The organism is Endozoicomonas sp. SCSIO W0465 (assembly GCF_023716865.1).
In the GTDB taxonomy this organism is placed as follows: domain Bacteria; phylum Pseudomonadota; class Gammaproteobacteria; order Pseudomonadales; family Endozoicomonadaceae; genus Endozoicomonas.
The window spans coordinates 2,750,157-2,980,842 of the sequence record NZ_CP092417.1 but is presented as its reverse complement, the minus strand read 5'-3'; the positions used below and the strand labels follow the sequence as shown (position 1 = coordinate 2,980,842).

Here is a 230,686-nt window from a genome sequence, read left to right as displayed (position 1 = left end):
ACAACTCCTTAGCAAGTCCTTTTCGTGGTTGACATAAAACAAATGAAAAATGAATTTCGAAAGGGAGGAACTTTATATAAGAAGGTGAGGTCCTAGCTATAGTTCAATTATTCAATTATTCAATTATTCAATGGCTGATCCATATTTTAACTCACACTCCTTGTATCCGGATGATCAGAAAACGTATGGACCTGCCATATCGAGCAGTGATTCAGTTTTGAATGACTGTGCGCAGCGCAATGGCGTAGTATTTGGTCTGGAAGTTCAACAAGCTGCACCAAATAATCATTTAAACACCTTAAATCCCTATGGTGAAAGCTTCCATAACCCATGCAGCGATTATCGTTTTCCAAAAGTGCTAGTGAGGTTTTTTTTATCATCAAGAACCTGAGCAAGGCGAGCCGTCTGGCTTATCAACTAAAACCAAGGAACAACAAAGCGACGAAAATATTCTTTATACCAGTCAATCAGGAGTAAGAATCGATCGCGTTTGGAGCATGGCCGTTAAAGTGGATGCTCAGTCACACTCTATTCATACTAATCATCCTCCACTTGATTCAACATTAAAAGACAGTGCTGGAAATGGTTTTTCAGGTATGGGGCAATCAACCCCGAAAATCTCATCAGTTATTGATAACAGCCTTCATCAACCTGTACCTATTCCTGATCAAGATCGCATTGATACACTTTCCAAGCCTGAAGCACCGATTGCAATGATGGCTCCACAACTCAATAGTGATCAGTTTCAACAAAATACATCTTCTGAAAATGAGTTTGATTTTAATGCTTCTGCTTCCGTTTCTGGTGAATCTCTGACTAGCTCTCCTGATAAGGCCTCCCGAAAGGCTTACCTAAAGGCTTACCGTGAATCCGAGAAAGGGAAGGCTACCCTGAAGGCTTACGAACAATCCGATAAACGGAAGGCTTACCGTCAATCCGAGAAATGGAAAGCTTACCAGAAAGCTTACCAGAAGGCTTACCAACACTCCGATATACGGAAGGCTTACCACAAGGCTTACTATGCAGTTCTCAAGAATACCGGTGATAGAGAACAAGCAAAAATTGCTGGTAGGCAAGCTACTGCTTTTATAAGAGAATCGAAAAAAGCCAAGAAGAGTGAGCCCGAATCAATATCCATTGCTTCTCTCCTACCCCCGCCTCTCAGGTTGGCTGGAAAGTCAATAATCGAAGGGTAAGAGGGTAAGAAGGTATCGATCGCTGTCCTCTGGCGCTGTCCTCTGGTTAGGCAAACGGCATAAACCTGCTGTGTATCTACGGGAGCCCCATTAGAACGATCAACAATAACGGAAAACTGCCGGGTATCCGAGAGCGTTAGTGTCATTGATTTACTAACCCCCTTAGAGTCCGGCAAATAGAACCACTATTCACCTCACAAAATGGAATTCTGCCATCCTGGCTTCAGGTTACACCTGAGTCTTGATAAATTCCTCCGCTTCGGTTGTCAGCCTTGCCACAATTTCAGCCTGCCGTTGTTGCTTCGATGAGGCCTTGCCCCGGAGTGATCTCAGGCTGTCAATCGCCACCAGGGCAATGATCTCCTCTTGCAGGTCTGCCGCCAGCGTATGGGCAATAAAATGTTGTGGCAGCAGTCGGGTCACGTCTTTCCTGATGGTTTTGTAGGCCTCAAGCATGCTACTTATTTTATCACGGTCGTATTGATGCTGCCGGAAGACCGGAGTTGTGCCGGATTTTGCTGTCGATGTCCCGAGTGCCCGTTGGCTGGCGCTTTGTTGCACCGGCAACAGGTGAATGATCTGTGCCGCCAATTGTTGTGCCTCGTCCGGTTGTCCGGTCACTTTGTGCCCATCAATCATTGCGGCCAGTTTCATTCGGTTCATGGCCTCTTCTTTAACCGCAAACTTGCTGTCGTACAGTGCTGTGAACCGCTGCCAGGCGGCCTGACTGTCTTTCGGGCCCAGATCATCCCATTGGGGTTCCAGGCCAAATAAGTCCGGCAGCTCCGTTAGTGATTGGATAGCTTGCCGTTGCCGCTCATCAGACAGTTTTAAGAAGGATGCCCGGGCCGATTGATAATCGCCGACGTTCAACTGCCGGATGCAATCATCACCGGCTTTTGATGGTGATGGTGATGGTGATGGTGACAGTGCACCGGTAACCGGCGATAATCGTCGTTCAAGTCGCTGGGCAAGTTCCCTACGACGCTGGTCCTGGTTCGGTGTGTTGCCTCCGAGCCATGCTGACAACTGGCCCATCACTCCCCTGGCCTGCTGTTCCTGCAAACCCAGGGCCTGGTCAATAATGGCGTCTCGCCGCTCTGTGCTGTTCACCTGGTCCAGCTGGCGATCTGCCATGGCACTGAGCATGCACTGACCAAGCTGTCTGGCAGGGCCGGATGCTGCTGCATTGTCCTGATCCGGCCCGAAGAAAATACCACGGCCATTGCCCCGGGTACCCCGAACCCGTCCGTCGCTGTCGAAAATATTGGCGATGTGCTCATGTTCCACACCCAGACCCGGTGAGAACAGCACTTCATCGAGAAATGCCTCTGTGCAGTTGGCTGGTCTGTCGCTGTTAGCAGCAACAATGGCCATATTCAACAGGTCATCGGTCTCCCAATGGGCGTCTGGCTGTAGCTGAGCGTCCCGGACCCGGTCAACAAAGGCGGTCACTTCTGTGCGCAGTTGTCGGGCGACCCCCAGACTGCCCTTAAGCAGTTGCATGCCGGGAGAGCGATCAAACGACGGCGGATTATCATCTCTGTCTTGCACCTGACCCTGAATGGCGGCCATCTTCAGATCGGATCGGACGGGCCGGTCAGTGAGGTGGGAGACCGCCAGGCTGGCCATGAGCAGGCCGTCGTCAACAGTCGGTTGGGCGGGCCTGACACCGTTCACCCGGTGGTCAGCAGAACCCGGCTGTTCCTGACCGGTTGTGATGCCCGGCATGGCTTGCGGCTGCGGTCGTTCAGTGGCATCACCGGAACCGGTCAGCCAGGACATGCCGTCACGAACAGTCGACAGCAGCCCTTTATGGCTGGCTGCTCCGGCCGTGGCCGGAGCGTGATGTTCATTCAGCATTGCCGGATCAGGCATTGGTTCCCTGTTAATGGATTCCCGGCCACTGTCTGGCTGGCGATCCAGATGGCGACGTTTTCTGCCGGTTTCCGGTCGGCATGATTCGTCGAGCCCTTGCAGAAAGCCAAGGTTTTTATCGGGGTTCTGCAGGAACTCCATGTAGTTACCCGGGAAATAACGATCGTCCTTCCGTGTACTCATCAGAGACAGGAACCCATCATTCTCTTTGCGGATGATGGTATTGATGGCCGCTGCCTCTGCGGAGGTGAATGGGTCCGTATCCGGCAAATCAAATGCATCAGCGCCTGCTGAGGTATCGTGTATCAACGTCTGAAGGTGTTCATTGGGTTGTGGGACGCGCAGATCGTTTGGGTTTCTTCCGTGATCCCCGGTGATCTCTTTATCCAGATAGTTCGAGAGGAGGTCCTGAAGAAAAGCCCGAAATGGCAGTGATAACCCGATTGGCTCACGCAACAGCTCCCTGATGCTGTGATCCATGGCCCGGAAGTCGAATCCCTGCAAGAACTCGGAATCGCCCTGGTCTCCGGCAAAGCCCGTTGCTTCAATCAGGCTGTGCCGGTGAGCGCTGTATAGAGAATACATATTCAGGAACTGGTTGGTCAGATCCCCGGTGACAGTGCTTTTCAACAGCGGAAGATCGTCAGCCCAGAAGTCCGGTACGGTTGTCAAGGCACGATCCTGATAATAGTTGACGCATTTGTCAGCCAGTCCGCTCAGGTTCAGGAAGTGGCTTGCCAGCATCTGGTTCAATGCCCGGAGATGGTAGCCGCAGCAAATCAGGCGCGCATAGGGCCATTGCAGAAAGTTCTTGCCGCCCAGCTTGATCATCCGGTCGTTCTTTGGCAGCTTCAGCATCTGCTGGCTGTTTTGGTGGGTAATCGTGTCAATCTGTTGCGAATAATTACCATTGATTAACGACGCCTTGTCGGCATAGAACTTCAGCAGTTGTTTACTTTTCTGACCAACCGGTGCTTTTTGCGTCATCTCGCGGGTATGCTCAGCAGAGCAGGTGGCTTCACTGCCCCGGGTTATCTCCTGGTACCTGTCAGGATGGGTAATGACATTCATGTAGTCTGAACTCAGGAACCGCCCGGCACTCTCGATACTACTGAGGTCATCCAGGTATCCTTCCCTCTCCGCAAACGTGATGTGGTGCAGCATCTCCCCTATTTCCGGTGTCTGTGACCGGGGTAGCACTGGCATGTCTTCCTGCTCTGTGACACCGGCTATGGCTGCCCGCAGTGCGCTATCAGGCCGGGGAGTGCGCATATCATGGCCGGTGTCAGGGTTTTCGCTGGCCATGGCCTCACCGCCCAGATAGCCCAACAGGCCGCTGAGAACGTCACCAAACAGCCCGGTTGGCGACTGATGACGCTGCACCTCCTCAATCCCTTCCCCCAGGGAAAAGACGCTGAAGCCCCGGAGCTGGAGGGAATCGTCGCCTTCTCCGGCAAATCCCGTTGACCGGAACAGGTCATGCCGCGTTGCGCTGTAGAGGGAATACATATTCAGGAATTGGTGGGTCAGGTCGTTGACGACCATGGCTTTGACGGTTGAGAGGTCGGAAGCCATCTCATCAGAACCAGCCTCTTCAGCTTGAGCCTCTATGTAGTTAATGTAGGCGTCAGTGTACAGGTAGGCTTCACGAAAACTGTTTTCAAACTGTTCCGTCAGTGCTGCCAGGTTATATCCCATGCATTGTAAACGGGCATACGGCCATTGCAGAAATTCCTCCTCACCAATATAAACATACTGGTTGTTTTCCGGCAGTTGCTGCATTTGCTGGTCATTCAGGGTCTCTATCTTATGGGCAGTCCTGACATAGTCATGATAAATTCCCGTGGCTTTATTGGCGTAGTGCCTGAGCAACCGTTTGCTCTGTATGCCAAGGTGTGACTCAGGGGTATCAGTCACTGCGGCACTGTGGACAAGTGAGTCCGTTGGCGTACTCTGTACACCGGATGGTACTCTTGAGGGCTCTGTGGCCATGTTGCTGAGGGATGAGGGCGTACCGGACTGCGGTGTTTCGGCCAAACCTGACCCGGCAGAGGAGGCAGTGGTGATGGTTGGCGAAGTGGCCAGGGCAGTCGTGTTAAGTGACGAGCCAGCCGGTGCTTTCTGCGTCATCCTCCTGGTATGCTCAGCAGAGCATGCAACGCCACTGCCTCGGGTTATTTCCTGATACTCGTCAGGATGCATAATGACATTGCTCAAGCCAGAAGCCGGGAACTGCCTGACACTGGTCATGCCACTGAGATCATCAAGATACCCATGGCCCTCCGCAGAAATGATGTGATGCAGCATCCCCTGTATTTCCGGTGTCTGTAACCGGGGTAGCACGGGCATTTGTTCCGGCTCTGTGACACCGGCTATGGCTGTCCGAAGGGCTTTATCAGGCTGTGGCGTGCGCATATCATGGCCGGTGTCCGGGTTTTCGCTGGCCCGGGCCTCATCTTTCAGATAACCCAACAGGCTACTGAGCACTTCACTGAACAGGCCGGTTGGCGACTGATCACGCAGCACCGCCTCAACCCCTGCGGCCAGATGAAAGGCGCTGAAGCCCTGAAGATAGACTGAGTCACCCTCTTCTCCGGCAAATCCCGTTGACTGGAACATGTCGTGCCGCCTTGCACTGTAAAGGGAGTAGATATTCAGGAACTGGTTGGCCAGATCGCTGACGACCATGGCTTTAACGGTTGAGATATCGGAGGCCAGACCATCAGAACCAGCCTCTTTGGCCCGGGCCTCAATATAATTAATGTAGGCGTCAGTATACTGGTAGGTTGCCCGAAAACTGTTTTCAATCTGTTCCGTCAGGACTGCAAGATTATATCCCAGGCATTGTAAACGGGCATACGGCCACTGCAGAAACTCCTCGTCACCAACATAAACATACTTGTCATTTTCAGGTAACTGCTGCATTTGCTGGTCATTCAGGGTCTCTATCTTATGGGCAGTCGTTAACAAGTCGTTATAGATTCCCGTGACTTCATTGGCATAGAGCTTGAGCAGCTGTTTGCTCTGCATGCCAAGGCGTGACTCACGGGTATCAATGACGGAGGCAGAGGGGGTGAGTGAGTCGCTTGGCGTACTCTGTATGCCGGATTTTACCCTTGAGGGTTCTTTCGCCATGTTGCTGATGGATAAGGGAGTAGCGGGCTGTGGTGTTTTGGCCAAACTTGACCCGGCAGAGGAGGCAGTAGTGATTGTTGGCGAAGTGGCCAAGGCAGTCGTGTTAAGTGACGAGCCAGGCTGTGCTTTCTGCGTCATCCTCCTGGTATGCTCAGCAGAGCATGCAACGCCACTGCCCCGGGTTATCTCCTGATACCTGTCAGGATGGGTAATGACATTCATGTAGTCAGAACTCCGTAACCGCCCGGCGCTCTCAATATTACTGAGGTCAGTAAGATATCCCTCACGCTCCATAAAAGTGATATGACGCAGCATCTCCTGTATTTCCGGTGTATGTGACCGGGGTAGCACGGGTATTTGCTCTGGCTCTGTAACACCGGCTATAGCTGTCCGAAGTGCTTTATCAGGCTGTGGCGTGCGCATATCGTGGCCGGTGTCAGGGTTTTCGCTGGCCCGGGCCTCATCTTTCAGATAACCCGACAGGCTACTGAGCACTTCACCGAACAGCCCGGTTGGCGACTGGTCACGCAGCACCGCTTCAACCCCTTCGGCCAGATGAAAGGCGCTGAAGCCCTGAAGATAGACTGAGTCACCCTCTTCTCCGGCAAATCCCGTTGACTGGAACATGTCGTGCCGCCTTGCACTGTAAAGGGAGTACATATTCAGGAACTGGTTGGCCAGATCGCTGACGACCATGGCTTTAACGATTGAGATATCGGAGGCCAGATCATCAGAACCAGCCTCTTTGGCCCGGGCCTCAATATAATTAATGTAGGCGTCAGTATACTGGTAGGTTGCCCGAAAACTGTTTTCAATCTGTTCCGTCAGGGCTGCAAAATTATATCCCAGGCATTGTAAACGCGCATACGGCCATTGCAGGAACTCCTTGCCGCCCGCATAAACATACTTGTCATTTTCAGGTAGCTGCTGCATTTGCTGGTCATTCAGGGTCTCTATCTTATGGGCAGTCGTTAAAAAGTCGTTATAGATCCCCGTGACTTCATTGGCATAGAGCTTGAGCAGCTGTTTGCTTTGCATGCCAAGGCGTGACTCACGGGTATCAATGACCGAGGCAGAGGGGGTGAGTGAGTCGCTTGGCGAACTCTGTATGCCCGATTTGACCATTGAGGCATCTTTCGAAATATTGCTGACGGATGAAAGAGAACCGGGCTCAGGTGTTGCTGTCAAACTTAATCCGGCAGGGGTGGAGGTTGAAATATGAGGGGGCAATGACTCTGTGCCCGGGGTGCCTGACAGACCGGGTTCCGCTTGAGTAGCATCATCTACTGAACTCATCGACAGGCTGGTCGTTTTAGTCGCAAATGCTGTTGAATTGGCCGTCGAACTCAATTTCGCGGAAGCGGTTTCTACAGGCGATTCTGTAGTGTTTACCAGTAAAGAGAGTGTACCGCTGATGGTCGGATCAGTCTCAACAGACGACGATTCATTTGCATTTAATACCGACGAACTCAACGCTTCCGGGGATGAAGTAGTCGTATTCACTGGCCATTCATGAGTACTGGTCACACCCGACGGGCTCAGTGATGCCTGCGTCGTATTGCTCATCGGGCTCAGATACATGGCAGAGGTTTGTGCAGCCGATGCTGTCGTATTACCGGTAGAAAAGAGTGTAGTGATGATGTCCGGTGAGGTTAGTACGGATTCAGTAGCATTGACTGACAAAGCCGACGATGCTGAAGTCGAAGTCGTGGCATTTAACGACACTGACTGGGTACTTTCCATATCAGATGCACTGCGTGACATTTGGGTTGAGTTGCCCACTGAACTCAATTCCACTGAAAAAGTTTCTACGGGAGATTCTGTGGTGTTTACCGGTGAAGAAAATGTACCGCTGATGGTCGAGTGAGTCTCCACGGACGACTCACTGGCATTTACCGCCGAACTCAATGCTTCCGGGGGTGAAGTAGTTGCATTCATTGGCCATTCATAAGTACTGGTTACACCCGACGGGCTCAGTGAAGCCTGAGTCGTATTACCGGCTGAAAAGAGTGATGTGCTGATGTCCGGTGAGGTTAGTACAGATTCAGTAGAATTGACTGACAAACCCGACGGTGCTGAAGTCGAAGCCGTGGCATTTAACGACACTGACCGGGTACTTTCCATATCAGATGCACTGTGTGACATTTGGGTTGAGTTGCCCACTGAACTCAATTCCACGGAAGCAGTTTCTACGGGAGATTCTGTGGTGTTTACCGGTGAAGAAAATGTACCGCTGATGGTCGAGCGAGTCTCCACGGACGACTCACTGGCATTTACCGCCGAACTCAATGCTTCCGGGGGTGAAGTAGTTGCATTCATTGGCCATTCGTAAGTACTGGTTACACCCGACGGGCTCAGTGAAGCCTGAGTCGTATTACTCATCGGGCTCAGCTGCATGGCAGAGGTCTGTGCAGCAGACGCGGTCGTATTACCGGCTGAAAAGAGTGATGTGCTAATGTCCGGTGAGGTTAGTACGGATTCAGTAGCATTGACTGACAAACCCGACGGTGCTGAAGCCGCAGTCGTGGCATTTAACGGCACTGACCGGGTACTTTCCATATCAGACAGACTGGGTGACGCCAGTATTGAATTACCCGTCAAACTCAATTTCACGGAAGCGGTTTCTGCAGGCGATTCGCTGGCATTACCCGGTGAAGATAAAGTACTGCTAATGGCTCGGTAACTCTCCATAGACGACTCACTGGCATTCATCGCCGAACTCAACGCTTCCAGAGATGAAGAGGTAGCATTTATTGGCCATTCATGACTGCTGGTTACAACCGACGGGCTCAGTGTAGTCTGGGCTGTACTACTCACCGGGCTCAGATGCGAAGAGGTTTGTGCAGCCGATGATGTCGTATTACCGGTAGAGAAAAGTGCAGTGCTGATGTCCGGTGAGGTTACTACGGGTTCAGTGGTAGGTGCTGTGGTGTTGACTGACAAACCCATCGGTGCTGAGGCCGAAGTCGCGGCGTTCATCGACAATGCCCGGGTACTTTCCATATCAGACGGGCTGGGTGACGCCAGTGTTGAATTATCTGTCGATCTCAATTGCAAGGAAGCGGTTTGTACAGGCGATTCCATAGAGTTGCCCAGTGAAGACAGCGCATTGCTGGTGCCTGGATCAGTCACTATGGAAGACTCACTGGTATGCACCGACGACGTTAATGCGGCCAAGGGTGAAGTGGTCGCATTCATTGATAATTCATGAGTACTGGTTACGCTTGATGTCGGCGTACTGATTAACTTTGATGGACTCAGTAATGCAGTGGTACCCGTATCAGGCGGGTTGCTGGATCTTGTGGCTGAAGACGCTGCGGTATCAGAGGGTATCCTGCTGACACCAAATGCTGTCGAGAGGGGTTGTGTTTTCGTTGCTATGGTGGAATAACCAGCTTCAGAGGTTGCAACTTCGCTTTGTGCAACAGTATTTGAGAATGCTGGATTTGAGGATGCTGGATTTAAGGATGCTGGATTTAAGGATGCTGGATTTAAGGATGCTGGATTTAAGGATGCTGGATTTGAGGATGCTGGATTTGAAGATACCGGATTTGAAGATGCCGGATCTGAGGACACTGGCGGCAGGGTATTTGGGGTCGTTGCCGATGTCTTTGCGGATAACATACTGGCAGAGGATGCGATACCAACGGCCGTTGTTGACGATGCTTTCCCGGCATCAACATCCGCTATTTTGCTGTGATCATTGGCCTGTTTATCGGTGACTGGTTTTTGTGTTGGTTGTTGCGTGGTCGCTGGTTTGCCATCGGTTGGACCTTCCGTGCCGGGTTTGTCCTGGTCATGCCCTGACTCTGCAGGTGTCGGTTTGTCCCGGCCATTACCGGGCTTTTCGGTTGCGTCATCTTCATCTTTATCTTTGCTTCGCAGTTTCGCTATTCCCTTCCCGATCAGCCAGCCAGCAACACCGGCAGCGACCGCTGCGGCACCGATCATGAGCAGGCGTCTTGCCGCGATGCCGAGGCCAACTCTTAACCCTAATCTATAAATTAAGGTGGGCAACACCGTGGTTGACGCCAAACCTCCAGCGCCCTCCCCTGCCATCTTCTCATATTTTTCCCACTCACTGCATTCACTGGCTCCACCTGCCGCTTTCCCTGTCCCGGCCAGAGCCCTTTTGCGCCGACAAGCCGGTTCAAGCTGCCCCTTGCCTTTACCTCTACTCTTGCTGCCGGGACTGTCTTCCTCGGTAGTCTCGCTGGTCTCGCTGCTCTCACTGCCCTCACTGCCAGTACTCTTTTCCCCGGTCGTTTCACCCGGCTCATGCTGGGGAGGAGGCGGCGCTTTTTTCAGAAGTTCCTGAACCTCATCAAAAAATATTTCATCAAGCATAGACTGAACTTCTTCCTCGGTAACGGCTTCATCTGGCAATAAAGACGACGCTCCACTTGAAGCCCCAGCCCCACTGCTTCGCACCGAGGAAGCCATCCTGGTCAAAAACGCAGAGGCTGTGAGCCCCAGCACACTGCCGGCAATACCACCGACCTCGGCCTCGGAACCCTGCTGGTCAGCAGCTTGACTACCAGAAGGTTTGCCTGCCGCCGCATCAGCCACCCCGGCGGCCAGGACTGCCCCATGAAGGGTTGGCGACAGGGCATTCAGTGCATCCATCATCAGAGACAACTTCATCGAATACTGTACGCTAGTTTCCGTACCTGATGTTGAAGGCTGGGTCACGCCAGAGGAAGCGCCAGGTTGTTCAGTCTGATCCGGAGCCTGGGACTTTGCTTTCGCTCTCAGGCTGCGGGCGGTTTTCACCATAATATGGGCATTGATTTTTTTAATGTTTTCAGGCACAGGAGTATCATTTTTCAGGGCATCGTCCAGAACACTGAGCACCTCCCGCATTTGCATAACCAGTGGATCAGATGTGGTCACCTCTGTGGTTGAATCGGGAACTTCAAGATCATCCAGAGGCTTATCGGTTGGCAATTTCAGTTTTTCCAGTGCCTGAGGGGTCTTTACCTTGGAAGAAAACTCCTTGGCCAGCGCCTTGATGGCCTCTCTATCAAGATCTGCCAGCTGGGAGATATCATGGGTCACAATATCTTTCAGTGTTAAAGCCGAATCTGGAAAGAGCTGCCATTCTCCCCAAGTGCGCATTTCCTGATCGGACGACGGACGTAGCCTGCCAAAACGAGCTTGAGGGACCCTACGGCCTGGTGAACTCACTGGCAACTGATAAAAATCGGCCCAAGTAGTGAATGTGTTCTCAGCATTACTAACCAACTCGTTTATTGAATTACCACTGGCCCTGAAAAAAAAACCCTGAGTATCACACAAGTTAATGGATAACGTACCTGCCACTCTTTTGAATTCTGAAAATAAGATATGCACGTTTGATGGGACGATGCGGAATTTGATAGAAAGGTCTTCACCAGCAGGTAACTGATTGGCCATGGAATCAAAAACAGCTACCATCTGGGCGAGCATTTGGCTAATCGAGTAAAAGCGTGGCCCCGTATTCGTAGAAGCACTCAGTGCCTTCAACGCATGAAAAATTTTATCATTGTAATGGCTATTGGCCTTAATTTGCTTAAGGAGCCTACTAAGAGATAGCTCATGAGGGGTATCTCTATCCGCGATTATCTGTAATATCTCGTTGGCCATATAAGGTAAGTCAGCATATCCGGTGCCCAAAAAAATTGAATTGACCAAATTTTTTATGGCTTTGGTGATTGTGGTACCGGAATTAGTGGCAACACTGAGAGAAACCGTATTCCCCATACATGTTCCTTCCATAATGTCCATGGATTGTCTCAGTAATTGCATTGGATTCCATGCTAAGCCAAAAGTCAGAGTTTGAAATAAAAGTGTAAACATAAATGGTTGACTTTCAGGTAAAACCGACAGTCGATCAACTTCTTGCAGAATTGCATCGACCATGAGTTTGAAAGTTTCCATCATGTTTGCTTGTGGCAATGGAGGCATCCTATCCATGTTAATATAAGCAAGTACATTAATTTTATAGGCCAATCGCCCAAGACCAAGGTAGTCCCCCTGTTTTATAAACTCCGTTATCATCTGGTTATACTGCTGTAAAATGCTGGGTATTCGCTGTGGTTGACTGACTTGCCGGACAAGCTCTTGCACATCTCTGGTTGTTACAAGGTTACGTTGTAGCGTGATGGTAAAATCACTACGCATTTGTGAAACTCCCTTTAAGAAATCCAAAAACTGCGGAGTCATATCTCCTTGCTTAAAATTGCGTTGAAGAATTACCAAATTGGTAATCCTGTCAAGAAATTCCCACCTCGGAATGATCATTCTTTTTGATCGATCATGACCGGGAGCTTTTGTCGGTTCAGAGGTTGGCTGAGAGGTTGGTGCTGATGTTGTTGCTGATGTAGGTGCTGATGTTGTGGTGGTATTGAACTGCTGAATCATGTCGTTCACTCCCTCGTTCAGGATGTGCTCATACCGTTGAGCAACTTGAGGGAAAGTGCCATTAATGGTCCTGACAAAAGCAGAGATACCGTCCAACAGCATAAACGCCTCAAAAGCCTGGACACTTGACTCAATAAATGATTCTAATTCAGATACATCCTCAGCTGGATACAGTTCTTCAAAGGTCTGTAAGTCCTTTTTCAGCATACCGGTATTGGTTGAGTTGCCTATGTTGTGCAGTATGGTGATTAATTCTTGCTTCAGCATGGCGGGACTGGTGGCATTGGCCATTATTGAACTGGACGACGCCATAGCGGAATGGGTGGCAGTCATATCAATCGTCTCGTCAGATGAGTACCCGGCGATTACACTGTCCGTCAACCATTGCGTCTGATTCCCCAATAGCGTTGTCAGCGGTATTGTGCTGGTTGGCGACCATTTCAGCTCGGTACTGGTGGAAAGTGGCCGGGAATCCGTCACATCGGTAGAGGCCGAGCCTTTTACTGAATCAGATACGCTATCGGTGTGGGTCAGAGACTTTGTTGTGTCAGTAAAGTTAGCCCCGTCTCTTGTGCTTGATGCACTGGAATTGCGCGATTGAGAACTGGTGGAATCAACAACACTCGACTCATGCATTGAGTATGACAAACCAGTAGCGCTGGGCAGAAGGCTGTTTACGGTCTCAGATACAGGGCTTTGTACTGTACTTGATGTTCTTGATATTGATGTGCTGGAAGCAGGTTGTTGAAAATGGGTTGTATCAACGGCGACGATCTTTTGTTCAGAATGGGTAGAGGATATATCAACCGTCTCGCCAGATGAGTGCCCGGAGATAACACTGTCCGTCAGCCACTGCGTCTGGTTACTCAATGCCGTTGTTACCGGTACTGTGCTGGAATTAAGCGGTTGATAATTCGTTGAATTAACAACACTCGATTCATACATTGAGTACGACAAACCAGTAGCACTGGGCAGAAGGCTTGTTACCGTCGCAGATGCAGGGCTTGGTACTGCACTTGATGTTGATGTTGATGTTGATGTTGATGTGCTGTCAGCAGGTTGTTGAAAATGGGTTGTATCAACGGCAACAATCATTTGTCCTGAATGGGTAGAGGATATATCAACCGTTTCGCCAGATGAGTACCCGGAGATAACACTGTCCGTCAGCCATTGCGTCTGGTTACTCAATGCCGTTGTTACCGGTATTGTGCTAGTTGGTGACAATTTCACCTTGGTACTGGTTGAATTAACAACGCTCGATTGATGCATCGAGCTTGACGAAACAGCAGCATTGTCCAGAACGCTTTTTAAGGTCGCAGATACAGGATCTTTTACTTCACTCGATGTACTGGGGGTCGATTGTTGAAAATGAGTTGTACCAATGGCTGCTGTCTTGTGCTCTGAGTTTGATGAACCGGAAATGGAGAGCAAATCACTTTTCGCGTTAGAAGCGGGTTGCTTTTCTGACAATGAAATGCTGTCAGCTGTTCGGATTGAATTCAATGAATCGGTTGTTCTAATTGAATGTAAGCCAACCGATTTTGTGATAACAGATGACTGGGGAAATTTTGTAGCTTGATTAATCTCAGAGGTTTTAATTTGACTGTTTCGTGAGGGAAGTATTGCTTCTGTTTTTTTTTGCTTATTATTCACTCGCCGATAATCAAAACTACTGACTTTATCCGCACGGTTGTTATCAAATTCAAGCTCAGGTGGAACAACTGATTTGGCGTTATTTGAATTACCTTCTATTTGCACGTTCATAATTAAACCTCTCAGCTTGCTTGTCCGTAAGCACCCAATAACAGTTAATAAATAATCACAAAAATTAAACCCATTGATAATCATTTAACTCTTAACAGCAGCCAACCCAGCAGTTTAATCACCTACAAGATTAATCAAACGATCATCAGGTACTACAACAAACTAAACACTGCTACATCAGTTGACCAATTAATTGCCAACGACCATTTATAGCAGAGCAATTACGCAGCCTGTTTTTTTTTTGAAAAATAGTAGCAAGCTAAATATCTGGATCGGTTTGAATATTCCATTCTGTCCGGAAAATAGAACCACTATTCACCTCACAAAATGGAATTTCTATCATCAATTTTCTGCCATCCTGGCTTTGGGTTACACCTTAGTCTGGGTAAATTCATCCGCTTCGGTTTTTAGCCTCACAGCAATTTCAGCCAACCGTTGTTGCTTCGGCGAAGCCCTGCCCCGGAGTGATCTCAGGCTGTCAATCGCCACCTGGGCAATGATCTCCTCTTGCAGGTCTGCCGCCAGCGTATGGGCAATAAAATGTTGTGGCAGCAGCCGGGTCACGTCTTTCCTGATGGTTTTGTGGGCCTCAAGCATGCCACTTATTTTATCACGGTCGTATTGGTGCTGCCGGAAGACCGGAGTTGTGCCGGATTTTGCTGTCGATGTCCCGAGTGCCCGTTGGCTGGCGCTTTGTTGCACCGGCAACAGGTTAATAATCTGTGCCGCCAATTGTTGTGCCTCGTCCGGTTGTCCGGTCACTTTGCGCCCATCAATCATTGCGGCCAGTTTCATTCGGTTCATAGCCTCTTCTTTAACCGCAAACTTGCTGTCGTACAGTGCGGTGAACCGTTGCCAGGCGGCCTGACTGTCTTTCGGGCCCAGGTCCTCCCATTGGGGTTCCAGACCAAATAAGTCCGGCAGCTCCGTTAGTGATTGAATGGCTTGCCGTTGTCGTTCATCAGACAGTTTTAAGAAAGATGATTGGGCCGATTGATAATCGTCGGCGTTCAACTGCCGGATGCAATCATCACCGGGTTTTGATGGTGATGGTGATGGTGACAGTGCACCGGTAACCGGCGACAATCGTCGTTCAAGTCGCTGAGCAAGGTCGCTACGGCGCTGGTCCTGGTTCGGTGTGTTGGCTCCGAGCCATGCTGATAACTGGCTCATCACTCCCCTGGCCTGCTGTTCCTGCAACCCCAGGGCCCGGTCAATAATGGCGTCTCGCCGCTCTGTGCTGTTCACCTGGTCAAGCTGGTGATCCGCCATGGCACTGAGCATGCACTGACCAAGCTGTCTGGCAGGGCCGGATGCTGCCGCATTGTCCTGATCCGGCCCGAAGAAAATACCACGGCCATTGCCCTGGGTACCCCGAACCCGTCCGTCGCTGTCAAAGATATTGGCAACTTGCTCATGCTCAATGCCCAGACCCGGTGAGAACAGCACTTCATCGAGAAACGCCTCTGTGCAGTTGGCTGGTCTGTCGCTGTTAGCAGCAACAATGGCCATATTCAACAGGTCATCGGTCTCCCAGTGGGCATCTGGCTGAAGCTGAGCGTCCCTGACCCGGTCAACAAAGGCGCCCACTTCTGTGCGCAGTTGTCGGGCGATCCCCAGGCTGCCCTTAAGCAGTTGCATGCCGGGAGATTGGTCTAACGGCTGCGGGATAGTATCTCTGTCTTGCACCTGCCCCTGAGTAGTGGCCATTTTCAAATCGGATGGAATGGGGCGATCAGTGATGTAGGACATCGCCAGGTTGGCCATGATCAAGCCGTCGTCAACAGTGGGTTGAATGGGCCTGACCCCGGTCACCCGGCGATCAGTGGAACCCGGCTGTTCCTGCCTCTGCCCGGTTGCAATACCCGGTGCTGTGGGCGGCTGGGGTGCTGCGGCCGGCTGGGGTGCTGCGGCCGACTGGAAAGCAGATGCGAGTCTTGATAAGCCGTTACCGATGTCCGATACAATACCATTGCCGTGCAGGCTTGAGCCGGATGAATAGGCCGCAGGCGGTGTTTGATCATCGAGATCGCCATCACCGCTTTGAGCAAAATGCCGCTCTGGTTTGGGCTGAAAACTATCTGAATCAATATCCCGTCGTCCTCTGAATTCATTATTAAATGATATATCATTAAAAGAGCCACTGTCTTTCAGGCTGTCCTTATAGCGATCAGGATTGACAAGAATGTCCTGGTAGTCGTGTGGATTAACAATCACGTCATCAACGTCAGGCAGTGGTCCGGGGTAGCCACCATTTTCTTTAATGAAATGACGGTTTCGGACATTTTGCAGTTCAGTAAGAAAATCGATGGATTCTGCCTGAATAAAGCTTATCACTGTGGGTCTATCCGATGAACTGAATGAATAATTTATCAGGCCTTCACCTAACGTTTTGATCAACGATTGTTTTTTTTGTTCCAGGCGTTCTTTCTGTTTCTCGTTATGAATACTGCCGCCATCTCTGCCTGATAGCTTCGCTGCTGATCTGTCTATTTTCATGATATCAATGGCTTCATCGATTAAGAAAATAATGTTCCCATAGCCGACAGCTTGTGCATTTTGTTCCTGAATGCTTTTGCTTACTCCACCTTTGATGGCACTCATTCTGTCATCATTCAGTGTGGATGCTGTTTTAAGGTTGTCGCATGTGAACTGGTCTTTTTCAACATAACCACTGTCCATAAATAGGGAAAATCGATCGGCAACATAGGATGAAAACATCCTGTGGACCCTGGATGCCAGATCACTGGCAATAGGGTTCTGGATCTTTTCATGCTGGAATGATGCATGCTGACTTGCCAACCGCACCCCTCTTATGGCCCCGGAGTATAAATCTTCTATTCCAGAGACCAGCAAAGTGCTGAGTGTTTTAACACTGTCACCCAGAATCACCCTGGTTTGAATATCCCTTATATGTTCATCTGTGGAAGTTAATGCCACCATGCGTTGTGCATTTGATGTTTTCAGGGCAGTTAACCCTTCCATAAACCTCCGGCCTGTAGCAACGGCATCGGTCAGATACTCTTTTTTAATGATGTTATAGAGTTCTGGCCTGATCGATTCCCACTCAGGACCATTATTAACGCTGGTACTAACAGTTGTGTCCTCGGCACAAGACTGTTTTGCTGATGTTGGCGGGGGAGAGGTTACCTGAGTGCTTTCATCATTATGGATACTCGTTGTGGCTAATGGGCTGAAAGCGGATGTTTTCCCGGTAGCGGTTGATAATGGCGGTGTGACTGACGTTGTTGGGCTGCGTAGTTGCTCCGGGGTAGTCTGGGCGCCGGGGTTGGCGCGCTCATTGGGAGAGGACCGGGGTCTGTTTGCAGACGAGCCGGGAGGATGAGCGGCATGCTTAACCGAACTGAATTCCATAGAAGTGATTTCAGTCAGCGCTACCGACGGAACCGTTGCGCTGATGACTTCCGATAGAGCAGCAGCAGAGGTTTTTGCAGAGGATTCTGCCGTGTTGGCTACAGAAGAGCGTGAAGTACTAAACTCCGGTGAAGTTGCCATGGATTCAGTGGTGCTGACTGACAAACCCGACGGTGCTGAAGCGGCAGTCGTTGCATTCATGGACACTGCATGGGTATTTGTCATATCAGACAAACTAGACGGCACTTGTGTTGAATTACCCGCCGAACTTAATGTCTCCCAAGCAGTTCCTGCAGTGGATTCAGTGGCGTTACCCGGTGCAGAGCGAGTGCTGCTCATGACCGGGTAAGTCTCTATGGATGACTCACTGGCATGCACCGACGAACTCAATGATTCCAGGGGTGAATTAGTAGCATTCATTGGCCATTCATGAGTACTGGCTATACCCGATGGGTTGAGTGAAGCCTGAGTCGTACTGCTCATCGGACTCAGACGCACAGAAGAGGTTTGTGCAACCGATTCTGTCGTGTTGACCACAGAAGAGAGTGCAGTGCTAGTGTCCGGTGGGGTTACCGTGGATTCAGTGGCGTTGATTGACAAACCTGACGGTGCTGAAGCCGCAGTCGTAGCATTCATGGACACTGCATGTGTATTGAACATATCAGACAAGCTGGATGACGCTTGTGTTGAATTATCCACCGAACTTAATGTCACCCAAGAGGTTCCTGCACTGGATTCAGTGGCATTACCCGGTGAAGAGCGAGTGCTGCTCATGACCGGGTAAGTCTCCATCGATGACTCACTGGCATGCACCAACGAACTCAATGTATCCAGAGGTGAAGTGGTGACATTCATTGGTAGTTCATAACTACTGGTCATACCCGACGGGCTTATTGAAGCCTGAGTCGTATTGCTCATCGGGTTCAGATGAACAGAAGAGGTTTGGGCAACGGATTCTGTCGTGTTGACCACAGAAGAGAGTTCAGCACTGATGTCCGGTAAGGTTACCGTGGATTCAGTGGCGTTGATTGACCAACCCGACGGTGCTGAAGCGGCAGTCGTTGCATTCATGGACACTGCGTGTGTACTGGTTATATCAGACAAGCTGAATGACGCTTGTGTTGAATTGCCCATTGAACTCGATTTCACCCAAGAGGTTTCTGAAGGAGAATCGGTGGCGATACCCGGTGAAGAGAAAGCGCTGCTAATGGCCGGGTGAGTCTCTATGGACGACTGACTGCTATGCACCGACGAACTCAATGTATCCAGAGGTGAAGTGGTGACATTCATTGGCAGTTCATAACTACTGGTCATACCCGACGGGCTCAGTGAAGCCTGAGTCGTATTACTCACCGGGTCCCGATGCACAGAAGAGCTTTGTGCAGCGGATTCTGTTGTGTTGCCCACAGAAGAGAGTGCAGTGCTAATGTCCAGTGAGGTTTCCAAGGATTCAGTAGCGTTGATTGACAAACCCGACGGTGCTGAAGTCGCAGTCGTGGCATTCATGGACACTGCATGGGTATTGGTCATATCAGACAAGCTGGATGACGCTTGTGTTGAATTATCCACCGAACTTAATGTCTCCCAAGAGGTTCCTGCTCTGGATTCAGTGGCATTACCCGGTGCAGAGCGAGTGCTGCTAATGACCGGGTGAGTCTCCATGGATGACTCACTGGCATACACCGACGAACTCAATGTATCCAGAGGTGAAGTGGTGACATTCATTGGTAGTTCATAACTACTGGTCATACCCGACGGGCTCAGTGAAGCCTGAGTCGTATTACTCACCGGGTCCCGATGCACAGAAGAGCTTTGTGCAGCGGATTCTGTCGTGTTGCCCACAGAAGAGAGTGCAGTGCTAATGTCCAGTGAGGTTTCCAAGGATTCAGTAGCGTTGATTGACAAACCCGACGGTACTGAAGTCGCAGTCGTGGCATTCATGGACACTGCATGGGTATTGGTCATATCGGACAAGCTGGATGACGCTTGTGTTGAATTACCTGCCGAACCTAATGTCTCCCAAGAGGTTCCTGCACTGGATTCAGTGGCGTTACCCGGTGCAGAACGAGTGCTGCTAATGACCGGGTGAGTCTCCATGGATGACTCACTGGCATGCACCGGCGAACTCAATGTATCCAGAGGTGAAGTGGTGACATTCATTGGTAGTTCATAACTACTGGTCATACCCGACGGACTTATTGAAGCCTGGGTCGTATTGCTATTCGTGCTCAGATGAACAGAAGAGGTTTGTGCAACAGACTCTGTCGTGTTGGCTACAGAAGAGAGTACAGTGCTGATGTCCGATGAAGTTGCCACGGATTCAGTGGCGTTGATTGACAAACCTGACGGTGCTGAAGTCGCAGTCGTTGCATTCATGGACACTGCATGTGTATTGGTCATATCAGACAAGCTGGATGACGCTTGTGTTGAATTACTCGCCGCACTTAATGTCTCCCAAGAGGTTCCTGCATTGGATTCAGTGGCGTTGCCCGGTGAAGAGCGAGTGCTGCTCATGGCCGGGTGAGTCTCCATGGATGACTCACTGGCATGCACCGGCGAACTCAATGTATCCAGAGGTGAAGTGGTGACATTCATTGGTAGTTCATAACTACTGGTCATACCCGACGGGCTTATTGCAGCCTGAGTCGTATTGCTCATCGGGTTCAGATGAACAAAAGAGGTTTGGGCAACGGATTCTGTCGTGTTGACCACAGAAGAGCGTGCAGTACTGATGTCTGGTGAAGTTGCCATGGATTCAGTGGTGTTGATTGACAAACCCGACGGTGCTGAAGCGGCAGTCGTTGCATTCATGGACACTGCATGGGTATTTGTCATATCAAACAAACTAGATGGCACTTGTGTTGAATTACCCGCCGAACTTAATGATTCCCAAGCAGTTCCTGCAGTGGATTCAGTGGCATTAGCCTGTGCAGAGCGGGTACTGCTAATGGCCGGGTAAGTCTCCATGGATGACTCAAGGGCATCTACCGACGAACTCAATGATTCCAGGAGTGAACTAGTAGCATTCATTTGCCATTCATGAGTACTCGCCATACCCGACGGGCTCAGTGAAGCCTGGGTCGTATTGCTTATCGTGCTCAGATGAACAGAAGAGGTTTGTGCAACAGACTCTGTCGTGTTGGCTACAGAAGACAGTACAGTGCTGATGTCCGATGAAGTTGCCACGGACTCAGTGGCGTTGATTGACAAACCCGATGGTGCTGAAGTTGCAGTCGTGACATTCATGGATACTGCATGGGTATTGGTCATATCAGACAAGCTGGATGACGCTTGTGTTGAATTATCCACCGAACTTAATGTCTCCCAAGAGGTTCCTGCAGTGGATTCAGTGGCGTTACCCGGTGAAGAGAAAGCGCTGCTAATGGCCAGGTGAGTCTCTATGGACGACTGACTGCTATGCACCGGCGAACTCAATGTATCCAGAGGTGAAGTGGTGACATTCATTGGTAGTTCATAACTACTGGTCATACCCGACGGGCTCAGTGAAGCCTGAGTCATATTACTCACCGGGTCCCGATGCACAGAAGAGCTTTGTGCAGAGGATTCTGTTGTGTTGCCCACAGAAGAGAGTGCAGTGCTAATGTCCAGTGAGGTTTCCAAGGATTCAGTAGCGTTGATTGACAAACCCGACGGTGCTGAAGTCGCAGTCGTGGCATTCATGGACACTGCATGTGTATTGGTCATATCAGACAAGCTGGATGACGCTTGTGTTGAATTACTCGCCGCACTTAATGTCTCCCAAGAGGTTCCTGCAGTGGATTCAGTGGTATTACCCAGTGAAGAGCGAGTGCTGCTCATGGCCGGGTGATTCTCTACAGACGACTGACTGGTATGCACCGACGAACTCAATGCTTCCAAAGGTGAAGTGGTGGCATTCATTGGTAGTTCATGACTACTGGTCATACCCGACGGGCTCAGTGAAGCCTGAGTTGTATTACTCACCGGCTCCCGATGCACAGAAGAGGTTTGTACAGCGGATTCTGTCGTGTTGACCACAGAAGAGAGTGCAGTGCTAGTGTCCGGTGGGGTTACCGTGGATTCAGTGGTGTTGATTGACAAACCTGACGATGCTGAAGCCCGAGTCGTGGCATTCACGAACACTGCATGGGTATTGGTGATATCAGACAAGCTGGATGACGCTTGTATTGAATTGCCCGCCGAACTTAATGTCTCCCAAGCGGTTCCTGCACTGGATTCAGTGGCATTAACCGGTGAAGAGCGAGTGCTACTAATGGCTGGGTGAGTCTCCATGGCTGACTCTCTGGCATGCACCAACGAACTCAATGCCTCCAGAGGTGAAGTGGTGGTATTCATTAACCATTCATGAGTACTGGTTATACCCGATGGGCTCAGTGAAGTCCGGGTCGAATGACTCATGGAGTTTAATTTCTCTGAAGCGGTTTCTACAAAAGATTCTGTCGTTTTTCCCGCAGAAGAGAGTGCACTGCTGGCTGCCAGTGGGGGAACACCGGATTCAGTTGAACTCACTACCACACTTTTCTGTATTGAACCAGAAGTGGGTGGTGAAAGTTCATGCATACTGGTTACGCTTGATGCCGGCGTGCTTATCAACTCTGATGGACTCAGCAAAGCAGTGGCAGCAGTACGGGCCGGGGTGCCGGACCTTGCTGTGGAAGACGCTGGAATATCAGCGGGTATACTGCTGACAGCTGATGCTTTCGAGGCGTGTTGTGTTTGCATGTTTATGGTGGAAAGGCCTTCAGAGGCAGCAACTTCGCTTTGTGCAGCAGTATTTGAGGATGCTGGATTTGAAGATACTGGATTTGAGGATACTGGCGGCAAAATATTTTGGGACGTAGCTAATGTCTTTGCGGATAAAATCTCTGCCGAGGATGCCATACCAACGGCCGTTGTTGCCGGTGCTTTCCCGGAATCGACGTTTATTATTCTGCTGTGATCATTAGCCTGCTTATCGGTTACCGGTTTTTGCGTGGTCGCTGGTTTGCCATCGGTTGGACCTTCCGTGTCGGTTTTGTCCTGGTCATGACCCGACTCTGCAGGTGTCGGTTTGTCCCGGCCATTGCCGGGCTTTTCGGTTGCGTCATCGTTATCTTTATTTTTGCTTCGCAGTTTCGCTATTCCCTCCCCGATCAGCCAGCCAGCAACACCGGCAGCGACCGCTGCAGCACCAATCATGAGTAGGCGTCTTGCTGCAATGCTGAGGGCAAGCCTTAACCCTACTCTATTAATTAAGGCAGGCAACAGGGTGGTTGACGTCAGACCTCCAGCGCCCTCCCCTGCGATTTTCTCATATTTATCCCACTCACTGCATTCACTGGCTCCACCTGCCGCTTTCCCGGCCCCGGCCAGAGCCCTTCTGCGCCGACAAGCCGGTTCAAGCTGTCCCCTGCCTTTACCTCTAGTCTTGCTGCCGGGACTGTCTTCCTCGCTAGTCTCGCTGGTCTCGCTGTCTTCGCTGCCCTCACTGCCAGGCCCCTCTCCCCCGGCCGTTTCACCCGGCTCATGCTGGGGAGGAGGCGGCGCTTTTTTCAGAAGTTCCTGAACATAATCAAAAAATGTTTCATCAAGCACAGCCTGAACTTCTTCTTCGGTAACGGCTTCATCTGGCAATAAAGACGACGCTCCACTTGAAGCCCCAGCCCCACTGCTTCGCGCCGAGGAAGCCAACCTGGTCAAAAACGCGGAGGCGGTGAGCCCCAGCACACTGCCGGCAATACCACCGACCTCGGCTTCGGTACCCTGCTGGTCAGCAGCTTGACTACCAGAAGGTTTGTCTGCCGCCGCAGCCATCTCGGCGGCCAGGACTGCCCCATGAAGGGCGGGCGACAAGGCATTCAGTGCATCCATCATCACGGACAATTTCATCGAATACTGTACGTTAGCTTCTGTACCCGATGTTGAAGGCTGGGTCACGCCAGAGGAAGCGGCAGGTTGTTCAGTCTGATCCGGAGCCTGGGACTTTGCTTTCGCTCTCAGGCTGCGGGCGGTTTTCACCATAATGCTGGCATTGATTTTTTTAATGGTTTCAGGTACGGGGGTATTGTTTTTCAGGGCATCGTCAAGAACGCTAATCACCTCCCGCATTTGCATAACCAGTGGATCAGACGGGGTCACCTCTGTGGTTGAATCGGGAACATCCAGATCCACAGGTTTATCGGTTGGCAATTTCAGTTTTTCCAGTGCCTGAGGACTCCTAACCTTGGAAACAAACTCCTTGGCCAGCGCCTTGATGGCCTTTTTATCCAGATCTGCCAGCTGGGAGATATCATGGGTCACAATGTCTTTCAGTGTTAAAGCCGAATCTGGAAAGAGCTGCCATTCTCCCCAAGTGCGCATTTCCTGATCAGTCGATTGATGTAACCAGCCTGAAGGAGTTTCAGAAGTGATATGGGCTGGCATACCCACTGGCAAATGATAAAAATCGGCCCACATGGTTATTGAGTTCTCGACATTACTAACCAGGTCGTTTATTGAATTGCCACTGGCCCTGAAAAAATAACCTTGAGTATCACACAGGGTTATGGACAGCGTACTTGACAATCTTGTGAGTTCAGCAAATAAAACATGTGCGCGTTTAGGGAGGATGCGGAATTGGATAGAAAGGTCTTCACCAGCAGGTAACTGATTTGCCATGGCATGAAAAACATCGACCATCTGAATTAGCATGTGGCTTATCGAGTAAAAAGCTTGCACCCTATACGCGTTAGTATGCAGCGCTTCCAAAACATCGAAAATTTTATCATTGTAATGGCTATTGACCTTAATTTGCTTAAGGAGCCGATTAAAACGAGACTCCTTGGGAGTTCTTCTGGCCGTAATTATCTGTACTATCTCATTGGCCATATAAGGCAAATTAGCATATCCAGTACCCAAAAAAATTGAATCAACCAGATTTTTAATGGCTTTGGTGATTGTGGTACCGTAATAAGTGGCAACGCTGAGTGAAATCGTACTTCCCAGACAAACTCCTTCCGGCAACGGAATAGATTGCCTCAGTATTTGCATTGGATTCCATGCCAAACCAAAAGTCATAGTTTGATATAAAAGTGCAAAAAAAAATGGTTGACTTCCAGGCAAAACCGACAGTCGATCAATTTCATGCAAAATTGAATCAACCATGAGTTTGAAAGCTTCCATCATGTTTGCTTCTGGAAACGGAGGTATCTCAGCAATATTAACATAAGCAAGTACGTTAATTTTATAGGCCAGTCGTCCAAGAGCAACAAAGTCTTCCTGTCTTATCAACTCGGGTATCATCTGGTTATAGTGCTGTAAAAAGCTGGTTATTCGCTGTGATTCACTGATTTGCCGGACAAGGTCCTGCACATCTCTGGTTGTTGCAAGATTACGTTGTAGAGCGATAACAAAATCATTACGCATTTGTGAAACGCCCTTTAAAAAATCCAAAAACTGCGGGGTCGAATCTTCTTGCTTGAAAAAATGTTGCATCATTATCAGATTGATAATCTTCTCAAAAAATTCCGACTTCGGAATGATCATTCTTTTTGATCGATCATGGTTGGGAGCTTTTGTCGGTTCAGAGGTTGGTGTAGCGGTTGGTGTAGAGGTTGGTGTAGAGGTTGCTGCAGAGGTTCTGGTGGTATTGAACTGCTCAATCATGTCGTTCACTCCCTCGTTCAGGATGTGCTCATACTGTTGAGCAACTTGAGGGAAAGTACCGTTAATCGTCCTGACGAAAGCAGAGATGCCGTCCAACAGCATAAACGCCTCAAAAGCCTGAACACTTGAATCAACAAATGATTTTAATTCTGACACATCCTCGGCTGGATACAGTTTTGCAAAGGCCTGCAAGTCCTTTTTCAGCATACCGGTATTAGTCGTGCTGCCTATGTCGTGCAGTATGGTGATTAATTCTTGCTTCAGCATGGCGGGGCTGGTGGCATTGGCCATCACTGCACTGGACGATGCCATAGTCGAATGGGTGGAGGTCATATCAACCGTCACACCAGATGAGTACCCGGCGACCACACTGTCCGTCAGCCATTGCGTCTGGTTCCTCAATGCCGTTGTTAGCGGTGTTAGCGGTATTGCGCTGGTTGTTGACCCTCTCAGCTCGGTGCTGGTGCTGGTGCTGGTGCTGGTGGAAAGAGACCGGGAATCCGTCATATTGGTAGAGGGCGAATCCTTTACTGAATCAGATATGCTGTCGGTGTGAGTCAGAGACTTTGTTGTGTCAGTAAAGTTAGCCCCTTGTCTTGTACTTCTTGTACTTAATGAACTGGAATTGTGCGATTGAGAACTGGTTGAATTGACAACACTCGATTCATGCATCGAGCTTGATGAACGGGTAATGGAGGACAGATTGCTTTTTGCGTCAGAAGATAGAGAATTTTTTGTTGTATTTGGGGCGTTATAGGTTTGTGGCTGAGATCGGGTCGCATTAGTCGTACTTGATTCACCCGCTGAGCCTGAAGTGCTGTCACTTTGATATAAAGGGGTGCTTATGTGATGAGATGCAGAGCCTTGTATAGTACTGAGTGTACTGCCAGCAGATGGCTGATGAGTGGATGTTATAGCGGCGTTCAAACCATGCGCTGCACTTGAGGTAATGACTGAGACTGACTGGATATTGGCCGGATTGGCAGAGGTGGGTTGCTTCACTAACACTGAATTACTGCCAGCCGCCTGGATTGAATTCAATGAATCGGTTGTTTTAATTGAATGTGAGCCCACCGATTTTGTAATGACTGAGGTCTGAGCAGGTGTTGTAACTTGATTAAAACCGGTGGTTTTAATTTTACTGTCTGGCGAGGAAAACAATGCTTCTGTTTTTTGCTTATTGTTCACTCGCCGGGAATCAAAACTGCTGATTTTATCTGCACGGTTGTCATCAAACTCCAGCTCAGGTGGAACAACTGAATTGGCATTATTCACAACTATTACATTGCCTTCAATTTTTATATTCATAACTTAACCTTCCAGCTGTTTGTTCGAAAACGACCATTAATTAGTAAATGATTTCGGAAACCGGATAACTTGAATATTATTTGTTTTTCAAAATAAATTAATTCAGCGATTGAACTGACCATTAAATTAACAGAATAATCATCAAACATTGAAAAAAATCTCCAGTTAACCGTACGACCATTAAATAAACACTGAATCCTTAGTTATTCAATTAATTGCCGACAGTCAGTTATAGCAGAATCATCAAGAATTACCTTAAAGTCCGCTGCTTCGATCAGATAGCTAAAGATAGTAAGCGAACTTTCGAACTATCGATAGAAGGCAAGAGAAAACCCAGATTGTGTCGTTTTTTTGAACTCATAACAGCTGCCAGAATTTTAATGGAATTCTAAGGCATTAACGAGTTGGTCAGATCCTGCTAACCAATCATCATAAGGACGATAGCAACAACCCAGCGGACCTTAAAAACTGGCAGAAATTGTTCAATAAGCAAATGAAGAAAAATGCACCATCATAATGTTGGGCTGCTACATCATATGGATCCATCAATACTTCCAGGGTAGCAGTCCAGCAATTAACCTGGAGCCATCTCATCGAAAGGGATCGATCGGTTAAATCACCGGACATATGCCGTGTAAAGAAGCTGGGTAAGGAAGCTGGTATGGGTTATCTCACCAGTTCTGGTTTTTCCAACGCAACCTGATCAGGAAATTCTTGACGGTGATATTATAAGTGGCTGAACACTGTAAAGAATGCAGTGACGCAGTTAAAATAAGAAATTATTTGCTAGTACAGAACCGTCATGGATATCAGCTATTTAAGAGAAGAGTATACTCAGGCAGGGCTCAGCCGGGACAACCTGAGAGCAAGTCCATTTGACCAGTTTGAGCTCTGGTTTGAGCAGGCCCAGCATGCTCAGCTTGCCGAACCCAATGCGATGAGTCTTGCTACTGTTTCGTCATCGGGTGTTCCAGCCCTGAGGACGGTACTCCTCAAGTATTTCGACCCGTCTGGCTTTGTCTTTTTCACCAATTACAGCAGTAATAAAGCCAGAGACATTACCAGCAATCCCCACGTTGCCATTATGTTTCCCTGGGTTGCCCTTGAACGACAGGTCGTCATCCAGGGTAAGGCAGAAAAAATTTCAACGTCTGAATCACTGCGGTACTTTATCAGCCGCCCTCATGGCAGCCAGCTCGGTGCCTGGGTATCACAGCAAAGCTCTGTCATTACCGGCCGCAAGGTTCTGGAATTAAAACTCGAAGAGATGAAACGCAAATTCAAGGAAGGAAAAGTGCCTCTGCCCGATTTCTGGGGCGGCTATCGCGTAGTGCCAAAGAGCATTGAATTCTGGCAAGGCCGCCCAAACCGCCTGCACGATCGCTTTCAATACACCCGGTTGTCGGCAGATAAGGACAGTGATTGGCAAATCGACCGCCTTTCTCCCTGAACTCCCTGAACTCCCTGAAAACCCGTCAGATGACTTTTTTATGAGCACGTTATGAGTAAAGAAACCGCTGCACGAATCGCCGTAAGGGATGCTCTTATTCAGCTGGTAGAACTGAATCGCACCTTTCGGGAAGCCATTGAATCTGACCATGGCTTACCCATCTGGATCATGGAAACGGAATCCGAATCTGAAAACCAACGCGCTGTAGCAGCGGGTATTACCACTCGACTGACCTATATCGAAGAGCAGAACAAGCAGGAAACTGCCCGTTTAACCGGATTAGTAGGCGTTTCTGAGCACACCTTACAACTCGGTGAAGCACTGAACCTCTGTCGTGATCAGTTTAAAAACGCAATAGCCAATTTTCGCAAGCTATTTGGTGACAGCATAGAGGCAATTGAACAGGCGTCTGATGATTTGCGGGATGGTTTACTGGGGGGACTTCAGATCAAGCATCTGCATTTCGTGCAATGTTACCGACAGCTCAAGCTCTTTCCAGAGCCTCCCAGGCGGGTTGGTTTCAGCTGGGCGGCAAGTCACAGCGGCACGGTCAGGCTGACCGCCGAAGATGCGATTGACCATTTCAGGAAGAAATACATGGCCTCCGTCGCTGTTAATGAAGATATTTGCCTGCTGGAGAAAATGCCGGCCGAAGAAGTGGTGGTAATCAAGCGTATACTGGCTCCTCACCTGAGGGCCAATATCACCTGGCCAAAGGATATTCAGGCGCTCAGGCAGACTGACCCGGCACTGAAAAAACAGTATCCCGCCCAGATCAACTCGCCACTGCCGCTGTTTATTCAACTAAAGCGCGGGGAGCCGTTACCGGAGTTTAACCGGATACGTCCCTATGACCCATCTGCCAGACAGGAAAGGCTGCAGCGCAGCGATGCCCGTCTGGTTAAAATTAACGACAATCCCCATTCAAGGATCTACCGTTATGCATGACGCTCAGGCCTCTTTTTCCTTGAGATAAGCTTCCAGATCCGTACAACCGCCAACGTAGTGCTGACCATGAAAAATCTGGGGAACCGTCTGAACTTCCTTACCAACAGTCTTGGACAGGTCAGCCTTACTGATCCCCTCTTCGTAGATATCAACGTATTTGAAAGGCAAGCCTTTCATCTCCAGCAGCTGTTTGGCACGTACACAGAATCCACAGCCAGGACGGCCAAACACAGTAAACCGATCCATTATTCATGCTCCATCAGGTTCACGGAAAAACACCCAAATGGTTCAGATCAACATCGGCCAAATGGGTATTAATGTAGACACTATAATACTAACAGCCTGACAAGTGCAGCCTGCTTTTGACAGCAATCAGCTCTCTCAGACGTTGCCGGGCCTGCTTTTCTCCTGAAACATTACAGGCAGCGGCCACTTGATGCCAGGAGTGATTTTGAATCACACGACTGACAAGAAGCCTTACATCCGCAGTATTTATATCACCAACCCCAAGTATTCGAAAGGTCACTCTTTTGATGACATCAACGCAATTTTCGTACTGTCTCCTCCCCTCAGTGAAAGAAACCAGTTCGCGCTGATCATCACAAGATAACGCATAATAATCACTGGCCCGAATTATTGGCGCCATGATGGCAAGAAGTGTGGCAACCACCTCAACATCCAGGTCTCTGAGTTCATCCATCAATAGCCATTGAAGCTGAAATAAGCATTTCTTATGAGCCTTATGAATCAGATGTTGCGCAGGGAGTGATAACGGTTTGAGCATCATGGCAGCATGGGTGCCACTGGCAGCGTCTCTGGACAAACCAACCCGCACAGGCACATAGGAGGAATCGTCCCAGAACTGCAGAAGGTCATCAGTAGCACCAAACACAGTGCCCAGGTAGTCAATATTTTTAACGGCGGCATCCTGTTGGAGTTTATCCAGCACCGCTCTACCCAACCCTTTTCTCTGACAATCCGGATGCACAGCGATTCTGATGATCCGGAGTCCTTTCAGGAAGATAGCTTCCGGTAAGCCCAGGTGATTACTCAGTGATTGCGGCAGCAAATGACCCCGGACCCGGCGCCTGCCCATCCAGATATCATCAATCAGTGCAGACTCAATCTCCCCTTCCCTGGCAGCCAGAAGCACGGCAACTAACCGTTTCTGTCGAGCAAAAAGACCGTAGATTTCCATATTCCCACCATCCAGCAGGTGACGAAGATCAAATGGTCGTGTCTGGTAATGAGCCAGTACCAGCAGACCAAACATCTGAGCTAACAGGTCCTCATTCGAAACCAGTTCTTCAGATGAAATCTGCCGGAAAATACACTGCTCCGGACTGATATTTTCGGGCTGATCAATAACAGCTGGCACGGCATTGAGCAGCAACGCCCTGAATACAAAGCGCTCCAGTGGATCTTCCGGCTGCCAGCGAACCGGCTCTATCATTCTCAGCTCATGCCACTGAGGTGTTTTGCTATCAAGCACCTTTGTGAAGCGTATGGCAAAGCCCCGTCCGGTTCCTTCATAGCCATGGATAGTGGTGGCATAGACAATTCGGCTGTAGTGAGTCAGCATTTTTTCAAGTACGGGGGTTGGAATGGCTGCCGCCTCATCAACCAGCAACAACTGCGTTGCAGGCAGTGTCTGTACCAGATCATCCGGAGCAATAAAATGAAGTCTGTTTAAAAGTGCTGCATGACACTCACCCAGCACTTTACCGGCATGTTGAAAGAACACATCTGCTGTGTTTCTTGAAGGTGCAGTTATGGTTATCTGATCAGCACCTTCCAGCAACAGCTGTGCTGCGGCAATACCGAGGGATGCACTTTTGCCCCGCCCTCGATCAGCCGTCAGAACCAGCGGACGGCGACGGTGCCCACGAAACACTTTGTGAATGGCCTGAACCGCACGCATCTGTGATCGGGTTTTACAGGGAGCGGTTACCATCTCGCCCTGTTCGGCAAGTGTGTCTTTCTCAGGATGACTATTAACCCATTGAATCCGTAATTCCCCACTCTCAGTGATGAGAGAGAGCAGATCAGAGGTTTTAATTATTTGAGACAAACGCTGCAAATATCGTCCGGAGACATCCTCAAATTGTTGCGGGTAAACCTGCATTCGGTGATGTTCAGGATCATGGAAATACTGCCATTGATCCAGCGCCGGTGTTAACAGCACCATAAGACCACCGGCACATAACGTGCCACTGATGGCGCCAAACGCATCCACATCAAAGCCTGCATACGCATTAAAGATGATGTTCTGATGCTCTGCGCCCAACCGGGACAGACATTTTTTTGCAGCAATGGCTTCTATATAAGAATTTACAAGATCAGAAACAGTAAGCCCGGGGAAATCTTCTCCAATCAGCAGCACAGACTCCCCTGTCAGGGCATGTACCATTTCAACCACTTGAGTCTCACACCAGTCAGCACTGCCTGCACATACCAGCAAACGCCGATGACCAGACAGCCTGGCGGCTGATTTTAGTGATCGAACCAGTTCACCAGTGGAAGAAATGGTCTGTTGACTCATGGCTATCAGGAAGCCACAGGTTCAGTTTTAGCAGACGACTCACCCTCTTTCACTACATACGCTTTATTGATAATCACCGAGTCAACCGGTACATCACCGTGTGGGCCGCGATAACCCGTCTTCACTCCGGCAATAGTGTCTACCACCTCCATTCCTTTAACAACATGGCCAAAAACCGCATAGCCTGCCTTATAAGGCTTGCCATTGAGGAATTCATTGTCTTTGAGGTTGATGAAAAACTGGGAAGTGGCACTGTCAACGATTTGGGTTCTGGCCATGGCAATGGAGCCACGACGGTTTTCCAGACGTTGATTCAGCAGCGACTCGTTTTTAATGGGAGCACGGGTTGCCCGCTGGCTCATATCTGCGGTAAAGCCACCGCCCTGGATCATGAAGTTATTAATCACCCGGTGGAATACCAGACCATTGTAGAAACCACTTTCAACATATTCGATAAAGTTATTGACGGTGACAGGAGCCTCTTCGGGCGTCAGCATCAAAACAATATCCCCTTTATTCGTTTCCAAAACCACCTTCAATGCATCCATCTTCTTATTGGCAGCTTCGGGTGACTCTGTCGCAGCACCATACGCCAGAGTCGTCAAAAAAAGAGTGGTGCCTACAAACAGCCAGTTTCGCATCCGACGCATTTCTTCTCTCCAAAGCAGAAAAAGTTAAAACCACTTTATGCTATACAAACGGATAGACAGTAAATGTTCTGTAGCAAGAAAAAAAGCCCATTTAGCATCTAACCGTTTTCGTCAGAGAAATCAGCAAAAGCAATGGGTGAAAGTCTCATATTGATGAGTACTAACGTTCAAGATCACCCTTCCCTGATGAAAATGGAATCACATTATCACTGACCATATTTACCTTGGCCCGGTACGTTACCGACAGCAGCATCCAGCCACAGTCGAACCAACCACTTTGAATTAGTGACCTGAGTGTCAGAATGCCTTGCCCCCCGGGACACCGCCAACGCATTCCCGAACACTTCATTCGCTGTGTAACCAGCGTTTTACAGGACGCCTCAATGACCCCTGAGCCTATGGGCAGGTTGCGCGACAGGTGTTCTGCATAATTCATCCGTAACCGGTTTTTTCTGAAGTACTTTAACTCTGTCTTTAATTTCGATCGGCGGGGATGCTTGCTATGCTGGTAAGCCAGTGCCTTGATTATTTTTTCAACCCCACCCGGCTCCTCCTTCAGGATATGTCGGTAGGTGCTGAATTTCTCTTTGGACTTCGCGCTATTTTCACCGTAAGCCAGGTCAAATGCCTTCTTCAGGTGTTCTGCCGCATGGTAATAATCAACAATTTCTTCTCCCTCCGGTAGCTCTTTGGTGAAGTATGTCCAATTGTCCCGGGCTCCATCTGCCACTTTGACCAGAGTCAGATTTGGCTTTTGCTGAAGCACCTTATCCAGAAGGTTTGAAAGGGATTTTTTCAATGTCGCTTTCTTGCTTTCAGGCATTCGTCCCATCCTGATCGTAGAGAGGCGATCTCCCTGGTCATCGTAAAACGACAGTGTTCCACAACTGGCCTCCTGACAACCTGCTGGCCCTCGGGTACGTTTGCCATCAGCAACACTCTTTTCACGTTTCTCCTGACGCTTGCCGTCTTTCATTGGTAGCATCACACCGTCAAGGGAAGCAGCTACCGTCACCGCGTCAGGCGGTACTGTGAGATTCTCCGCGAGAAGGGTCTCGAAAGGGTCAAGGTGCTGCTCCCATTGTTCGTTGAGTTTTTTGGGAAGACGTGCCAGAGAGCTGGTTGAGGGTGACATATTCCCCATTAGATCGAGTAAGCTTTTTACGTCCGCGGGCGGCAACTGGGCAACCATCCATGCTGCTTGCTTCGCAGCCTTTGGTAACCAGTAGCCTTCTACAACGCCAGCCTTGAGCTCTAAAGGGACAATGCACTTATCCCCGGCATTGCGGTAGAGGCTGCGCAATACCCGGACAGGTCCTGCTGCTGACTGGTAGGTTTGATAGCTGCGTAATGCCTGGTGATACACGACCCCATTCACTTCGATAGAGCTTTATTGATGTCTAATTTTTGCAGTTCTTCTGCCAGTATTTCTCGCTCCGCCTGAATAAAGAGGGAGTGAATCTCGTTTTCATGATCCTCAAAATGCTGGATTGGATTATTGGACTGACGAAGGAGGGTCAGTTTTTGCTGCAGTTGGTCAATAGCAGGACAGGAATCATTGGCGACTTTGGTTAGTGGCTGACATACTTCCATCGGAGCGGCCTCTCACAGTTGACTCTTTGTTTGCTGTTAGAATCATAGCTGTGTTTGGCTGCTCTCCATTCAGTTTGAAAAATTTGGTGTTACGTCTGTTTGCTGTAGCTCAAGGCCTGTGGGTGTGATCAATATGAGACTTTCACCCAAAGCAATGCGCGAGTGCTTGCAAATAGAGTGAGTTAAGGTAATATACACATCGCCTGAAGGGACAAAAATCGCCTTTTTATCCTTTCTATGCGTCGGAGCGTAGCGCAGCCTGGTAGCGCACCACAATGGGGTTGTGGGGGTCGGAGGTTCAAATCCTCTCGCTCCGACCAAATAGTATTTCTGCAAAACCTACCCATAATCCTAAAAGGCTCTTTTCGTATTGCAGACTGCTGATTTCATAAATCAGGCTGGAATCCTCCTGTGGCAGGGCTTGGCAATATTTAGCCAGCAGTTTCCTGAAGGCATTGTATATCAAGGCCTTTGGCCAATTTTCATTGCAGAGCAGTCTGTAACCCGAAAAGAGCCTCCTAAAAATGTCCGTTTGGACATTTTGTGCTTTAAACACTTCTCCTTTTTCTTGTCTTCACCCGATTTATGGCCATTTTTTACTGAAACGTTTGCGCATATAGTGTATCGCCGTACAGGTGGCCGCCCCCCCTTTGTCGAGTGATTAGCGAGGCAGTTGCAGGGGTTATAAACCGGGTTCTTGATCACAGGAACGCCCTCACCACTTTTCAGGTGGACCCTGAAAACACTCACAGACTGGTGTTACAAAACAGTCGCTACAGTTTCATTCGTGAGACTCTTCGACTGGCCTCAGGACGAACGTAGTTTTGATATTCAGAAATGTGGATATTATTTCAGGACAGCTCCTTAACGTCGTCGTTCGTAATCGCTATAGCAAGCCCTTATGCGTGGTTGACATAAATAAATGAAGAATGAATTTCGAAAGGGGGGGGGGAACTTTTATAAAAAGGTGTGGTCCTAGCTATAATTCAATTATTCAATAATTCAATGGCCGTCCCATATTTTAACTCACAATCTCTGTATCCTGATGTTCATAAGGCGTATGAACCTCCCATGTCAAGCAGTGGTTCAGTTTTGAATGGCTGTCCGCAGCACAATAGCGTAGTATTCGGGCTGGAAGTTCAACAAACTACACCAAACAATTATTTAAACATCTTGAATACATATAGTGAAAGTAGCGAAAGCTTCCATAACCCATTCAGCGATTACCGTTTTCCAAAAGCACTGGTGAGGGTTATTTATCCTCAAGAACATGAGCAAAGTGAGCCGTTAGGCCTATCAGATAGAACCAAGGCGCAACAACAAAGCGACGAAAATACTCTTTATACCAGTCAATCAGGATTAATAATCGATCACGTTTGGGATATGGCCCTTGAAGCTGACTCGCAGTCACACTCTGTTAATATTAATCACCCTCCACTTGATTCAACATTAAAAGACACTGCTGGAAATATTTTTTCAGGTATGGGGCAATCAACCCCGAAAATCTCATCAGTTATTGATAACAACCTTCATCAACTTGTACCTATTCCTGATCAAAATCGAATTGCAACATTTTCCAGGCCTGAAGCACCGATTGCAATGATTATTCCACAACTCCATAGTGAACAGCTTCAACAAAATACATCTTCTAAAAATGAGTTTGATTTTAATTTTTCTGCTTCCGTTTCTGGTGAATTTCTAACTATCTCTCTTGATAAGGCCTCCCAAAAGGCTTACCTTGAACCTGAGAAAGGGAAGGCTTACGAACAGTCCGAGAAGCGTAAGGCTTACCAAAAGGCTTACCAAAAGGCTTACCGTGAATCCGAGAAAGGGAAGGCTACCCGGAAGGCTTACCTTGAATCCGATAAAGGGAAGGCTACCCGGGAGGCTTACCGTAAATCCGAGAAAGGGAAGACTTCCCAGAAGGCTTACCAAAAAGCTTACCGTAAATCCGAGAAAGGGAAGACTTCCCGGAAGGCTTACGAACAGTCCGAGAAACGTAAGGCTTACCAAAAGGCTTACCAAAAGGCTTACCGTGAATCCAAGAAAGGGAAGGATTACCAGAAGGCTTACCAAAAGGCTTACTATAAAATTCTCAAGAATACCGGTGACAAAGAACAAGCCAAAATTGCTGGTAAGCAAGCTAGCACTTTTATAAGAGGATCGGATGAAGCCAGGAATAGCGAGCTTAAATCAATATCCATTTATCCTCTCCCTTCTCCGCCTCTCTGGTTGACTGGAAAGTAAATAATCGAAGGTAACTATTGGTGCCGCTTTTATGGAGCAGACTGCCTGCGGTAATGCGAATAAACTGGGTCGTTAAACCATTTGGTGTCGTGAGCTTATAGACCTCGCCAATTTCAGGGACCGATCATTCCTCCCGCTGATAGCCGACAATGGTTCGCTGCCCTTCCAACTGATCGCCCAACAGTTCCTATGATGCCCGGATACCCGGAACCACATAGCTCTCGATCCGGTCTCTGGCATCGAGGCGCTCATCGGTCTGGCTGTCGGTATTGAATAAAAGTACCGAGATATACTGATCATTGGGATGCTCGATCAGGATCCAATGGCTACCAAGATAAATATCATTGTGGCTCTTTTCGAATTCCGAACTGCTGAACTATCCTTGGTGGATATAATTAGCCATCGCCAGCATTGACCATGAATATAGGCCGAATCTCAGATCTCATCAGTAATGACACCTGCTTTGAGATGATCCCGTGAGAACCGCTGGCCAGATGGCACTGTTCTCTGTCCGCACTGTGATTCTGAGAATGTCAAAAAGAATGGACACGACAATGTGCAGGTAGAGTGCCAGCACTATTACTGTAAGTCCTGTAAGCGCTACTTCGATGACCTGACAAATACGGTTTTCGCAGGACACCACCGACCACTCAAAGTCTGGATTGCCTGTCTCTATTTAATGGGGCTGAACGTCTCCAACAGCCAGATAGCTCAGGAACTTGATCTGTGTGTCAGTGATGCACACCATATGACCACAGTCTTACGAAATGGTGTTGTTGACCGAAAGCCTGAAGTGATTCTTGATGGCGAGTTGAATTCGACGAGTCTACATTGTAGCTGGTCACAAGGGACACCCTGAAGCATTAAAAAAAATCTGGATCGTCCACCGAGAAAAAAGAAGGCTTAAAGGCGCTCCGGGCCGTGGGACTCTTGAAAAAGACAAACCGCCGGTATTGGGAATGATTCAAAGGGGGTCAGGTCATTATCAACATGCTGTCGAACGTTAAGAAGGCGACAATCGAACCATTTATCAAGAAACACGTAGCCCCACAGAGCCAGATTTATACCGATGAATACAACATCTATGATGACCTTGAAAGCTGGGGCTTCAGACATAAAACGGTCTGTCACGGCAAAGGTGAGTATGCTCGTGATGATGACAAAGACGGTATTTACGAGGTGCATGTTAATACTATGGAGGGGTTTTGGTCACTTCTACGCTCGTGGCTAAGGCCTCACAGGGGAATATCCCAAGAGGCTTTACCCCTTTACCTTGGCTTTTTTGAGTTTTTGCATAATATTGGCCGAAGAGGCAAAAGTCTTCTTCAGCCCTTAGTCAACTTGCTGGTTACATAGCAGTCTGGAATTGGAAAAGAGCCTCGTTTTTTTTGCCCTCATTTTTAATGCAGCAGTCATCACAGCGGCAGGTTCCCGAATAAAAGAGACCAGTGCCATCAATAGGAAGCAGATAACAATGGGTGAAAGTCTCATATTGATCACACCCACAGGCCTTGAGCTACAGCAAACAGACGTAACACCAAATTTTTCAAACTGAATGGAGAGCAGCCAAACACAGCTATGATTCTAACAGCAAACAAAGAGTCAACTGTGAGAGGCCGCTCCGATGGAAGTATGTCAGCCACTAACCAAAGTCGCCAATGATTCCTGTCCTGCTATTGACCAACTGCAGCAAAAACTGACCCTACTTCGTCAGTCCAATAATCCAATCCAGCATTTTGAGGATCATGAAAACGAGATTCACTCCCTCTTTATTCAGGCGGAGCGAGAAATACTGGCAGAAGAACTGCAAAAATTAGACATCAATAAAGCTTCTATCGAAGTGAATGGGGTCGTGTATCACCAGGCATTACGCAGCTATCAAACCTACCAGTCAGCAGCAGGACCTGTCCGGGTATTGCGCAGCCTCTACCGCAATGCCGGGGATAAGTGCATTGTCCCTTTAGAGCTCAAGGCTGGCGTTGTAGAAGGCTACTGGTTACCAAAGGCTGCGAAGCAAGCAGCATGGATGGTTGCCCAGTTGCCGCCCGCGGACGTAAAAAGCTTACTCGATCTAATGGGGAATATGTCACCCTCAACCAGCTCTCTGGCACGTCTTCCCAAAAAACTCAACGAACAATGGGAGCAGCACCTTGACCCTTTCGAGACCCTTCTCGCGGAGAATCTCACAGTACCGCCTGACGCGGTGACGGTAGCTGCTTCCCTTGACGGTGTGATGCTACCAATGAAAGACGGCAAGCGTCAGGAGAAACGTGAAAAGAGTGTTGCTGATGGCAAACGTACCCGAGGGCCAGCAGGTTGTCAGGAGGCCAGTTGTGGAACACTGTCGTTTTACGATGACCAGGGAGATCGCCTCTCTACGATCAGGATGGGACGAATGCCTGAAAGCAAGAAAGCGACATTGAAAAAATCCCTTTCAAACCTTCTGGATAAGGTGCTTCAGCAAAAGCCAAATCTGACTCTGGTCAAAGTGGCAGATGGAGCCCGGGACAATTGGACATACTTCACCAAAGAGCTACCGGAGGGAGAAGAAATTGTTGATTATTACCATGCGGCAGAACACCTGAAGAAGGCATTTGACCTGGCTTACGGTGAAAATAGCGCGAAGTCCAAAGAGAAATTCAGCACCTACCGACATATCCTGAAGGAGGAGCCGGGTGGGGTTGAAAAAATAATCAAGGCACTGGCTTACCAGCATAGCAAGCATCCCCGCCGATCGAAATTAAAGACAGAGTTAAAGTACTTCAGAAAAAACCGGTTACGGATGAATTATGCAGAACACCTGTCGCGCAACCTGCCCATAGGCTCAGGGGTCATTGAGGCGTCCTGTAAAACGCTGGTTACACAGCGAATGAAGTGTTCGGGAATGCGTTGGCGGTGTCCCGGGGGGCAAGGCATTCTGACACTCAGGTCACTAATTCAAAGTGGTTGGTTCGACTGTGGCTGGATGCTGCTGTCGGTAACGTACCGGGCCAAGGTAAATATGGTCAGTGATAATGTGATTCCATTTTCATCAGGGAAGGGTGATCTTGAACGTTAGTACTCATCAATATGAGACTTTCACCCTTTCAATTATTCAGAGAGAACACCCTCTTGCCGCCGCTTGGCAGGGGCGTTTGTCTGAATAGAGTAATGCTTACTCAGTAAGGGTGTATTTTCTGTGAAGTCTCGATATTGAACTCGACTTTAGAGTTTTAAGAGCACAATAGTTCCGGCGCATAATCTGCTAAAAGCAACCATCCCCAATGACGAAATTCGAGATGGTTGCCATGCTCACTTCAGATCATCAAGTAATCCTCAGGGAGCTCGCTTCATATACAACCTTTCTTGCTGGAGCGCTATCATCAACTGCAGTACCAACGTTCTGCGAACTGCTGTTCGGTTGCATGCTTTCAGCCGACGGCTTTGTTACACAGGCGTTGTTAACAATTGATTTTCATTGTGTGTGGAGCAGCTACCACCACTGGCTATCTCAGGGCAAGTGGCAATGGAAGAACTTGGCACGCCACTTGATCCGTCTGGTCTGCTCCAAAGCTCCTGAGAATCAACCTGTGGTCCTGGGGCTTGATGACTGGGTAATCGAACGGTTTTCCGACAAAGCCCCTGCTTGTCGTACACATCATCAACACAGCAAGAAACGCAATCGGCCGACGTACATCTGGGGGCAGTGTTGGGTTTCCCTGGCCATCATATTTGAGCGGGCTGCAGATGAAGTATTTACCGCCATACCGGTGATCTCATTTCCGACACCAGCTTCAGGTAACACCAGCAAACTGAAAATTGCCGTGGCCATGCTCAGGGTGGTACGCAATGAAGTGAAGGATCGAGTGCTACGCCTGCTAACCGATTGCTGGTATATGAACTGGACACTGATAAAGCCAGCTCTGGAAATGAACATAGAAGTTGTTGGTCAGATACCTTCAAATCGGGCCCTCTATGCTTTGCCGCCAGCACCCACCGTAAAGAAGCGAGGGCGCCCAAAAAAGTACGGCATCAAGATGACGACAGAACAGGTTAAGAAACTGCCGGAAGAAAAAGCAACAGTATGGATGTACGGCAAATTTCGCAAAATACGTTATCGTACCCTGATCTGTCGCGCCAGATTCCTTAAAGGTCGTGAAGTACGCGTCGTCTGGAGTCGCTTTGAAAATGACAAAGGTCTGACCGAAAGCAGAATATTCATCTCGACCAATCCGGAACTTGAGGGACTGGAGGTGCTTCGTGCCTATTCCCGGAGATGGCCGGTAGAGCCAATGTTTCACCAACTCAAACATGCTTTTGGCTGTTGCCATTTATGGCAGCAGAAATTGCGAACACTGCTTCGATGGATGCATTTGAAAATGGCAGGCTATGCATTATTGCAGTTATTAACCGTTTGTAAAAATCAGGCATGTCTGAATATTTCTCGGATACCCTGGAGAAGCCCGGATACAACCACTGCAGGCATGATGAAAATTGCTCTTTCAGGAATTATTCCGAGGTTCTCTATTCGCAAGGGCTGGAACAGATATAAGCAAAAATATGAGTTCAATTTTCGCGATCTGATCGACCAGTTAATACCGGATAATTCAGAAGCAGCATAACTAAAGGCTTTTAGGCAAAAAACGGAAGTAATAACGAACTTGGAAAAACAGTTCACTGATTTCGGCTTGCTTCACTATAAAAAGCTGACCGAATTATCGTTTTATACAGACTCTAAAGTCGAGGATATTGAAGTTTGAGCAGTTTTGTTCATATCATCTCTGACTCACTACCCAACCCCTGTCACGCCCGTTGCATGAACGTTTCAAATTGAAGATGAATCAGAATCTGGTTTAACCGGGCTAATCCAATCAACGTCGTGATGGCTGTCGAAAACAACAGGCCATAGCCGTAGGTGGAGGGGTCCAGCCAGATCGTTATCTGCGTACCGACAATATTGGTAACCAGAAACACTATCGCAAGGTTGAGCGCATCCCGACGTTTATCCAGGTAAAAGAACACGCTCATAATGGCCATCAATACCACCTGCAGACCGACGCTGATCATGTTCACCTCCAGCAGCGCCTGGTAGTGGGGTGAGATGCCCAGAAACACCAGAATGTCCTGGCTCCAGAGAAACAAAACCACAATAGCCACGCTCTGGACCTTGACGATGGCGTACAGCCCCCGGGCAACAGCGGCAATCATTTCCCGTTTGTATTGGTAAAGCGTGTCCAATGGCTGATGGCCAAGAATCGCGCCGAAGTAGTCGTGGTAACTCCTGGCAAAGTCGGTCTCGAACCGGATAAAAAAGACCGCCATGCCCGGAATCATGGTCAGATAGGCCAGAAACATCGGCAAATCGTAGATCACCGATGAGCGCAACAGACCGGCCACGGCGGATGACGTCTGTGGTGTCAGCCAGAAGATGATTTTATCCGCCCACAACGCCCTGTCTCTTGATCACAAATAGCTACCTTGTTCTATCATTTCTCACTGATAAAACAGGTCATGCTTCCACTTTCTCCTAAACCATGGTCAGAACTAACTTTTGGATGTGCTGATTTGGGCGATACTCGACGTACAAAACGACTTGTCAAAGTTGCTGCCGAGCTTTCAGCTCATACCGGTAATTCTTTGTCATCTTCATGCGAAGGTTATACCGCACTGGTAACTGGAGCTTACCGGCTGATTGAGAATGAGGCCGTAAAGCCTGAAGCAATAGCTGAGGCAGGCTTTCAGGCAACTGCCAAAATAGCGAGACAGTCTCGCCTACTTCTGGCTCTCGAAGATACAACAACCCTGGGTTATAAACATGCTGTCAGATCCGAGCTTGGTGATCTTGGAGGTCCTGAAGGCTCTAAAACCAGAGGATTCCACGTCCACTCTGTCTTCTTGGTTGATGCGGATACAGAGCGAAGCATTGGGCTTATTGATCAAGAACGATGGGTTAGAGAGGACGTTCAGCGGGGGAAAAAGAACCAACGTCGTCAGCTACCTTACGAGGGAAAGGAAAGCTTTAAGTGGCAAAGAGCCTCTGAAAACACAGAACAAAGGATGGGGGGTAAAATGCCTGACATCATCAGTGTTTGCGACCGGGAGGCGGATATATACGAATATATGCACTACAAACTGGATAACCGACAGCGGTTTGTTGTAAGAGCTACACAAAACAGAATCCTGGTGGATGGCGAACTCTTATTATTTGATTCCTTAGCTCAGACTGAAGTGTTGGGGAAATATACGATAGTGGTTCCTCAAAAAGGAGGTAGAAAGAAGCGAAAGGCAACGCTGCAGGTCAAAAGAAAGAAGATGACAATACAGGCGCCGCAAAGGCCAGGCGGCAGGCCGGAACCGGTAACTATGAATATTGTGTCGGCTGAAGAGATTGGCAATGACTCCGAAGACCGTTTGCACTGGTACTATTGACAACTGAAGATATTGAAACATTCGAAGACTGTCGCTCTATCATTCGATTTTACGAGCTCCGATGGCGAATAGAAGAGTTCCATAAGGCTTGGAAATCGGGAGCAGGAGTAGAAAGGCTTCGTCTGCAATCTCCGGATAACATTGAACGACTTGCGGTCATATTAATGTTTGTCGCTGTCAGACTAATGCAAATCCGTGAAGCATTAATGTTACCGAATGACAGGCAGCACAAAGACAGAAAGCTTTGGAGTGAAAAAACACTCGCGAATGAGGTGGTCAGTGATGATGAATGGCAGGTTCTCTGGCTAACCTATGAAAAAAAAGCGTTGCCCGATAAGCCGCCAACAGTCACTTGGCTGCTTCAAACGATTGCTCGGCTTGGTGGTTGGGGTGATTCAAAGCATACAGGGCAGCCCGGCTGGTTAGTGGTATGGGAAGGCTGGGCGAAATTGCAGGATCGGGTAAAAACCTGGCAGATAGCCCGGCAGTTCAGCGCTGGAGAGATGTGATCAAGAGTCAGCACAACGCCAGAGAGTATATCGTTCCTGTCAGGAGCAGCGATGAGTGCACTTTGGCAGGCGTCAGGAATTCAAACGACTGTAACCGATCGGTGCTGAAGTGCCGGGCAATATCCAGCAAGAAAGCCAATAACATGAAGCATTTACCGGTAAAGAAAGCCAGCAGAAGTCCATGTCCGCCCAGTCTGTTCAGCAGTAACGACAGTAACACAATGCCAACATACCCGGCCCCCATGGTCATAACAATGCGGTTGTAGGATTTCAGGGCGGAAAGAAAGACCAGTACGATCCAGAAGTTGCACAGCACCACAAAACAGGCGGTCACCAATACCCGAAAGAATGTGTCCCGATCGAAGAACAGGACAGGGGTCAACAACGTACCCAGAACACCGGAAACCAGCGTGATTAGCATCAGCAGGCCCATCAGGTTTCCGGTAATCACTGAATGACGTTTTTCGTACATCCGGTCCGACACGAACCGGGTAAACAACAGTTGCACGCCACCGGTGAGTATCAAAGAACCGCACATCATATAGGTGACGGTGACCAGATAGTAGGTGAGATGGGCGGATAGCAGATGATTGTCCTGGCTTATCAACCCAACCACCAGAATGCTCAGAATAGACAATACCCAGGGGCCGGAGCTGATCAGTCCGGCATAACTGTAGGCCTGTGCTGTCGCCGTATAACTGCCACGGTCCAGCATGCGCTGTAGCGTAAAGCCGATGCCTGCCATTTAACACCTCTCCTGGCAAGCCGATGCCGGAACAGACAGTGCCTGAACAGCGTGCCGTTCCATACCCTGCTGATAGAGTTCATGATATCTGGCAAACATCTGTCCATCGGTGTACCAGCGATGGACACGGGCCAGTGCGGCGGCCTGTGCCGTATACCAGCGTTCTGAATCAGTAAGCAACCGGGTACAGGCATCGGCCACGGCCCGGGGATCAGCAATCCCGACAATATCACCGGCAGCCCCGATGGCCTGATCTTCCGGATGGGAACCACCCAATACCAGTTCACGGCAACCGCCCACATCGGTGCAAACACTGGGGATACCAGCCGCAAACCCTTCGAGCACCACCAGTGGCAGCGCTTCGCTGATGGATGTCAGCACCAGCACGCCCAGTTGGTGGAAGATATCCGGCAATGACTGGAAACCACAGAAACGGATGTGATGCCCCAGCTGCAATTGGGTCACCAGGTTGACACACTCCTGCACGTAATCAGGGTCCTCCTCCAGCGGGCCGATGATCCAGCCTTCAACATCGGGCGTGCTATGACGGGCAATATCGATGGCACGGATAAAGGTTTTGACATCCTTGATCGGCACAATGCGTCCGGCCAGGCCAATGACGTGTGGTATCACATGTGGCCTTCTGCGTAATGCATCCTGAAAGCGCCCCTCCGCGATGCCGTTAGGAATAATGGTGATCTTTTCCGCCGGGGCACCTTCAGCAATCTGCCGCTGACGGTTACCGCCATACAGACAGGTGATGTGATCGGCAGCATCGTAGGTTGCCTTGCCAAGGAATTCAAAAAAATGAACCCACAAATTACGGATATAGCCAGTGCTGTGATCAAGGCCGGTATAACTGGGTATGGTCCGGTCTTCAATCCACTGGGCCTGGGCCAGTTCGATTTTACGCTCCTTGGTATAGATGCCGTGTTCACTGAGCAAAAGGTACACTTGTGGTCTCTGTTGCTTGATCAGGGTAGCGAGAAAACCGGCATAACCCGTTGACAGTGAATGGATCACCTGGCAGTGCGGTGCCTTGGCTGCCGCTTTGGCCAGGGTAAACAGCGGGGCATGCATGGAGCGCACAGTCCAGAAGTAATTAAGATAACTCAAGTGGCTCTTTTCGGGTTACAGACTGCTCTGCAATGAAAATTGGCCAAAGGCCTTGATATACAATGCCTTCAGGAAACTGCTGGCTAAATATTGCCAAGCCCTGCCACAGGAGGATTCCAGCCTGATTTATGAAATCAGCAGTCTGCAATACGAAAAGAGCCACTCAAGTTACGCACCTTGCTGAAAATCAGCCATTATTGGTGGCATGAAAAATGATCTCATAGAACTTTATTCTGACTACCTGTTGTCGTCGTCTGGGAAGACCACTGCAACGGGAGTGTCAGAGCTTTTGGATAATGTCTACAGTCATGACCAATTCACCCGATTGCTTTCAAACAATGAGTTTACCAGTCGTGACTTATGGCTTTACGTTAAACCCGTCGTGCGACAGGTTGAGTGCAGTGATGGGGTTTTGATCTTTGACGATACGATTCAGGAAAAGCAGTTCAGCAAAGAGAATGCCCTGAACACCTGGCATTTTGATCATACAAAAAATCGCACCGTGAAAGGTATAAATCTGCTCAATGCACACTACCATGCCGGAGATGCGTCGATTCCTGTCGCCTATAAATTGATCGAGAAAACCATCCTGTACACCGACTTGAAGACAAAAAAGGTAAGACGATATGCAGAGCAAACCAAAAATGAAATGATGCGGGAGATGCTGATGATTTGCTGCCATAACCAGCTTATGTTCCGCTATGTCCTTGCAGATAGCTGGTTTTGCTCAAACGACAATATGATGTTTATTCGACACGACTGTAATAAACATTTCCTGATGGCGATGAAGTCAAACCGCAAGGTATCCCTCAGTCTGGACGACAAATTACAAGGCCGTTCACAGCGTATAGATACTGTTGATTTTTCAGAAGATAAGCCTGTACAAGGGTGGATAGCAGGTGTCGATTTCCCTGTTCTGCTATACCGTCAGGTCTTTAAAAACAAAGACGGAAGCACAGGCATTCTCTATCTGGTTTGCAGCGATCTTGACTGTGATGCCGAGACTCTCAAGGCAATCTACGAGAAACGGTGGAAAGTCGAGGTCTTCCATAAAACGCTGAAATCGAATGCGTCAATGGCCAAGTCACCGGCGCATACTGTGAGAACACAGAGTAATCATATCTTTCTTTCAATTTACTCAGCCTTCAGGTTGGAAGTATTGTCATTGAAAGTAAATCTGAATCACTTTCAGCTCAGAACAAAATCTATATGGCAGGGCTGAAAGCTTCGTTGGGGCAGCTGAGAGAGCTGTTAGCTGCGTAACTTCAGTAAGATAAGACGCTTCTGTGCTGTATTCCCGGTAGAGTTCATTCACCATATTCATGGCATGGTGGCTGTGCAGAAAACTGCCATGATTCAGATGATCACCAGTGCTGAGCGCCTGACAGACCCAGGGCATGATATCCGGGCTGCCATCGGCCGGATGCCACGCCTTAAGCTGATGATGAAACGCCTCCACACCCTCGAAGGTATCAGGATCAGCGGTGGCGACCCTGTCGGGGTTTTGCCCGGCCGATTGACTGAGAAACCAGGTGGTAAAGTAAACGACATTATCAGGAAGCTGATAATACTGCACGGTGTTCTGTTCCGGTGAGCCACCAATAAACATAATCCCAAAGCGGATCTCGGGGGATGCCTTGATCATTTCGTGAATCCAGCTGGAAACGCCACCACGAACAAAGGGGTAAGTGCCTTCCAACAGGAAAAGTACATCAACTGTCTGCTGGTTCAAGGGAAGCATCCTCGGAAGAAGTGGACTGAAGCCCAAAATTGATCGGCACCTGGGCTACGGGCTCCGGTTGCCGCAGAGCCATAAATAATTGTCCCCATTCCCGGTGGAGGAACTGGCTAGGGCGGGTGTTTCGTTCGCTACTTCCGTCATTGCCAGGCTGCAGGAGATGGAAACGGGCCGACTCCGGTGTCTCTTGCCACAGATAATAACGGGCCAGCAACAGCTGCATATCAGGATCATGGCCTTGCTGTAATACACTGTTGGCGAACTGGCATGCCTGATCCGCTGCCAATTGCCTGGCCTCGTTATCGTGCAACAGGGACTGGTCAACCAGTTGCCAGTGCAGTTGTGCCAGTCTCTTTAATAAGCTGATCTGGTAATGGGTATGCTGATGGCTGAGTCCGGACTTCAGGCTGGCAATTTCCTGCTGAATCAATTTTTCCCGGTGGCTTAAGATTGAATACGCCAACAGTCGTACGTCATCTGCCGGATCCTTCAGTGCTTCCCTGAGCAGCCGGACAGCCCTGTGGTGGTTAAGATGACGGATTGACATAATGGCACGGACACGGTCATCAATCCGCTGCGCATCCTGGGATGCATCATGTAACGTTTCTTCAAGATTGGCACTGACTAGCAGTAGGTCTGTCTGCCTGCCATTTTCAGTGAGTCGCGACCGCATGGGTAACTCTGGCAGGTTACCATAACTGAACAGCCGGTTTTTTTGCCGGTTCCCTGATCGCCCCATCAACATAAACATCAACACACATGCGATCTGGCTCAATACGGGGATAAAAAACCGAACAGAAACAGCCCTGATTTCTCTTTTACTGGTCGGTTACGTAACTTTTCAGGCAGTACGGCTTCCAGCCCATTGATATAAATGACACAGGTGACGATATGAGCAACCAACAAGAGAGCCAGCAGGCTATTTGATACGTCTGTGGTCATCAGTAACAGGGCGACCAACAGCAGAACCATCTCCACAAGAATAGCGGTCAGTAATAGCACCTTAGGAAACATTACCGACCTCTGCTGCGCTGGTGAGCGTTGTGGTGGAAGTCTTGGTGGGCGTTGTGGTGGGCGTGGCTGGTACGACGATGCATTGGCTGTTATTGAGCTTTTCAGCACGTTTTTGCCCCGGCAAAAAAGCATAAGCCTGCATCTCAAACGGCTGGGCAAGTGTCAGCCCTGCGCTATTTTGGGCTAACCATTGCGGTAGTTGCGCCGTCACCTGCCTGGTAAAGCCAGCGTGTTTGATCGGGAGCAACCAGTACAAGAGATGTTCACCGTCAGCGGTCGCTGACAGTGGCAATTGACTACTCATAGGCTCAGCAAAGTTTGACAACGCCCGACCCAGGGCAGCAATATGCTGGTGGTTTTCAGACTGAAAAACCAACAGCAGACTTTCCAGTTTATGAACTCAAGTTACGCACCTTGCTGAAAATCAGCCATTATTGGTGGCATGAAAAATGATCTCATAGAACTTTATTCTGACTACCTGTTGTCGTCGTCTGGGAAGACCACTGCAACGGGAGTGTCAGAGCTTTTGGATAATGTCTACAGTCATGACCAATTCACCCGATTGCTTTCAAACAATGAGTTTACCAGTCGTGACTTATGGCTTTACGTTAAACCCGTCGTGCGACAGGTTGAGTGCAGTGATGGGGTTTTGATCTTTGACGATACGATTCAGGAAAAGCAGTTCAGCAAAGAGAATGCCCTGAACACCTGGCATTTTGATCATACAAAAAATCGCACCGTGAAAGGTATAAATCTGCTCAATGCACACTACCATGCCGGAGATGCGTCGATTCCTGTCGCCTATAAATTGATCGAGAAAACCATCCTGTACACCGACTTGAAGACAAAAAAGGTAAGACGATATGCAGAGCAAACCAAAAATGAAATGATGCGGGAGATGCTGATGATTTGCTGCCATAACCAGCTTATGTTCCGCTATGTCCTTGCAGATAGCTGGTTTTGCTCAAACGACAATATGATGTTTATTCGACACGACTGTAATAAACATTTCCTGATGGCGATGAAGTCAAACCGCAAGGTATCCCTCAGTCTGGACGACAAATTACAAGGCCGTTCACAGCGTATAGATACTGTTGATTTTTCAGAAGATAAGCCTGTACAAGGGTGGATAGCAGGTGTCGATTTCCCTGTTCTGCTATACCGTCAGGTCTTTAAAAACAAAGACGGAAGCACAGGCATTCTCTATCTGGTTTGCAGCGATCTTGACTGTGATGCCGAGACTCTCAAGGCAATCTACGAGAAACGGTGGAAAGTCGAGGTCTTCCATAAAACGCTGAAATCGAATGCGTCAATGGCCAAGTCACCGGCGCATACTGTGAGAACACAGAGTAATCATATCTTTCTTTCAATTTACTCAGCCTTCAGGTTGGAAGTATTGTCATTGAAAGTAAATCTGAATCACTTTCAGCTCAGAGCCAAAATCTATATGGCAGGGCTGAAAGCTTCGTTGGGGCAGCTGAGAGAGCTGTTAGCTGCGTAACTTCAGTTATGAACCCTGGCAAACCGGCAACAATATTGCAACTGGACGAGAAAACGACGGTGGGCAGGGTCGTCGGCAACCAGTAAGGGGAACTCTGCCATGGTCAGTGCTTCATCAGTAACAGGCAACAATGCGTCGGCAAGATAACCGGCGATCAGGCTGATAAAGGAAAGATACGAGGCTGACAGGTTGTCCGGGTCAGTCTGGTAAATGGCCAGCACGGCCGGAATCCGCCCATCACTGGCCACCATGGGAATGGCCATCAGCGCTCGGCTGTGTTGCAGATCCATGTGTTCCGGATCACTGTTGCTAAAGGCTATCAGATCAACCATTATCGGCTGTCGTTTTTTCAATCCCTGCTGGATGAGTGGATCATCAGCAAAAAAGGGCCCACGCTGACCACAATATGCCAGTACTGTCTCTGTGCATTGACCACTGTCATTGACATAGAGCAGGCAACCCTCACCAATATGCCCGTATTCACTGAGCACTGCCATTATTTCCTCAGCAATGGCGACCATGGGCTGGTCAGACGACTGTATAACCAACCGGTGTTTGACCGCTGCCATTTTTGTCAGCAACGAAGGCTCTGCCAGCGACGCTGATTTTTCCAGTTCACCGTGGGCGTACTGCAGCAGATTATAATCGTGAACAAACGTTTGCAGTTGTTGCTGACAGTAGTCCCGGATGGCCCGGTGCTGACCCAGGCGTCGCCCCCAGATTTCACGAAACTCGCCAGACACCACCGCCAGCACCAGCATCCCTGGCAACCAGTTATCAGGCAGTGTCTGATAAAACGGTACGGCCAGGGGCAAAAGCGGCAGGATAACGGCCTGCAGCAAAACGGGCACCAGCGCATACACCACACCGTAGCGGAGTCCGGCCAATAGTGGCACCAGCAGCCACCAGGGAAATCCTGGCGGGCTATCCACAGGAAGTGACATGCTGTGCCAGATCACCAGGCCGTAACCGATCAGCGATAACGCTAACGTTTCACCCAGTGCAACCTTGCTCTGACTCGGGATAAACTTACTTCTCAAGTATCCAGAGAGATTCATCGTTGGTAACTATTCAGCACTGAGCAAAGGCATATTACAGTAATTCCGAACAGCTCTATGAAGTGATTGATATATGTCCATTCCCTGTTTTCTGGCAGACGACAAATAGCTGCGAATCCGTGCAAACATAGAACCACCGTCTGCACTCCTGAAGCAGCCTGAGATTTTCTGCTTTAACTTGGCCATTCGAACATCCCGCTCACTGCCATTGTTATCGAAGGGAATGGTAAAATCTGACATGAAGCGCAGTGTCTCAGCCTTGAACTCAGTGAGTCGTTTGAAGAGATTGTAAGCTTTAGTATTCTTGACTTTCTTGCGCTTAAGCTCCTCTCGTTGCTTCTCCATATAGACGACTTCTTTCATTAGAGCCCGCTGAAGCAACCGGTCATAAATCTTCTCGATTCGTTCACAGACAACACTTGGCATCTGTAGCATACCTATGGTCTTAAAGCCCTTGCAGTAATGCCAGGAAAGCCTCAGTAGCTTCATCAATCGCAACGCCAGTTGATTGCTGTCCCTATCAACAACACCCAAAAGCTCCCTCAGGTGATGGGCATTGCAAAGTACGTGAGTTGCCGCATATGCAAAATAGGATTTCCAATGATCATGAACCAGAACGCCTGCAAATGTTAGCAGTATGCCCATCGTGTCCATGGCCTCACGACCTCGCGTAACTGTTCAGCACCCCCACATAAATCTGGAATTTTCTGATTTTTATACCATCCTCTTAAGCACCATTTTTCCACAATATTCGCCAGCATGATTCCAGAACTACCCGCAACTATGTCGGCTGAGATTCTCTTGAAAGAGAATGCAGAGCTGCGGATGAGAGTTGCCTGTCTGGAAGAGCGATGTCGAGAATTGGAAGAAAAGGTTGGCAAGAACAGTCAAAACAGCAGCAAGCCGCCATCGTCTGATGGTTATCAAAAACCTTGTAAAAACAGTAATTCTCCAGATCATTCTGACGACCTTTCCGCAGATAAAGGTACCGATCCATCGGATGAAAAACCCAATCCTAAAAGTCTGAGACAGTCTTCTGGTAATAAAGCCGGTGGAAAGAAAGGGCATCAGGGCACTTGTCTTAAACAGGTCGATATCCCTGACTATATTGAGTACCTTCCGGTTAAAGAATGCAATAAATGTCAGGCGTCTCTTCTTGATAGTGAGCCGGTCAAATATATTGAACGACAGGTGTTTGAACCAGGGAGACCGGGTGAATTTGAAGTAACGGCCCATAGAGCTGAAGTAAAAATCTGCACTTGTGGTTGTCGGAATCAGGCTGAATTCCCGGAAGGTGTTACCGCTGCCGCACAATATGGCTCAGCCACACAGGCTATGGCCGTCTATCTTAACCAATACCATTTCCTGCCTTTTAAGCGCGTGTCAGAGTATTTTAATACTCTCTATAAAATGAGTGTAAGTGCAGGCACTGTCGCCAATTTTGTGGCCAGAACCTATGAAAATCTGGCTTCTACTGAAGAGGTTATTCGTGACGCCTTGCGGGAATCGTCTGTTGCCGGAGCCGATGAAACGGGTATGCGGGCCGAGGGCTCTTTGCACTGGCTACACGTTATGCGGGATGAACAATGGACGCTCTACTACTTGTCTGAAAAGCGAGGTCGTGAGGCCATGGACACGATGGGCATACTGCTAACATTTGCAGGCGTTCTGGTTCATGATCATTGGAAATCCTATTTTGCATATGCGGCAACTCACGTACTTTGCAATGCCCATCACCTGAGGGAGCTTTTGGGTGTTGTTGATAGGGACAGCAATCAACTGGCGTTGCGATTGATGAAGCTACTGAGGCTTTCCTGGCATTACTGCAAGGGCTTTAAGACCATAGGTATGCTACAGATGCCAAGTGTTGTCTGTGAACGAATCGAGAAGATTTATGACCGGTTGCTTCAGCGGGCTCTAATGAAAGAAGTCGTCTATATGGAGAAGCAACGAGAGGAGCTTAAGCGCAAGAAAGTCAAGAATACTAAAGCTTACAATCTCTTCAAACGACTCACTGAGTTCAAGGCTGAGACACTGCGCTTCATGTCAGATTTTACCATTCCCTTCGATAACAATGGCAGTGAGCGGGATGTTCGAATGGCCAAGTTAAAGCAGAAAATCTCAGGCTGCTTCAGGAGTGCAGACGGTGGTTCTATGTTTGCACGGATTCGCAGCTATTTGTCGTCTGCCAGAAAACAGGGAATGGACATATATCAATCACTTCATAGAGCTGTTCGGAATTACTGTAATATGCCTTTGCTCAGTGCTGAATAGTTACGATAAGGATCAATATTTGTGAGCAATCAGCAGCGGTCGTCTGCCCGGCAACCTGCCCGAAAATCCGCCCGACAACATGGCCGAACCGAAGGTGTGGTATCCATGCCCGGATCGATTTCCGATATTCAGGGGGATATCTTTTATATCGAAAACCGGGCACCTTATATTATGGACAGTGGTCATGTTCATGGCCATGTTGAGTTGAACTATCTGCTGGGGTGCTCTGCTACTTATATTGTTAATGGGCGAGGGCAGCGCATTCCGGAAAACCGGCTGGCCATCTTCTGGGCCAATATGCCGCATCGGCTGGTGGCTCTTGAGGAAAGACGTCAGGGGAAAGGCATACTTTATAACCTCTATGTCCCGTTACCGGAATTTCTTCAGTGGCCATTGACAGAGCAACTCAGGCAGGAGGTGATGACAGGCGCTATTGCCCTGGCAAAGCCGGATCATGACTATTTGGTCATGAGACTGAGTCGCTGGTATGAGGACTTTCACAGCGATCATCCGGAATTGAAAGAGATTATTCTGGGTGAACTCGCGCTGTTGTTGAAAAGAATCAGTTTTCAGGGATGGGATCACCCGGAAAGTGTTTTCTCCAAAGGCCATATTGACCACGTTGAGGAATCATCGCCAGATATGGATCAGGTTTCCGGTCATCCGGGGAGTGGTCGGTTGAAAGGTGCTCACCACGTTTCCACCATGATTCACTTTATCGGAGAAAACCTGCATCAGCCTATATCAACGGCAGATGTCGCCGCTCATCTTGGTTTGCACAAAAATTATACGACCAATCTGTTTACCAGTGTCATGGGCGTCTCTATCAAGCAATATCTGCAGTTCCAACGCCTGCAGAAAGCCCAATTGCTGCTTATGGACAGTGAACGACCCATTGCCGACATCGGCTATGCCTGTGGTTTCAGTTCTCTCAGCCGCTTTTATGAAGCTTTCCAACGCTACTTTGGTATGCCGCCGGGGCAATTCAGGAAAAAGCTTTTATAGCTCAGGTACAACTCAGGTAAAACTCAGGGCATATTATGAACCACTGACCTCAATACCCGGTTACCTTCAAAGTACACCGTTAGTTTCTGGTCTGGATAGTACCAGCGAGTGATGGCGGGTTCACCGATGGTTTCTGTCTGGCTCGCACTGCCCAGCATCTCCCTGACCTCATCCATGGTTTGACCGTGTTCCGGTAGAGCCAGTGTTTGGCGCAACTGCTGAGACTGACTGCCTACGGGTACGGTAATAATACTATTCGCACCCGGTGCCTCTGAAGCAGGGCTGTTGGCTAAGACTTCAGTAGTAAAGGGTAAGCAAAAATTCAGCAGGGTAACTGACAACAAGGTCAACAGTGTTCTGGTCATTGAGGAGTTCAGCCTTATTCCTGTGCTGATTGCATTTATATACCACTGATTAATAGTATCCCAAACTGGATTGGACTGAAATGCCTCATCCCGGCTGTGGGTAAAGAGCACGCTCGTCGGGGAAGATGAGCAAATGAGGGCTAAAAGCAAGCCGGAGCCTGGATGATGTTCCGCAGCGACTCCCGACGAATACACGTCATAAAATGTGTATTTAGCGGGAATAGCTGCTTCTTTTGGCCAATACGTAACTATGGTTGTGCGATGTAATTACCCTGATATTGGAAGCTGGAATCCCCGACTGGTTCAATAATTTCGAAAGCCTCTGTCCTTTGGTGATAACACTACTGCCCTGCGGCCTGTTAACTCCAGTAATAGCAATAACCAGAAGCCCTCTAAGAGGAGCCAGAAGCTCATATAATTTTTGGAAAAACGCTTTTGCCTGTTCTTCATCCTGATGGTCAAACATCTCAAGAAAGGGAAGGTATATCTGGTCAAATGTCTCTCGGGGTCCGGCTTGCTGTTGTGATTCATTGTTATCTTCGACAAGGTTGCCCTCCAAAGGCTCACCCTGATCAGACGTTGAAATACGCATGATCCGGTCATTAATCCAGTCCGTCAGGAGATTATCAACAACCCAGCCATAGGTCGGGCGGGCGATTACATGATCCGGAAATAGTTGAGATTGCTCTGAGGGATAGGGAAGATCAAGAATAGAGCGAAACACAGATTCTTCATCGTAGATACCATTCAGATCATTTAGCCAGTCGCTTAAATCACCATAGTTTATATGGTCATCCTTGCTCAATAGCCCCTGTGGCCAGGGATCAGACGGCGGATCCTCCTTGATCAATGAGTAGCTATCGTGAAAACCTGGGGGCTGTGCAATTTTGCTGCTGGTCTCTGGTGACACCTCGGCTGGCATACCGGAGGCTGTTAAGCTGATACTTTCCGGGTCTTCAGTATCTATTTCGCTACCGGATAAAAAGCACGGGATAGCAGTATCATCAACCTGTACTACTTGATATTCATTCAGTTCTTTGCTGTTGATTGGGGAACTGCTGTTGGTAATGCAAGAAGCCGAAAAATAAAGCACTGCTGGTGAGGGTATCGGGTAAATGGGTAAGTGTTGTGTTGCAGAGACAGCGTCAGACAGTGAAATATTCAGCTGATTTATCGGGTCGACAGGACTCAACTCTTCCGCCAGCAACGATTTGGCACTGCCAGTAATCAGGGCTATTAGAGGAATCATTGGCAAGTGGTCGCTTCAGGTGATCATGCTGATTAGTGTCGGTCAAATCGACTCTCAATATAGTTGAGCGGATTCCCTTTCGTACGCTGAATATTGAAAAGAGGTTATTGTTTACGTTTCTTGCTCATGATCATATCATCCGTTTTGTTATGGATCAGAACTACTCCCCTGTCTGATTTTTTGGGACCATTTCAGTCTCTGATCGTTATCAACAGCTGCCTTGTTTACTAAAATATAAGAAACATGGGTAGACAGCCTGAGCTGAAGGTGACAGTATGTCGCACTCTTCACCAAAAAATTTTATCGTTCAAGGAGTGAACATGGTTAAAGAGCATCGAGAGTCAAATGCAAATTTGGATGGCTCTGAGAAGAAAATAAGCTTTGTGATCAATGCCTCTGAAGATCGTGTTAGTCGCCTGCGTCAGGCATACCTTGATGGGACGTTGATGGTTGATAGTGAGCTTCTCGCCGAAAAAATGCTTGCCTTTGAGCAACAGCTTGAAATTGTGTTTCCCGAGAACGACAGCCCATAAATTCATCTGACGCCAATTAGAAAGCCTCTCCCCGTGCCAGAGCTTGATCATCCACTTTGAATGAAGTACGCTTCTAACACATTCGATAATGTGTATGCCTTGGCAATCTGTCTGATAGCATACGCTCCCATGGCACAGCTGGATAGCGCAGCCCCCTCCTAAGGGGCAGGTCGGAGGTTCGAATCCTCCTGGGAGCGCCATATAAATCAATAGGTTATCTTCTTATACCCGTTTTTTCTTCCTTGTTTTTTGCCGTTGGGTGTAGGTATGGGCGTAGGTTTCTGTTTTGCTTTAAATTGGATTTCCTGAGATGTAGTAGTACCCTCGCTGCATGCGGGATAAATACTTAATTCATATCAATATCTTCATATCTTGTCATTGAATTGTTGCCTGTCAGTTGTTTAACGCATCAGATGCATCGACAGCTTCTTTGATTCTTTGATCTTCTTCCAAACCGTTTGCATTGCGGTTAATAAAGTACACTGCCAAACACAGTGTCCATTAACAAACTTCCAAGCAGATACCTATGTCACGGTTAACTAAAAGTCGCACTCGCTGATTGCCCGTCCTTTCTTCCAAGCCACCTACGGGGTGGTTAACGAGAACTATCGCAAGACGTTTGTCGGTTATCACTTCCAAGCCACCTACGGGGCTAAGTTACCGTTAATGGTTGAATCAGCTAAACTCCCATAAAATCTACGTTGTAGGGGAGTGATATGCAATCTGAACTCTTCCAGAATTTTATTGATTCCATTTCAACATTAACCAGTGAACAGCGAGACATTCTTAACAACTCGCTCCTTAGTACTCAAATAGAGGTTACCGAGGTAGTAGAAACCACTGACTCTGAACCTGTTTACAGTGAATCTATACCCAATAACGATAATGCAACACCTGACGTAGAAAAGAGCATACTTGCCCAATTTGCCGAAAACCCCAGGTGCCCCAAATGCAAAAGCCATAGCGTTGGTCGCTGGGGCATACGAAATGGCCGACAGCGCTACCACTGCAAGACTTGCGACTCAACGTTTAACGCCTTTAGTGGAACGCCTTTGGCAAGGCTCAGGCACCCTGAAAAATGGAACAAGTACCTCGCAGGTATGACTCACTCTATGGTCTTGCGACCAGCTGCTGCTGAGAATGCCATTGACTTGAAAACTGCGTTCCGCTGGCGTCACCGCTTTCTTGAAGTGATTAATAATGATCAAGCAGAAGAGCTTTGTGGCATTGCATATTCTGGTAACTCTTGAACACTCATTCTGGTAACACTTGAACACCCATTCTGGTAACACTTGAACACCTATTCTGGTTTCTTTTGAACACTTTTTGATGATTTCCAGAATCACCGTTCAAGCTTCCAGAAACGCTGTTCAACAGACCATAAACCGGTCTAATACAGCTAACAAATATCTTCTTATGCATTGATTTTCCATAACTTTGGCCGTTCTTATCTGTACCAAGAGAGGGAACCGGCCATGACAGAAAACAGGATTACCATGCGTAAGCTACTAGAAATACTCCGGATGCGGTTTGGCAGCCAACTCAGCTTCCGACAAATTTCCCGCAGTGTACGGGTCAGTGTGGGGACGGTATCCAACTACGTTAAGGCCTTTCAGGAATCGGAATTAAGCTGGCCCCTGGCAGAGGATATATCTGAGCCTGAGCTTATTCAGGCGCTGTTTCCCGATGCCTCGATAGCCAATCGAAAAGGGTTGATTGATCCTGACTGGGCTGAGGTGCATCAGGAACTGAAGCGCAAGGAAGTGACCAAACAACGACTCTGGGAAGAATACTGTCAGGCCCACCCCCTCAATGCCTACAGCTATGCCCAGTACTGTCACCGTTACAATCAGTGGCGTGGTTGTCAAAAGCGATCTATGCGACAGCTGCACAATGCAGGTGAAAAGTTATTTGTTGATTATGCCGGGCCAACCATGCCAATCATCAACCCGGACACCGGCGAAATTGCCCACAATGCCCAGATATTTGTGGCAGTGCTGGGAGCGTCCAACTATACCTACGCTGAAGCGACTCTGTCACAAAAAACAGAGGACTGGCTGGGGTCTCATGAACGGGCCTTTGAGTTCTTTGGTGGGGTGCCAGAAATTGTTGTGCCAGACAACCCAAAGTGCGCAGTTATCAAAGCCTGTCGGTACGAGCCGGATCTCAACCCATCATACCAGCACCTGGCTTGTCACTACCAGGTGGCAGTCATTCCGGCACGCCCCTACAAACCCAAAGACAAGGCCAAAGCAGAAGTCGGTGTACAGGTAGTGGAGCGGTGGATACTGGCCAGGCTTCGTCATGAAATGTTCTTTACCCTGGCAGAGCTGAACCTGCGGATACGTGAGCTGTTAATCGAACTGAACCTGAAGCCCTTTAAGCAGTTGCCAGGAACGCGACGTAGTGCGTTTGAACAACTGGATGAACCAGCCCTCAAGCCACTGCCGAAGCAATCTTTTGTGTTCGCTGAGTTTATCAAGGCCCGGGTGAATGTGGATTATCATATTATCTGCAAGGGGCACGCCTACTCGGTTCCCCATCAGCTTGCCAGGCAGGAAGTAGAAGTACAGGCGACTGAGCACTGCGTCACGATCTACGCTAACGGTAAAGTGGTGGCCAGCCACGCTCGCAAGCACACACGTGGATTTACGACGTTAGCAGTTCATATGCCGGAACGACATCGTCACCATCAGGATTGGACGCCTGAGCGTTTACTTAACTGGGCTAACGACATTGGTCAGGAAGTCTATTGTTTTATTCAATCACTGCTGGATAGCAAGGAGCATCCTGAACAAGCCTATCGAGCTTCATTGGGGCTGCTAAACCTGCAGCGGGAATATGGAACTGAACGACTCAACAACGCCTGCGCCCATGCCAGGAACATCGGGGGTTATCGGTTAAAAAATGTCCGATCAATCCTCCAGTCAGGCAAAGACCTGATGCCATTGGAGCCACAGTTAAAACAAACGACAGGTCCCTTGCATGATGATCACGAAAATATTCGTGGCGCTATTTGCTATCAATAACCGGAGGCGAACATGATCAATGAAACACTGGCTCGCCTTAGGTCACTGCGACTGACCGGAATGGCAGATGCCCTCAATCAACAGCTGGACCAGCCGGGCACCTACAGTAGCCTTAGCTTTGAAGAACGACTGTCGTTGCTTACTGAGCAGGAAGAAACAGAGCGAAACAATAAACGTCTGGCTCGGCTGCTCAGAAGCGCCCGGTTTAAACTGGCTGCCCGGATACACGACATTGACTATGAACACCCCAGAGGTCTCAAACAGAACCAGATGGCCAGCCTGTCTGGAGGAGGCTGGCTTGACCGGTACAGGAACCTGTTGATCACCGGACCTTGTGGTTCCGGTAAGAGCTACCTGGCCTGCGCCCTTGGGCACATGGCTTGTCTGAAAGGCTACAGTGTCCGGTACTATCGGATGTCCAGGCTACTGGATGAACTGATCCTTGCCCACGGTGATGGCAGCTACAGCAGGCAGTTGAAACAACTGGCAAAAGTAGACTTGCTGATTCTGGACGACTGGGGCCTGGAACCACTGACGCAGCAACAAAGGAACGATCTGCTGGAAGTCATGGATGACAGGCACGAGCAAGGTTCCACGTTGGTTACCAGTCAATTGCCCACCCGGAAGTGGCATGCCAGCATTGGTGATGAAACTCTGGCCGACGCCATTCTTGACCGGCTTATGCACAATGCCCACCGGATTGAACTCAAAGGCGAATCCATGCGCAAAAAGCTTGGAAAATTGGACGCAGTTGAACACCTGGTCTAAAAATCACACTGGGCAATGTGTAAGGAGTTCAGGGTGTTCAAATGAAACAGAATAGGTGTTCAAGTTAACCAGAATACGCAATCCCCGCCGATCGAAATTAAAGACAGAGTTAAAGTACTTCAGAAAAAACCGGTTACGGATGAATTATGCAGAACACCTGTCGCGCAACCTGCCCATAGGCTCAGGGGTCATTGAGGCATCCTGTAAAACGCTGGTTACACAGCGAATGAAGTGTTCGGGAATGCGTTGGCGGTGTCCCGGGGGGCAAGGCATTCTGACACTCAGGTCACTAATTCAAAGTGGTTGGTTCGACTGTGGCTGGATGCTGCTGTCGGTAACGTACCGGGCTAAGGTAAATATGGTCAGTGATAATGTGATTCCATTTTCATCAGGGAAGGGTGATCTTGAACGTTAGTACTCATCAATATGAGACTTTCACCCAATGCTATGCGAGTTTTTCCCACCCCGGGAGGTCCATCACAGGTTATATGATCGAATCTGGCTAATCCTTCAGCCGCTATACTTTGAAGGTCATGACGTATGGGGTCTAATGTCTTGCTTTGATTAATATAGCCCTCAATAGCTGGATATAAATTCTCGGAAGACCAACGGTTCTCTTCTATTATTACTTGATAGTCTTTTTGCTTAAGCGTTGACTGTAACTTGTCTGCGGACAGTGCAGAAATTGCACGATCTGCCAGTACAAGACAGAGACGAACAATTGTATTGGTTATATTACGTTCTCGACTTTAGAGTCTGTATAAAACGATAATTCGGTCAGCTTTTTATAGTGAAGCAAGCCGAAATCAGTGAACTGTTTTTCCAAGTTCGTTATTACTTCCGTTTTTTGCCTAAAAGCCTTTAGTTATGCTGCTTCTGAATTATCCGGTATTAACTGGTCGATCAGATCGCGAAAATTGAACTCATATTTTTGCTTATATCTGTTCCAGCCCTTGCGAATAGAGAACCTCGGAATAATTCCTGAAAGAGCAATTTTCATCATGCCTGCAGTGGTTGTATCCGGGCTTCTCCAGGGTATCCGGGAAATATTCAGACATGCCTGATTTTTACAAACGGTTAATAATAGGACTTACGCATTGACAACAGGCTCTAAAATTTGATAATGCCAAAAAACAGATGTCTTCAGGGATGAAAGTGAGAACTACCACTCGACCGACCACTGCACGATGCACTCTTGCAAAATACATTGGCTTTTTGATTAGTGAGCCAAAATCATCAACATGCACAAGACTGGCCGAGGTTACCGACTTTTCTCACGATAGCGCAAACCGCTTTCTTAAGCGTGAAAACTATCAGCCCAAAGATATGTACGATGAAGCAGTCAAAAGTTTAAACCCTATTGGCGGCACCCTGAGCGTTGATGACAGCGTGCTCGACAAACCTTATAGCTACTCCGTGGCACTGGTTGGCCACTTTTGGTCGGGTAAACATCACCGAGTGGTTAAGGGAGTTAACCTCATCACCCTTTATTACACCGACGTATCCGGGCGCCATATGCCGGTGAATTACAGGATATACGACAAATCGGAAGACAAGACAAAAAACGACTACTTCCGTGAAATGTTGATTGAAGTGCTGGTATGGGGGCTGAAGCCAGCGTTCGTTACCGGTGACTCCTGGTACAGCTGCACGACTAACCTGAAGACGATTAAAAACCATCAGACTGGGTTTATGTTTGCCGTTTGCGTATTCTGGTTAACTTGAACACCTATTCTGTTTCATTTGAACACCCTGAACTCCTTACACATTGCCCAGTGTGATTTTTAGACCAGGTGTTCAACTGCGTCCAATTTTCCAAGCTTTTTGCGCATGGATTCGCCTTTGAGTTCAATCCGGTGGGCATTGTGCATAAGCCGGTCAAGAATGGCGTCGGCCAGAGTTTCATCACCAATGCTGGCATGCCACTTCCGGGTGGGCAATTGACTGGTAACCAACGTGGAACCTTGCTCGTGCCTGTCATCCATGACTTCCAGCAGATCGTTCCTTTGTTGCTGCGTCAGTGGTTCCAGGCCCCAGTCGTCCAGAATCAGCAAGTCTACTTTTGCCAGTTGTTTCAACTGCCTGCTGTAGCTGCCATCACCGTGGGCAAGGATCAGTTCATCCAGTAGCCTGGACATCCGATAGTACCGGACACTGTAGCCTTTCAGACAAGCCATGTGCCCAAGGGCGCAGGCCAGGTAGCTCTTACCGGAACCACAAGGTCCGGTGATCAACAGGTTCCTGTACCGGTCAAGCCAGCCTCCTCCAGACAGGCTGGCCATCTGGTTCTGTTTGAGACCTCTGGGGTGTTCATAGTCAATGTCGTGTATCCGGGCAGCCAGTTTAAACCGGGCGCTTCTGAGCAGCCGAGCCAGACGTTTATTGTTTCGCTCTGTTTCTTCCTGCTCAGTAAGCAACGACAGTCGTTCTTCAAAGCTAAGGCTACTGTAGGTGCCCGGCTGGTCCAGCTGTTGATTGAGGGCATCTGCCATTCCGGTCAGTCGCAGTGACCTAAGGCGAGCCAGTGTTTCATTGATCATGTTCGCCTCCGGTTATTGATAGCAAATAGCGCCACGAATATTTTCGTGATCATCATGCAAGGGACCTGTCGTTTGTTTTAACTGTGGCTCCAATGGCATCAGGTCTTTGCCTGACTGGAGGATTGATCGGACATTTTTTAACCGATAACCCCCGATGTTCCTGGCATGGGCGCAGGCGTTGTTGAGTCGTTCAGTTCCATATTCCCGCTGCAGGTTTAGCAGCCCCAATGAAGCTCGATAGGCTTGTTCAGGATGCTCCTTGCTATCCAGCAGTGATTGAATAAAACAATAGACTTCCTGACCAATGTCGTTAGCCCAGTTAAGTAAACGCTCAGGCGTCCAATCCTGATGGTGACGATGTCGTTCCGGCATATGAACTGCTAACGTCGTAAATCCACGTGTGTGCTTGCGAGCGTGGCTGGCCACCACTTTACCGTTAGCGTAGATCGTGACGCAGTGCTCAGTCGCCTGTACTTCTACTTCCTGCCTGGCAAGCTGATGGGGAACCGAGTAGGCGTGCCCCTTGCAGATAATATGATAATCCACATTCACCCGGGCCTTGATAAACTCAGCGAACACAAAAGATTGCTTCGGCAGTGGCTTGAGGGCTGGTTCATCCAGTTGTTCAAACGCACTACGTCGCGTTCCTGGCAACTGCTTAAAGGGCTTCAGGTTCAGTTCGATTAACAGCTCACGTATCCGCAGGTTCAGCTCTGCCAGGGTAAAGAACATTTCATGACGAAGCCTGGCCAGTATCCACCGCTCCACTACCTGTACACCGACTTCTGCTTTGGCCTTGTCTTTGGGTTTGTAGGGGCGTGCCGGAATGACTGCCACCTGGTAGTGACAAGCCAGGTGCTGGTATGATGGGTTGAGATCCGGCTCGTACCGACAGGCTTTGATAACTGCGCACTTTGGGTTGTCTGGCACAACAATTTCTGGCACCCCACCAAAGAACTCAAAGGCCCGTTCATGAGACCCCAGCCAGTCCTCTGTTTTTTGTGACAGAGTCGCTTCAGCGTAGGTATAGTTGGACGCTCCCAGCACTGCCACAAATATCTGGGCATTGTGGGCAATTTCGCCGGTGTCCGGGTTGATGATTGGCATGGTTGGCCCGGCATAATCAACAAATAACTTTTCACCTGCATTGTGCAGCTGTCGCATAGATCGCTTTTGACAACCACGCCACTGATTGTAACGGTGACAGTACTGGGCATAGCTGTAGGCATTGAGGGGGTGGGCCTGACAGTATTCTTCCCAGAGTCGTTGTTTGGTCACTTCCTTGCGCTTCAGTTCCTGATGCACCTCAGCCCAGTCAGGATCAATCAACCCTTTTCGATTGGCTATCGAGGCATCGGGAAACAGCGCCTGAATAAGCTCAGGCTCAGATATATCCTCTGCCAGGGGCCAGCTTAATTCCGATTCCTGAAAGGCCTTAACGTAGTTGGATACCGTCCCCACACTGACCCGTACACTGCGGGAAATTTGTCGGAAGCTGAGTTGGCTGCCAAACCGCATCCGGAGTATTTCTAGTAGCTTACGCATGGTAATCCTGTTTTCTGTCATGGCCGGTTCCCTCTCTTGGTACAGATAAGAACGGCCAAAGTTATGGAAAATCAATGCATAAGAAGATATTTGTTAGCTGTATTAGACCGGTTTATGGTCTGTTGAACAGCGTTTCTGGAAGCTTGAACGGTGATTCTGGAAATCATCAAAAAGTGTTCAAAAGAAACCAGAATAGGTGTTCAAGTGTTACCAGAATGGGTGTTCAAGTGTTACCAGAATGAGTGTTCAAGAGTTACCAGAATATGCACCGTTGAGAAAAACAGGACAGTATCACTGGAAAAAGGTAAATGGCAGCAGGTTCAACACCTCGACATCCCCGACAATGGTCTGGATGTATGGCTCAAAGACTTCGGTAAGATCCGGTTGTTCAGGACGATGCTAAAAGACCAGCGTCGCCACTACGTGGTTTACTTGCCAGAGGAAGTCCCTTTTGAACGCAATGACTTCAAGCAGATCCATGACCAGCACTGGCAGATCGAACAGTTTCACAGGGCGATCAAGCAGGTTTGCCATATTGAGCACTTTCAGGTTCGCAGCGAACGACCCGTCAGAAACCATATATTTGCTGCAATTTTAGCTTTTGTTTATCTCCAGAAAATGCAGATAGAGCAGGAGTTTACGAATATTTATCAGCACCAACGGGGGCTGTTTAAAGAGACAATAGGCGCTTTCATTGAGAGTTTTGCAAAGGGGAAGGATCACCTCCTACCAAAATTTATCGGTGTCATCAATGCGTAAGTCCTAAATAACTGCAATAATGCATAGCCTGCCATTTTCAAATGCATCCATCGAAGCAGTGTTCGCAATTTCTGCTGCCATAAATGGCAACAGCCAAAAGCATGTTTGAGTTGGTGAAACATTGGCTCTACCGGCCATCTCCGGGAATAGGCACGAAGCACCTCCAGTCCCTCAAGTTCCGGATTGGTCGAGATGAATATTCTGCTTTCGGTCAGACCTTTGTCATTTTCAAAGCGACTCCAGACGACGCGTACTTCACGACCTTTAAGGAATCTGGCGCGACAGATCAGGGTACGATAACGTATTTTGCGAAATTTGCCGTACATCCGTCATTCAGCACCCGTATCAGGAATAAATTTCCTGATACGGTCGCCCAAGAATTGAAATAATAGTCAACTGCCTTTCTTGTAATCCAACCACATGCTTTTCATGTCCATCGACCAATAGCACGTTGATACCCTGAAAGCAGAAAAACACCCAACGCGCTGTCGGGTTTTGGCAGGGTTTCCGCTTCATGTCCGGGAAAAACCGACTCTGTCGTTTTAGCTCATGCCTAATTCGATGCTGAATCGCCGCATACACTAACAGACACAGCGTCATCACCATCAGCAAGGCTTCTATTCGTTCCGGTTTCTTTAAAAACAGCGAAGAAACCAGAAACTCCGGGCTCTTCAAAAACCGAAAGCCACGCTCTACTGACTGTTGTGATTTGTAAGTACTTAGCACTTCTGCTGTACTCAGCCGACTGTCGTCCAGATCATTCGTCGCCAGCACAAAGCAACCCAGAGAACACTCTGCATCTTTGCGACAGTCAACGGATACCCAAGGATATCCGCTCACATAATATTCAATACTGTCCGGTTTAGAGCCTTTCTCCGGACGACCTACCTTGGTATAGCAGGGTTTCTCAGTAATGACAGGTTCCGCCTGACAATAAATAGTTTTTGACTGCCATTCATCGAACGCACGCAATGCGTCGGTTTCACACTTGAAGGCTTTTTTGGCCAGTTTACTGGTCAGCGCTCTGCTTCTTTCTCAGACTTCTTTAGCATTTTTTTCAGCAGTGTTTTTTGTTCGCTCTTTCGAGCCTGCTCGCTGCGGACCAGAATCCAGCGCTGGGAGACACCCGCATGATCTGACAGCATTTCATGACTCTCATAGCCCTCAGCACCCTCCACTGGTGTCATTTCACAAGAAGCGACACTGTCAATCAGTTCTCTGGCTTCTTTGATTTTTGACGGAACCCGGGTGATAAATTGCTGGCCCTGCTGATGAAGTATCTGTACGTTATCTGTTGTATAAAGTGCTGCATCACCAATCAGGTAGCGATTATTCAGGGCTTCCCGGTAGGATTTCAAATGGCTGCTGATGACTTTTTTAAAGTTTTTATTGTCGTTTACGTTGCCACTGGACGCTTTCATAAAAACGGGAATACCGGCCTGATTTTCCGTCATCATCAGCAGTATTGCCTGGTTGAGCTCGGGTCGATGATCCCTGCTGTATCCACGACAGAGTTTGATACAGTGCATATCTTCTTCGTCGACGTCAGATTCGCTGTTATAAACGCCGTCCACATGCAAGCTTGTTGAGTCAAGGTTCAGAGCCTTGCACGGCAGTTTTAAGACATTCACTGCCTTGACAGCCAGCGATAAATAGACCTCACTTACATCCAGTTCAAAAAGCTGATCCAGGGCTCTGCCGAGTACACTGTCGTTAATGTGTTCGGGTTTAATACCGGGCCTGATGAGTTTATCCAGCGGTTTATCAGCATGAAACTCCGGGAACATATGAAGCGTGCGGGCAGTGAACCCAAGGCCGTTAAGCAGCATTGATACTACGGTTTCGCCAAAGGAAATATTCCGGTGTTCAGATTGGTTAGGAACCAGGGAATCCAGATGATTAGAGATACCGAGTTCTTTGCACATACCGGCAACCAAACCCATATGATCGATACGTTGAATGTGGAACTGATGAGGATGCATTGGACATGTTCATTCTGAGAATTTTTTACATTTTAGCCGGTGTAGGGAAATTCTCAGATTGAGTGCTGAATGACGGATAAACCAACCAGTGCCGAAGAACTGGATCCGGATTCCATTGAATTTGAACGGTACCGACTCACCCGGGCACAGGCCGATGGGCAGGAACTAAAGAACGAACTGGCCGAAGGCAAAGTGGCCCCGGTGGATCTGCAGTCTTATGTGCTGGGTAAATGCCTGGCTGAGGCGGCAGGTATTCTGGATACTCTGGTGCTGAACATGAAGCGGAAGCATCCGGAACTGACACCAGTCCAGCTGGAAAACTTCAAACGGGAAATTGTTAAATCACAAAATGCCATTGCCCGTGGCCATGAGTTGATCCCCCAGTACCTTGATGAATATCTCTCCGAGACAGCGGCAGAATCTATGTAAAGCCGCCAGGCTTGGATTCTTGGCCATGCACCGGCCAGTGCCCATGACCTGTTCAGAATGGGCGGATGAGAATTTCTATTTGTCGGCTGAATCGGCCTACATCGAGGGGCGTTGGGAGACTGCACCGTTTCAGGTAGCGATCCTGAACAGCATGGGTAACGACGAGATCCGGGTAGTGAACCTGATCAAGTCGGCCCGGGTTGGTTACTCCCAAATGCTGAAAGCGGCTACCGGTTATCAGCTACAACACAAAAAACGCAACGGCATGATTCTCCAACCAACGGACAGTGCCGCCAGCAGCTTTATGAAAGCTCATGTAGAAACGGCTATCCGGGATGTTCCGGTACTGAAAGAGCTGGCCCCATGGTTTGGCAAGAAGCACCGGGACAATACGCTGGAAGCCAAGAAGTTCAGTAACCAGCGGCAGCTCTGGTGTCTGGGTGGTACGGCGGCAAAGAACTACCGGGAAAAATCGCTGGATTTCATTATCTATGATGAGCTGGCGGCCTTTCCGGAAGACGTGGAAAAAGAAGGTGCCCCTACTTTTCTGGGTGATAAACGACTGGAAGGTTCTGCTTTCCCGAAGTCCATCCGGGGTAGCACACCCAAGATCAAAGGGCACTGCCAGATTGAACGGGCAGCCCAGGAGTCAGAGACTGACTTCCTTATGTTCGTACCATGCCCGCACTGTGGGGAGTATCAGTCGTTAAAGTGGGGAGGAAAGGATGCCCCATTTGGTATTAAGTGGGCAGAGAATAATCCGAGGGATGTCTGGTATCTGTGTGAACACAATGGCTGTGTAATTCGCCAGCATGAGCTGACCCCGCATTTTGCCAAAGCCCAGTGGCGATGCCATAAGACAGGCATCACCACGGTTGATGGCTACGAGTTTCTGTTGAATGGGCAAGTCAGCGAAACCCCCGAGTCTGTCACCTGGAATATCTGGACAGCCTATAGCCCGTTCACAACCTGGGAACGTATCGCCAGAGACTTCCTGAATACCAGAGACGACCAGGGAAAGCTGAAGACCTTCGTCAATACCACCCTTGGCGAGACCTGGGACGATGAAACCGGCGAAAAGCTGGAATGGGAAAACCTTTACGCCCGACGGGAAACCTATCTGCCCACCATACCGGAATGGGCTGTCTATATCGCCGGCTCCGTGGATACCCAGGATGATCGACTGGAAATCAAGATCAAAGCCTATGGCCCGGGTGAAGAAAGCTGGCTGATTGGTTACAAGCGTCTGATCGGTGATCCTGCCGGTGAACTGATCTGGCAAAAACTGACCGAATATGTTGACCAGAGTTTTCAGCATGCCAGCGGTGCGAAAATGTCCGTGGGTCTGATCTGTATCGACTCCGGTGGTCACTATACCGATGAGGTGTATGCCTGGTGTCGTCAAGACCCGATGCGGCGCATTCCCATCAAAGGGGCATCGGTCTACGGTAAGCCGGTGGCCAACTTCCCCCGGAAGCGAAACCGCAAAGGCGTCTACCTGACGGAAGTCGGTACCGATAACGCCAAGGATATTATCTATTCACGGCTGGCCATGCAGGCCAAAGACCTGACCAAACCCATCAAGGGGTATATGCACCTGCCCATGGTGGAATGGGCGGATGAACTCTATTTCAAAGGGCTGACTGCTGAGCGTAAGAAACTCAGCTTTGTCAAAGGTCGGCGGGTGTACCGGTGGGAATGCCCTTCCGGTGTCCGTAACGAACCGACGGATCTGGAGGTATATAACCTCGCTGCGGTCCGTATTGCCCAACAGCACTTCGGGCTTGACCTTGATCGGGCAAGACCGGAAGGCCGAAAAAACCAGTCCACCAAAAAACGAAAGTCCGTTCATCAATCCAGCTGGCTCTAAATACCTATGTCTCCAGAACAACAGATGATTGACCTGTACATACAGGCCGAAAAAGACCTGCTTGCCGGAAAGAACGTCTCCATGAACGGCCGCACCATCACCATGGAAAACCTCAATGAAATCCGTGAGGGTCGTCAAGAGTGGGAGCGTCGTCTACAGGCTAAAACCCGTCGCAAGCCCTACAGTGTGGGAGTCATTAACTGGTGAATATTCTTGACCGGATGATTGCCCCTTTCTTTCCCCAGCGGGCATTGAACCGTCTGAGAGCCCGGGCGCAATTTGAAATACTGGCACAGCATGAGGCTGCCAGGCCGGACCGGCTGCGCAAGATCAAACGCTCTACCGGTTCCGGTGATGCGGTCGCGATCCACTCCCGTTCATTGCGGGAGCAGGCCCGATGGCTGGATGAAAACTATGATCTGGCCGCCGGTATTCTGGATGAGAAAGTCAAAGGGGTCATCGGTGCCAAGGGTATTCTGATTGAGCCTACGCCCAGGGATAAGAATGGCGAAATCCTTACGGATTTTGCGGAAGAGCTCTCCGGCCTGTTTGAAGAATGGTCCCGATCCGTCACCACCTGTGGCATGCCCCGCAGTGATGCGGAGCGTATTGTCTGTCTCAGCTGGCTGCGGGATGGTGAGATGCTGGGGCAGCTGGTACAGGGGCGAGTTAATTTGTATCAGTTCGCTACCCGGGTACCGCTGGCGGTTGAGCTGCTGGAGGCGGACTATCTGCCATCGGAAAGCCAGATCGATGCCAGCCGTAACATTGTCGGTGGTGTTGAGCGCAATGCTTGGGGCAAGCCAACCGCTTACCACATTTACAAAGATCATCCCGGCAACCTGATGGGCAAGTGGAGCCTGACCACCAAACGGGTGTCAGCAGACAACATGCTGCATCTGAAACTGGCTCGTCGTTCCCGTCAGGCCCGGGGTATCTCCCTGCTGGCTCCGGTGATTCAGCGACTGGGTGACCTGAGAGACTATGAACACGCCGAGCAGGTAGCCGCCAAGGTATCGGCGGCACTGACCGCCTATATCAAAAAGGGCGAACCCCAGATGTACATGGGGAATCAAAACGACGATGACGATGAGCGTTTGTTTGATATCAGTCCACTCATGGTGTTTGACAATCTCGCCCCCGGTGAGGATGTCGGCACCATTGAAAGCAATCGCCCCAGTGCCCTGTTAACCCCATACCGAGACGCCATGCTGAAAGCGGCCTGTGCCGGAACCGCCAGCAGCTACAGCACGGTTTCCAGAACTTACATGGGCACCTATTCTAGCCAGCGTCAGGAACTGGTGGACGTCACCAGTACCCATGCCGTGTTTCAGGATCAGTTTATCAATAGCTGGTCCATGCCCTGTTATGAATCATTGATCCGGGTCTCTATTGCCTCTGGTGTTCTTCGTGCGCCTGCCAGTCTGGATGTCCGCAGTTTGTTTGATGCGGAGTACCTGGGGCCAACAATGCCGTGGATTGATCCGGTGAAAGAGGCTAATGCCTGGAAACAGAATGTCAGGAATGGACACGCCACCGATGCGGAAGCCATTCGGGCGAGAGGTCGTAATCCAGTGAAGGTCAGGGCCAAGCGCCTGAAAGAGATTCAGACCAACCGTGAAGATGGTCTGGTGACCGATACCGACCCCTACTTTGACAAACCCTCCATACAGGTTTCAGACAATGCCCAAACAGACCAGTAAGTACTCCCTGAAAATGGCCGCTGATTCGGTGGTCGAACTGATCATCTATGAAGAGATCAGCAGCTGGTGGGGCATCACCGCCCAGAACATTGCCAACCAGTTGAAAGAGCTGCGGGCAGCCAACGGCACGATCAATACTATACGGGTCCGGATCAACAGTCCGGGCGGGGATGTCTTTGAAGGCGTCACCATTTACAACCTGCTGAAGCAGGACAGCGCCTTTGTTGAAGTCTATGTGGATGGCATGGCGGCTTCCATTGCCAGCATTATTGCCATGGCCGGTGACAAGATCGTCATCGGTGAGTCTGCTGCTTTCATGATTCACAACCCATGGTCTTATGCCTGGGGAGAGTCGGACGAGCTGCGGAAAATGGCCGACCTGCTGGATCAGATCAAATCCTCATTGATGACCACCTACCAGAAACGCACCGGCCTGTCTGAAGAAGAGATCACCGCACTGATGGATGAAGAGACCTGGTACTTCGGGCAGGAAGCCGTGGACGCCGGTTTTGCTGATGAAGTCTTTGAAGCGCCTGCCATGGCCGCCAGCCTGAACAGCAAAGGCAAAAAAAGACTGCAAAATATTACCGAAAATATTCCCGATAAGGCGCTGGCCTTCTTCCAGAGCGCAACCAATCAAGCCAATCGTTCCGAACAACCGGAAAACCCCGAGGGTTCCGCCCCTCAACACACCAAGGAGAAAGCACCTATGCCTAAAGAGCATAACCAGGCGGCAGCGGGCGGTAACCCGACACCTGCAGCCAGTGATACCAGCAAGACCATGACCGCCCAGGAGCGCAACGATCAGATCAGCGCCATCTTCACCCCCTTCAATGGCCAGCATACTGACCTGTTGATCGAGTGCATGAGTGATACCACCATCACACCGGAACAGGCCAAAGACAAACTACTGAACCGACTGGGTGCCGGTACCAGCCCAAGTACGCCATCCAATAACGTGCATGTGCATGCCGACAACGGTCGTATTGTTTTCGACGGGCTGTTGAATGCTCTGGAAGCCCGTGTGTTCAAAGATGTGAAAGCCGAGAAGGACAATCCATACAAGTCGTTCAACCTGCAGGAAATGGCACGGGCTTCACTGTCTGAAAAAGGCGTGAATATGTCGGCATACGACAGTCGTATGAACATGGTGGCCGCTGCCTTTACGCACAGCACCAGTGATTTCGGCAATGTGCTAGCGGATGTTGCCCATAAAGCCATGCTCCGTGGCTGGGACGAAACACCAGAAACCTTCACCCGCTGGACCCGCGAAGGCACACTCACCGATTTCAAACCCACCAAACGTGTGGGCCTGAACACCTTCCCAAGCCTGAAAGAAGTAGCGGAAGGTGCTGAGTTTAAATACGGCAATGTCAGTGATCGTGGGGAAAGCATCCTGCTGGCCACCTATGGCAAGCTGTTCTCCATTACCCGTCAGGCGATCATCAACGATGACCTCTCTGTCTTCACACGACTGCCACAGGCCATGGGCAGAGCTGCCGCCAGAACCGTGGGTGATCTGGTCTATGCAATTCTAACCGGCAACCCTGAAATGTCTGACGGTGTGAAGCTGTTCGCCAGCGCTCACAAAAATACGCTGACCGGTGGTCTGTCCATTGAGAATCTGGACAAAGGCAGAACCTTGATGAGAACTCACAAGGACGGTGATGCTCATCTCAATATCGGACCGGGCTATCTGCTGACCCCGGTAGCGCTGGAAGGGACTGCCGGTTCGCTGCTCCGCTCCGAAGCCGACCCCAGCAAAACCAACAGCAAAGCGGCCAACCCGGTGTTTGGCATGGCAGAGTCCATTTCCGAAGCCCGACTGGACAGCGCCTCTGCAGCAACCAGTTATCTGGTGGCGGGCGATATGTACGACACCATTGAAGTGGCGTACATGGATGGTAACCCTGCCCCTCGTCTGGAACAGCAACAAGGTTGGGATGTGGACGGCACTCAGTTCAAAGTGGCACTGGATGCCGGTGTTGCGCCCATGGACTTCCGCTCTTTTTTAGAGATCAAGGGGTAAGAGCACTGAAGCGATAAACCTTTCCTGCCCGTCATTTCCTGTCAGAGATGCCGGGCTTTTCTGTTTCTGAATACGAGGACATTTCCATGGCAACAAATTATTTGCAGGAAGGCAAAACCATTGAGTTCACTGCGGCGGCGGATGTGGCTTCCGGCTCTGCAGTGGTGGTGGGTACCGTGGTGGTGGTCGCTATCAGTACTGTACTGTCCGGTGAACTGGCGGTGGGTATGACTGATGGCGTTTTTGATCTGCCTAAAGGCACTGGTGCTATTACCCAGGGTGCCAAGGTTTATCTCAAGTCGGATGGAACGATCACCGCTACAGCCAGTGGCAATACGGCCGCCGGTACCTGCTGGTCAGCCGCTGCGGATAGTGATACTTCCATTGCGGTAAAGCTGAACCGTTAATCCATCAGGGCTGATTGGATCAATATCCGTCAGCCTGTTTTGAGGTAAGCATGAGCGATTTTGTCAGCCGCTTTGATAATGCCCGGATTATCCGTCGGTTGGGCGAGCCGGTCAGTTTGCCCGATGGTCGTGTAGTTTCCGGTGTTTTTGAGTTCCCGGCCAATGATGGAGCACTGGGTTAGCCTGCCGATGGATTACCGCTCACCGGAAGTAACCCTGACCGATCAGGACGCCAGTGGTTTGCAAAAAGGTGATGTGCTCACCATTCGCAACAGCGTTTACACCATCGGCAAACCCAGGCCCAGTGGTGATGGCGTGACGGTGCTGCCATTGGCAGAAGGGCAGGACGACCCGGATACCGGACGGTGGAAATGACCACCATTGCGCTGGACGTTAAGCAGGCCGTTAAGGAACTGACCGAAGGGCTGGAAGGCAAAGAACAGGCTATCCGTCGGGCAGTCGCCAGAGCGGATCGCAAGTTTTCCGCCTGGGCAGAGCGGCAAATCCGGTTGATTGTCAGTCGGGCGTCGGAGATTCCCCAGAAAATATTGAAAGACAATCGCCGTATCTTTGTCAGTAAGGAACGAACGCCAGACGGACTGGTGACCCATATCTGGATCGGTCTTAATCCCATCTATGCCGATGAACTGGGCAGACCGGTAAAAACCGATGCGGGTGTCAAGATCGGGCGCTTTGGTGAGTTCTACCAGGCATTCATCATCAACAACAAAGTTTTCTATCGGGTGGGCCGTGACCGGTTCCCCATTGCCAGAGCGGTTTACGCCTTTAACGATCCGGTAGTGCAAGCCATCGAACGCATGGAGCTCCCTGCCCAAAAGCTGTCTCTTGATCACAAATAGCTACCTTGTTCTATCATTTCTCACTGATAAAACAGGTCATGCTTCCACTTTCTCCTAAACCATGGTCAGAACTAACTTTTGGATGTGCTGATTTGGGCGATACTCGACGTACAAAACGACTTGTCAAAGTTGCTGCCGAGCTTTCAGCTCATACCGGTAATTCTTTGTCATCTTCATGCGAAGGTTATACCGCACTGGTAACTGGAGCTTACCGGCTGATTGAGAATGAGGCCGTAAAGCCTGAAGCAATAGCTGAGGCAGGCTTTCAGGCAACTGCCAAAATAGCGAGACAGTCTCGCCTACTTCTGGCTCTCGAAGATACAACAACCCTGGGTTATAAACATGCTGTCAGATCCGAGCTTGGTGATCTTGGAGGTCCTGAAGGCTCTAAAACCAGAGGATTCCACGTCCACTCTGTCTTCTTGGTTGATGCGGATACAGAGCGAAGCATTGGGCTTATTGATCAAGAACGATGGGTTAGAGAGGACGTTCAGCGGGGGAAAAAGAACCAACGTCGTCAGCTACCTTACGAGGGAAAGGAAAGCTTTAAGTGGCAAAGAGCCTCTGAAAACACAGAACAAAGGATGGGGGGTAAAATGCCTGACATCATCAGTGTTTGCGACCGGGAGGCGGATATATACGAATATATGCACTACAAACTGGATAACCGACAGCGGTTTGTTGTAAGAGCTACACAAAACAGAATCCTGGTGGATGGCGAACTCTTATTATTTGATTCCTTAGCTCAGACTGAAGTGTTGGGGAAATATACGATAGTGGTTCCTCAAAAAGGAGGTAGAAAGAAGCGAAAGGCAACGCTGCAGGTCAAAAGAAAGAAGATGACAATACAGGCGCCGCAAAGGCCAGGCGGCAGGCCGGAACCGGTAACTAGTTCTCGTCCAAAAACACAACCAATTGAAAACTGTAGATTTTATCCTGAAAAATTAAGTGGAGCCCTACTGCTATCTGGCGACTAAACTTCCCAAGAGCAAGAAACATAAGGGATTGCCAAAAACAGAGGACTCCAAATGCGCAAAAAACGCAACCCGCAGTGTAGTATGGAACTCCATTACGTACCTCATGAAATCTGCTCCCAGCTTTCCGGTATCTCGCAATGGCTTGACGCCCATCCACAGTTCAATGACTGGATTTATGAGGACTTAAGTTCTGGTGATAAACAGAACACTGGGCGGAACGGACTATCAGCAGAATCCGTTCTTCGTGCGGCACTCCTGAAACAGTATTTGAATTGTGATTATGACTACTTGTCGTTTGTTTTGATGGACTCCATGCTCTTTCGAGACTTTTGTCGCCTCGAACCAAACCAGCGCCCCAGTCGCTCCAGTTTGCATGGGCTCATCAGCCTTCTTACTGCATCTACATGGGAACGGATTAATAACTGTCAGCTAGTTCTCGTCCAAAAACTCTGCAGCCTATGCGTGCCAAGGCTTAGAGGGAAAAAATCAAGTTTTGTTTTGACGCCTTTTTCAACCAGTTTTCGGGGGCTACAGCGGAGTTGATGTGATTTTCCTGTAAATTCAGAGCACGTCAAATCTCTGTAGGCTACGTGGCCCAAGGGCTATAGTTTTTGGATGGGAACCAGCTAATGACCGCTAAAGATCAGGGTATTGAAAAAGGGCGCACTGTGGCTATTGACAGCACAGTCACCGAATCGGATATCAAACCTCCTTGCGACAGTGATCTTTTAGCCAGTTCCGTTAAAGAAATTTGTCGGCTGCTGGAACGGGGACAAACACTGACAGCGACACCGCTTTATGAATATACCCATCACAACCGAGCCGTAAAAGATGCGGCCAGAAAATGCATCTACGCTGGCAAAGAAGAGCGGCATCAGCATTATAAAAAACTGCTGCAGTTGACCCGAAAATCCCGGAAGGTACTTATCGAAGCTACTGTCACGCTAGCAAACGCCCGTCAGCAGGGGCAGTGTCTCCTGGCTGATGATGCCGACAAGTGGCAGGCCGATGTGGATCACCTGTTACCCCTGGTGGATGCAATAGTCTCCCAGACAGAGCGCAGGGTCTTTAAGGGTGAAAAGGTGCCAGCCCAGGAAAAAGTGGTTAGCCTGTATGAACCCCATACGGATATCATCGTAAAAGACAGGCGGCAAGTACAGTATGGCCATAAACTGAACCTGGTTCAGGGAAAAAGTCGATTGATCCTGGACCTGGTTATTGAGGAAGGTAACCCAGCGGATTCGGACCAATTCATTCCGATGATGGAAAGACAAAAAGAAATTTATGGTCGTGTACCTCGCCAGACAAGCGGTGACGGCGGATACGCGTGTCGCGCTAATTTGGAAAAAGCCAAGGCCATGGGAATCAGCGATGTAGCTTTTAATAAGAAGCGCGGACTTGAAGTCGAAGAGATGACTAAAAGTCAGTATGTGTATAAAACGCTCTTTCGCTTCCGGGCAGGTATTGAAGCGGGAATTTCGTGGCTAAAGAGATGTTTTGGGCTATCACGTTGCCACTGCAAGGGTTCTGAGCGTTTTGATTCTCATTGCTGGTTATCGGTGGTCTGTTACAACCTGGTGATTCTGGCCAGACACCCGGCACCATCCTGATAGCCACCTCCACGCTACATGAAAGTACCTTTCCAGCATGGTGGGAGGATGTTTTCTGCCTGCTTTTCGCGTTTTTCTCCAATATCCGTCCCAGATTAGAGAAAAAAAGGGAAGAGTTTTTGCGGCTCTCTGGAATTTCAGGAAATATCAAAACGCACGTACAATCTAATTATGATTGCCTGATGCGTTTTTGGACGAGAACTAACTATGAATATTGTGTCGGCTGAAGAGATTGGCAATGACTCCGAAGACCGTTTGCACTGGGTACTATTGACAACTGAAGATATTGAAACATTCGAAGACTGTCGCTCTATCATTCGATTTTACGAGCTCCGATGGCGAATAGAAGAGTTCCATAAGGCTTGGAAATCGGGAGCAGGAGTAGAAAGGCTTCGTCTGCAATCTCCGGATAACATTGAACGACTTGCGGTCATATTAATGTTTGTCGCTGTCAGACTAATGCAAATCCGTGAAGCATTAATGTTACCGAATGACAGGCAGCACAAAGACAGAAAGCTTTGGAGTGAAAAAACACTCGCGAATGAGGTGGTCAGTGATGATGAATGGCAGGTTCTCTGGCTAACCTATGAAAAAAAAGCGTTGCCCGATAAGCCGCCAACAGTCACTTGGCTGCTTCAAACGATTGCTCGGCTTGGTGGTTGGGGTGATTCAAAGCATACAGGGCAGCCCGGCTGGTTAGTGGTATGGGAAGGCTGGGCGAAATTGCAGGATCGGGTAAAAACCTGGCAGATAGCCCGGCAGTTCAGCGCTGGAGAGATGTGATCAAGAGTCAGGCCCAAAAGCGTTTCATGGAACTGCTGGAACAGGAACTGAACTACGCCATTAACCATGAGTGAAAAGAAGCACACCACCATGGAGGCTATCCATGGCGCTATTCTGCAAGCGGTGACCGATCACTGGAAAAACCAGCCCAACCAGCTGGATACCGTGGCAGAGTACGACCCCTTTGAACGTAAGCCGGTGAACTCGCCGGGTGTATTGTTCTCCATTGAAAACATGGCACTGGAAGGCAGAGACGGCACCGGCAGAACCGGCATCATTTTGGACTGCAACCTGACCTGCATTCTCAGTACCCGAACTCCCAGAGTTCAGGTGGAGATTCGACAGTTTGCCGCCGAACTGGTGCGGGTGGTGGAACAGGTGGGTTTGTCGCACTGGGGCCTGGGCAATGCCTGTGGTACGCCGGGCAATGTCAACTGTCAGCCAGCGTTATACAGCCCGGAGAAAAGCGGTTTTGAAAGCTGGGCTGTTACCTGGTCACAAACCTTTTATATCGGTGGGCCAACTGTCGAACCGGCACCACTGCCGGAAACACTCTACGCCAGCAAATCCCCCGACATCGGCAAACCCAGCCAGCCGGACTATCAACAGCTGACCGGGTTTGATGATGAGTCGCAGTGATATGAATTGGGATATCAGCGAGTTATACCGGTTACTTAACAATCTCATCCAGTTTGCCAAGGTTGACTCCATCAAAGGTGATCGGGTGGTGTGCATCACCGCCGATGGTTTGAAAACCAAACCGCTACCCGTTGGTGTAGACCGTGCAGGGGATGATCGAACCAGCTGGCTCCCTTCGAAGGGTGAGCAGGTGCTGATCTTTTCGCCGGGAGGGGTTACGGAACATGCAGTGGTTGGGCCTTCGTTATGGGCGGACGCGTTTCCGGCGCCCAGTGTGGATCCTAAACACCCGATGATGCAGTTCAGTGACGGAGCCAAGATCAGTTATCACAAAGGCACTCATACATTGTCGGCTCTGCTGCCAGCTGGGGCAAAGGTCAATATTGTTGCATCCGGTGGGCTGGCGTTTACCGGAGACCTCACCGTCAACGGAAACATCAAAGCCACCGGTGATATCACTGACCAGACCCGATCCATGAAAGAAGATCGTGCGATATATAACGGCCATAACCATATCGACAGCATGAAAGGCAATACCAGCTCACCTAAACAGTCACAATAATCATGCATGGTAACTATTCAGCACTGAGCAAAGGCATATTACAGTAATTCCGAACAGCTCTATGAAGTGATTGATATATGTCCATTCCCTGTTTTCTGGCAGACGACAAATAGCTGCGAATCCGTGCAAACATAGAACCACCGTCTGCACTCCTGAAGCAGCCTGAGATTTTCTGCTTTAACTTGGCCATTCGAACATCCCGCTCACTGCCATTGTTATCGAAGGGAATGGTAAAATCTGACATGAAGCGCAGTGTCTCAGCCTTGAACTCAGTGAGTCGTTTGAAGAGATTGTAAGCTTTAGTATTCTTGACTTTCTTGCGCTTAAGCTCCTCTCGTTGCTTCTCCATATAGACGACTTCTTTCATTAGAGCCCGCTGAAGCAACCGGTCATAAATCTTCTCGATTCGTTCACAGACAACACTTGGCATCTGTAGCATACCTATGGTCTTAAAGCCCTTGCAGTAATGCCAGGAAAGCCTCAGTAGCTTCATCAATCGCAACGCCAGTTGATTGCTGTCCCTATCAACAACACCCAAAAGCTCCCTCAGGTGATGGGCATTGCAAAGTACGTGAGTTGCCGCATATGCAAAATAGGATTTCCAATGATCATGAACCAGAACGCCTGCAAATGTTAGCAGTATGCCCATCGTGTCCATGGCCTCACGACCTCGCTTTTCAGACAAGTAGTAGAGCGTCCATTGTTCATCCCGCATAACGTGTAGCCAGTGCAAAGAGCCCTCGGCCCGCATACCCGTTTCATCGGCTCCGGCAACAGACGATTCCCGCAAGGCGTCACGAATAACCTCTTCAGTAGAAGCCAGATTTTCATAGGTTCTGGCCACAAAATTGGCGACAGTGCCTGCACTTACACTCATTTTATAGAGAGTATTAAAATACTCTGACACGCGCTTAAAAGGCAGGAAATGGTATTGGTTAAGATAGACGGCCATAGCCTGTGTGGCTGAGCCATATTGTGCGGCAGCGGTAACACCTTCCGGGAATTCAGCCTGATTCCGACAACCACAAGTGCAGATTTTTACTTCAGCTCTATGGGCCGTTACTTCAAATTCACCCGGTCTCCCTGGTTCAAACACCTGTCGTTCAATATATTTGACCGGCTCACTATCAAGAAGAGACGCCTGACATTTATTGCATTCTTTAACCGGAAGGTACTCAATATAGTCAGGGATATCGACCTGTTTAAGACAAGTGCCCTGATGCCCTTTCTTTCCACCGGCTTTATTACCAGAACTCGACTTTAGAGTTTTAAGAGCACAATAGTTCCGGCGCATAATCTGCTAAAAGCAACCATCCCCAATGACGAAATTCGAGATGGTTGCCATGCTCACTTCAGATCATCAAGTAATCCTCAGGGAGCTCGCTTCATATACAACCTTTCTTGCTGGAGCGCTATCATCAACTGCAGTACCAACGTTCTGCGAACTGCTGTTCGGTTGCATGCTTTCAGCCGACGGCTTTGTTACACAGGCGTTGTTAACAATTGATTTTCATTGTGTGTGGAGCAGCTACCACCACTGGCTATCTCAGGGCAAGTGGCAATGGAAGAACTTGGCACGCCACTTGATCCGTCTGGTCTGCTCCAAAGCTCCTGAGAATCAACCTGTGGTCCTGGGGCTTGATGACTGGGTAATCGAACGGTTTTCCGACAAAGCCCCTGCTTGTCGTACACATCATCAACACAGCAAGAAACGCAATCGGCCGACGTACATCTGGGGGCAGTGTTGGGTTTCCCTGGCCATCATATTTGAGCGGGCTGCAGATGAAGTATTTACCGCCATACCGGTGATCTCATTTCCGACACCAGCTTCAGGTAACACCAGCAAACTGAAAATTGCCGTGGCCATGCTCAGGGTGGTACGCAATGAAGTGAAGGATCGAGTGCTACGCCTGCTAACCGATTGCTGGTATATGAACTGGACACTGATAAAGCCAGCTCTGGAAATGAACATAGAAGTTGTTGGTCAGATACCTTCAAATCGGGCCCTCTATGCTTTGCCGCCAGCACCCACCGTAAAGAAGCGAGGGCGCCCAAAAAAGTACGGCATCAAGATGACGACAGAACAGGTTAGGACTTACGCATTGATGACACCGATAAATTTTGGTAGGAGGTGATCCTTCCCCTTTGCAAAACTCTCAATGAAAGCGCCTATTGTCTCTTTAAACAGCCCCCGTTGGTGCTGATAAATATTCGTAAACTCCTGCTCTATCTGCATTTTCTGGAGATAAACAAAAGCTAAAATTGCAGCAAATATATGGTTTCTGACGGGTCGTTCGCTGCGAACCTGAAAGTGCTCAATATGGCAAACCTGCTTGATCGCCCTGTGAAACTGTTCGATCTGCCAGTGCTGGTCATGGATCTGCTTGAAGTCATTGCGTTCAAAAGGGACTTCCTCTGGCAAGTAAACCACGTAGTGGCGACGCTGGTCTTTTAGCATCGTCCTGAACAACCGGATCTTACCGAAGTCTTTGAGCCATACATCCAGACCATTGTCGGGGATGTCGAGGTGTTGAACCTGCTGCCATTTACCTTTTTCCAGTGATACTGTCCTGTTTTTCTCAACGGCAAACATAAACCCAGTCTGATGGTTTTTAATCGTCTTCAGGTTAGTCGTGCAGCTGTACCAGGAGTCACCGGTAACGAACGCTGGCTTCAGCCCCCATACCAGCACTTCAATCAACATTTCACGGAAGTAGTCGTTTTTTGTCTTGTCTTCCGATTTGTCGTATATCCTGTAATTCACCGGCATATGGCGCCCGGATACGTCGGTGTAATAAAGGGTGATGAGGTTAACTCCCTTAACCACTCGGTGATGTTTACCCGACCAAAAGTGGCCAACCAGTGCCACGGAGTAGCTATAAGGTTTGTCGAGCACGCTGTCATCAACGCTCAGGGTGCCGCCAATAGGGTTTAAACTTTTGACTGCTTCATCGTACATATCTTTGGGCTGATAGTTTTCACGCTTAAGAAAGCGGTTTGCGCTATCGTGAGAAAAGTCGGTAACCTCGGCCAGTCTTGTGCATGTTGATGATTTTGGCTCACTAATCAAAAAGCCAATGTATTTTGCAAGAGTGCATCGTGCAGTGGTCGGTCGAGTGGTAGTTCTCACTTTCATCCCTGAAGACATCTGTTTTTTGGCATTATCAAATTTTAGAGCCTGTTGTCAATGCGTAAGTCCTACAGGTTAAGAAACTGCCGGAAGAAAAAGCAACAGTATGGATGTACGGCAAATTTCGCAAAATACGTTATCGTACCCTGATCTGTCGCGCCAGATTCCTTAAAGGTCGTGAAGTACGCGTCGTCTGGAGTCGCTTTGAAAATGACAAAGGTCTGACCGAAAGCAGAATATTCATCTCGACCAATCCGGAACTTGAGGGACTGGAGGTGCTTCGTGCCTATTCCCGGAGATGGCCGGTAGAGCCAATGTTTCACCAACTCAAACATGCTTTTGGCTGTTGCCATTTATGGCAGCAGAAATTGCGAACACTGCTTCGATGGATGCATTTGAAAATGGCAGGCTATGCATTATTGCAGTGTAACTATTCAGCACTGAGCAAAGGCATATTACAGTAATTCCGAACAGCTCTATGAAGTGATTGATATATGTCCATTCCCTGTTTTCTGGCAGACGACAAATAGCTGCGAATCCGTGCAAACATAGAACCACCGTCTGCACTCCTGAAGCAGCCTGAGATTTTCTGCTTTAACTTGGCCATTCGAACATCCCGCTCACTGCCATTGTTATCGAAGGGAATGGTAAAATCTGACATGAAGCGCAGTGTCTCAGCCTTGAACTCAGTGAGTCGTTTGAAGAGATTGTAAGCTTTAGTATTCTTGACTTTCTTGCGCTTAAGCTCCTCTCGTTGCTTCTCCATATAGACGACTTCTTTCATTAGAGCCCGCTGAAGCAACCGGTCATAAATCTTCTCGATTCGTTCACAGACAACACTTGGCATCTGTAGCATACCTATGGTCTTAAAGCCCTTGCAGTAATGCCAGGAAAGCCTCAGTAGCTTCATCAATCGCAACGCCAGTTGATTGCTGTCCCTATCAACAACACCCAAAAGCTCCCTCAGGTGATGGGCATTGCAAAGTACGTGAGTTGCCGCATATGCAAAATAGGATTTCCAATGATCATGAACCAGAACGCCTGCAAATGTTAGCAGTATGCCCATCGTGTCCATGGCCTCACGACCTCGCTTTTCAGACAAGTAGTAGAGCGTCCATTGTTCATCCCGCATAACGTGTAGCCAGTGCAAAGAGCCCTCGGCCCGCATACCCGTTTCATCGGCTCCGGCAACAGACGATTCCCGCAAGGCGTCACGAATAACCTCTTCAGTAGAAGCCAGATTTTCATAGGTTCTGGCCACAAAATTGGCGACAGTGCCTGCACTTACACTCATTTTATAGAGAGTATTAAAATACTCTGACACGCGCTTAAAAGGCAGGAAATGGTATTGGTTAAGATAGACGGCCATAGCCTGTGTGGCTGAGCCATATTGTGCGGCAGCGGTAACACCTTCCGGGAATTCAGCCTGATTCCGACAACCACAAGTGCAGATTTTTACTTCAGCTCTATGGGCCGTTACTTCAAATTCACCCGGTCTCCCTGGTTCAAACACCTGTCGTTCAATATATTTGACCGGCTCACTATCAAGAAGAGACGCCTGACATTTATTGCATTCTTTAACCGGAAGGTACTCAATATAGTCAGGGATATCGACCTGTTTAAGACAAGTGCCCTGATGCCCTTTCTTTCCACCGGCTTTATTACCAGAAGACTGTCTCAGACTTTTAGGATTGGGTTTTTCATCCGATGGATCGGTACCTTTATCTGCGGAAAGGTCGTCAGAATGATCTGGAGAATTACTGTTTTTACAAGGTTTTTGATAACCATCAGACGATGGCAGCTTGCTGCTGTTTTGACTGTTCTTGCCAACCTTTTCTTCCAATTCTCGACATCGCTCTTCCAGACAGGCAACTCTCATCCGCAGCTCTGCATTCTCTTTCAAGAGAATCTCAGCCGACATAGTTGCGGGTAGTTCTGGAATCATGCTGGCGAATATTGTGGAAAAATGGTGCTTAAGAGGATGGTATAAAAATCAGAAAATTCCAGATTTATGTGGGGGTGCTGAACAGTTACATTGCAGTTATTAACCGTTTGTAAAAATCAGGCATGTCTGAATATTTCTCGGATACCCTGGAGAAGCCCGGATACAACCACTGCAGGCATGATGAAAATTGCTCTTTCAGGAATTATTCCGAGGTTCTCTATTCGCAAGGGCTGGAACAGATATAAGCAAAAATATGAGTTCAATTTTCGCGATCTGATCGACCAGTTAATACCGGATAATTCAGAAGCAGCATAACTAAAGGCTTTTAGGCAAAAAACGGAAGTAATAACGAACTTGGAAAAACAGTTCACTGATTTCGGCTTGCTTCACTATAAAAAGCTGACCGAATTATCGTTTTATACAGACTCTAAAGTCGAGTACCAGAAGACTGTCTCAGACTTTTAGGATTGGGTTTTTCATCCGATGGATCGGTACCTTTATCTGCGGAAAGGTCGTCAGAATGATCTGGAGAATTACTGTTTTTACAAGGTTTTTGATAACCATCAGACGATGGCGGCTTGCTGCTGTTTTGACTGTTCTTGCCAACCTTTTCTTCCAATTCTCGACATCGCTCTTCCAGACAGGCAACTCTCATCCGCAGCTCTGCATTCTCTTTCAAGAGAATCTCAGCCGACATAGTTGCGGGTAGTTCTGGAATCATGCTGGCGAATATTGTGGAAAAATGGTGCTTAAGAGGATGGTATAAAAATCAGAAAATTCCAGATTTATGTGCTGTCTCTTGATCACAAGATTTATGTGCTGTCTCTTGATCACAAATAGCTACCTTGTTCTATCATTTCTCACTGATAAAACAGGTCATGCTTCCACTTTCTCCTAAACCATGGTCAGAACTAACTTTTGGATGTGCTGATTTGGGCGATACTCGACGTACAAAACGACTTGGTACGCCCGGCATGGGCATGAACTGATGGGGTGAAAGTCCCCTGTGGGAGAACCTACATCTGACTGGCGGTAAAGACGCCTGCTGATGACAACCACTAGCTTAAGGCAAGTGCAGTCCCGCGAGGGGCTGTGCGGAGGCAGTCTGAGTGCAAAGGTGCGAGCCGACGTACAGAAATCGCATATAAGGCTGAGTCTCTGGGCGAGTGAGCCAAGGATCACAAAGCCCTATGGTTCGTGAGACACGGTAAATGCGGCGGTTGTGCACTGAAAGTTCATGTCCTTATCCGGGGAGATCTGTTCAACATGCGATTGGTAATTCCCAGTTCTCAGCCACTGGTTACAACAGGCTCGGCGAACAGGTCTCATCATCCTGTTCGAGCAAACCCGATGGCAACCAATAGCGCCAGCAGAGGTAACTCCGCGTGGTGATTGGACAGAAGTCAGCAGAGGCCATAGTAGCTGTACGACAGAAGCCATTAACGGATGGGAAGTCGTTAGCGAAGGGCCGAACATCGACGACAAAGAGGAGACTGATTCCCTCAAGGCGATGCAGCCGTCCGGCGACTCACCGTACTTGGCGACAGAATCTTTAACCAGCTTTGAACCATGATCTACTAAATTGCGTACTTGAACCGGCTAATCTGGCAAGTGCATGGAAACAGGTCAAAAGCAACAAGGGTGCTCCGGGTATTGATGGAGTCACTATTGAAGCTTATCCAGACTTTGCCAAACAGCATTGGCCTTCAGTGCGTCAAGCCTTATTGGACGGAACCTACCAGCCATCACCCGTGCGCCGACATGTTATAGAAAAGCCGGACGGCGGTGAGCGTTTGCTGGGAATCCCTACCGTGATGGATAGGGTCATACAGCAGGCCATTGTGCAGGTGCTGACCCCTGTCTTTGATCCGGGTTTCTCTCCAAACAGCTTCGGCTACCGACCGGGACGGTCAGCACACGACGGAGTCCGTCAGGTTAAGCAGTTGATCAACCGGGGGCTTCATTACGCTGTTGACGTTGATCTGAGTAAATTCTTTGATACGGTTAATCACGACGTTTTGATGTCGAGGGTCTCCCGTAAGGTCCGCGACAAACGCCTTCTGAAACTGATTGGTAGCTACCTGCGCTCCGGTGTCATGATTGAGGGCAATGTCTACCCGACCAGGGTTGGCATGCCACAGGGTGGGCCTTTATCACCCTTGCTGTCTAATGTGGTCCTCGACGAACTCGACAAGGAGCTTGAATATCGGGGTCATTGCTTTGCAAGATACTGTGATGATTTTGTGATTCTCGTCAAAAGTCAGCGTGCAGGGGATCGGGTGATGCACAGCATTACCCAATTCATTGAACGCAAATTGAAACTGAAGATTAACTCCCGGAAAAGTAAAGTTGTGAAAGCAACAGAAAGCGAATTCCTGAGTTTCACCTTCACAGGGAAGAAAGTTCGCTGGGCCCAGAAGTGTCTGGACCGATTCAAATACCGGATACTCAAGTTGACCAGTCGTCGCTGGGGTGTCTCAATGCAACATCGGTTACGCAAATTGGCACAATATATCCGGGGTTGGATGGGGTATTTCCGGTTATCGGAATATCACCGACCAATTCCCCTGCTGGATCAATGGATACGTCGGCGAATCCGTTGCTGCTTTCTGAAGCAATGGCGCAAGCCGAAAACCCGTTTTAAGAATCTGGTCAGGTTAGGCGTTGATAAAATTAACGCCGCCAAGATCGCAGCCAGCAGCAAAGGGTATTACCGTCTGAGTAAAACCTATGCGGTACAACAGGCACTGAATAACAGTTACCTCGCGAAAATTGGGCTTGTTTCATTGAAAGACTTATGGATCAGGTTTCACCATCATCGTTGAACCGCCCGGTGCGGACCCGCATGCCGGGTGCTGTGGGGAGGGCTGGAGAAAGACCGGCCCTTACCCGATTCAAAGTTGCTGCCGAGCTTTCAGCTCATACCGGTAATTCTTTGTCATCTTCATGCGAAGGTTATACCGCACTGGTAACTGGAGCTTACCGGCTGATTGAGAATGAGGCCGTAAAGCCTGAAGCAATAGCTGAGGCAGGCTTTCAGGCAACTGCCAAAATAGCGAGACAGTCTCGCCTACTTCTGGCTCTCGAAGATACAACAACCCTGGGTTATAAACATGCTGTCAGATCCGAGCTTGGTGATCTTGGAGGTCCTGAAGGCTCTAAAACCAGAGGATTCCACGTCCACTCTGTCTTCTTGGTTGATGCGGATACAGAGCGAAGCATTGGGCTTATTGATCAAGAACGATGGGTTAGAGAGGACGTTCAGCGGGGGAAAAAGAACCAACGTCGTCAGCTACCTTACGAGGGAAAGGAAAGCTTTAAGTGGCAAAGAGCCTCTGAAAACACAGAACAAAGGATGGGGGGTAAAATGCCTGACATCATCAGTGTTTGCGACCGGGAGGCGGATATATACGAATATATGCACTACAAACTGGATAACCGACAGCGGTTTGTTGTAAGAGCTACACAAAACAGAATCCTGGTGGATGGCGAACTCTTATTATTTGATTCCTTAGCTCAGACTGAAGTGTTGGGGAAATATACGATAGTGGTTCCTCAAAAAGGAGGTAGAAAGAAGCGAAAGGCAACGCTGCAGGTCAAAAGAAAGAAGATGACAATACAGGCGCCGCAAAGGCCAGGCGGCAGGCCGGAACCGGTAACTATGAATATTGTGTCGGCTGAAGAGATTGGCAATGACTCCGAAGACCGTTTGCACTGGGTACTATTGACAACTGAAGATATTGAAACATTCGAAGACTGTCGCTCTATCATTCGATTTTACGAGCTCCGATGGCGAATAGAAGAGTTCCATAAGGCTTGGAAATCGGGAGCAGGAGTAGAAAGGCTTCGTCTGCAATCTCCGGATAACATTGAACGACTTGCGGTCATATTAATGTTTGTCGCTGTCAGACTAATGCAAATCCGTGAAGCATTAATGTTACCGAATGACAGGCAGCACAAAGACAGAAAGCTTTGGAGTGAAAAAACACTCGCGAATGAGGTGGTCAGTGATGATGAATGGCAGGTTCTCTGGCTAACCTATGAAAAAAAAGCGTTGCCCGATAAGCCGCCAACAGTCACTTGGCTGCTTCAAACGATTGCTCGGCTTGGTGGTTGGGGTGATTCAAAGCATACAGGGCAGCCCGGCTGGTTAGTGGTATGGGAAGGCTGGGCGAAATTGCAGGATCGGGTAAAAACCTGGCAGATAGCCCGGCAGTTCAGCGCTGGAGAGATGTGATCAAGAGTCAGATTTATGTGGGGGTGCTGAACAGTTACGCCTGACATAACGTTAGACAACAGCTGTTCCCAGCGTCCCTTGCTATGGATAAGAGACCTTGTTTCCAGTAGTACTTCTGCCCCGGCTAATTTCCACCTCATTCCTGAACCGCATAGCCGTTGTTTGACCAATGTCTTACATGCTGCTTCTGTGACTCCGGAACCGATCGGCCAGTTGTGCTCCAGAGCCTCTTGATACTTCATTAAAGTGATGATTGTCGGTAAAGTAGGTCACTGCCTTGTAACGCTTTTCTATCAGTGCCGTCGTCTTTTTCGGGAGTTCTGCTGATTCAATCTCCTTCAGTATTTTCCTGGCCGCACCGCATGTGTGTTTCAAGTTATGGAGCCTATCTTCTAACCAGACCTTTCTCCTGGCTTTACTGTCCGGAAATAATGCTTCTGCTGCCCCGGCCAAGTATTCCGAGGCATGATAAAAATCGAGTATCTGAGCAGAGGTATGCTTCGTCAGATAGCACCAGTTTTCTTTAGCCCCATCAGCGACCCCCACATAAGTCGCTTGTGGGTAAAGGCGTTTTAGTTTTGCAATCTCCTCGTCCATTTTGCCCATAAAGCTTCCTGATTACCACCGACCCTACGTCGTGAGCCAGCTGCTATAATAAACGTCGATAGTCATGTGTTTTGGAGGTAAAACTGATGTGTAAAAACACCATTCAGTTCCAAAAAGGCCTTGGCATTATGCAATTTCTGGCTAATTACGGCAGTGAAGAGCAGTGTGAGAACGCGCTGTCCTCTTGGCGCTGGCCAGATGGCTTCCAATGCCCGAAGTGTGGCTCCCGCAGTTTCTGCAAGCTTCACCGGAAAGCTGAATTCCAGTGCAATTGCTGCCGTTGCCAAACCTCGCTTACCAGTAACACTATCTTTGACTCAACAAAGCTGCCTCTAGCTACCTGGTTTCTGGGTATCTATCTCGTCACCCAGAATAAAGCGGGGATTTCTTGCCTGACGCTTCATCGACAACTTGGCATTTCCTACAATGCCGCATTGCGCATGAAACACAAACTCATGCAGGTCATGATGGAAAGAGATAACAGCTGGCAGTTGAGTGGTTTTGTTCAGATTGATGACGCCTATTGGGGCGGAGAGCGCCACGGAGGCCGCCGGGGCAGAGGCTCAGAGAACAAAGCCCCCTTCGTGGCCGCAGTTCAGACAGATGCTGATAACCACCCTATCTACATGAAGTTCAATGCCGTTGATAACTTCCGGCGAAAAACCATTCAGGAGTGGGCAGAACATGCCCTGAAAAAGGGTGTCCGGGCCGTCAGCGATGGCTTGTCCTGTTTCCGGGGTATTGAAGATGCCGGATGCCAGCACACAGCCATCATTACCGGTGGTGGGCATGCATCCATGGAGAATGAGTTGTTCACCTGGGTAAATACCATGCTGGGAAACGTGAAAACAGCGATTACCGGTACTTACCATAAGCTCGACCCCAAGCATCTGGGCCGTTATCTATCAGAGTTCAACTATCGGTTTAACCGGCGTTTTGATATGCCTTCAATGATCTCAAGGCTAGGAGGCTGTCCGAGAACTAGCTATTGAAAAAACGAAAGCTTCAGCATTTTCTTGGCTGATCAAATATTGACCTAAATTTAGCCTGTTTTGGGGTAAAAATTGCGTTTTTTACCCTTTTGCTTGCCTTTATGCTGCCATTTTAAGCCTTTTTGCTTCTTCAAGACGGATTGATCCCGTTGAAACCGATTTGACAATTTTTTTGAAATTATAAGCACTGCAGACCAGTGAAAATTCTCCAGCCACTTTTTCCTTACCCCGGACACTGAACCCTCTGAATCCTGAGTTCTTGATTTGGCCAAAAGGCGGTTCCGCAATCACCTTGCGACGCTCATAAACCGCTTTGGCCTCTTTGGTTTCCATTTTGCGGTTCATCGCCTGGCGTATGGCTTCGTGGCGGTCTGTGCGAATCACTTTCCCCGGGTCTTTGTTGTCACCACTGCACCTTTTACGTAACGGGCAATCCCGGCAGATATCTTTACTGACGCGGTAGCTTTTGTGTTTTGCTTTGCTAGCCGTGTTATAAATCAGCTTCTCACCGGCAGGGCAGGTAAAGCTGTCGTCTGCTTCATGGTAAATAAAATCCGCTTTGACAAACTTTCTGTCAGAGTCTTCCAGTCCCTCTGTTGCAGGCTTCTCCTGTCGATCCGTAGCCATGTAAGCGTCAATGTTCGCATCATCAAACGCTTGCAGGTTGGGCCCTGAGTAATAGCCATTATCCTCACTCATTTTGCCAATGGACGCGTTATCTGTTGCTTCTGCAATGGCTTCAAGTGCAGGCTTTACTTCCTGCTTGTCATTGGCATGCTGGCTGATGTGCTGGCCAACAATGATACCATTATCGCTGTCGACGCTGATCTGGGCGTTATAACTGTACTGATAGCCACTGCCTTTTTTACCCATGATCCTGGCATCATGATCAGCAAAGCTGATTTGCTTTTTGTCGTCTATCGGCTTATCGGGATTCAGGGCCTGTTCCCGTTCTTCAAGCGCTTTTTTGGCCTCCTGGATTTTCTCTAACCGTTCCTGCTTGAATTGCAAGTCTTCAGGAATGCTGTAGCCAGTCTCCTGCTGATAAGCATCGTCCTCTTCACTGTCACTGGTTTCGGCTTTTTTAATCAGGGCCTCAACTTCAGCCATTAATTCAGCTTCTTTGGCCTTAAGTCGTGCGTAGCTCATGGCCTTATGCTTTGATGAGTCGGCTTTGAATTTGGAACCATCAAGAGCGATGTGGCCCAGCGAGGCCATCTGTAGTTCCCGGGCGAGCAGCACGCTCTGTTTGAAACTGCTTTTAAAAAAGGTGGCCTGGTTTTTACGAAAGTCACTGAGCACCCGGAAATTTGGGCAGTGCTGTTTGGCGATATACATGAAAGCCAAGTCCTGATTGCAGCGCCGTTCAATCTCCCTGGAGCTGAACACACCATGGCTATAGGCATAGATCAGGATCGATATAATCAGTCGTGGGTGGTAGGCATTCTGGCCAAGATGGTGATACTGCTTTTCCACTTCAGAGGTGTCGATATGCTTGAAGATATCTTCAAAAACGAAGCAATCATGATCTGGTGGCAGCAGGTCGAAGATGTTCGATGGAAACATCAGGTGCTGGTCAAAATCAGCAGGGTTATCTTTGAATTTGATTGATGACATCCGTTTCGGCAACAACAAAGTGGGCAGAAGATGCCTGATTATACTTAATCAGGCTATTCTCGGACAGCCTCCTAGGTCGGGCTGCAGTCAATACAGCACCGATGCCGGATCGACTTCTCAAACTGCCAGACGTCCAGTGGAAACCGGGTTAGCCATCAACCGATAATTGAAAGTCAGTTGACGTATTAATATCATTATTTCGAATGATGATGTGGGTCTTTGCTTGTTCGGAGCGGTTATGAAACCGAATTTAGTTGATAATCTGGAGAACAAGCCGTCATGATGCCTGCTCCACCGGTAATACTGGAGAGGTTCTATTATTTCTTTACCGGGTTATAGACATAAAGAATGAAAAGCTGCACGTATATTCTTAAATTATCTTTCCCTGTGTCATGACGTACGATCAGTGGTAATCAGGTAAAGCTTTGCTTGCCATATTCAGGTGAGCTGGCGGTATAAATAGTGTGCAATCGATCACCATTGGCCGAGTAAAGACTCAGGGTTCTGGTCAATACTGCACCCGGATGTATCCGACATTCTGGCCTTTCACGTTATTGCTTCCTTTAACATCTTGTTTGTGTAAAGGAAAAATTAGACTCAGATTTACATTACGTCCAATTGATCAGAAACAACTTTACTGGACACGGCAGATCAGTGACTTATCTGGCCTGAAAACCGTGCCCATAAAGTGTACTCATTTTTACACTCAAAAAGGCCAACAGCAGTAAACCCCCCAAGATTTTTCAGCCTGCACCCAGTAAACTGGTTCAGCCCTTATCCATTAGCCGGAACCTGCAGTGATTGACCGAGATAACATTATCCAACCCAGTGACCAGGTAGTTGATATAGCCCACTGGCCTGTCCATGAAGAGTATGAGGTCTATCCTGAAGGTGCCCGGGTCAAAACGCTCCGGGTCTGCCCTGATAACACGCCCTACGATTTTTGCATTCCCGGCCACCGTTACCTGTTTAAGGAAGCTATCAAGAGTGCAAAAGACCCAAGTAAGCCCCGACATCCAGATCAATACTGGTGTGAAGTAATCGCCTTCCAGATTGGCCGATTAATGCAACTTCAGGTTCCACCAGTTTTCGTCTCAGTAAATTCCGCAACTGGTGAACCAGGCAGCCTATGTGAGTGGTTTATCGGTTACTCCCCCGATATAGAAGAACGATCGACACCAGGTGGTGAGCATATGCAGAAAATGATTGCGGGCTACGATCGTGATAAAGGCAGGCAGCATAACCTAACGTCGATCATTACCTTTTCCAGGGCGATGACTATCAGCAAGCAACTAACCCATAGCTGGAAAGAATACTGGGGGCTATGCCTCTGCTTTGATGCGCTGATCGGCAACACCGACCGACACCAGGAAAACTGGAAAGTCATCTGGAATGGCAACGAAGGCACTGCCCGGCTTTCGCCCTTCTTTGATAATGGCACCAGTCTTGGCCATGAGCTCTTCCCGAAAAAGTTCAATCAATGCGTGCGTGATAATAATATGCTGCTCGCCTATATCAACCGGGGGCGACATCAAATGAAGTGGCATAAGGATGATGAAGGAAGGTTGCCGCTGATTGAAGGTGTCAGCCGATACTGCCGAAAATACCCTGAGGTCGTGCCACTCTTGATTGACAGGCTGCAATGGGAAGACGATGCTTTGTTTAAGATACTTAGTGAACTGACCACCTTTCATATACAATCCCCGCTGACAGCAGAAAGGGCAGCGTTTATACACAAGCTAACCTGTTACAGAAAGCGGTTGCTGTTAGAAGAACTGGAGATGATTGGAAATGAGGCATATTGAACACTTGGTCGAACCGGATCGAATTCTTCTCTCATGGCAGGCACTGGCAAGCAAAAACCGGTCTCGCTTTGTGGTGGGCGAACTGGTACGCAAGGGTGAAAAGGTGACTCTCCGGTATTTTTCCGACAGTAAAGATTTTCAGCAGGCAGTAGCAGACGGTTTTACCGGCTACCCTGCCTTTCAGGTTCAGGAGGGAGTCAGTCAGTATGATAACCAGGTGCTTGATGCCTTTATCCGTCGACTGCCGCCTCGAACCCGTAGCGATTTCTCCCGTTACCTGGAGCTTAGAGGCTTAAACCCGGAGGCTCAAATCAGTGACTTTGCCTTACTGGGGTATTCAGGAGCCCGGCTACCTGATGATGGCTTCGAGCTGATCCACCCGTTTGACAATGCAGACGGGGCATTCGAGTTTATCGTTGAAGTGGCCGGTTTTCGGCATGAGTCTGAGGTAGCCGTTGACGATATCCCCCTGGAGGCCAACGTCAGCTTTATACCTGAGCCATCAAACACCTTTGATGACAGGGCTATCCGGATAGAACTGAATGGCCAGAAACTCGGCTATGTAGACCGCGGACGACTCGATCTGTTCCACCGGCATTTGCAGGCAGGCCACCGCTTAACCGGAGAAGTGACCCGTAAAAACGGAACTCCTGCACGGCCACTGCTTTATATCTATACGCGGGTTGTGCCCGTCACCCATTGAGAAAAATACCTGAGCAGCCAATCATGCTGCTTAGGCCTATCCAACACATGAAAATCTTATCCAATCAACCAGAATAATTTCTTATTCTGAGCTGATATTTCCGCCCAGAAGAATCAATAATTACTTCGCACAAATCAATCTGTGCTCCTTTCGCATCCAAACAGGCTTTGATGCTTCGTTTCTTCCAATTTGGCATTTTTTCGCCTAGATAAACGGCTTTAATACAACTTGAGTCAATCTTGTACTGCCCTTTTTTTCCGGTAAAAATGCGCGCTTCCTGCTCATAACCCCAAGTACCGTTATGTTTGGTTGCGAAGGCTTTTTGTATATCCATCGCTGATTTTTTTGTATCACCAGATACAAAGCCCTCGATATAGGTTTTCAGAGACAAAACAGGGCGCAACGTGTCTGAGTAGTCCACATCGGCTGTACCTATATTGTTGTCCCGGCTGTGAGATTCGAGTGATTTTATGAGCTGTTGAAAATTGTACTCAATGCAATAACCCCGTAAGCCGTCAGCATAGTGCCCCCACAATGCCATAGAACCAAGGACATGTTCAGGCTCTGTATTTGGAGGCGGATACTGATAAGCCTTCGATGCTGAGAAGATTGCTGTACTTTGACGCCACATCCCTATATATGTATCAAACCATTGAAGTACAAAATCTTTATCATTGAGATGATCGTCGCAATAGTGCCGCTCACTTTTGTCTTTGTACTTTTCATTAAATTTATCGCGGAATTGTTGGTACAGAGTGCCGTCAATATTTGCACCGTCGATGAATGCCATACCTTCAAACGGGTCATTTAGATCAGCACAGGAAGGGAACCAGATATAATCCTGATGAAGAGCATCTAAATCATTCTCATTACCTGCTCTGAACTTAAACAGGCTTATTGGGTGGTTACTACTTTCAGCAATCATACAGACTCAACAAATCAAAAATTTCCTGCGGGGAGACCACCATCCCAGACACCAAATGGTAATTGGTTAGTATGATCTCCCCCATTGGGTGATGCCGCCTCACCCCTTCAACATATCAAACACCACCCGCGCAAACCCTCTGGCCAGCTCCGGGTTGGACAGGTACTGCAACATCATCTCCTGATGGGCTTCGTTGCTGTCCATCACCGCATCATCAATGGCCTTCGGGAAATCCCCCAGCAAGGCCTGTTCAGCGGTGTTATTGGCAATCTGCTTCATCACGGTGTCGTTTTCCGCCAGCTTGTCCCGCACGGTATAGGCATAATTAATCAGGTCAGCATCCGACAGGTTGTCGGTAATAAACAGCTCATTCAACCGGGCAAGAATCTGCGACACAAACTCCTCTTTCTTATCCTTGGGTTTTGCAGTACCCATCTCGCTGCCCGGTTCCAGTTTGTACTCGGGGCTGTCTTCCTTAAGCTGAATGGCCTGCTGCCGGATTTTGGAAAGACGATAGTGGCTCATCACCACGTTATCCAGATCAATATCGTCTTCGTCCAGAACCTGCTCCCGAAGCAGCGGCCGCAGGTAACGGGCAAACAGGCTGAGCTGTTCCAGTTCAATATCATCGTAATCGACAATCTGGGACATAAACTCGTAGTAACGGGTATAGCTGCCCAGGTCTTTCTTGAAAATCTCCAGCCGGTCTTTTTCCTGCTTGCACTCCTTCAGGCTGTTTTCCCCTTTCCCCGTTGGCGATCAGCACCGCATCTCCGGACTTTTTCATCCGGTCCAGCATATCCCAAGCCTGCTCGTAAGCCGCCACGGCGGAGCTGTAACGCTTCTGCCACCGCTCCACCGCAGGCTTGCAGATATTACTGACAGCAGCATTGCTTTTCTTCCTGGTCAGGAAGGCTTCGCAGAACCTCGCCACTTCATTCCAGGTAAAGATGCCACTGGCCCGCAGCTTTTCATGCAGATCATAGATTTTGTCCGGGTCAGACACATCCGCCAGCTCTGCCGTCTGGTAGTAAGGCTGGAAGGCGGCCAGAATATCGTCAGGCTGATTAACAAAGTCCAGCACAAAGGTGCCGCTCTCCGCCTTGCCGGGATAGGTACGATTAAGCCGGGAAAGGGTTTGCACACACTCCACACCACCCAACGGTTTATCCACATACATGGCACAGAGCTTGGGCTGGTCAAAGCCGGTCTGGAACTTATTGGCCACCAGCATAATCTGGTAATCGTCGGTATCGAACGCCTTACGCATATCCCGTCCTTTGAGGCCGGGATTCATATTTTTTTCCGTAAATTTCTCATCAAGAATGGCGGCACTGTCCGGATCATTCTGGTCGAACTGCACCTCACCGGAAAAGGCCACCCATCACGGCAATGGAACTCTTGTGTTCAGCCAGATACTTCTCAAACCCCAGCTTATAGCGCACCGCCTCCTTGCGGGAACTGGTCACCACCATCGCCTTGGCCTGACCACAGCAGCCCCATCACATGTTCCCTCAAAGTGCTGGACGATCACCTTTACCTTCTGGCTGATATTGTGCTCATGGAGGCGTACCCAGCGCCCCACCTTCACCTTGGCACGTTTGCTGTCCACTTCCTCATCGGTAGCGGCAATCTTCTGGGCCAGCTTGTAGGCGACTTTGTAATTGGTGTAGTTCTTCAGCACATCCAGGATAAAGCCTTCTTCAATGGCCTGTCGCATGGAGTACACATGGAATGCCTGGGGCAGGTTCTTCTTCGAAGGAGGTTCATCCGGGTCAGGCAACCGGCCAAAAGTTTCCAGGGTCTTTGCCTTTGGAGTAGCCGTAAAAGCAAAGTAACTGAGATTACTACTCTTCCGTCGTGCGGCGACTGACGCATTCAACTTGTCTTCTGCCGACAGCTCTGCTTCTTTTGCTTCACCATCCACCATCAGCACCTCTTTCAGCTTCTTGGCGGTATCACCTGTCTGGGAAGAGTGCGCCTCATCGGCAATAATGGCATAACGACGTTTCTGCAGATTGGTACTGCTCTCAATAGCTGCCAGTACAAACGGAAAGGTCTGGATGGTCACGATAATAATCGGCTGGGCATTTTCCAGGGCACTGGCCAGTTTCTCTGATTTGGAGCCCTGACCCTCTTTATTGTTAATACGACCCACCACTCCATCGGCGTGTTCAAACTGGTAGATGGTATCCTGGAGCTGATCGTCCAGCACCGTCCGGTCAGTAATCACGACCACGGAATGGAACTGTTTGTCTCCATCGTCTTTATAAAGGGTGGATAGCTGATGGGCTGTCCAGGCAATAGAGTTGGACTTGCCAGAACCGGCACTGTGCTGCACCAGGTAACGGTGGCCAGAACCTTCGTTACGGGCAGCGCCAATCAGTTTACGCACCACATCCCACTGGTGATACCGGGGAAAAATCAGCGTCTCCTTTTTAGTTTTGCGGCCTTCCCAGTCTTCGGACTCCTTAATCTCAAGGTGAACGTAACGGGCAAGAATATTCAGCAGGTTGTCCGGCAGCAGCACCTCATTCCACAGGTAATCGGTGGCATAGCGGTTTTCATCGTCGGGAATATCATTACCAGCGCCACCTTCTTTTGTCCCCTTATTAAACGGCAGGAAGAAGGTATCAGCACCGGCCAACCGGGTTGCCATATAAACCTGATACTGGCTGACAGCAAAATGCACCAGCGCCCCACGCTTGAAGGTGAGCAGGGGTTCCGGCTTAACGGTTTCCGGGTCTTTGGGTAAGCGAGTGTTTTTGTACTGCCGAATGGCGTTATCCACCGACTGCTTGAACTCGGATTTCAACTCCAGCGTCGATACCGGCAGACCATTGATAAACAGCACCAGATCAATGCGCCACGACCTGGCCTTTTTACCGGTTTCGGCAAGGTGCTCATCGGTAGCATAGGGCGAATACACCAGCTCCGGCACAAGACGACAACGGTTTTCTTTATAACGGGCCAGCGCATCCGGATTCAGATCATGCTCCGGCATAAACTGGCACAGGCGAAACCGGGCATTGCGAATCTTCAGGCCATGACGTAACACCCCAAGGGTACCGTAACTGCGTAGCTCTTTATCAATGGCATTGGGGTCAGCTTTATTAAGCTGGGTCACCAGGTGGCTGATAAAGTGCTGTTCCGAATCCGAGGGGAATACCTTACAGAGCTTCGCCCACTCCTTCGGCTGGGTCTGTTTGACAAAACCAAGCACATCGCCGGTGTACAACGCCGTTTCCCGGTGGTACTGGTCGCCGGAACCCAATAGCCAGCCATTGGCCTGCATCTGGGCAATTATTTCGTTCTGGAAAACGGCCTCAACAGTCGCGTCCCTGCTCATAGACTACTCACTTTTGTTCTCAATACGCTGGCGGGCATTGTGGATAGCCTGCTGGAAGCGTTCTTCCAGCACCGCTTTGGGCGGCAGGTTGGTCAGGTAATCCGCCACATGGATGCCGCTTTTATCCAGCTCCAGCAGTTCGATCTGTTCCTGCTTTTTACCCGCACAGAGAATAATGCCAATGGGTGACGCTTCCCCGGACTGTCGGTCATGCTTATCCAGCCAGCGCAGGTAGAGCTCCATCTGCCCCTTATACTCTGCCTTGAACTTGCCGGTCTTTAGCTCGACAGCCACCAGCCGTTGCAGCTTGCGGTTGTAAAACAGCAGATCAATATAAAAGTCATCCTCATCAATCTGAACCCGGTGCTGACGGGCAACAAAGGTGAAGCCCATCCCCAGTTCCAGCAGGAACTGCTCCATCTCCCGCAGAATGGCATCTTCCAGACCTTTTTCCAGGTAGGTGTCGTTCAATTCAAGAAAGGTAACTGTTCAGCACCCCCACATAAATCTGGAATTTTCTGATTTTTATACCATCCTCTTAAGCACCATTTTTCCACAATATTCGCCAGCATGATTCCAGAACTACCCGCAACTATGTCGGCTGAGATTCTCTTGAAAGAGAATGCAGAGCTGCGGATGAGAGTTGCCTGTCTGGAAGAGCGATGTCGAGAATTGGAAGAAAAGGTTGGCAAGAACAGTCAAAACAGCAGCAAGCCGCCATCGTCTGATGGTTATCAAAAACCTTGTAAAAACAGTAATTCTCCAGATCATTCTGACGACCTTTCCGCAGATAAAGGTACCGATCCATCGGATGAAAAACCCAATCCTAAAAGTCTGAGACAGTCTTCTGGTAATAAAGCCGGTGGAAAGAAAGGGCATCAGGGCACTTGTCTTAAACAGGTCGATATCCCTGACTATATTGAGTACCTTCCGGTTAAAGAATGCAATAAATGTCAGGCGTCTCTTCTTGATAGTGAGCCGGTCAAATATATTGAACGACAGGTGTTTGAACCAGGGAGACCGGGTGAATTTGAAGTAACGGCCCATAGAGCTGAAGTAAAAATCTGCACTTGTGGTTGTCGGAATCAGGCTGAATTCCCGGAAGGTGTTACCGCTGCCGCACAATATGGCTCAGCCACACAGGCTATGGCCGTCTATCTTAACCAATACCATTTCCTGCCTTTTAAGCGCGTGTCAGAGTATTTTAATACTCTCTATAAAATGAGTGTAAGTGCAGGCACTGTCGCCAATTTTGTGGCCAGAACCTATGAAAATCTGGCTTCTACTGAAGAGGTTATTCGTGACGCCTTGCGGGAATCGTCTGTTGCCGGAGCCGATGAAACGGGTATGCGGGCCGAGGGCTCTTTGCACTGGCTACACGTTATGCGGGATGAACAATGGACGCTCTACTACTTGTCTGAAAAGCGAGGTCGTGAGGCCATGGACACGATGGGCATACTGCTAACATTTGCAGGCGTTCTGGTTCATGATCATTGGAAATCCTATTTTGCATATGCGGCAACTCACGTACTTTGCAATGCCCATCACCTGAGGGAGCTTTTGGGTGTTGTTGATAGGGACAGCAATCAACTGGCGTTGCGATTGATGAAGCTACTGAGGCTTTCCTGGCATTACTGCAAGGGCTTTAAGACCATAGGTATGCTACAGATGCCAAGTGTTGTCTGTGAACGAATCGAGAAGATTTATGACCGGTTGCTTCAGCGGGCTCTAATGAAAGAAGTCGTCTATATGGAGAAGCAACGAGAGGAGCTTAAGCGCAAGAAAGTCAAGAATACTAAAGCTTACAATCTCTTCAAACGACTCACTGAGTTCAAGGCTGAGACACTGCGCTTCATGTCAGATTTTACCATTCCCTTCGATAACAATGGCAGTGAGCGGGATGTTCGAATGGCCAAGTTAAAGCAGAAAATCTCAGGCTGCTTCAGGAGTGCAGACGGTGGTTCTATGTTTGCACGGATTCGCAGCTATTTGTCGTCTGCCAGAAAACAGGGAATGGACATATATCAATCACTTCATAGAGCTGTTCGGAATTACTGTAATATGCCTTTGCTCAGTGCTGAATAGTTACTCCTTATCAAAAAGCCTCATTATGATATCTGCTCCCAGCACAGAAATCTTTGTTTTCAGGAAAAACAGAGAAAAAACCGTAAAAGAAATACTCCGTAATCTGTTTCTAGAATATCCACAAGCGATTATTTAACAGGCAGACACGCTGCCTGAATGAGGTAGACAATGAGTATCCTGATTACCGGAGGCGCTGGCTATATTGGTAGCCATACCTGTCTGGAATTATTGAATGCCGGTTATGACGTGGTCGTCGTTGATAACCTGTGCAACAGCCATGAGACGTCCCTGCACCGAGTGGCAAGCCTGACGGGTAAGCAACCCGCTTTTTATCCTGTCGATATACGCGATAAAGAGGCGCTACGCACCGTATTCGGCAAGCACTCCATTGAAGCAGTGATTCATTTTGCCGGATTAAAAGCGGTCGGTGAGTCTACCCGGATACCACTGGCTTATTTTGATAACAATGTCAGCGGCACCGTAGCACTGCTGGAAGTCATGGCAGCGTTTGATGTACGTCATCTGGTCTTCAGCTCATCTGCAACCGTTTATGGCGACCCCCATGAAGTGCCCATCAGGGAAGACTTCCCGGTCGGACAGGTCACCAACCCCTACGGCCGAAGCAAATTTATGGTGGAGGAGATCCTCCGTGATACGGCTGCGTCCGATGATCGCTGGAATTTCAGTATTCTGCGCTACTTCAACCCGGTTGGTGCCCACGAATCCGGCCTTATCGGTGAAGACCCCAGCGGTATTCCCAACAACCTCATGCCCTATATTGCCCAGGTGGCCGTTGGCAAACTGGAGCAACTTAATGTATTTGGCAATGACTACGCCACCCACGATGGTACCGGTGTCCGCGATTATATCCATGTCGTCGACCTTGCCCTTGGCCATCTTGCCGCCTTGAGAACCCATTGGGCCGATCAGGGCGTCCACACTTACAACCTGGGTACTGGCAAAGGCAGCAGCGTATTGGAGATGCTTCACGCCTTTGAAAAAGCCTGTGGCAAACAGCTGCCTCATCAAATCCAGCCACGCCGCCCCGGTGATATCGCCCAGTGCTATGCCGATCCTGCCTATGCCGAGCAAAAGCTGGGCTGGAAAGCCACCCGCACCGTTGACGATATGACCATCGATACCTGGCGCTGGCAGTCAGAAAACCCGAACGGATTTAACCAATGACACCATTTAATCCTGTTGATCATCCGCACCGTCGATTCAATCCGCTGATTGGCGACTGGGTACTGGTATCCCCCCATCGTGCCAAGCGCCCATGGCAGGGGCAGGTGGAAAAAACGGCACCGGACTTTCGTCCAGTACACGATCCGGAGTGCTTTCTCTGCCCGGGCAACGACCGTATTACCGGTGACCGTAACCCGGACTACACCGATCCCTACATATTCCCCAATGACTTCCCGGCACTGCTGACGGATACCCCGGATGCCACCAGCGAGTCAGACCTGTTCCAGAGCAGCTCTGCCAGGGGGGAAGCACGGGTGATCTGTTTTTCACCGGATCACAGTAAAACCCTGCCACAGTTAACCGAACAGGAAATCCGCAAGGTCGTGGATACCTGGGCAGAACAGGTCATCGAACTGGGGGAGACCTACCCCTGGGTGCAGCTGTTTGAAAACAAGGGAGCCGTGATGGGGTGTTCCAATCCTCACCCCCATGGCCAGATCTGGGCCAGTAGTTTTCTACCCAACGAAGCGCGCAAAGAAAACGACAACCAGCGTCAATGGTTGAACGAAAAAGGCAACAATCTGCTGGTTGAATACGCCCTGCGGGAATCCGAGTCCGGTGAACGCACCGTCGTTGAAAACGATCACTGGATTGCCGTGGTTCCTTACTGGGCAGCCTGGCCATTTGAAACGCTGCTGCTGCCCAAGCGACAGGTACTTCGCATGCCGGATCTGACCGAAGTGGAACGTGATGCCCTGGCTGAAATCCTGAAAAAACTGACGACAAAGTACGACAATCTGTTCCAGACCTCATTCCCCTACTCTATGGGTTGGCATGGTGCGCCCTGTCATCCGGGTGAGGCAAGTACCGATGATAGCCACTGGCAACTGCACGCTCACTTCTATCCACCACTGCTGAGATCAGCAACCGTTCGCAAGTTTATGGTGGGCTTTGAAATGCTGGCAGAAACGCAGCGTGACCTCACCGCTGAACAGGCTGCCACCCGCCTGCGCGAACTGCCCGATGTGCATTATCTGGACAGCAGCTCTCTGTGAAGCTCTCTGTAAAGAAGCGCTGAGCCTGCAAAAAGCCTTTAAGATTGGTCCGAGTTATGGAAAGTAAGATGAACCAGAAACAAACCCTGACTGAACTGTTCGAAAAAACCTTCGGTCATCAGCCAACCCACTATTTTCAGGCACCTGGCCGGGTCAACCTGATTGGTGAGCATACCGACTACAACGACGGTTTTGTATTGCCCTGTGCCATTGACTACCAGGCCATGATTGCGGCTTCTCCCAGGGATGACCAGAAAGTCATTGCCACTGCCCACAGTTACGACGGACAGGTATCCGAGTTTGAGCTTTCCTTACCGGTACCCCATAGCGACGAAGCCTTCTGGAGTAATTATGTCCGGGGCGTGGCCACCGTTCTTATGGAAAAAGGCATGAGCCTCAAAGGTGTCAACATTGCCATTATTGGCAATGTTCCCCAAGGTGCCGGCCTCAGTTCATCCGCCTGTCTGGAAGTGGTTACCGGACTGACCCTGACCCGAATGTCCGGACTGGATGTCAGCCTGAAAGAGCTGGCATTGATTGGCCAGCATGCAGAGAACGAGTTTGTTGGCTGCAAGTGCGGCATTATGGACCAGATGATTTCAGCCTGTGGCAAGGAAGACCATGCCATGCTGCTGGATTGCCGGTCACTGGATACCCGGCTGGTGCCCATCCCTCAAAATGCAGCGGTGGTGATTATCAACTCCAATGTCAAACGCGGCCTGGTGGACAGTGAGTACAACACCCGCCGGGCACAGTGTGAAGCGGCAGCCCAACATTTTGGCGTCAAGGCTCTGCGAGATATTACTCTGGATCAGCTGGAAGCCAGCCAAAGTGAACTGGATGAACTCACCTATCGCCGGGCCCGCCATGTGGTGACTGAAAATGATCGTACGCTTGCCGCAGCCGAGGCTCTGGCCAGGGGCGACCTGGCAGCCATGGGCAGTTTAATGGCCGAATCCCATCGCTCCATGCGCGATGATTTTGAAATTACTGTCCCCGCCATCGACGGCATTGTTGACATTGTCAAAGCCGTCATTGGCAGTGAAGGTGGGGTCAGAATGACCGGTGGTGGATTTGGTGGCTGCGTAGTCGCACTGATTCCCGAAGAACGAGTCGATGCCGTCAAACAAGCGGTTCACAAGCACTATCCTGAGTACTCCAATGGGCTTGTGGCTGATATCTATGTTTGCCGGGCTTCCGGGGGAGCAAGTGATTTATAAACCATAAAATGCATGGGGACTCCTGAAGGGGTCCCCTATGAACTGAACTTCGCCGCTGGTTTTATCACCCCCCTCCTCAGCCGTAACGTAAGAGCTGCCCTTCACGCCACCAGAACTTATTGCCAAACAACATGTCTAAAAAAAATTTTCTACTAACCCGGATATTTCATAAATAAGAGCAGGTTCCGCCCAATCACCTGATATGATTGGGTCGACCAAAAAAAAGCTTCGGAAGAAGCAATCCGGAACCTGCTATGACGAAACATACACAAGAAACCCTTCGTTTTCACCCTGTTAATGGTAAAACTGTCGGAGCTGATTTTAACGGAGGGGAGTTGTCCTCCGATTTTGGCGCGCTGCTGCTTCGTGAAATGGCCATCCGCAGCGAGCTAATTCCCCGGCTCGTCAAGGCAATCCAGGACAAACGACATCAATCCTATATTGACCATTCCATACAGGATCTTCTGACGCAAAGAGTGCTACAAATGGCATGCGGTTATCAAGATGCCAATGACAGCAACCATTTGCGTAAGGACCCCATGTTCAAGCCACATCTCATTATCCGGGGAGACAGCCATTTTTCCCAGCCGGAGCTGATGCGCGTTGTTGACCAGGATAAAGCCGCTGATTACGTGCTGGGTAAAGGTGCAGGCCATCCAACGGCCTTAAGGCCGATGTCGGATGAGAGCGGGAGTAATCGACTGGCGCCATTTGATCAACTTTCAGCCCGAATACTAAGCCACTTTGCTGCGGTGAGCTAACCAAAGGTATTCCATTTCCTAACCTCAGGGATAAAACCAGGATTCCAGAACCTCCTTTAACTCACTTTTGAGCGTCCCGGGAATTGGCATTGTTTTGACATAATTAAAGGCAGTGACAATGGATGGATGGTGGGTCCTGACGGTTCTGGCAACAACTGACAGACACTTATGCGCCAACTTATTTTGGTAATCAAATTTATTGAAACGAGCAAATGCCTGATCAATCTGTGCATCAGAAGCACCTTCCTGACATCGAATTTTCAGAACTTGCAACAGCCAACGTTTTTGATTGGACGATAACGACTGGACCAGACCAACTCGCCGGACGACAGAAGTCATTTTAAATAAAGTGGCACAGAGTTTCTTTTTCGGATCATGGAAGTCAACGGAAGCTGTCATAGCTCGATTGATGTCTTTTTTTGTTAAATGAACTCCGTTAAGGAGTAACCATTTAGCCAATGACTGATGATCCCGAAATATCGACTGTAACAATGCCCCTTGCCCAGATGGATTTACCCAGCGAATAATATCCACCCCTTGCTCATAGAGCCAGCGGACCATGGGCAGATGGCCTGCTTCGATAGCAGCACCCAAAACACTCTCGCCCCCTGGACCAACAAAGTTAAGATCAACGCCTTGCTCAAGGAGCCATTTAACAATGTGGAATTGGCCATTTCGGGCCGCCAAGTAAGCAGCGTCAAAGTGTACTTCATCACCGGGATGAATAGCCATGAAGTAAAGGCCCTGATCCTTTAGCCATTGCAGTATATGTAAATGTCCACCAGAAGCGGCATCTTCCAGCATCGTTCTGTCAACGCCCTCGATACCATCAGCATACTGAATGCCCGCTGTCTGTTGACACAGCCACTTAAGTATCCGCAAATCCCCACTTCTCGCCGCCAGAGTAAAGCAAGTATCACCACTCTCAGTAACGATTTGCCAATTTGTTCCCATCTGGAAGCACCACTTAACTATCGGTAAATGGTTTCCCGATAGCGCGCACAACATAGCTGAATCTTGAGGATGATCGAGATTAAAACCCAGCTGATGCAACCATTGAAGAAACTCAAGCTGCCCTGATTCGGCAACCCACACGATGTGGCCGATATCCCTGTAATCAGACTGGAAAGTTGCCCCTCGCTGAAAGAGCCACTTTGCCACTTCAAAGTGGCCTTCATCAACCGCTATATCCAGAGCGCTGTCACCTCTAGCGTTCTTCTGAAGAATATCCACTCGTTTTTCATATAACCACTGAATCACTGGAAGATGGCCATTTTCTGCAGCCAGCATCAGGGCATTTTTTCTATCCTGGTTAAGATGATGCAAGTTATGGCCCTTTTGCCAAAAGCAATTAACCAGAGCCAGATATCCGTTTTTTGCCGCCAGCATCAGGGGGCTATTACCGCGCTTGTCGAAACAACAGACATTCATTCCCACAAGGCAGAACCAAACCGCTAATGACTGGCAAGACCATTTCAGGGCAAGCAGCAAGAGATCCGGGTAACGCTGATGTAAAGCGATGCGTTGACCCAGCCATTTAACGACTGAAACATGACCATGCATGGTAGCCAGTGACACAGCATCATCACCTTGATTATTGCGACCGCCCGAAACACGCTGGAAACTGAGCCATTGAACAACACTTAAATGCCCCTTACTGGCGGCCAGATTGAGGGCACTGTCACCGAGTTCATTGACATGATGAAGGTCTACACCCCGATTATGAAGCCAACGTACCATATCGAGATTACCGCACTGGGCTGCCAGCATAAGGACATTATTTCCGCACTCAGTGATATGAGAAAGGTCAACCCCCTGTTGAAACAGCCACTGTACCACTGATAAATGGCCATAGCTGGCGGCAAGAGACAAGGCATTGTCCTTACCACTGGAAGAAAGGTAAGAATGGTTCGATCTATTGATATGATCAAGCCCGAAACCTTGCTGATGAAGCCAACGCACTGCAGCCAGCTGACCTTTCTGTGCTGCCAGCATTAGTGCATTATTGTCAGAATAATCCGTGTGGTGGATATTAAGCCCTTGCCGTTTTAACCACTGCGCCAGCTCAATATGACCATTACTCACGGCCAGAACGAACGCATTACAACCAAAACGTTGGGGTATGGAAGCACTTCCATCACTCGCTATCTGATCCATGTCAACATCCACTGAATGCAACCACTGAACCATTGCCATTGAGCCTGCCATGGCAGCCAGAGTAACAGCATTGTGGTGCTGTTGGTTAATTTGGTGAATATTCAACCCTTTTTGCCACAGCCATTGACTCGCTTTCAGGTAACCTTTGCTTGCCGCCAGGGTAAAGGCGTTATCGCCATTGTGATTTACCTGATGGATATCAACGCCTGATAGCGCAAGACTCTCCATCAGTTCCATAAAGCCACTGGCAGCAGCCAGCATGAAGGCATTATTGCCGTCGCTGTCAACGTAATGGATATCTGCGTCCAGTGAACATAACCAACGAGCCGTGGGTTCATGATGGCTGGCGGCCAAGGTCAGGGCACTGTTATGCTCTCTGTTAATCTGATGGATATTGGCTCCGTGTTGCACAAGCAGCCGGGCGACTTTGAGATGCCCACCCGAAATAGCCATGAGCAGAGGACTGTTACCACATTGATTGGTTTGATTAATGCCGGAAAGCGCCTTTGGAAGCAAACTGTCGAGGAGTTCAACATGCCCACAATCTGCTGCATACATCAGACAGTTACTACCATTATGATCGATCTGACAGGGATTGACGCCCATTCGCAACAGCCATTGAACAACAGGCAAGTGGCCGCCTGTGATGGCGTGATGAAGAATAGTACGATCGTCTGGATATATTTTATGGATATTCACATTTTGGGTGCAGAGCCATTGGATGATCTCAATATGGCCCTCCCGGGCAGCCAGTGACAGGGCATCACTCACCTCGTTATTGTAGTGGGTGAGTGTGCTCCCGTGCCCTGCCAGCAACTGGGCCACTTCCAAATGGCCGTTTTGGGCTGCCAGCATCAGCGCAGTATTGCCTTCAAAATTCTCCCTGTTGACATCAAGCGGTGTGGTGATGAAATTTCTTGCACTGTCCAATAACCAGTGCAGTAAAGGAAGTTGTCCACTGCCCGCTGCCAGGGTCAGGACGTTATCGCCGTTAAGATTGCACTGGTAAATATTGGCGCCCATCACCACCAGCCATTTCACCACCGGCAGATGCCCGCCAGGGGCCGCCAGCGTCAGAGCGTTATCACCCTCACGATTCACATGAAAGATATCAACCTCTTCCAGATCAAAACGTGTCAAAATGTCATGCTGGCCAGTTTGTGCGGCCAGCATCAAAGCGTTATTACCGGCGTGATTGAGATGATGAATATAAGCGCCTTCCCGGACCAGACGGTTGATTTCTTCACCCTGGCCATTTTGTGCTGCCAGACACAGAGGGGTGTTACCGTTGCTGTCCTCACGGTCGATATCTGCCCTTCTGCAACGCTTGACAGGCACTATTGGATCGTCACCACCAGGGCAGGGAGCATTGACTCGAACCTCTGGCTCTGAATCAGGAATATGGCATTTCCGCTTGCGTGATAAGTTGCCAGTCGAGCAGTCCAGAGTGTTGGCCGCCGTATTAATGCAATGATTATCTGATTCTGGTAATTCTGAGACAGCGGGCAATGGTGCAGGAGATGATTGGGTTACACAGATGTTATTCATATTGATTGACGTTTTGATAGAGTTTGATTCCCTGTATCCCAGAGAAGCGGTAGTCCATTTCAGCATATTAAGCAGCGGATTGGTCAGAATGAACGTCTGAAAATAAAACCATTGGACACCAGCAGGCCGTCTGAATTCCCACAGTAACAAAAAAGTTTCCCTAATGATGCGATAGTTTCACATCAAGGGATGAATAACATTTGCTCTGCCCATTAAGCCGTCATTCAGCACCCGTATCAGGAATAAATTTCCTGATACGGTCGCCCAAGAATTGAAATAATAGTCAACTGCCTTTCTTGTAATCCAACCACATGCTTTTCATGTCCATCGACCAATAGCACGTTGATACCCTGAAAGCAGAAAAACACCCAACGCGCTGTCGGGTTTTGGCAGGGTTTCCGCTTCATGTCCGGGAAAAACCGACTCTGTCGTTTTAGCTCATGCCTAATTCGATGCTGAATCGCCGCATACACTAACAGACACAGCGTCATCACCATCAGCAAGGCTTCTATTCGTTCCGGTTTCTTTAAAAACAGCGAAGAAACCAGAAACTCCGGGCTCTTCAAAAACCGAAAGCCACGCTCTACTGACTGTTGTGATTTGTAAGTACTTAGCACTTCTGCTGTACTCAGCCGACTGTCGTCCAGATCATTCGTCGCCAGCACAAAGCAACCCAGAGAACACTCTGCATCTTTGCGACAGTCAACGGATACCCAAGGATATCCGCTCACATAATATTCAATACTGTCCGGTTTAGAGCCTTTCTCCGGACGACCTACCTTGGTATAGCAGGGTTTCTCAGTAATGACAGGTTCCGCCTGACAATAAATAGTTTTTGACTGCCATTCATCGAACGCACGCAATGCGTCGGTTTCACACTTGAAGGCTTTTTTGGCCAGTTTACTGGTCAGCGCTTCTGCTTCTTTCTCAGACTTCTTTAGCATTTTTTTCAGCAGTGTTTTTTGTTCGCTCTTTCGAGCCTGCTCGCTGCGGACCAGAATCCAGCGCTGGGAGACACCCGCATGATCTGACAGCATTTCATGACTCTCATAGCCCTCAGCACCCTCCACTGGTGTCATTTCACAAGAAGCGACACTGTCAATCAGTTCTCTGGCTTCTTTGATTTTTGACGGAACCCGGGTGATAAATTGCTGGCCCTGCTGATGAAGTATCTGTACGTTATCTGTTGTATAAAGTGCTGCATCACCAATCAGGTAGCGATTATTCAGGGCTTCCCGGTAGGATTTCAAATGGCTGCTGATGACTTTTTTAAAGTTTTTATTGTCGTTTACGTTGCCACTGGACGCTTTCATAAAAACGGGAATACCGGCCTGATTTTCCGTCATCATCAGCAGTATTGCCTGGTTGAGCTCGGGTCGATGATCCCTGCTGTATCCACGACAGAGTTTGATACAGTGCATATCTTCTTCGTCGACGTCAGATTCGCTGTTATAAACGCCGTCCACATGCAAGCTTGTTGAGTCAAGGTTCAGAGCCTTGCACGGCAGTTTTAAGACATTCACTGCCTTGACAGCCAGCGATAAATAGACCTCACTTACATCCAGTTCAAAAAGCTGATCCAGGGCTCTGCCGAGTACACTGTCGTTAATGTGTTCGGGTTTAATACCGGGCCTGATGAGTTTATCCAGCGGTTTATCAGCATGAAACTCCGGGAACATATGAAGCGTGCGGGCAGTGAACCCAAGGCCGTTAAGCAGCATTGATACTACGGTTTCGCCAAAGGAAATATTCCGGTGTTCAGATTGGTTAGGAACCAGGGAATCCAGATGATTAGAGATACCGAGTTCTTTGCACATACCGGCAACCAAACCCATATGATCGATACGTTGAATGTGGAACTGATGAGGATGCATTGGACATGTTCATTCTGAGAATTTTTTACATTTTAGCCGGTGTAGGGAAATTCTCAGATTGAGTGCTGAATGACGGATTAAGGAGTAGTCCCTGAATTATTTCCCTATTTCCGTTCACCCGCCTTCAGCTGATCCAATAAAACGCCCCCAACCGAAAAGTTGTGTCTATTACCCTGGTTTGAGAACTGGCATGGCAGCAAAAGCGTCCGTCACTCGCTGTAGCAACACTTTCATTGGGTTACTACTGGGCAGATGCAGCTTCACACGGTCTTTATATTCCACCACCTTAACGGCAATTTTGAACAGCTTGGCAATAACTGTTGAAGGCTGAGCCCTCTGCAAATCTGTGCCCTCCAATACAGTGGTTCTCATTTCGTAATGCAGAACATAAGCGGCACAGGCGTAGTACATGCGCAAGGCATTCGCCCGGAAGCCCATATCCGAAGTCCGATCACAGGACAGATCATTTTTCAGGTGTTTAATGTAGTTTTCATCCTGTCCTCTGGGACAATAGAACTGCTCATTAATGCACTTGGCTGAAGCATTTTTGATGGATGTCACTACAAAGCGGGGGTTGTCACCCATCTGGTTCACTTCAGCCTTTATAGATGACGCGTGTATCGAGTCCTTTCCAGCTCTTCGCCTGATACTGTGCCTCGCCATACAGACGCACCCGGTAAGGTATCTGTAATTTGTTCAATCGGGCGTAAGCTGTACGTGTTTGCAGACAGTGGCGAGCTTCCCTCATGCTCTCATCCGACATCGGCCTTAAGGCCGTTGGATGGCCTGCACCTTTACCCAGCACGTAATCAGCGGCTTTATCCTGGTCAACAACGCGCATCAGCTCCGGCTGGGCAAAATGGCTGTCTCCCCGGATAATGAGATGTGTTTTCGGCCAGGACTGCCGGATCAGCGTCAAATGGAGCGGGAAAAGCAGGATCAAATTGATGATGTAGAAAACAAAATTGCCAGCTTACAACAACATATTCAGTCAGTAGAAAAAACCATTACTGAAAACTCCGCGCTGGTCAGGACAGCCGTTGCACAACTGGAAGCCAGCCTGAAACCAGCACTTGAGGCTCAGACACAACAAACAATAGCCGCCGAACAGGCACTGTTCTCCAGAGCCTTTGAGCATGGACATCAGTTGTCGGAAGATCGCACCAGTCAACGTGTGTTGTGCCAATATCTCCGCGAAAACAGCGATGCTGCCAGCATTAAAGCCCGGATTACTGAGGACTGCGAAGCCCAGAAAAAGCACGTTCCCTCCGGCTACCTTGATATCATTGAGCCCCCCGGCTATATACTGATGGAAGCAACTGGCGGTCACCAGACAACTTGCCCTTCCACATTATTAATAGCGTTCGAATCGTACAGTGTTGAGCAGTCACGCAGGTCAATCGAGTGTTTCATGAAAGGCATTGATAACCTTGACCTGCTATCACCGGAAAAACGACAGGCCGTCAAAACCTTCCTGAAAAATCTGCTGCGGATATTTAAGGTCCATGGTCCTTCCGGACAGTATGACCAACTGATGGCGCAGCTGACTTCTGCGGCTGATGCACTTAAAATAACTGAGGCAGCCGACCACCACCAACCGAAAAGAGTGAAACGCTGTTAAGTGCATTTTGCGCGCTGTTCCATCCTGACATCACTGCGAAAGTGAAGATATCGGGATGTTATTGGCACGCTGATTGCCGTAAGAGGCATACTCTTATATTCTACTCGTCTTTTTCTGATGGTCGCTTTCACTTACCATCAACAGGCAATAACTGATCGAACAAGATTTTTAGCGGTAGGGATCGCAATGAAGTTTCGCTGTATTCCATTTTTGTTCTTGCTGTTTTTTTCATTAACCGGCAACGCTCAAACCAGCAGTTTTCACCTGCTCACCGAAAACTTTCCACCACTGAACATGACCAATAATGGCACCTCTTATGCCCGTAATGATCGAGTCTCCGGCTTTGCTACCGACATCATGCGCAAGCTTTTTGCCGCTACAGGGTATGAGGTGGATTTCACCTTGATGAGTGACTGGGATGAAGCCTACAACAGTGCCAAAGGCACCTCAGGTTTTGGGATCTATTCCACATTCCGTACCCCCGAGCGTGAGAATAGCTTCCAGTGGGTAGGGCCACTTTATGAGGAAGACTGGGTAATTCTTGCGCCTCAGGATAGCGAGGTGACCATCAACTCACTGGATGATTTGAGACAGTTTCAGGTCGGTTCCTATGAGTTTGATGCCATCACCGATCATCTGATAGAGAGCAGTATTGATGTGGTGCCTGCCAAAAGTGATGCGATCAATGTCGTAAAGCTGAAACTGGGCCAGATTAAACTCTGGGCTTCCAGCTCATTGACCGGGCCTTACACGGCATCCAACTTCAACATACCGGTCAAACCCATTCATACCTTCAGCGAAAGTTCCCTGTGGCTGGCCATGCACAAAGACACAGACCCGGCTATCGTTAGGCAATTGAATAGTGAGTTGAAAAGGATGCACCAGTCAGGTGAAATCCAACAGATGATCAATAGTTATAACCATTTATAAGCAATGCTCCGGGAGAACAATGAATAGTCTCCCGGCTTTTATGAAAAATGCTCTTGAAAAATGCTTAAGCGTCTTCTGTTAATACCCGACGATAAGTTGTGAACTGATTACCAAATGTGTCAATGCCATCCCGGCGAAGTGCAGGTGCAAGGTGGAGCAGGTAGTGATCCAGCGCACTCTGTCCAGACACTCGATAGCGGATGGAAAAACCGGTTGAATACGGTCTGGCTGTCAGCTGCTCATCATCCGTCAGTTTAAACACTTGCGCACTGTGAAATCCTTCGGCCTGCAGCACCGCCTCAACGTGCGGCGTTAACCAGGCCCTGAACTCATCCACAATACCATTATCCACCAGACAATTGACTTCATAGATAATCATGAACGCCCCTTCTTCTTAATTACTATTTGGCAGTAATGGATAATAGTGGATAGATGGCAAAATGGTAAAAGATCAGACTTTTCGCACAATATTTAAGCCATGTCGGATGGGCAGCAGCACACTCTCAAGGTTCGGGTGCTCATAAATGTAACGATTCAGATCGGCAATCACCTGATCCCGTTCCTCTTGAGGATCAAGCACCTTCCCTTTCCAGAGCGCATCATCAATAACCACCAGCCCCTGTGGGCTCATCATGGGCAGCACCATCTCCAGATAATCGCGGTACTTCTTCTTGTCTGCATCAATAAACACCAGATCCAGTTTGTCCCGGATTTCCGCTGTCAATTGCGGGATGGTATCCAGCGCTCTGCCAAAGAGTACTTTGATTTTATGCCCATGGGGGGAGCGGTCAAAAAACTCCTGTCCAATGGCAATGGACCGTGGGTTGGTCTCACAGGCATACACCACGCCATCATCGGGTAACCCTTCTGCCATGGACAGTGCGGCATAGCCGGTAAACATACCGATCTCAAGCACTGTTTTGCTACGGCTGATCTTCAGCAGCATTTTCAGGGTTTGCCCCACCAGCCGACCAGAGAGATTCACCGGATAGCGAGTTCTATCCACGGTAGCCTGAGCCAGCTCTGCCAGAATCGGAGACTCACCGGATGTCATTTCCTGGCAATAGCTGTCAATTGCCGGATCAACCATCCAATCCATGCACTGTACCTTTTTTGATAAAAGAGCCTTGATAAAAACGGCACTCTCCATGAAGATGAGGCCACACATGATAAAGCGTTAAAAAATAAGCTGCGGATTCTAAGCGAGGGAGCCATGACTGAAAAGCCTGTTATCGAGATTGAGTACTGCAGTCAATGCCAATGGCTGTTACGTTCTGCCTGGCTTGCACAGGAGCTGCTAAGTACCTTTAGCACGGATCTGGGCGAGGTTCGGTTAAAGCCGGGAACGGGTGGAATCTTTATAATCAAGCTCAATGGCGAAGCTATCTGGGAAAGGAAAAAGGATGGTGGTTTTCCTCAACCCAGGGAAATCAAGCAGAAGGTCAGGGATATCATCGACCCCGCAAGGGCTCTTGGCCACAACGACCGTTGAGGGAGGTCCGGTTTGCTCTGACCTCCCTGAAAAACACCTAAGTAGCTGGCCATATGGAATCGAATATTTCTGGCTACTTGGGCTGGTACTATGCGAGGCACAACGGAGGGAGCATAGCCGTAGCTATGTGACCGGAGTTGTAACGAAGCACGACTGCATGGATGCAGGAGCTAGAGCAACGCAGGAGCAGTTGCCGAGAGTGCCGGCACAAGGAGTCATAAATATATGATTTCATATGGTTAGCTACTTATACCCAGGCACTTTCTTTCTTGCGGATCTTCAACATCGGCAGGAACAGGCCAAGCAGAATACCCAACAATATCGTGCCCCCCCCAAAAAGAAACCAGCGCAGTTTAATATCTCTATCCATCTGCCTATTTTCCGCCTGCAGCACTTGCAACTGGTTTTTCAGCCGCTCGTTTTCCTCAACCAGCTGCTGGTTACGACGATCAATAGCCAAGGGCTCAGCAGAAATATCCTGAAGTCGTTTCAGCTCCACCTGCTGACGCTCCAGCTTATTGTCAGCCTTGCTGAGTTCGGACGTCACCTCTTGCAGCTGGCCATCCCGTTCGATCAGGCGTTTTTCCAGCGCTTTGTTCTCTGCCGCCATGTTACTGGCCCGATCCAGGGCGGCAGGTAACTGATGAAAAGCCGGAGGGTTGGTCATCAGATACTGTGTCGGTACATAGCCTTGCTGATCACCGTGTTTCACCTTACTGAAGCCATTGCCAGAATCTTCTTCCAACAGTACCAGCGCGGTACCGGTCTTCAGTCCACGGTGAAGTATCCGGTACTCATTACTCGGCCCGGTCCGCATGGGCACATAGGTAATATCAGTGATATATCGAGTCTCTGCAGAGACTTGCCCAATCCATAACAAACCAAACAGAACAACCAGCCAATGTTTTTGCATTTTCACAGGTATCAGCATCTCAAATCACGGCAGAACTTTTTTAAATGGCTTAACGATAACCTGTCGATAAACGCCAGCCTCAATATAGGGATCGGCATCAGCCCAGGCCTGTGCTTCGGGTAAACTGGCAAATTCGGCGACCACCAGACTACCGGTAAAACCAGCCTCACCCGGATCATTGCTGTCTATGGCAGGACAGGGCCCGGCAAGCACCAACCGACCTTCATCCTTTAGTTGCTGAAGCCGATCAAGGTGTGCAAGACGAGCCTTCATTCGTAATGGCAGGCTACTATCGACATCCTCACTGAAAATAGCGTAGAGCATTTACTTCTCCCCGGTTTGAATATGTTTTGAAATCACCAGAAACTGACCAATCACAAACAGGAAGGTCAGAATCAGGCTGCCGAACACTTTAAAGTCCACCCAGATATCGTGAAAGGTAAATGCCACGAAGAGGTTTGCTGCCCCCAGAAGAATGAAAAATATAACCCAACTGATGTTCATCTTGAGCCAGATATTGTCCGGCAGTGTCATGGCATGCCCCATCATCCGTTCCAGCAGGGTCTTTTCACCAATAAACTGACTGCCCAGAAAGGCAATCGCAAAGATCCAGTTAACGATGGGGGCTTTCCATTTCAGAAAGGCTTCATCATGAAAAGCCAGTGTCATGCCCCCAAACAGCACAACCGCCGCGAGCGTGACCACATGGCTTTTCTCAAGTTCACGGTTTTTCAGATACAGGCTGCCATAAATCAAAATGGAAGCAACCATTAACACCAGTGTTGCACTGAACGGTCCACCCAGTTCAAATTCGTTTGCCCCCAGGCTGACCATTCTCGGGTCCATTTTATAGACCACAAAGAAGAGAATCAGAGGAATAAAGTCAATTAGTTGCTTCATATTTGGCCGATCAGAGTAGAATAGCAGGCACCAACTTATGACAATGGTACCGACTGTTTATTGTGAATAACGGTTAGGGAGTTTGAGCCTGCAGGCAATAACAGTCAAACTACATAATAAACTAATTGACTTTCAGGGTAAGAGACAATTTTGATTTCCATTGATTTACACAGCCACACCACCGCTTCTGATGGAACTCTTGACCCGGTTGAGCTCTGCAAGCGGGCTCAGGAACGTCATGTTCATACGCTGGCCATTACCGATCATGACACGGTAGCTGCCCACTATTTCCTCAGAGACCATGCTCCTGAGGGGGATATCCGATTAATCACCGGCATTGAGCTATCCACCACCTGGTCTGGCGCTGAAATTCATATTGTCGGTTTGAATTTCTCCCTTGACCACAGAGATCTGGAGATGGTGGTCAACGCCCAGGGCGAGTCTCGAAGAAAACGCTCACATCATATTGCCGAACGACTGGCCCGTCGCCTGCCAGATTGGAGTTCCGACCAGATTTTCCGAAAAGTCCTTGAAGGTGCCGTTGAACAACAACAAAACGGCCGTCATGGCTTTATTCTGAAACCGGACGACGTACAGATTGGCCGGCCACACTTTGCCCGCTGGCTGATCAGTGAAGGGCGATGCAATGATATGGATGCTGCTTTTCGAAAGTATCTCGATAACAGCAAAATTGGCAACCTTAAAGCCTTCTGGCCAAAAATGAGCCAGGGTGTTGCCTGGATCCGGGCGCTGGGAGGAGTGGCCGTTCTTGCCCATCCCGGAAAATACCGGATGACCGCAACCAAACTCAGGGCTCTGATCAAAGACTTCAAACTGGCTGGCGGTCATGCCATGGAGGTTCAGGGGTCTAACCACCCACACAGTCAGGTAGAACAAATGGCACGTTATTGTCGCGAGTTTAACCTGATGGCCTCACAGGGTAGCGATTTTCACAACCCGGACTACCCATGGGTTGATATTGGCCGACTACCTCCCTCTCTCCCGGAAAACCTGAAACCGGTTTGGGATATCTGGAACTAAGGCCGGTGGCTCCCTGTTCAAGTCGTTCAATATAGCGTTGTGAAGACCTTCCAAGTACTTCTTTCCTGCTCACCACAGTGTTATGATGCGCCTCCGCTTTTGCGCAATCACCACAGTGTTCTTTCGCTGAAGCGTTACTCTTACTTACGCTAAAGGCCTTTTTCCTGGCTGAAGGCTATCTTTCTGGCTGAAGGCTCTGTTCCTTCACCACTCTGAGTTATGGCCGACAAACTGCTTTGCTTGTCACCACCAACACACACTGGTTCACCCCAGGCCATAGCCAGAGTGAATAACCTTGATGCTGACGATTGCCATGAGCCAGTTTTTTCAGATTCACCCCGACAATCCCCAACTGCGCCTGGTTCGTCAGGCTGTTGATATTATTCGTGATGGCGGTGTGATCGCCTACCCTACAGACTCAGCCTATGCCCTGGGTTGTCACATTGGCGATAAAAAGGCGGTTGAGCGGATCCGGCAAATACGCAGGCTGGATGAAAGGCATAATTTTACCCTGGTCTGCAGGGACCTCTCTGAGCTGGCTACCTATGCCCAGGTTAACAATACGCAATATCGAATGCTGAAAAATCACACGCCCGGCCCCTATACCTTCATCCTGAAGGGGTCCAGAGAGGTGCCCCGACGATTGATGCACCCAAAGAGGAAGACCATAGGCATCCGTGTGCCTGAGTGTCCCATTGTTCAATCGCTGCTCAGCGAGCTGGGATGCCCCATCATGAGTTCAACGCTGCAATTGCCTGGTGACGAGTTCCCCATGATGGACCCTTACGATATCCGTATGACTCTGGAAGCCCAGCTGGATCTGATTATTGATGGCGGATACCGGGGTATGGAGCCGACAACGGTGGTCAGCCTGATGGGCGATGTTCCGGAAATCCTGAGGGTTGGCAAAGGGAATCCTGAGCCTTTTACGATTGATTAGTTTTCCTTGCCAAATGACGATAATAAGTTGTTAATTCACACAACCATTAATGATGGTGAATTCACCACAAAAACTTCAGTACGAAACCAACATTCCAGGAATCCCTCACCGATCAACACACATTTTTTCATCTCTGAGCAGAAACTATTTTTTCTATTATTCAGAAAATCGTCTAGGATTGGTGCGTTAATGACAACGACACCCTGATTAAACATCCAACAATCCAGAATCCAGAATCAAGAATCAAGAATCAAGAATCAAGAATTAAACAACAAAAAACCACAACCAATCATTTAATTAACCATTAATCAAACCATGGCAAAGTCAGCTGCTAAAAAAATAGAATCCACAGGATACAAAAGAAAACTATTTATAATAATGGTTGCAATGCTTATACACTCCTTGATCGTTCAGGCCGAACTTGGCATACAAAACACCTTTCGCATATCACAGCAACACTTTTCTCAAGCCTATCCGGATTCTGATGAAAAAACAGAATTAACAAAAAGTGAAGCAGCACTTCCAGATATTATGCTCACTCCCGGAGAAAAAAGAAAAATCATCTTAAAATCACTCTCCCAACAAACTGTCGTCCAGGCCCACACTGAACCCAACGTCTTAACGCACTATGCAGTTAAAGACCTGGATTTATTAAATGGCTCGACGCTATCGCCCGATCACAGCATTCTGAAAAGCCTTGGCAACCCGATGACTGTATCCGGAGAAATCATGTTAGCCAACATGCTGATCACTCCAACAGTCAATATCAGTGAATTGGAAAAAAGACAGTCAACCATACAACACCTGATCAATAATCCAAAGGTCATGGCTCAACTGGAACATCATTTACGACGATTCTCTACCAATGAAGATGGAATCATATCTCTGCTTGACCCTTCCGATACTATCTACAAAGGACTCTTCCAGAGTCTGGATGCTACCACTCAGTTTGGTATGAACCCAAAAACCAGTAATGAAAAAGAGGCCTCCCGTCGATTTATTGAAGGCCTGAATTTACTCGGTCTCGGATTTATGCCTACCTACCTCTATTACCATTCATCACATCCATTACATTTGGCCAGTGGCTTAACACTTTATTGCCTGACACTCTATCTGACGCAGCGAAGTGCCCTGAGAGAGAAACATTATTACACCTACGTGATGGAACGCAGCAGGCGCCCGGGTCTTGCATTATTTGAAGCCAGAGAGCTCTGGATGACACTTGAAAATCATCCACTGTTTCATAATGTACTGTTATTCTACCCGGAACTTTCAAAGCTATATCACTCCGGTGAATTCCGGGAAATATTCGCTCTGTTGCAGGGTGCTCCTGCCAGCCCCATCCGCTCGACCTGGCAGTACTACACCTCTCACATGGGGTGCTATCACATGGCATTGGAACTGATGCAGAAGCACAAAAACGCCATGCTCCACATCCTTGAGGCAGTCGGTGAAGTTGATGCCTGGCTGACTATTGCCAAACTGGTAAGTCAGGGGCAGGAAAGAGCAAACAACCCGATGACCTTCGCAACATACATTCCCGAACATCATTCACCCTACTTGAGACTTGACCGATTCTGGAATCCGCATTTATCACCAGCGATCGCCGTGCCAAACAGTATTGAAATCGGCGCACAACATCCCCTGAACACCATCATTACGGGACCGAATGCTGCCGGAAAATCAACCAATATGGAAGGCATTGCCATTGCCGTCCTTCTGGCGCAGACCTTTGGCATTGCACCGGCTCACCATATGGAAATAACGCCGTTTTCACTGATCCATACTCATATGGATATCAGCTCAGAGGTTGCAGCAGGCCTGTCAACATTCAAGGCAGAATCGGTCAGGGCTATTGAATTGATGGAACACATTGAAAGCATGGAAGCGTATCAGTTCAGCCTGACACTGATGGATGAGATTTTCAGCAGTACCAATCCGATAGAAGGTGAGGCCGGAACTTACGGCTATCTGAAAATCATTTCGAATAACCGAAACTCCATTAATATTTGCACAACCCACTACCCCAGACCCACACTGCTGGCTGATGAATACCCCGGAATATTCCAGAACATGCATGTTCACGCAGAAATCACCAGCGACGGAAGGCTAATCTACGACTACCTGTTAAAACCCGGATATTCTGAACAACACATTGCCATCAAGATTCTCGAGGATGAAGGTATTCAATCGGAGTTTCTTGATATCGCCACTGACATCATTAAACATCCGGAAAATTATCCTCTGCACAATCGCAGACGCTAAAGCAAGCAAAAATTTCAGATCACTCGTAACAGTAATTTAACAAGTCCCGGACGATTTTTCCTGTAATCCGGATACCCCACCTCATGAATCAGAGGTTATTATTGAGATAAAGTTCGGTCTTAAGGTTAATTACGTTGAAAATTTTGATCTCCCAATATTTATCTTCAGGGATGTGAACTTTCCGGGGGACTGGGCACGCTCCCGATTAACCTGACTTTTATACAACCGGACTTTCCCACCAAAAAACGTCATCATTGGGTACACGGGGTTCAATTCATTGCGGAACTATCAAGCAAGTAAACAGTCAAATCAGTAGTCACTTAATGCATGTAACATAAAATGAATCACTGTCTAACTGACTTGCCCCCCCCAGTTGCCAGTGGCGATATCGGGATTACCAACCGTGCCAAGCCAAACTCGGTTGACCGAAATGGCTTCCCCATCCTCCACGTGGTAGTTAAAAAAGGTTACCTTCAAATAGCCCAGACCCTGCTGGACGGAGGCGCCCGACCCAACACCCCTGACCCGAATGGCTTCACCGCCCTGTCCTTAGCTGCTACCTTGGGAAATATCGAGATGGTCAGCACCCTGCTGGCTAACGGCGCCCGACCCGACCTATCACCGGATGCCCTGGCGGACGCAGCGTATTACGGCTCACTTGAGATCGTTTTGATCCTGCTGGCCAACGGTGCCCAGGTCAATACTCCCGGCAAACACGGCCATACCCCCCTTGAAATGGCGACCGATAAAGGTCACCTGGCCATCGTTCGCGCCCTTCTGGCCTCCAGAGCTCAGGTCAGCCCGTACGTCATTGAATGGGCTGCTGAAGATGGCCACCTTGACATCGTCCGGGTCCTGCTGGACTACGGAGCCCAGGCCAGCCCGGACTCCATTGAACTGGCGGCTCACAAAGGCCACCTTGACATCGTTCAGGTCCTGCAGTCCCACTGCGCCCGGCTCGACCAGGCACCGGGAGCCCCTGTCGATGCTGCCCATTACGGCCACCCTGAAGTTGTCCAGCCACAGATCAACCATATCCCCCCACTTCGGCAACCCGCCTCCCTGGCGGACTGGTGCCGCTCCAGCATCCGTCGCCGACTGGTCGAGCGCCTTGACGGTGGCGGTCAGCCACTGAAGCAGGCAGTCGATTTACTGCCACTCCCTGCCGCGATTAAATCGTATGTGTATCACCCACTTTCCCTGTAAACCGGGGATGAGCTGCCTTGGTAAGGTAAGTCGTTGCCAACGAGCCACCTTTACCCTTGGCAGCGGACAGGTCTTCAGTTGCTGCAGTGTAAAAATTATGTTGAGAGTTTTGATCTCTCAATATTTATTTTCAAGGATGTGAACTTTCCGGGGGACTGGGCGCGCTTCCGATTAACCTGACTTTTATACAACCGGACTTTCCCACCAAAAAACGTCATCATTGGGTACACGGGTTTCAATGCATTGCAGAACTTTCAAGCAAGCAAACAGTCAAACAAGCAGTCTCCTACTGATCAGGTAATTTAAATGAATCGCGGTTTAACAGATTTGACCTTTTCAGATGCCAGTGGCGGTACCTTGATTATCAGAGGTGCCCAGCTAGACATTGCTGAGCAATATGGCATCACCCCCCTCCACATAGCGGTTCTTGATGGTCGCGTTAAGCCAGTCCAGATACTGCTGGCCTCCGGTGCCCGACCCAACATCCCTGATGTGGATGGCATTACCCCCCTGACCATTGCTGCTAACGGTGGAAATACCGAGATGGTCAGCACCCTGCTGGCCAACGGCGCCCGACTCGACCTGTCACCGGATGCCCTGGTGGACGCAGCGTATAACGGCAAACTTGAGATCGTTCTTATCCTGCTGGCCAACGGTGCCCAGATCAACACTCCCGGCAGCAACGGCCATACCCCCCTTGAAACGGCAATTTATGAAGGTCACCTTGCCATCGTTTGCGCTCTTCTGGCCTCCAGAGCTCAGGTCAGCCCGGACGCCATTGAACAGGCTGCTGAAAAAGGCCACCTTGACATCGTCCGGGTCCTGCTGGACTACGGAGCCCAGGCCAGCCCGGACGCCATTGAACTGGCGGCTCACAAAGGCCACCTTGACATCGTTCAGGTCCTGCAGTCCCACTGCGCCCGGCTCGACCAGGCACCGGGAGCCCCTGTGGATGCTGCCCATTACGGCCACCCTGAAGTTGTCCAGCCCACAGATCAACCATATCCCCCCACTTCGGCAACCCGCCTCCCTGGCGGACTGGTGCCGCTCCAGCATCCGTCGCCGACTGGTCGAGCGCCTTGACTGCAGCGGTCAGCCATTGAAGCAGGCAGTCGATTTACTGCCACTTCCTGTCGAGATTAAGTCGTATGTGTACCACCCACTTTCCCTGTGAGCCGGGGATGAGCCGCCTTGGCAAGTCGTTGTCAACGTTTAGCCTTGGTAGCGGACAGGTCTTCAATTGCTGCAGTGTAAAACTCCATGATTGGGTACCAAGGTTTCACTGGCGGGCCCCCAAGTTTTTGCCTGAACAGGCTTAAATTAAAAATCTGCAAGAAAAAACAATCTCAATAATGAAGACTGCAGGTCTTATTTCAGGCCAGAGAATACGGCCCTGAAACCCTTTTCCCTGGACGAAAACTGTCGTACCCTGTCCAATCAGGACAAACATGGGAGAACCCTTTGAGCGCTGTAGACCCTCAGTCGCGAGTTTTATCTGGTATGCGACCCACTGGCCGATTACATCTTGGTCATTATCACGGTGTTTTGAAAAACTGGCTGGCACTGCAACACGAATACGATTGCTTCTTCTTTGTCGCTGACTGGCATGCACTGACCACGCACTATGAAGATACCCAACAGCTTCAGCAGTATATGCTGAACATGGTCACTGACTGGCTGGCGGTGGGTGTTAATCCGGGTTCTTCCACCCTGTTTATCCAGTCCAGGGTACCGGAGCATGCCGAACTGCACCTGCTGCTTTCCATGATCACCCCTCTCTCATGGCTGGAACGGGTTCCAACTTACAAAGACCAGCAGGAAAAACTCCGGGAGAAGGACCTTTCTACCTACGGTTTCCTGGGGTATCCACTCCTTCAGAGTGCAGACATTCTGGCCTATCGGGCGGGTAGTATACCAGTGGGCGCTGACCAGGAAGCTCATGTGGAGATCACCCGGGAAATTGCCCGTCGTTTTAACCATCTTTATGGTCGTGAACCCGGCTTTGAGCAGAATGCCGAAATGGCCATTAAGAAAATGGGCAGAAAACAGGGGGAAATATACCGGAAACTCCGCAAAACCTATCTGGAGAAAGGGAATGAAGATGCCCTGGAGACGGCCAGGGCTCTGCTGAAAGAACAGAACAACATCACCCTTGGAGACCAGGAGCGTCTGTTTGGTTATCTGGAAGGTACTGGCAAGGTGATCCTGCCAGAGCCCCGCGCCCTGCTGACCCCTCAGGCCAGGATGCCGGGTCTGGATGGGCAGAAAATGTCCAAGTCCTATAACAACACCATCAGTCTCCGGGACAGTGCTGACGAGGTGGATGCCAGGATCCGGAAAATGCCCACGGACCCGGCACGTATTCGTCGGAACGACCCGGGTGATCCGATGAAATGCCCGGTATGGCAATTCCACAGACTGTATTCTGACCAGCAACGTCAAGAGTGGGTACAGAATGGCTGTGCCAGCGCTGGCATTGGTTGTCTGGACTGCAAAAAACCATTAATTGAAGCGGTTCAGGCTGAGCTGGAGCCCATTCGCATTGAAGCTCTGGAACTGGAAAATAACCAGGACGTGGTAAAGAGCATTATTACCGAAGGGTGTGAGAAAGCCCGGGACGAAGCCCAGGACACGCTTAAGGAAGTCCGTGACGCCATGGGGCTGCACTATCGTTAATCCTGGCCCGGAACCGATACATTGGATCACAAAGACCCAGCAAGAGGTGAACTGCCCATGACCACGACGGAAGCCGTGGCCGAACCACCCGAACCGATGCCAGCTCCACCGGCAGCAGATTCGGTTTCCGCTGCACTTGAAGCGCCTCATGAAGAAGCGCCTAATAAAAGAGCGGAGAAATCACTGGCACTGGTTAAAGGTCAACCATTCACCAGGCTGCCAGACGATCTCTACATTCCACCGGATGCTCTGGAAGTCTTTCTGGAAGCCTTTGAAGGCCCGCTGGATCTCCTGCTCTATCTGATCAAGCGCAACAACATGGATATCCTCGATATCCAGGTGGCCCAGATCACCCATCAGTACATGGAATACGTCAAATTAATGGAAAGCTCCCAGTTTGAACTGGCAGCGGAGTATCTGGTTATGGCAGCAACGCTGGCGGAAATCAAATCCCGTATGCTGTTGCCACGAACCACAGCAGCTGAAGAGGAAGAAGACGACCCCCGTGCCGAGCTGGTCAGACGACTGCAAGAGTACGAACGGTTTAAGCAAGCGGCCGAAGACCTGGATGAGCTGCCCAGAATGGGGCGTAATATCTGGCCGACAACCGTTCAGGCGCCTGATTATGAGCGGATTCAGGTGCATCCGGATGTTGATCTTCAGGATATACTGATAGCGCTCAGCGAAGTGATGCGTCGGGCTGACATGTTTGAGCACCACCATGTGGCGGAAGAGGCACTTTCCGTTCGAGAGCGAATGAGTGAGGTTCTCGCCATGCTCTCCCCTGAACGCTTCACCCCATTTGTCGCTCTCTATCGGGTCAGCGAAGGCCGACTGGGTGTGGTGGTTACCTTTATGGCCATTATGGAACTGATCAAGGAGTCCCTGATCGAGCTGGTACAAAGCGAACCCTTTGGACCGATTCATGTGAAGGCACGGGTTGAATAACTTGGAAAATATCAATGAGCGAAAAGCCTGATCTCTCACAGATCCTGGAAGCGGCCATCCTGGCCAGCAGTCGTCCACTGACGATAGAACAACTGGCAGCCCTCTTTCCGGAAGAAGAGCGGCCTGACGGGAACGAGATTCGTGAAGCCCTGGTTAAGGTATCCGAAGCCTGTGATGGGCGCGCCTTTGAGCTGAAACAGGTGGCTTCCGGCTTTCGCTTCCAGGTTCGTCAGTCCATGGCCCGTTGGATTGGCGGTCTCTGGGACGAGAAGCCGCAGCGCTATACCCGGGCCCTGTTGGAAACCCTTGCCCTGATTGCTTACCGCCAGCCCATTACCCGGGGAGAAATTGAAGAGATTCGTGGCGTCAGTGTCAGCAGTAATATCATCCGTACCCTGCAGGAGCGAGAGTGGGTTCGCGTTGTTGGTCATCGTGATGTCCCCGGCAGGCCCGCCATGTTTGCCACCACCCGGCAATTTCTGGATTACTTCAATCTGCAAAACCTGAATGAGCTGCCACCGCTCTCTGAAATCCGCGATCTGGAAGCCGCCGCCAAGGCTCTCGAAATCCCGGAAGCCATTACCGAAGCCCTGGCTGTTGCAGGAGGCACTTTAAAGCAGCCCGAAATGGCAGACCAGGAAGTGATCCGGGAACGTTCAGCCCAGGAACTGTTCGATGAACTGGACGCCATGGAAGCCGAGTTACCTACGGGCTTTAATGACTTGATCAAGAAACAGAAAGTGTCCGCCCCGCCGCTGGATGGGGAAAATGAGCAGCATGGACAGGCACCAGAAGATGGGTCAGCAGTTCCTATGGCTGAAGACTCTGAGACAGGCTGAAGACTCTGAGACAGGCTGAAGACTCTGAGACAGGCTGAAGACTCTGAGACAGGCTGAAGACTCTGAGACAGGCTGAAGACTCTGAGACAGGCTGAAGACTCTGAGACTGTTGGAGTGACGTCTGACCAACGAACATCCTCCCGCCCTCAAGAATCCGGGACTAAGGACTTTTCCATTGACGAATAATAAGTTCCAAGTCGTTAGATTGTTGCTCTGACAAGATAATCTGTTGGATAAGGCCGGATGGCATTTTCCGTCACGGCATTGCTGCTATCAAGATCGTCAACTTCACAGTACACCACCAACTTCGACCATTGGATCAGAGCATAGCTCATGGCTTTACTGACTATCGCTTAAACTACGGAACTTTTGGATGGCTTGTCAGTCAGATATGTTTCCGGGAGGCTGACCTAGGAGGCTGACCGAGAATAGCGCCCGTAGCGAGGATGGCAGAAAATTGAGGATAAAAAGCCGGAAATTTTTAGTGAATAGTGGTTCTATTTGCTAAAAATTTCTGGCTTTTTAGACCAATTTGCTGCCACCGCAGTAGGGCAGACTATTCTCGGTCAGCCTCCTAGTACATCATTTCATTGGTTTTGACGTGCGCCGTTCATCCTGAGCTTGTCGAAGGATGGTGCCACCGCACTTCGACAAGCTCAGTGCGAACGGAGTACGGAAGCGTCGATCTCATTGAAACTATGTATCAGTCAACCTCCTGACACCCATAGGCAGACGTTTCAGAAGATAGTTGGAGCTATTATGAAAGCGATGAGTTTCATACCAAATTTTCTTGTTAATCCCCGGACTATCAATCCTCGAATGATCGCAACAGGATTCGCAACAGGATTGTCGCGCTGCACAAAACATTCGGGCAATAATGACTCTGCCGGAAACCCGGAAAATAAACTGCAGCAGATAGCCGGGCAACAACAAAAACTGCTGAAAAGCCAGCAATCATTAGCGCACTCGGTAATGGCATTCAACGGGCGATACATTGCATTACCCAGTGAAGTTCAGGAAAATTTAATGCAACGATGGCGTGAGGATTGCCCCTATGGATGGACAATGGATGCAAGAACACATCTGCTTATAGGAAGCAAAGTTACCAGAGTGGTCTTTAGAACAGAAGACAAACGCTGTGAGGAAAACCTCTGGAATGATCTGCATTCAAGAATCTACTCAACGGTTATCGATAATCAAGGATTTACTGGTCATTTGTATAAACACTCCGTCATCCCCTCTGAATATTATCCTAAACTGTCCAAAATACCTGCCCGGGAACCGGTAGTGGAGTTGGAAATATCCAGTATTATGCCGGAAGCTCGCAACAAGATGATAACGGAATTGTCATCGATAATTGGTAACCCGGTTTATCGGCTCCCGCAGGTTCTGGTGGATAGCAAAGCAGGGCCACAACATTGCCAGGAGATGGTCAGGGAGTTATTGGAAAAGGTGACTAACGACGGTTTACCCTGCGCAATCGTTGCTATTGATGTGGATCAACTGGACGATATTTATCCTGATTCTGATTTGTTATCAGAAATTAAGCAGCAATTCACCCGTTGCGGGCAAAAAGCGATCCTTTTGCTAATGAATTCTGATGAAGTAGATATGTCAACTTATTCCCCCGACACTCATCGCTACCACGTAGAACCACCTGCAGAAATCCGGCAATTAGTTGAAAATCAGAAAGTGGTGACAGACTTATTGGTTAAATATAATGAACTTTGTAAAGAGATACCTGCTAAATCTCAGTCCGGGTTAAAGAATCGATTATTATCAGGACTCCCTGATGGATGGAGAATGGCAACCACCGTAAGGGCGAACAAGTTTCAGATTACCGAATTAATATTTGAACCAGATACCAGAAAATCTGACAATCTGTGGAAAACAATCAAGGACTGTGCGTCAGCAAACAAAATGCCCACTGACATTGACTGGCTTACCACCAAACAAATACTCGACAAAGAAATATCCTGGGGTTTGTCTGGGCAGAAAGAGAGCGATAAGTGCAACGAAGTAGTTAAGAATTACTTTGAGAAACTGAAGCAATACTGCGCTGATCAAGGCCTGGATGAGGTAACTCAGGATGCAGTAAATGAGTGTGCTTTCAGCCTGGAACTTCAGCTTTACAGTGAGAGGCGCTGAGGATTTCAGCATATATTGAAAATGCTCCCCGCCAAGCCGCTTAGGAATTGTCCTGAAATAACTTCACTGTTTTCAGTCCCGGGCTTCGTTCGGACTGAGCTTGTCGAAGTCCGCTGGCAACACCCTTCGACAAGCTCAGGGTGAACGGAAATAGGGAAAAAATTCAGAGACTATTCCTTAGCGGGGAGGTATATTGCGCGTTTTTTCTGTTCTTCAATGTCGATCATTTTCTTCTGAACGAAGGCATCTTTCTGAAGCAAGGACACCCGGATCAGTTCACAGAAATCAACAGCCAACCTCCACGCCCTTACACGAATGAAGAAAACTCTTCATAAAGGGAGTTCATATCAACAGAGTTAATAAACTCGCAGGCAATAGCAGTCATTTCCTTCTTCCTTAAAACAATCCCGTCTTCAGCATTATGGGCTTTCAACAAATGGGATTTATCAACATCATCTTTTTCATCAGAAATAATTGAAAGTAGGATTATCAACTCTTCTGCTGATTTTGGTTCATGGAAACCAAAGTTGTTGCTTATCCTGATAGCACGATATCCAGGCTCACGTTGCTCATAGAGCTTCACTATCGTTGCGTCCAGCCAGCAGATACCCAAACGTCCCCCCCTGGAATTAGCAATTCGAAATAAATAATGACAAAAGGCTAATTCCATAGGTTTTTCCAACATATTGATCAGTTCGATATCCTTTTTTTCGGGTGACTTTGATGGCGGTTCTACATCGGGTCGATTTTGGTAAAGCTGCTCACAAAGTTCTTTATTTTTTTGTTCAATCGGGGTTTTAGTCCAGTCAGGGAATCCAGCGATAATTACCGGCCGATGAGCTGTTTCTCCATACGCAACGGCAGGAAATGCCGGCCTCTGAGCTAACAGCCGTTCAATACTGGGCATCCCGTTGGGTTCATCAGACCAGGACGGTGACAGTGTTCGGGTAGCGATTGCTGCTTCCAGCCAGGGTGAATGCCCACCGTGGTCCCGAATAACGGCAAGATTCTGGATTTTTCTTTTAGCCATTTCATGACAACGTTGATTTTTACCCAGGTAGGTATTATGCCAGCGCTGCAGGCAGGCTGTTGCCATTATTCTGGTATCTTTATGGTTCTTCAGGTGTTGGAGCAATTTATAATGTTGGTATAAATAATTAGGACTATTGAATATCAAATCGGGGTCAATTTCCTTTGATTCTAACCATCCGGATGACAAAGCGTGCAGGCACAAATCCTTAAACCTTTCTATCACGGCAGGGTCTTTGAGAGTGGATCTTAATTCGTTGAGCTCGGCTTTACTGTTGAAGTAAAAGTATCCACTACAATATTGTTCAAAAACAAATTTTTTTATATGATCTAAATTATCTGTGTCTTTTTTGTTTAAAATATTAGCACCAGTCAACCCAAAGCCTGACGAGCCTTCAATCTCTTCCTTTAAACTCCGGGATTGAGTACCTAAATAACACATTATGGCTACATTCGGTACTTCGCCTGATGTTACAAAACTGGTCAAGCTTTTCTTTATCATATTGTGTAACCTATTAGCGACATAGAAGTATTCACATTCGCTGAAATCTTCTATCTGCAGGGAGTCAAGTTGGAATAAAAGATATTCATAGTGTACGTTATAGTTCCGTGAGTATTTCATCAATCCGGCTAAATCTTTACTCGAGATCAGACTCATTAGTTCGAGAATAATGCTCTGCCAATTTCTAAAATCATAATCAACACCGGGATCATTAACCAGGCGTTCATAAAGCTGATCCATCTTTTTGAAAAGCTGACTGAAATCTTTTTCGTAAAGTATCAGGTAGGCTATAGCGTCAATCAAAGAATTTCTATATTGCCCGCCCCAGCGTGCTAACAACAGCTCACCATTATTCAACTGATTATTATTACTGTGTATCAGTAAATCAGCCCCCGTTGCAAAGGATGCCATATCGGGTGCATGCCATAATCTATCGATGAGTCTGCCGCATAGAGGGGGAGGATGGCGACTGTTATCAGAGACTGGCCTGAAGGTAATGGGCATCGGCTGGGCAGAACTTGCGCTTGCTCCAAAATTCAGACTCACTGTTTGGGAAACCGGGTTCACTAACTCCGGCAACGGAAGACCATTTTTTAACCTGTTATCCAGTTGGTCAATACCTATACCCAATACCCTTGCCAATGTGCTTCGTTGTGCAAGCGGTGCATTTGCCAAATGCAGGGTCAATTTTGGCGGGAGTTTTTCATGTTTGCCCTTTTCCATTGGCGGCAATTCAGGCTTTTCCAACCGGGAGTTTGTTGGCGCTCCGCCAAGATGCAATTTATTCCAGGAACGACCATTGTCCCTGGAAACCTCTACGTATCGGTGATGATCACCACGCACAATCCGGGCAGGTATTCCGAAATAGCGGCAAAGGGCAACGAATACCGGTGCACGGTGTCGGCAAGACCCCTGACGGGAGCGCACCAAATACTCAAACAGGTTGGCATCAGGGCTTGCCATGGATTGACCACTAAATGCCTGGCAGTAACTGGCTATTGCATTAATCCGCTTGATTATGTTATTGGCGGCCAACACTGCCTGCAACTGTTGCTGCTGAGGTTCGGGCATCCCGGTTTGACTGTTTTTATCGAAAAGCCTGTCCAGAATGGTTTTTTCGGCGGCTGAACAACGGCTATCCGGTCGTGGTTCCTTATGGTCTGAAGGAACCAAAACACCTACAGGCCGCCTTGCTTCTACAATGTAGGTAATTTTAAACGACTGGTCATCGCTTAACTCCGGCATGCGTAACATATGCAGCCCGGTATAACGATCCCTGATCATGTGAAAATGGGCAAACGGCTGAGTCCGTAATGCCGTGATGCTCTCCCCCGGATTCAGACTGGGCAGGGGGTGCCAATGCCCGACTTGCACCGTCAACGTCAGGACAGCCAGATTTTGTTCCCGGGACAAGGGTATGACGCCCTCTTCAGGTAATGTTATCCCGGGAATGACCGCGTCAAAGCCATATTCTCCGAGCTTGACGCCTTGAATGGTAATATCCCCTTCATCGGATACCACCATGTCTACCACAGACAATCGGTAAAGCGCGGGAGCAGTGTTTCCAGTAAACAGTTGTTTAATGCAGTAGTTGGGCAATGGCCTTGTCTGATAATCGGTTACTCTGTCCAGCGACCTCATCTGTGATCGAGGCAGGCAGGCCTGTTTATCCGGGCAGAGCAAATCCATTTCGGCAGCGAATGCAGAGAAGGAATCCATGGAATCTTCATCCATAGAATCTTCATCCATAGAATCTTCATCCATGGAATCTTCATCCATAGAATCTTCATCTACCGAATCTTCGCCAGAGACACCATCTGACATCAGAAGATGTCCATCACTGTTGGCAGGATAATCCAGCATCTCGCAGAAAGACGCCCATGCCCCGGCCCACAAATGAGCAGCACTGAGAATTTCTGCGCTGGACAGGCAACAATCCGCTTTAACCAGGTAGGGCCTGTTGGCATTCATAGCGATGGTCAGTCTATGGGTCTGGTCCATGGTAAATACGTCTTCAGCCGGCAGGTCCGCGTCAGCAAAATACCAGGTAAACCATCCCTGCTGCCAGCGTCGATAGAGGGCTTGAGTCAGCGTGTCATCGGTTTCTTTCGGTTCACTGGGTAGGCCTGATTGTTGCCATTGAGCCCTGGCCAACAGTTTCACTACCTCCCGTTGTGCAGCGTCGATAGCCAGAGAGGCAGCGACAGCGATGGTACGTTTTTCAACATTAATGCTGCTGCCTGAGCCACTTCGTTCTATCAACCATGGGCGGTCATCGGGACGCAGGGTTGCGCTGAACCACTGACAAAGTGCTGGATCAATAGAGCGTTCTGATGAAGCATTCATCGGGGTTTTGGTCAATTGATTCAGTGTACACCCGGCAGCCATCAGGTGTAATCGATAATGCCGCGAGGTCTGTCGCTCCAGCGATGGCTCGCTGTAATCACCGGAGGCGGCAACTGCTCCTGCCAGCCTCTGCAAGTCGAGACTGGTGGGTTGCAGCCAGGGTTTTTGTCGGCTCAATTGACTTCTCAGTTCGCAGTGCCAGTGGCTCAGACAGGTTGCCGCCAGTCTGCCATCAGCGCTGTATGGCAGCATTTTTTGCGCAATGGCCAGCAGCTCTTCCCGATTGTATTCACGGATGGAAATTTGCCGGAATCGTCCCTTCAAAGCCGGAGAAATGGGCTTGCGCCCGCTGAAATGGGCCGGGTTAATGGTGGCGAACAGATGAAAGCCGGGGTGTGCATCTCCCGCTAAAATGTCATTGAGTTCCCCCTCCAGATACTGGCTGTCAATGAGATTCAGTTCCGAAATGACCAGAATATGGCCTTCGGTCTGCGCCCGGGCAATGTGGTTGCACAAAGTTTCCCATTGACAATCAAAGGCATTCAGGTATTCCACCGAAGGCATCGCTTCATGGCATTGCCGAACCTGATCCTGGTAACTATTGATCAGCAGTTGCAGGGTAGCATCCTTACCACGACCCGCTGGCCCCTCAACCAGAGTGGCTTGTCGGCCACCATGTTTTCTGCCCCGATGATAGGCCTGTTGACAACGACTGAGATCCTTAACCAGCTCTAGCACCAGCTCATTCACTGCCTGAGCGGAGGTATCGAACCTTGGGCAGGTGTCGCGGGTCGACATCCGAAAGGCATCAGCCAGCGGTGCCAGCCGACCCTGCTCAACCCCCTTGACCAGGGTTCCGTCCACTGGAAAACGGGCCTCGAACCAGATCTGCAGCGCCTGGTATGCGTTGTGTTTTTCCCCGGACCATTCCGGGCCAAGGAGATCCCGGAAACTCTGTAGTATCAGGCTGTGAATTCGGGGCAAGGTAATTTCCGTGTCGCGGCCATGGGGCAGGGCCTGATCAAGATACCAGCCTACCCAGGCGCAGGTGTCGGTCAGATCTCTGGGGGTAAACTCATGGTCAGGCAGCAGCTCAGGAAAGTTCTGCCAGAGGGCAAGCGCGCTGATGGTGGCCTGCTGTGCCAGCAAATCAGCTTTTTGTTCAGTCAAATGGAGGAGAAGGTGCTGCCTGAGGGCGGGCTCAATTACCCTATCCTGCAGGAATGCCTGATCCAGGGGCTTATAGTATAGCGATGGTAATCGGTTTTTTAACGCTTGATCCAGTCGGCGCCCTGAATAATGCTCGGGATTACCGGTCAGGATCACCCGGTGTTGACTGGACACCGGAACCGGGTGAGCACCCTCGTAAATGCACGGCGGGTTTTGCCAGAGCCCCAGCAAAACGCTGTGCAGGCCCTGTTGGGCTAAATTCGCCTCATCAATGACCAGAGTGACATATTCTTCTTCAGAAGATGACCGGGTGCTGGCCCAGCGGAGCAGAACCTGTTGCAGTTGTACCATGAACCGATCCCGGTCTTCTGTAACCTGCCACGTCCATCGCTTGATCAGGCTCTGTTCGGTGGCTGAGGGGCCTATAGAGACAATAAAGGCAGGGCCTGAGGCGTTCGCCAGCCTGGCTGCAAAGTGACTTTTGCCCGTACCGGTCTCGCCTTCCAGGAAAATCACCGGTGATTGTCCCAGCCGGGACCGTAAGCGATGCAGGCGACGAATTTCCCGATCCTGCTGATCAATAGAGCCGCTGAAAAGGTCATCAGCCAGTGCTTCAAGGGGAGCATCTTTACCTCCTGTCCAGTTCAGATGCTTTGCCAGTAACTCTTTAATCTGCTGCTTTGCGGCAAGTTGATTGCATGATCCATCCCGGGACAAGTGAAAACAGTCGGCTGCCAGCTGCTTGATGACTGCCGAGCGGGTCTGCCCATCGGCCCGCAGGCACCAGCCGGATGCCAGGGCATCCTGCAGCCTTTTGATCCGGATGCCCGATCTTGGCTGCAAATTCTGACCGGTAACGTTCACCGGTAAGTTGACCGGTAGCTGCATAGCAATTGCTTTGCGTAATTTTTCCGGCCCAAAAGCCGCGATGAGACGACCTATTATCTTCGAGGATTTATGCAGTTGCGTGATTGACAATGGCTCATGAAAAGAGAGCGTCAAGGCGCCACATCCTGCATTGGCAAAGACTTGTGGATGGAAGGCCCGGGCCAGGGGCCAGATTGACGCATTCTTGAAACTCTGCAGGCTCAGTTGCCGATAATCAGCCAGGGTTCGGGCTAAATAGTCATTATCTACCCAGAGGGAGAGAGGCGTGTCCGGCAGCAACTGCTCACAGGCAAACTTCATAAATGCTCGGACTGTGGGATTCCTGCGGGTGCCGTGGGTTATCACACTGTTAATGGCTTTACGCCAATGCGCCGGTTCAAGGGTATCAGCCTGATCCAGTTGTTTTTCCTGGTTTGCTGAGCGGATCAGCTGATCCAGCAAGGATGCTGTTAAGGCCGGCAACTGACCGGGAACCTGGGTGACGCCAGAACCCACCGTACTGAATGCCTGGTAAATGCCATGGATGGCCTGATTCGGCAGGGCATTACGGTCAATACCATAACGAATGGCAGCATGTTCCCAGATATCGATTTCATCGCACGCCCGGGCAGATACCAGCCACTGGTTCCAGAGTGGTGAGCTGCTCTGTGCCGCTGCCGGCCAGAGCAGGGTAACATGGGCGTTGGGCAACGGCTGGACGACACCGTTAATCAGTAATGGCTGGGCACAGCAGAGGGGTTCCAGTAACCGCTGAAGATGCTCATTGGTTTCCAGGCCGCGGATGACCACCGGTTGTCCACTTTCAAGGGCGGCCTGCAAAGCGGTGGGCTGCCGACCAAACCGGGGCTCTCTTTCGGAGGTGACATGGATATTGTCAAATAACTGGGTAAAGGTGGTTTGCGCATTAACCCGGATCAGCAGTGGTGTCGATGGCTGCTCTTGTAGCCATTGAGTGACTTGCGCTTCCTGTTGATAGCTGATCACCTTAAGCCGTTCGCTCTGGCATATCCGCTGACATAATTCAGGCAGTCGATGCGAATCCGGGCTTTTGGCTGCATCTGGCTGAGGGACCAGGCCAAGATGTTCTGGCTGATCCTTAAGATGAGCAAGGACAATTGCCGGTTTCAATCCTGTTGTATCGTGAATGCTGTGCAAAAAGCCCAGCAGCCTGAACCAGTTCTCCTCGCTGATAGACGACGTTACGGTTACCTCGCCACCAGCCCGCATCTCATCGGCAAACGATGTATTGGGTACGGCATACCCCTGCTCATCAATCCGGATATCATTGAGCCAGGTGGCCAGATTGGCGCTATTGATGATCAGCGGTTTTTCCGGAATATCGTCACTCATCAGAGGCTGGAATAACTGCGAAAGTTCCTGTTGGCCAACACCGGCCCGGAAGAATTGAATACCGTCCGGCAAGCGCCGTGGCTGGCCGTTGCATTCAAACTGTTGTCGGGCTATCAACAAGCGGATGGTCTGTTCAAAGGCCAGATCCCCCCAATCCGCTCCTTTAAGGATCACCCGCTGCCCGGGGGACAGTGTTGCCAATTGCCCGGGGAGGTGGCAGATTTTCCCGCTGCTGCTGACACCCGGGCCACCAAACAGCAATTGACGCCAATCCGGAAACAGATGACAGTCCACGGTGATGGCCCCGTCATGGGCCATGGACATTTCCGGGTGCTCAGGCAGCAATGGACCATCCGGAACAGGGGAAATAGTGGACTCTTCACCCTGCCAGGTGTTACCGGGACGGTTGATGCGGCGCCAGAAATCAGCGCCCGGTACCCGACCATGGCCTCCGGAACCGCTCAGCTGTTCCGGGTCGGCCACAACCAGCAGGGTGACATGTCCGCCAAGAGCACGTTTTTTCCGGGTAATCCGGTCATAAAGGCATGGATTATCCGGATCCAGCAGATCGTTGAACCGGGGCAGCTCTTCGCTGGACAGATTTCGGATATCCAGCACCAGGGTAAGGGGCACATCATTGACAAATAATTTGCCCGGTTGCATACGGGGATATCCCTGCTCTGTAATCTGCAGCCGGTATAACAGACTATCCCGGCACAAATCATCGGGATGAGCGAGCAGAATAACCTCACTGGTCGCTGAAGTTGCCGATGCCAATAAGGACCTGACATCATTTTTTGCAGCAAAGCGGAAGTCAAAAGCAGAACTTTTGTTTACAAAACGATAATTCGTTTCGTCTTTTGTGACCGATCGAGCCTCAAGAGGGGGAACGGTTATGGACGAATCCGACTGGCCAAGAAAGGGTCTTGTTGTCAAGTCCACAGCTTGAGTGGACAAGTTGTCCTGTTCAGTGTGGCTGGTGAATTGGCAATATTCCGGTTTCCTTCTGGCAGGCGGTTGATTGTATTCGTCTGTGATAGTTTTGCGACAGCCCGCAGTGGTCAGGTCCATTGTTACTCCTGGATTTTATGAAATTATCATGGGTTTAATACGGGAGAGTGAAAAAACAGCAACATCCATCGACCGGGAATCCTGGCATGTAGGGGATACCTGCTGTTTAAGTTGGGCTAAAACCAAATTTCCCCTTTGAAATCTGCAAAGGCAGTGAATCCATTCAAGAACTCTCTTTATGACACTCTTTATGACACTGAAAAGCCAGTTTTGTTCCAATTGATATTTGTCTAACGGTAAACACAGGAGCGAATCGATGACTTGCTGGCGCCAATTTTACCAGCGTAACAGGAAACCCCTACGCATCGGCTTATTCTTGAGACCTCCGCACAGCCCGGATCAAAGGATGCTCCTGTTCCGCAACCCTGTCTGCATAAGGCAGCGCTTTTACACTCATCATTGGATTTGACTGCGGCTCAACCGGATTGTTTGTACCCGGACCTGCCGTTATACTGCGTTCCCTCTTGTACAATTCCGGGCGGAGACCCCGCCGATATCCCATGACCACAGAAACTACACTCCCTCCGCAGGGCGAAAAACTGCAAAAGATCCTGGCGGGCGCTGGCCTTGGCTCACGCCGTGAGATGGAGCGCTGGATCACTGAAGGACGCATCAGTGTCAACGGTGTCAAAGCCAGCCTGGGTGACCGCGCAACCCCGACCGACACCATCGCTGTGGACGGCCGGATCATTAAGCTGGAAGCCTATGCCTCCGGTATTCGTCGTGTCATCGCTTATAACAAACCAGAAGGCGAAATCTGCAGCCGTTCCGATAAGGAAGGCCGCCCAACGGTATTCGATAAACTTCCCAAACTGAAAGGTGAGCGCTGGATCTCCATTGGTCGCCTGGACCTGAATACTTCCGGTCTGTTGCTGTTTACCAACGATGGAGAACTGGCCAGCCGCCTGATGCATCCCTCACACGCCATTGAGCGTGAGTACGCCGTACGGGTCATGGGCGATATCACCCAGCAGAAAGTGAAAAACCTGTTTGATGGCGTTGAGCTGGAAGACGGTATCGCTCGTTTTACCGATATTGTGGACTCCGGTGGTACCGGCATTAACCATTGGTTCCACGTCTGCATACTGGAAGGCCGTAACCGTGAAGTCCGTCGCCTTTGGGAATCCCAGGATCTGAAAGTCAGCCGTTTGAAACGGGTTCGTTTTGGCAGCATGATCATTCCTGATCACCTGCGTCAGGGGCAGTTTCAGGAGCTGGAAAAACCGGATATCGACGCACTGGCAGCACTGGTGAACCTGTCACCGGCACCTGCTTTTCACAAAAAGCCACAGGATCGACTGAAGAAAAACGAAGTGCAGGCCAGGAAGGTGAAAGGCAGTGCCAAACGTTTCAGCCCTCATCCGAAAAAACGTTCCCGCTAAGTCAACTGATCAAACTGAAGAGCCTCCAGATGAGTGGCCGGCTTGACCGGCAACTGCTGAGTTCCATTTTTCCGCCGCGGTAAGTTCTGTTCGATAGTCTTCTGGACAAAATAACTGTATTTACATACAGTATGTAAGACCCAATACAGGAGGAAGCCCATGTCTATTACCCCCATGTGGCGAGTTGACCGGGACGGAAGCATGTTTACTGATAAGAAAGCTGCAGAAGAACACGATCGTATGCTCGAGCTGGCCGATGGCATCACCGGCATGCTGGAAGCCAATTTCAAGATTGATGAACAACTGGCAGAAGAGATCGGTCTGCTGATGTCTCGCAACAAGGATATTCTCGCCAAAGCTTTTAAAGGGAAGCCTGAAGTACTGCAGGAAATCCACCCGGAGAGTGAAGTTTCAGCTAATAATACTGTGGATATTCGTGAAGCCATCGCTTGATTTTGACGCAAGCCACAAAGGCATGAAGCATTCGCACCTGAATCCTGCAGTCCCAACTTCAAATGCCCAAAAGCCGGAATAGTTCGAACTATTCCGGCTTTTGATCGATCACTTTTGTCGAAAATGCCGTTTGATGAGTTTGATTCAAAACTAACTCTCCAACAGAATCACGGCTACTCTTTGATCAACCCTGAAAACAATAAGCCTGTCGATCTGCCCGGAGTTATTTCATGATCACCACCCATAACCTTGGATTTCCACGAATAGGTGCCAACCGTGAGTTGAAGAGAGCCCAGGAAAGTTACTGGCGTGGCGACCTGTCCAGGGCGGAGCTGTTCGAGGAAGGCCGTCGCCTGCGTAAGCTGCACTGGCAGCTGCAGAAAGAATCAGGACTTCACCTGATTCCGACGGGGGATTTTACCTGGTATGACCAGGTGCTGAATCACTCTCTGATGCTGGGTGCGGTGCCGGAACGATTTTCGGAAGCTGATCCTGATGATATTGATACGCTATTTCGTATGGCCCGAGGTCAAGCGCCCACTGGAGAGCCTGCTGCTGCCTGTGAAATGACTAAATGGTTTGATACTAACTACCATTTTATAGTGCCGGAGTTGTATAAAGGCCAAAAATTCCAGCTATCTAACGCTGCTATTCTGGATGAAACCGCCGAGGCTATTGAGCAGGACCTCAGGGTAAAACCGGTACTGATCGGCCCACTGACCTGGCTGTGGCTTGGTAAAGTCAAGGGTGAGATTTTTGACCGACTGGAACTGCTTGACAGTGTAGTTGAGGTTTATGGCAGCGTTCTGGCCAGGTTGGCCGACATGAATGTGGAGTGGGTACAGATTGACGAACCCATTCTGGTTCTGGACCTTCCTCAGGAATGGAACCAGGCGTTTGAATCGGTATATAACCGACTGCAGAGTTGCAATGTAAAAATCCTATTGGCCAGCTACTTTGGTGGCCTGAATGGTACAACGACCACAGTGGTCAATCTGCCAGTGGATGGCCTTCATATTGATCTGGTTCGCGGCCCTGATCAGTTACCAGCACTGCTTGACCGCTTGCCTGCCTACAAAGTTTTATCGGCTGGTATTATTAATGGCCGAAATGTATGGCGCTCAGACCTGAAGCAGATATTGCAGCAATTGAAGGAGGCAGCGGAGCGGCTGGGAGATCGGCTGTGGGTAGCACCAAGTTGCTCATTACTCCACGTTCCGGTTGATCTGGAAAATGAAACTGAGCTTGATGATGAGCTGAAATCCTGGTTTGCTTTTGCCAGGCAGAAATGCCAAGAGGTATCAGTCATTGGTCAGGTTTTAACCGGTGGGCACCAGGCGCAGGATCCGGCTGTGCTGAAATTGATTACTGAAGCAGAAAAAGCTGTGTCTGCCAGACAACAATCTCAGCGGGTTCATAATACAGCGGTAGAGCAACGGTTGACGGCATTAAAAGACGACAAGGATATTGACCACCGCCACTCTCCTTATGCAGTTAGGGCAACATTACAGCACGAAAAACTGAATCAGCCTGAATTTCCCACAACCACCCTTGGTTCTTTTCCTCAAACACGGGAGATACGACAGAAACGCTTACAGTTTCGTAAGGGGGAATTAGATGAGCAGTCTTATATTGAAGCCATGCAAGAAGAAATCCGGAACACAATTAAAAGACAAGAGTCGCTTGGCCTGGATGTACTTGTCCATGGAGAGGCAGAACGCAATGATATGGTTGAATATTTTGGCCAGCAGCTGGAAGGGTTTGCCTTTACTGTCAATGGCTGGGTGCAGAGCTATGGCAGTCGCTGTGTAAAACCACCGATTATTATCGGTGACGTCAGCCGCCCTGAGCCGATGACCATTACCTGGAGCCGTTATGCTCAGGAACAGACCAGTCAACCGGTTAAAGGCATGTTAACCGGGCCGGTTACCATTCTCTGCTGGTCATTTCCAAGAGATGATGTGAGCAGAGAAGTGTCTTGTCTGCAGTTAGCGTTAGCATTAAGAGATGAAGTCGTTGATCTTGAGCAGGCGGGTATAGGCATTATTCAGATTGATGAGCCCGCCATTCGGGAAGGCTTGCCTTTGAGAAAAGCAGACTGGCCAGCCTATCTGGAGTGGGCAGTAAAAAGCTTTCGAATTGCTGCCAGTGGCGTAAAGGATGAGACTCAAATCCATACCCACATGTGTTACAGCGAGTTTAATGACATTATTGAATATATTGCGGCAATGGATGCGGATGTCATCACCATAGAAACTTCCCGCTCTGATATGGAACTGCTGGATGCATTTGAAGCGTTTGAATACCCCAATGAGATTGGCCCTGGCGTTTATGACATTCACTCACCAAACGTCCCCAGTATTGAGTGGATTCAACAGCTGATGACCAAGGCCGCAAAGAAAATTCCCAGGCAGCGTTTATGGGTCAACCCGGACTGTGGGCTGAAAACCAGAGACTGGCCTGAGGTGGAAGCGGCTTTGAAAAATATGGTAGAGGCTGCAAAAAGACTAAGGGTCAGTCAGACTGGGTGATCAAAAAGAAAATATTTGGAAGGTGGTGCATGCAGAACGACACTGAATTCACTAATCATTACAGCGAAAACAGTTTTTGGGATAAGGTCAGGAAATTCGCCAAAATTGCCGGCGAAAACGTTTTGGAACCTGCATTAAAACTCTATTACGCAGCCAACGATGAGCATACACCAACCTGGGCAAAGGGTATCGCTTACGGCGCACTGGGCTATTTCATTTCACCAGTCGATGCAATGCCGGATGTAATGCCGGTCGTTGGTTATTCTGACGATATGGGAGTACTGATAGCTGCTATAGCTGCAATTGTTGCCCACATCAATGAAACACATGCCCAAAAAGCCAGAGAAACCCTGAAACAGTGGTTCGGCTAACATTCTGATACAGTACGAGCAAGGTCTTATTCAAACCCATGATAGATCGTGCCAAACACCCTTCGACTCCACTCAGGATGAACGTAGATGGTACACGTCAATCTCATTGAAATGATGTATTAGTGTCTGCCAGAAAACCCTTGAATAATCCGTGATGGCAGAGATATCGACTTCGCCTAACTGCTTTTGTGGCTTAATGGTTTAGCGCATGAGTGAGAAAACAGCCTGTCAGTGGAAATCTTCAATGATTAAGTAAGGCCACTGACTGCTGTTTTCAAGGGCTGATGGGTTTTCGGACAAGCACTATATGCTTTTACAAACAAAACTTCCGATAACAACCTATTAATGCGAATATTTAGTCAACCTCATGGCCTTGATTGAGTATCCGGGTAGTTTTACCCATGATTTTACGTCCAAGGACAATAGAAGGTCTATAAGGATGCAGTATTGCCGCCAAGCCAGAGGGATTATAGTCATCATCAGAATATTCCCGATAACCTGTGGAACCGCCACCACCATGATAGTGATGATGAGTCGTATCCATGAATATGAAAACATTGCCACAACCACTGCCACAGTCGCCACCACCCTGACTCATGGCGATAATTGCTACAGCCGTTACCGCAGCAATGGCTACTCCGGCAAAGATGCATTCTGCGCCATGTTTTGGCAGCTCATTATACAGTCGAGACATAAAGTTAAAGGTCTTTCTGGCGGGAGTAATAGCATACTCGGACAAACTTTTATGGGGTTTCCCACGGATGTGGTCAGTCGCTATTTTTGCCATACCGAAGACGGTACCTCCGGTGGCAGCAAGTCCGGTAATAGCCATGGTGGTCACATAGTAGGCAGCAAAAACACCGCCGTTCACTACCGTTGATGCCAGACGGAATGGCATGGCAACCGCCTTGCCGGCAGCTCTGCCGACACTTGACCATATAGAACGCCTGCTGTCTTTCTCCATGGTTGGAGCAGAAAATCGGGCATGACCGAGATGAGTAGAGGTTGGGATTACATTTGGATAGCTCATAATATAACGTCCTTGTTGATATCGAGAGATAGGTAACGTGTGGTGATTAAACGCAGACTATCAATATCGGAAGCTTGATTGACTAACAAGGAGGTTAGGAATAGCATCAGTCAGCCTGAACGACTCCCTGGAACCGTAGTGGGGCTTTGCAGGTGGTGCACGGGTAAATGTGTGCCTTTTTGTGCACGATTATGTCGGATTGTTCCCGGGGCAAACATTTTTCCCCGGCATTGTTAGAGCCAATTTTTCCGGGGGCTGTTTCGGGTATCATAGCGCTGGCAGCGGTCTGCAACTGGAGGACCCCTGTCATGATGGATTGCCATTCCCGCCCATTGGTCCATTCTGTCACGGCAGAAAACCTTCAGTTTGTATGGAATGGGAAGGTTCTCATAACCATTGTGTTTACGTATTTGGATTCGGATAGTCCTGCGACACATTGTTGTCGAAGGGGATTGTAAAATCTGACATGAACCGCAGTGTTTCAGTTTTCAACTCAATAAGTCGTTTTGTGCATTCTCTTTCAAGAGCATCTCAGTCGACATAGTTGCATGCAGCCCAGGAATCCTGTTGGCGAATGTTGGTAAAAACAGTGCTTAAGAGAATGGTATAAAAATCAGAAAATGCCAGATCTATGTGAGGGGGGCTTAACAGTTACGACAAAACTGAAGTTTAATAGCGATAACTTGCTATCTACGTTGTTCCCTGAAAAAAGATCCTGAGCTTAATAAGTAGCTAGTTCTCGTCCAAAAACTCTGCAGCCTATGCGTGCCAAGGCTTAGAGGGAAAAAATCAAGTTTTGTTTTGACGCCTTTTTCAACCAGTTTTCGGGGGCTACAGCGGAGTTGATGTGATTTTCCTGTAAATTCAGAGCACGTCAAATCTCTGTAGGCTACGTGGCCCAAGGGCTATAGTTTTTGGATGGGAACTAGCTAACCATATGAAATCAAATGTGGCTCTTTTCCAATTCCAGACTGCTATGTAACCAGCAAGTTGACTAAGGGCTGAAGAAGACTTTTGCCTCTTCGGCCAATATTATGCAAAAACTCAAAAAAGCCAAGGTAAAGGGGTAAAGCCTCTTGGGATATTCCCCTGTGAGGCCTTAGCCACGAGCGTAGAAGTGACCAAAACCCCTCCATAGTATTAACATGCACCTCGTAAATACCGTCTTTGTCATCATCACGAGCATACTCACCTTTGCCGTGACAGACCGTTTTATGTCTGAAGCCCCAGCTTTCAAGGTCATCATAGATGTTGTATTCATCGGTATAAATCTGGCTCTGTGGGGCTACGTGTTTCTTGATAAATGGTTCGATTGTCGCCTTCTTAACGTTCGACAGCATGTTGATAATGACCTGACCTCCCCTTTGAATCATTCCCAATACCGGCGGTTTGTCTTTTTCAAGAGTCCCACGGCCCGGAGCGCCTTTAAGCCTTCTTTTTCTCGGTGGACGATCCAGATTTTTTTAATGCTTCAGGGTGTCCCTTGTGACCAGCTACAATGTAGACCTCGTCGAATTCAACTTCGCCATCAAGAATCACTTCAGGCTTTCGGTCAACAACACCATTTCGTAAGACTGTGGTCATATGGTGTGCATCACTGACACACAGATCAAGTTCCTGAGCTATCTGGCTGTTGGAGACGTTCAGCCCCATTAAATAGAGACAGGCAATCCAGACTTTGAGTGGTCGGTGGTGTCCTGCGAAAACCGTATTTGTCAGGTCATCGAAGTAGCGCTTACAGGACTTACAGTAATAGTGCTGGCACTCTACCTGCACATTGTCGTGTCCATTCTTTTTGACATTCTCAGAATCACAGTGCGGACAGAGAACAGTGCCATCTGGCCAGCGGTTCTCACGGATCATCTCAAAGCAGGTGTCATTACTGATGATATCTGAGATTCGGCCTATATTCATGGTCAATGCTGGCGATGGCTAATTATATCCACCAAGGATAGTTCAGCAGTTCGGAATTCGAAAAGAGCCTCAAATGTTTCTGACTCCATATGGCCAGCTACCTAAATGAGACCTCATTTATACACACATGATGTATTGTTTCCGGAGTTTTCCAAGGTCTTTTTTAATCAGAAAGCAAGTATTATTACATCTTCCAAAATAACCAAAAGTTTTATGCCAAAATATCAAAGCACCGACAAATCAAGCCGCTTTCTGTTGCTGGAGCTCTGGCGTACGGATCAGGTAATCAAACGCACCCAGTGCAGCAGTAGCGCCACTGCCCATGGCAATAATGATTTGTTTGTAGGGTGCGGTGGTTACATCACCGGCGGCAAACACACCAGGCAGGGAAGTTTCACCCTGGGCACCGACGACAATCTCACCTCGCGGGCTCAACTCCATAGTTCCCTTCAGGAACTCGGCGTTGGGAACCAGACCGATCTGGACAAAAATACCCGACAACTCAATTGTATTACTGTTATCCGTTACCCGGTCGGTGTAACGCAGTCCGGTCACCTTCTCACCGTCGCCCAACACTTCTGTGGTCAGCGCTTCGGTAATGATATCGATATTGCCCATGGAACGAGCCTTACGCTGCAGGACTTCATCCGCTCTGAGCTTGTTATCGAATTCCAGAACCGTTACATGTTCAACAATTCCGGCCAGATCGATGGCCGCTTCAATACCGGAGTTACCACCACCAATAACTGCAACTTTTTTACCCTTGAACAGCGGGCCATCACAGTGTGGGCAGTAGGCGACACCTTTACCACGATATTCCTGCTCACCCGGCACGTTCATTTCTCGCCAGCGGGCACCGGTGGCAATCACCAGTGAGCGGCTTTTCAGTGTTGCCCCGCTTTCCAGCTCAACCTGAATCAGGTCTCCCACCTGTTCCGCTGCAACAATACGGCTGGCACGCTGCTGAGTCATGATATCCACATCATAGTCACGGACATGCTCTTCCAGACTTGCCGCCAGCTTGGGGCCTTCCGTTGCTTTAACGGAGATAAAGTTTTCAATGCCGACGGTATCCATCACCTGGCCACCGAAACGGTCCGCCACGATGCCGGTACGAATGCCTTTACGGGCACTGTAGATCGCCGCAGAGGCACCGGCAGGACCGCCGCCAACCACCAGTACATCAAACGGTGCCTTTTCAGCGATGGTTTCTGCCTGACGCTGGGCAGCCCCGATATCCAGCTTGTTCAGGATTTCCTGCAGAGAGATACGACCCTGGGCAAACAGTTCACCGTTCAGGTAAACCGAAGGAACCGCCATAATTTTCCGTTCGTCCACTTCTCTCGGAAACAGGGCTCCATCAATCATCACATTGGTGATGTTTGGATTCAGGGCCGACATAATGTTCAGGGCCTGCACCACATCCGGGCAGTTCTGACAGCTCAGGGAAACGTAAGTTTCAAAACGGTAGTTACCTGCCAGTGCTTTTACCTGCTCTGCCACCGAATCATCCACCTTAATCGGATGACCGCCGCTGTGCAGCAACGCCAGAACCAGGGAGGTGAATTCATGCCCCATTGGCAGGCCGGCAAAGCGGATTTCACTGCCCGTTGCCGCTGAACGAACCAGCATGGACGGTTTGCGCTCATTGCCGTTATCTGCCCTGGCAACCGATACTTTGTCAGACAGACTGGCAATGTCGTTTGCCAGAGACTCCATTTCAGCTGACTTATTGCTGTCGTCCAGGAATACCACCAACTCAACGGATGTTTTCAGATTCTGCAGGTAGCTCTGTAACTGGGTTTTCATATTTGTGTCGAGCATGGTCGAACCCCTGTTTATGGCAAGTTATGGAAAAACGGTATTGATAAGGCGAAGGATGGTTTCTTGCTTTCTTTTTAAAGCTGGCCAGGAATGTTGAACAACGGTTTACTCAGCATTCCTCGTCAGCCTTTGAGCCGTCCCCGTACGGGCAGTCCGGGGATGGCAATCAGCAACGGTCAATTATTTAGATCTTGCCAACCAGATCCAGGGAAGGCGCCAGCGTCTCTTCACCCGGCTGCCATGCCGCCGGGCAAACTTCGCCGTCATGCTCAGCGATGTACTGGGCAGCCTGTACCTTGCGTACCAGGTCTTTGGCGGAACGGCCAATACCCAGGTCGTTGATTTCGATCGCCTTGATTTCACCTTCCGGATTGATGACGAAGGTGCCACGCAGTGCCAGGCCATCTTCTTCAATCATCACACCGAAATTGCGGGTGATGGTGCCCGTTGGATCGCCGATCATTGGGAACTGGATTTTCTTGATAGTTTCAGAGCTGTCGTGCCATGCCTTATGGGTGAAGTGCGTATCCGTTGAAACGGAGTATACTTCTACGCCCATGGCCTGCAGCTGCTCGTAGTGGTCAGCCACATCACCCAGTTCCGTTGGGCAGACAAAGGTGAAGTCAGCCGGGTAGAAGAACACCACAGACCACTTGCCCAGCAGGCTCTGTTCAGTCAGATCGACAAATTCACCATTGTGGAAAGCAGTAGCTTTGAATGGCTTGATAACGGTATTAATCAGAGATTGAGTCATTTGATTTTCCTTTTTGCTTCGCTTCTGATGAGTGTTTTTGGGTTTAAAGTGTACTGTTCACGTGGTAAAGAATACGACCAGAGCATCAAATATCAAAATTGATTAAAGAAATACCTTCAATAGATTTATTTAATTGATAAAAACTCGGATTACCAAACAAGAAAACGACAACAGGAATGGTTTATGGAAGTGACGATAGCATCATCCGCAATACTGATCACACTGGGCGTACTGGCCGGCATAATCAACACCCTGGCGGGCGGGGGTTCCAACCTGACGCTGCCAGCCCTGATGGTCATGGGCATGCCGGCTGATATCGCCAATGCCAGTAACCGGGTTGGCATTTTTCTACAGAGCCTGACCGGAGCCATTGGCTTCAAGCAACATAATCGTCTGGAAACTACCGAAATTTTGCCGATGATGATTCCCACTCTGGTGGGAGGCCTGATGGGAGCACTGACTGCATCTTTCAGTCCGGAGTGGATATTAAAGCCCATGTTGCTGGGCGCCATGGTCATCATGAGCCTGATTATGGTATTGCGGCCTACATTGGTTGTTCCTCCAGAGGGGACGGTGCCATTAAAAGTTGCCGACTCACCAAAATCCCGGACTGGCCTGACCATAGCCGGATTCTATGGCGGCTTTGTACAGGCTGGTGTTGGCTTTATTCTGCTGGCAGCGGTATGTGGCGTGCTCCGTTACGACCTGGTGCGCGGCAATGCCTTGAAACTGGTCTGCACGCTGGCTTTTACGATGGTGGCCCTGATCGTCTTTATTGCCCGTGATCAGATAGCCTGGATTCCGGCACTGATTTTGTCTGTTGGCTATATTACCGGAGCCCACTTTTCGGTGAAGTTTGCCATTAAGGCCAAATCCGACACACTGAAAAAGCTGTTGCTGGTCATGACCATTTGTGGGTGTTTTTCAGCGATGTCTTTTTAACTGAAACCCGGAGCATTAAAACGAATTTTAAGCAAGTCGATACTAATGCAATCGTTTATGTATGGGTGCCGGAATACATATGGATAAGAGTCATCATCAGCCTCGTATCTAGTTCTCGTCCAAAAACACAACCAATTGAAAACTGTAGATTTTATCCTGAAAAATTAAGTGGAGCCCTACTGCTATCTGGCGACTAAACTTCCCAAGAGCAAGAAACATAAGGGATTGCCAAAAACAGAGGACTCCAAATGCGCAAAAAACGCAACCCGCAGTGTAGTATGGAACTCCATTACGTACCTCATGAAATCTGCTCCCAGCTTTCCGGTATCTCGCAATGGCTTGACGCCCATCCACAGTTCAATGACTGGATTTATGAGGACTTAAGTTCTGGTGATAAACAGAACACTGGGCGGAACGGACTATCAGCAGAATCCGTTCTTCGTGCGGCACTCCTGAAACAGTATTTGAATTGTGATTATGACTACTTGTCGTTTGTTTTGATGGACTCCATGCTCTTTTCGAGACTTTTGTCGCCTCGAACCAAACCAGCGCCCCAGTCGCTCCAGTTTGCATGGGCTCATCAGCCTTCTTACTGCATCTACATGGGAACGGATTAATAACTGTCAGCTAATGACCGCTAAAGATCAGGGTATTGAAAAAGGGCGCACTGTGGCTATTGACAGCACAGTCACCGAATCGGATATCAAACCTCCTTGCGACAGTGATCTTTTAGCCAGTTCCGTTAAAGAAATTTGTCGGCTGCTGGAACGGGGACAAACACTGACAGCGACACCGCTTTATGAATATACCCATCACAACCGAGCCGTAAAAGATGCGGCCAGAAAATGCATCTACGCTGGCAAAGAAGAGCGGCATCAGCATTATAAAAAACTGCTGCAGTTGACCCGAAAATCCCGGAAGGTACTTATCGAAGCTACTGTCACGCTAGCAAACGCCCGTCAGCAGGGGCAGTGTCTCCTGGCTGATGATGCCGACAAGTGGCAGGCCGATGTGGATCACCTGTTACCCCTGGTGGATGCAATAGTCTCCCAGACAGAGCGCAGGGTCTTTAAGGGTGAAAAGGTGCCAGCCCAGGAAAAAGTGGTTAGCCTGTATGAACCCCATACGGATATCATCGTAAAAGACAGGCGGCAAGTACAGTATGGCCATAAACTGAACCTGGTTCAGGGAAAAAGTCGATTGATCCTGGACCTGGTTATTGAGGAAGGTAACCCAGCGGATTCGGACCAATTCATTCCGATGATGGAAAGACAAAAAGAAATTTATGGTCGTGTACCTCGCCAGACAAGCGGTGACGGCGGATACGCGTGTCGCGCTAATTTGGAAAAAGCCAAGGCCATGGGAATCAGCGATGTAGCTTTTAATAAGAAGCGCGGACTTGAAGTCGAAGAGATGACTAAAAGTCAGTATGTGTATAAAACGCTCTTTCGCTTCCGGGCAGGTATTGAAGCGGGAATTTCGTGGCTAAAGAGATGTTTTGGGCTATCACGTTGCCACTGCAAGGGTTCTGAGCGTTTTGATTCTCATTGCTGGTTATCGGTGGTCTGTTACAACCTGGTGATTCTGGCCAGACACCCGGCACCATCCTGATAGCCACCTCCACGCTACATGAAAGTACCTTTCCAGCATGGTGGGAGGATGTTTTCTGCCTGCTTTTCGCGTTTTTCTCCAATATCCGTCCCAGATTAGAGAAAAAAAGGGAAGAGTTTTTGCGGCTCTCTGGAATTTCAGGAAATATCAAAACGAACGTACAATCTAATTATGATTGCCTGATGCGTTTTTGGACGAGAACTATCTAAGTAATGAGGCAAAATGGGGACCTAAAGATGGAATCTTCCCCAATTCATAAGCATTCATATCAACAGACACGACATAGGGTGCTTCCCTATGCCTGATGACACTGACTTCATGACGGTCATCAGCTAAGATGGATAGCAATGGTTCCAGTGCATGGTGCAAATGTTGCCGCATCAGATTAATGCGCATTGGTTGGAAATCCAGTCTTCCACGAAAAGTCCAGTAGACTCTTTTCCACATCACACCTGGCTTATCTTCATAAACCTCATCTTCGGCTAAGTTACCGTTAATGGTTGAATCAGCTAAACTCCCATAAAATCTACGTTGTAGGGGAGTGATATGCAATCTGAACTCTTCCAGAATTTTATTGATTCCATTTCAACATTAACCAGTGAACAGCGAGACATTCTTAACAACTCGCTCCTTAGTACTCAAATAGAGGTTACCGAGGTAGTAGAAACCACTGACTCTGAACCTGTTTACAGTGAATCTATACCCAATAACGATAATGCAACACCTGACGTAGAAAAGAGCATACTTGCCCAATTTGCCGAAAACCCCAGGTGCCCCAAATGCAAAAGCCATAGCGTTGGTCGCTGGGGCATACGAAATGGCCGACAGCGCTACCACTGCAAGACTTGCGACTCAACGTTTAACGCCTTTAGTGGAACGCCTTTGGCAAGGCTCAGGCACCCTGAAAAATGGAACAAGTACCTCGCAGGTATGACTCACTCTATGGTCTTGCGACCAGCTGCTGCTGAGAATGCCATTGACTTGAAAACTGCGTTCCGCTGGCGTCACCGCTTTCTTGAAGTGATTAATAATGATCAAGCAGAAGAGCTTTGTGGCATTACTGAGCTTGATGAAACATTTTTCCGTGAATCCTTCAAAGGGCAAAGAGAAGGCCTTCCACGGCCAACCCGAAAGCGGGGTAATGATCCCAACAAAGCCCGAAAAGTCCCGGTAATGGTGGCTCGGGACCGTAATCGAAATACCGTTGACGGTGTATTAGAAAACGAAAGTGCTAATGAATTGTGCAGGCATTTAAATGGCCGCATATCGATACAGGCCACGGTCTGTGCGGATGCACACCTCGCTCACGAAAAACTTGCTGACAAGCTTGGATTTGTCTTCAAGGAGCTGGTGACATCAGCAGGTCAACATGTTGTTGAAGGCATCTACCACATCCAGACTGTAAATTCTTATCACAGTCATTTAAAACGCTGGATTGGCGGCGTATTCCAAGGGGTTGCAACTCGTTACCTTCCCCATTATCTGGCCTGGAGGCGAGAACTGACGGCAGCAAAAAAATTAACTGTTGGCCGGTTGATCAGCAGAATTACTGAACATTGGTGCTTCCAACCATTAACGGTAACTTAGCCCTCATCTTCTCTTATACTCGGAAGCGAAATGTTTGCCTGCGAGGACGGCCTGAAAACTGATGACGGCGATAGAAGGCTCCCCGGATAAAACTCGTCAGGTAAGCTGGCAGAGGCAACGGAACGGCGAACTAACGGTGCACCACTGGGGGTCGTCAACTTCGGGACGACAACATCGCCGTCCGGCATCACCGACGGTAGACCGGAATGAGTTCCCGGTGAATTATTGATCGTATGGCCTGAAAAGGACTTGCCAGCATTCCCCCTGGCCTCAGAAGATACCTTTCTATAACTGGTACTGGCATTGCCGAAAGAGCCTGACTGCGACGTTGAGGTGGACGAGAGTGGAGGTGAAGTAGGTGTATTCGTTGGTACTCGTACTTCCATGGGACATCTCTTGTTGTCGATTTTTCATATCAATAAAGTAGTCAACAAATTCACCCTGCACAGAAAAAGATGCCCGACGACTGCCGGGCTTATCTTTTACGCATATTTTTTCTTGATTGAGACAAGAACCTAGTACATGGTTTCAATGAGTTTGACGGGTTGTCGTTACCATAAGCCTCTGCACTCCGCTCGTCCTGAGGCTCTATGTTTCTTGTCAACATAATTTTCAACAATTATCAGTGGAAATTTTAGAGCCTTGTTGAAACTTTAAACAAAACGAAACCACTGCCAAGAACCCTAGCCGTTAGCAGTTTCAAGGTCCTCCCTGCATTATCTCAGGTCCTTGATGGCCCAGTGATAAGCCTATAAAGCACTTTGCATTACAGGGGAACGATACATAGCCATATCAAATGCTTTCTTACTACGCCATACGCTGAACGCAATTCGCAGCAGTTTGCGCATCACCGCCACCAAAGCCTGAGTACAACTCATTCTGGACGTGTAGTGCTCATACATTGGTTTAAATGCGCCACGGCAAGCTGACATCGCTACGTTGTACAACAAACGGCGACCTTCGCTTGAACCTTGCTTGCTCAGTCTGCGGCGACCGCGTTTCGTGCCAGAGTCTTTAAACTGCAGATCAAGTCCAAAAAAGGCAATGAATTGATCTCCAGATTTGAAGTCTCCTCTGGCCATTTCGTTGGAAAAAAAGGCCGAACTCAATGCACCAAAGCCCGGAATACTCTTCATCGCCTTAAAGCCTTCCTGTTGCTCCGGATCTTCGTTTTTCATGGTTTCCATGATCTTTTTTTGGGGCTTTTACAGGTTGGCTGATCATTTCAGAGCCTCCTGTCTAATTTTCAAATATAGGTAATCAAGGTCATTGTAACCGCATGCTTTATAGATGATCCGTTTGATAACCCCATTGAAGGCTTCGATTTTCGCGCTGGTTATACGATGCTGGCAGTATGACAGTAACCCTTCTCTAGCTCTGTCTAACCCCTTGGCGAACTTCTTTAACTCGGATATCCCTGTTTCTTTGGCAAGTGCTATCCAGTTGTCCAGGCACTTTCTGGCACAGGCTTTATATTTGTACGTCCATAGCTGTTTTAGCATATCTTTCAGGATATATGCCTGATTGAGATCCTCATTCATGGCTAACAACTCCTTCAGATTACTTTGCCCTTTTGGTGTTAAATTCTCAGGATTTCTGAACAGGTTAAAGCGTTGCCCTTTGATAAACGGCTTGTCCTCTTCTTCTGCCTGTCGCCACTCCCTGCGCCTGATTTGGTCAATCACATCGTTGTAATTGGCAATAATATGAAACTTGTCGTATACAATATCGGCGTTTGGCAGATGCTCTCTCACTGAAGCCTGATAGCTTCCACCACGGTCAATACCAACGCATTCAATGCTTGCTTTTTGTTCTTCTGTCAGACTGGAAAGGAACCGATCCAGAACTTCTTTCTTTTTTCCTTCACCAAGGAACAGCGTTTCACCGGTATCAGCATTCAGAGCAACGGTTAAAAAATGATGCCCCTTACCAATGGATTTTTCATCGATAAGAAGAGCGCGAATACCATCCCGCTTGGGTGCAGGCAGCATCTTCATGAGCATCTCTTTATCCCAGCGACGAGCGGTGCCGCCAGAGATAGCAATGAATTCAGGAACCTTGTCACATGGCATATAGCGGCATAGATGGCTGACATGCCTTTTAAGTCGCTCTGTTGCTTGAGCTTTAGGTGCAAGCCCCGGAGGCGTGACTGTTTCTATATTACCGCAACGAGAGCAACGCCCTTGAAATGCAGTGAAGAGAAGATTTACCTGAAGAGTCCCCAGTGGCAGATCCTGAACGCTTCGATCGTTTGTCTTCATCTGCCCCATAGGTGTTTCGCACTTACTACATCTGACGTGTTGTATACGGCCATCCCGACGGAGATGGACAAAGGCATGTTTGATATTCCAGTCAATATCAATTCGCTCGATTACCCAGCCAGGAAATGCGAACATAGGACGAAGTGATGGGGTTGCAGACATGTCTGATCCTTCAGAAGTTTTGATCCTTACAAATCAATCTTCCTCTGAAGGCTATTTCTGTTGCAACCCCTCACTTTTCATCCGCCAACCTGTAAAAGCCCCCTTTTTTTCCAGCTCATCGATCAATTTTTTCAGGGCCTCCAGGGCATCATTGAGCATTGTTAGCTCAACAGGCATTGACTTACACGTCATTGAAATAGCCTGACGATGCCTGACTACTGACGCACGATGGTTCGTTAGCATTTTAATCAGTTCCTGGTTGGCTGTGGCTGGCCTCCAGGGCTTTAGACTGTCATGTTCATTGCTCAGATAACGTCGAATAATTGCAGCATCTGCCTTATCGCTCTTTTGCCGACGACCTATTCCGGCTGCGTAATGATACACAGCCCTTGGGTTAAGTACATAAACGGTATGACCATGCTGGAATGCAACAGAAGCCAGTAATGAGTGGTAACGACCCGTTGCTTCCATGGCAATAGCTGTTGCCCGAGGCAAAGAAGCGACCCACTCTGTAATTGCGGTGAGTGAGTTGTCAATGCGTTCAAAAGAACCATTGTGCAGACAAATGTCTAACCATCGAGAAGCCACATCCACACCAACGAAGTTAGTTACCATTTCCATAGTACAGTCCCTGATGTAATCTTTATGCGGATGGGGTGACCACAGGCTGGCGTTAGCTTGCGAAAATTGTCTGCTGCAGGGCAGTAACGCTCCTAATCGTCGCTCATGCTTGTGGGTGGGGACTTCTCAGTCAGTCTGTCCTGAAGGCAGTAAGCAGTCGATGCCCCTCACCCCGTCTCTGTACTTATACAAGTAATCAGAGACAGGTTAAACATACAAGCCTGTCGAAGGGCGCAAACTCCGGCCCATGATAGATCGTGCCAAACACCCTTCGACTCCGCTCAGGATGAACGGAGATGGTACACGTCAATCTCATTGAAATGATGTACTAGGAGGCTGTCCGAGAATAGCCTGATTAAGTATAATCAGGCATCTTCTGCCCACTTTATTGTTGCCGAAACGGATGTCATCAATCAAATTCAAAGATAACCCTGCTGATTTTGACCAGCACCTGATGTTCCCATCGAACATCTTCGACCTGCTGCCACCAGATCATGATTGCTTCGTTTTTGAAGATATCTTCAAGCATATCGACACCTCTGAAGTGGAAAAGCAGTATCACCATCTTGGCCAGAATGCCTACCACCCACGACTGATTATATCGATCCTGATCTATGCCTATAGCCATGGTGTGTTCAGCTCCAGGGAGATTGAACGGCGCTGCAATCAGGACTTGGCTTTCATGTATATCGCCAAACAGCACTGCCCAAATTTCCGGGTGCTCAGTGACTTTCGTAAAAACCAGGCCACCTTTTTTAAAAGCAGTTTCAAACAGAGCGTGCTGCTCGCCCGGGAACTACAGATGGCCTCGCTGGGCCACATCGCTCTTGATGGTTCCAAATTCAAAGCCGACTCATCAAAGCATAAGGCCATGAGCTACGCACGACTTAAGGCCAAAGAAGCTGAATTAATGGCTGAAGTTGAGGCCCTGATTAAAAAAGCCGAAACCAGTGACAGTGAAGAGGACGATGCTTATCAGCAGGAGACTGGCTACAGCATTCCTGAAGACTTGCAATTCAAGCAGGAACGGTTAGAGAAAATCCAGGAGGCCAAAAAAGCGCTTGAAGAACGGGAACAGGCCCTGAATCCCGATAAGCCGATAGACGACAAAAAGCAAATCAGCTTTGCTGATCATGATGCCAGGATCATGGGTAAAAAAGGCAGTGGCTATCAGTACAGTTATAACGCCCAGATCAGCGTCGACAGCGATAATGGTATCATTGTTGGCCAGCACATCAGCCAGCATGCCAATGACAAGCAGGAAGTAAAGCCTGCACTTGAAGCCATTGCAGAAGCAACAGATAACGCGTCCATTGGCAAAATGAGTGAGGATAATGGCTATTACTCAGGGCCCAACCTGCAAGCGTTTGATGATGCGAACATTGACGCTTACATGGCTACGGATCGACAGGAGAAGCCTGCAACAGAGGGACTGGAAGACTCTGACAGAAAGTTTGTCAAAGCGGATTTTATTTACCATGAAGCAGACGACAGCTTTACCTGCCCTGCCGGTGAGAAGCTGATTTATAACACGGCTAGCAAAGCAAAACACAAAAGCTACCGCGTCAGTAAAGATATCTGCCGGGATTGCCCGTTACGTAAAAGGTGCAGTGGTGACAACAAAGACCCGGGGAAAGTGATTCGCACAGACCGCCACGAAGCCATACGCCAGGCGATGAACCGCAAAATGGAAACCAAAGAGGCCAAAGCGGTTTATGAGCGTCGCAAGGTGATTGCGGAACCGCCTTTTGGCCAAATCAAGAACTCAGGATTCAGAGGGTTCAGTGTCCGGGGTAAGGAAAAAGTGGCTGGAGAATTTTCACTGGTCTGCAGTGCTTATAATTTCAAAAAAATTGTCAAATCGGTTTCAACGGGATCAATCCGTCTTGAAGAAGCAAAAAGGCTTAAAATGGCAGCATAAAGGCAAGCAAAAGGGTAAAAAACGCAATTTTTACCCCAAAACAGGCTAAATTTAGGTCAATATTTGATCAGCCAAGAAAATGCTGAAGCTTTCGTTTTTTCAATAGCTAGTTCTCGGACAGCCTCCTACCTCCTAGTGGGTTTTAGAAGCGCTTGGTTACCGATGCACTGAAGACATGGGCGGAGTTGTCGTATTCGCCCTTCAGAGTTAAGCCCCCATTAGGAGTGCCATCACTGTTATAATTCTTTTCGCCAATATTAACTTTGGAACCAAACATATAGCCATAAGCGGCATCAACAGTCCAGTCATTGCCAAATTCATACTTGGCACCAACGGTCAGCCAATTACGGTCGCTGTCCGGGGTTCTTGCGGTGCGATACTCATCGGGCACTGGCGACTGGTCGAAGGCGTAGCCGGCTTTCAGGGTCAGGTCATCGCTGTACTGGTAACTGGCGCCCACTGAAAATGCCCAGACATCTTCCCACTTTTCAGGTACGTAGGTAAGTACATCAGTATCCGATGGATCACGCCCCGATATCGGGCCATTGCCACCCTGGTTTGACTCAATAACCAGGGCATCAAAACTGCTCCAGCGGGTCCAGACTGCACCAGCCATAACCGTCCAACGGTTGTCGATCTGGTGTGTGGCGCTCAACTCAAACTGTTCTGGAAAGGTGATGTCCAGTTTTGCTTTTTCTTCAAATTGAGCTGAAAAAGTTTTTACCGTAATCTGCGCATCACCTTCTAGAGAGTGATCCACTTTGGAGCGATAACTAAGACCCAGTGTCGTCTGCTCAACCGGCTGCCAGATTACACCGATATTCCAGCCATAGGCCCAGCCATCACCGGTCATTTTTGAACTGCCCAAAGCTGGGCCAGGAAGAACAACTTCTCTTGTTAACTCACCCTCACCGTGAGAGGCAAAAACCCCGAGCCCCACCGAAAGGTCATCAGAAAACTGGTAGGCCACGGTTGGTTGAATATTAACAACCGTAAACTCAGTTTTATCCGCCATATATTTACCGGCCCATTCATCGCCGTAATCAGAGCTGGACCCAAAAGGCGCATAAACGCCCAGACCAAACGACAACTGCTCATCGACCGGCATGGAAAAAAAGCCAAAAGGAATAAACTTGGTTTTCAGAAAATCGTCGTTTTTACTGGAGACTGTCCCTGTTGGAGAAAATGGGTCAACACCCGTTCCTTCAAAATTTCCTTTAGGCACCACAAGAGCGCCACCCAAAGTCACCTGCCGCTCTTCCAGCAGCGCAATACCGGCAGGGTTAGCTGCCATAATAGAAGCATCTTCTGCATTGGAGCCCCGACCCGCATAGGCGGTACCTGCAGCAGCTGCTGAAGATTCATTCAGGGCAAAACCGGCCGCACCAGCCTGCATGGCCAGCGTCAGTGTTGACAGTGCAAAGAGGGATGAATTGATTTTTTTCATTAGAACTTCCCTTCAGGCACATCTTGAGGTGCATTTTTATTGTTGTGTGAAAACTGCGTGCAGTTTCGTTAGCGGATGTTAAAACATTTGTTTGAATTTGAAAAGCAAAACACTTTCTGAAAAGGCTGGTGAAGAAAGGAGCTGGTGAAGAAAGCATTAATACAAGAGACACTGTCTTTTTGCCAACAGAAATAGGCAGCTATCGTAAAGGCTTGCATATCCTCAATAATCCCGGTGTCGCTTGGTAATGAGTCTGTGGCAGGCACAATCCATAAGACAAATCCAGAAGACGAATCCAGAAGACAAAAAGCCGGAGCAAACTCCGGCCAAAATACGTTTATAAAATCATCACAAAAGGGTATTAACGGACCCCAAGCTTTTTCAGGGTTGCAGAGGTGAAGTAAGAAAGCTCTTTCGCTTCACGGTTTACCACCATCGGTGGATGTGGGTTGCGGATCTCATTGGCAAAATATTCACGGGAAATCAGATCGTGGTGAATGGTTGAACGTCGATCCATACCCGGCAGATCGAACAGGTTAATAGAATTCACCATGGTCGTACGCCAAAGCTTATCACGGTTGTCATACTGGTCGACCACCACCGGATTCCAGTGATCCTCATCAATAAAGAGCACACGGGTTTTGTAGACGTTACGCTCACCCTCTTTCAGCTCAGCTTTTACCACCCAGACACGATGCAGTTCATAACGCATATACTCAGGATTCGGATGCCCCCGGGTCAGCAGTTCATCCAAAGAGACATTGGGATCTTCAAAGCGATACGAGTTGTAAGGAATGTACATCTCCTGCTTGCCCAGCAGTGTCCAGTTGTACTTGTCGGTAGCACCGTTAAAGCCGTAGGACTCATCGGTGGTTCGCCAGTTACCCAACCCGACAGGAGAATCATATTTCACGGTCGGTGCACGGCGAACACGACGAATGCCCGGTGTATAGCTCCAGGCAGCGCGTGGCTCAGTGCTCTGGTTGACAAATTCATGAACCAGAAACGTCTTGCCCTTCTCACGAGTGGGTGCCAACGCCCTGATAATAGAGGCTGAACGAGGCAGGTTGTCTTTCTGGAACGTCTCAAAATCCAGTTCCGGGTTAAAGTAAGGCGCTATCCGGGTAAAGTGGCTGACACCTTCCAGGCGGGAGCCATTTCGGTAAACAATCGCATCGGTAATACGGTAATCGGAGTAGTATGGCCAGATGTTGAACGCCATATTCCACACCACTTCCAATGGCCCCCGGGGAATCGGGAATGGAACACTGCCAAACGCATTGATAACGCCATTGCCGTCTTCCGTCAGTTCCGCACGGCTCGCATTGGCACGAACCTGCCGGATAGTGAAATCAGAGTACATAGCATCCCGATGGGTCGGATAAACCGGCATCCTGAACGTTTCAGGATAGGTCTTGAACAGTGCCTGCATACCCGGTGCCAGCCGATCTTTATACTCATCCATATTTTCCGCTGTGATCACAAACAGCGGCTGTTCATCAGCGTAGGGATCGGGGTAGTGGTCACCGGGCTGATAACCCGCCGGTGGCCGGAAATCTGGATTCCAGGGCGGGATAGTCCCCTCGGCATTACCGGCCATCTCACCACCGAAAGGGGTCAGATCCTTACCCAGGCGGTCAGCCTCCTCTTCACTGACCCTGGCGGATACAGAAGTGGCCATCAGGATCATCCCAGCCATGGTCACAGCCAGTAAAGATTTTGTTTTTTGCATTAGTAACTGTTCAGCACCCCCACATAAATCTGGAATTTTCTGATTTTTATACCATCCTCTTAAGCACCATTTTTCCACAATATTCGCCAGCATGATTCCAGAACTACCCGCAACTATGTCGGCTGAGATTCTCTTGAAAGAGAATGCAGAGCTGCGGATGAGAGTTGCCTGTCTGGAAGAGCGATGTCGAGAATTGGAAGAAAAGGTTGGCAAGAACAGTCAAAACAGCAGCAAGCCGCCATCGTCTGATGGTTATCAAAAACCTTGTAAAAACAGTAATTCTCCAGATCATTCTGACGACCTTTCGCAGATAAAGGTACCGATCCATCGGATGAAAAACCCAATCCTAAAAGTCTGAGACAGTCTTCTGGTAATAAAGCCGGTGGAAAGAAAGGGCATCAGGGCACTTGTCTTAAACAGGTCGATATCCCTGACTATATTGAGTACCTTCCGGTTAAAGAATGCAATAAATGTCAGGCGTCTCTTCTTGATAGTGAGCCGGTCAAATATATTGAACGACAGGTGTTTGAACCAGGGAGACCGGGTGAATTTGAAGTAACGGCCCATAGAGCTGAAGTAAAAATCTGCACTTGTGGTTGTCGGAATCAGGCTGAATTCCCGGAAGGTGTTACCGCTGCCGCACAATATGGCTCAGCCACACAGGCTATGGCCGTCTATCTTAACCAATACCATTTCCTGCCTTTTAAGCGCGTGTCAGAGTATTTTAATACTCTCTATAAAATGAGTGTAAGTGCAGGCACTGTCGCCAATTTTGTGGCCAGAACCTATGAAAATCTGGCTTCTACTGAAGAGGTTATTCGTGACGCCTTGCGGGAATCGTCTGTTGCCGGAGCCGATGAAACGGGTATGCGGGCCGAGGGCTCTTTGCACTGGCTACACGTTATGCGGGATGAACAATGGACGCTCTACTACTTGTCTGGTAACTGTTCAGCACCCCCACATAAATCTGGAATTTTCTGATTTTTATACCATCCTCTTAAGCACCATTTTTCCACAATATTCGCCAGCATGATTCCAGAACTACCCGCAACTATGTCGGCTGAGATTCTCTTGAAAGAGAATGCAGAGCTGCGGATGAGAGTTGCCTGTCTGGAAGAGCGATGTCGAGAATTGGAAGAAAAGGTTGGCAAGAACAGTCAAAACAGCAGCAAGCCGCCATCGTCTGATGGTTATCAAAAACCTTGTAAAAACAGTAATTCTCCAGATCATTCTGACGACCTTTCCGCAGATGTAACTATTCAGCACTGAGGCAAAGGCATATTACAGTAATTCCGAACAGCTCTATGAAGTGATTGATATATGTCCATTCCCTGTTTTCTGGCAGACGACAAATAGCTGCGAATCCGTGCAAACATAGAACCACCGTCTGCACTCCTGAAGCAGCCTGAGATTTTCTGCTTTAACTTGGCCATTCGAACATCCCGCTCACTGCCATTGTTATCGAAGGGAATGGTAAAATCTGACATGAAGCGCAGTGTCTCAGCCTTGAACTCAGTGAGTCGTTTGAAGAGATTGTAAGCTTTAGTATTCTTGACTTTCTTGCGCTTAAGCTCCTCTCGTTGCTTCTCCATATAGACGACTTCTTTCATTAGAGCCCGCTGAAGCAACCGGTCATAAATCTTCTCGATTCGTTCACAGACAACACTTGGCATCTGTAGCATACCTATGGTCTTAAAGCCCTTGCAGTAATGCCAGGAAAGCCTCAGTAGCTTCATCAATCGCAACGCCAGTTGATTGCTGTCCCTATCAACAACACCCAAAAGCTCCCTCAGGTGATGGGCATTGCAAAGTACGTGAGTTGCCGCATATGCAAAATAGGATTTCCAATGATCATGAACCAGAACGCCTGCAAATGTTAGCAGTATGCCCATCGTGTCCATGGCCTCACGACCTCGCTTTTCAGACAAGTAGTAGAGCGTCCATTGTTCATCCCGCATAACGTGTAGCCAGTGCAAAGAGCCCTCGGCCCGCATACCCGTTTCATCGGCTCCGGCAACAGACGATTCCCGCAAGGCGTCACGAATAACCTCTTCAGTAGAAGCCAGATTTTCATAGGTTCTGGCCACAAAATTGGCGACAGTGCCTGCACTTACACTCATTTTATAGAGAGTATTAAAATACTCTGACACGCGCTTAAAAGGCAGGAAATGGTATTGGTTAAGATAGACGGCCATAGCCTGTGTGGCTGAGCCATATTGTGCGGCAGCGGTAACACCTTCCGGGAATTCAGCCTGATTCCGACAACCACAAGTGCAGATTTTTACTTCAGCTCTATGGGCCGTTACTTCAAATTCACCCGGTCTCCCTGGTTCAAACACCTGTCGTTCAATATATTTGACCGGCTCACTATCAAGAAGAGACGCCTGACATTTATTGCATTCTTTAACCGGAAGGTACTCAATATAGTCAGGGATATCGACCTGTTTAAGACAAGTGCCCTGATGCCCTTTCTTTCCACCGGCTTTATTACCAGAAGACTGTCTCAGACTTTTAGGATTGGGTTTTTCATCCGATGGATCGGTACCTTTATCTGCGGAAAGGTCGTCAGAATGATCTGGAGAATTACTGTTTTTACAAGGTTTTTGATAACCATCAGACGATGGCGGCTTGCTGCTGTTTTGACTGTTCTTGCCAACCTTTTCTTCCAATTCTCGACATCGCTCTTCCAGACAGGCAACTCTCATCCGCAGCTCTGCATTCTCTTTCAAGAGAATCTCAGCCGACATAGTTGCGGGTAGTTCTGGAATCATGCTGGCGAATATTGTGGAAAAATGGTGCTTAAGAGGATGGTATAAAAATCAGAAAATTCCAGATTTATGTGGGGGTGCTGAACAGTTACCTTGTCTGAAAAGCGAGGTCGTGAGGCCATGGACACGATGGGCATACTGCTAACATTTGCAGGCGTTCTGGTTCATGATCATTGGAAATCCTATTTTGCATATGCGGCAACTCACGTACTTTGCAATGCCCATCACCTGAGGGAGCTTTTGGGTGTTGTTGATAGGGACAGCAATCAACTGGCGTTGCGATTGATGAAGCTACTGAGGCTTTCCTGGCATTACTGCAAGGGCTTTAAGACCATAGGTATGCTACAGATGCCAAGTGTTGTCTGTGAACGAATCGAGAAGATTTATGACCGGTTGCTTCAGCGGGCTCTAATGAAAGAAGTCGTCTATATGGAGAAGCAACGAGAGGAGCTTAAGCGCAAGAAAGTCAAGAATACTAAAGCTTACAATCTCTTCAAACGACTCACTGAGTTCAAGGCTGAGACACTGCGCTTCATGTCAGATTTTACCATTCCCTTCGATAACAATGGCAGTGAGCGGGATGTTCGAATGGCCAAGTTAAAGCAGAAAATCTCAGGCTGCTTCAGGAGTGCAGACGGTGGTTTTATGTTTGCACGGATTCGCAGCTATTTGTCGTCTGCCAGAAAACAGGGAATGGACATATATCAATCACTTCATAGAGCTGTTCGGAATTACTGTAATATGCCTTTGCTCAGTGCTGAATAGTTACAACACTTCATCATTAATCTGCCTGAGTAACTCCATATATTCAGCAGGAAAAACAGGCAGACCCGCAGACGATTATTGAAAATTATCCGCTCAATGATCGGCTCGCTGCCTTCTCTGGGCAAAGAGGGATACGATGAGTGATTAACTGACGACATAACTGACTGCCCCGGATTCTTTTTAATTGTTCTTTTTGTGGCTTACGTCAAACACGTCCACTGACGGATAAGATCAAACAGTACCAGGCCCGCCGCTACTCCGACACACGGCTTTCCGGAAGCATCCGGTAAGCGCCACCCTGGCCAACAACGACAATAAACCCATCACTACTGGGTGCCAGGGCGCTGAGTGTCATCCGGTCAGGCCTGTGGGCCACTGACAGACCGACTTTAACACCTGCAACCAGACCCGCATCATAGCCAGAACCGGTCAGTACCGCTCCGGAATTTCCAACCAACGCAACACGGCCATCGATCAATTTTGCCGAACCAAAAAGCGTTTGATCCGTACCAGAAATAAGCGGTTGCCAGGTCTCCCCCTGATCAATACTCTGATAAATATTTCCTCTCAGCCCATGGACCAGAACCCGGCCATTATCCCCGCTCAGACCAAACCAGGAGCCTTCATATGGACTGTTCAGGGTTACCCATGACTGTCCAGCATCAGAAGAACGGAACAGGATACCAGCCTCACCAGCCAGAAAGAGGTTACCCTGTCCATCATCGTTAATGGCGTTATAGTGAAATTCATCATCATTGGCTATACGGTCATCAATAAAGTCCCAGTGCTGGCCACCGTCCACCGTTTCAATGATGTAACCATAGGCACCCACAGCAAAACCATGGAGGCTGTCCCTGAACCATACATCAAGCAGCGGAATCGTTGCTTCACGGTCAGCATACACCTGCTGCCAGGTTTCTCCACCGTCGTTTGTCTGCAAAACAATGGCATCATGTCCGACAGCATAGCCAACTTTGTCAGTAGGAAAATAAACCGCTGTCAGCATTTGCATGGTGGGTACACTGGCCTGCTGCCAGCTGACACCATGATCATCGGAATAGACAATGTGGCCTCGTTCACCAACGGAAACCAACCTTTCACCACTGCCGGTTCGGGTAACATCCAGCAATAGACTGTTAGCCGCTTTTTGGGATTTGATTGCCGGACGGTCAGAAACCGTCCCGGACGATGAGGCCAATACTTGAGGTGTTGCAAGGATAGCAACACAGAGTAAGACACCAAGCACAGTATTGAGCGCCGCCGACCGATGCAAAGAGCACTCCGTTTCAGCCTTATGACCCCGTTGCTCAAGAGTGTCCAGACCGACTAAACCACCCTTGCGGTGACTCCCCCTAATGAAACCAGAGGCCACAAGCATACGACTCCCCTCGTTTTAATATTCTTGTTTTTTATAGCGAACAACTTTACCGAATAGAGAACATAAAATTCTCATCCAAAAGGACTATAGGAAAATATTTTCACCCGTTGGTTAAAGGGTAAATTCAGACAGTACAAGCCAGCCTGATCAGGCTCTGCAAAAAAGTCACATCGAGATGACGCGCTATCAACGGGTTGACGGCTCTGCGCATTTACACGCAGGGCCGGTTGAAAACAGGCCGGCTACTTATTCAGCAAGCCGGCCGGTAAAGAGAAGAGTCAGAGGCTTTTGGTAACGACTTCATAAACATCAGAAGAAAGGCCGGGTGTTGCTTTAATTCTCTCCAGTGCCTTGCGCATACGCTCGCGGCAGCCCGGCTCGAATTTACGCCAGCGAATTAACGGTGTCATCAACCGCGAAGCAATCTGCGGGTTCTTCTTATCAAGATCCAGTAACTGATCGGTAAGGAATTCATAGCCCAGACCATCCACACGGTGAAACTGCTTCATGTTGCTGGCAAAGCCGCCCAGAACAGAACGTAGCTTATTGGGACTGGTGGCATCAAAGATCTCATGCTGCATTAGTGCCAGGATATGCTCCAGGGTACCCAGCGATGGACTGGAGGCCTGAACCGACAACCATTGGTCCATGACATTGGTATCATCCCGGTAACGCTCAAGAAAGTCTGTCAGCACTTCCTCAATCAGTTCTTTGTCCTGACAGCCGGCATTGACAACACTGGCCAGTGCGGCAAAACGATCGGTCATATTGGACGCGCCATGATACTGCTGCTCCGCCAGCGCCAGCATTCCTCTATCATCCAGACTGGTCAGATAGGAAAGACTGATATTTTTCAGCGTACGCTCAGCAATATCTTCCGATTCCGGGCGATAAGGTTTATCCACACTCAGCGATCGCCACAATGCCTCCAGAACTGCTTTATTGGTTTCTGAAATGGCACGTTTAACCTGCTGCCTTGCCTGATGAATAAATTGAGGGTAAATCTCTACCGCCTGCTCAGCCAGGGACGCTTCCGATGGCAATGTCAACATTTTCGCCTTGACCGCCAGATCCAGAGACTGATCACTGATAATCGTACCAAACGCCTTGATCAGTCGCTCATCAGGACTGCACTGCCTTCCCTGTTCCAGGGCCGCCACCATTTCATCAATAACACCACTGGCCAGGCGCTGGCTGGCATCCCAGCGATTAAAGTGATCACTGTCGTGTTCCATCAGGAACAGCAGGTCGTCACGGGAGTAGTCATATCTGACCCGCACCGGCGCAGAAAACCCTCTCAAAATAGAAGGCAGTGGACGCTCTTCTATATTTTCAAAGGTGAATATCTCTTTTTCCTGTTTTACATCAAGAACCTGATCGGTATCTCCTGCTTGATTGAGCGGCATATCATCACCTTCACCGTCCAGCAGTCCTATTCGTACCGGAATATGGAACGGAAGCTTTTCCTTCTGCCCCGGTGTTGGAGGACAGGATTGCTCGATAGTCAACCGATACTGCTTTTTCTCTTCATCGTAGTCATCGCTGACTATCAGTACCGGCGTACCGGCCTGGCTGTACCAACGGCGAAACTGACCAAGGTCACGACCAGAGGCATCCTCCATGGCTTTGACAAAGTCCTCACAGGTCACGGCCTGACCATCGTGGCGCTCAAAGTAAAGATCCGACCCTTTACGGAAATCCTTTGCCCCGAGAATGCCATGGATCATTCGTACAACTTCCGCCCCTTTTTCATAAACGGTGACGGTGTAGAAATTGGATATCTCAATAAACGACTCTGGTATAACCGGATGAGCCATTGGCCCGGCATCTTCGGCAAACTGGGCGGTACGGAGAATATTGACATCCTCAATCCGCTTCACGCCACGGGAGTTCATATCCGCAGAAAATTCCGAATCCCGGAAAACGGTAAAACCTTCTTTCAGACTCAGCTGAAACCAGTCCCGACAGGTGACCCGATTACCGGACCAGTTGTGAAAATATTCGTGGGCAACAATCGCTTCAACCCGTTGGAACCGGGCATCGGTTGCGGTTTCCGGACTGGCCAGCACACAGGCTGAATTAAAGATATTCAGCCCCTTGTTTTCCATGGCTCCCATGTTGAAGTGATCAACGGCGACGATCATGAAAATATCCAGATCGTATTCGCGACCATAGACGGCTTCATCCCACTTCATGGATTTCTTCAGAGAGACCATGGCATGGTCACACTGGTCAATATTGTGCGCTTCGGTAAACAGCCTCAGGGTCACTTCACGGCCACTCATGGTGGTAAAGTGATCTTCCACATACTGCAAATCACCGGCAACCAGGGCAAAGAGATAGCTCGGCTTTTTGAAGGGGTCTTCCCAGGTCACATAGTGTCTGCCACCGTCCAGTTCGCCACGGTCAATATCATTACCATTGGAGAGGAGCACCGGATAAGCCGTCTTGTCGGCGGTAATTCTGGTGATGAACCGGGACATCACATCAGGACGGTCCAGGTACCAGGTAATCTTGCGAAAACCTTCTGCCTCACACTGGGTACAGAACATACCATTGGATTTATACAGCCCTTCCAGCGAGGTGTTTTCCTGAGGTTTGATACGGCAGACGGTTTTTAAGGTGAACACCTCAGCCGGTGATACAATTTTGAGAAAGCCTTCTTCTACGGTGAAGTCTGTAAACGGTTGGTCATTAATCTCCAGGGAAACCAGTTCAAGATCATCCCCCACCAGAACCAGGTCTGGAAAACGGCCTTCCTGCTGTTCGTCTGGTTTTTCTTCCGATTTTTTATCAAGGTTACGATGAATACTCAGTACTGAGGTAACCAGCGTATGGTCTTCAAATAAGTCAAAGGTCAGGTTGGTCTGGTCAATCCAGTAGTCAGGTGCCTGGTAATCTTTCAGGAAAATCGCTTTTGGTTGCGAGTCTTTCATCTTGTTCATCCCATTATTTTTTTACAAACATTATCTGTCAAAAATTGTCTTTCAAACATTGTCTTTCAAACATTGTCACAGGCACTGTCTGCCCGGGAAGGTCAGGCCCTGCGATTAATTGACAGCCACGCTCACCTGATAGGCGGTATGTTTACGAATATTGACGACACCATTATCCAAAATCAGGTACTGTCCCTTAATCCCCAGTAGTGTGCCTTCTATCAACGGTTCCTTGTCGAAGGATCGGGACGTTACCTTAGCAGGATATTCAATGACTGGGTAATCAATGTTCAGTACGGCAGACGGGGCATTCTCTGCCGACGTTACACCCGCCAGGGGTTGTATTGCCTGAATGCCAAATTGCTCCTGCAATGCAGTGATCCGGCTACCATTCATTTCCAGCAACTCACGGGCAGTGTCCTGCAGCTCCAGGGGGTCAGCGGGCCCCTTCAGCATAGCTCGCCAGTTGGTCCGGTCATTAATAAATTCCTTGAAAATAACTTCCAGCAGCCCCGATTGCTGACGGGTAGCCACACGAATAAACGGCATGGCCTGAGTAGCGCCCTGGTCAATCCAGCGGGTTGGAACCTGGGTTGCCCGGGTAATGCCCACTTTCAGGCCGGAGGAATTTGCCAGATAGACGACATGATCTGTCATACAGAATTTTTCGCCCCAGGCCGGGTCACGACAGGTGCCCTGGTCATAATGGCATTTTTCCGGACTCATGATACAGCTGTCACACTGGGGCAGCTTTTTAAAACAGGGGTAGCAGAACCCCTGGTTAAAACTCTTTTTGGTTTTCCGGCCACAGTGGCAGCAATGAATTTCCCCCTGGTAGTGCATGGACAACTGACGTCCAAGCAGGTCATTCAAGGGCAGTAATTGATCGCCAACGGGCAGTTGGTAGGTAACCTGGCTCTTGCTGCTTTCAGTCCCGGTCAGAAGGTCTGAATGCATTTTACTGAGCGATCCGGTGATGGTACTTTCGGACACAGTCGTACTCTTGTGTAAGGTAAGAACCGCCCTGTTATCAGCCAACAAAGCGACATCAAAATGAATAGAGAATGTTCAATCCCTGAAACGGAGGATAGTCTGATCCTCAGCTGAGTTGTCCTCTTCTGAAGGTGAGCCATTTGATTGACATTTGGCTGGCATAAAGCCTACCCGTTCTGATGCGGGCAGGTTTTTGTGCTCATAAACAATCACCGCCTGCAGGCTGGCATCCCGCTCTTGTTCAGTCATGGCCCGGCCATCAGGCCACTTACCCAGTTCAAGAGCCAACTTCAACGCCTGATGGATAGCAGGGGTCATCTGCTCCAGAAAAGCATCTAACTGCATGGTATCGAATCCTTTTCAATCCTTTTCTTTAAACAGCAAACCGGCGATGGCCCCCAGCAGACAACCTGCCACAAGCCCCCCGGTATGTGCTGCATTGGCCATATTACCAAAACCGATACTGCCAAGAATGCCGGTATAGCCAACCACCAGCCAGGTCAGCATAAAGCCGTAGTAAACCGGCGGGAGTCCAAACTGCCAGCTCCGGTCAACCTTTTCCCGGGTCATACAATACCCCATCAGGCCATAGACGACACCGGAAAAGCCACCAAAAATAGTATCATCCCCACCCCAGAAATACTGGGCAAAGTTGGAAATCACCGCAGTAAACACGATGATGGCCAATAGATGAAGACCACCCTGGCGAGCCTCCAGCCGACTGCCAAAAATATAAAGCGCCAGCATGTTGAACGCCAGATGCGTCAGGCCAAAATGGAGAAAGACCGGGCTAAGCAGACGCCAGTATTGCCCCTGGTCCAGCCCCATGCCCAAACTGCCAAAGTAGAGATAACCATTGGCCACCTCGAAGGGAATGAAGGAGAACCAGGCGATTGCCTGCCAGTTGGCACCGCCACGGGTGATCAGCGCTACCACCAGACAGGCCACCATAAACAGCAGGGTGACCGGTACTCTCTGCCAGGGAATGCGCTTCAGAAAACTCCCCGCATTCATGCCTCTTCTGGGGGGAGCTGCCTGCAATTGCAAATCACCGGACTGCCATTGCTGGTAAAGGCCGGTGACAATGCGGGACTTTTCCTCATTCTCAGTCCAGACCACCTGTTTGCCTGACTCTTCTGTGATCTTGTGGGGAATACCACGGGCATACAGAAAGAAGGAAAGGTCGCTCAGGTCAATGTCGGTGGGGAGTTCCAATGCCCTATGCATAACGTGAAAAACAGTCCTTATGAAAATTAACAGCGTTCTTCCTGGTAGTTCCAGCGCAACTTGGAACGACAGGACTCATAAAAATTATGGTTCAGAGGGTGTAATAGTTTTAAACGCTGAGACTTCTTATGAATGGTGATTTCATCACCCGGTGCCGAGGTGATATGAATCTGCCCATCACAGCTGATCTGCGGGTAGATAGTGTTCTCATGGCGAATCACCAGCTTAAGCTCGCTATCCCCATCCACCACCAGGGGGCGGTTGGTTAACATATGGGGGTACATGGGCACCAGAACGATGGCATCCAGCCTGGGGTGCATAATGGGGCCTCCACCGGACAGCGCGTAAGCAGTTGAACCGGTGGGCGTGGCAATAATCAATCCATCCGCCCGCTGCTTGTAGACGAACTGCCCATCGATATACAGTTCGAACTCAATAATCCGGGTCGACTTGCCGGGATGCAGTACCACATCATTCAACGCATCTCCCTGACCAATAACCTTACCCTGGCGGCGGACACGGGCTTCGAGAAGAAAACGGCTCTCGGCCAGGTAACGTCCCTCAAGCACTTCCGTCAGCTGGTCATCCAGTTCATCCGGGGAGATATCGGTCAGAAACCCCAGGCGCCCGCGATTAATACCGATCACCGGAATATCATAAAGCGCCAGGGTTCGGGCAGCGCCCAGCATGCTCCCATCACCGCCCACGACGATCACCAGGTCACACTGCTGACCCATTTGCTCACGACTGATCATGGTAAAGGCGTGACCTGGCAACAGACTGTCCAGCTGTTCATCCAGAACGACGGTCACCCCCCGCTCCTGCAGAAAGTCGGTCAGATGCCTTAGAGTATCCTCCACCTGAATACGCCCCTGGCGGCCGGTTACTCCGACAGTTTTGAAGTGTTCCATAAACTCAGTGATGTCGCCTTAGAATGTGAGTTAGTATACGTTAGTCATGAACAGATTATTACATCAAAGCCTACATCATACTCTTCAACAGAGTCGTCAACAGAGTCGTCAACAGAGTCGTCAACAGAGTCGTCAACAGACTCTTCAACAAACTCTACAACAAACTCTACAACAAACAGTAGAGTGGGTACAAAACAGCCCGCCATTATTTAATCGCTCGGCCAGCCCCCTGTTTCTGGGCTCCCCCTTACCGGCTGTCTCTTGATCACAAATAGCTACCTTGTTCTATCATTTCTCACTGATAAAACAGGTCATGCTTCCACTTTCTCCTAAACCATGGTCAGAACTAACTTTTGGATGTGCTGATTTGGGCGATACTCGACGTACAAAACGACTTGTCAAAGTTGCTGCCGAGCTTTCAGCTCATACCGGTAATTCTTTGTCATCTTCATGCGAAGGTTATACCGCACTGGTAACTGGAGCTTACCGGCTGATTGAGAATGAGGCCGTAAAGCCTGAAGCAATAGCTGAGGCAGGCTTTCAGGCAACTGCCAAAATAGCGAGACAGTCTCGCCTACTTCTGGCTCTCGAAGATACAACAACCCTGGGTTATAAACATGCTGTCAGATCCGAGCTTGGTGATCTTGGAGGTCCTGAAGGCTCTAAAACCAGAGGATTCCACGTCCACTCTGTCTTCTTGGTTGATGCGGATACAGAGCGAAGCATTGGGCTTATTGATCAAGAACGATGGGTTAGAGAGGACGTTCAGCGGGGGAAAAAGAACCAACGTCGTCAGCTACCTTACGAGGGAAAGGAAAGCTTTAAGTGGCAAAGAGCCTCTGAAAACACAGAACAAAGGATGGGGGGTAAAATGCCTGACATCATCAGTGTTTGCGACCGGGAGGCGGATATATACGAATATATGCACTACAAACTGGATAACCGACAGCGGTTTGTTGTAAGAGCTACACAAAACAGAATCCTGGTGGATGGCGAACTCTTATTATTTGATTCCTTAGCTCAGACTGAAGTGTTGGGGAAATATACGATAGTGGTTCCTCAAAAAGGAGGTAGAAAGAAGCGAAAGGCAACGCTGCAGGTCAAAAGAAAGAAGATGACAATACAGGCGCCGCAAAGGCCAGGCGGCAGGCCGGAACGGTAACTATGAATATTGTGTCGGCTGAAGAGATTGGCAATGACTCCGAAGACCGTTTGCACTGGTACTATTGACAACTGAAGATATTGAAACATTCGAAGACTGTCGCTCTATCATTCGATTTTACGAGCTCCGATGGCGAATAGAAGAGTTCCATAAGGCTTGGAAATCGGGAGCAGGAGTAGAAAGGCTTCGTCTGCAATCTCCGGATAACATTGAACGACTTGCGGTCATATTAATGTTTGTCGCTGTCAGACTAATGCAAATCCGTGAAGCATTAATGTTACCGAATGACAGGCAGCACAAAGACAGAAAGCTTTGGAGTGAAAAAACACTCGCGAATGAGGTGGTCAGTGATGATGAATGGCAGGTTCTCTGGCTAACCTATGAAAAAAAAGCGTTGCCCGATAAGCCGCCAACAGTCACTTGGCTGCTTCAAACGATTGCTCGGCTTGGTGGTTGGGGTGATTCAAAGCATACAGGGCAGCCCGGCTGGTTAGTGGTATGGGAAGGCTGGGCGAAATTGCAGGATCGGGTAAAAACCTGGCAGATAGCCCGGCAGTTCAGCGCTGGAGAGATGTGATCAAGAGTCAGCCCTTACCGGCCGGAATAGCCCCGGTGATTCCTGACCAACAGCAACTGGCGCTTCTGGCCAGCCTGGTAAACCAAAAAAGCAATCCTCTGCTCGGCATTTTTTACGAAACCCTCTGGCAGTTCCTGCTGAGCCAGCTTCCTGAAGGCCAGATCGTGGCCGCCAACCTTCAGGTAAAAGGCGAGAAAAATGGTCAGCCTGCCACTATAGGTGAATATGACCTTATCTACCGGTTGAAAAACCAGTTCATACACCGGGAACTGGCCATTAAATTTTATCTTGGTATTTCTGGTAAAAATAACAGTAACCAGGGGTCGCCCTGGCGACATTGGGTGGGGCCGGGGCTAAAGGACCGGCTTGATCGAAAAATGGATCGCCTGCTCCATCATCAAGCCCTGTTGAGTGATACTGATGAAGGGCAAGCAGCTTTACTAACGCTGGGTATTGAACAGCCTGTGCAGAAAGAGATTCTGATACAGGGCAGATTTTTCTATCCGCTTTACCCAATGAATTGTGCAGGGTCACGAACGGTTCCACTGACCGAAATCATCGAATCGGGTATTGGCTCAACAGTGGAACACCCTGCATCTCGTTTGTGCCAACCACCTGAACGCTGCAATCCGGATCATCTGAAAGGATACTGGTTGACACAAAACCAGTTCCTGTTGAGCACCCGGTTTACCGACGACATAAGCTACCAGGTTCCTCAGAAAGTACAGTGGTTAAACCAGAGCCCCATCACAGAACTTCTCGATCATGATGCCCTGATGCGCCAGCTACAGCAGCAAAGACGACCGGTTTATATCAGGGCAGTCCATCAAGCGCTTCAGGCACCGTTGCATTTATTTATTGTTCCTGATGACTGGCCTGAGAAAGCGGTGACGGTTTCTGAAAAAAACGGCTCATTTTAATTATTGATACACGCCGTACTATCTGAACCTAATATATGCATGCATACGTTGCATTAAGGGACAGGCTTTGATCGATGGTTCTATCTGAACTGCGTGTAAATAAGTGATCTGATTTACACGCAGCTTTCTTGAGGGGCTGTTGAAGCGCAGTGGTTCAGAAAAACGTCGTATGAGAATACATCAACAGAACCGGGAAATTACTGTGTGATTAACCACTCTCCCGTTTCGGTATCAATTGTCCACTGGTCAATCCATGATAATTTCAGCTCTCCATTCTCATCTGCCTGAATAGGCAGCCATACATAAGTAGTTAAAAGTTTGCTTATGGATATTTTGATCGTACTATCAGGCAGACAAAGAAAGAGATCCTTAATCTATTATAAGTGGGTCTTGAACTAAAACGTCCCCAACCTATGAAGTATGTCAATATCACTGATGAAGCTGTTGTATTAACTTTGAAATACGCCAAGCACTACGGCCCTCTGAGGTGTATCAGGGAAAGAGCTCATGGTCTTCTATTGAGTAATCGAGGCTTTACCCTTGAGCAAATTGCAGAAATCCTTGAGATTAAATATCAGACCGTTTCCCAATGGATTGATGATTGGGAGGACTATGGTATTCGTGCATTGTATAAGAAACATGGTGGTGGAAGATCTTGCATATATGATGAATCTGAAGTGCAACGCATAAAAGAGTTAGTAGCAGAAGAGCCTCGTCGTTTATCGTATGTAAAATCCAAAATTGAGGATGAGACCGGTAAATCCTCATCAAAACTTACTCTGGCCAACATCGTAAAAAAGTTAGGACTGGTTTACAAAAGACTCCGTAAATCGTGCAAACATAAACGGGACGAAGAGCATTTCCAGCGTTGTAAAACTGCACTGAAAGACGCCCAGGAAGCTGAGCGCAAAGGGTTAATAAACTTGTTTTATTTTGATGAGTCCGGATTTACTCAAGAACCTTGTGTGCCATATGGCTGGCAGGAAAAAGGAAAGCAGCTCAGAATTCCATCAGTCAAAAGTAAGCGCATCAACGTGCTGGGCTTTATGAATCGGAGCTGTGAGCTGTTTCATTACCCTGTTGTGGGCTCTGTGAATAGTGATACAGTGATTGCAGCCTTTGACGACTTCGCAGAGAAAATGGAGGATGAAAAATACAGTTCAAATGACCGCTACACCGTAGTTATGGTGGACAATGCCAGTATTCATACCAGCAAAAAGTTTCGTGACAGAATCGCTGACTGGACTCTTGAGAAAAAGTTACTGATCTGCTTTCTTCCAACATATTCACCTGAACTCAATCTGATTGAGATCCTGTGGAGGAAAGTAAAGTATGAATGGCTCAATCTATTGTCAATCAAGAGTTTCACGGAATTTGAAAAGGAAGTTGAACGAGTGTTCGCTTCATTTGGAGAGAGTCATATGATTTCGTTTGCAAATACTAAATAATCGTTCAGTCAATTTATCCGAAAGCAAATTATCAACTACTTACCGTGAATCAATCAATTTGTCTGCTTCATGACGATCGGCGGCATAAATATAGGTTGTTTGCTTATCTCCAACGACCGGAATAAGAAAGGCAGTTTGAGAGTCATAGGCCGTTTCATCGCCAATATTTTTCCAGGGACTCCAGGGGCCGGTCATCGCTGGTGCTGTTGAGTATTGTTGCTGGTTAGGCCGCCAGGCCATAGTGCCCGACGAAAACAGGACATAAGTATCCCCCATTTTAACAATTCCGGGGGCTTCCCTTTGTTCTTTGTGCACTGCTTCAACAGGGAATTCGTAGACCAGCTTCTCGATATTTCTAAAATCCGGTGTCAGCTCAAAAATCTTCAGTCGACGCATGATCTTGCCTTCGGCAAGGGTGCCCATCTCGCCATCTTTCAATTCGCCAATGGATGAGAGAACATAGTAACCCTTGCCATTTTCATCCGCATAAAGTGCATTATCTCCAGCGTAGTGCGCAACCCTGTCAGCTGTTGGGAAAAAAACAGATTCAACATTATAGTCACCGCAGGGTGTGTGACTGCTGGCTACCCCGGCTCTCATATTGGGTTCAATACCTCCGGGTCTGCGGTACTTGAACCACATAACAAAGCTGTCGGTTAACGGGTTATAAATCACTTTTGGTCGGGCAATAATGACATCAGAAGGTAGCTCGGTATTTCTTTTACTGGTCATCACCTGATTTTCAAATGTCCAGGTGGTAAGGTCGGTGGATGAGTAACAATTAAGCGCATTAAAAAGATTGGTATTTTTGGTACGATCCTGACCTATCCAGTAATAAGTGTCCTGAGCTTGAAACAACGTCCCCCCATGGGCATTGATTAATTTTCCACGGGTATCAAGCCAGTCTTTTCCGGACTCAATGGGTTTGAGGTCGGCAATGGCTGACGATGCCAGTAGCGCTAAAGTCACAGCAGAAGTTATGCTGCGAAGGTATTTTCCAGCGGACATAAGACGACTCAACTATTGATTCAATCGATGGAAACCCTGTCAATGACAGGGCTTTATGTTTGATTTATTTGAAGCTGTATCGGAAGTTCAACCCGTAATACATGTAATACTTTTCCGGGTGAGTAGCATCTTCGTTATTCCAGGTTTTTTCATCAGATTCTTGCAGATAAATTTCAGGCAGGATGGACAGCTGATTGGTCAGTTTATAATCGGCCAGCAGACCGTAACGGTTCCGTTTCTGGTTTCTTTCGTTACCAACACCATCGGTTTGATTCTGGGTTAAATCAATTCGGGTATAAGGCTCCAGAGTCAGATTATTGAACCGGTGTCGATAATAGAGACGTAGCTGCAGGGAGTCACTTTCCATACCTGCGTATTCTCTGCTTTCATATTCCTTGCGAAACGTTTCATGGTACAGCCCAATGGTTACCCGCTGTTTAGACGACAGAGAGTGCCCCAGTTTTAGTTCAAGCTCATGTGTATAATCATCGTAGGTGGTACGCAGTTTTTTATTGACACCATCATCACGGAATCGTCCATGGCTTTTTGTGGGTGCCATCCAGCCGGCGAGATTAATGGAGGTACGTTGGTTGAAATCATATCGAAGCCCCGGGTAAAAACGATACTCTATAGAGCGGCTATTACCCTCAAAAATCTGTTGCCGAAAACCGACTTTGGGTGCCCAGGTAAACTGTCCAAATTTCCACTGATAGCCAATAGCCAGTGTTTGTCGCAAGCGGTTATCCCAGGTTCTGGTCTCAGGCAGGTCCATATGGCGATAGTCTATTCTGGCAACAACCGAAAGGGGCGAACCTGCAATAGGGTTAAGGCCAAATGACACATAGTGCATCTGGTAGCTTTCACCTTTATAGGGCTCATTAAAGTCCCTGAACTCTGCACCAATCTGGACATTCCCCGCCAATGCCACATTAGTGATGGCAAACAAAGAGATCGCTGAGCATTTCAGTAACTTCAGCTTAAAAGAAGGCGCTGTATACATTGTTTACTCCCCCAGTGAATACCCAAAAATAATCAAATAAATGGTAACTGTTCAGCACCCCCACATAAATCTGGAATTTTCTGATTTTTATACCATCCTCTTAAGCACCATTTTTCCACAATATTCGCCAGCATGATTCCAGAACTACCCGCAACTATGTCGGCTGAGATTCTCTTGAAAGAGAATGCAGAGCTGCGGATGAGAGTTGCCTGTCTGGAAGAGCGATGTCGAGAATTGGAAGAAAAGGTTGGCAAGAACAGTCAAAACAGCAGCAAGCCGCCATCGTCTGATGGTTATCAAAAACCTTGTAAAAACAGTAATTCTCCAGATCATTCTGACGACCTTTCCGCAGATAAAGGTACCGATCCATCGGATGAAAAACCCAATCCTAAAAGTCTGAGACAGTCTTCTGGTAATAAAGCCGGTGGAAAGAAAGGGCATCAGGGCACTTGTCTTAAACAGGTCGATATCCCTGACTATATTGAGTACCTTCCGGTTAAAGAATGCAATAAATGTCAGGCGTCTCTTCTTGATAGTGAGCCGGTCAAATATATTGAACGACAGGTGTTTGAACCAGGGAGACCGGGTGAATTTGAAGTAACGGCCCATAGAGCTGAAGTAAAAATCTGCACTTGTGGTTGTCGGAATCAGGCTGAATTCCCGGAAGGTGTTACCGCTGCCGCACAATATGGCTCAGCCACACAGGCTATGGCCGTCTATCTTAACCAATACCATTTCCTGCCTTTTAAGCGCGTGTCAGAGTATTTTAATACTCTCTATAAAATGAGTGTAAGTGCAGGCACTGTCGCCAATTTTGTGGCCAGAACCTATGAAAATCTGGCTTCTACTGAAGAGGTTATTCGTGACGCCTTGCGGGAATCGTCTGTTGCCGGAGCCGATGAAACGGGTATGCGGGCCGAGGGCTCTTTGCACTGGCTACACGTTATGCGGGATGAACAATGGACGCTCTACTACTTGTCTGAAAAGCGAGGTCGTGAGGCCATGGACACGATGGGCATACTGCTAACATTTGCAGGCGTTCTGGTTCATGATCATTGGAAATCCTATTTTGCATATGCGGCAACTCACGTACTTTGCAATGCCCATCACCTGAGGGAGCTTTTGGGTGTTGTTGATAGGGACAGCAATCAACTGGCGTTGCGATTGATGAAGCTACTGAGGCTTTCCTGGCATTACTGCAAGGGCTTTAAGACCATAGGTATGCTACAGATGCCAAGTGTTGTCTGTGAACGAATCGAGAAGATTTATGACCGGTTGCTTCAGCGGGCTCTAATGAAAGAAGTCGTCTATATGGAGAAGCAACGAGAGGAGCTTAAGCGCAAGAAAGTCAAGAATACTAAAGCTTACAATCTCTTCAAACGACTCACTGAGTTCAAGGCTGAGACACTGCGCTTCATGTCAGATTTTACCATTCCCTTCGATAACAATGGCAGTGAGCGGGATGTTCGAATGGCCAAGTTAAAGCAGAAAATCTCAGGCTGCTTCAGGAGTGCAGACGGTGGTTCTATGTTTGCACGGATTCGCAGCTATTTGTCGTCTGCCAGAAAACAGGGAATGGACATATATCAATCACTTCATAGAGCTGTTCGGAATTACTGTAATATGCCTTTGCTCAGTGCTGAATAGTTACAATAAATGTTTGTTGTTGGTGTTCAGTCGAATTAATGTTTAGTGATCTGGCCATGAACACTAATATCATCAAGTCGTATTTTGCTTTCTGTCTGCTTGGTGGCAGTACCAATCCGAATGGAGTCAAGAAAATCACCTTGCTCAGCAAATTGAGCACCACCCCAGATCAGTCGGTTATCCAGAAAAACATCGAAAGTGTTTGCGTCCGTATTAATTGCCAGCCTTAATTGGTACCATTTGTTACTGTTGATATGGGCGATGCTTGTTTCTCTGAATTTGGCATCCGTGATGGCCAAGGTCTTGTGTTTTACTGAATTGACGATATTGATCAGCATTTTTGAACCGGACATCAATCGAATATACTCACCGGCCCCAAGTCTGGACAGATTGAAACGAAGTGCTGCCTGAATATTCGCCCCTTTCTGCGCAATGAATGGATAGCTGACGTTAACACGTCCATTACCGTTTTAATCCTCTAATTGAAGAACCCGGTTACCTGATTGGTTAATGATGGATGCGGTGGTATCTGTACTTGCTGATACCTGCCATCCCGGAGCTAACGCTTCTGAAGGTTTGTGTTCAAAATCAGAAAACAGTTGTGGTGACGTCTCTGCCTGGTTTCCCCAGATTTCTACCTCATAAAAACCAAAGTCGTTGGTCGTACCACTGCTGTTGCCTTTATGGTTCTCAATCAAAGACAGTTTCAGGTATTGCCCGGACGTTTCAGGAAGGTTAACCGTCTGCAGCCAGTTAATAGAACCGACAATATCTTCAAAAACAGTCGTAAAATCCTGACCATTACCCACCTCGACTTTTAGCCGGGGGGTACGGAGGGTGACATCAATCTTGCCATTGTATTGATCAAAGTGCTTAAGCTTAATTGCCTTGATCAGCTGAGTATCACCCAGATCAAAAATAACTGACGTCCTTTTTTTATCATTCCGGTTGTACCAGAAAGTGGACAGGTCATTATCAATCAGTGCAGACAGGTCATCCTGAGCATTCTCCAGGCGAGCGTTTATGATGGGGAGTCGTGTGCCATGATCAAGGTGATAACCCTCGACAGTCCCTCGCTTTTCATCAATTATGATTTTGTCGTAGTAGTTGGTGGCAACCGTCATTCAGCACTCAATCTGAGAATTTCCCTACACCGGCTAAAATGTAAAAAATTCTCAGAATGAACATGTCCAATGCATCCTCATCAGTTCCACATTCAACGTATCGATCATATGGGTTTGGTTGCCGGTATGTGCAAAGAACTCGGTATCTCTAATCATCTGGATTCCCTGGTTCCTAACCAATCTGAACACCGGAATATTTCCTTTGGCGAAACCGTAGTATCAATGCTGCTTAACGGCCTTGGGTTCACTGCCCGCACGCTTCATATGTTCCCGGAGTTTCATGCTGATAAACCGCTGGATAAACTCATCAGGCCCGGTATTAAACCCGAACACATTAACGACAGTGTACTCGGCAGAGCCCTGGATCAGCTTTTTGAACTGGATGTAAGTGAGGTCTATTTATCGCTGGCTGTCAAGGCAGTGAATGTCTTAAAACTGCCGTGCAAGGCTCTGAACCTTGACTCAACAAGCTTGCATGTGGACGGCGTTTATAACAGCGAATCTGACGTCGACGAAGAAGATATGCACTGTATCAAACTCTGTCGTGGATACAGCAGGGATCATCGACCCGAGCTCAACCAGGCAATACTGCTGATGATGACGGAAAATCAGGCCGGTATTCCCGTTTTTATGAAAGCGTCCAGTGGCAACGTAAACGACAATAAAAACTTTAAAAAAGTCATCAGCAGCCATTTGAAATCCTACCGGGAAGCCCTGAATAATCGCTACCTGATTGGTGATGCAGCACTTTATACAACAGATAACGTACAGATACTTCATCAGCAGGGCCAGCAATTTATCACCCGGGTTCCGTCAAAAATCAAAGAAGCCAGAGAACTGATTGACAGTGTCGCTTCTTGTGAAATGACACCAGTGGAGGGTGCTGAGGGCTATGAGAGTCATGAAATGCTGTCAGATCATGCGGGTGTCTCCCAGCGCTGGATTCTGGTCCGCAGCGAGCAGGCTCGAAAGAGCGAACAAAAAACACTGCTGAAAAAAATGCTAAAGAAGTCTGAGAAAGAAGCAGAATCGCTGACCAGTAAACTGGCCAAAAAAGCCTTCAAGTGTGAAACCGACGCATTGCGTGCGTTCGATGAATGGCAGTCAAAAACTATTTATTGTCAGGCGGAACCTGTCATTACTGAGAAACCCTGCTATACCAAGGTAGGTCGTCCGGAGAAAGGCTCTAAACCGGACAGTATTGAATATTATGTGAGCGGATATCCTTGGGTATCCGTTGACTGTCGCAAAGATGCAGAGTGTTCTCTGGGTTGCTTTGTGCTGGCGACGAATGATCTGGACGACAGTCGGCTGAGTACAGCAGAAGTGCTAAGTACTTACAAATCACAACAGTCAGTAGAGCGTGGCTTTCGGTTTTTGAAGAGCCCGGAGTTTCTGGTTTCTTCGCTGTTTTTAAAGAAACCGGAACGAATAGAAGCCTTGCTGATGGTGATGACGCTGTGTCTGTTAGTGTATGCGGCGATTCAGCATCGAATTAGGCATGAGCTAAAACGACAGAGTCGGTTTTTCCCGGACATGAAGCGGAAACCCTGCCAAAACCCGACAGCGCGTTGGGTGTTTTTCTGCTTTCAGGGTATCAACGTGCTATTGGTCGATGGACATGAAAAGCATGTGGTTGGATTACAAGAAAGGCAGTTGACTATTATTTCAATTCTTGGGCGACCGTATCAGGAAATTTATTCCTGATACGGGTGCTGAATGACGGTGGCAAGACCCGTATCGGTATTAAAATACAGTGGCATCCAGATATGGCGGTTGTCTTTTCCATTCCAGGTAGCGGCATTACGTGTCCCTGAAAACAGTAATGAACTGTGCCCGGAGCCATTGGATGAACGAATACGTTTTACACTGAAAACCTGAGAGTGGTAAGCGGTGCTGTCGCCAATCGGTATCAGCTCTTCTGACCAGGGACCTCTAACAGACGGAGCGAAGGCATATTTGTGCTGATTGGGACGCCAGCCGGTTTTACCCGATGTGAGCAGAAAGATATGATCGTTTTCCCGGAAAATAGCCGGGGCTTCACGGTGATCAACACTGTTATCATCATTAAACCACTGCAGTGATTGAAGCGGTCCACCAGGCTTGATATCACTGCATTGATCATTCAGCTCAATAATATGAATGATCCCCTGCTCGGTATCAGCAGATGCAAGATAGAGGGCGCCATCTTCAACGATCTGTCCCAGATCACCGGATGCATTGCCATAGGGAAGGTCAATAATTATGGAGTCGGTATAACTGTCTGCAGGGGTTTTTCCTCTACCAAGGACTGCTGCCCGCAGGAGCTCTTTTCGTGGAATAATTGTAACTATTCAGCACTGAGCAAAGGCATATTACAGTAATTCCGAACAGCTCTATGAAGTGATTGATATATGTCCATTCCCTGTTTTCTGGCAGACGACAAATAGCTGCGAATCCGTGCAAACATAGAACCACCGTCTGCACTCCTGAAGCAGCCTGAGATTTTCTGCTTTAACTTGGCCATTCGAACATCCCGCTCACTGCCATTGTTATCGAAGGGAATGGTAAAATCTGACATGAAGCGCAGTGTCTCAGCCTTGAACTCAGTGAGTCGTTTGAAGAGATTGTAAGCTTTAGTATTCTTGACTTTCTTGCGCTTAAGCTCCTCTCGTTGCTTCTCCATATAGACGACTTCTTTCATTAGAGCCCGCTGAAGCAACCGGTCATAAATCTTCTCGATTCGTTCACAGACAACACTTGGCATCTGTAGCATACCTATGGTCTTAAAGCCCTTGCAGTAATGCCAGGAAAGCCTCAGTAGCTTCATCAATCGCAACGCCAGTTGATTGCTGTCCCTATCAACAACACCCAAAAGCTCCCTCAGGTGATGGGCATTGCAAAGTACGTGAGTTGCCGTATATGCAAAATAGGATTTCCAATGATCATGAACCAGAACGCCCCTGCAAATGTTAGCAGTATGCCCATCGTGTCCATGGCCTCACGACCTCGCTTTTCAGACAAGTAGTAGAGCGTCCATTGTTCATCCCGCATAACGTGTAGCCAGTGCAAAGAGCCCTCGGCCCGCATACCCGTTTCATCGGCTCCGGCAACAGACGATTCCCGCAAGGCGTCACGAATAACCTCTTCAGTAGAAGCCAGATTTTCATAGGTTCTGGCCACAAAATTGGCGACAGTGCCTGCACTTACACTCATTTTATAGAGAGTATTAAAATACTCTGACACGCGCTTAAAAGGCAGGAAATGGTATTGGTTAAGATAGACGGCCATAGCCTGTGTGGCTGAGCCATATTGTGCGGCAGCGGTAACACCTTCCGGGAATTCAGCCTGATTCCGACAACCACAAGTGCAGATTTTTACTTCAGCTCTATGGGCCGTTACTTCAAATTCACCCGGTCTCCCTGGTTCAAACACCTGTCGTTCAATATATTTGACCGGCTCACTATCAAGAAGAGACGCCTGACATTTATTGCATTCTTTAACCGGAAGGTACTCAATATAGTCAGGGATATCGACCTGTTTAAGACAAGTGCCCTGATGCCCTTTCTTTCCACCGGCTTTATTACCAGAAGACTGTCTCAGACTTTTAGGATTGGGTTTTTCATCCGATGGATCGGTACCTTTATCTGCGGAAAGGTCGTCAGAATGATCTGGAGAATTACTGTTTTTACAAGGTTTTTGATAACCATCAGACGATGGCGGCTTGCTGCTGTTTTGACTGTTCTTGCCAACCTTTTCTTCCAATTCTCGACATCGCTCTTCCAGACAGGCAACTCTCATCCGCAGCTCTGCATTCTCTTTCAAGAGAATCTCAGCCGACATAGTTGCGGGTAGTTCTGGAATCATGCTGGCGAATATTGTGGAAAAATGGTGCTTAAGAGGATGGTATAAAAATCAGAAAATTCCAGATTTATGTGGGGGTGCTGAACAGTTACGAATAATTTTACCTTTTTCATCAATGCCGTGTCGTTTGGCCCAAATTGACATATTCCCGGTAGCTGGACACATCAGCCATTTTACAGCGGCGAGTTTTGATCGCGTATAGTCTTCATGCTGATCTGCCCCCTTGTTGGCAAGATCCTCCTGACTTAATACCACAGTCGGTTCAGACCATGTGGCTTTATCGTCCGTTGAGGTGGAGATGGTAAATTTATCAAAGACACCGGATGGGTTTTCATGAAGTTTTAACCCGTACCACTTGCCTTTTATCTGGGTGGTTTTGTTGAAGCTGGTAATCTTATTGGTTTTATCAGCCTTATTTTTTCCCAGTGCAATGGATGCCTGACTGTGAAATGCTGACAAAATGATACAAATAATCAGGCACAGATTCCTGCGATAAGACTTCACATCGATGTCCTGTATCTTTTTGAATGGATCAGTTTGTTTTGGATAAACGAGCTCTCTCAATGGCATAAAAAAAGGAGAGCTCGTTATGTATTATTTGGCGCTGGCTTGCCATAATCCTGTTTTTGTATCAATGCTCCAGCCGTCATACCACCTCATGTCCTGTCTCTTGATCACAAATAGCTACCTTGTTCTATCATTTCTCACTGATAAAACAGGTCATGCTTCCACTTTCTCCTAAACCATGGTCAGAACTAACTTTTGGATGTGCTGATTTGGGCGATACTCGACGTACAAAACGACTTGTCAAAGTTGCTGCCGAGCTTTCAGCTCATACCGGTAATTCTTTGTCATCTTCATGCGAAGGTTATACCGCACTGGTAACTGGAGCTTACCGGCTGATTGAGAATGAGGCCGTAAAGCCTGAAGCAATAGCTGAGGCAGGCTTTCAGGCAACTGCCAAAATAGCGAGACAGTCTCGCCTACTTCTGGCTCTCGAAGATACAACAACCCTGGGTTATAAACATGCTGTCAGATCCGAGCTTGGTGATCTTGGAGGTCCTGAAGGCTCTAAAACCAGAGGATTCCACGTCCACTCTGTCTTCTTGGTTGATGCGGATACAGAGCGAAGCATTGGGCTTATTGATCAAGAACGATGGGTTAGAGAGGACGTTCAGCGGGGGAAAAAGAACCAACGTCGTCAGCTACCTTACGAGGGAAAGGAAAGCTTTAAGTGGCAAAGAGCCTCTGAAAACACAGAACAAAGGATGGGGGGTAAAATGCCTGACATCATCAGTGTTTGCGACCGGGAGGCGGATATATACGAATATATGCACTACAAACTGGATAACCGACAGCGGTTTGTTGTAAGAGCTACACAAAACAGAATCCTGGTGGATGGCGAACTCTTATTATTTGATTCCTTAGCTCAGACTGAAGTGTTGGGGAAATATACGATAGTGGGTCCTCAAAAAGGAGGTAGAAAGAAGCGAAAGGCAACGCTGCAGGTCAAAAGAAAGAAGATGACAATACAGGCGCCGCAAAGGCCAGGCGGCAGGCCGGAACCGGTAACTATGAATATTGTGTCGGCTGAAGAGATTGGCAATGACTCCGAAGACCGTTTGCACTGGGTACTATTGACAACTGAAGATATTGAAACATTCGAAGACTGTCGCTCTATCATTCGATTTTACGAGCTCCGATGGCGAATAGAAGAGTTCCATAAGGCTTGGAAATCGGGAGCAGGAGTAGAAAGGCTTCGTCTGCAATCTCCGGATAACATTGAACGACTTGCGGTCATATTAATGTTTGTCGCTGTCAGACTAATGCAAATCCGTGAAGCATTAATGTTACCGAATGACAGGCAGCACAAAGACAGAAAGCTTTGGAGTGAAAAAACACTCGCGAATGAGGTGGTCAGTGATGATGAATGGCAGGTTCTCTGGCTAACCTATGAAAAAAAAGCGTTGCCCGATAAGCCGCCAACAGTCACTTGGCTGCTTCAAACGATTGCTCGGCTTGGTGGTTGGGGTGATTCAAAGCATACAGGGCAGCCCGGCTGGTTAGTGGTATGGGAAGGCTGGGCGAAATTGCAGGATCGGGTAAAAACCTGGCAGATAGCCCGGCAGTTCAGCGCTGGAGAGATGTGATCAAGAGTCAGCCTCATGTCCAGCTGACTGTCCTTAATTTCAATGGGTAACCAGACGTACCGGGAGTCAATCAACTTTTTACCCACATGGCGGTCGGCACCATAGATATAGGTGGTTTGTTTACTGCCGTGGACGGGAATGACATAAGCAGTCTGAGATTTAAAACCTGATTTGGGGCCAATGTTTTTCCACTCACTCCAGGGGCCAGCCATCGAGGATGCAATGGAGTATTTCTGCTGATTTGGCTTCCAGGACTGGGTACCAGATGTCAGCATGACGTACTTGCCATCAATTTTTGCCAGAGCCGGTCCCTCACGGCGAGCTTTGCGGTCCGTCTCTAATGGGAATTCATACAGCAGTTCGGCAACATTGCGGAAATCCGGGGTCAGCTTAAAGACTTTCATTCGGCGATCACGGGAGCCATTGACCAGCGTACCCATCTTGCCATCTTTCAGCTCACCGATGGATGAAATAACGTAATAACCGGTTCCGTCGTCGTCTACCAGCATCGCCGTATCGCCAGCATAATGGGACACGTTATCAACGGTGGGGAAGAAAACATTCTCTACCTGGTAATCACCACAGGGTTCAGAACTGCTGGCAACCCCCGCCCTCATGTTTGGATCAATACCGGTAGGGTGACGGTATTTAAACCACATGACATAGCTTTTGGTCAGTTCGTTATAGACCACTTTGGGGCGGGCAATAATAACTTCCGCTGGCAGTTGCGGATTTTTGGCCGGTGTCAGGCTGTCATTTTCCAGCGTCCATTCGGTTAAATTATCGGATGAATAACACTTTAACGCTCTGAAGGTGTTGTTGTTATGGGTTCTGTCCTGGCCAACCCAGTAAAACTTTCCGTTTGCATGGAAAACATCACCGCCATGGGCTTCGATCAGGTTCCCGTTGGTATCCAACCAGTCCTGACCTGATTGAATAGGCGTCATATCACCAAATACGCCTGAAGATGCCAGCAGTAAACCGGCAAGACCTATGATATTTTTTTCAGCTTCTGATTGTTCATCATTATCACTCAGTATCTGATAATCAGCTAATAACTATCGGTTTCCACCTTTTTCAAGGCACACACTTCCCCTCAACTTTCTGAAAAGCATTGGGCGGGAATTAGTTAATTGGCTGACAATATTTAATTAAAAGCTTAATTAAATGTTTGATTAAAAGTTTAAAGAATCAAATTCAAGTTTTATTGAACACCAAATTGTTCTTTATAATTCAAGTTCTTAGGGTAGACATTAAGCTCAAAAAAGGTTCGTTTCCGGCGGCAGAACCCACCTTGAACAGCCACAATAAAGCTTCGAAACCATTATCAATGGCTGAACAAGATGAGTACTGCAAATAGTAGATTAGTTGAAAAAAACTGTTGACCTGTTTCGACCGGTCAGAACTCCTAAGTATGGCGGAACAGCTTGGTTTTACTATACGACAGCGAGATATCCGTCCTTTGGATTTTATCCTCTCACTGATCGATGCCCTCGCTGGTGATGGAAACTGCGATACCCAGGCGGATCTACACCGTAAATTTAACGAGTTGACGGGGCTGAATGTCTCTTATCGTTCTTGGGCAAATCAGGCTAAAAAGGACGCGCTGCCTACTCTTATCCTGTGGCTATGGGTGCAGTGTCTGGAAATATTTTCCCGCAAAGTCATGGCGTTTGATGAAGACAGTCCATTTTCAGAGTTTGAGCACATTCTGATTCAGGACGGTTCGTCACAAGCTGTCTATGATGCCCTGAAAGAAGCATTTCCCGGCAGGTTCTCAACGGTCAGTCCTGCTGCCGTCGAGCTTCATACGACAATGGATCTTCTCACCAACAACCTGGTGCGGGTGCAGCTGACTGAAGATACCCGTTCAGAAAGAGACTGTCTGCCACCACTGCCAACATCCATGGCCTATATCCTGATGCTAATGGATGCCGGTTATTTTGAGCTGGAACTCTTTGCCGCTATTGATGACAGGGAGGGTTCTTTTATCTGCAAGGCACCTCAGAGTATCAACCCGACGATACTCAGCGCGGTACGGGAGGATGGCAAGAATCTCAATCGCTACAAAGGACAAAAACTGAAGGATGTACTGTCTGGCTTCCCCAAAGACCAGTGCCTCGACCTGGATGTAGAATGGCCGGGATTCAAAGCCTGGCCATTCCGCTTGGTTGTCCGCTGGAATGACAAAAAACAGAAGTGGGTTTTCGTTGTGACCAACCTGAACCGGGTGGAGTTCACCTTGAGTGATGTGCTCCAGGCCTATCGTCTACGGTGGCAGATAGAGCTGATTTTCAAAGAGATCAAATCCTATTCAGGGTGGCATCGTTTTAACACCAAATCAGCGACACTGGTGTTTAGCCTGATTCTGATGTCCTTTGTGGTTGTGACGTTGAAAAGGTACCTTGCCCATGCTGCACAGGCGAACCTCTGTGAAAGTGGGAGCATTGAGGAAATCTCGACGCACAAGGTGATGAAAAGTGGGACTCACCTGTTTGGTAATGTGATTTCATCGTTGATGAATGCAGGAAAGTCATTGGTCTCATGCATTAAAAAGCTACTGGACTTCTGGGGAAATAATGCGAAACGAGAACACCCTGCACGGGATGGTTGTTCAGGGCGTACAAGATTAGGCTTCTGTGCAGTGGGTGGAGCTTAATGTCTACCTTAAGAATTCAAGTTAGGTTCAGGTACGCGTGCTTTAACACTCGCCTTCCATTCCTGTAACTGTTGATAAAGTGCTTTGGTTTTTTCCGGATACTGTTCCGAGAGATTATGCTCCTCTGATATATCCTCTCTCAGATTGTATAGCTCCAGATGTTCATCTTCGAAAAACTCAATGAGTTTCCAGTCACCTTCCCGAACGGAACAACCGGGTAACCCACCCTGATTGCTGTAATGAGGGTAATGCCAGAAAATAGCGCCCCGTTCAAAGGACTGCTCGCCGGTTAAAACCGGTAGAATGCTTTTACCGTCCTGATGGTGTTCCGGCATTAAGTCGATACCAGCGGCCTCCAGGAAGGTCGGGAAGAAATCCGTACTGGTCATGATCTCATGACTGATCGTGTTGGGCTTGACGTTGCCCGGCCAGCGGACGATCAGTGGCTCCCGGGTGCCGGCTTCATACATCCAGCCTTTGCCTTCTGACAGAGGGCTGTTGCAGGTTGGTGAGCCTTCAGAGGTTGCCAAACCACCATTGTCACTGAAGAAAACGACAATGGTATTATCTTTCTGTCCGGTAGACTCAAGCGTGTCCAGAACCCTGCCAATATTCCAGTCAATGTTTTCAACCATTGCCGCGTAGCCCGGATCACTCTGAACAATACGCCTCAGGATTTTTTCATCCTTTTTGTGATAACAGGAGAAGTGGTCACCTTCAATAAAAGGTGATGTCTGGTCACGGCCGAGCATCCTGGCCTTTTCCCGGTATTTTTGCACCAATTCTTCATGGCACTGGATTGGTGTATGCACGGCATAGTGGGAAAGATGCATAAACCAGGGCTTGTCTCCGGATTGCTCAATCAATGCAATGGCTTCATCGGTGATCCGGTCGGTCAGGTATTCTCCATCAGGGCCATCCTCCAACGTCTCCAGACCGTACGGGGCGAAATAGCCATTTTTAGGCTGCCCCCAATCACAGCCACCGATATTGATATCGAAACCAAGTTTTTCCGGATAGCTGTCAAATCGCTCCTCGCCATGCTTACTCAGATGCCATTTACCCACATGCCAGGTTTCATAACCATGGTTGTGCAACGCACCGGCAATGGTTGTGTAGTCTGGCGACAGGTGGTCAATATAAGGAACGTGAGCCAGTTTTCCTTCAGAGTATCCGCCAAGCCACTGGGTCATCCCAATTCTTGCAGGGTATTGTCCTGTCAGGATACTGGCCCGTGTTGGTGAACAAACCGGGCATGCGGCATAAGCGTTACTGAAGCGCATACCCTCTTGTGCCAGCTGATCCAATCGAGGTGTTTCATAAAAGTCACTACCGTAACAGCCAAGGTCTCGCCAGCCAAAATCATCCAGTAAAATAAACAGGATATTGGGTCTGGTTACTGATATTTGATCCATTATTCAGTCCTTATTCTACTTCAACTGTCCGATAAGTTACTTGTGTTGTTTGTTGCAGTTCATAGGCCTGCTTATCTGCTTCAGTACCGAAGTGTTTGATGGCATAACGCTCGTAAACAGGTTGAAGTTTAACATGTGACCAGATGCAAACAGCGGTGCAAATACCACCAATACCCAGGAAATAATTCCAGAATGATGGGGAGACGACTCCACCGACATAGGCTAGCCCTACATTGGAGAACACGACATACATCATGACCGCAATACTGAGCAGAACACTACTGGTGAGCATGACGTACCGCCAGGGAATCATAGGAACCCTTGGTGCATGAACATGGGCGAAATCATTTTTGTAGGGTTTAACCAAAGCCCAGATCACCAGAATGGCGCACTCTATGACAAACAGCAGGGCAAAAATATGCATCCAGTGGATTGGTATTTTAATGCCTAGCGCCCGCTCAATACCCCATACCAGCAGATAGTAGGTAATGACGTGGAAAACAATAACGAACTGCGCTGCTTTTGGGGAAATTCCCAGTCGTTTGGCAAACAATCCCAGAAGTACCAGGCTAACAATTGGCACCGCAATGAAGCCAGAGAACTTGTGCAGGAAGACAAACAAACCATCTGGAACGTACAACAGACCAGGTGCAGCAAAGAGCGTGGCAATCGCACAGATAATCGCAAAGACTTTTGATACATAAATCAGTCGGTTGTCGTTGGCCTCAGGATTGACAAAAGGCTTGTAGATATCCAGGGCAAACATGGTAGCCGCTGAGTTCAGCAGTGAGTTGTAAGTGGAGAATACCGCACCCAGCAACACTGCAACAAATAGACCTACCAGGGGTGTCGGTAATGTTTTTGCTACCAATTCCGGATACGCCATATCTCTTGGTTCCAGACCCGGACCAAACAAGTGGAAGGCAATGAGACCTGGCAGCATGGCCATAAATGGTACCAGCATTTTAAAGAAACCGGCCAGCAACAGTCCGCGCTGCCCTTCCTTAAGGCTGGCAGCCCCCAGTGCACGTTGTATAACGAACTGGTTGGTTCCCCAATAGAATGTTGCCGTCACTAGCAACCCAGTGAAGATGGCAGAGAAGGGAATAACATCAACGCTGCTGCTGCCGCCAATAGCATTGAGTTTTTCTGTATGAGTGGTGGCCATATGATAAAGCGCATCACTGATACCACCATCGAGTTTATCGCCAAGAGCCATTAGACCGAAAACCGGAATCAGACTGCCAACGACCAGTAACCCAATACCGTTGAGGGTATCGGAAATCGCAACAGCCCGCAGACCTCCGGCGATGGCATAAATGGCACCGATGATACCCACTACCCAGGTAACCAGCCATAACGCCCCGACTTGACTCAACCCTGTCATGGCAGGGACATCCAGGAGTTTCATCAACGCCAAAGACCCCCCATAAAGGACAGTAGGGGACCACACAAAGATATAACCAAACATTAACAATCCCACGACCAGACGGCGGGTGCCTTCTCCGTAGCGGGATTTGAGAAATGCCGGCATAGTGGCAAACGCACCACCAAGGTACATAGGGAGGAACAGACAGGCCAGCAGAATAATGCCTCGAACAGCCCACACTTCCCAGGCCAGAGCGGTCAGGTTACCAAAATAGACGGTGCCATTCTGGCCAATAAGCTGTTCAGTAGAGATATTGGTCAGCAGCAGCGACCCGGCAATAAAGACACTGCCAAGGCCATTGCCAGCGAGAAAATAACCATCGGCTGAGTCGACAGTACCTTTGGTTTTATACCAGGAGTACCAGGCCACAAAGGCCATGAACCCCACACATGTAATTACTGCAAACATAAATCTGAATGCCTTTGTTCTGTTGGAAAAAGAGTAAATCGGTTAGCTTGCTGTACGTTTGTGTCATGAACTGGGAGAAACTTAGCCGAAGAGACGGGAGGATGAAAAATGCGGAAATAGCAGGATACGATACCTTTTTCTTATGGTTCGATATAAATCATTCGTAATGGGTTGGCCAAGTGCCCCGTGAAGCCCGATGATCTCTGGAATCGATGTTATTGCAGCATAGACAGGTGCTTGATAAAGCAATCACAATCTGTACAGAAGTTATCATTTAAACTCTTGACGTTAATCAATAAATCCAACTTCTTATAATGATCTGTCACATCTGATTGCAAGTACTCCCTGAAAATATCGTTAGGAATTGATCTGGGCTAACGGACTGTTTCAATCAATATGATAATCTGTATGAAATTGACGTTTATTATTCAGTTCGGGAGCTGAAAAACAGGGATGGATAAAAATCTTTATTATTTTCAAGTCGTTGCAAAGTGTCAAAATATTACTCTGGCCTGTGATGAGTTGCATATTTCTCAACCAGCCCTGACCCGGAGTATCAAAAAAATTGAAGAACAACTGGGCGTTGAACTGTTCAAACGCCTGCCCCGGGGAGTGGAACTGACAAAATCAGGTAGCGTTTTTCTTAGCAGGGTTAATCGAATGGATATGGAGTATCAGTTTGCCCTGAAAGAAATAAATGCCATGAAATCCGGGCAGAATATCCGTTTAAGAATTGGCTCGGATAATCTGTGGGCAGAACTCTATATTTCTTCACTGCTTGACCAGTTTTATGACCTGAATCCTGAAGCGGAAGTCCGGGTAAAAGCAGGTACAGTTGCCAGCAACGTACCGGAACTATTAAAAGGGGGACTGGATCTGGTACTGGGTAAAGTTGGTTATGAAGGTGAAATATTTCAGGCATTAACCTGTAAACCGCTTATTCCGGTAGAGTTTGTTGTGGTTGCCAGACCTGAACATAAACTGCACCAGCAGGATTCAGTCACTCTTTCCATGCTTCAGGGGTATCGGTGGATTATTTATCAACACTCCGATAATTACGTCTGGCATATTAATGAAACATTTTATAAGCATGGGCTGGGGCCAGCTAAAGTCAGCCTTCATACAGCCTTTCTGGAAAATGCCTTATCTCAGATGCAGAAAGATGATTTCCTGATGTATATTCCCCATCAATTACTTAAGCCCATGTCAGACAAGGGTCTGAAAGTTATTCCTATGGATAAGCCGATTCACAGTTTTCAAAGCGGCGTATATTACTCCGAATTTGCTGCGCAAATGCCGGGAGTCCGGCAGTTTTTAAAACTGCTTAACGCTCAGTTCAAGTTTTGATTGCCAGATCATTCTCAGGGTGACCGAAAATTCAGATTACCAATTCTCATGGCCGACTATGTCGGTCATGAGAAATTGTTAGGTATTCTTACCGATCAGTCAGCTCATTTTTTGCACTTTCGGATTTAAAGTTGTCTATCAGATAAGCATAAGAAAAATCGTATATTTACATTGGAGATATAACGATATGGAAATCGCACCCCATAGGATGACGCAAACCTTTGCAACAACAGGCACTTCTGCAGCTCAACTATCAGCTCAATCATCAGCTCAATCATCAGCTCAATCATCAGCTCAATCATCAGCTCAATCATCAGCTCAATCATCAGCTCAATCATCAGCTCAATCATCAGTGGCAAGTCAGGTTGTAATAGCACCCCACCTACTTTCCGTCGCGAAAACTGGCCATATGCCAGAACCAAGAAACATAGATCGACGAAAAGTTACCACTATGACTATGAATTCTTTTTGTCAGGATCTTTTAGAGGGCCTGGAAACGGCAGAGCAGGAAATTGAAGCTCAACAACAGATGGCTGAACTGCAGTATCAATACCTGGATTATCTATGTATGACGTCATCAAATCGCCCATCGTCACCGTCAGCAAACCGTGTTGATAAAATACAGCTGAAAAAAGCTTTAAAGCAATATGAGACCGGCTCTCGATTGACATTAAAAAAGCAGACCCACCAAGCCAGGTTGTTACAAAAGCGCAATCACAAGGACAAGCCGAACCTTAAGGATCAGCATCTCCAGAGCGTTCTCAAGGGTCGCTGCAAACCGGGGTTGGCCCGGCTCAATCCTGACGGCATGCTAAATTTGCTGGCAAGTTGGCTTGGCTCACCCTGTTCGATTCATCAGGCCAAGATGTTACAAAAGCTGAATGTCTGCAATCGCAGCGGCAAGCCGAACCTCAAGGATCAGCATCTCCAGAGCATTCTCAAGGGTTGCTGCAAACCGGAGTTGGCCCGGCTCATTCCTGATGACATGCTAAATTTGCTGGCAAGTTGGCTTGGCTCACCCTGTTCGATTCTTGAGCCATCACGGCAGGAGTTAATCAAACAACTCAGCAGCCCCGAAGAGCTGAGAAAAGTCATTCAAAACAACCCATATCTTGCCAGTGGCAACCTATACAATATGGATGATGTGGTATTCAAAAAGGGGGCTGAATTACCCTCCTCAGATATAGCTGACAACAAAAGACTCAGAGAAGAGTTAAACCTTTCCAAAAGCCCATGTGATTATTCTGGCATGTCCTTCAGAGGGGCATCTTTTCCGGAAATATACATTCAGGATGCAAGCTTTAGAAACTGCGACCTGTCCAACGCCGACTTTACCGGGTCAAGATTCTTGAGTTGTGACTTCTCCGGAGCCGACCTCACAGCAGCCTGCCTCGGCAAATGCAGCATTACCTACTGTGACCTTAATAAAACCACATTGACCTATGCGGACTTTGGCGACATTGAATACCTCTCTTTCGATAATGATCGGTCATCTAAAACAATAGACTTGCTTTCCGGGGCCCTGGCTGAATACAGCAAAAGAACAAATGACGATCAGGCTGCGCAGATCATCAGGGCACGGGCCAGAATGTTGTTGGCCAGCGGACGCCGGGAAGAAGCTGAAGCAGTCTATGAGGAGCTCATACACAGACAGCGCATGGAGATCGATGATTTCTGGCTGCTTGGGGAATCATACCTGGAGAGCGCCGACAAGCTGGATGAAGATAACCAGAAAGGAAAAGCACAATTGGCAGAGAAAGCGGTTGCCTGCTTTCAGAAGGGTTGGAGAGTCACAGACAACCCCGGGGATAATAGCGCTAATCACAATTTGCTCTTTAACGCAGCCATTATCGCCCTGCGTAAAGCAGGCCCGGCTTTCGACTGGCGTTCAGTACTGGAAGACATAAAAAGCACAGCCACAAAAAACATCAGAATCCTGACATGGATGGCAAAAACCCTGGCTAAACACCATGAAGACCGGGATGCCATGAACATGCTTTTGCAACTGGTCAACAATCAGGATGATATCCATAACAAGCAAGCCCATTTGCCAACAATATGTAAGACAGCAGCAACCATTGGGTTACGCAATAAAGAATACCTGACATCCGCGCTGGTGGTTTTGGAAGGTGTCACGAGGATTGCCCTGGATCACTATGGTGAGGGGGATTCGTTTAATCTTTTCTACATTGGAAGAAATGTTATTTTCAACTGCTGGCTACACCAGTTGGATATACTGGTTCACTACGGGCACTATGAAGAAGCTTCCAACGTAGCGTTTGAGATGAACAAAGTCATTCCGGGTACACTGGAGCTGTTTGCAGAAAAAGACTGTCAGAAAACAGCAATATGGGGTCAGAGTTCCTGGAAATCCAGGCAACTCATTGAAAAAATCAAAGCCACCGGTGTGACTTTCACAGCAGGTGATGCCCTGATTCAGGGCTCTGATAGCCTGAATACAGGCCACATCAGTTCCGGGTTGCCAGCTGACCCGAAAAAAGCCGTGATGCCAAACACTTCACATTCACAATGAATTTTGTGGATTTCAGCAAGGAGAGGAACCGTGGCTGCTCCACATGGAAATGACCGTGTCTTGGTGGAATAAAGTACGTTGATTGGCGATTTCAGAAAACACAGGCATACTATGCCCCCCTCTAATTGGTCAAATACTCCCTCCTATGACTACTGAACAGACATTGATGGAGCGCAGCGGCGCTCAATGTGAACTTTGTAATTCAAAAAATGACCTGCGTGTTTATCCTGTTCCGCCAAAGAGTGATGCTGCCAACCCGGATCACAGCATTCTTGTTTGTGACAACTGCCTTGATCAGATTAACCAACCAAGCACAATGGATAGCAATCACTGGCGCTGCCTGAATGACAGTGTATGGAGCCAGGTTCCTGCCGTTCAGGTCATGGCATTTCGCCTTCTGAATCGCCTGTCATCACAAGGCTGGGCACAGGACCTGCTGGATATGATGTACCTGGATGAGGAGACTCGTGAGTGGGCAGAGTCCGGATTGAGCAGCGAAGAATCCGAAACACCGACTCTGGATAGCAACGGCAGCGTATTGAATGCTGGCGATACGGTGACGCTGATCAAGGATCTTCCGGTCAAAGGTGCCGGCTTTACTGCCAAGCGCGGCACCGCTGTGCGAAACATCGCGCTGACCGGCAACCCTGAACAGATCGAGGGCCGTGTCAATGGCGTCCGAATTGTTCTGTTGACCAAATACCTGAAAAAAGCCTGAACACCCGGAGAAGAGCCTGTTACCGGTTCTTCCTCATTTACCCTTGACGGGCTTGTTGGCCGGAAGGTTTTTCAATTGCAGCGCAGGACTGTATGGCAATACGTCCATTACCCGGCCCTGCGCAATCTGCTGCTGAATACTCCGCCAGTAACTGGCAGTAAAAAGGTCTCCGTGAAGACGGGTAAACCGTTGACGGATCGCCAGATCGGGAAACAGAAAAACCGGGAACTCTTCCGGAAAAATATCGCCGGGTGAGACTGAATACCAGGGTTCGGCTGACATCTCCTGTTCCGGATAAAGCGCTTCCGGTATATCACGAAAACGACACTCGGTCAGATAGATAATCTCATCATAATCATAAAAAACCACACGACCGTGGCGAGTCACTCCAAAGTTTTTCAACAGCATGTCTCCGGGGAAGATATTGGCAGCCGCAAGCTCTTTTATCGCCCGGCCATACTCATCAAGAACCGCTTCCAATGCCTGATCATTACCATCTTCCACCAGCCGTTCAACATAGATATTCATGGGCATCATTCGCCGCTCAGTATACAAGTGGCGAATCAACACCTTATCGTCATAGACAATGACCGTGGAGGGGGCTACCTGCTGCAACTCAGCCAATAACGCCTCACTGAACCGGCAACGGGGCAGTATCAGGTTGGAGTACTCTTGAGTATCGGCCATCCGCCCTACCCGGTCATGGGTTTTCACCAGGTAGTACCGGTCCTTGACCATGGCCTTGCTGATATCTTTAGGAGGGGCGAAATGATCTTTGATGACTGTAACTGTTCAGCACCCCCACATAAATCTGGAATTTTCTGATTTTTATACCATCCTCTTAAGCACCATTTTTCCACAATATTCGCCAGCATGATTCCAGAACTACCCGCAACTATGTCGGCTGAGATTCTCTTGAAAGAGAATGCAGAGCTGCGGATGAGAGTTGCCTGTCTGGAAGAGCGATGTCGAGAATTGGAAGAAAAGGTTGGCAAGAACAGTCAAAACAGCAGCAAGCCGCCATCGTCTGATGGTTATCAAAAACCTTGTAAAAACAGTAATTCTCCAGATCATTCTGACGACCTTTCCGCAGATAAAGGTACCGATCCATCGGATGAAAAACCCAATCCTAAAAGTCTGAGACAGTCTTCTGGTAATAAAGCCGGTGGAAAGAAAGGGCATCAGGGCACTTGTCTTAAACAGGTCGATATCCCTGACTATATTGAGTACCTTCCGGTTAAAGAATGCAATAAATGTCAGGCGTCTCTTCTTGATAGTGAGCCGGTCAAATATATTGAACGACAGGTGTTTGAACCAGGGAGACCGGGTGAATTTGAAGTAACGGCCCATAGAGCTGAAGTAAAAATCTGCACTTGTGGTTGTCGGAATCAGGCTGAATTCCCGGAAGGTGTTACCGCTGCCGCACAATATGGCTCAGCCACACAGGCTATGGCCGTCTATCTTAACCAATACCATTTCCTGCCTTTTAAGCGCGTGTCAGAGTATTTTAATACTCTCTATAAAATGAGTGTAAGTGCAGGCACTGTCGCCAATTTTGTGGCCAGAACCTATGAAAATCTGGCTTCTACTGAAGAGGTTATTCGTGACGCCTTGCGGGAATCGTCTGTTGCCGGAGCCGATGAAACGGGTATGCGGGCCGAGGGCTCTTTGCACTGGCTACACGTTATGCGGGATGAACAATGGACGCTCTACTACTTGTCTGAAAAGCGAGGTCGTGAGGCCATGGACACGATGGGCATACTGCTAACATTTGCAGGCGTTCTGGTTCATGATCATTGGAAATCCTATTTTGCATATGCGGCAACTCACGTACTTTGCAATGCCCATCACCTGAGGGAGCTTTTGGGTGTTGTTGATAGGGACAGCAATCAACTGGCGTTGCGATTGATGAAGCTACTGAGGCTTTCCTGGCATTACTGCAAGGGCTTTAAGACCATAGGTATGCTACAGATGCCAAGTGTTGTCTGTGAACGAATCGAGAAGATTTATGACCGGTTGCTTCAGCGGGCTCTAATGAAAGAAGTCGTCTATATGGAGAAGCAACGAGAGGAGCTTAAGCGCAAGAAAGTCAAGAATACTAAAGCTTACAATCTCTTCAAACGACTCACTGAGTTCAAGGCTGAGACACTGCGCTTCATGTCAGATTTTACCATTCCCTTCGATAACAATGGCAGTGAGCGGGATGTTCGAATGGCCAAGTTAAAGCAGAAAATCTCAGGCTGCTTCAGGAGTGCAGACGGTGGTTCTATGTTTGCACGGATTCGCAGCTATTTGTCGTCTGCCAGAAAACAGGGAATGGACATATATCAATCACTTCATAGAGCTGTTCGGAATTACTGTAATATGCCTTTGCTCAGTGCTGAATTACCAGACAAGTAGTAGAGCGTCCATTGTTCATCCCGCATAACGTGTAGCCAGTGCAAAGAGCCCTCGGCCCGCATACCCGTTTCATCGGCTCCGGCAACAGACGATTCCCGCAAGGCGTCACGAATAACCTCTTCAGTAGAAGCCAGATTTTCATAGGTTCTGGCCACAAAATTGGCGACAGTGCCTGCACTTACACTCATTTTATAGAGAGTATTAAAATACTCTGACACGCGCTTAAAAGGCAGGAAATGGTATTGGTTAAGATAGACGGCCATAGCCTGTGTGGCTGAGCCATATTGTGCGGCAGCGGTAACACCTTCCGGGAATTCAGCCTGATTCCGACAACCACAAGTGCAGATTTTTACTTCAGCTCTATGGGCCGTTACTTCAAATTCACCCGGTCTCCCTGGTTCAAACACCTGTCGTTCAATATATTTGACCGGCTCACTATCAAGAAGAGACGCCTGACATTTATTGCATTCTTTAACCGGAAGGTACTCAATATAGTCAGGGATATCGACCTGTTTAAGACAAGTGCCCTGATGCCCTTTCTTTCCACCGGCTTTATTACCAGAAGACTGTCTCAGACTTTTAGGATTGGGTTTTTCATCCGATGGATCGGTACCTTATCTGCGGAAAGGTCGTCAGAATGATCTGGAGAATTACTGTTTTTACAAGGTTTTTGATAACCATCAGACGATGGCGGCTTGCTGCTGTTTTGACTGTTCTTGCCAACCTTTTCTTCCAATTCTCGACATCGCTCTTCCAGACAGGCAACTCTCATCCGCAGCTCTGCATTCTCTTTCAAGAGAATCTCAGCCGACATAGTTGCGGGTAGTTCTGGAATCATGCTGGCGAATATTGTGGAAAAATGGTGCTTAAGAGGATGGTATAAAAATCAGAAAATTCCAGATTTATGTGGGGGTGCTGAACAGTTACAATATTTATTGAGCTGGTCTCTGAACGACTGCAGGTCAGGTTCTCCCTGTACAGATAGAACCGAGTACCCATCCACCTTTGTCATAGAAGGCATTACCAAAGATGGGTCTATAACCGCTTTGGGCGCCTGGAATCCAAGGACTGATTACGATTCAGTCCGTGATGTAATGGGGACAGCCAAGAGAACGTGTTGCACTCAGTTTCATCCCGGTTCAGACCCTGTTTGCCACACATACAGCTCTGGCTAAGTTACCGTTAATGGTTGGAAGCACCAATGTTCAGTAATTCTGCTGATCAACCGGCCAACAGTTAATTTTTTTGCTGCCGTCAGTTCTCGCCTCCAGGCCAGATAATGGGGAAGGTAACGAGTTGCAACCCCTTGGAATACGCCGCCAATCCAGCGTTTTAAATGACTGTGATAAGAATTTACAGTCTGGATGTGGTAGATGCCTTCAACAACATGTTGACCTGCTGATGTCACCAGCTCCTTGAAGACAAATCCAAGCTTGTCAGCAAGTTTTTCGTGAGCGAGGTGTGCATCCGCACAGACCGTGGCCTGTATCGATATGCGGCCATTTAAATGCCTGCACAATTCATTAGCACTTTCGTTTTCTAATACACCGTCAACGGTATTTCGATTACGGTCCCGAGCCACCATTACCGGGACTTTTCGGGCTTTGTTGGGATCATTACCCCGCTTTCGGGTTGGCCGTGGAAGGCCTTCTCTTTGCCCTTTGAAGGATTCACGGAAAAATGTTTCATCAAGCTCAGTAATGCCACAAAGCTCTTCTGCTTGATCATTATTAATCACTTCAAGAAAGCGGTGACGCCAGCGGAACGCAGTTTTCAAGTCAATGGCATTCTCAGCAGCAGCTGGTCGCAAGACCATAGAGTGAGTCATACCTGCGAGGTACTTGTTCCATTTTTCAGGGTGCCTGAGCCTTGCCAAAGGCGTTCCACTAAAGGCGTTAAACGTTGAGTCGCAAGTCTTGCAGTGGTAGCGCTGTTGGCCATTTCGTATGCCCCAGCGACCAACGCTATGGCTTTTGCATTTGGGGCACCTGGGGTTTTCGGCAAATTGGGCAAGTATGCTCTTTTCTACGTCAGGTGTTGCATTATCGTTATTGGGTATAGATTCACTGTAAACAGGTTCAGAGTCAGTGGTTTCTACTACCTCGGTAACCTCTATTTGAGTACTAAGGAGCGAGTTGTTAAGAATGTCTCGCTGTTCACTGGTTAATGTTGAAATGGAATCAATAAAATTCTGGAAGAGTTCAGATTGCATATCACTCCCCTACAACGTAGATTTTATGGGAGTTTAGCTGATTCAACCATTAACGGTAACTTAGCCTACAGCTCTTCTGTAGTAAGAGAGAAATTCTTTACCAAGAACTTAGTCATCAATTATTCAGGGCAACTTACCGGCATTCGTATCCGCGCTGCGAATAACGCTCAGACAGTACCCACCATAACGATTAAAGGACGGCTGTAAATGACAGAGGTTAATTATTACAACATCACCCCTGACGACTGGAAAGGCACGAAGCTGAACTTCGTTGGAGATGAAACAGCATGTAATAGGCTTGCGGATAAAATTATAAAAATTATTGCAAATGATCCAGATGAGGACATAAGGACATACTCATTTGATAGCTCTACAACGCCCATGCTGCACACAGCAACTACGGTATTCTTGATTGATACTGCCTTGCATCCACAGCAAGTTCAAATGGCCAAGGATAATAAAGTTCTGCTTGTCTATATGACCTATGAGGAGGCTACAGGCTACTCTTAGGGTAGACATTAAGCTCAAAAAAGGTTCGTTTCCGGCGGCAGAACCCACCTTGAACAGCCACAATAAAGCTTCGAAACCATTATCAATGGCTGAACAAGATGAGTACTGCAAATAGTAGATTAGTTGAAAAAAACTGTTGACCTGTTTCGACCGGTCAGAACTCCTAAGTATGGCGGAACAGCTTGGTTTTACTATACGACAGCGAGATATCCGTCCTTTGGATTTTATCCTCTCACTGATCGATGCCCTCGCTGGTGATGGAAACTGCGATACCCAGGCGGATCTACACCGTAAATTTAACGAGTTGACGGGGCTGAATGTCTCTTATCGTTCTTGGGCAAATCAAGCTAAAAAGGACGCGCTGCCTACTCTTATCCTGTGGCTATGGGTGCAGTGTCTGGAAATATTTTCCCGCAAAGTCATGGCGTTTGATGAAGACAGTCCATTTTCAGAGTTTGAGCACATTCTGATTCAGGACGGTTCGTCACAAGCTGTCTATGATGCCCTGAAAGAAGCATTTCCCGGCAGGTTCTCAACGGTCAGTCCTGCTGCCGTCGAGCTTCATACGACAATGGATCTTCTCACCAACAACCTGGTGCGGGTGCAGCTGACTGAAGATACCCGTTCAGAAAGAGACTGTCTGCCACCACTGCCAACATCCATGGCCTATATCCTGATGCTAATGGATGCCGGTTATTTTGAGCTGGAACTCTTTGCCGCTATTGATGACAGGGAGGGTTCTTTTATCTGCAAGGCACCTCAGAGTATCAACCCGACGATACTCAGCGCGGTACGGGAGGATGGCAAGAATCTCAATCGCTACAAAGGACAAAAACTGAAGGATGTACTGTCTGGCTTCCCCAAAGACCAGTGCCTCGACCTGGATGTAGAATGGCCGGGATTCAAAGCCTGGCCATTCCGCTTGGTTGTCCGCTGGAATGACAAAAAACAGAAGTGGGTTTTCGTTGTGACCAACCTGAACCGGGTGGAGTTCACCTTGAGTGATGTGCTCCAGGCCTATCGTCTACGGTGGCAGATAGAGCTGATTTTCAAAGAGATCAAATCCTATTCAGGGTGGCATCGTTTTAACACCAAATCAGCGACACTGGTGTTTAGCCTGATTCTGATGTCCTTTGTGGTTGTGACGTTGAAAAGGTACCTTGCCCATGCTGCACAGGCGAACCTCTGTGAAAGTGGGAGCATTGAGGAAATCTCGACGCACAAGGTGATGAAAAGTGGGACTCACCTGTTTGGTAATGTGATTTCATCGTTGATAAATGCAGGAAAGTCATTGGTCTCATGCATTAAAAAGCTACTGGACTTCTGGGGAAATAATGCGAAACGAGAACACCCTGCACGGGATGGTTGTTCAGGGCGTACAAGATTAGGCTTCTGTGCAGTGGGTGGAGCTTAATGTCTACCTTAAGAGTATTCATTACTGTCCCGTTATTTTTTACATTGTTATTTTACATTGTTTTATGCTTATATTTTTATACCGCGCCGCCCCTGAAGCCCACCGGTATGAATCATCAATAGGCGCCTGCCCCGGCAAGGAAGATCTTGCATCCGGTTTTCAGCCAGTGACCGCCATATGGCAAACATCACTTTGCCGGTATATACCGGATCCAAAGGGATTGCCGTCTCATTCTCAAACGATTTTATAAACGACAGCAGCGCTTTTGTAGTACGAGCGTAGCCCCCATGATGACAGTCCGTCAACAGTCTCCAGTTAGGCAATGATTGAATCGTGTGATTATCGATAGCGTTGCGCAGGAAATCGCCCCCCTTAAGAACGGCAACACCGGTGACCTGCACCTCCGGCATGTCTTTTGCCGCAGCCAGCGCTACCCCTGAGAGAGTGGCTCCCGTCCCGCAAGCCAGCCAGATTTCATCATAGCTTCCGGCAGAGACTCCTCCTGCTGCAAGAATGTCGCGGCAACCCTGAACACCGAGAAAATTACTCCCGCCTTCGGGCACAACATGCACATCCTGCGCTGACAAGCCTAATTGTGATAAAAGATGATTGAGAAAGCCGTGCTCAGTTTTTCGACGATAATCACTTCTGGACAGGAAGTGTAATTGCATTCCCCAATTAACGGCATCGCTCAACGTTGCTGACAGTGATTTGCCCGGCTCCCCCCTGATAATACCAATGGTGGACATGCCAAACCGGTGACCCGCCGCAGCCAGTGCATGAATGTGGTTGGACCAGGCGCCGCCAAAGCTGAGAATGCTGGATTTGCCCCCCTGCTGTGCCGCGATAAGATTGTGTTTCAGTTTATACCACTTATTACCACTGATGCCGGGATCAAGTTGATCCAGACGCAACATATCAAGGGATACACCCGCTTCGTATAGCCACCCGGTATGCACTGACTGAACAGGAACCGTCTTATCCAATACATTAATAGATTCGCATACCATATGGGTTTCTGAAAATTCACTGAAAGCAACAAAAGAAGGAATATTACCCGGAATGGGTAATATTCCTGCTGAACCGATGAAAATCAAGCCAATCCCTGCACATCACTTCCTGACCTTACTCTTCCAACGGCATCACCTCCAGCGCTTGCAACATGACTGCAGCTTGCTCTTCCCCCTTAACCTCGCCCTGAATTTGCGCGGGAACATACCTCATATAGGACTTTCCGGTAGGAAGGTCTTTCTCAGCGAAGTGCTCTCTATCAACACCCGGTGCCAGGATAACATCATCCCCTTTATGCCAGTTTGCCGGTGTCGCTATCTCGCCCTGTTGCCAGGCTATTTCATCAAGGGCATCCAGCACCCGGGACAACTCATCAAAGCTGCGCCCAATCTGCATCGGGTAGGTCCAGGCAACTTCAATAGCTTTGGTTTTGTTGTTAATGATAAAAACCGAGCGAACGGTTTTATTTTCTTCAGCGCTGCGAGGTAAACCGCCTTTGATTTTCGATGGTAACATACCATACAGTTTGGCCACCTTAAGCTGGACATCAGCGATCAGAGGAAACTCGATCTCAGCAACTTCAGCAACGGCTGCAACGTCTTTCAGCCACTGCTGATGCGTCTCGGCAGTATTAAGACTCAGGCCAATCACATTCACCCCTCTTTTTTTGAAAGAGGGCATCAGTTTCTGAACTTCTGCCAGCTCTGTTGTACAGACTGGCGTGAAGTCCTGGGGGTGAGAAAACAATACGGTATACCGCCCCCCCTCACCCTGTATCCAGTCATAGAACCATACCGGTTGGTCCGTTGTTGAAAGACGCGCCTTAAAGTCAGGGGCTATATCACCGAGCACAAGCCCCCAGGACAAAGCGGATTGAAAGCTGCCAACCATCAGAGTAATGAGCAGTAACAAACAGGCAGGCTTGCTACTGCATCCTCTCTCCCGGGACGTTCTACCAATATATTTCATGACCAATCACCATCAATAAGTCCGGATTCCGACTGAACTGATCAGGCCTGCTGACTACAAACCTGAACGTCAGTGAAATGAGGTTAGTAGCAGACTTCAATGCTGTTTAGATACTTTGGTACCGAAATATAGCGGGTGAAATTTCAGATAATAATAAATAGGGTGTCATCAACTGGACTTATGGTTCATTGATCTCGCCCTCTTACATGAAATGCCCACACCAAACCACCACATCTTCTAAACTTATTGGTTGTATATCCACTGTGCATCTCAGACCGGTACGGTTGCCATGAAACATAACCCTCTCTCTGTTGATCATTATCAACGTCCTCACCTGAATACACCTGACAGCACCCGGAAAATCCTGCTGCATTCGTGCTGTGCCCCCTGTGCCGGTGAAGTGATGGAAGCGATTAAAGCCTCTGGCATTGAACAAACCGTTTTCTTCTATAACCCGAACATCCACCCAGTAGCGGAGTACCAGCTTCGTAAGGATGAAAACAAACGGTTCTGCGACAAGCTTAATATTCCGTTTATTGATGCTGATTATGATACGGAAAACTGGTTTGAACGCACCCGGGGCATGGAAAATGAGCCGGAACGGGGTAAACGCTGCACCGCCTGTTTTGATATGCGATTCGAACGAACCGCTCTTTATGCTTATGAGCACAACTTTACGCTCATCTCCAGCACACTGGGTATTTCACGCTGGAAGAACATGGAACAGATCAATGGCTGTGGTATACGCTCGGCAGGGCATTACCCCGACGTCTCCTACTGGACTTACAATTGGCGCAAAAAAGGGGGCAGCCAGAGAATGATCGAGCTTGCCAAACGGGAAGCATTCTATCAACAGGAATACTGTGGTTGCGTATACAGCCTGAGGGATACCAACCGATACCGAATGGCTCAAGGACGCAGCCGAATCAAAAGACTGGTGAATTTTTACGGGCAGAGTAAAGAGGCACCGGAGCAGGACGGCGACTGTGCAATCATTGCTAAATCTTCCTGAAGACCGCCCCCAAAAATAATAATGATTAATATGATCATCTACCCACAGACTCTGTTGCCCCTGATTGCCATTCTGGTGCTTCGCAATAATGGGTGTTTTTAACTTGTCTGTGTTTTATAGCGAAAGAATCAAGTCGGCTGAGTAAACTGAAAAAAAATTATGCCATCACCATCACCTTCCTATGGATACCCGAAGGCATTGGTATTACTATCCAACCGGGAAATCGGGCTCAATTGAATAAAGCTGTATTGTGCAACCCGTGATCCGGAATGTTTAAGAATTTTTCCTGCGATGTATCAGATCACATTCCCCTATCCTGCAGTGAAGAGTTCATCAAAATACCGGATTCTGGACCATAATTATCGAAACCGGAGCGTTTCTGCGAGCATCTATAATTCCTGTCGGGATTTTCTATTCCGTTTTCCTGTCAGGCCGATAAAACCTGGAATAAATCGCTCATCTTCTTTACTTGTTAACACCGTTATCGGGCTACAAACTATGATACGTTTTGTTGCGCCACTGTCAGGCATGTTTATTTTCGCCCTGGCCAGCGGATACCTGACGACTTTGATTCCCCTGAGAATCAACGCGACAGATGGCAATGACTTTATGGCCGGTCTGATGGGTACCGCCTACTACCTGGGATTGCTGGCAGGGTCATTTCGCTCAGAGAGTATCGTTTGCCGGGTGGGCCACATTCGCTCTTTCGCCTGCTTTATGGCGTTGCTCTGCGCCACCGTATTAAGTCTTGCGCTGTCTGAGAATACCACCAGCTGGTTAGTACTGCGCTTCCTTAATGGTATGGCAGTTGCCGGCATATTTGTTGTGGTTGAGTCGTGGCTTCTCTGTGAAAGTGACAGCTCCAACCGCGGCAGGGTCCTGTCCTTCTACATGGTGTCCCTCTATGGAGCCAATGCCATTGGACAGCTTTTTGTCGGCTTCCTCGATAGTAGTAGCCTGACGCCTTTTATCCTGATCGGTATTTTATTGTCATTGTCGATCTTCCCACCGGCAATGACCCGAATTCCAACGCCAGAGATAGAAGAAGCCTCTTCGCTGGGATTCAGAAAGCTTTTCGAACTGACACCCTCCGGGGTGCTCGGCTGTTTTGCCGGTGGTCTGGTATTGGGCGGTTTGTATTCAATGCTGCCCATTTACCTGGCCGACCTCAGCGGCAGCGATGATCACTCCGTAGCTATCTTTCTCGCCATCACTATGATTGGCGGAATGGCACTACAGTTTCCAGTGGGTTACCTCTCCGATATTATCGATCGGCGTAAAATGTTGATACTGGTCGCCCTGGCAGGTTGTACCGTTTGCTTCGGCCTCATCCTCAGTTCCCACGGGCACTGGCTGTATTATCCCTTGTTATTTCTGTTTGGTGGTGCAACCTTCACACTCTACCCACTGGCCATCAGCCACGGGTGTGACCATATGCACCCGGATGATATTGTTGCAGGAACCCAGGGACTGCTTCTGGCCTACAGCTTTGGCGCGTGTATCGGCCCGATCTTCGCATCACTGTTTATGGGTCATATGTCAGAAGGTCTGATGCTGTATTTCATTACCGTGATGGGTGCTACCGGTATCTTCTTCCTGATTCGTATGGCTTACCGTCCTGCGATCTATACCAGCGAAGAGCAGCACTTTATTCCAGTACCCCGCACAACGCCCATTGTTGCCCAGATTGACCCTCGTTCTGATGCTGAGGAGTTACTGGATACAGAAGAGCCAGCCAACCCCTGATCTTGACCTTTCGGGCAGCATGGCTGCCCGAACCCTCGATTAGAAAACTGAACATCTCTTATTCTGGCGCTCAGCTGACTACATCCGTTTCATCAAATTGGCAACCAATCTGCGAAAGCCTCCGATCGAAGATTTTTTATGGCAACGGCGAAATCATTACAACGAATGGATCCAGAGGTCAGATCTCTGAGCGCGATGATTTTTTTCTATCAGCAGTGGCTCATCAAGATGACGGGGGGCTGGAGGTGGTTAGCTGCCGTCAGTTCGGCAGCTGTACATTGACCTCGAGGATAGAGCAACCATCCTGAGAGTCCAGCTTGATGTCAATGCACTCCTGCTGGATCTCAATGTATTTTTGAATAACCTGAAGAATATCCCGCTCCATAGCTGGCAGAAAATCACGCCCACTTCGACTGTTCCGTTCGTGGGCTACTATGATCTGCAGCCTTTCCTTGGCAATCGCGGCGCTGTTGTCTTCTTTGCGTGAGCGGAATAGCTGCATAAGATTCATCCTATTCCTCCAAACATGCGCTGTAAGAACCCTTTTCTGGTGGGTTCAAGAAAACGGTGTGGTATGTCTTCACCAAGGAAGCGCGCAACCACATCGTTGTATGCCTGACCGGCATCACTGTCGGTATTGCATACTACGGGTACACCCTGGTTGGAGGCTTTCAAGACTGAGGCGGACTCAGGAATAACACCAATCAGTGGTATCGCCAGAATTTCTTCGACATCCTGAATGTTGAGCATTTCCCCTCGTGTTACCCGATCAGGATTGTAGCGGGTAACCAGTAAATGCTCCTTAACGGGCTCAAGGTTTTCAACAGCACGCCGGGATTTACTCTGCAAAATACCCAGTATACGGTCAGAGTCCCGGACGGATGACACCTCAGGATTCGTGGTAATAATGGCTTCATCGGCAAAGTAGAGTGCCATCAGGGCACCGTGTTCGATACCTGCCGGAGAGTCGCAGATGATGTATTCAAAGTCTTTTGCCAGCTGGTTCAGGACTTTTTCGACCCCTTCGTGAGTCAGGGCCTCTTTGTCCCGGGTTTGCGACGCTGGCAGAATGGATAGATTTTCTGTGCGTTTATCCCTGATCAGGGCCTGGTGCAACTCAGCCTCACCGTTAATTACGTTGACGAAGTCGTATACGACACGTCGCTCACACCCCATCAGGAGATCCAGGTTTCTGAGGCCTACATCAAAGTCAATGACAACGGTCCTGTGACCTTTAAGAGCCAATCCTGTTGCAATGGAAGCACTGGTGGTGGTTTTTCCGACGCCACCCTTTCCAGAAGTCACAACAATAATACGAGCCAAGGTGAAATCCTGTCATGAATCAAGAACTGAACTATTGTTCAGTATTTCTTAAAGTTTCTTTATGTGCAAGCTTTGCACCTCAAGGGATACGGTTACGCTGCTTCCCCAGAGAGGATCACCGTTACTGGATGCTGAGGGCATCTTGTACTGACCGTTGATGGAAATAAGCTCGGCTTCAAACTGCAAGCAGAATATACGGGCGTCAGTATTGCCATTGACACCCGCCAATGCTCGACCGCGTAATGGACCATAGACGTGTATATTGCCGCCTGCGAGAAGTTCGGCACCGGAACTGACCGGACTGGTAATGACCAGATCACCCTCTGCATAGACCTGTTGCCCAGAGCGGATCGGGTGCTCTATCAGGGTGGTCTTCTGTATCACCGGTGTCGTTTGCGTCTGGCTTGCAGTCTCTGCTTCGGGGGTACTGGTGGTACGGGATTTCTGCATGATAACAACATTGGTGTCTACATGATCAGCAAAGTGTTCTTCTTTCGGGTTTCGTCGCCTTGGGGGCGGAAGCCAGGGGATACCTGCCATCATGGCATCCTGTTTATGGTTTTCATGACCGCCACGAAGAGCGATCAGGATCAGGCCAAACTGCTGGAGCTTGTGTCGCAGCTGGTAAAGATCAATCGGCGGTTGTTCCGGGCCAAGCTGGTCGAAGGCGATGATAACCGGCGTCTGCTGGAAAAAATTGGGCGCCTTACGGGTCATGCTCTCCAGCTGGTTGGTAATCTCCACTGGATTGGTAGAATGCAATTCAAGAGTAGTCAGTGTATAAATACCACCGGTCATCTTGAAAGCTGCAGCGGCAGTACCGGTTTGCAGTTGAAGGGTCATAACGTACAACTTTGATAAGCAGCAGATTAAATGGTCAGCTTTTTATACAACAAGTTGTAGCGTAGAGAAATCAACGATCAGATACAAGTATTGAATTAATCTATATGTTGCGAAACCCTGATATGCACCCGCAGGCTGATGCCCGTGAAGACGATGTTTTTCACCGGTCATATCTGCACCCGAAGTACTGGCTTACCTGGCTGGGTATCGGGTTAACTTTTATACCTTCACTATTGCCTTATCGCTGGATTGTCCAACTGGGACGATGGCTGGGACGTATCAGTTACCATGTGGCGGGTGACCGTGTTCATGTTGCCCGGGTTAATCTGGAGAAATGTTTTCCCGGGTTGAGTCAGGATGAAAGAGAAACACTGCTGAAGAAAAACTTTGAGTCGGTAGGCATCGGTATTATGGAGGTTACCATTGCCTGGTGGTGGCCTTCAGACAGGCTGGAGAAGATCGTTTCTTATCAAGGTCTGGAAAACCTGCAGTCTGATGATGGCACCATCCTGATGGTGATGCATTTCACCACCATAGAGCTGGCTGGTCGCTTGATTACCCAGCGCCACAGCGTCGATGCCACTTATCGAGAGCATGGGAATCTGGTCTTTGAATACGTTCAGCGTCGCTTAAGGCATCGTTTTGATCCTGGCAGTCAGTTGCTGAGAAGGCGGGATGTTCGTGGCATGCTGCGCTCATTAAAGTCAGGCAGAACCGTCTGGTATTCTCCAGACCAGGACTATGGCATCCAAAATGGACGCTTTGTGCCTTTCTTCGGTATTCCCGCCGCAACGATTACCAGTACCTCCCGCCTTGCCAAAGCGGGAAAGGCTAAAGTGATTCCCATGACGGTGACTCGCCTTGATGATGCCAAAGGCTACGACGTTCACCTTTATTCTGCCCTGGAAGGCATCCCTTCCGGTGATGACTACCAGGATGCGCTTCAGGTTAACCAGTTCGTTGAGCAGCGAATTCGTGAGCATCCTGAGCAGTATATGTGGCTCCATCGGCGGTTTAAAAATCGCCCGGAGGGTGAGGCTGACTTTTACCGGGGTTGATTCCTGTCTGGATGCTCAGTGATTGAGTGTCCAGAAATCGCCTTTCCTGAAATTCCTTTTTCTGACCTCCTCGCTACGGGGCACCCGGTCACGCGCTACTCTCATACAGCTTGCAAGATGATCAAACAGAATAAACCTGTCCTGCTGCCTACCTCTTTCCGTATTTAATCTGCTCAATAATAGATATTTCCGTAGATTTTGTAGGTCTTTATGCTTATTATCCTTTCGGTAACTCCGGTGCATAAATGACCGGTTGGAATGGCATATCAGGCATGATGCTCACGATGAGCATATCGCCGAAAAAATTAACATCCCTTTTTGCACACAACTGATAATTATTGTTTTCACAGCTGCAACGGCTGTTCATTCTTGAAGACCAAAGATTATGGAAGAGCATTTTAAGCTTGTTGATAAGCCGACCTTTTTTGGTGCGGTTATTTTGTTGATCTCGGTGGTTATACCGCTGGCACTGTTTCCGGATGAGGGCGCTCACTGGATTGCCATCGCAAAAACCTTTATGACGGACACAATGGGGGTGCTTTACCTGGGACTGGGCCTGGCCGCCGTGGTGTTTATGACCTACGTGGTATTTTCCGATATTGGCCAGATCAAGCTGGGTGAAGCTAATGAGCAGCCGGAGTATTCGACCACCTCCTGGGCGGCCATGTTGTTCTGTGGTGGTATCGGTGCCAGTATTCTCTACTGGGGTTGTATTGAGTGGGCCTACTATTATCAGTCACCGCCTTTTCAGCTTGAGCCGGGCAGTGAAGAGGCGGTTCGCTGGGCAGCCACTTACGGTATCTTCCACTGGGGGCCGGTTGCCTGGTGTATCTAGTTCTCGTCCAAAAACGCATCAGGCAATCATAATTAGATTGTACGTTCGTTTTGATATTTCCTGAAATTCCAGAGAGCCGCAAAAACTCTTCCCTTTTTTTCTCTAATCTGGGACGGATATTGGAGAAAAACGCGAAAAGCAGGCAGAAAACATCCTCCCACCATGCTGGAAAGGTACTAGACCACCGATAACCAGCAATGAGAATCAAAACGCTCAGAACCCTTGCAGTGGCAACGTGATAGCCCAAAACATCTCTTTAGCCACGAAATTCCCGCTTCAATACCTGCCCGGAAGCGAAAGAGCGTTTTATACACATACTGACTTTTAGTCATCTCTTCGACTTCAAGTCCGCGCTTCTTATTAAAAGCTACATCGCTGATTCCCATGGCCTTGGCTTTTTCCAAATTAGCGCGACACGCGTATCCGCCGTCACCGCTTGTCTGGCGAGGTACACGACCATAAATTTCTTTTTGTCTTTCCATCATCGGAATGAATTGGTCCGAATCCGCTGGGTTACCTTCCTCAATAACCAGGTCCAGGATCAATCGACTTTTTCCCTGAACCAGGTTCAGTTTATGGCCATACTGTACTTGCCGCCTGTCTTTTACGATGATATCCGTATGGGGTTCATACAGGCTAACCACTTTTTCCTGGGCTGGCACCTTTTCACCCTTAAAGACCCTGCGCTCTGTCTGGGAGACTATTGCATCCACCAGGGGTAACAGGTGATCCACATCGGCCTGCCACTTGTCGGCATCATCAGCCAGGAGACACTGCCCCTGCTGACGGGCGTTTGCTAGCGTGACAGTAGCTTCGATAAGTACCTTCCGGGATTTTCGGGTCAACTGCAGCAGTTTTTTATAATGCTGATGCCGCTCTTCTTTGCCAGCGTAGATGCATTTTCTGGCCGCATCTTTTACGGCTCGGTTGTGATGGGTATATTCATAAAGCGGTGTCGCTGTCAGTGTTTGTCCCCGTTCCAGCAGCCGACAAATTTCTTTAACGGAACTGGCTAAAAGATCACTGTCGCAAGGAGGTTTGATATCCGATTCGGTGACTGTGCTGTCAATAGCCACAGTGCGCCCTTTTTCAATACCCTGATCTTTAGCGGTCATTAGCTGACAGTTATTAATCCGTTCCCATGTAGATGCAGTAAGAAGGCTGATGAGCCCATGCAAACTGGAGCGACTGGGGCGCTGGTTTGGTTCGAGGCGACAAAAGTCTCGAAAGAGCATGGAGTCCATCAAAACAAACGACAAGTAGTCATAATCACAATTCAAATACTGTTTCAGGAGTGCCGCACGAAGAACGGATTCTGCTGATAGTCCGTTCCGCCCAGTGTTCTGTTTATCACCAGAACTTAAGTCCTCATAAATCCAGTCATTGAACTGTGGATGGGCGTCAAGCCATTGCGAGATACCGGAAAGCTGGGAGCAGATTTCATGAGGTACGTAATGGAGTTCCATACTACACTGCGGGTTGCGTTTTTTGCGCATTTGGAGTCCTCTGTTTTTGGCAATCCCTTATGTTTCTTGCTCTTGGGAAGTTTAGTCGCCAGATAGCAGTAGGGCTCCACTTAATTTTTCAGGGTAAAATCTACAGTTTTCAATTGGTTGTGTTTTTGGACGAGAACTATCTATATGATTCCGGCCATTCCCATTGCCTACTTTTTTCATGTGCGCAAAAACCCGGTGCTGAAGGTCTCTGCAGCCCTGATGCCGGTATTGGGAGAAGCGCGCAGTAAAGGGCCTCTGGGCAAGGTGATTGACGTGCTGTTTATTTTTGGTCTGCTCGGTGGTGCTGCTACCACACTGGGGCTGGCGGCACCGTTGATCAATGAGGGCATTACCTACCTGACCGGTATTCCATCCACCAATGGTACCCAGATTGGTGTATTGATGGTGTGTACGGCGCTGTTCGCTTATTCCTCGTACAAGGGGATGGATGGCGGTATCAAACTGTTGAGTAATATCAATTTCTGGGGAGCCCTGGGTCTGCTGGCTTTTGTCCTGGTGGTAGGTCCTACGCTGTTTATGGTGGAGACGGGTCTGGACTCTATTGGGCGGATGTTGTCCAACTTCTTTGTCATGGCCACATGGGCAGAACCTTTCGGCGGTTATGGCACCTTTGAAGATACTCACTTCCCACAGGACTGGACCATCTTCTACTGGGCCTGGTGGCTGGTATATGCACCGAGTATGGGGCTGTTCGTTGCCCGTATTTCCAAAGGGCGAACCATTAAACAGATGGTCGGTGGTGCGGTTTTCTGTGGCTCCCTGGGGTGTGCCGTGTACTTTATCGTGCTGGGTAACTTCGGCCTGTCCTTGCAGCTTTCCGGTCAACTGGATGTTGTGGGTATTCTCAATGCTGAAGGCGCAACAACCGCTATTTTCAGTGTGCTTGAACAGCTGCCGTTCAGTTATCTGGTGATCGTACTGTTCACATTGCTCTGTATTATCTTTACTGCCACCACCTTTGACTCTATCTCCTTTATTCTAGCGTCAGTTGTCCAGACGAATGTGACTGAAGATCCCATGCGCTGGAACCGCCTGTTCTGGGCATTCACTCTGTCGCTGATGCCTTCTGTGCTGATGTTTATGGGTGGTCTGACAACATTGCAGACGGCAGCCATTGTCGGCGGTCTGCCGCTGCTGGTGATTGCGGTGATGCTGATGATTTCAGCGGTGAAAGCCACCATGCTGGATATCTCCCGCCAGGAAGGCTATGAAGAACCGACCATCAATATTGAAGAACTGCCGGAAGTGGACCCGTGGAGCCTGGAAGGTTCTGCACTGGCTCGCTTTGAACAGCTGAAGGATCAGGCGACAGAGGCCGTAAGTGCAGAGCGTCAGGCCCATGAAGCACTGGCTGCCCTGAAAAAGCAGATTCGCAGGGAGGCCATGGCTCGTGGTGCAACGGGTTCTGATCTGGGTGATGCACCAGCGCATATGCTTGAGGAAGTTGAACGATTAACCCAGGCTGCCGTCGAGGCCAATGAGAAGAGGCAAGCTGCTTCTGAATTGGCCCAACAGGCTCGGATGGAGTTCAATGAGCTGATGCGTCAGAAGCAGGAGGAGCAGCGAGAACTGGAGCGCTTGCAGGCAAAAGAAGAAATTCTACTGCGGATGGGTAAAGCCTGATAAGAAGAGAGCAGAGTTGACCTGCTGATATTCAAACGCCCTCATTGCTGTACTACTGGGGGCGTTTATTTATCGGTGAAAGATGAAAGGCTTAACCGGCAATCATTATTCGCAGAGCATCCAGTCGCAGAACCGCTTTCTGCAGTGCCTGATGGCCCAGTGCAGCACGATTTTTCAGATACTCAATCTCTTCATCGCGAACATTCGGGTTGACCACTTTAAGAGCCGCCAGTCGCTTGATCTCTTCGGTGACATCGGTCAGCAGGTTCTGGCAGGCCTGATTAACAATGGGCTGTACCCGATCTTTGGCATACCCTTCGGCTTTATCCAGCATGGCCAGAAAGGGTGCCCGCTGGGCATTCACCAGTTTCTTGGCAACACCCCGTTTCAAAGGCTGAAGCTGGGCGTTCAGAGTATCAAATGCCACTTTTTCGGACAGATCATTGAATCCAGGGTCGATCAGACAGCGAATCGGCGTTGCTGGCAGGTAGCGATCCAGCTGAAGGGTCCGGTCAGCGCTGGTTTCCACCACGTAAATCGCTTCCAGCAGCATGGTGCCGGGCTTCAGGGCTTTGTTTTTGAGCAGGGCAACAGAGGTATTACCCAGCTCGCTGGTCAGCACCATATCCATCCCTTCACTGACGATGGGGTGCTCCCAGGTCAGGAAGTGCATATCTTCTCTGGACAGCGCCATTTCCCGGTCAAAGGTGACGGTCATGCCATCTTCCGGAAGGCCGGGGAAGGTGGTGATCATATGACTGCCCGGACGAATCACCAGGCAGTGTTTGGAATAGTCTTCCGCCTCAACACCAAAGCCTTCGAACAGCTTTTCCATAAACCGCTTGAGTTGTCTTGGCTGTTCCTGCTCTTCAATGTCGTTGATCATGTCTTCATTGGAGATCAGGCCACGGGAATTCAGTTCCAACAGTCGGTCTCTGCCCTTATGAAGATGCTCCATCTGCTGCTGATTCAATTGCGCAGCCTGATTCAACAAGGCCTCCATGGCTTCTGTGGTGGCCTGGCTTCCCGGTTGCAGATAAGGTACCAGTGCTTCACCCAGTTGCATCTGCACCATGCTACCGGCAGGGCAGGTATCGGCAAAGGCGTTCAATCCCCGGTCGTACCAGTGGAATAGCGACTCCTGACCGGTGCCCAGCAGATAAGGCACGTGAATCTTGATGGCTTCAGTCTGGCCAATACGATCCAGTCGTCCAATACGCTGTTCCAGCAGGTCGGGATGCTCAGGCAGATCAAAAAGGACCAGATGATGGGCAAACTGGAAGTTACGGCCTTCACTGCCAATTTCGGAACAAACCAGTACCTGGGCACCATGATCCTCTTCGGCAAAATAGGCCGCAGCGCGATCCCGCTCAATAATGCTCATGTTTTCATGGAATACCGCGGCCGGAATACCGGACAGTATGCGCAGGGCATTTTCCAGATCCAGTGCCGTATTGGCATTAGCGCAGATAACCAGCACTTTCTCTTTCTTAAGCAGCTTGAGCAGATTCATCAGCCAGTCTACCCGGGGGTCGACTTTCCACCAGGGGTCCATATCATCGACCCGGATCTGGGCCTGGTAAGCCAGCTCCGGATAGAGGTTGTGGCGATAGTTGGACTCTTCTTCCAGGGCGATTTCGTAGAGCTCAGGAAGCACCTGGGGGTAGCCCTGAACAGCACGACCAGAGAATCCGCCAACCGCTGCCCGGGTATTACGGAACATGACGCGACCAGTGCCATGACGATCCAGCAGGCGGCGCAGCAGCTGTGTGCGGGCGGTATTTCTTGCCTCTTCGTCATCCGCATTCGGCTCTTTATCCAGGGCATCGATCAGTGGCTTGCTGTCTTTTCCAAGGAAGCCAACCAAATGATCTCTTGCCCGGGCAGGAAGCGCCTGGTTCTCATTGCCAAGCAGTTCTTGCACAGCTTCAGCGACCGGCTCATAACGGCTCTCTTCCGCTTCAAAGGCGGCAAGATCGTGGAAGCGGTCCGGGTCCAGCAGGCGTAAATGGGCAAAGTGGCTCTTGGCACCCATCTGCTCCGGTGTGGCGGTCAATAGCAGTAGTCCGGGAATCTGTTGGGACAGCGCTTCCACACACTGATATTCGGCATTGGTTTCTTCTTCAGACCAGATCAAATGGTGGGCTTCATCCACAATCAGCAGGTCGAAGTCCGCTGCCATCGCCTGTTTACGACGATCCTCATCATGGCAGAGAAAACCAATACTGCAGATAATCAGCTGTTCGGTATTAAACGGGTTTTCATCCGGAGACTGACGACAGCGCTCTTCGTCAAAGACACTGAAACGCAGGTTGAAACGGCGCAGCATCTCCACCAGCCACTGATGCACCAGGCTTTCCGGCAAGAGAATCAGTACACGACTGGCACGACCGGTAATCAGTTGTTGGTGCAAAATCAGGCCGGCTTCAATGGTTTTACCCATACCGACCTCGTCAGCCAGCATGACTCGCGGCGCATGGCGCTGAGAAACCTCGCGGGCAATATGCAGCTGGTGTGGGATCAGACTGGTGCGAGGACCAATCAGTCCGCGCATGGGTGACTTGCGCAGGCCATAGTTATATTGGAGCGTTTTGTAGCGCAGGGTAAAATTGCTGTTCTGGTCAATCTGCCCCGCCAACATTCGATCCTGTGGTTTGTTGAAGCGAATATGGTTACCCAACTCGGCTTCAGGAAGCTGACGAATTTCGCCGTCAGGCAGTGTTCCACAGTAGGTCAACAGGCCGTTTTTCTCAATCACCTCGGTGACCAGCATAATCCAGCCCTCGTGGCTTTCGACACGATCTCCGGGGTTGAACTCAACGCGGGTCAGTGGGCAGTTGTTTATGGAGTAAAGCCGGGTTTCCCCGGTTGCAGGAAACAGCAGGGTGATCATACGACTGTCAAAGGTGAGCACAGTGCCCAGTCCCTGCTCGGTCTCAGTATCACTTATCCAGCGTTGTCCAGAAACGAAACTCGTCATATTTGACTACTAACCTTGCCTGACTGACAGTCCGCTATTATACGATACCGACTGAACGGTGCGTAGGCCGGAGATGGACCTGCGAACTGTATTTTGAAAATGGTTTACGGTGAGAAAGCCTCCGTCAGCAAACAGAGGGCTCTCAGACTGCTTGGGCCATCTCAATCATACGCTTACCTGCAGTGTTTACCTGAAGATTATGACCGATGTACCAAAAAGCGCGCTATATTAGCGGAATCCTCTTAAATTGCACTACGGGGATGACCGAAATTCAGTATGCCTCGATGATTATAGACAGGAGTTTACCAATTAATGCTAACCAGGAGCTGTTGACGTTTCAGATCGGTAACCAAACACAAGTATAGGGCTAACCCGAATAATCAAGCTTCTCACTTACCCACACTTTTCCCAGGAGGCTCTGGTTTCGCCGGTTGTCAGTGAAAATCAGTTGCTGTTTCTCAGGTCAAAAGTCTCGGTATCAAATAACTCACTGGGTCGATCTGGAAGGTTAATAGACTGTCTGGCATTGCCGTTGCCGATCAGTTTCAGTTTGGTAAACCGGTCTTGGGTCGCTTTTACCAGGGTTTCAGAGTTGCGCATGATGGTAGGACGGATAAACAGCATCAGGTTCTTTTTTTCATCACCTTTGAGACTGTAACGGAAGAGGTTGCCCAAAATCGGGATGTCCCCGAGCAGTGGTACTTTTTTTCTGCTTTTGGATTTAATGTCCTCGATCAGTCCACCAATAACGACGGTCTGTCCATCGTCCACCAGTACCGCAGTCTTCAGGGAACGGGTATTGAACAGTAGATCATTGCTATCCGAGCCAAGGAGCTGTTTGGTTGTGCCCACATCCAGTGAAGAAACCTCCTGTTCCAGTATCAGTCTTAGACTGCCGCCTTCGTTGATATGGGGGGTGATCTTGAGTTTTAGCCCCACATCCTTGCGCTCGGTTGTTGTGAAGGGATTATTACTGTTTCCGCTGGATGACGTCTGGTATGAGCCGGTTTTTATGGGAATATTTTTTCCTATTATCAGCTCTGCCTCCTCATTATCCAGGGTCAGCATGCTGGGAGTAGACAGGATATTGTTATTGGATCTTGAGCTTAATGCGCTGACCAGAACCCCAAAATTATCTGCCCGCAGTGCCAGTGAACCGAGGGCAATACCGGAGTTTTCGAGTATGTGGCCAGTAATACTGCTTTTGGTTCCGGTGACTGTACTGGAAGTCGTTCCGGAAGGGTTGGTTGTTAATGAACCACGGATAGTATCTGTTCCATCAATGCCCCACTGAATTCCCAAGGCATCATTAATGCCACCGGACACTTCAACAATAACAGCCTCCAGTAGTACCTGAGCCCTGGGTACATCCAGCTGCCTGACAATTTTCTCCATCTCCTGGAGGGTTTCCGGGTCGGCAATCATGACCAGAGCGTTCTGGGTTTCATCCGCTTTTACAAAAGCACCCGTTGCTGCCGATTTGCTTTTAGCCCCTGACTTGGTGGTGGTTCGGGCCTGGGGAGACGACTGACCTGATGACGCCGTTGGCGAAACTGGACCCGATGTAACAGGTGACGATGGGTTTGAAGCGACTTTCTTTCCCTGACTATCCTGAATAATGCCTGATGCTTCAGAAAGGATTTCAGCAATGTTTTTGGCGTCTGCAAAACTCAGGAACATGACTTTGGTGGTTGATTTGCGAATGCCTTCCTTATCAAGAGTGTCAGCCAGCTTTCTGACCCGTGCCCGTTTGCTGGCATTGCCCTTAACCACCAGACGATTGCTCCGTTCATCGGCGATCACCTGAAGCCCGCTGGGTAGCTGTCCCTTTCCGGTGACCAGCGTATCAGAGATTATTTTTGACACATCCCCGACCCAGGCATGTTTAAGCTGGATGACTTCATAGTCGTTATTGCCAGCATCATCCAGCTCCCTGATCAGTTTGGTGATGCGCTCAACATTATCCGCAAGATCACTGATGATGACCGCATTGCTGGAGGCGGAGGCAGCAGCATGCCCATATTGAGCAATCAATGGGCGAATGATCGGGATGACTTCAACAGCGGACACACTGTGCAAGTCGATGACTTTGGTGGTCATTACGCCATCAATTGGCTTCTGAGTATCTCCCGGGCTGCTGGTTTTTGCGCTGGTGGTGGGGACAACATTAATAATATGACCGTCGGATTTTGGAATGACGGTATAACCATTAGCGGATAGTACTTCCAGGAAAACATCGTAAACTTCGTCCTTAGTCAAAGGCTTGCTTGAAATGACGGTAACCGTATTGCCACTCTTGATCCGTGGATCGATAACAAATGTCTCTCCGGTTATTTTGGCAACCTGGGTGATAAATTCACGAATATCGGCATTTTGCTGATTCAGTGTCCACAGCTTGTCATCAGGCAAGGGTGCAGTACTATTTGCAGCAGGCTGTAAACCTCTGTTTGCACTATTGGCCAGCAGAGGGGTGACTGTCAGCACAAGTAGCAGAGGAATTGCTCTCATTGACTTCCTGTTAAGAGGGTACTGCAAAAACTGTAAAAAGCGTGGTGATCTGATGTTCATGTTATGACCATTAACTTAGCAGTTTGTCATTGTTGTCGTTACAGTTCCTGACTGGCTTCCTGCAGCTGCTCCCTGAGGTCCTGCATTCGCTGTTCAAGAGACATGTCATCCGGGTAGTCGTGGTTGCCCGGACGCCGCTCCGTTGACTCGGGGATGTCTTCAGCAACAGGCCTGAATTCCTGAACGGCTCTGGAGTCCCTGGCTGTTTCTGGAAAATATAGTCTTTCAAGCTGCTTACCCCGTTTAATGACAATGTGATCAGAATAAACCTGATTTAAAATGGCGCCTCCGGGAAGAGCATCACCAATTTCATATAACTGGTCCTGGTTGGATATTTGGATAATTGCACTTGCGTACTTTTTATTTTCAATGCCCGATAGAGCCCCTCTAAGAATCAGGTTCATTTTGGTTATCGGGATCTCATCATTGTTTTGAATTATTTCCTGATTGTCGCTAAAACCAAAAATCAACTCAAAGTCTTCAGGTTTGATTGTCATGGTCTTATTTGAAACGATAGTTTTGTTTTTATCACTATCTTTCGAGGATTCGCTATTGACTAACTGATAAAAATTAAATGCCTGAAAACTGGTGCTGAGCAGCATGACGCTTAAAATAATCAGAATCATAAAATTCCGGTTGTTTTTATGCCCCAATTGCAGAAATGTGGAGGAAACCACTGATTTCATGGCCATATCTTCTGAAGTTAACGAATTGAATTAATAAGCTATTCTTTAGTCTAAATAAAAGCATAAGAGTCTTGTTTTTTAAAGAAATAAGTTTTTTTCAAAAAAAGCTTTGTGTTTTTTTGAAAAATCAGAAGAAAATTTTGATCTTATGATTTGTAAAACAGGAATAATGCTCCAGACTGCTTCTGCTTGCTTGGATTTTTGTACCAACAATACGAGATTGGTATTTATGAACCTGTCGGAAAATAATTAATCGGAAATGACAGGTGCGGCTCTTTTGATTTAAGGAGTTAATGAGATTGGCTACATCGCTAACCGCTGGCTATGCCCCTGCAGACAATCCCGAAGGCGATGCTGAAAATGAAGCCAGCGTTATACCAAGATTGCCTTTTAGTTTTGCTAAAAGGCATGGCGTTGTCCTTGTTGAGAATGATCAAGGGTTTGCCACACTGTACTTTCATAACACACCGTCGGCTGATCTGATTGCTGAAGTCAGTCGCTTTTCTGGTGTTTTTCCTGCCTATGAAAGAGTCACTGTCGAAAAACTGTCAGAGGTGCTGGCTCACTGCTATCACCATGACAGTTCAGAAGCATTGCAGGATGCTGCTGGAATCAGTGATCACCTGGACCTGACCAGTCTTGCGGATGCCGTTCCGATCACAGAAGACCTGCTTGAGCAAAGTGATGATGCTCCGGTCATCCGTTTAATTAATGCGTTGTTGACAGAGGCTGTCAAGGAAGGTGCTTCCGACGTGCACATCGAAACGTTTGAGTCGACACTCGTGGTTCGGCTTCGGGTTGATGGTGTTTTAAGGGAAGTACTGTCACTTCAGAGAACCATTGCCTCTTTACTGGTTTCTCGTATCAAGGTTATGGCCCGGCTGGATATTGCCGAGAAGCGTGTACCCCAGGATGGCCGAATTTCGTTAAGGGTCGCTGGTAAAGAAGTGGATGTCCGGGTTTCCACGTTGCCTTCCAGCAATGGCGAGCGGGTTGTACTGAGGCTTCTGGACAAAGCAGCAGGCCGTCTTGAACTCAAGCATCTTGGTATGACGGAGCGAAACCGTTTGCTTATCGAAGGTCTGCTGAAAAAGCCCTATGGCATCATACTGGTGACAGGGCCAACAGGATCCGGCAAGACAACCTCTCTTTATGCCAGTCTGTCGCTGCTGAATGACCAGACTCGAAACATTCTCACGGTTGAAGATCCCATCGAGTATCACCTGGAAGGGATTGGTCAGACTCAGGTAAACACCAAAGTCGATATGACGTTTGTCCGGGGATTGAGAGCTATTCTAAGACAGGACCCTGATGTGGTGATGGTCGGAGAGATCCGTGACCGGGAAACCGCTGAAATAGCGGTACAGGCAAGTTTGACCGGACACTTGGTACTTTCAACACTTCATACCAATACGGCTGTAGGTGCACTGACCCGTCTGCAGGACATGGGGATTGAACCCTTTCTGATGTCTTCGAGTCTACTTGGCGTGATTGCACAGCGTCTGGTCAGGGTGCTCTGCAGTGACTGTAAAGCTCCCTACACTCCCGATGATGCCGAGTGTCAGCAGTTAGGTATCGATGCCTCTGATGGGGTTACGCTCTATCACGCTGAAGGGTGTATGGCCTGTAATTTTAGTGGCTATCGCGGCCGTACCGGCATTTATGAAGTTGTCGTTATCAATGAGCAGGTCAGGCGGATGATCCATGCTCTCAAAGGAGAGCAGGAGATTACTGACTATGCTCGTGAATCCAGCCCCGGCATACGTGAAGATGGCAGCAGAAAAGTACTGGAAGGGGTAACAACACTTGAAGAAGTACTTCGGGTTACCCAGGAAGACTGATTAGTGCCAGATGAGAGGCTGCTTTTTATTGTGAAAATACCGTTGATTTACAGGGCGCTATTTTAACCGGAATGGACAAACGGAATTTTCCGCTTTTGGCAGCTACAGGAAAAGACTCACGAATATGGCCGCATTTGAATATATTGCCCTGGATCATCAGGGAAAACAGCATAAAGGTACACTGGAAGCGGATAGTGGGCGTCAGGTTCGTCAGATGCTCCGGGATAAACAGTGGACGCCTCTGTCGGTGAATACGCTTACTGATCGCAAACAGCAGGGGGAGGCAGGAAGCACCTTCTTTCTACGTCGCGGGATTTCAGCTATTGAGCTGGCTACGGTAACCCGGCAGCTCGCTACGCTGATCCAGGCGGCAATGCCAATTGAGGAAGCACTGAATGCTGTAGCGGCCCAGCAGGAAAAGCGAAGAATAAAAAATATACTGCTGGCCATTCGTTCCCGGGTACTTGAAGGCTATACCCTGGCCAAAAGCCTGGAAACATTTCCGGAAGTCTTCCCCCAGATGTATCGGGCAACCGTCGCTGCAGGGGAGCATGCCGGTTATCTTGACCGTGTTCTTAACCGTCTGGCCGACTACACTGAGGCCAGGATGCGTTCCGGTCAGAAAATACAGCAGGCGCTGGTTTATCCAGTCATTTTGATGCTGGCTTCTATTGGGATTGTCAGTTTCCTGCTGGGATTTGTGGTACCGGATGTTGTTAAGGTATTTCTTGATTCCGGACAGGAGCTGCCATTAATCACGGAACTATTGATTAATGCCAGTGAGGGATTTCAGACCTGGTGGCCTGTGATTTTTGGTGGAATTGCTGCAGCTATCCTGTTTATCCGGCATTTACTGAAAAAAGCGTCAATACGACTTTCCTGGCATCGAGTGCTGTTGAAGCTGCCCTTTATTGGGCGATTTGTGCGCACGGCTAACGCTGCCCGCTTTGCCAGTACATTGAGTATATTAACCCGCAGTGGGATTTCACTGGTTGAGGCTCTGATGATTGCCGCTCAGGTAGTTAATAACGATGCCATCAAAAATGCCCTTCAGGATGTTGCCAGGCGAGTCAGCGAAGGTTCCAGTTTAAACAGGGCCCTGACAGAGACCGGTTACTTCCCTCCCCTGATGCTGCACATGATTGCCAGTGGTGAGGCAACCGGAGAGCTGGATCAGATGCTGGAACGAACCGCACAGAATCAGCAAATGGAGCTGGAAGGTCGAATCACCGTTATGCTTGGACTGTTTGAGCCGTTGATGCTGGTCTTGATGGGTGGCGTGGTCATGATGATTGTCCTTGCCATCCTTTTGCCCATACTGAATATGAACCAGCTGCTGAATTGATGTGACAGCCTTGAGCGCCAGAAAGCTTTGAGCGCTAGAAAGCCTTGAGCGCCAGAAAGCCCGGGGCGGAGTGAAACGGAGCAAACCGTCCCAGGTAAAAATGCTGAATGGCACATTCACAGAACATTGAGGTCAACCAACATGATAAATAATTGGCTCAGAAGAAGAGCGCATAATACAGCTAATTTAGTGAAAGCTGATCAGGGCTTTACCCTGATTGAGATAATGGTGGTGGTGGTCATTCTGGGGATCCTCGCCGCTATGGTGGTTCCCAAAATCCTTTCCCGGCCTGATCAGGCAAAAGTCACTGTTGCCCGAGCTGATATTGAAACAATTTCTCAGGCACTGGAACTCTTCCGGCTTGATAATGGTTTTTATCCCACTCTGGACCAGGGGCTTGAAGCGCTGATTCAGAAACCATCTGCTCCGCCAGAGCCCAGAAACTGGAATCCTGAAGGGTACCTGAAAAAAGTGCCAATGGACCCATGGGGGAACCCCTACATGTATTTACAACCCGGTAATCATGGCAAGTATGACCTTTATTCTCTCGGAGCTAATGGCCGTGAGGGGGGAGAAGGTCTTGATGCCGATATCGCTAACTGGGATAACCAGCCATAACAGTTCTAATTGAAAACAGGCAAGGATACGTAATGGCATCACCTCAACAGCGAGGTTTTACCCTGATCGAAATGCTGGTGGTGGTGGTCATCATTGGTGTTCTTTTAGGTATTACCCTGCTAAGCCCGATAACCGGGAGTATTCAGAAGGTGGTTCAGGAAGAAGCGACAATACTGCAGGTATTATTTAACCAGGTTCGTGACAAAGCATTGCTGGAAAATATTCAATACGGCTTCTCAATTGATCATATGGGGTATTACCGCTGGTGGGTATTATCGGCAGGTAGTCAGGGGTGGGATGAGTTGGAACAGTCTCCTTTCCAGCCCAGATTAATACCGGAAGCAATAAGCGTGAACCTGGAATTACTTGAGAATTCCACGACTTTTGACTTGGATGACTTGGATGAAGAGTACCCATCTGTAGTTTTCTATTCAGATTACCAGGTAACCCCGTTCAGGCTCAGTATTGTTCCGGTTGCCAATAGAAAGCAATTACTCTACCTGTTCACAGATGGATTGTCAGATATTGAACGGGTCAGGGAGTGATGCGCATTTCTATGAGTCATTGTGCTTTCAGACTAAACCGGCTTTTTCTTCGAAACAGAATCCAGAATGGCTGCCATGGCTTTACCTTGCTGGAAGTTATGGTTGCTCTGGCTGTCTTTTCCCTGGCTGCTTCTATGCTGATTCTTTCTGATGGCAACAGTATTCGGCAGACCCGATATCAGAAGGAAAAAATACTGGCTTCGCAGATTGCTGATCATTATCTCAATGTGCTTCATGCTGAGGGGCGCTGGAGTGGTCCGGCAGTGAGGCCCCACATTGAAAGCTATGCCGGTTATCAGTGGTATGTTCGGGAAACCTCTGTATCCACAGACTCACCTGATTTCAGAAAAGTGCAGGTCGAGGTATTTATCGGTGAATCTGAACCAGAAAAAGGAGCCACTCCCCTGGCAAGGTTATCTACCTGGCTAAGGAGGCCTCGGCAATAATGTCCAACCAATGTTTTGGCCGGGTTATGGTTAAGCAATTGAACTGTTCCCGGGTGACGAGTGGCTTTACCCTTCTTGAGTTAATGGTTGCTATCGCAATGTTTGGCATGATCAGTACGGCAGCCTACAAGCTGTTTATGTCAGTAACGCGTGCGCAGGAAACAACGCAGTCTGTTCTGGATGGCCTGGATAAATTACAGCGAGCTGAAATAGTCCTGGAAAAAGATCTGTATCAAATAACCCGAAGACCGGTCAGGGATGAAAGCGGCATACAGCAGCCTGCATTGAAAGCTCCGGGGCTGGGCGGAACATTAATGGAGTTTACCCGTTCAGGATGGCAAAACCCCCTTCAGCTAACACGAAGTACACTGCAGCGTGTGGCTTATGCAGCGGAGGACAAGCAGTTAATTCGTTATTACTGGCCAACTTTGGACAGGGCGCCGGAATCTGCTCGTATTCGTCAGGTGATGATGTCTGGCGTGAACAGCTTGAAAGTACGGTTCCTCAATGATCGTAAGCAGTGGATAAGCGCTTGGCCTCCAAGGCAGAATCTGCAGTCAGCTGCTTTTGGGGCTGCTCCCGGAGGGCCCTTGGATCAAATGCCAGCTGCAGTGGAGTTGACCATTGTTCATGAGGATTTAGGATCCATTGTTATCGTCGTTCCTCTGATAACGTATAAGCCTGATCAAGGGATTGAAGGAGGCTTTTCCCAGGACAATAGGCATAACGTACCGAGTAGTATACGGCCACAACCCCCCAGGGAAAGTGTCGATGGCTATTGAATCTGCAAAAAACTGTCAATCAGCTCTGGCGCCGACAAGTAAATACCTGTCGTGTTATCAGTCAGGGATTGCGCTCATTTATGTGCTGTTGATTTTTTTGCTGATCACGACAGTCACTTCTGAAATTGTCATGAATCTCTGGTTGCACACCGCGAAGAATGCCCGATATCTGGAAAGAACGCAGGCCAAACACTATGCGCTGGGAGCTGAACAGTATGTTGCATGGCGGCTGGAAAAAGATTTTGAACAGGACAAAAAGAATAACCGAATGGTGGATCATGAAAATGAGCTGTGGAATGTCGAAACCATCAATTATGAAGTTGAGCAGGGCGTTATAGAGTTACAGGTTCAGGATGAGCAGAGCCGGTTTAATTTAAACTGGCTTACTGATGACAATAGGCCATCGGGTGGAAAACGGGTTGAACAAGGTAGTTCACCGGGTACGCAGATGTTTGAGAATCTTCTGTTAGCACAATCCATGGACCCTCAACTGGCCTATAAAATGGCGCGTTGGATGGGCAAAGAGCAGAAAAATGAATCGCAGGGAGCGGAGGATCAGGTCTATTTATCCCTTACTCCCCCAAGAAGAACCGGACAAACTGAAATGACTTCGGTCTCGGAATTGATGTTAATTGATGGTTTTAATAACGAAGAAATTGAAAAACTATTGCCCTATATTACGGTTATACCCAGATCATCAAAAATGAATATGAACACTGCATTGCCAGAGGTGATCCGCTCTTTAAACAAGAATATCTCTCAGGGGGATGCCTTAATGATCAGTAACAGCCGGGGCGATACCGGATTGGCAAATATTGAAGAGTTGAATCAGCTTGTCGCTCTATCTGGAAAGGCTGGCGTCTTTAATGAGAAAAATCAAAATGAACGGGTGGTGTTTGGTAGCCAGTATTTCAGTACCCGGATTAAGGCTACGTACAGAGAGACCACCTTTTACTTGAAAACGATTTTTTACCGAAGTCGTGAGGGGCATGTACAGATTGTCGGAAGAGAAATAGGCCCGAGTCAATATTGGGTTCCTGTAAATGAAGTCGATTCAACGAGGAACCCGGGATTTAAATAATGAAAAAACTGTTATTGATTCGCATACCTGCTCCGTTCAGTCCTATTGATGCCAATACGGTTGTGCAGTGGGGAAAATATACATCGGGAGGCGCGCTTCTGGGAGAACTGCATCTGACACCAGTCAATCAGCTCAAAGAAGCATGGTGTGCTGACGAACCTGAAGATCAAGAAGAAGTTGACCGCCTGCCAGATGAGGCGATTTTTCTCGTGGGGGGATCACTTTGTTTATATAAGCACCTGACAATTAATGCTGGCCAGAAAAAGCACTTGGCAACAGCCCTCCCTTATCTGGTGGAGGAGCATCTGGCGCAGGATATTGAAACCATGCATATTATTAATGGTTTTCCTGACAAGGACCTGCAGGTTTCTGTTGCAGGCATTCCCCATTCAACCTTACAGGCCATGCTTGCACTTTTTGATCAGAATCAGTTGCCTCTGACCAGCATCGTGGCTGAAATGCAATTGCTAAAGCCTGAGCCGGGATACACCTGTCTGATGTTGGACAATGATTCAGTCATGATGGCTGCTCCCGGTCGTGAAGGCATTACCCTGAATGACGAAGCGATTCCTTTCATATTTCCGGATCACTCCGGTCAGGAAGATCCTGATACCCTGGCCAGTTCTCTCGAAAATTCGGTTTCCGAAACGGTGAATGAGTCACCCTCGCAAGTCAGAATAATGTTCTCTGATAACACCCTGGCAGTTGCTACGGCCAGAATAGATGAAATATCCGGTTTGCTTTCTGAACGTGGCTGGCTCATCGATAAGGTACCGCTTAAGGCCTCGGTCTTTGAATATTTTGCCGAGCACTATTTTACAAACAGACGCTGTAATCAGCTTCTTGACTTCCGACAGGGAGCCTATCAGTGTCCGGGAAGAACAGGGCGTTTTATCAGGCGCTGGTGGCCCCTGGTGGCCGCTGCTGGTTGCTGGCTGGTTATTGAGCTTGGATTGTCAGTAACAGCAGGCATGATTTATCAGAATAAATCGGAGTTGCTCTGGCGAGAATCCATAAAGAATTATCTCGCGGTATTCCCCAATGACCGACAAGCCCAGCAAGCTCTGGTCCGGCAACAGATGTCTTTTAATGTTAAGCAAGTAATGGATCACCGCCTTCGCACTCTGGATACTCAAACATCGAAAACCCCGTTTTTATCTATGCTTCAGGCTCTTTCCCGTGTTTCTGGCTCAATGGGTGAAAAGGGAAAACTTAAGTCCAGGAATCTGGACTTTAACGATGCGACGGGTCAACTGATTTATGAATTTGAAACCGATGAGTTGGACACGGTTAACCGATTCCTGGAAAAGCTCAATGCTACCGACCTTCAAGGCAAGCTGGATAACGCTAACCAGGGTAAGTCCGGTGTGATTGCCAGAGTTTCGATCAAAAGATGACTGGGTGTAACCATGCAAAAACTGAATAGCCTGCTAATGGCCAACCCGTACTGGAAGCACTGTAAGTTCTGGTATGAAATGCGGCCTCCGAGGGATCGTAAAACACTCCAACTGCTTTTTGCCGTAGTGTTTACAGGACTCGTCTACATACTGGTTTGGGAGCCAGTAACCCAATGGTCTGAGGCTCAGAAGAGTGCCTATCTCTATCAACAGGAAATGAACACCTGGTTGCATGGTCATTTTTCAAAAGCCCGAGACCTGCAGAAAAACCAACAGGCTACTTCAACCCGTCAGGAGTTATCTTCCATAGCTGCCAATGTTGCCCATCAGGCAGGTATAACACTGGAACGAGTTCGGCCAGACCGCAAAGGCCTTTCTGTTTGGGTTGAAGATGCTGCCTACCAGAAGCTGCTTAAATGGCTGGTTCTGCTGCAAACAGAGCATGGTGTTGCGATCCAGCAGATTCGTATTGATCAGCTGAAAGAAGTGGGTCGGGTTAAGAGTTATATTCATCTGGAAAAGTAAACGAAGCAGTATAAGGTTCACGCTGAGTCTATATGGTTGTTATCCAACTGTGTTATCCAACAGCATCACTGCCCGGCCTTGTTGTTCGAGGATTTTCCTGATGATGCCGCAAAAGGGATTGACACTATCTCTCGATTCGCTATGATACCCGCCACAGGTTCAGGGTGATTAGCTCAGCTGGGAGAGCATCTGCCTTACAAGCAGAGGGTCGGCGGTTCGATCCCGTCATCACCCACCAGGTTTTCGATGCTTTTTTTCAAAAGTTCTCGAAAAACAGCGGACCGGTAGTTCAGTCGGTTAGAATGCCGGCCTGTCACGCCGGAGGCCGCGGGTTCGAGTCCCGTCCGGTCCGCCATTTAATTTCTGCGTACGATTTAAGTAAAAATTCGGGTGATTAGCTCAGCTGGGAGAGCATCTGCCTTACAAGCAGAGGGTCGGCGGTTCGATCCCGTCATCACCCACCAGGTTTTCGATACTTTTTTAAAAAGTGCTCGAAAAACAGCGGACCGGTAGTTCAGTCGGTTAGAATGCCGGCCTGTCACGCCGGAGGTCGCGGGTTCGAGTCCCGTCCGGTCCGCCATACAATGAAACCCTTACAACACCTGTTGCAAGGGTTTTGTCGTTTACACAGCCTATAAACATAAAGCTTAAACACACTTCGCTGGAGAATTCACCCTCCCACAAACAAGCTATTTTGCCCGTTTTCTCCCGCCCTCTCCCGATCGATTACCGCACCACACGACCACCTCCAACATCAAAGGCAAAAGCTATCAGTTACAAGAGAAACGCAAGGCTGCATTACTGAAACGACCACCACAGTAATAATCGAAATTCCTGAAATAACTCAATGAAACTAAACCAGTGAAAACAGGTCATTTCAAATCGGTGCTAACATAGATGAAGAACCGTTCCTGTAAGCAAAGAAGCACATCAGGGATAAAGGAGAGTTCATCAACTATCAGAAATCCTTCAGAAGGGCTTTATGCACCCCGGTGTCAGAACCGTCAGGGGACAGGCCAGCCACGCTCTACGCCATACCTTCACCAGTCACTTTACGATGAATGGTGGAAACATTCGGGTACTGCAAAGCATCCTCGGTCATTCCGACATTAAGACGACCATGAAGTACGCTAAATTCAGCAGAGAACATTTAAACGACGCAGTTAGATTAAATCCATTAAGCAAATAAACACTTCTTGGACACATCAGTAAATTGGAACAAATGAAAAAGAGTATAAAAGGAAGGGAAATCAAGGAATTAAAAAAATGGCGGTGAGGGAGGGATTCGAACCCTCGATACGGCTACAAACCGTATACTCCCTTAGCAGGGGAGCGCCTTCAGCCTCTCGGCCACCTCACCATGAACGACCGATATTACCCTGAAAACCTTGAAAAGCAAGTCTTTTTTTAACCAATCCTGCTTTTCATCCTTTGGAGTTGGGGCGGGTAGAGAAAGCGCTATTCCAAACTAACCGAAAAGACAGTAATCCACTCGCAGGAGCATTCGCATCATCAGAATTCACCGTTACACTTCAGAGTTTTTGATAAAACAATAAAACTATAAGTAGTTAACCAACTGATTAAATGATGTGATTATTGGGGCTGAGTACATAGAAAAACTTTCAACACCTTTATTCAGATACAAAAATACCTGACAACCTGCCAGGCATTTCATGAAAACTGTCTTGAGGGATCAGCAATGATTCGATGAACTCAATCAGAGATAGAAACGACAGCTTAAAAATTATCGTAACTGTTCAGCACCCCCACATAAATCTGGAATTTTCTGATTTTTATACCATCCTCTTAAGCACCATTTTTCCACAATATTCGCCAGCATGATTCCAGAACTACCCGCAACTATGTCGGTGCATATTCTGGTAACTCTTGAACACTCATTCTGGTAACACTTGAACACCCATTCTGGTAACACTTGAACACCTATTCTGGTTTCTTTTGAACACTTTTTGATGATTTCCAGAATCACCGTTCAAGCTTCCAGAAACGCTGTTCAACAGACCATAAACCGGTCTAATACAGCTAACAAATATCTTCTTATGCATTGATTTTCCATAACTTTGGCCGTTCTTATCTGTACCAAGAGAGGGAACCGGCCATGACAGAAAACAGGATTACCATGCGTAAGCTACTAGAAATACTCCGGATGCGGTTTGGCAGCCAACTCAGCTTCCGACAAATTTCCCGCAGTGTACGGGTCAGTGTGGGGACGGTATCCAACTACGTTAAGGCCTTTCAGGAATCGGAATTAAGCTGGCCCCTGGCAGAGGATATATCTGAGCCTGAGCTTATTCAGGCGCTGTTTCCCGATGCCTCGATAGCCAATCGAAAAGGGTTGATTGATCCTGACTGGGCTGAGGTGCATCAGGAACTGAAGCGCAAGGAAGTGACCAAACAACGACTCTGGGAAGAATACTGTCAGGCCCACCCCCTCAATGCCTACAGCTATGCCCAGTACTGTCACCGTTACAATCAGTGGCGTGGTTGTCAAAAGCGATCTATGCGACAGCTGCACAATGCAGGTGAAAAGTTATTTGTTGATTATGCCGGGCCAACCATGCCAATCATCAACCCGGACACCGGCGAAATTGCCCACAATGCCCAGATATTTGTGGCAGTGCTGGGAGCGTCCAACTATACCTACGCTGAAGCGACTCTGTCACAAAAAACAGAGGACTGGCTGGGGTCTCATGAACGGGCCTTTGAGTTCTTTGGTGGGGTGCCAGAAATTGTTGTGCCAGACAACCCAAAGTGCGCAGTTATCAAAGCCTGTCGGTACGAGCCGGATCTCAACCCATCATACCAGCACCTGGCTTGTCACTACCAGGTGGCAGTCATTCCGGCACGCCCCTACAAACCCAAAGACAAGGCCAAAGCAGAAGTCG

192 protein-coding genes, 7 tRNA genes and 7 pseudogenes (1 of these 206 running past the window's edge) are annotated in these 230,686 nt (G+C 48.7%); 116 read left to right on the top strand and 90 right to left on the bottom strand.

Annotated features, from left to right (window positions below; genetic code table 11):
• Nucleotides 1–497: 497 nt before the first annotated feature.
• A complete protein-coding gene (locus MJO57_RS12990) occupies nt 498–1,196 on the top strand; it encodes a hypothetical protein (RefSeq protein ID WP_252025836.1) in 699 nt (232 codons plus the stop codon).
• Nucleotides 1,197–1,424: 228 nt separating this feature from the next.
• Here MJO57_RS12990 and MJO57_RS12985 read toward each other — a convergent pair whose 3' ends face one another.
• Nucleotides 1,425–11,327 (bottom strand): hypothetical protein, encoded by a 9,903-nt coding sequence (locus tag MJO57_RS12985; RefSeq protein WP_252025834.1) that lies wholly within the window; start codon nt 11,325–11,327, stop codon nt 1,425–1,427.
• A gap of 1,891 nt (nt 11,328–13,218) precedes the next feature.
• Here MJO57_RS12985 and MJO57_RS12980 point away from each other — a divergent pair.
• Both MJO57_RS12980 and MJO57_RS12975 read left to right on the top strand, forming a co-directional pair.
• Complete coding sequence (locus MJO57_RS12980; RefSeq protein ID WP_252025832.1) at nt 13,219–13,359, top strand: hypothetical protein; 141 nt, start codon at nt 13,219–13,221, stop codon at nt 13,357–13,359.
• Nucleotides 13,360–13,992: 633 nt separating this feature from the next.
• Entirely contained in the window at nt 13,993–14,190 is a 198-nt protein-coding gene (locus tag MJO57_RS12975) for a hypothetical protein (protein WP_252025830.1), read from the top strand.
• A gap of 554 nt (nt 14,191–14,744) precedes the next feature.
• Here the strand turns inward: MJO57_RS12975 and MJO57_RS12970 are convergent.
• Nucleotides 14,745–24,089, bottom strand: a complete 9,345-nt coding sequence (locus MJO57_RS12970; RefSeq protein WP_252025828.1) for a hypothetical protein — start codon at nt 24,087–24,089, stop codon at nt 14,745–14,747.
• 1,549 nt (nt 24,090–25,638) lie between these two features.
• Here MJO57_RS12970 and MJO57_RS12965 point away from each other — a divergent pair.
• The 3 genes from MJO57_RS12965 (at nt 25,639) to MJO57_RS12955 (ending at nt 29,079) form a co-directional block, all read left to right on the top strand.
• Entirely contained in the window at nt 25,639–25,929 is a 291-nt protein-coding gene (locus MJO57_RS12965; protein WP_252025826.1) for a hypothetical protein, read from the top strand.
• 1,554 nt (nt 25,930–27,483) lie between these two features.
• A complete protein-coding gene (gene pdxH / locus MJO57_RS12960; RefSeq protein WP_252025824.1) occupies nt 27,484–28,131 on the top strand; it encodes a pyridoxamine 5'-phosphate oxidase in 648 nt (215 codons plus the stop codon).
• Nucleotides 28,132–28,182: 51 nt separating this feature from the next.
• Nucleotides 28,183–29,079, top strand: a complete 897-nt coding sequence (locus MJO57_RS12955) for a DNA replication terminus site-binding protein (protein ID WP_252025822.1) — start codon at nt 28,183–28,185, stop codon at nt 29,077–29,079.
• Between the two features lie 3 nt (nt 29,080–29,082).
• Here the strand turns inward: MJO57_RS12955 and MJO57_RS12950 are convergent, their stop codons facing one another.
• The 5 genes from MJO57_RS12950 to MJO57_RS12930 all read right to left on the bottom strand — a co-directional run bounded on the left by MJO57_RS12950 (nt 29,083) and on the right by MJO57_RS12930 (nt 33,864).
• Nucleotides 29,083–29,325, bottom strand: coding sequence for a GrxA family glutaredoxin (locus MJO57_RS12950; RefSeq protein ID WP_252025820.1), 243 nt, complete (start codon nt 29,323–29,325; stop codon nt 29,083–29,085).
• A gap of 88 nt (nt 29,326–29,413) precedes the next feature.
• A complete protein-coding gene (locus tag MJO57_RS12945) occupies nt 29,414–31,621 on the bottom strand; it encodes a tRNA(Met) cytidine acetyltransferase TmcA (RefSeq protein ID WP_252025818.1) in 2,208 nt (735 codons plus the stop codon).
• 5 nt (nt 31,622–31,626) lie between these two features.
• Nucleotides 31,627–32,271 (bottom strand): peptidylprolyl isomerase, encoded by a 645-nt coding sequence (locus tag MJO57_RS12940; protein ID WP_371924834.1) that lies wholly within the window; start codon nt 32,269–32,271, stop codon nt 31,627–31,629.
• A gap of 160 nt (nt 32,272–32,431) precedes the next feature.
• Complete coding sequence (locus MJO57_RS12935) at nt 32,432–33,649, bottom strand: hypothetical protein (RefSeq protein WP_252025816.1); 1,218 nt, start codon at nt 33,647–33,649, stop codon at nt 32,432–32,434.
• Entirely contained in the window at nt 33,646–33,864 is a 219-nt protein-coding gene (locus MJO57_RS12930) for a hypothetical protein (RefSeq protein ID WP_252025814.1), read from the bottom strand. Before MJO57_RS12930 ends, MJO57_RS12935 begins: the two co-directional genes overlap by 4 nt.
• Nucleotides 33,865–34,107: 243 nt before the next feature.
• Here MJO57_RS12930 and MJO57_RS12925 point away from each other — a divergent pair.
• The 7 genes from MJO57_RS12925 (at nt 34,108) to MJO57_RS12895 (ending at nt 40,712) form a co-directional block, all read left to right on the top strand.
• Nucleotides 34,108–34,184, top strand: a tRNA-Pro gene (locus MJO57_RS12925).
• A gap of 50 nt (nt 34,185–34,234) precedes the next feature.
• Entirely contained in the window at nt 34,235–34,525 is a 291-nt protein-coding gene (locus MJO57_RS12920; protein WP_252025812.1) for a hypothetical protein, read from the top strand.
• Between the two features lie 410 nt (nt 34,526–34,935).
• Nucleotides 34,936–36,111 carry a hypothetical protein gene (locus MJO57_RS12915; RefSeq protein ID WP_252025810.1) on the top strand — a complete coding sequence of 392 codons (1,176 nt, stop codon included), beginning with the start codon at nt 34,936–34,938 and terminating at the stop codon, nt 36,109–36,111.
• A gap of 556 nt (nt 36,112–36,667) precedes the next feature.
• Complete coding sequence (locus MJO57_RS12910) at nt 36,668–36,970, top strand: hypothetical protein (protein ID WP_252025808.1); 303 nt, start codon at nt 36,668–36,670, stop codon at nt 36,968–36,970.
• 122 nt (nt 36,971–37,092) lie between these two features.
• On the top strand, nt 37,093–37,467 hold the full coding sequence (locus tag MJO57_RS12905) for an IS1595 family transposase (RefSeq protein ID WP_305881927.1): 375 nt from the start codon (nt 37,093–37,095) through the stop codon (nt 37,465–37,467).
• Nucleotides 37,468–37,735: 268 nt separating this feature from the next.
• On the top strand, nt 37,736–39,169 hold the full coding sequence (locus MJO57_RS12900; protein ID WP_252019822.1) for a hypothetical protein: 1,434 nt from the start codon (nt 37,736–37,738) through the stop codon (nt 39,167–39,169).
• A gap of 205 nt (nt 39,170–39,374) precedes the next feature.
• Complete coding sequence (locus MJO57_RS12895; protein WP_252017304.1) at nt 39,375–40,712, top strand: transposase; 1,338 nt, start codon at nt 39,375–39,377, stop codon at nt 40,710–40,712.
• A 181-nt stretch (nt 40,713–40,893) separates the two neighbouring features.
• Here the strand turns inward: MJO57_RS12895 and pelG (MJO57_RS12890) are convergent, their stop codons facing one another.
• Nucleotides 40,894–41,538 (bottom strand): exopolysaccharide Pel transporter PelG, encoded by a 645-nt coding sequence (pelG, locus tag MJO57_RS12890; RefSeq protein ID WP_252025804.1) that lies wholly within the window; start codon nt 41,536–41,538, stop codon nt 40,894–40,896.
• A 63-nt stretch (nt 41,539–41,601) separates the two neighbouring features.
• On the opposite strand from pelG (MJO57_RS12890), the pseudogene MJO57_RS12885 reads away from it, so the two are divergent.
• A pseudogene (locus MJO57_RS12885) lies at nt 41,602–43,028 on the top strand (IS4 family transposase).
• 7 nt (nt 43,029–43,035) lie between these two features.
• Here MJO57_RS12885 and pelG (MJO57_RS12880) read toward each other — a convergent pair.
• On the bottom strand, nt 43,036–43,773 hold the full coding sequence (pelG, locus tag MJO57_RS12880) for an exopolysaccharide Pel transporter PelG (RefSeq protein ID WP_252025802.1): 738 nt from the start codon (nt 43,771–43,773) through the stop codon (nt 43,036–43,038).
• Nucleotides 43,774–44,889 (bottom strand): GT4 family glycosyltransferase PelF, encoded by a 1,116-nt coding sequence (gene pelF, locus MJO57_RS12875; protein WP_256493289.1) that lies wholly within the window; start codon nt 44,887–44,889, stop codon nt 43,774–43,776.
• A gap of 205 nt (nt 44,890–45,094) precedes the next feature.
• Between pelF (MJO57_RS12875) and MJO57_RS12870 the strand changes: the two genes are divergently transcribed.
• Nucleotides 45,095–46,111, top strand: a complete 1,017-nt coding sequence (locus tag MJO57_RS12870) for a transposase (protein WP_371924833.1) — start codon at nt 45,095–45,097, stop codon at nt 46,109–46,111.
• Here the strand turns inward: MJO57_RS12870 and pelF (MJO57_RS12865) are convergent.
• From pelF (MJO57_RS12865) to MJO57_RS12850, 4 genes are read right to left on the bottom strand one after another with little or no spacing between them, the layout of a single operon-like run.
• A complete protein-coding gene (gene pelF / locus MJO57_RS12865; RefSeq protein WP_371924832.1) occupies nt 46,052–46,630 on the bottom strand; it encodes a GT4 family glycosyltransferase PelF in 579 nt (192 codons plus the stop codon). The genes MJO57_RS12870 and pelF (MJO57_RS12865) overlap by 60 nt on opposite strands.
• Nucleotides 46,602–47,366 carry a hypothetical protein gene (locus tag MJO57_RS12860; protein WP_252025798.1) on the bottom strand — a complete coding sequence of 255 codons (765 nt, stop codon included), beginning with the start codon at nt 47,364–47,366 and terminating at the stop codon, nt 46,602–46,604. Before MJO57_RS12860 ends, pelF (MJO57_RS12865) begins: the two co-directional genes overlap by 29 nt.
• A 32-nt stretch (nt 47,367–47,398) precedes the next feature.
• Nucleotides 47,399–47,641 (bottom strand): hypothetical protein, encoded by a 243-nt coding sequence (locus MJO57_RS12855; RefSeq protein WP_252025796.1) that lies wholly within the window; start codon nt 47,639–47,641, stop codon nt 47,399–47,401.
• Nucleotides 47,631–47,852: a hypothetical protein gene (locus tag MJO57_RS12850; protein WP_252025794.1), complete on the bottom strand. Its 222-nt coding sequence runs from the start codon at nt 47,850–47,852 to the stop codon at nt 47,631–47,633. Before MJO57_RS12850 ends, MJO57_RS12855 begins: the two co-directional genes overlap by 11 nt.
• 231 nt (nt 47,853–48,083) lie before the next feature.
• On the opposite strand from MJO57_RS12850, the gene MJO57_RS12845 reads away from it, so the two are divergent.
• Nucleotides 48,084–49,142 (top strand): transposase, encoded by a 1,059-nt coding sequence (locus MJO57_RS12845; protein WP_252017920.1) that lies wholly within the window; start codon nt 48,084–48,086, stop codon nt 49,140–49,142.
• Nucleotides 49,143–49,144: 2 nt separating this feature from the next.
• Here MJO57_RS12845 and MJO57_RS12840 read toward each other — a convergent pair whose 3' ends face one another.
• From MJO57_RS12840 to MJO57_RS32755, 3 genes are read right to left on the bottom strand one after another with little or no spacing between them, the layout of a single operon-like run.
• Nucleotides 49,145–50,200 (bottom strand): GAF domain-containing protein, encoded by a 1,056-nt coding sequence (locus MJO57_RS12840; RefSeq protein ID WP_252025792.1) that lies wholly within the window; start codon nt 50,198–50,200, stop codon nt 49,145–49,147.
• Between the two features lie 9 nt (nt 50,201–50,209).
• On the bottom strand, nt 50,210–50,854 hold the full coding sequence (locus MJO57_RS12835; protein ID WP_252025790.1) for a transposase: 645 nt from the start codon (nt 50,852–50,854) through the stop codon (nt 50,210–50,212).
• Nucleotides 50,830–50,961, bottom strand: coding sequence for a hypothetical protein (locus MJO57_RS32755; RefSeq protein ID WP_256493288.1), 132 nt, complete (start codon nt 50,959–50,961; stop codon nt 50,830–50,832). Before MJO57_RS32755 ends, MJO57_RS12835 begins: the two co-directional genes overlap by 25 nt.
• Between MJO57_RS32755 and MJO57_RS12830 the strand changes: the two genes are divergently transcribed.
• Together MJO57_RS12830 and MJO57_RS12825 are read left to right on the top strand one after the other, a co-directional pair.
• Entirely contained in the window at nt 50,960–52,474 is a 1,515-nt protein-coding gene (locus MJO57_RS12830) for an IS66 family transposase (RefSeq protein ID WP_252017330.1), read from the top strand. The genes MJO57_RS32755 and MJO57_RS12830 overlap by 2 nt on opposite strands.
• Before the next feature lie 21 nt (nt 52,475–52,495).
• Nucleotides 52,496–53,479 carry a helix-turn-helix domain-containing protein gene (locus MJO57_RS12825; RefSeq protein WP_252025788.1) on the top strand — a complete coding sequence of 328 codons (984 nt, stop codon included), beginning with the start codon at nt 52,496–52,498 and terminating at the stop codon, nt 53,477–53,479.
• A gap of 23 nt (nt 53,480–53,502) precedes the next feature.
• On the opposite strand, the gene MJO57_RS12820 is transcribed toward MJO57_RS12825, so the two are convergent.
• Both MJO57_RS12820 and MJO57_RS12815 read right to left on the bottom strand, forming a co-directional pair.
• Nucleotides 53,503–53,844 (bottom strand): outer membrane protein assembly factor BamE, encoded by a 342-nt coding sequence (locus MJO57_RS12820; RefSeq protein ID WP_252025786.1) that lies wholly within the window; start codon nt 53,842–53,844, stop codon nt 53,503–53,505.
• 211 nt (nt 53,845–54,055) lie between these two features.
• Nucleotides 54,056–55,093: a hypothetical protein gene (locus MJO57_RS12815; RefSeq protein WP_252025784.1), complete on the bottom strand. Its 1,038-nt coding sequence runs from the start codon at nt 55,091–55,093 to the stop codon at nt 54,056–54,058.
• Between the two features lie 275 nt (nt 55,094–55,368).
• Here MJO57_RS12815 and MJO57_RS12810 point away from each other — a divergent pair, with 275 nt between their 5' ends.
• The 6 genes from MJO57_RS12810 to MJO57_RS12785 all read left to right on the top strand — a co-directional run bounded on the left by MJO57_RS12810 (nt 55,369) and on the right by MJO57_RS12785 (nt 59,838).
• A complete protein-coding gene (locus MJO57_RS12810; RefSeq protein WP_252025782.1) occupies nt 55,369–55,626 on the top strand; it encodes a flagellar biosynthesis anti-sigma factor FlgM in 258 nt (85 codons plus the stop codon).
• Between the two features lie 123 nt (nt 55,627–55,749).
• Nucleotides 55,750–55,826, top strand: a tRNA-Arg gene (locus MJO57_RS12805).
• Nucleotides 55,827–56,342: 516 nt separating this feature from the next.
• Nucleotides 56,343–56,876, top strand: a complete 534-nt coding sequence (locus tag MJO57_RS33275) for a hypothetical protein (protein WP_371924830.1) — start codon at nt 56,343–56,345, stop codon at nt 56,874–56,876.
• 225 nt (nt 56,877–57,101) lie between these two features.
• Nucleotides 57,102–58,655 carry an IS21 family transposase gene (istA, locus tag MJO57_RS12795; protein WP_252017310.1) on the top strand — a complete coding sequence of 518 codons (1,554 nt, stop codon included), beginning with the start codon at nt 57,102–57,104 and terminating at the stop codon, nt 58,653–58,655.
• Nucleotides 58,656–58,667: 12 nt separating this feature from the next.
• Nucleotides 58,668–59,423, top strand: a complete 756-nt coding sequence (istB, locus tag MJO57_RS12790; protein ID WP_252017309.1) for an IS21-like element helper ATPase IstB — start codon at nt 58,668–58,670, stop codon at nt 59,421–59,423.
• A 55-nt stretch (nt 59,424–59,478) separates the two neighbouring features.
• Nucleotides 59,479–59,838, top strand: a complete 360-nt coding sequence (locus MJO57_RS12785; RefSeq protein ID WP_252027166.1) for a hypothetical protein — start codon at nt 59,479–59,481, stop codon at nt 59,836–59,838.
• A gap of 450 nt (nt 59,839–60,288) precedes the next feature.
• On the opposite strand, the gene MJO57_RS12780 is transcribed toward MJO57_RS12785, so the two are convergent.
• Nucleotides 60,289–60,426 carry a hypothetical protein gene (locus MJO57_RS12780; protein WP_252022122.1) on the bottom strand — a complete coding sequence of 46 codons (138 nt, stop codon included), beginning with the start codon at nt 60,424–60,426 and terminating at the stop codon, nt 60,289–60,291.
• A 152-nt stretch (nt 60,427–60,578) separates the two neighbouring features.
• Between MJO57_RS12780 and MJO57_RS12775 the strand changes: the two are divergent.
• Nucleotides 60,579–61,127, top strand: a pseudogene (locus MJO57_RS12775) (IS701 family transposase); the annotation flags it as partial.
• Nucleotides 61,128–61,207: 80 nt separating this feature from the next.
• On the opposite strand, the gene istB (MJO57_RS12770) reads toward MJO57_RS12775, so the two are convergent.
• Nucleotides 61,208–61,963 (bottom strand): IS21-like element helper ATPase IstB, encoded by a 756-nt coding sequence (istB, locus tag MJO57_RS12770; RefSeq protein WP_252017309.1) that lies wholly within the window; start codon nt 61,961–61,963, stop codon nt 61,208–61,210.
• A 12-nt stretch (nt 61,964–61,975) separates the two neighbouring features.
• Nucleotides 61,976–63,529 carry an IS21 family transposase gene (gene istA / locus MJO57_RS12765; protein WP_252017310.1) on the bottom strand — a complete coding sequence of 518 codons (1,554 nt, stop codon included), beginning with the start codon at nt 63,527–63,529 and terminating at the stop codon, nt 61,976–61,978.
• A gap of 198 nt (nt 63,530–63,727) precedes the next feature.
• Here istA (MJO57_RS12765) and MJO57_RS12760 point away from each other — a divergent pair, with 198 nt between their 5' ends.
• Nucleotides 63,728–64,267: a transposase gene (locus tag MJO57_RS12760; protein ID WP_252025780.1), complete on the top strand. Its 540-nt coding sequence runs from the start codon at nt 63,728–63,730 to the stop codon at nt 64,265–64,267.
• Here the strand turns inward: MJO57_RS12760 and MJO57_RS12755 are convergent.
• Complete coding sequence (locus MJO57_RS12755) at nt 64,228–64,593, bottom strand: hypothetical protein (RefSeq protein ID WP_252025778.1); 366 nt, start codon at nt 64,591–64,593, stop codon at nt 64,228–64,230. The genes MJO57_RS12760 and MJO57_RS12755 overlap by 40 nt on opposite strands.
• A gap of 19 nt (nt 64,594–64,612) precedes the next feature.
• A pseudogene (locus MJO57_RS12750) lies at nt 64,613–66,249 on the bottom strand (IS1634 family transposase).
• Nucleotides 66,250–66,318: 69 nt separating this feature from the next.
• Between MJO57_RS12750 and MJO57_RS12745 the strand changes: the two are divergent.
• The 15 genes from MJO57_RS12745 to MJO57_RS12680 all read left to right on the top strand — a co-directional run bounded on the left by MJO57_RS12745 (nt 66,319) and on the right by MJO57_RS12680 (nt 78,118).
• Nucleotides 66,319–66,678 carry a terminase small subunit gene (locus MJO57_RS12745; RefSeq protein ID WP_252025777.1) on the top strand — a complete coding sequence of 120 codons (360 nt, stop codon included), beginning with the start codon at nt 66,319–66,321 and terminating at the stop codon, nt 66,676–66,678.
• 43 nt (nt 66,679–66,721) lie between these two features.
• Nucleotides 66,722–68,548, top strand: coding sequence for a phage terminase large subunit family protein (locus MJO57_RS12740; protein WP_252025775.1), 1,827 nt, complete (start codon nt 66,722–66,724; stop codon nt 68,546–68,548).
• A 6-nt stretch (nt 68,549–68,554) separates the two neighbouring features.
• A complete protein-coding gene (locus MJO57_RS12735) occupies nt 68,555–68,755 on the top strand; it encodes a hypothetical protein (protein ID WP_252025773.1) in 201 nt (66 codons plus the stop codon).
• Nucleotides 68,752–70,251 carry a phage portal protein gene (locus tag MJO57_RS12730; RefSeq protein WP_252025772.1) on the top strand — a complete coding sequence of 500 codons (1,500 nt, stop codon included), beginning with the start codon at nt 68,752–68,754 and terminating at the stop codon, nt 70,249–70,251. Before MJO57_RS12735 ends, MJO57_RS12730 begins: the two co-directional genes overlap by 4 nt.
• Nucleotides 70,232–72,280 (top strand): ClpP-like prohead protease/major capsid protein fusion protein, encoded by a 2,049-nt coding sequence (locus MJO57_RS12725; protein ID WP_252025770.1) that lies wholly within the window; start codon nt 70,232–70,234, stop codon nt 72,278–72,280. Before MJO57_RS12730 ends, MJO57_RS12725 begins: the two co-directional genes overlap by 20 nt.
• A gap of 86 nt (nt 72,281–72,366) precedes the next feature.
• Nucleotides 72,367–72,687 carry a DUF2190 family protein gene (locus MJO57_RS12720; protein WP_252025768.1) on the top strand — a complete coding sequence of 107 codons (321 nt, stop codon included), beginning with the start codon at nt 72,367–72,369 and terminating at the stop codon, nt 72,685–72,687.
• A gap of 50 nt (nt 72,688–72,737) precedes the next feature.
• Entirely contained in the window at nt 72,738–72,869 is a 132-nt protein-coding gene (locus tag MJO57_RS32750; RefSeq protein WP_256493287.1) for a hypothetical protein, read from the top strand.
• Complete coding sequence (locus tag MJO57_RS12715; RefSeq protein ID WP_252025766.1) at nt 72,850–73,062, top strand: hypothetical protein; 213 nt, start codon at nt 72,850–72,852, stop codon at nt 73,060–73,062. Before MJO57_RS32750 ends, MJO57_RS12715 begins: the two co-directional genes overlap by 20 nt.
• The gene (locus MJO57_RS12710; protein ID WP_252025764.1) at nt 73,059–73,547 is read left to right on the top strand and encodes a hypothetical protein; all 489 of its coding nucleotides are present in this window, start codon (nt 73,059–73,061) and stop codon (nt 73,545–73,547) included. The genes MJO57_RS12715 and MJO57_RS12710 overlap by 4 nt, the downstream gene beginning before the upstream one ends.
• 38 nt (nt 73,548–73,585) lie before the next feature.
• A complete protein-coding gene (locus MJO57_RS12705) occupies nt 73,586–74,524 on the top strand; it encodes an IS4 family transposase (protein ID WP_252025762.1) in 939 nt (312 codons plus the stop codon).
• 51 nt (nt 74,525–74,575) lie between these two features.
• Nucleotides 74,576–75,067, top strand: a complete 492-nt coding sequence (locus MJO57_RS12700; protein ID WP_252025760.1) for a hypothetical protein — start codon at nt 74,576–74,578, stop codon at nt 75,065–75,067.
• A 68-nt stretch (nt 75,068–75,135) separates the two neighbouring features.
• Nucleotides 75,136–76,134, top strand: coding sequence for a transposase (locus tag MJO57_RS12695; protein WP_252025758.1), 999 nt, complete (start codon nt 75,136–75,138; stop codon nt 76,132–76,134).
• A 207-nt stretch (nt 76,135–76,341) separates the two neighbouring features.
• Nucleotides 76,342–76,917, top strand: a complete 576-nt coding sequence (locus tag MJO57_RS12690) for an IS4 family transposase (protein ID WP_252017317.1) — start codon at nt 76,342–76,344, stop codon at nt 76,915–76,917.
• 66 nt (nt 76,918–76,983) lie between these two features.
• Nucleotides 76,984–77,556, top strand: coding sequence for a hypothetical protein (locus MJO57_RS12685; RefSeq protein ID WP_252025756.1), 573 nt, complete (start codon nt 76,984–76,986; stop codon nt 77,554–77,556).
• Nucleotide 77,557: 1 nt separating this feature from the next.
• Nucleotides 77,558–78,118, top strand: coding sequence for a phage baseplate assembly protein V (locus MJO57_RS12680; protein ID WP_252025754.1), 561 nt, complete (start codon nt 77,558–77,560; stop codon nt 78,116–78,118).
• Nucleotides 78,119–78,131: 13 nt separating this feature from the next.
• Here the strand turns inward: MJO57_RS12680 and MJO57_RS12675 are convergent, their stop codons facing one another.
• The gene (locus MJO57_RS12675; protein ID WP_252025752.1) at nt 78,132–79,412 is read right to left on the bottom strand and encodes an IS66 family transposase; all 1,281 of its coding nucleotides are present in this window, start codon (nt 79,410–79,412) and stop codon (nt 78,132–78,134) included.
• A gap of 25 nt (nt 79,413–79,437) precedes the next feature.
• Here MJO57_RS12675 and MJO57_RS12670 point away from each other — a divergent pair, with 25 nt between their 5' ends.
• Complete coding sequence (locus MJO57_RS12670; RefSeq protein ID WP_252025750.1) at nt 79,438–80,253, top strand: transposase; 816 nt, start codon at nt 79,438–79,440, stop codon at nt 80,251–80,253.
• Here MJO57_RS12670 and MJO57_RS12665 read toward each other — a convergent pair.
• Complete coding sequence (locus tag MJO57_RS12665; protein WP_252026884.1) at nt 80,214–81,248, bottom strand: transposase; 1,035 nt, start codon at nt 81,246–81,248, stop codon at nt 80,214–80,216. The two genes, MJO57_RS12670 and MJO57_RS12665, sit on opposite strands and share 40 nt — an antisense overlap.
• Before the next feature lie 110 nt (nt 81,249–81,358).
• On the opposite strand from MJO57_RS12665, the gene MJO57_RS12660 reads away from it, so the two are divergent.
• Nucleotides 81,359–81,712 (top strand): hypothetical protein, encoded by a 354-nt coding sequence (locus tag MJO57_RS12660; protein WP_252025749.1) that lies wholly within the window; start codon nt 81,359–81,361, stop codon nt 81,710–81,712.
• On the opposite strand, the gene MJO57_RS12655 is transcribed toward MJO57_RS12660, so the two are convergent.
• Nucleotides 81,679–83,193, bottom strand: a complete 1,515-nt coding sequence (locus tag MJO57_RS12655) for an IS66 family transposase (RefSeq protein WP_252025747.1) — start codon at nt 83,191–83,193, stop codon at nt 81,679–81,681. The two genes, MJO57_RS12660 and MJO57_RS12655, sit on opposite strands and share 34 nt — an antisense overlap.
• Nucleotides 83,194–83,283: 90 nt before the next feature.
• On the opposite strand from MJO57_RS12655, the gene MJO57_RS12650 reads away from it, so the two are divergent.
• Complete coding sequence (locus tag MJO57_RS12650) at nt 83,284–83,508, top strand: hypothetical protein (protein WP_252021552.1); 225 nt, start codon at nt 83,284–83,286, stop codon at nt 83,506–83,508.
• Nucleotides 83,509–83,620: 112 nt separating this feature from the next.
• Here MJO57_RS12650 and MJO57_RS12645 read toward each other — a convergent pair whose 3' ends face one another.
• Nucleotides 83,621–83,914, bottom strand: coding sequence for a DUF6444 domain-containing protein (locus MJO57_RS12645; RefSeq protein ID WP_252024050.1), 294 nt, complete (start codon nt 83,912–83,914; stop codon nt 83,621–83,623).
• An 841-nt stretch (nt 83,915–84,755) separates the two neighbouring features.
• Here MJO57_RS12645 and ltrA point away from each other — a divergent pair.
• Entirely contained in the window at nt 84,756–86,018 is a 1,263-nt protein-coding gene (gene ltrA / locus MJO57_RS12635) for a group II intron reverse transcriptase/maturase (RefSeq protein ID WP_252017357.1), read from the top strand.
• Nucleotides 86,015–87,430 carry an IS4 family transposase gene (locus MJO57_RS12630; protein WP_252017488.1) on the top strand — a complete coding sequence of 472 codons (1,416 nt, stop codon included), beginning with the start codon at nt 86,015–86,017 and terminating at the stop codon, nt 87,428–87,430. Before ltrA ends, MJO57_RS12630 begins: the two co-directional genes overlap by 4 nt.
• Nucleotides 87,431–87,604: 174 nt before the next feature.
• Here the strand turns inward: MJO57_RS12630 and MJO57_RS12625 are convergent, their stop codons facing one another.
• A complete protein-coding gene (locus tag MJO57_RS12625) occupies nt 87,605–88,036 on the bottom strand; it encodes a hypothetical protein (protein WP_252025745.1) in 432 nt (143 codons plus the stop codon).
• 86 nt (nt 88,037–88,122) lie between these two features.
• Between MJO57_RS12625 and MJO57_RS12620 the strand changes: the two genes are divergently transcribed.
• On the top strand, nt 88,123–89,028 hold the full coding sequence (locus MJO57_RS12620) for an IS1595 family transposase (RefSeq protein WP_252025743.1): 906 nt from the start codon (nt 88,123–88,125) through the stop codon (nt 89,026–89,028).
• 99 nt (nt 89,029–89,127) lie between these two features.
• On the opposite strand, the gene MJO57_RS12615 is transcribed toward MJO57_RS12620, so the two are convergent.
• Nucleotides 89,128–90,645, bottom strand: coding sequence for an IS1182 family transposase (locus MJO57_RS12615; protein ID WP_252017502.1), 1,518 nt, complete (start codon nt 90,643–90,645; stop codon nt 89,128–89,130).
• A gap of 797 nt (nt 90,646–91,442) precedes the next feature.
• Between MJO57_RS12615 and MJO57_RS12610 the strand changes: the two genes are divergently transcribed.
• A complete protein-coding gene (locus MJO57_RS12610; protein ID WP_252025741.1) occupies nt 91,443–92,450 on the top strand; it encodes a hypothetical protein in 1,008 nt (335 codons plus the stop codon).
• Complete coding sequence (locus tag MJO57_RS12605; protein WP_252025739.1) at nt 92,437–93,153, top strand: HIRAN domain-containing protein; 717 nt, start codon at nt 92,437–92,439, stop codon at nt 93,151–93,153. The genes MJO57_RS12610 and MJO57_RS12605 overlap by 14 nt, the downstream gene beginning before the upstream one ends.
• Before the next feature lie 64 nt (nt 93,154–93,217).
• Here the strand turns inward: MJO57_RS12605 and MJO57_RS12600 are convergent, their stop codons facing one another.
• The 5 genes and pseudogenes from MJO57_RS12600 to MJO57_RS12580 form a co-directional block, all read right to left on the bottom strand.
• On the bottom strand, nt 93,218–94,078 hold the full coding sequence (locus tag MJO57_RS12600) for a DUF2971 domain-containing protein (RefSeq protein ID WP_252025738.1): 861 nt from the start codon (nt 94,076–94,078) through the stop codon (nt 93,218–93,220).
• A 99-nt stretch (nt 94,079–94,177) separates the two neighbouring features.
• A complete protein-coding gene (locus MJO57_RS12595) occupies nt 94,178–94,729 on the bottom strand; it encodes a hypothetical protein (RefSeq protein ID WP_252025736.1) in 552 nt (183 codons plus the stop codon).
• Complete coding sequence (locus MJO57_RS12590) at nt 94,704–95,459, bottom strand: hypothetical protein (protein ID WP_252025734.1); 756 nt, start codon at nt 95,457–95,459, stop codon at nt 94,704–94,706. The genes MJO57_RS12595 and MJO57_RS12590 overlap by 26 nt, the downstream gene beginning before the upstream one ends.
• Before the next feature lie 84 nt (nt 95,460–95,543).
• The gene (locus MJO57_RS12585; protein WP_252025732.1) at nt 95,544–97,427 is read right to left on the bottom strand and encodes a DEAD/DEAH box helicase family protein; all 1,884 of its coding nucleotides are present in this window, start codon (nt 97,425–97,427) and stop codon (nt 95,544–95,546) included.
• A gap of 3 nt (nt 97,428–97,430) precedes the next feature.
• Nucleotides 97,431–97,907: pseudogene (locus tag MJO57_RS12580) on the bottom strand (PDDEXK nuclease domain-containing protein); the annotation flags it as partial.
• Between the two features lie 90 nt (nt 97,908–97,997).
• Between MJO57_RS12580 and MJO57_RS12575 the strand changes: the two are divergent.
• The 5 genes from MJO57_RS12575 to MJO57_RS33270 all read left to right on the top strand — a co-directional run bounded on the left by MJO57_RS12575 (nt 97,998) and on the right by MJO57_RS33270 (nt 103,733).
• The gene (locus MJO57_RS12575; protein ID WP_252017330.1) at nt 97,998–99,512 is read left to right on the top strand and encodes an IS66 family transposase; all 1,515 of its coding nucleotides are present in this window, start codon (nt 97,998–98,000) and stop codon (nt 99,510–99,512) included.
• 168 nt (nt 99,513–99,680) lie between these two features.
• Nucleotides 99,681–100,697 carry a UDP-glucose 4-epimerase GalE gene (gene galE / locus MJO57_RS12570; protein WP_252025730.1) on the top strand — a complete coding sequence of 339 codons (1,017 nt, stop codon included), beginning with the start codon at nt 99,681–99,683 and terminating at the stop codon, nt 100,695–100,697.
• Complete coding sequence (locus MJO57_RS12565; protein ID WP_252025728.1) at nt 100,694–101,752, top strand: UDP-glucose--hexose-1-phosphate uridylyltransferase; 1,059 nt, start codon at nt 100,694–100,696, stop codon at nt 101,750–101,752. Before galE ends, MJO57_RS12565 begins: the two co-directional genes overlap by 4 nt.
• 68 nt (nt 101,753–101,820) lie before the next feature.
• Complete coding sequence (gene galK / locus MJO57_RS12560) at nt 101,821–102,972, top strand: galactokinase (RefSeq protein ID WP_252025726.1); 1,152 nt, start codon at nt 101,821–101,823, stop codon at nt 102,970–102,972.
• Nucleotides 102,973–103,226: 254 nt separating this feature from the next.
• Nucleotides 103,227–103,733, top strand: a complete 507-nt coding sequence (locus MJO57_RS33270; RefSeq protein WP_371924829.1) for a transposase — start codon at nt 103,227–103,229, stop codon at nt 103,731–103,733.
• 24 nt (nt 103,734–103,757) lie between these two features.
• Here MJO57_RS33270 and MJO57_RS12550 read toward each other — a convergent pair whose 3' ends face one another.
• From MJO57_RS12550 to MJO57_RS12535, 4 genes are all read right to left on the bottom strand, one after another.
• The gene (locus tag MJO57_RS12550; protein ID WP_252025724.1) at nt 103,758–107,228 is read right to left on the bottom strand and encodes an ankyrin repeat domain-containing protein; all 3,471 of its coding nucleotides are present in this window, start codon (nt 107,226–107,228) and stop codon (nt 103,758–103,760) included.
• 446 nt (nt 107,229–107,674) lie between these two features.
• On the bottom strand, nt 107,675–109,312 hold the full coding sequence (locus MJO57_RS12545) for an IS1634 family transposase (protein ID WP_252019985.1): 1,638 nt from the start codon (nt 109,310–109,312) through the stop codon (nt 107,675–107,677).
• A 168-nt stretch (nt 109,313–109,480) separates the two neighbouring features.
• Nucleotides 109,481–109,897, bottom strand: coding sequence for a transposase (locus MJO57_RS12540; protein WP_252025723.1), 417 nt, complete (start codon nt 109,895–109,897; stop codon nt 109,481–109,483).
• Nucleotides 109,898–109,907: 10 nt separating this feature from the next.
• Complete coding sequence (locus tag MJO57_RS12535) at nt 109,908–110,231, bottom strand: transposase (RefSeq protein ID WP_252025721.1); 324 nt, start codon at nt 110,229–110,231, stop codon at nt 109,908–109,910.
• Between MJO57_RS12535 and MJO57_RS12530 the strand changes: the two genes are divergently transcribed.
• Both MJO57_RS12530 and MJO57_RS12525 read left to right on the top strand, forming a co-directional pair.
• Nucleotides 110,196–110,933, top strand: coding sequence for a hypothetical protein (locus tag MJO57_RS12530; protein ID WP_252027165.1), 738 nt, complete (start codon nt 110,196–110,198; stop codon nt 110,931–110,933). The two genes, MJO57_RS12535 and MJO57_RS12530, sit on opposite strands and share 36 nt — an antisense overlap.
• 117 nt (nt 110,934–111,050) lie before the next feature.
• Nucleotides 111,051–111,863, top strand: coding sequence for an ABC transporter substrate-binding protein (locus MJO57_RS12525; RefSeq protein ID WP_252025719.1), 813 nt, complete (start codon nt 111,051–111,053; stop codon nt 111,861–111,863).
• Between the two features lie 64 nt (nt 111,864–111,927).
• Here MJO57_RS12525 and MJO57_RS12520 read toward each other — a convergent pair whose 3' ends face one another.
• A complete protein-coding gene (locus tag MJO57_RS12520; RefSeq protein ID WP_252025717.1) occupies nt 111,928–112,242 on the bottom strand; it encodes a DUF4286 family protein in 315 nt (104 codons plus the stop codon).
• Between the two features lie 72 nt (nt 112,243–112,314).
• On the bottom strand, nt 112,315–112,962 hold the full coding sequence (locus MJO57_RS12515; RefSeq protein WP_252025715.1) for an O-methyltransferase: 648 nt from the start codon (nt 112,960–112,962) through the stop codon (nt 112,315–112,317).
• Between the two features lie 114 nt (nt 112,963–113,076).
• On the opposite strand from MJO57_RS12515, the gene MJO57_RS12510 reads away from it, so the two are divergent.
• On the top strand, nt 113,077–113,355 hold the full coding sequence (locus tag MJO57_RS12510) for a SelT/SelW/SelH family protein (protein WP_252025713.1): 279 nt from the start codon (nt 113,077–113,079) through the stop codon (nt 113,353–113,355).
• A gap of 247 nt (nt 113,356–113,602) precedes the next feature.
• On the opposite strand, the gene MJO57_RS12505 is transcribed toward MJO57_RS12510, so the two are convergent.
• Genes MJO57_RS12505 through MJO57_RS12495 form a run of 3 tightly spaced genes read right to left on the bottom strand, consistent with a single transcriptional unit; the run spans nt 113,603 to nt 115,168 of the window.
• Nucleotides 113,603–114,268 (bottom strand): TIGR04211 family SH3 domain-containing protein, encoded by a 666-nt coding sequence (locus tag MJO57_RS12505; RefSeq protein WP_252025711.1) that lies wholly within the window; start codon nt 114,266–114,268, stop codon nt 113,603–113,605.
• 24 nt (nt 114,269–114,292) lie between these two features.
• On the bottom strand, nt 114,293–114,592 hold the full coding sequence (locus tag MJO57_RS12500) for a YciI family protein (protein WP_252025709.1): 300 nt from the start codon (nt 114,590–114,592) through the stop codon (nt 114,293–114,295).
• Entirely contained in the window at nt 114,593–115,168 is a 576-nt protein-coding gene (locus MJO57_RS12495) for a septation protein A (RefSeq protein ID WP_252025707.1), read from the bottom strand. It lies immediately after the preceding gene.
• A gap of 150 nt (nt 115,169–115,318) precedes the next feature.
• On the opposite strand from MJO57_RS12495, the gene MJO57_RS12490 reads away from it, so the two are divergent.
• The 8 genes from MJO57_RS12490 (at nt 115,319) to scpB (ending at nt 125,083) form a co-directional block, all read left to right on the top strand.
• On the top strand, nt 115,319–116,209 hold the full coding sequence (locus tag MJO57_RS12490; protein WP_252025705.1) for a PHP domain-containing protein: 891 nt from the start codon (nt 115,319–115,321) through the stop codon (nt 116,207–116,209).
• Between the two features lie 313 nt (nt 116,210–116,522).
• The gene (locus MJO57_RS12485; RefSeq protein WP_252027019.1) at nt 116,523–117,149 is read left to right on the top strand and encodes an L-threonylcarbamoyladenylate synthase; all 627 of its coding nucleotides are present in this window, start codon (nt 116,523–116,525) and stop codon (nt 117,147–117,149) included.
• A 315-nt stretch (nt 117,150–117,464) separates the two neighbouring features.
• Nucleotides 117,465–119,414, top strand: coding sequence for a hypothetical protein (locus MJO57_RS12480; protein WP_252025703.1), 1,950 nt, complete (start codon nt 117,465–117,467; stop codon nt 119,412–119,414).
• A 339-nt stretch (nt 119,415–119,753) separates the two neighbouring features.
• Entirely contained in the window at nt 119,754–120,620 is an 867-nt protein-coding gene (locus MJO57_RS12475; RefSeq protein WP_252025702.1) for an ankyrin repeat domain-containing protein, read from the top strand.
• Between the two features lie 306 nt (nt 120,621–120,926).
• A complete protein-coding gene (locus tag MJO57_RS12470; RefSeq protein WP_252025700.1) occupies nt 120,927–121,703 on the top strand; it encodes an ankyrin repeat domain-containing protein in 777 nt (258 codons plus the stop codon).
• A gap of 417 nt (nt 121,704–122,120) precedes the next feature.
• Complete coding sequence (locus tag MJO57_RS12465; RefSeq protein ID WP_252025698.1) at nt 122,121–123,296, top strand: tryptophan--tRNA ligase; 1,176 nt, start codon at nt 122,121–122,123, stop codon at nt 123,294–123,296.
• 57 nt (nt 123,297–123,353) lie between these two features.
• Complete coding sequence (locus MJO57_RS12460; RefSeq protein ID WP_252025696.1) at nt 123,354–124,244, top strand: ScpA family protein; 891 nt, start codon at nt 123,354–123,356, stop codon at nt 124,242–124,244.
• A gap of 14 nt (nt 124,245–124,258) precedes the next feature.
• Nucleotides 124,259–125,083, top strand: coding sequence for an SMC-Scp complex subunit ScpB (gene scpB, locus MJO57_RS12455; RefSeq protein WP_252025695.1), 825 nt, complete (start codon nt 124,259–124,261; stop codon nt 125,081–125,083).
• A gap of 200 nt (nt 125,084–125,283) precedes the next feature.
• Here scpB and MJO57_RS33265 read toward each other — a convergent pair whose 3' ends face one another.
• Nucleotides 125,284–125,418 carry a hypothetical protein gene (locus MJO57_RS33265; RefSeq protein WP_371924828.1) on the bottom strand — a complete coding sequence of 45 codons (135 nt, stop codon included), beginning with the start codon at nt 125,416–125,418 and terminating at the stop codon, nt 125,284–125,286.
• A gap of 424 nt (nt 125,419–125,842) precedes the next feature.
• On the opposite strand from MJO57_RS33265, the gene MJO57_RS12450 reads away from it, so the two are divergent.
• Nucleotides 125,843–127,231 carry a hypothetical protein gene (locus MJO57_RS12450; protein WP_252025693.1) on the top strand — a complete coding sequence of 463 codons (1,389 nt, stop codon included), beginning with the start codon at nt 125,843–125,845 and terminating at the stop codon, nt 127,229–127,231.
• Between the two features lie 307 nt (nt 127,232–127,538).
• Here the strand turns inward: MJO57_RS12450 and MJO57_RS12445 are convergent, their stop codons facing one another.
• The gene (locus tag MJO57_RS12445; RefSeq protein WP_252025692.1) at nt 127,539–135,293 is read right to left on the bottom strand and encodes an AAA family ATPase; all 7,755 of its coding nucleotides are present in this window, start codon (nt 135,291–135,293) and stop codon (nt 127,539–127,541) included.
• A 794-nt stretch (nt 135,294–136,087) separates the two neighbouring features.
• On the opposite strand from MJO57_RS12445, the gene rluB reads away from it, so the two are divergent.
• From rluB to MJO57_RS12425, 4 genes are all read left to right on the top strand, one after another.
• Nucleotides 136,088–136,969 (top strand): 23S rRNA pseudouridine(2605) synthase RluB, encoded by an 882-nt coding sequence (rluB, locus tag MJO57_RS12440; protein ID WP_252025690.1) that lies wholly within the window; start codon nt 136,088–136,090, stop codon nt 136,967–136,969.
• 159 nt (nt 136,970–137,128) lie between these two features.
• A complete protein-coding gene (locus MJO57_RS12435; RefSeq protein ID WP_252025688.1) occupies nt 137,129–137,422 on the top strand; it encodes a YebG family protein in 294 nt (97 codons plus the stop codon).
• Between the two features lie 230 nt (nt 137,423–137,652).
• Nucleotides 137,653–139,953, top strand: coding sequence for a 5-methyltetrahydropteroyltriglutamate--homocysteine S-methyltransferase (metE, locus tag MJO57_RS12430; RefSeq protein WP_252025686.1), 2,301 nt, complete (start codon nt 137,653–137,655; stop codon nt 139,951–139,953).
• Nucleotides 139,950–140,324 carry a YkvA family protein gene (locus MJO57_RS12425; protein WP_252025684.1) on the top strand — a complete coding sequence of 125 codons (375 nt, stop codon included), beginning with the start codon at nt 139,950–139,952 and terminating at the stop codon, nt 140,322–140,324. The genes metE and MJO57_RS12425 overlap by 4 nt, the downstream gene beginning before the upstream one ends.
• A gap of 355 nt (nt 140,325–140,679) precedes the next feature.
• Here MJO57_RS12425 and MJO57_RS12420 read toward each other — a convergent pair whose 3' ends face one another.
• The 5 genes from MJO57_RS12420 to ahpC form a co-directional block, all read right to left on the bottom strand.
• Nucleotides 140,680–141,354 (bottom strand): hypothetical protein, encoded by a 675-nt coding sequence (locus MJO57_RS12420; RefSeq protein WP_252025682.1) that lies wholly within the window; start codon nt 141,352–141,354, stop codon nt 140,680–140,682.
• A gap of 974 nt (nt 141,355–142,328) precedes the next feature.
• Entirely contained in the window at nt 142,329–142,811 is a 483-nt protein-coding gene (locus MJO57_RS12415; RefSeq protein WP_252026893.1) for an IS1595 family transposase, read from the bottom strand.
• On the bottom strand, nt 142,780–143,268 hold the full coding sequence (locus MJO57_RS12410; RefSeq protein ID WP_252018524.1) for a transposase: 489 nt from the start codon (nt 143,266–143,268) through the stop codon (nt 142,780–142,782). Before MJO57_RS12410 ends, MJO57_RS12415 begins: the two co-directional genes overlap by 32 nt.
• Nucleotides 143,269–143,508: 240 nt before the next feature.
• Complete coding sequence (ahpF, locus tag MJO57_RS12405; RefSeq protein ID WP_252025680.1) at nt 143,509–145,092, bottom strand: alkyl hydroperoxide reductase subunit F; 1,584 nt, start codon at nt 145,090–145,092, stop codon at nt 143,509–143,511.
• Between the two features lie 184 nt (nt 145,093–145,276).
• A complete protein-coding gene (gene ahpC, locus MJO57_RS12400; protein ID WP_252025678.1) occupies nt 145,277–145,846 on the bottom strand; it encodes an alkyl hydroperoxide reductase subunit C in 570 nt (189 codons plus the stop codon).
• Nucleotides 145,847–146,029: 183 nt separating this feature from the next.
• On the opposite strand from ahpC, the gene MJO57_RS12395 reads away from it, so the two are divergent.
• From MJO57_RS12395 to MJO57_RS12385, 3 genes are all read left to right on the top strand, one after another.
• Nucleotides 146,030–146,788 carry a sulfite exporter TauE/SafE family protein gene (locus MJO57_RS12395; protein WP_252025676.1) on the top strand — a complete coding sequence of 253 codons (759 nt, stop codon included), beginning with the start codon at nt 146,030–146,032 and terminating at the stop codon, nt 146,786–146,788.
• A gap of 248 nt (nt 146,789–147,036) precedes the next feature.
• Nucleotides 147,037–147,405: a hypothetical protein gene (locus MJO57_RS12390; protein WP_252025674.1), complete on the top strand. Its 369-nt coding sequence runs from the start codon at nt 147,037–147,039 to the stop codon at nt 147,403–147,405.
• Complete coding sequence (locus tag MJO57_RS12385) at nt 147,356–148,399, top strand: ISNCY family transposase (protein ID WP_252025672.1); 1,044 nt, start codon at nt 147,356–147,358, stop codon at nt 148,397–148,399. Before MJO57_RS12390 ends, MJO57_RS12385 begins: the two co-directional genes overlap by 50 nt.
• Nucleotides 148,400–148,600: 201 nt before the next feature.
• Here MJO57_RS12385 and MJO57_RS12380 read toward each other — a convergent pair whose 3' ends face one another.
• Nucleotides 148,601–148,951 carry a hypothetical protein gene (locus MJO57_RS12380; protein ID WP_252025670.1) on the bottom strand — a complete coding sequence of 117 codons (351 nt, stop codon included), beginning with the start codon at nt 148,949–148,951 and terminating at the stop codon, nt 148,601–148,603.
• Here MJO57_RS12380 and MJO57_RS12375 point away from each other — a divergent pair.
• Complete coding sequence (locus MJO57_RS12375; RefSeq protein ID WP_252017335.1) at nt 148,946–149,986, top strand: IS1595 family transposase; 1,041 nt, start codon at nt 148,946–148,948, stop codon at nt 149,984–149,986. The two genes, MJO57_RS12380 and MJO57_RS12375, sit on opposite strands and share 6 nt — an antisense overlap.
• 749 nt (nt 149,987–150,735) lie before the next feature.
• On the opposite strand, the gene MJO57_RS12370 is transcribed toward MJO57_RS12375, so the two are convergent.
• From MJO57_RS12370 to MJO57_RS12360, 3 genes are read right to left on the bottom strand one after another with little or no spacing between them, the layout of a single operon-like run.
• Nucleotides 150,736–151,173: a transposase gene (locus MJO57_RS12370; RefSeq protein WP_252025668.1), complete on the bottom strand. Its 438-nt coding sequence runs from the start codon at nt 151,171–151,173 to the stop codon at nt 150,736–150,738.
• A 33-nt stretch (nt 151,174–151,206) separates the two neighbouring features.
• On the bottom strand, nt 151,207–152,409 hold the full coding sequence (locus MJO57_RS12365) for an ISL3 family transposase (protein ID WP_252017687.1): 1,203 nt from the start codon (nt 152,407–152,409) through the stop codon (nt 151,207–151,209).
• A gap of 51 nt (nt 152,410–152,460) precedes the next feature.
• Nucleotides 152,461–153,030 (bottom strand): IS110 family transposase, encoded by a 570-nt coding sequence (locus MJO57_RS12360; RefSeq protein WP_252025667.1) that lies wholly within the window; start codon nt 153,028–153,030, stop codon nt 152,461–152,463.
• A 403-nt stretch (nt 153,031–153,433) separates the two neighbouring features.
• On the opposite strand from MJO57_RS12360, the gene MJO57_RS12355 reads away from it, so the two are divergent.
• Nucleotides 153,434–154,951, top strand: a complete 1,518-nt coding sequence (locus MJO57_RS12355; RefSeq protein WP_252017502.1) for an IS1182 family transposase — start codon at nt 153,434–153,436, stop codon at nt 154,949–154,951.
• Nucleotides 154,952–155,093: 142 nt separating this feature from the next.
• Here MJO57_RS12355 and MJO57_RS12350 read toward each other — a convergent pair whose 3' ends face one another.
• Both MJO57_RS12350 and MJO57_RS12345 read right to left on the bottom strand, forming a co-directional pair.
• Nucleotides 155,094–156,398 carry an OmpP1/FadL family transporter gene (locus MJO57_RS12350; protein ID WP_252025665.1) on the bottom strand — a complete coding sequence of 435 codons (1,305 nt, stop codon included), beginning with the start codon at nt 156,396–156,398 and terminating at the stop codon, nt 155,094–155,096.
• 361 nt (nt 156,399–156,759) lie between these two features.
• Complete coding sequence (locus MJO57_RS12345; protein WP_252025663.1) at nt 156,760–158,223, bottom strand: DUF1329 domain-containing protein; 1,464 nt, start codon at nt 158,221–158,223, stop codon at nt 156,760–156,762.
• Here MJO57_RS12345 and MJO57_RS12340 point away from each other — a divergent pair.
• The 3 genes from MJO57_RS12340 to MJO57_RS12330 all read left to right on the top strand — a co-directional run bounded on the left by MJO57_RS12340 (nt 158,222) and on the right by MJO57_RS12330 (nt 159,399).
• Nucleotides 158,222–158,488, top strand: coding sequence for a DUF6444 domain-containing protein (locus MJO57_RS12340; protein WP_252025661.1), 267 nt, complete (start codon nt 158,222–158,224; stop codon nt 158,486–158,488). The genes MJO57_RS12345 and MJO57_RS12340 overlap by 2 nt on opposite strands.
• Nucleotides 158,489–158,652: 164 nt before the next feature.
• Nucleotides 158,653–159,111 (top strand): transposase, encoded by a 459-nt coding sequence (locus MJO57_RS12335; RefSeq protein WP_252025660.1) that lies wholly within the window; start codon nt 158,653–158,655, stop codon nt 159,109–159,111.
• Nucleotides 159,112–159,159: 48 nt separating this feature from the next.
• Entirely contained in the window at nt 159,160–159,399 is a 240-nt protein-coding gene (locus MJO57_RS12330; RefSeq protein ID WP_252025658.1) for a DUF6444 domain-containing protein, read from the top strand.
• Here the strand turns inward: MJO57_RS12330 and MJO57_RS12325 are convergent.
• A complete protein-coding gene (locus MJO57_RS12325) occupies nt 159,390–160,901 on the bottom strand; it encodes an IS66 family transposase (protein ID WP_252025656.1) in 1,512 nt (503 codons plus the stop codon). The genes MJO57_RS12330 and MJO57_RS12325 overlap by 10 nt on opposite strands.
• Between MJO57_RS12325 and MJO57_RS12320 the strand changes: the two genes are divergently transcribed.
• Together MJO57_RS12320 and MJO57_RS12315 are read left to right on the top strand one after the other, a co-directional pair.
• Nucleotides 160,900–161,043, top strand: coding sequence for a hypothetical protein (locus tag MJO57_RS12320; protein WP_252025654.1), 144 nt, complete (start codon nt 160,900–160,902; stop codon nt 161,041–161,043). The genes MJO57_RS12325 and MJO57_RS12320 overlap by 2 nt on opposite strands.
• Nucleotides 160,992–161,663 (top strand): transposase, encoded by a 672-nt coding sequence (locus MJO57_RS12315; RefSeq protein WP_252025652.1) that lies wholly within the window; start codon nt 160,992–160,994, stop codon nt 161,661–161,663. Before MJO57_RS12320 ends, MJO57_RS12315 begins: the two co-directional genes overlap by 52 nt.
• Before the next feature lie 253 nt (nt 161,664–161,916).
• On the opposite strand, the gene MJO57_RS12310 is transcribed toward MJO57_RS12315, so the two are convergent.
• From MJO57_RS12310 to MJO57_RS12280, 7 genes are all read right to left on the bottom strand, one after another.
• Nucleotides 161,917–163,041, bottom strand: a complete 1,125-nt coding sequence (locus MJO57_RS12310) for a YCF48-related protein (RefSeq protein WP_252025650.1) — start codon at nt 163,039–163,041, stop codon at nt 161,917–161,919.
• 278 nt (nt 163,042–163,319) lie between these two features.
• On the bottom strand, nt 163,320–165,977 hold the full coding sequence (gene pepN, locus MJO57_RS12305) for an aminopeptidase N (protein ID WP_252025648.1): 2,658 nt from the start codon (nt 165,975–165,977) through the stop codon (nt 163,320–163,322).
• Between the two features lie 114 nt (nt 165,978–166,091).
• A complete protein-coding gene (locus MJO57_RS12300) occupies nt 166,092–166,934 on the bottom strand; it encodes a DUF2797 domain-containing protein (protein ID WP_252025646.1) in 843 nt (280 codons plus the stop codon).
• 111 nt (nt 166,935–167,045) lie between these two features.
• Nucleotides 167,046–167,315, bottom strand: a complete 270-nt coding sequence (locus MJO57_RS12295) for a YeaC family protein (protein WP_252025644.1) — start codon at nt 167,313–167,315, stop codon at nt 167,046–167,048.
• A 15-nt stretch (nt 167,316–167,330) separates the two neighbouring features.
• Nucleotides 167,331–168,197, bottom strand: coding sequence for a rhomboid family intramembrane serine protease (locus tag MJO57_RS12290; RefSeq protein WP_252025642.1), 867 nt, complete (start codon nt 168,195–168,197; stop codon nt 167,331–167,333).
• A 26-nt stretch (nt 168,198–168,223) separates the two neighbouring features.
• On the bottom strand, nt 168,224–169,108 hold the full coding sequence (locus MJO57_RS12285; protein WP_252025640.1) for an NAD(+) kinase: 885 nt from the start codon (nt 169,106–169,108) through the stop codon (nt 168,224–168,226).
• Nucleotides 169,109–169,152: 44 nt separating this feature from the next.
• Nucleotides 169,153–169,314, bottom strand: coding sequence for a hypothetical protein (locus MJO57_RS12280; RefSeq protein ID WP_252025638.1), 162 nt, complete (start codon nt 169,312–169,314; stop codon nt 169,153–169,155).
• A 107-nt stretch (nt 169,315–169,421) separates the two neighbouring features.
• Between MJO57_RS12280 and MJO57_RS33260 the strand changes: the two are divergent.
• The 3 genes and pseudogenes from MJO57_RS33260 to MJO57_RS12260 all read left to right on the top strand — a co-directional run bounded on the left by MJO57_RS33260 (nt 169,422) and on the right by MJO57_RS12260 (nt 173,215).
• Nucleotides 169,422–170,847 (top strand): annotated as a pseudogene (locus MJO57_RS33260) (IS4 family transposase).
• Nucleotides 170,844–171,767 (top strand): DUF1853 family protein, encoded by a 924-nt coding sequence (locus MJO57_RS12265; RefSeq protein WP_252025634.1) that lies wholly within the window; start codon nt 170,844–170,846, stop codon nt 171,765–171,767. Before MJO57_RS33260 ends, MJO57_RS12265 begins: the two are co-directional and overlap by 4 nt.
• A 383-nt stretch (nt 171,768–172,150) precedes the next feature.
• Complete coding sequence (locus MJO57_RS12260) at nt 172,151–173,215, top strand: IS630 family transposase (RefSeq protein WP_252018707.1); 1,065 nt, start codon at nt 172,151–172,153, stop codon at nt 173,213–173,215.
• 39 nt (nt 173,216–173,254) lie between these two features.
• Here the strand turns inward: MJO57_RS12260 and MJO57_RS12255 are convergent, their stop codons facing one another.
• A complete protein-coding gene (locus MJO57_RS12255; protein WP_252025632.1) occupies nt 173,255–174,184 on the bottom strand; it encodes a family 43 glycosylhydrolase in 930 nt (309 codons plus the stop codon).
• A 103-nt stretch (nt 174,185–174,287) separates the two neighbouring features.
• Nucleotides 174,288–175,223: a hypothetical protein gene (locus tag MJO57_RS12250; RefSeq protein ID WP_252025630.1), complete on the bottom strand. Its 936-nt coding sequence runs from the start codon at nt 175,221–175,223 to the stop codon at nt 174,288–174,290.
• Between the two features lie 132 nt (nt 175,224–175,355).
• On the opposite strand from MJO57_RS12250, the gene MJO57_RS12245 reads away from it, so the two are divergent.
• On the top strand, nt 175,356–176,870 hold the full coding sequence (locus tag MJO57_RS12245) for an IS66 family transposase (RefSeq protein WP_252017330.1): 1,515 nt from the start codon (nt 175,356–175,358) through the stop codon (nt 176,868–176,870).
• Nucleotides 176,871–176,905: 35 nt separating this feature from the next.
• Here MJO57_RS12245 and MJO57_RS12240 read toward each other — a convergent pair whose 3' ends face one another.
• Entirely contained in the window at nt 176,906–177,208 is a 303-nt protein-coding gene (locus MJO57_RS12240) for a hypothetical protein (protein ID WP_252025628.1), read from the bottom strand.
• Between the two features lie 132 nt (nt 177,209–177,340).
• Nucleotides 177,341–177,994: a discoidin domain-containing protein gene (locus MJO57_RS12235; protein WP_252025626.1), complete on the bottom strand. Its 654-nt coding sequence runs from the start codon at nt 177,992–177,994 to the stop codon at nt 177,341–177,343.
• Nucleotides 177,995–178,063: 69 nt separating this feature from the next.
• Here MJO57_RS12235 and MJO57_RS12230 point away from each other — a divergent pair, with 69 nt between their 5' ends.
• Together MJO57_RS12230 and MJO57_RS32745 are read left to right on the top strand one after the other, a co-directional pair.
• Nucleotides 178,064–179,701, top strand: coding sequence for an IS1634 family transposase (locus tag MJO57_RS12230; RefSeq protein ID WP_252021023.1), 1,638 nt, complete (start codon nt 178,064–178,066; stop codon nt 179,699–179,701).
• 254 nt (nt 179,702–179,955) lie between these two features.
• Complete coding sequence (locus MJO57_RS32745; protein ID WP_256493285.1) at nt 179,956–180,078, top strand: hypothetical protein; 123 nt, start codon at nt 179,956–179,958, stop codon at nt 180,076–180,078.
• Nucleotides 180,079–180,323: 245 nt separating this feature from the next.
• On the opposite strand, the gene MJO57_RS12225 is transcribed toward MJO57_RS32745, so the two are convergent.
• Nucleotides 180,324–180,929 carry a transposase gene (locus MJO57_RS12225; protein ID WP_252027018.1) on the bottom strand — a complete coding sequence of 202 codons (606 nt, stop codon included), beginning with the start codon at nt 180,927–180,929 and terminating at the stop codon, nt 180,324–180,326.
• Complete coding sequence (locus MJO57_RS12220) at nt 180,857–181,840, bottom strand: transposase (protein WP_252025624.1); 984 nt, start codon at nt 181,838–181,840, stop codon at nt 180,857–180,859. The genes MJO57_RS12225 and MJO57_RS12220 overlap by 73 nt, the downstream gene beginning before the upstream one ends.
• Between MJO57_RS12220 and MJO57_RS12215 the strand changes: the two genes are divergently transcribed.
• Together MJO57_RS12215 and MJO57_RS12210 are read left to right on the top strand one after the other, a co-directional pair.
• Nucleotides 181,839–182,039, top strand: coding sequence for a hypothetical protein (locus MJO57_RS12215; RefSeq protein ID WP_252025622.1), 201 nt, complete (start codon nt 181,839–181,841; stop codon nt 182,037–182,039). The genes MJO57_RS12220 and MJO57_RS12215 overlap by 2 nt on opposite strands.
• 520 nt (nt 182,040–182,559) lie before the next feature.
• Nucleotides 182,560–183,987: an IS4 family transposase gene (locus MJO57_RS12210; RefSeq protein ID WP_252025620.1), complete on the top strand. Its 1,428-nt coding sequence runs from the start codon at nt 182,560–182,562 to the stop codon at nt 183,985–183,987.
• A 188-nt stretch (nt 183,988–184,175) separates the two neighbouring features.
• Here the strand turns inward: MJO57_RS12210 and MJO57_RS12205 are convergent.
• Nucleotides 184,176–184,934 (bottom strand): annotated as a pseudogene (locus MJO57_RS12205) (family 43 glycosylhydrolase); the annotation flags it as partial.
• A gap of 434 nt (nt 184,935–185,368) precedes the next feature.
• Here MJO57_RS12205 and MJO57_RS12200 point away from each other — a divergent pair.
• Entirely contained in the window at nt 185,369–186,646 is a 1,278-nt protein-coding gene (locus MJO57_RS12200) for an IS4 family transposase (RefSeq protein WP_256491761.1), read from the top strand.
• 8 nt (nt 186,647–186,654) lie between these two features.
• Here MJO57_RS12200 and MJO57_RS12195 read toward each other — a convergent pair whose 3' ends face one another.
• Both MJO57_RS12195 and MJO57_RS12190 read right to left on the bottom strand, forming a co-directional pair.
• Complete coding sequence (locus MJO57_RS12195) at nt 186,655–188,061, bottom strand: sulfatase (protein ID WP_252025618.1); 1,407 nt, start codon at nt 188,059–188,061, stop codon at nt 186,655–186,657.
• Nucleotides 188,062–188,071: 10 nt separating this feature from the next.
• The gene (locus MJO57_RS12190) at nt 188,072–189,898 is read right to left on the bottom strand and encodes a solute:sodium symporter family transporter (RefSeq protein WP_256493284.1); all 1,827 of its coding nucleotides are present in this window, start codon (nt 189,896–189,898) and stop codon (nt 188,072–188,074) included.
• Between the two features lie 453 nt (nt 189,899–190,351).
• On the opposite strand from MJO57_RS12190, the gene MJO57_RS12185 reads away from it, so the two are divergent.
• Nucleotides 190,352–191,245 (top strand): LysR family transcriptional regulator, encoded by an 894-nt coding sequence (locus MJO57_RS12185; RefSeq protein WP_252025614.1) that lies wholly within the window; start codon nt 190,352–190,354, stop codon nt 191,243–191,245.
• Nucleotides 191,246–191,370: 125 nt separating this feature from the next.
• Here MJO57_RS12185 and MJO57_RS12180 read toward each other — a convergent pair whose 3' ends face one another.
• Nucleotides 191,371–191,595 (bottom strand): hypothetical protein, encoded by a 225-nt coding sequence (locus MJO57_RS12180; protein ID WP_252025612.1) that lies wholly within the window; start codon nt 191,593–191,595, stop codon nt 191,371–191,373.
• A gap of 101 nt (nt 191,596–191,696) precedes the next feature.
• Here MJO57_RS12180 and MJO57_RS12175 point away from each other — a divergent pair, with 101 nt between their 5' ends.
• Both MJO57_RS12175 and MJO57_RS12170 read left to right on the top strand, forming a co-directional pair.
• Nucleotides 191,697–193,778: a pentapeptide repeat-containing protein gene (locus MJO57_RS12175; protein WP_252025610.1), complete on the top strand. Its 2,082-nt coding sequence runs from the start codon at nt 191,697–191,699 to the stop codon at nt 193,776–193,778.
• A 145-nt stretch (nt 193,779–193,923) separates the two neighbouring features.
• A complete protein-coding gene (locus MJO57_RS12170) occupies nt 193,924–194,496 on the top strand; it encodes an alkylphosphonate utilization protein (protein ID WP_252025608.1) in 573 nt (190 codons plus the stop codon).
• A 33-nt stretch (nt 194,497–194,529) separates the two neighbouring features.
• On the opposite strand, the gene MJO57_RS12165 is transcribed toward MJO57_RS12170, so the two are convergent.
• Together MJO57_RS12165 and MJO57_RS12160 are read right to left on the bottom strand one after the other, a co-directional pair.
• Nucleotides 194,530–195,234 (bottom strand): isocitrate dehydrogenase kinase/phosphatase-domain containing protein, encoded by a 705-nt coding sequence (locus tag MJO57_RS12165; protein WP_252025606.1) that lies wholly within the window; start codon nt 195,232–195,234, stop codon nt 194,530–194,532.
• Complete coding sequence (locus MJO57_RS12160; protein WP_252025604.1) at nt 195,207–195,371, bottom strand: hypothetical protein; 165 nt, start codon at nt 195,369–195,371, stop codon at nt 195,207–195,209. The genes MJO57_RS12165 and MJO57_RS12160 overlap by 28 nt, the downstream gene beginning before the upstream one ends.
• On the opposite strand from MJO57_RS12160, the gene MJO57_RS12155 reads away from it, so the two are divergent.
• Nucleotides 195,370–196,896: an IS66 family transposase gene (locus tag MJO57_RS12155; RefSeq protein WP_252025602.1), complete on the top strand. Its 1,527-nt coding sequence runs from the start codon at nt 195,370–195,372 to the stop codon at nt 196,894–196,896. The two genes, MJO57_RS12160 and MJO57_RS12155, sit on opposite strands and share 2 nt — an antisense overlap.
• Here the strand turns inward: MJO57_RS12155 and MJO57_RS12150 are convergent.
• Together MJO57_RS12150 and MJO57_RS12145 are read right to left on the bottom strand one after the other, a co-directional pair.
• On the bottom strand, nt 196,851–197,303 hold the full coding sequence (locus MJO57_RS12150) for a transposase (protein ID WP_252025600.1): 453 nt from the start codon (nt 197,301–197,303) through the stop codon (nt 196,851–196,853). The two genes, MJO57_RS12155 and MJO57_RS12150, sit on opposite strands and share 46 nt — an antisense overlap.
• A gap of 164 nt (nt 197,304–197,467) precedes the next feature.
• Entirely contained in the window at nt 197,468–197,734 is a 267-nt protein-coding gene (locus tag MJO57_RS12145) for a DUF6444 domain-containing protein (protein ID WP_252025598.1), read from the bottom strand.
• Here MJO57_RS12145 and MJO57_RS12140 point away from each other — a divergent pair.
• Entirely contained in the window at nt 197,733–198,071 is a 339-nt protein-coding gene (locus MJO57_RS12140; protein WP_252025596.1) for a hypothetical protein, read from the top strand. The two genes, MJO57_RS12145 and MJO57_RS12140, sit on opposite strands and share 2 nt — an antisense overlap.
• Here MJO57_RS12140 and MJO57_RS12135 read toward each other — a convergent pair.
• Nucleotides 198,068–199,108: an IS1595 family transposase gene (locus MJO57_RS12135; RefSeq protein ID WP_252020281.1), complete on the bottom strand. Its 1,041-nt coding sequence runs from the start codon at nt 199,106–199,108 to the stop codon at nt 198,068–198,070. The genes MJO57_RS12140 and MJO57_RS12135 overlap by 4 nt on opposite strands.
• 207 nt (nt 199,109–199,315) lie before the next feature.
• Between MJO57_RS12135 and MJO57_RS12130 the strand changes: the two genes are divergently transcribed.
• Both MJO57_RS12130 and MJO57_RS12125 read left to right on the top strand, forming a co-directional pair.
• Nucleotides 199,316–199,618: a hypothetical protein gene (locus MJO57_RS12130; RefSeq protein WP_252017332.1), complete on the top strand. Its 303-nt coding sequence runs from the start codon at nt 199,316–199,318 to the stop codon at nt 199,616–199,618.
• 136 nt (nt 199,619–199,754) lie between these two features.
• Nucleotides 199,755–201,032 carry an IS4 family transposase gene (locus MJO57_RS12125; protein ID WP_256491593.1) on the top strand — a complete coding sequence of 426 codons (1,278 nt, stop codon included), beginning with the start codon at nt 199,755–199,757 and terminating at the stop codon, nt 201,030–201,032.
• A 68-nt stretch (nt 201,033–201,100) separates the two neighbouring features.
• On the opposite strand, the gene MJO57_RS12120 is transcribed toward MJO57_RS12125, so the two are convergent.
• Nucleotides 201,101–202,129: a 1-aminocyclopropane-1-carboxylate deaminase/D-cysteine desulfhydrase gene (locus MJO57_RS12120; RefSeq protein ID WP_252025594.1), complete on the bottom strand. Its 1,029-nt coding sequence runs from the start codon at nt 202,127–202,129 to the stop codon at nt 201,101–201,103.
• Between the two features lie 28 nt (nt 202,130–202,157).
• Complete coding sequence (locus MJO57_RS12115) at nt 202,158–203,012, bottom strand: redoxin domain-containing protein (protein ID WP_252025592.1); 855 nt, start codon at nt 203,010–203,012, stop codon at nt 202,158–202,160.
• Nucleotides 203,013–203,301: 289 nt separating this feature from the next.
• Here MJO57_RS12115 and MJO57_RS12110 point away from each other — a divergent pair, with 289 nt between their 5' ends.
• Nucleotides 203,302–204,024, top strand: coding sequence for an epoxyqueuosine reductase QueH (locus MJO57_RS12110; protein WP_256493282.1), 723 nt, complete (start codon nt 203,302–203,304; stop codon nt 204,022–204,024).
• 528 nt (nt 204,025–204,552) lie between these two features.
• Entirely contained in the window at nt 204,553–205,770 is a 1,218-nt protein-coding gene (locus MJO57_RS12105) for an MFS transporter (RefSeq protein ID WP_252025588.1), read from the top strand.
• Nucleotides 205,771–206,029: 259 nt separating this feature from the next.
• Here MJO57_RS12105 and minE read toward each other — a convergent pair whose 3' ends face one another.
• From minE to minC, 3 genes are read right to left on the bottom strand one after another with little or no spacing between them, the layout of a single operon-like run.
• Entirely contained in the window at nt 206,030–206,281 is a 252-nt protein-coding gene (minE, locus tag MJO57_RS12100; RefSeq protein ID WP_252025586.1) for a cell division topological specificity factor MinE, read from the bottom strand.
• A complete protein-coding gene (gene minD / locus MJO57_RS12095) occupies nt 206,278–207,093 on the bottom strand; it encodes a septum site-determining protein MinD (RefSeq protein ID WP_252025584.1) in 816 nt (271 codons plus the stop codon). The genes minE and minD overlap by 4 nt, the downstream gene beginning before the upstream one ends.
• Nucleotides 207,094–207,141: 48 nt before the next feature.
• A complete protein-coding gene (minC, locus tag MJO57_RS12090) occupies nt 207,142–207,936 on the bottom strand; it encodes a septum site-determining protein MinC (protein ID WP_252025582.1) in 795 nt (264 codons plus the stop codon).
• 104 nt (nt 207,937–208,040) lie between these two features.
• Between minC and lpxL the strand changes: the two genes are divergently transcribed.
• Together lpxL and MJO57_RS12080 are read left to right on the top strand one after the other, a co-directional pair.
• Nucleotides 208,041–208,994 carry an LpxL/LpxP family Kdo(2)-lipid IV(A) lauroyl/palmitoleoyl acyltransferase gene (gene lpxL, locus MJO57_RS12085; protein WP_252025581.1) on the top strand — a complete coding sequence of 318 codons (954 nt, stop codon included), beginning with the start codon at nt 208,041–208,043 and terminating at the stop codon, nt 208,992–208,994.
• 385 nt (nt 208,995–209,379) lie between these two features.
• Nucleotides 209,380–209,829, top strand: a complete 450-nt coding sequence (locus MJO57_RS12080; protein ID WP_252025579.1) for a BCCT family transporter — start codon at nt 209,380–209,382, stop codon at nt 209,827–209,829.
• A gap of 176 nt (nt 209,830–210,005) precedes the next feature.
• On the opposite strand, the gene MJO57_RS12075 is transcribed toward MJO57_RS12080, so the two are convergent.
• Nucleotides 210,006–211,325 (bottom strand): ISNCY family transposase, encoded by a 1,320-nt coding sequence (locus MJO57_RS12075; protein ID WP_252025577.1) that lies wholly within the window; start codon nt 211,323–211,325, stop codon nt 210,006–210,008.
• 114 nt (nt 211,326–211,439) lie between these two features.
• On the opposite strand from MJO57_RS12075, the pseudogene MJO57_RS12070 reads away from it, so the two are divergent.
• Nucleotides 211,440–212,969: pseudogene (locus MJO57_RS12070) on the top strand (BCCT family transporter); the annotation flags it as partial.
• Between the two features lie 91 nt (nt 212,970–213,060).
• Here the strand turns inward: MJO57_RS12070 and rapA are convergent.
• From rapA to MJO57_RS12055, 3 genes are all read right to left on the bottom strand, one after another.
• Nucleotides 213,061–215,949 (bottom strand): RNA polymerase-associated protein RapA, encoded by a 2,889-nt coding sequence (gene rapA, locus MJO57_RS12065; protein ID WP_252025573.1) that lies wholly within the window; start codon nt 215,947–215,949, stop codon nt 213,061–213,063.
• Nucleotides 215,950–216,393: 444 nt separating this feature from the next.
• The gene (gspD, locus tag MJO57_RS12060) at nt 216,394–218,457 is read right to left on the bottom strand and encodes a type II secretion system secretin GspD (RefSeq protein WP_252025571.1); all 2,064 of its coding nucleotides are present in this window, start codon (nt 218,455–218,457) and stop codon (nt 216,394–216,396) included.
• A 98-nt stretch (nt 218,458–218,555) separates the two neighbouring features.
• The gene (locus MJO57_RS12055) at nt 218,556–219,203 is read right to left on the bottom strand and encodes a type II secretion system protein N (protein ID WP_252025569.1); all 648 of its coding nucleotides are present in this window, start codon (nt 219,201–219,203) and stop codon (nt 218,556–218,558) included.
• A 299-nt stretch (nt 219,204–219,502) separates the two neighbouring features.
• Here MJO57_RS12055 and gspE point away from each other — a divergent pair, with 299 nt between their 5' ends.
• The 14 genes from gspE to MJO57_RS33255 all read left to right on the top strand — a co-directional run bounded on the left by gspE (nt 219,503) and on the right by MJO57_RS33255 (nt 228,972).
• Nucleotides 219,503–221,044 (top strand): type II secretion system ATPase GspE, encoded by a 1,542-nt coding sequence (gene gspE, locus MJO57_RS12050; protein ID WP_305881914.1) that lies wholly within the window; start codon nt 219,503–219,505, stop codon nt 221,042–221,044.
• Between the two features lie 124 nt (nt 221,045–221,168).
• The gene (gene gspF / locus MJO57_RS12045) at nt 221,169–222,389 is read left to right on the top strand and encodes a type II secretion system inner membrane protein GspF (RefSeq protein ID WP_252025567.1); all 1,221 of its coding nucleotides are present in this window, start codon (nt 221,169–221,171) and stop codon (nt 222,387–222,389) included.
• A 141-nt stretch (nt 222,390–222,530) separates the two neighbouring features.
• Nucleotides 222,531–223,007: a type II secretion system major pseudopilin GspG gene (gene gspG / locus MJO57_RS12040; protein ID WP_256493281.1), complete on the top strand. Its 477-nt coding sequence runs from the start codon at nt 222,531–222,533 to the stop codon at nt 223,005–223,007.
• A 32-nt stretch (nt 223,008–223,039) separates the two neighbouring features.
• The gene (locus tag MJO57_RS12035; RefSeq protein WP_256493280.1) at nt 223,040–223,552 is read left to right on the top strand and encodes a prepilin-type N-terminal cleavage/methylation domain-containing protein; all 513 of its coding nucleotides are present in this window, start codon (nt 223,040–223,042) and stop codon (nt 223,550–223,552) included.
• Nucleotides 223,552–223,998 (top strand): type II secretion system minor pseudopilin GspI, encoded by a 447-nt coding sequence (gene gspI / locus MJO57_RS12030; RefSeq protein ID WP_252025563.1) that lies wholly within the window; start codon nt 223,552–223,554, stop codon nt 223,996–223,998. The genes MJO57_RS12035 and gspI overlap by 1 nt, the downstream gene beginning before the upstream one ends.
• Nucleotides 223,998–224,780, top strand: coding sequence for a type II secretion system minor pseudopilin GspJ (gspJ, locus tag MJO57_RS12025; protein WP_252025561.1), 783 nt, complete (start codon nt 223,998–224,000; stop codon nt 224,778–224,780). Before gspI ends, gspJ begins: the two co-directional genes overlap by 1 nt.
• On the top strand, nt 224,770–225,861 hold the full coding sequence (gene gspK / locus MJO57_RS12020) for a type II secretion system minor pseudopilin GspK (protein WP_252025559.1): 1,092 nt from the start codon (nt 224,770–224,772) through the stop codon (nt 225,859–225,861). Before gspJ ends, gspK begins: the two co-directional genes overlap by 11 nt.
• Nucleotides 225,861–227,258, top strand: coding sequence for a type II secretion system protein GspL (gene gspL, locus MJO57_RS12015; protein ID WP_252025557.1), 1,398 nt, complete (start codon nt 225,861–225,863; stop codon nt 227,256–227,258). The genes gspK and gspL overlap by 1 nt, the downstream gene beginning before the upstream one ends.
• Before the next feature lie 12 nt (nt 227,259–227,270).
• A complete protein-coding gene (gspM, locus tag MJO57_RS12010; protein WP_252025555.1) occupies nt 227,271–227,783 on the top strand; it encodes a type II secretion system protein GspM in 513 nt (170 codons plus the stop codon).
• Nucleotides 227,784–227,945: 162 nt separating this feature from the next.
• Nucleotides 227,946–228,021: transfer RNA gene (locus MJO57_RS12005), tRNA-Val, on the top strand.
• A 40-nt stretch (nt 228,022–228,061) separates the two neighbouring features.
• Nucleotides 228,062–228,138, top strand: a tRNA-Asp gene (locus tag MJO57_RS12000).
• Nucleotides 228,139–228,171: 33 nt separating this feature from the next.
• Nucleotides 228,172–228,247, top strand: a tRNA-Val gene (locus tag MJO57_RS11995).
• Nucleotides 228,248–228,286: 39 nt separating this feature from the next.
• A tRNA-Asp gene (locus MJO57_RS11990) sits at nt 228,287–228,363 on the top strand.
• Between the two features lie 402 nt (nt 228,364–228,765).
• Nucleotides 228,766–228,972, top strand: coding sequence for a tyrosine-type recombinase/integrase (locus MJO57_RS33255; protein WP_371924825.1), 207 nt, complete (start codon nt 228,766–228,768; stop codon nt 228,970–228,972).
• Nucleotides 228,973–229,050: 78 nt separating this feature from the next.
• Here MJO57_RS33255 and MJO57_RS11975 read toward each other — a convergent pair.
• Nucleotides 229,051–229,143 (bottom strand) — tRNA-Ser (locus MJO57_RS11975).
• 756 nt (nt 229,144–229,899) lie between these two features.
• Between MJO57_RS11975 and istA (MJO57_RS11970) the strand changes: the two genes are divergently transcribed.
• On the top strand, nt 229,900–230,686 hold the 5' portion of the coding sequence (gene istA, locus MJO57_RS11970) for an IS21 family transposase (RefSeq protein WP_252017310.1). Its footprint extends 767 nt past the window's final position; only the first 787 of its 1,554 coding nucleotides appear in the window; the start codon lies at nt 229,900–229,902; its stop codon lies beyond the right edge, outside the window.

What these genes read in the sequence shown, in the direction of transcription:
- MJO57_RS12990 (WP_252025836.1), top strand. Translation starts at nt 498, where the DNA reads ATGGCCGTTAAAGTGGATGCTCAGTCACACTCTATTCATACTAATCAT.
- MJO57_RS12985 (WP_252025834.1), bottom strand. Translation starts at nt 11,327, where the DNA reads ATGCGCACTTGGGGAGAATGGCAGCTCTTTCCAGATTCGGCTTTAACA.
- MJO57_RS12975 (WP_252025830.1), top strand. Translation starts at nt 13,993, where the DNA reads ATGGCTGCTGTCTTGTGCTCTGAGTTTGATGAACCGGAAATGGAGAGC.
- MJO57_RS12970 (WP_252025828.1), bottom strand. Translation starts at nt 24,089, where the DNA reads ATGCGCACTTGGGGAGAATGGCAGCTCTTTCCAGATTCGGCTTTAACA.
- MJO57_RS12965 (WP_252025826.1), top strand. Translation starts at nt 25,639, where the DNA reads ATGGCGGGGCTGGTGGCATTGGCCATCACTGCACTGGACGATGCCATA.
- pdxH (WP_252025824.1), top strand. Translation starts at nt 27,484, where the DNA reads ATGGATATCAGCTATTTAAGAGAAGAGTATACTCAGGCAGGGCTCAGC.
- MJO57_RS12955 (WP_252025822.1), top strand. Translation starts at nt 28,183, where the DNA reads ATGAGTAAAGAAACCGCTGCACGAATCGCCGTAAGGGATGCTCTTATT.
- MJO57_RS12950 (WP_252025820.1), bottom strand. Translation starts at nt 29,325, where the DNA reads ATGGATCGGTTTACTGTGTTTGGCCGTCCTGGCTGTGGATTCTGTGTA.
- MJO57_RS12945 (WP_252025818.1), bottom strand. Translation starts at nt 31,621, where the DNA reads ATGAGTCAACAGACCATTTCTTCCACTGGTGAACTGGTTCGATCACTA.
- MJO57_RS12940 (WP_371924834.1), bottom strand. Translation starts at nt 32,271, where the DNA reads ATGCGTCGGATGCGAAACTGGCTGTTTGTAGGCACCACTCTTTTTTTG.
- MJO57_RS12930 (WP_252025814.1), bottom strand. Translation starts at nt 33,864, where the DNA reads ATGGAAGTATGTCAGCCACTAACCAAAGTCGCCAATGATTCCTGTCCT.
- MJO57_RS12915 (WP_252025810.1), top strand. Translation starts at nt 34,936, where the DNA reads ATGTCAAGCAGTGGTTCAGTTTTGAATGGCTGTCCGCAGCACAATAGC.
- MJO57_RS12900 (WP_252019822.1), top strand. Translation starts at nt 37,736, where the DNA reads ATGGAAGTATGTCAGCCACTAACCAAAGTCGCCAATGATTCCTGTCCT.
- MJO57_RS12895 (WP_252017304.1), top strand. Translation starts at nt 39,375, where the DNA reads ATGACGAAATTCGAGATGGTTGCCATGCTCACTTCAGATCATCAAGTA.
- pelG (WP_252025802.1), bottom strand. Translation starts at nt 43,773, where the DNA reads ATGGCAGGCATCGGCTTTACGCTACAGCGCATGCTGGACCGTGGCAGT.
- MJO57_RS12870 (WP_371924833.1), top strand. Translation starts at nt 45,095, where the DNA reads ATGAAAAATGATCTCATAGAACTTTATTCTGACTACCTGTTGTCGTCG.
- pelF (WP_371924832.1), bottom strand. Translation starts at nt 46,630, where the DNA reads ATGCTTCCCTTGAACCAGCAGACAGTTGATGTACTTTTCCTGTTGGAA.
- MJO57_RS12860 (WP_252025798.1), bottom strand. Translation starts at nt 47,366, where the DNA reads ATGGGGCGATCAGGGAACCGGCAAAAAAACCGGCTGTTCAGTTATGGT.
- MJO57_RS12855 (WP_252025796.1), bottom strand. Translation starts at nt 47,641, where the DNA reads ATGTTTCCTAAGGTGCTATTACTGACCGCTATTCTTGTGGAGATGGTT.
- MJO57_RS12845 (WP_252017920.1), top strand. Translation starts at nt 48,084, where the DNA reads ATGAAAAATGATCTCATAGAACTTTATTCTGACTACCTGTTGTCGTCG.
- MJO57_RS12840 (WP_252025792.1), bottom strand. Translation starts at nt 50,200, where the DNA reads ATGAATCTCTCTGGATACTTGAGAAGTAAGTTTATCCCGAGTCAGAGC.
- MJO57_RS12835 (WP_252025790.1), bottom strand. Translation starts at nt 50,854, where the DNA reads ATGGACACGATGGGCATACTGCTAACATTTGCAGGCGTTCTGGTTCAT.
- MJO57_RS12830 (WP_252017330.1), top strand. Translation starts at nt 50,960, where the DNA reads ATGATTCCAGAACTACCCGCAACTATGTCGGCTGAGATTCTCTTGAAA.
- MJO57_RS32755 (WP_256493288.1), bottom strand. Translation starts at nt 50,961, where the DNA reads ATGCTGGCGAATATTGTGGAAAAATGGTGCTTAAGAGGATGGTATAAA.
- MJO57_RS12820 (WP_252025786.1), bottom strand. Translation starts at nt 53,844, where the DNA reads ATGACCAGAACACTGTTGACCTTGTTGTCAGTTACCCTGCTGAATTTT.
- MJO57_RS12815 (WP_252025784.1), bottom strand. Translation starts at nt 55,093, where the DNA reads ATGATTCCTCTAATAGCCCTGATTACTGGCAGTGCCAAATCGTTGCTG.
- MJO57_RS12810 (WP_252025782.1), top strand. Translation starts at nt 55,369, where the DNA reads ATGTCGCACTCTTCACCAAAAAATTTTATCGTTCAAGGAGTGAACATG.
- MJO57_RS33275 (WP_371924830.1), top strand. Translation starts at nt 56,343, where the DNA reads ATGCAATCTGAACTCTTCCAGAATTTTATTGATTCCATTTCAACATTA.
- istA (WP_252017310.1), top strand. Translation starts at nt 57,102, where the DNA reads ATGACAGAAAACAGGATTACCATGCGTAAGCTACTAGAAATACTCCGG.
- istB (WP_252017309.1), top strand. Translation starts at nt 58,668, where the DNA reads ATGATCAATGAAACACTGGCTCGCCTTAGGTCACTGCGACTGACCGGA.
- MJO57_RS12780 (WP_252022122.1), bottom strand. Translation starts at nt 60,426, where the DNA reads ATGATGAAAATTGCTCTTTCAGGAATTATTCCGAGGTTCTCTATTCGC.
- istB (WP_252017309.1), bottom strand. Translation starts at nt 61,963, where the DNA reads ATGATCAATGAAACACTGGCTCGCCTTAGGTCACTGCGACTGACCGGA.
- istA (WP_252017310.1), bottom strand. Translation starts at nt 63,529, where the DNA reads ATGACAGAAAACAGGATTACCATGCGTAAGCTACTAGAAATACTCCGG.
- MJO57_RS12755 (WP_252025778.1), bottom strand. Translation starts at nt 64,593, where the DNA reads ATGTACGGCAAATTTCGCAAAATACGTTATCGTACCCTGATCTGTCGC.
- MJO57_RS12745 (WP_252025777.1), top strand. Translation starts at nt 66,319, where the DNA reads ATGACGGATAAACCAACCAGTGCCGAAGAACTGGATCCGGATTCCATT.
- MJO57_RS12740 (WP_252025775.1), top strand. Translation starts at nt 66,722, where the DNA reads ATGACCTGTTCAGAATGGGCGGATGAGAATTTCTATTTGTCGGCTGAA.
- MJO57_RS12735 (WP_252025773.1), top strand. Translation starts at nt 68,555, where the DNA reads ATGTCTCCAGAACAACAGATGATTGACCTGTACATACAGGCCGAAAAA.
- MJO57_RS12725 (WP_252025770.1), top strand. Translation starts at nt 70,232, where the DNA reads ATGCCCAAACAGACCAGTAAGTACTCCCTGAAAATGGCCGCTGATTCG.
- MJO57_RS12720 (WP_252025768.1), top strand. Translation starts at nt 72,367, where the DNA reads ATGGCAACAAATTATTTGCAGGAAGGCAAAACCATTGAGTTCACTGCG.
- MJO57_RS32750 (WP_256493287.1), top strand. Translation starts at nt 72,738, where the DNA reads ATGAGCGATTTTGTCAGCCGCTTTGATAATGCCCGGATTATCCGTCGG.
- MJO57_RS12715 (WP_252025766.1), top strand. Translation starts at nt 72,850, where the DNA reads ATGATGGAGCACTGGGTTAGCCTGCCGATGGATTACCGCTCACCGGAA.
- MJO57_RS12710 (WP_252025764.1), top strand. Translation starts at nt 73,059, where the DNA reads ATGACCACCATTGCGCTGGACGTTAAGCAGGCCGTTAAGGAACTGACC.
- MJO57_RS12705 (WP_252025762.1), top strand. Translation starts at nt 73,586, where the DNA reads ATGCTTCCACTTTCTCCTAAACCATGGTCAGAACTAACTTTTGGATGT.
- MJO57_RS12700 (WP_252025760.1), top strand. Translation starts at nt 74,576, where the DNA reads ATGCGCAAAAAACGCAACCCGCAGTGTAGTATGGAACTCCATTACGTA.
- MJO57_RS12690 (WP_252017317.1), top strand. Translation starts at nt 76,342, where the DNA reads ATGAATATTGTGTCGGCTGAAGAGATTGGCAATGACTCCGAAGACCGT.
- MJO57_RS12685 (WP_252025756.1), top strand. Translation starts at nt 76,984, where the DNA reads ATGAGTGAAAAGAAGCACACCACCATGGAGGCTATCCATGGCGCTATT.
- MJO57_RS12680 (WP_252025754.1), top strand. Translation starts at nt 77,558, where the DNA reads ATGAATTGGGATATCAGCGAGTTATACCGGTTACTTAACAATCTCATC.
- MJO57_RS12675 (WP_252025752.1), bottom strand. Translation starts at nt 79,412, where the DNA reads ATGCGCCGGAACTATTGTGCTCTTAAAACTCTAAAGTCGAGTTCTGGT.
- MJO57_RS12670 (WP_252025750.1), top strand. Translation starts at nt 79,438, where the DNA reads ATGACGAAATTCGAGATGGTTGCCATGCTCACTTCAGATCATCAAGTA.
- MJO57_RS12660 (WP_252025749.1), top strand. Translation starts at nt 81,359, where the DNA reads ATGTACGGCAAATTTCGCAAAATACGTTATCGTACCCTGATCTGTCGC.
- MJO57_RS12655 (WP_252025747.1), bottom strand. Translation starts at nt 83,193, where the DNA reads ATGATTCCAGAACTACCCGCAACTATGTCGGCTGAGATTCTCTTGAAA.
- MJO57_RS12645 (WP_252024050.1), bottom strand. Translation starts at nt 83,914, where the DNA reads ATGATTCCAGAACTACCCGCAACTATGTCGGCTGAGATTCTCTTGAAA.
- MJO57_RS12625 (WP_252025745.1), bottom strand. Translation starts at nt 88,036, where the DNA reads ATGGGCAAAATGGACGAGGAGATTGCAAAACTAAAACGCCTTTACCCA.
- MJO57_RS12620 (WP_252025743.1), top strand. Translation starts at nt 88,123, where the DNA reads ATGTGTAAAAACACCATTCAGTTCCAAAAAGGCCTTGGCATTATGCAA.
- MJO57_RS12615 (WP_252017502.1), bottom strand. Translation starts at nt 90,645, where the DNA reads ATGTCATCAATCAAATTCAAAGATAACCCTGCTGATTTTGACCAGCAC.
- MJO57_RS12605 (WP_252025739.1), top strand. Translation starts at nt 92,437, where the DNA reads ATGAGGCATATTGAACACTTGGTCGAACCGGATCGAATTCTTCTCTCA.
- MJO57_RS12600 (WP_252025738.1), bottom strand. Translation starts at nt 94,078, where the DNA reads ATGATTGCTGAAAGTAGTAACCACCCAATAAGCCTGTTTAAGTTCAGA.
- MJO57_RS12595 (WP_252025736.1), bottom strand. Translation starts at nt 94,729, where the DNA reads ATGTCCCAGATTGTCGATTACGATGATATTGAACTGGAACAGCTCAGC.
- MJO57_RS12585 (WP_252025732.1), bottom strand. Translation starts at nt 97,427, where the DNA reads ATGAGCAGGGACGCGACTGTTGAGGCCGTTTTCCAGAACGAAATAATT.
- MJO57_RS12575 (WP_252017330.1), top strand. Translation starts at nt 97,998, where the DNA reads ATGATTCCAGAACTACCCGCAACTATGTCGGCTGAGATTCTCTTGAAA.
- galE (WP_252025730.1), top strand. Translation starts at nt 99,681, where the DNA reads ATGAGTATCCTGATTACCGGAGGCGCTGGCTATATTGGTAGCCATACC.
- MJO57_RS12565 (WP_252025728.1), top strand. Translation starts at nt 100,694, where the DNA reads ATGACACCATTTAATCCTGTTGATCATCCGCACCGTCGATTCAATCCG.
- galK (WP_252025726.1), top strand. Translation starts at nt 101,821, where the DNA reads ATGAACCAGAAACAAACCCTGACTGAACTGTTCGAAAAAACCTTCGGT.
- MJO57_RS33270 (WP_371924829.1), top strand. Translation starts at nt 103,227, where the DNA reads ATGACGAAACATACACAAGAAACCCTTCGTTTTCACCCTGTTAATGGT.
- MJO57_RS12545 (WP_252019985.1), bottom strand. Translation starts at nt 109,312, where the DNA reads ATGCATCCTCATCAGTTCCACATTCAACGTATCGATCATATGGGTTTG.
- MJO57_RS12540 (WP_252025723.1), bottom strand. Translation starts at nt 109,897, where the DNA reads ATGGGTGACAACCCCCGCTTTGTAGTGACATCCATCAAAAATGCTTCA.
- MJO57_RS12530 (WP_252027165.1), top strand. Translation starts at nt 110,196, where the DNA reads ATGTGTTTTCGGCCAGGACTGCCGGATCAGCGTCAAATGGAGCGGGAA.
- MJO57_RS12525 (WP_252025719.1), top strand. Translation starts at nt 111,051, where the DNA reads ATGGTCGCTTTCACTTACCATCAACAGGCAATAACTGATCGAACAAGA.
- MJO57_RS12520 (WP_252025717.1), bottom strand. Translation starts at nt 112,242, where the DNA reads ATGATTATCTATGAAGTCAATTGTCTGGTGGATAATGGTATTGTGGAT.
- MJO57_RS12515 (WP_252025715.1), bottom strand. Translation starts at nt 112,962, where the DNA reads ATGGATTGGATGGTTGATCCGGCAATTGACAGCTATTGCCAGGAAATG.
- MJO57_RS12510 (WP_252025713.1), top strand. Translation starts at nt 113,077, where the DNA reads ATGACTGAAAAGCCTGTTATCGAGATTGAGTACTGCAGTCAATGCCAA.
- MJO57_RS12505 (WP_252025711.1), bottom strand. Translation starts at nt 114,268, where the DNA reads ATGCAAAAACATTGGCTGGTTGTTCTGTTTGGTTTGTTATGGATTGGG.
- MJO57_RS12500 (WP_252025709.1), bottom strand. Translation starts at nt 114,592, where the DNA reads ATGCTCTACGCTATTTTCAGTGAGGATGTCGATAGTAGCCTGCCATTA.
- MJO57_RS12495 (WP_252025707.1), bottom strand. Translation starts at nt 115,168, where the DNA reads ATGAAGCAACTAATTGACTTTATTCCTCTGATTCTCTTCTTTGTGGTC.
- MJO57_RS12485 (WP_252027019.1), top strand. Translation starts at nt 116,523, where the DNA reads ATGAGCCAGTTTTTTCAGATTCACCCCGACAATCCCCAACTGCGCCTG.
- MJO57_RS12480 (WP_252025703.1), top strand. Translation starts at nt 117,465, where the DNA reads ATGGCAAAGTCAGCTGCTAAAAAAATAGAATCCACAGGATACAAAAGA.
- MJO57_RS12475 (WP_252025702.1), top strand. Translation starts at nt 119,754, where the DNA reads ATGAATCACTGTCTAACTGACTTGCCCCCCCCAGTTGCCAGTGGCGAT.
- MJO57_RS12470 (WP_252025700.1), top strand. Translation starts at nt 120,927, where the DNA reads ATGAATCGCGGTTTAACAGATTTGACCTTTTCAGATGCCAGTGGCGGT.
- MJO57_RS12465 (WP_252025698.1), top strand. Translation starts at nt 122,121, where the DNA reads ATGCGACCCACTGGCCGATTACATCTTGGTCATTATCACGGTGTTTTG.
- MJO57_RS12460 (WP_252025696.1), top strand. Translation starts at nt 123,354, where the DNA reads ATGACCACGACGGAAGCCGTGGCCGAACCACCCGAACCGATGCCAGCT.
- scpB (WP_252025695.1), top strand. Translation starts at nt 124,259, where the DNA reads ATGAGCGAAAAGCCTGATCTCTCACAGATCCTGGAAGCGGCCATCCTG.
- MJO57_RS33265 (WP_371924828.1), bottom strand. Translation starts at nt 125,418, where the DNA reads ATGAGCTATGCTCTGATCCAATGGTCGAAGTTGGTGGTGTACTGTGAA.
- MJO57_RS12450 (WP_252025693.1), top strand. Translation starts at nt 125,843, where the DNA reads ATGAAAGCGATGAGTTTCATACCAAATTTTCTTGTTAATCCCCGGACT.
- rluB (WP_252025690.1), top strand. Translation starts at nt 136,088, where the DNA reads ATGACCACAGAAACTACACTCCCTCCGCAGGGCGAAAAACTGCAAAAG.
- MJO57_RS12435 (WP_252025688.1), top strand. Translation starts at nt 137,129, where the DNA reads ATGTCTATTACCCCCATGTGGCGAGTTGACCGGGACGGAAGCATGTTT.
- metE (WP_252025686.1), top strand. Translation starts at nt 137,653, where the DNA reads ATGATCACCACCCATAACCTTGGATTTCCACGAATAGGTGCCAACCGT.
- MJO57_RS12420 (WP_252025682.1), bottom strand. Translation starts at nt 141,354, where the DNA reads ATGAGCTATCCAAATGTAATCCCAACCTCTACTCATCTCGGTCATGCC.
- MJO57_RS12410 (WP_252018524.1), bottom strand. Translation starts at nt 143,268, where the DNA reads ATGAATATAGGCCGAATCTCAGATATCATCAGTAATGACACCTGCTTT.
- ahpF (WP_252025680.1), bottom strand. Translation starts at nt 145,092, where the DNA reads ATGCTCGACACAAATATGAAAACCCAGTTACAGAGCTACCTGCAGAAT.
- ahpC (WP_252025678.1), bottom strand. Translation starts at nt 145,846, where the DNA reads ATGACTCAATCTCTGATTAATACCGTTATCAAGCCATTCAAAGCTACT.
- MJO57_RS12395 (WP_252025676.1), top strand. Translation starts at nt 146,030, where the DNA reads ATGGAAGTGACGATAGCATCATCCGCAATACTGATCACACTGGGCGTA.
- MJO57_RS12390 (WP_252025674.1), top strand. Translation starts at nt 147,037, where the DNA reads ATGCGCAAAAAACGCAACCCGCAGTGTAGTATGGAACTCCATTACGTA.
- MJO57_RS12375 (WP_252017335.1), top strand. Translation starts at nt 148,946, where the DNA reads ATGCAATCTGAACTCTTCCAGAATTTTATTGATTCCATTTCAACATTA.
- MJO57_RS12370 (WP_252025668.1), bottom strand. Translation starts at nt 151,173, where the DNA reads ATGGAAACCATGAAAAACGAAGATCCGGAGCAACAGGAAGGCTTTAAG.
- MJO57_RS12365 (WP_252017687.1), bottom strand. Translation starts at nt 152,409, where the DNA reads ATGTCTGCAACCCCATCACTTCGTCCTATGTTCGCATTTCCTGGCTGG.
- MJO57_RS12360 (WP_252025667.1), bottom strand. Translation starts at nt 153,030, where the DNA reads ATGGAAATGGTAACTAACTTCGTTGGTGTGGATGTGGCTTCTCGATGG.
- MJO57_RS12355 (WP_252017502.1), top strand. Translation starts at nt 153,434, where the DNA reads ATGTCATCAATCAAATTCAAAGATAACCCTGCTGATTTTGACCAGCAC.
- MJO57_RS12350 (WP_252025665.1), bottom strand. Translation starts at nt 156,398, where the DNA reads ATGAAAAAAATCAATTCATCCCTCTTTGCACTGTCAACACTGACGCTG.
- MJO57_RS12340 (WP_252025661.1), top strand. Translation starts at nt 158,222, where the DNA reads ATGATTCCAGAACTACCCGCAACTATGTCGGCTGAGATTCTCTTGAAA.
- MJO57_RS12345 (WP_252025663.1), bottom strand. Translation starts at nt 158,223, where the DNA reads ATGCTGGCGAATATTGTGGAAAAATGGTGCTTAAGAGGATGGTATAAA.
- MJO57_RS12330 (WP_252025658.1), top strand. Translation starts at nt 159,160, where the DNA reads ATGATTCCAGAACTACCCGCAACTATGTCGGCTGAGATTCTCTTGAAA.
- MJO57_RS12320 (WP_252025654.1), top strand. Translation starts at nt 160,900, where the DNA reads ATGCTGGCGAATATTGTGGAAAAATGGTGCTTAAGAGGATGGTATAAA.
- MJO57_RS12325 (WP_252025656.1), bottom strand. Translation starts at nt 160,901, where the DNA reads ATGATTCCAGAACTACCCGCAACTATGTCGGCTGAGATTCTCTTGAAA.
- MJO57_RS12310 (WP_252025650.1), bottom strand. Translation starts at nt 163,041, where the DNA reads ATGCTTGTGGCCTCTGGTTTCATTAGGGGGAGTCACCGCAAGGGTGGT.
- pepN (WP_252025648.1), bottom strand. Translation starts at nt 165,977, where the DNA reads ATGAAAGACTCGCAACCAAAAGCGATTTTCCTGAAAGATTACCAGGCA.
- MJO57_RS12300 (WP_252025646.1), bottom strand. Translation starts at nt 166,934, where the DNA reads ATGCATTCAGACCTTCTGACCGGGACTGAAAGCAGCAAGAGCCAGGTT.
- MJO57_RS12295 (WP_252025644.1), bottom strand. Translation starts at nt 167,315, where the DNA reads ATGCAGTTAGATGCTTTTCTGGAGCAGATGACCCCTGCTATCCATCAG.
- MJO57_RS12290 (WP_252025642.1), bottom strand. Translation starts at nt 168,197, where the DNA reads ATGCATAGGGCATTGGAACTCCCCACCGACATTGACCTGAGCGACCTT.
- MJO57_RS12285 (WP_252025640.1), bottom strand. Translation starts at nt 169,108, where the DNA reads ATGGAACACTTCAAAACTGTCGGAGTAACCGGCCGCCAGGGGCGTATT.
- MJO57_RS12280 (WP_252025638.1), bottom strand. Translation starts at nt 169,314, where the DNA reads ATGGCGGGCTGTTTTGTACCCACTCTACTGTTTGTTGTAGAGTTTGTT.
- MJO57_RS12250 (WP_252025630.1), bottom strand. Translation starts at nt 175,223, where the DNA reads ATGTATACAGCGCCTTCTTTTAAGCTGAAGTTACTGAAATGCTCAGCG.
- MJO57_RS12245 (WP_252017330.1), top strand. Translation starts at nt 175,356, where the DNA reads ATGATTCCAGAACTACCCGCAACTATGTCGGCTGAGATTCTCTTGAAA.
- MJO57_RS12240 (WP_252025628.1), bottom strand. Translation starts at nt 177,208, where the DNA reads ATGCTGATCAATATCGTCAATTCAGTAAAACACAAGACCTTGGCCATC.
- MJO57_RS12235 (WP_252025626.1), bottom strand. Translation starts at nt 177,994, where the DNA reads ATGACGGTTGCCACCAACTACTACGACAAAATCATAATTGATGAAAAG.
- MJO57_RS12230 (WP_252021023.1), top strand. Translation starts at nt 178,064, where the DNA reads ATGCATCCTCATCAGTTCCACATTCAACGTATCGATCATATGGGTTTG.
- MJO57_RS12215 (WP_252025622.1), top strand. Translation starts at nt 181,839, where the DNA reads ATGCTGGCGAATATTGTGGAAAAATGGTGCTTAAGAGGATGGTATAAA.
- MJO57_RS12220 (WP_252025624.1), bottom strand. Translation starts at nt 181,840, where the DNA reads ATGATTCCAGAACTACCCGCAACTATGTCGGCTGAGATTCTCTTGAAA.
- MJO57_RS12210 (WP_252025620.1), top strand. Translation starts at nt 182,560, where the DNA reads ATGCTTCCACTTTCTCCTAAACCATGGTCAGAACTAACTTTTGGATGT.
- MJO57_RS12195 (WP_252025618.1), bottom strand. Translation starts at nt 188,061, where the DNA reads ATGGATCAAATATCAGTAACCAGACCCAATATCCTGTTTATTTTACTG.
- MJO57_RS12190 (WP_256493284.1), bottom strand. Translation starts at nt 189,898, where the DNA reads ATGTTTGCAGTAATTACATGTGTGGGGTTCATGGCCTTTGTGGCCTGG.
- MJO57_RS12185 (WP_252025614.1), top strand. Translation starts at nt 190,352, where the DNA reads ATGGATAAAAATCTTTATTATTTTCAAGTCGTTGCAAAGTGTCAAAAT.
- MJO57_RS12180 (WP_252025612.1), bottom strand. Translation starts at nt 191,595, where the DNA reads ATGATTGAGCTGATGATTGAGCTGATGATTGAGCTGATGATTGAGCTG.
- MJO57_RS12175 (WP_252025610.1), top strand. Translation starts at nt 191,697, where the DNA reads ATGACTATGAATTCTTTTTGTCAGGATCTTTTAGAGGGCCTGGAAACG.
- MJO57_RS12170 (WP_252025608.1), top strand. Translation starts at nt 193,924, where the DNA reads ATGACTACTGAACAGACATTGATGGAGCGCAGCGGCGCTCAATGTGAA.
- MJO57_RS12165 (WP_252025606.1), bottom strand. Translation starts at nt 195,234, where the DNA reads ATGGTCAAGGACCGGTACTACCTGGTGAAAACCCATGACCGGGTAGGG.
- MJO57_RS12155 (WP_252025602.1), top strand. Translation starts at nt 195,370, where the DNA reads ATGATTCCAGAACTACCCGCAACTATGTCGGCTGAGATTCTCTTGAAA.
- MJO57_RS12160 (WP_252025604.1), bottom strand. Translation starts at nt 195,371, where the DNA reads ATGCTGGCGAATATTGTGGAAAAATGGTGCTTAAGAGGATGGTATAAA.
- MJO57_RS12140 (WP_252025596.1), top strand. Translation starts at nt 197,733, where the DNA reads ATGCTGGCGAATATTGTGGAAAAATGGTGCTTAAGAGGATGGTATAAA.
- MJO57_RS12145 (WP_252025598.1), bottom strand. Translation starts at nt 197,734, where the DNA reads ATGATTCCAGAACTACCCGCAACTATGTCGGCTGAGATTCTCTTGAAA.
- MJO57_RS12135 (WP_252020281.1), bottom strand. Translation starts at nt 199,108, where the DNA reads ATGCAATCTGAACTCTTCCAGAATTTTATTGATTCCATTTCAACATTA.
- MJO57_RS12130 (WP_252017332.1), top strand. Translation starts at nt 199,316, where the DNA reads ATGACAGAGGTTAATTATTACAACATCACCCCTGACGACTGGAAAGGC.
- MJO57_RS12115 (WP_252025592.1), bottom strand. Translation starts at nt 203,012, where the DNA reads ATGAAATATATTGGTAGAACGTCCCGGGAGAGAGGATGCAGTAGCAAG.
- MJO57_RS12110 (WP_256493282.1), top strand. Translation starts at nt 203,302, where the DNA reads ATGAAACATAACCCTCTCTCTGTTGATCATTATCAACGTCCTCACCTG.
- MJO57_RS12105 (WP_252025588.1), top strand. Translation starts at nt 204,553, where the DNA reads ATGTTTATTTTCGCCCTGGCCAGCGGATACCTGACGACTTTGATTCCC.
- minE (WP_252025586.1), bottom strand. Translation starts at nt 206,281, where the DNA reads ATGAATCTTATGCAGCTATTCCGCTCACGCAAAGAAGACAACAGCGCC.
- minC (WP_252025582.1), bottom strand. Translation starts at nt 207,936, where the DNA reads ATGACCCTTCAACTGCAAACCGGTACTGCCGCTGCAGCTTTCAAGATG.
- lpxL (WP_252025581.1), top strand. Translation starts at nt 208,041, where the DNA reads ATGTTGCGAAACCCTGATATGCACCCGCAGGCTGATGCCCGTGAAGAC.
- MJO57_RS12080 (WP_252025579.1), top strand. Translation starts at nt 209,380, where the DNA reads ATGGAAGAGCATTTTAAGCTTGTTGATAAGCCGACCTTTTTTGGTGCG.
- MJO57_RS12075 (WP_252025577.1), bottom strand. Translation starts at nt 211,325, where the DNA reads ATGCGCAAAAAACGCAACCCGCAGTGTAGTATGGAACTCCATTACGTA.
- rapA (WP_252025573.1), bottom strand. Translation starts at nt 215,949, where the DNA reads ATGACGAGTTTCGTTTCTGGACAACGCTGGATAAGTGATACTGAGACC.
- gspD (WP_252025571.1), bottom strand. Translation starts at nt 218,457, where the DNA reads ATGAGAGCAATTCCTCTGCTACTTGTGCTGACAGTCACCCCTCTGCTG.
- MJO57_RS12055 (WP_252025569.1), bottom strand. Translation starts at nt 219,203, where the DNA reads ATGAAATCAGTGGTTTCCTCCACATTTCTGCAATTGGGGCATAAAAAC.
- gspF (WP_252025567.1), top strand. Translation starts at nt 221,169, where the DNA reads ATGGCCGCATTTGAATATATTGCCCTGGATCATCAGGGAAAACAGCAT.
- gspG (WP_256493281.1), top strand. Translation starts at nt 222,531, where the DNA reads ATGATAAATAATTGGCTCAGAAGAAGAGCGCATAATACAGCTAATTTA.
- MJO57_RS12035 (WP_256493280.1), top strand. Translation starts at nt 223,040, where the DNA reads ATGGCATCACCTCAACAGCGAGGTTTTACCCTGATCGAAATGCTGGTG.
- gspI (WP_252025563.1), top strand. Translation starts at nt 223,552, where the DNA reads ATGCGCATTTCTATGAGTCATTGTGCTTTCAGACTAAACCGGCTTTTT.
- gspJ (WP_252025561.1), top strand. Translation starts at nt 223,998, where the DNA reads ATGTCCAACCAATGTTTTGGCCGGGTTATGGTTAAGCAATTGAACTGT.
- gspK (WP_252025559.1), top strand. Translation starts at nt 224,770, where the DNA reads ATGGCTATTGAATCTGCAAAAAACTGTCAATCAGCTCTGGCGCCGACA.
- gspL (WP_252025557.1), top strand. Translation starts at nt 225,861, where the DNA reads ATGAAAAAACTGTTATTGATTCGCATACCTGCTCCGTTCAGTCCTATT.
- gspM (WP_252025555.1), top strand. Translation starts at nt 227,271, where the DNA reads ATGCAAAAACTGAATAGCCTGCTAATGGCCAACCCGTACTGGAAGCAC.
- MJO57_RS33255 (WP_371924825.1), top strand. Translation starts at nt 228,766, where the DNA reads ATGCACCCCGGTGTCAGAACCGTCAGGGGACAGGCCAGCCACGCTCTA.